General features: G+C 62.4%; 214 protein-coding genes and 4 pseudogenes (1 of these 218 cut by a window edge). 90 read left to right on the top strand and 128 right to left on the bottom strand.

Features of this window, described 5'->3' with window-relative positions; translation table 11 throughout:
• From CAF92_RS01080 to CAF92_RS01050, 7 genes are all read left to right on the top strand, one after another.
• A protein-coding gene (locus CAF92_RS01080) for an adhesin (protein WP_085598557.1) crosses the window boundary here: on the top strand, positions 1-243 show its 3' end. It extends 336 nt beyond the left edge of the window; 243 of the gene's 579 nt are visible here — the last part of the coding sequence; its start codon lies off the left edge, out of view; it ends in the stop codon at positions 241-243.
• 48 nt (positions 244-291) lie between these two features.
• Positions 292-1743, top strand: coding sequence for a heme utilization protein (locus CAF92_RS01075; RefSeq protein WP_085598555.1), 1452 nt, complete (start codon positions 292-294; stop codon positions 1741-1743).
• Between the two features lie 62 nt (positions 1744-1805).
• Positions 1806-2486, top strand: a complete 681-nt coding sequence (locus CAF92_RS01070; protein WP_085598553.1) for a C39 family peptidase — start codon at positions 1806-1808, stop codon at positions 2484-2486.
• Positions 2487-2530: 44 nt separating this feature from the next.
• Complete coding sequence (locus CAF92_RS01065; protein WP_085598552.1) at positions 2531-3283, top strand: hypothetical protein; 753 nt, start codon at positions 2531-2533, stop codon at positions 3281-3283.
• 46 nt (positions 3284-3329) lie between these two features.
• Positions 3330-4610: a hypothetical protein gene (locus CAF92_RS01060; protein ID WP_085598550.1), complete on the top strand. Its 1281-nt coding sequence runs from the start codon at positions 3330-3332 to the stop codon at positions 4608-4610.
• Positions 4611-4746: 136 nt separating this feature from the next.
• Entirely contained in the window at positions 4747-6948 is a 2202-nt protein-coding gene (locus CAF92_RS01055; RefSeq protein ID WP_085598548.1) for an LTA synthase family protein, read from the top strand.
• Between the two features lie 92 nt (positions 6949-7040).
• Positions 7041-7769, top strand: a complete 729-nt coding sequence (locus CAF92_RS01050) for a thioredoxin family protein (protein ID WP_085598546.1) — start codon at positions 7041-7043, stop codon at positions 7767-7769.
• Between the two features lie 120 nt (positions 7770-7889).
• Here CAF92_RS01050 and ureG read toward each other — a convergent pair whose 3' ends face one another.
• The 17 genes from ureG to CAF92_RS00965 all read right to left on the bottom strand — a co-directional run bounded on the left by ureG (position 7890) and on the right by CAF92_RS00965 (position 26559).
• The gene (gene ureG, locus CAF92_RS01045) at positions 7890-8513 is read right to left on the bottom strand and encodes an urease accessory protein UreG (protein WP_010953755.1); all 624 of its coding nucleotides are present in this window, start codon (positions 8511-8513) and stop codon (positions 7890-7892) included.
• Between the two features lie 11 nt (positions 8514-8524).
• On the bottom strand, positions 8525-9199 hold the full coding sequence (locus CAF92_RS01040; RefSeq protein WP_085598544.1) for an urease accessory protein UreF: 675 nt from the start codon (positions 9197-9199) through the stop codon (positions 8525-8527).
• Complete coding sequence (locus CAF92_RS01035) at positions 9199-9744, bottom strand: HupE/UreJ family protein (RefSeq protein WP_025339423.1); 546 nt, start codon at positions 9742-9744, stop codon at positions 9199-9201. The genes CAF92_RS01040 and CAF92_RS01035 overlap by 1 nt, the downstream gene beginning before the upstream one ends.
• Positions 9745-9761: 17 nt before the next feature.
• The gene (ureE, locus tag CAF92_RS01030) at positions 9762-10277 is read right to left on the bottom strand and encodes an urease accessory protein UreE (protein WP_085598542.1); all 516 of its coding nucleotides are present in this window, start codon (positions 10275-10277) and stop codon (positions 9762-9764) included.
• Positions 10278-10287: 10 nt separating this feature from the next.
• Positions 10288-11991 carry an urease subunit alpha gene (ureC, locus tag CAF92_RS01025; protein ID WP_085598540.1) on the bottom strand — a complete coding sequence of 568 codons (1704 nt, stop codon included), beginning with the start codon at positions 11989-11991 and terminating at the stop codon, positions 10288-10290.
• Positions 11988-12305, bottom strand: a complete 318-nt coding sequence (locus tag CAF92_RS01020; RefSeq protein ID WP_025339426.1) for an urease subunit beta — start codon at positions 12303-12305, stop codon at positions 11988-11990. The genes ureC and CAF92_RS01020 overlap by 4 nt, the downstream gene beginning before the upstream one ends.
• 19 nt (positions 12306-12324) lie before the next feature.
• Positions 12325-12627: an urease subunit gamma gene (locus CAF92_RS01015; protein WP_003256923.1), complete on the bottom strand. Its 303-nt coding sequence runs from the start codon at positions 12625-12627 to the stop codon at positions 12325-12327.
• 9 nt (positions 12628-12636) lie between these two features.
• Complete coding sequence (locus tag CAF92_RS01010) at positions 12637-13470, bottom strand: urease accessory protein UreD (RefSeq protein ID WP_085598538.1); 834 nt, start codon at positions 13468-13470, stop codon at positions 12637-12639.
• A gap of 381 nt (positions 13471-13851) precedes the next feature.
• The gene (gene xerC / locus CAF92_RS01005) at positions 13852-14766 is read right to left on the bottom strand and encodes a tyrosine recombinase XerC (RefSeq protein WP_015270152.1); all 915 of its coding nucleotides are present in this window, start codon (positions 14764-14766) and stop codon (positions 13852-13854) included.
• A 259-nt stretch (positions 14767-15025) separates the two neighbouring features.
• Positions 15026-17287, bottom strand: a complete 2262-nt coding sequence (locus CAF92_RS01000) for an ATP-dependent DNA helicase (RefSeq protein ID WP_085598536.1) — start codon at positions 17285-17287, stop codon at positions 15026-15028.
• Positions 17284-18933 carry a VRR-NUC domain-containing protein gene (locus tag CAF92_RS00995; protein ID WP_085599005.1) on the bottom strand — a complete coding sequence of 550 codons (1650 nt, stop codon included), beginning with the start codon at positions 18931-18933 and terminating at the stop codon, positions 17284-17286. Before CAF92_RS00995 ends, CAF92_RS01000 begins: the two co-directional genes overlap by 4 nt.
• A 228-nt stretch (positions 18934-19161) precedes the next feature.
• Positions 19162-20469 carry an MFS transporter gene (locus CAF92_RS00990; RefSeq protein WP_178081757.1) on the bottom strand — a complete coding sequence of 436 codons (1308 nt, stop codon included), beginning with the start codon at positions 20467-20469 and terminating at the stop codon, positions 19162-19164.
• A 98-nt stretch (positions 20470-20567) separates the two neighbouring features.
• On the bottom strand, positions 20568-21785 hold the full coding sequence (locus tag CAF92_RS00985; RefSeq protein WP_085598533.1) for a fumarylacetoacetate hydrolase family protein: 1218 nt from the start codon (positions 21783-21785) through the stop codon (positions 20568-20570).
• A 20-nt stretch (positions 21786-21805) separates the two neighbouring features.
• Complete coding sequence (locus CAF92_RS00980) at positions 21806-22864, bottom strand: Ldh family oxidoreductase (protein ID WP_085598531.1); 1059 nt, start codon at positions 22862-22864, stop codon at positions 21806-21808.
• A gap of 34 nt (positions 22865-22898) precedes the next feature.
• Positions 22899-24440 carry a UxaA family hydrolase gene (locus tag CAF92_RS00975; protein WP_085598529.1) on the bottom strand — a complete coding sequence of 514 codons (1542 nt, stop codon included), beginning with the start codon at positions 24438-24440 and terminating at the stop codon, positions 22899-22901.
• Positions 24441-24623: 183 nt separating this feature from the next.
• On the bottom strand, positions 24624-25577 hold the full coding sequence (locus CAF92_RS00970; protein WP_085598528.1) for a LysR family transcriptional regulator: 954 nt from the start codon (positions 25575-25577) through the stop codon (positions 24624-24626).
• A gap of 34 nt (positions 25578-25611) precedes the next feature.
• The gene (locus CAF92_RS00965) at positions 25612-26559 is read right to left on the bottom strand and encodes a LysR family transcriptional regulator (RefSeq protein WP_085598526.1); all 948 of its coding nucleotides are present in this window, start codon (positions 26557-26559) and stop codon (positions 25612-25614) included.
• A gap of 101 nt (positions 26560-26660) precedes the next feature.
• Here CAF92_RS00965 and CAF92_RS00960 point away from each other — a divergent pair, with 101 nt between their 5' ends.
• Positions 26661-27974, top strand: a complete 1314-nt coding sequence (locus tag CAF92_RS00960) for an L-fuconate dehydratase (RefSeq protein WP_085598524.1) — start codon at positions 26661-26663, stop codon at positions 27972-27974.
• A gap of 65 nt (positions 27975-28039) precedes the next feature.
• Positions 28040-29350 carry an MFS transporter gene (locus CAF92_RS00955; protein ID WP_085598522.1) on the top strand — a complete coding sequence of 437 codons (1311 nt, stop codon included), beginning with the start codon at positions 28040-28042 and terminating at the stop codon, positions 29348-29350.
• Positions 29351-29419: 69 nt separating this feature from the next.
• Here CAF92_RS00955 and CAF92_RS00950 read toward each other — a convergent pair whose 3' ends face one another.
• The 3 genes from CAF92_RS00950 to CAF92_RS00940 form a co-directional block, all read right to left on the bottom strand.
• On the bottom strand, positions 29420-30775 hold the full coding sequence (locus CAF92_RS00950) for a GntR family transcriptional regulator (protein WP_085598520.1): 1356 nt from the start codon (positions 30773-30775) through the stop codon (positions 29420-29422).
• On the bottom strand, positions 30775-32160 hold the full coding sequence (locus tag CAF92_RS00945; RefSeq protein WP_046613735.1) for a hypothetical protein: 1386 nt from the start codon (positions 32158-32160) through the stop codon (positions 30775-30777). The genes CAF92_RS00950 and CAF92_RS00945 overlap by 1 nt, the downstream gene beginning before the upstream one ends.
• A 513-nt stretch (positions 32161-32673) precedes the next feature.
• Positions 32674-33696, bottom strand: coding sequence for a zinc-dependent alcohol dehydrogenase family protein (locus CAF92_RS00940; RefSeq protein ID WP_046613736.1), 1023 nt, complete (start codon positions 33694-33696; stop codon positions 32674-32676).
• A 206-nt stretch (positions 33697-33902) separates the two neighbouring features.
• Between CAF92_RS00940 and CAF92_RS00935 the strand changes: the two genes are divergently transcribed.
• The gene (locus CAF92_RS00935; protein ID WP_085598518.1) at positions 33903-34817 is read left to right on the top strand and encodes a LysR family transcriptional regulator; all 915 of its coding nucleotides are present in this window, start codon (positions 33903-33905) and stop codon (positions 34815-34817) included.
• A 172-nt stretch (positions 34818-34989) separates the two neighbouring features.
• Positions 34990-35312, top strand: a pseudogene (locus tag CAF92_RS00930) (type II toxin-antitoxin system PrlF family antitoxin).
• Here CAF92_RS00930 and CAF92_RS00925 read toward each other — a convergent pair.
• Entirely contained in the window at positions 35280-36239 is a 960-nt protein-coding gene (locus CAF92_RS00925) for a LysR family transcriptional regulator (RefSeq protein ID WP_085598516.1), read from the bottom strand. The pseudogene CAF92_RS00930 and the gene CAF92_RS00925 overlap by 33 nt on opposite strands.
• Before the next feature lie 100 nt (positions 36240-36339).
• Here CAF92_RS00925 and CAF92_RS00920 point away from each other — a divergent pair, with 100 nt between their 5' ends.
• On the top strand, positions 36340-37092 hold the full coding sequence (locus tag CAF92_RS00920) for an SDR family NAD(P)-dependent oxidoreductase (protein WP_085598514.1): 753 nt from the start codon (positions 36340-36342) through the stop codon (positions 37090-37092).
• A gap of 196 nt (positions 37093-37288) precedes the next feature.
• Positions 37289-38590: an Nramp family divalent metal transporter gene (locus tag CAF92_RS00915; RefSeq protein ID WP_085598512.1), complete on the top strand. Its 1302-nt coding sequence runs from the start codon at positions 37289-37291 to the stop codon at positions 38588-38590.
• A gap of 426 nt (positions 38591-39016) precedes the next feature.
• Here CAF92_RS00915 and CAF92_RS26260 read toward each other — a convergent pair whose 3' ends face one another.
• The 3 genes from CAF92_RS26260 to CAF92_RS00900 are packed head-to-tail and all read right to left on the bottom strand — an operon-like array spanning position 39017 to position 41163.
• Positions 39017-39319 (bottom strand): universal stress protein, encoded by a 303-nt coding sequence (locus CAF92_RS26260; protein WP_143516045.1) that lies wholly within the window; start codon positions 39317-39319, stop codon positions 39017-39019.
• On the bottom strand, positions 39316-40524 hold the full coding sequence (locus tag CAF92_RS00905; protein ID WP_256573600.1) for an MFS transporter: 1209 nt from the start codon (positions 40522-40524) through the stop codon (positions 39316-39318). Before CAF92_RS00905 ends, CAF92_RS26260 begins: the two co-directional genes overlap by 4 nt.
• A gap of 12 nt (positions 40525-40536) precedes the next feature.
• The gene (locus tag CAF92_RS00900; RefSeq protein ID WP_085598506.1) at positions 40537-41163 is read right to left on the bottom strand and encodes an isochorismatase family cysteine hydrolase; all 627 of its coding nucleotides are present in this window, start codon (positions 41161-41163) and stop codon (positions 40537-40539) included.
• A gap of 210 nt (positions 41164-41373) precedes the next feature.
• Here CAF92_RS00900 and CAF92_RS00895 point away from each other — a divergent pair, with 210 nt between their 5' ends.
• Positions 41374-41871 (top strand): helix-turn-helix domain-containing protein, encoded by a 498-nt coding sequence (locus tag CAF92_RS00895; protein WP_085598505.1) that lies wholly within the window; start codon positions 41374-41376, stop codon positions 41869-41871.
• A gap of 206 nt (positions 41872-42077) precedes the next feature.
• Here the strand turns inward: CAF92_RS00895 and CAF92_RS00890 are convergent, their stop codons facing one another.
• A complete protein-coding gene (locus CAF92_RS00890) occupies positions 42078-44576 on the bottom strand; it encodes a CoA transferase (RefSeq protein ID WP_085598503.1) in 2499 nt (832 codons plus the stop codon).
• Between the two features lie 213 nt (positions 44577-44789).
• Positions 44790-45713: a transcriptional regulator GcvA gene (gcvA, locus tag CAF92_RS00885; protein ID WP_085598501.1), complete on the bottom strand. Its 924-nt coding sequence runs from the start codon at positions 45711-45713 to the stop codon at positions 44790-44792.
• A gap of 81 nt (positions 45714-45794) precedes the next feature.
• On the opposite strand from gcvA, the gene CAF92_RS00880 reads away from it, so the two are divergent.
• From CAF92_RS00880 to CAF92_RS00865, 4 genes are all read left to right on the top strand, one after another.
• On the top strand, positions 45795-46427 hold the full coding sequence (locus tag CAF92_RS00880) for a TetR/AcrR family transcriptional regulator (protein ID WP_218191741.1): 633 nt from the start codon (positions 45795-45797) through the stop codon (positions 46425-46427).
• A 47-nt stretch (positions 46428-46474) separates the two neighbouring features.
• Positions 46475-47458, top strand: a complete 984-nt coding sequence (locus CAF92_RS00875; protein WP_046613765.1) for an MDR family oxidoreductase — start codon at positions 46475-46477, stop codon at positions 47456-47458.
• Between the two features lie 462 nt (positions 47459-47920).
• Entirely contained in the window at positions 47921-49246 is a 1326-nt protein-coding gene (locus CAF92_RS00870; protein WP_085598498.1) for an SDR family oxidoreductase, read from the top strand.
• A 196-nt stretch (positions 49247-49442) separates the two neighbouring features.
• Positions 49443-49661, top strand: coding sequence for a general stress protein (locus CAF92_RS00865; protein ID WP_003256807.1), 219 nt, complete (start codon positions 49443-49445; stop codon positions 49659-49661).
• Between the two features lie 92 nt (positions 49662-49753).
• Here CAF92_RS00865 and CAF92_RS00860 read toward each other — a convergent pair whose 3' ends face one another.
• From CAF92_RS00860 to CAF92_RS27395, 3 genes are read right to left on the bottom strand one after another with little or no spacing between them, the layout of a single operon-like run.
• Complete coding sequence (locus tag CAF92_RS00860) at positions 49754-51106, bottom strand: sodium:proton antiporter (RefSeq protein WP_085598496.1); 1353 nt, start codon at positions 51104-51106, stop codon at positions 49754-49756.
• 43 nt (positions 51107-51149) lie between these two features.
• Positions 51150-51374 (bottom strand): DUF2188 domain-containing protein, encoded by a 225-nt coding sequence (locus CAF92_RS00855; protein ID WP_085598494.1) that lies wholly within the window; start codon positions 51372-51374, stop codon positions 51150-51152.
• Between the two features lie 10 nt (positions 51375-51384).
• Complete coding sequence (locus CAF92_RS27395) at positions 51385-51549, bottom strand: hypothetical protein (protein ID WP_178081754.1); 165 nt, start codon at positions 51547-51549, stop codon at positions 51385-51387.
• A 150-nt stretch (positions 51550-51699) separates the two neighbouring features.
• On the opposite strand from CAF92_RS27395, the pseudogene CAF92_RS00850 reads away from it, so the two are divergent.
• A pseudogene (locus tag CAF92_RS00850) lies at positions 51700-51978 on the top strand (SDR family NAD(P)-dependent oxidoreductase); the annotation flags it as partial.
• 147 nt (positions 51979-52125) lie between these two features.
• On the opposite strand, the gene hutH reads toward CAF92_RS00850, so the two are convergent.
• The 4 genes from hutH to CAF92_RS00830 all read right to left on the bottom strand — a co-directional run bounded on the left by hutH (position 52126) and on the right by CAF92_RS00830 (position 56387).
• The gene (gene hutH / locus CAF92_RS00845; RefSeq protein WP_085598492.1) at positions 52126-53649 is read right to left on the bottom strand and encodes a histidine ammonia-lyase; all 1524 of its coding nucleotides are present in this window, start codon (positions 53647-53649) and stop codon (positions 52126-52128) included.
• A 12-nt stretch (positions 53650-53661) separates the two neighbouring features.
• Complete coding sequence (locus CAF92_RS00840; protein ID WP_085598490.1) at positions 53662-54495, bottom strand: glycine betaine/L-proline ABC transporter ATP-binding protein; 834 nt, start codon at positions 54493-54495, stop codon at positions 53662-53664.
• A complete protein-coding gene (locus CAF92_RS00835) occupies positions 54492-55343 on the bottom strand; it encodes a proline/glycine betaine ABC transporter permease (protein WP_015270115.1) in 852 nt (283 codons plus the stop codon). The genes CAF92_RS00840 and CAF92_RS00835 overlap by 4 nt, the downstream gene beginning before the upstream one ends.
• Positions 55344-55418: 75 nt before the next feature.
• Positions 55419-56387: an ABC transporter substrate-binding protein gene (locus CAF92_RS00830; RefSeq protein WP_085598488.1), complete on the bottom strand. Its 969-nt coding sequence runs from the start codon at positions 56385-56387 to the stop codon at positions 55419-55421.
• Between the two features lie 199 nt (positions 56388-56586).
• On the opposite strand from CAF92_RS00830, the gene CAF92_RS00825 reads away from it, so the two are divergent.
• Positions 56587-57501, top strand: coding sequence for a LysR family transcriptional regulator (locus tag CAF92_RS00825; protein ID WP_046613770.1), 915 nt, complete (start codon positions 56587-56589; stop codon positions 57499-57501).
• A 21-nt stretch (positions 57502-57522) separates the two neighbouring features.
• Here CAF92_RS00825 and CAF92_RS00820 read toward each other — a convergent pair whose 3' ends face one another.
• The 3 genes from CAF92_RS00820 to CAF92_RS00805 all read right to left on the bottom strand — a co-directional run bounded on the left by CAF92_RS00820 (position 57523) and on the right by CAF92_RS00805 (position 61730).
• Positions 57523-60075, bottom strand: coding sequence for an EAL domain-containing protein (locus CAF92_RS00820; RefSeq protein ID WP_085598486.1), 2553 nt, complete (start codon positions 60073-60075; stop codon positions 57523-57525).
• 420 nt (positions 60076-60495) lie between these two features.
• The gene (locus CAF92_RS00810) at positions 60496-60876 is read right to left on the bottom strand and encodes a helix-turn-helix domain-containing protein (RefSeq protein WP_084296596.1); all 381 of its coding nucleotides are present in this window, start codon (positions 60874-60876) and stop codon (positions 60496-60498) included.
• Positions 60877-61043: 167 nt separating this feature from the next.
• A complete protein-coding gene (locus tag CAF92_RS00805; protein WP_084296595.1) occupies positions 61044-61730 on the bottom strand; it encodes a hydrolase in 687 nt (228 codons plus the stop codon).
• A gap of 208 nt (positions 61731-61938) precedes the next feature.
• Between CAF92_RS00805 and CAF92_RS00800 the strand changes: the two genes are divergently transcribed.
• Entirely contained in the window at positions 61939-62400 is a 462-nt protein-coding gene (locus CAF92_RS00800) for a RidA family protein (RefSeq protein WP_084296594.1), read from the top strand.
• A 19-nt stretch (positions 62401-62419) separates the two neighbouring features.
• On the opposite strand, the gene CAF92_RS00795 is transcribed toward CAF92_RS00800, so the two are convergent.
• Positions 62420-63406, bottom strand: a complete 987-nt coding sequence (locus CAF92_RS00795) for a LysR family transcriptional regulator (protein ID WP_230385682.1) — start codon at positions 63404-63406, stop codon at positions 62420-62422.
• 303 nt (positions 63407-63709) lie between these two features.
• Here CAF92_RS00795 and CAF92_RS00790 point away from each other — a divergent pair, with 303 nt between their 5' ends.
• Positions 63710-64183 (top strand): OsmC family protein, encoded by a 474-nt coding sequence (locus tag CAF92_RS00790; protein ID WP_085598482.1) that lies wholly within the window; start codon positions 63710-63712, stop codon positions 64181-64183.
• 468 nt (positions 64184-64651) lie between these two features.
• Here CAF92_RS00790 and CAF92_RS00785 read toward each other — a convergent pair whose 3' ends face one another.
• The 3 genes from CAF92_RS00785 to CAF92_RS00775 all read right to left on the bottom strand — a co-directional run bounded on the left by CAF92_RS00785 (position 64652) and on the right by CAF92_RS00775 (position 66391).
• A complete protein-coding gene (locus CAF92_RS00785) occupies positions 64652-65101 on the bottom strand; it encodes a carboxymuconolactone decarboxylase family protein (protein WP_012314951.1) in 450 nt (149 codons plus the stop codon).
• Between the two features lie 111 nt (positions 65102-65212).
• Positions 65213-65878 (bottom strand): FMN-dependent NADH-azoreductase, encoded by a 666-nt coding sequence (locus tag CAF92_RS00780; protein WP_085598480.1) that lies wholly within the window; start codon positions 65876-65878, stop codon positions 65213-65215.
• 30 nt (positions 65879-65908) lie between these two features.
• On the bottom strand, positions 65909-66391 hold the full coding sequence (locus CAF92_RS00775) for a GNAT family N-acetyltransferase (protein ID WP_084296589.1): 483 nt from the start codon (positions 66389-66391) through the stop codon (positions 65909-65911).
• A gap of 90 nt (positions 66392-66481) precedes the next feature.
• On the opposite strand from CAF92_RS00775, the gene CAF92_RS00770 reads away from it, so the two are divergent.
• The gene (locus CAF92_RS00770; protein WP_085598478.1) at positions 66482-67918 is read left to right on the top strand and encodes a PLP-dependent aminotransferase family protein; all 1437 of its coding nucleotides are present in this window, start codon (positions 66482-66484) and stop codon (positions 67916-67918) included.
• Here the strand turns inward: CAF92_RS00770 and CAF92_RS00765 are convergent.
• Complete coding sequence (locus CAF92_RS00765) at positions 67911-68390, bottom strand: carboxymuconolactone decarboxylase family protein (protein WP_012314955.1); 480 nt, start codon at positions 68388-68390, stop codon at positions 67911-67913. The two genes, CAF92_RS00770 and CAF92_RS00765, sit on opposite strands and share 8 nt — an antisense overlap.
• A gap of 405 nt (positions 68391-68795) precedes the next feature.
• The gene (locus CAF92_RS00760; protein WP_046613774.1) at positions 68796-70196 is read right to left on the bottom strand and encodes an amino acid permease; all 1401 of its coding nucleotides are present in this window, start codon (positions 70194-70196) and stop codon (positions 68796-68798) included.
• 345 nt (positions 70197-70541) lie between these two features.
• Here CAF92_RS00760 and CAF92_RS00755 point away from each other — a divergent pair, with 345 nt between their 5' ends.
• The 5 genes from CAF92_RS00755 (at position 70542) to CAF92_RS00735 (ending at position 74956) form a co-directional block, all read left to right on the top strand.
• Positions 70542-71963 carry a PLP-dependent aminotransferase family protein gene (locus tag CAF92_RS00755; RefSeq protein ID WP_085598476.1) on the top strand — a complete coding sequence of 474 codons (1422 nt, stop codon included), beginning with the start codon at positions 70542-70544 and terminating at the stop codon, positions 71961-71963.
• A gap of 7 nt (positions 71964-71970) precedes the next feature.
• On the top strand, positions 71971-73215 hold the full coding sequence (locus tag CAF92_RS00750; RefSeq protein WP_085598474.1) for an FAD-binding oxidoreductase: 1245 nt from the start codon (positions 71971-71973) through the stop codon (positions 73213-73215).
• 17 nt (positions 73216-73232) lie between these two features.
• Complete coding sequence (locus tag CAF92_RS00745) at positions 73233-73583, top strand: RidA family protein (RefSeq protein WP_085598472.1); 351 nt, start codon at positions 73233-73235, stop codon at positions 73581-73583.
• 222 nt (positions 73584-73805) lie between these two features.
• Positions 73806-74357, top strand: a complete 552-nt coding sequence (locus tag CAF92_RS00740) for a GNAT family N-acetyltransferase (RefSeq protein WP_085598470.1) — start codon at positions 73806-73808, stop codon at positions 74355-74357.
• 107 nt (positions 74358-74464) lie between these two features.
• On the top strand, positions 74465-74956 hold the full coding sequence (locus CAF92_RS00735) for a GNAT family N-acetyltransferase (RefSeq protein ID WP_085598468.1): 492 nt from the start codon (positions 74465-74467) through the stop codon (positions 74954-74956).
• A 68-nt stretch (positions 74957-75024) separates the two neighbouring features.
• Here the strand turns inward: CAF92_RS00735 and CAF92_RS27755 are convergent.
• Both CAF92_RS27755 and CAF92_RS00730 read right to left on the bottom strand, forming a co-directional pair.
• Positions 75025-75168, bottom strand: a pseudogene (locus CAF92_RS27755) (ABC transporter substrate-binding protein); the annotation flags it as partial.
• A pseudogene (locus tag CAF92_RS00730) lies at positions 75159-75576 on the bottom strand (aliphatic sulfonates ABC transporter substrate-binding protein); the annotation flags it as partial. The pseudogenes CAF92_RS27755 and CAF92_RS00730, both read right to left, overlap by 10 nt.
• Positions 75577-75774: 198 nt before the next feature.
• On the opposite strand from CAF92_RS00730, the gene CAF92_RS00725 reads away from it, so the two are divergent.
• On the top strand, positions 75775-76665 hold the full coding sequence (locus CAF92_RS00725; RefSeq protein ID WP_085598466.1) for a LysR family transcriptional regulator: 891 nt from the start codon (positions 75775-75777) through the stop codon (positions 76663-76665).
• Positions 76666-76808: 143 nt separating this feature from the next.
• Here the strand turns inward: CAF92_RS00725 and chrA are convergent, their stop codons facing one another.
• Positions 76809-78179, bottom strand: coding sequence for a chromate efflux transporter (gene chrA, locus CAF92_RS00720; protein ID WP_085598464.1), 1371 nt, complete (start codon positions 78177-78179; stop codon positions 76809-76811).
• On the bottom strand, positions 78172-79113 hold the full coding sequence (locus tag CAF92_RS00715; RefSeq protein WP_085598462.1) for a chromate resistance protein ChrB domain-containing protein: 942 nt from the start codon (positions 79111-79113) through the stop codon (positions 78172-78174). Before CAF92_RS00715 ends, chrA begins: the two co-directional genes overlap by 8 nt.
• Positions 79114-79537: 424 nt before the next feature.
• On the opposite strand from CAF92_RS00715, the gene CAF92_RS00710 reads away from it, so the two are divergent.
• From CAF92_RS00710 to CAF92_RS00695, 4 genes are read left to right on the top strand one after another with little or no spacing between them, the layout of a single operon-like run.
• Positions 79538-80947 (top strand): circularly permuted type 2 ATP-grasp protein, encoded by a 1410-nt coding sequence (locus CAF92_RS00710; RefSeq protein ID WP_046613782.1) that lies wholly within the window; start codon positions 79538-79540, stop codon positions 80945-80947.
• 3 nt (positions 80948-80950) lie between these two features.
• Positions 80951-81901 (top strand): alpha-E domain-containing protein, encoded by a 951-nt coding sequence (locus CAF92_RS00705; protein ID WP_015270105.1) that lies wholly within the window; start codon positions 80951-80953, stop codon positions 81899-81901.
• Positions 81898-82677: a transglutaminase family protein gene (locus CAF92_RS00700; protein ID WP_085598460.1), complete on the top strand. Its 780-nt coding sequence runs from the start codon at positions 81898-81900 to the stop codon at positions 82675-82677. The genes CAF92_RS00705 and CAF92_RS00700 overlap by 4 nt, the downstream gene beginning before the upstream one ends.
• A gap of 37 nt (positions 82678-82714) precedes the next feature.
• Complete coding sequence (locus tag CAF92_RS00695) at positions 82715-83434, top strand: proteasome-type protease (RefSeq protein ID WP_046613784.1); 720 nt, start codon at positions 82715-82717, stop codon at positions 83432-83434.
• 78 nt (positions 83435-83512) lie between these two features.
• Here CAF92_RS00695 and aroE read toward each other — a convergent pair whose 3' ends face one another.
• The 5 genes from aroE to CAF92_RS00670 are packed head-to-tail and all read right to left on the bottom strand — an operon-like array spanning position 83513 to position 87351.
• Positions 83513-84331, bottom strand: coding sequence for a shikimate dehydrogenase (gene aroE, locus CAF92_RS00690; RefSeq protein ID WP_085598458.1), 819 nt, complete (start codon positions 84329-84331; stop codon positions 83513-83515).
• On the bottom strand, positions 84328-85560 hold the full coding sequence (locus tag CAF92_RS00685) for a CaiB/BaiF CoA-transferase family protein (protein WP_046613786.1): 1233 nt from the start codon (positions 85558-85560) through the stop codon (positions 84328-84330). Before CAF92_RS00685 ends, aroE begins: the two co-directional genes overlap by 4 nt.
• On the bottom strand, positions 85557-86012 hold the full coding sequence (locus CAF92_RS00680; RefSeq protein WP_046613787.1) for a MaoC family dehydratase: 456 nt from the start codon (positions 86010-86012) through the stop codon (positions 85557-85559). Before CAF92_RS00680 ends, CAF92_RS00685 begins: the two co-directional genes overlap by 4 nt.
• Complete coding sequence (locus tag CAF92_RS00675; protein ID WP_085598456.1) at positions 86009-86407, bottom strand: VOC family protein; 399 nt, start codon at positions 86405-86407, stop codon at positions 86009-86011. Before CAF92_RS00675 ends, CAF92_RS00680 begins: the two co-directional genes overlap by 4 nt.
• On the bottom strand, positions 86404-87351 hold the full coding sequence (locus tag CAF92_RS00670) for a ketopantoate reductase family protein (RefSeq protein ID WP_085598454.1): 948 nt from the start codon (positions 87349-87351) through the stop codon (positions 86404-86406). The genes CAF92_RS00675 and CAF92_RS00670 overlap by 4 nt, the downstream gene beginning before the upstream one ends.
• A 93-nt stretch (positions 87352-87444) precedes the next feature.
• On the opposite strand from CAF92_RS00670, the gene CAF92_RS00665 reads away from it, so the two are divergent.
• A complete protein-coding gene (locus tag CAF92_RS00665; protein WP_046613790.1) occupies positions 87445-88356 on the top strand; it encodes a LysR family transcriptional regulator in 912 nt (303 codons plus the stop codon).
• 59 nt (positions 88357-88415) lie between these two features.
• Here CAF92_RS00665 and CAF92_RS00660 read toward each other — a convergent pair whose 3' ends face one another.
• Both CAF92_RS00660 and CAF92_RS00655 read right to left on the bottom strand, forming a co-directional pair.
• Positions 88416-89555, bottom strand: coding sequence for a glutathione-independent formaldehyde dehydrogenase (locus tag CAF92_RS00660; RefSeq protein ID WP_085598452.1), 1140 nt, complete (start codon positions 89553-89555; stop codon positions 88416-88418).
• Between the two features lie 142 nt (positions 89556-89697).
• Complete coding sequence (locus tag CAF92_RS00655) at positions 89698-89922, bottom strand: hypothetical protein (protein ID WP_046613792.1); 225 nt, start codon at positions 89920-89922, stop codon at positions 89698-89700.
• 236 nt (positions 89923-90158) lie between these two features.
• Here CAF92_RS00655 and cyoA point away from each other — a divergent pair, with 236 nt between their 5' ends.
• From cyoA to cyoD, 4 genes are read left to right on the top strand one after another with little or no spacing between them, the layout of a single operon-like run.
• Positions 90159-91082 (top strand): ubiquinol oxidase subunit II, encoded by a 924-nt coding sequence (gene cyoA / locus CAF92_RS00650; RefSeq protein ID WP_085598450.1) that lies wholly within the window; start codon positions 90159-90161, stop codon positions 91080-91082.
• 5 nt (positions 91083-91087) lie between these two features.
• Entirely contained in the window at positions 91088-93061 is a 1974-nt protein-coding gene (cyoB, locus tag CAF92_RS00645) for a cytochrome o ubiquinol oxidase subunit I (protein ID WP_085598448.1), read from the top strand.
• A gap of 3 nt (positions 93062-93064) precedes the next feature.
• Complete coding sequence (cyoC, locus tag CAF92_RS00640) at positions 93065-93679, top strand: cytochrome o ubiquinol oxidase subunit III (protein WP_085598446.1); 615 nt, start codon at positions 93065-93067, stop codon at positions 93677-93679.
• The gene (gene cyoD / locus CAF92_RS00635) at positions 93676-94014 is read left to right on the top strand and encodes a cytochrome o ubiquinol oxidase subunit IV (protein ID WP_085598444.1); all 339 of its coding nucleotides are present in this window, start codon (positions 93676-93678) and stop codon (positions 94012-94014) included. The genes cyoC and cyoD overlap by 4 nt, the downstream gene beginning before the upstream one ends.
• A 100-nt stretch (positions 94015-94114) precedes the next feature.
• Here cyoD and CAF92_RS00630 read toward each other — a convergent pair whose 3' ends face one another.
• The gene (locus CAF92_RS00630; protein ID WP_085598442.1) at positions 94115-95662 is read right to left on the bottom strand and encodes a sensor histidine kinase; all 1548 of its coding nucleotides are present in this window, start codon (positions 95660-95662) and stop codon (positions 94115-94117) included.
• Positions 95663-95845: 183 nt separating this feature from the next.
• On the opposite strand from CAF92_RS00630, the gene CAF92_RS00625 reads away from it, so the two are divergent.
• Together CAF92_RS00625 and CAF92_RS26250 are read left to right on the top strand one after the other, a co-directional pair.
• Entirely contained in the window at positions 95846-96223 is a 378-nt protein-coding gene (locus CAF92_RS00625) for a response regulator (protein ID WP_085598440.1), read from the top strand.
• Between the two features lie 178 nt (positions 96224-96401).
• Positions 96402-96755: a hypothetical protein gene (locus tag CAF92_RS26250; protein ID WP_143516044.1), complete on the top strand. Its 354-nt coding sequence runs from the start codon at positions 96402-96404 to the stop codon at positions 96753-96755.
• A gap of 303 nt (positions 96756-97058) precedes the next feature.
• Here CAF92_RS26250 and CAF92_RS00615 read toward each other — a convergent pair whose 3' ends face one another.
• The 5 genes from CAF92_RS00615 to CAF92_RS00595 all read right to left on the bottom strand — a co-directional run bounded on the left by CAF92_RS00615 (position 97059) and on the right by CAF92_RS00595 (position 102093).
• On the bottom strand, positions 97059-97577 hold the full coding sequence (locus CAF92_RS00615) for a GNAT family N-acetyltransferase (RefSeq protein ID WP_085598436.1): 519 nt from the start codon (positions 97575-97577) through the stop codon (positions 97059-97061).
• A gap of 165 nt (positions 97578-97742) precedes the next feature.
• Positions 97743-100181 (bottom strand): TonB-dependent receptor, encoded by a 2439-nt coding sequence (locus CAF92_RS00610; protein WP_085598435.1) that lies wholly within the window; start codon positions 100179-100181, stop codon positions 97743-97745.
• 78 nt (positions 100182-100259) lie between these two features.
• The gene (locus tag CAF92_RS00605; RefSeq protein ID WP_085598432.1) at positions 100260-101093 is read right to left on the bottom strand and encodes a FecR family protein; all 834 of its coding nucleotides are present in this window, start codon (positions 101091-101093) and stop codon (positions 100260-100262) included.
• Positions 101090-101614, bottom strand: a complete 525-nt coding sequence (locus CAF92_RS00600) for an RNA polymerase sigma factor (RefSeq protein ID WP_085598429.1) — start codon at positions 101612-101614, stop codon at positions 101090-101092. The genes CAF92_RS00605 and CAF92_RS00600 overlap by 4 nt, the downstream gene beginning before the upstream one ends.
• Before the next feature lie 92 nt (positions 101615-101706).
• Positions 101707-102093, bottom strand: coding sequence for a MerR family transcriptional regulator (locus tag CAF92_RS00595; RefSeq protein WP_085598427.1), 387 nt, complete (start codon positions 102091-102093; stop codon positions 101707-101709).
• A 73-nt stretch (positions 102094-102166) separates the two neighbouring features.
• Here CAF92_RS00595 and CAF92_RS00590 point away from each other — a divergent pair, with 73 nt between their 5' ends.
• The 3 genes from CAF92_RS00590 (at position 102167) to CAF92_RS00580 (ending at position 105862) form a co-directional block, all read left to right on the top strand.
• Positions 102167-103267, top strand: coding sequence for an SDR family oxidoreductase (locus CAF92_RS00590; protein ID WP_085598424.1), 1101 nt, complete (start codon positions 102167-102169; stop codon positions 103265-103267).
• A gap of 160 nt (positions 103268-103427) precedes the next feature.
• Positions 103428-104948, top strand: coding sequence for a sensor domain-containing diguanylate cyclase (locus tag CAF92_RS00585; protein WP_085598422.1), 1521 nt, complete (start codon positions 103428-103430; stop codon positions 104946-104948).
• Positions 104949-104962: 14 nt separating this feature from the next.
• Complete coding sequence (locus tag CAF92_RS00580; protein WP_085598420.1) at positions 104963-105862, top strand: DMT family transporter; 900 nt, start codon at positions 104963-104965, stop codon at positions 105860-105862.
• A gap of 48 nt (positions 105863-105910) precedes the next feature.
• Here the strand turns inward: CAF92_RS00580 and CAF92_RS00575 are convergent, their stop codons facing one another.
• The 4 genes from CAF92_RS00575 to CAF92_RS00560 form a co-directional block, all read right to left on the bottom strand.
• Entirely contained in the window at positions 105911-107164 is a 1254-nt protein-coding gene (locus tag CAF92_RS00575; RefSeq protein ID WP_085598418.1) for an OprD family porin, read from the bottom strand.
• Positions 107165-107222: 58 nt separating this feature from the next.
• Entirely contained in the window at positions 107223-108527 is a 1305-nt protein-coding gene (locus CAF92_RS00570; RefSeq protein ID WP_046613807.1) for a CitMHS family transporter, read from the bottom strand.
• Positions 108528-108651: 124 nt separating this feature from the next.
• On the bottom strand, positions 108652-109965 hold the full coding sequence (gene dctA, locus CAF92_RS00565) for a C4-dicarboxylate transporter DctA (protein WP_085598416.1): 1314 nt from the start codon (positions 109963-109965) through the stop codon (positions 108652-108654).
• A 72-nt stretch (positions 109966-110037) separates the two neighbouring features.
• Positions 110038-111117 carry a 4-oxalomesaconate tautomerase gene (locus tag CAF92_RS00560; RefSeq protein ID WP_080958408.1) on the bottom strand — a complete coding sequence of 360 codons (1080 nt, stop codon included), beginning with the start codon at positions 111115-111117 and terminating at the stop codon, positions 110038-110040.
• 147 nt (positions 111118-111264) lie between these two features.
• Between CAF92_RS00560 and CAF92_RS00555 the strand changes: the two genes are divergently transcribed.
• The gene (locus tag CAF92_RS00555; RefSeq protein WP_016714082.1) at positions 111265-112158 is read left to right on the top strand and encodes a LysR family transcriptional regulator; all 894 of its coding nucleotides are present in this window, start codon (positions 111265-111267) and stop codon (positions 112156-112158) included.
• Between the two features lie 60 nt (positions 112159-112218).
• Here CAF92_RS00555 and tcuB read toward each other — a convergent pair whose 3' ends face one another.
• From tcuB to CAF92_RS00540, 3 genes are all read right to left on the bottom strand, one after another.
• Entirely contained in the window at positions 112219-113400 is a 1182-nt protein-coding gene (tcuB, locus tag CAF92_RS00550) for a tricarballylate utilization 4Fe-4S protein TcuB (protein WP_085598414.1), read from the bottom strand.
• Positions 113381-114835 (bottom strand): FAD-dependent tricarballylate dehydrogenase TcuA, encoded by a 1455-nt coding sequence (gene tcuA / locus CAF92_RS00545; RefSeq protein ID WP_085598412.1) that lies wholly within the window; start codon positions 114833-114835, stop codon positions 113381-113383. The genes tcuB and tcuA overlap by 20 nt, the downstream gene beginning before the upstream one ends.
• Positions 114836-114983: 148 nt before the next feature.
• Positions 114984-115904, bottom strand: coding sequence for a LysR family transcriptional regulator (locus CAF92_RS00540; protein ID WP_046613812.1), 921 nt, complete (start codon positions 115902-115904; stop codon positions 114984-114986).
• A gap of 328 nt (positions 115905-116232) precedes the next feature.
• Here CAF92_RS00540 and CAF92_RS00535 point away from each other — a divergent pair, with 328 nt between their 5' ends.
• The 7 genes from CAF92_RS00535 (at position 116233) to CAF92_RS00505 (ending at position 122257) form a co-directional block, all read left to right on the top strand.
• The gene (locus tag CAF92_RS00535) at positions 116233-116589 is read left to right on the top strand and encodes a metalloregulator ArsR/SmtB family transcription factor (RefSeq protein ID WP_046613813.1); all 357 of its coding nucleotides are present in this window, start codon (positions 116233-116235) and stop codon (positions 116587-116589) included.
• A gap of 112 nt (positions 116590-116701) precedes the next feature.
• Positions 116702-117763: an ACR3 family arsenite efflux transporter gene (gene arsB / locus CAF92_RS00530; protein ID WP_085598411.1), complete on the top strand. Its 1062-nt coding sequence runs from the start codon at positions 116702-116704 to the stop codon at positions 117761-117763.
• Positions 117764-117766: 3 nt separating this feature from the next.
• Positions 117767-118483 carry an arsenical resistance protein ArsH gene (arsH, locus tag CAF92_RS00525; protein ID WP_046613815.1) on the top strand — a complete coding sequence of 239 codons (717 nt, stop codon included), beginning with the start codon at positions 117767-117769 and terminating at the stop codon, positions 118481-118483.
• A 23-nt stretch (positions 118484-118506) separates the two neighbouring features.
• Positions 118507-119511 (top strand): ArsJ-associated glyceraldehyde-3-phosphate dehydrogenase, encoded by a 1005-nt coding sequence (locus CAF92_RS00520; protein WP_085598409.1) that lies wholly within the window; start codon positions 118507-118509, stop codon positions 119509-119511.
• 9 nt (positions 119512-119520) lie between these two features.
• Entirely contained in the window at positions 119521-120765 is a 1245-nt protein-coding gene (gene arsJ, locus CAF92_RS00515) for an organoarsenical effux MFS transporter ArsJ (RefSeq protein WP_085598406.1), read from the top strand.
• A gap of 542 nt (positions 120766-121307) precedes the next feature.
• Positions 121308-121901: a GNAT family N-acetyltransferase gene (locus tag CAF92_RS00510; RefSeq protein ID WP_178081753.1), complete on the top strand. Its 594-nt coding sequence runs from the start codon at positions 121308-121310 to the stop codon at positions 121899-121901.
• The gene (locus CAF92_RS00505) at positions 121898-122257 is read left to right on the top strand and encodes a cupin domain-containing protein (protein WP_085598401.1); all 360 of its coding nucleotides are present in this window, start codon (positions 121898-121900) and stop codon (positions 122255-122257) included. Before CAF92_RS00510 ends, CAF92_RS00505 begins: the two co-directional genes overlap by 4 nt.
• Before the next feature lie 145 nt (positions 122258-122402).
• Here CAF92_RS00505 and CAF92_RS00500 read toward each other — a convergent pair whose 3' ends face one another.
• Positions 122403-122888, bottom strand: a complete 486-nt coding sequence (locus CAF92_RS00500; protein WP_085598399.1) for a glycine zipper domain-containing protein — start codon at positions 122886-122888, stop codon at positions 122403-122405.
• A gap of 336 nt (positions 122889-123224) precedes the next feature.
• The gene (locus CAF92_RS00490) at positions 123225-124058 is read right to left on the bottom strand and encodes a DUF2238 domain-containing protein (protein ID WP_256573599.1); all 834 of its coding nucleotides are present in this window, start codon (positions 124056-124058) and stop codon (positions 123225-123227) included.
• A gap of 84 nt (positions 124059-124142) precedes the next feature.
• On the opposite strand from CAF92_RS00490, the gene CAF92_RS00485 reads away from it, so the two are divergent.
• The gene (locus CAF92_RS00485; RefSeq protein ID WP_046613842.1) at positions 124143-125363 is read left to right on the top strand and encodes a zinc-dependent alcohol dehydrogenase; all 1221 of its coding nucleotides are present in this window, start codon (positions 124143-124145) and stop codon (positions 125361-125363) included.
• 192 nt (positions 125364-125555) lie between these two features.
• Here the strand turns inward: CAF92_RS00485 and CAF92_RS27390 are convergent, their stop codons facing one another.
• A complete protein-coding gene (locus CAF92_RS27390; protein ID WP_173015104.1) occupies positions 125556-125705 on the bottom strand; it encodes a hypothetical protein in 150 nt (49 codons plus the stop codon).
• A 9-nt stretch (positions 125706-125714) separates the two neighbouring features.
• Positions 125715-125948 carry a PLDc N-terminal domain-containing protein gene (locus CAF92_RS00480; protein ID WP_085598393.1) on the bottom strand — a complete coding sequence of 78 codons (234 nt, stop codon included), beginning with the start codon at positions 125946-125948 and terminating at the stop codon, positions 125715-125717.
• Positions 125949-126133: 185 nt separating this feature from the next.
• Here CAF92_RS00480 and CAF92_RS00475 point away from each other — a divergent pair, with 185 nt between their 5' ends.
• From CAF92_RS00475 to CAF92_RS00445, 8 genes are all read left to right on the top strand, one after another.
• Entirely contained in the window at positions 126134-126637 is a 504-nt protein-coding gene (locus tag CAF92_RS00475) for a CinA family protein (protein ID WP_046613843.1), read from the top strand.
• A 25-nt stretch (positions 126638-126662) separates the two neighbouring features.
• Positions 126663-127169 (top strand): hypothetical protein, encoded by a 507-nt coding sequence (locus CAF92_RS00470; RefSeq protein ID WP_085598391.1) that lies wholly within the window; start codon positions 126663-126665, stop codon positions 127167-127169.
• Positions 127170-127178: 9 nt separating this feature from the next.
• Positions 127179-127622: a DUF421 domain-containing protein gene (locus CAF92_RS00465; RefSeq protein ID WP_085598389.1), complete on the top strand. Its 444-nt coding sequence runs from the start codon at positions 127179-127181 to the stop codon at positions 127620-127622.
• Positions 127623-127769: 147 nt separating this feature from the next.
• Positions 127770-128234, top strand: coding sequence for a hemerythrin domain-containing protein (locus CAF92_RS00460; RefSeq protein WP_046613846.1), 465 nt, complete (start codon positions 127770-127772; stop codon positions 128232-128234).
• On the top strand, positions 128234-128479 hold the full coding sequence (locus CAF92_RS00455) for a hypothetical protein (RefSeq protein WP_046613847.1): 246 nt from the start codon (positions 128234-128236) through the stop codon (positions 128477-128479). The genes CAF92_RS00460 and CAF92_RS00455 overlap by 1 nt, the downstream gene beginning before the upstream one ends.
• Positions 128480-128524: 45 nt before the next feature.
• Positions 128525-128668 carry a hypothetical protein gene (locus CAF92_RS27315; RefSeq protein ID WP_158090591.1) on the top strand — a complete coding sequence of 48 codons (144 nt, stop codon included), beginning with the start codon at positions 128525-128527 and terminating at the stop codon, positions 128666-128668.
• An 86-nt stretch (positions 128669-128754) separates the two neighbouring features.
• Complete coding sequence (locus CAF92_RS00450; RefSeq protein ID WP_046613848.1) at positions 128755-129864, top strand: mechanosensitive ion channel family protein; 1110 nt, start codon at positions 128755-128757, stop codon at positions 129862-129864.
• A 107-nt stretch (positions 129865-129971) separates the two neighbouring features.
• On the top strand, positions 129972-130307 hold the full coding sequence (locus tag CAF92_RS00445; protein ID WP_178081752.1) for a hypothetical protein: 336 nt from the start codon (positions 129972-129974) through the stop codon (positions 130305-130307).
• Positions 130308-130325: 18 nt separating this feature from the next.
• Here the strand turns inward: CAF92_RS00445 and xth are convergent, their stop codons facing one another.
• From xth to CAF92_RS00415, 6 genes are all read right to left on the bottom strand, one after another.
• On the bottom strand, positions 130326-131120 hold the full coding sequence (gene xth, locus CAF92_RS00440) for an exodeoxyribonuclease III (RefSeq protein WP_085598385.1): 795 nt from the start codon (positions 131118-131120) through the stop codon (positions 130326-130328).
• The gene (locus CAF92_RS00435) at positions 131117-131359 is read right to left on the bottom strand and encodes a hypothetical protein (protein WP_003257678.1); all 243 of its coding nucleotides are present in this window, start codon (positions 131357-131359) and stop codon (positions 131117-131119) included. Before CAF92_RS00435 ends, xth begins: the two co-directional genes overlap by 4 nt.
• A gap of 420 nt (positions 131360-131779) precedes the next feature.
• The gene (locus CAF92_RS00430; RefSeq protein WP_085598383.1) at positions 131780-132394 is read right to left on the bottom strand and encodes a hypothetical protein; all 615 of its coding nucleotides are present in this window, start codon (positions 132392-132394) and stop codon (positions 131780-131782) included.
• Positions 132395-132885: 491 nt separating this feature from the next.
• The gene (locus CAF92_RS00425; protein WP_085598381.1) at positions 132886-134235 is read right to left on the bottom strand and encodes an MFS transporter; all 1350 of its coding nucleotides are present in this window, start codon (positions 134233-134235) and stop codon (positions 132886-132888) included.
• 53 nt (positions 134236-134288) lie between these two features.
• Entirely contained in the window at positions 134289-135359 is a 1071-nt protein-coding gene (locus tag CAF92_RS00420) for a C45 family peptidase (RefSeq protein ID WP_085599003.1), read from the bottom strand.
• Positions 135360-135475: 116 nt separating this feature from the next.
• Positions 135476-136405 carry a LysR family transcriptional regulator gene (locus CAF92_RS00415; RefSeq protein WP_085598379.1) on the bottom strand — a complete coding sequence of 310 codons (930 nt, stop codon included), beginning with the start codon at positions 136403-136405 and terminating at the stop codon, positions 135476-135478.
• A 244-nt stretch (positions 136406-136649) separates the two neighbouring features.
• Between CAF92_RS00415 and CAF92_RS00410 the strand changes: the two genes are divergently transcribed.
• Both CAF92_RS00410 and CAF92_RS00405 read left to right on the top strand, forming a co-directional pair.
• A complete protein-coding gene (locus tag CAF92_RS00410) occupies positions 136650-138371 on the top strand; it encodes an amidohydrolase (protein WP_085598377.1) in 1722 nt (573 codons plus the stop codon).
• Between the two features lie 214 nt (positions 138372-138585).
• Positions 138586-139374: a formate/nitrite transporter family protein gene (locus tag CAF92_RS00405; RefSeq protein WP_046613854.1), complete on the top strand. Its 789-nt coding sequence runs from the start codon at positions 138586-138588 to the stop codon at positions 139372-139374.
• A 172-nt stretch (positions 139375-139546) separates the two neighbouring features.
• On the opposite strand, the gene CAF92_RS00400 is transcribed toward CAF92_RS00405, so the two are convergent.
• The 8 genes from CAF92_RS00400 to CAF92_RS00365 form a co-directional block, all read right to left on the bottom strand.
• Complete coding sequence (locus tag CAF92_RS00400) at positions 139547-140224, bottom strand: GntR family transcriptional regulator (protein ID WP_046613855.1); 678 nt, start codon at positions 140222-140224, stop codon at positions 139547-139549.
• Positions 140225-140343: 119 nt separating this feature from the next.
• Positions 140344-141384, bottom strand: coding sequence for an ABC transporter permease (locus tag CAF92_RS00395; RefSeq protein WP_046613856.1), 1041 nt, complete (start codon positions 141382-141384; stop codon positions 140344-140346).
• Positions 141377-142888 (bottom strand): sugar ABC transporter ATP-binding protein, encoded by a 1512-nt coding sequence (locus CAF92_RS00390; protein WP_046613857.1) that lies wholly within the window; start codon positions 142886-142888, stop codon positions 141377-141379. Before CAF92_RS00390 ends, CAF92_RS00395 begins: the two co-directional genes overlap by 8 nt.
• 54 nt (positions 142889-142942) lie before the next feature.
• On the bottom strand, positions 142943-144184 hold the full coding sequence (locus CAF92_RS00385) for a sugar ABC transporter substrate-binding protein (RefSeq protein ID WP_046614087.1): 1242 nt from the start codon (positions 144182-144184) through the stop codon (positions 142943-142945).
• Between the two features lie 32 nt (positions 144185-144216).
• On the bottom strand, positions 144217-145725 hold the full coding sequence (locus CAF92_RS00380; RefSeq protein WP_256573598.1) for an aldehyde dehydrogenase: 1509 nt from the start codon (positions 145723-145725) through the stop codon (positions 144217-144219).
• Between the two features lie 69 nt (positions 145726-145794).
• On the bottom strand, positions 145795-147069 hold the full coding sequence (locus CAF92_RS00375; RefSeq protein WP_085598372.1) for a carbohydrate porin: 1275 nt from the start codon (positions 147067-147069) through the stop codon (positions 145795-145797).
• A gap of 121 nt (positions 147070-147190) precedes the next feature.
• The gene (locus tag CAF92_RS00370) at positions 147191-148363 is read right to left on the bottom strand and encodes an iron-containing alcohol dehydrogenase (RefSeq protein ID WP_085598370.1); all 1173 of its coding nucleotides are present in this window, start codon (positions 148361-148363) and stop codon (positions 147191-147193) included.
• Positions 148364-148367: 4 nt separating this feature from the next.
• Complete coding sequence (locus tag CAF92_RS00365; RefSeq protein WP_046613861.1) at positions 148368-149564, bottom strand: glycerol dehydrogenase; 1197 nt, start codon at positions 149562-149564, stop codon at positions 148368-148370.
• Positions 149565-149870: 306 nt separating this feature from the next.
• Here CAF92_RS00365 and CAF92_RS00360 point away from each other — a divergent pair, with 306 nt between their 5' ends.
• The 6 genes from CAF92_RS00360 to CAF92_RS00335 all read left to right on the top strand — a co-directional run bounded on the left by CAF92_RS00360 (position 149871) and on the right by CAF92_RS00335 (position 155995).
• Positions 149871-150674 (top strand): shikimate dehydrogenase, encoded by an 804-nt coding sequence (locus CAF92_RS00360; RefSeq protein ID WP_046613862.1) that lies wholly within the window; start codon positions 149871-149873, stop codon positions 150672-150674.
• 84 nt (positions 150675-150758) lie between these two features.
• Positions 150759-151451, top strand: coding sequence for an SDR family NAD(P)-dependent oxidoreductase (locus tag CAF92_RS00355; protein WP_046613863.1), 693 nt, complete (start codon positions 150759-150761; stop codon positions 151449-151451).
• A gap of 142 nt (positions 151452-151593) precedes the next feature.
• Positions 151594-152685 carry a glycerol dehydrogenase gene (locus CAF92_RS00350; RefSeq protein WP_046613864.1) on the top strand — a complete coding sequence of 364 codons (1092 nt, stop codon included), beginning with the start codon at positions 151594-151596 and terminating at the stop codon, positions 152683-152685.
• A gap of 48 nt (positions 152686-152733) precedes the next feature.
• Positions 152734-153621: a transketolase gene (locus CAF92_RS00345; protein WP_003257657.1), complete on the top strand. Its 888-nt coding sequence runs from the start codon at positions 152734-152736 to the stop codon at positions 153619-153621.
• A 3-nt stretch (positions 153622-153624) separates the two neighbouring features.
• Positions 153625-154605, top strand: a complete 981-nt coding sequence (locus tag CAF92_RS00340; protein WP_085598368.1) for a transketolase family protein — start codon at positions 153625-153627, stop codon at positions 154603-154605.
• 64 nt (positions 154606-154669) lie between these two features.
• Complete coding sequence (locus CAF92_RS00335) at positions 154670-155995, top strand: MFS transporter (RefSeq protein WP_080958410.1); 1326 nt, start codon at positions 154670-154672, stop codon at positions 155993-155995.
• A gap of 39 nt (positions 155996-156034) precedes the next feature.
• Here CAF92_RS00335 and CAF92_RS00330 read toward each other — a convergent pair whose 3' ends face one another.
• From CAF92_RS00330 to CAF92_RS00310, 6 genes are all read right to left on the bottom strand, one after another.
• Complete coding sequence (locus tag CAF92_RS00330; protein ID WP_046613866.1) at positions 156035-157417, bottom strand: efflux transporter outer membrane subunit; 1383 nt, start codon at positions 157415-157417, stop codon at positions 156035-156037.
• Positions 157414-160587: an efflux RND transporter permease subunit gene (locus tag CAF92_RS00325; RefSeq protein ID WP_085598366.1), complete on the bottom strand. Its 3174-nt coding sequence runs from the start codon at positions 160585-160587 to the stop codon at positions 157414-157416. Before CAF92_RS00325 ends, CAF92_RS00330 begins: the two co-directional genes overlap by 4 nt.
• Positions 160584-161753, bottom strand: a complete 1170-nt coding sequence (locus CAF92_RS00320) for an efflux RND transporter periplasmic adaptor subunit (RefSeq protein WP_046614089.1) — start codon at positions 161751-161753, stop codon at positions 160584-160586. Before CAF92_RS00320 ends, CAF92_RS00325 begins: the two co-directional genes overlap by 4 nt.
• A 17-nt stretch (positions 161754-161770) precedes the next feature.
• On the bottom strand, positions 161771-161908 hold the full coding sequence (locus CAF92_RS27385; protein ID WP_023662445.1) for a hypothetical protein: 138 nt from the start codon (positions 161906-161908) through the stop codon (positions 161771-161773).
• Between the two features lie 234 nt (positions 161909-162142).
• Positions 162143-162496 (bottom strand): PQQ-dependent sugar dehydrogenase, encoded by a 354-nt coding sequence (locus CAF92_RS00315; RefSeq protein WP_085598364.1) that lies wholly within the window; start codon positions 162494-162496, stop codon positions 162143-162145.
• A 139-nt stretch (positions 162497-162635) separates the two neighbouring features.
• The gene (locus CAF92_RS00310) at positions 162636-163562 is read right to left on the bottom strand and encodes a transporter (RefSeq protein WP_085598362.1); all 927 of its coding nucleotides are present in this window, start codon (positions 163560-163562) and stop codon (positions 162636-162638) included.
• 118 nt (positions 163563-163680) lie between these two features.
• Between CAF92_RS00310 and CAF92_RS00305 the strand changes: the two genes are divergently transcribed.
• A complete protein-coding gene (locus CAF92_RS00305) occupies positions 163681-164577 on the top strand; it encodes a LysR family transcriptional regulator (protein WP_085598360.1) in 897 nt (298 codons plus the stop codon).
• A 118-nt stretch (positions 164578-164695) separates the two neighbouring features.
• Here CAF92_RS00305 and CAF92_RS00300 read toward each other — a convergent pair whose 3' ends face one another.
• The 6 genes from CAF92_RS00300 to CAF92_RS00275 form a co-directional block, all read right to left on the bottom strand.
• A complete protein-coding gene (locus CAF92_RS00300; RefSeq protein WP_085598358.1) occupies positions 164696-166120 on the bottom strand; it encodes an OprD family outer membrane porin in 1425 nt (474 codons plus the stop codon).
• A 97-nt stretch (positions 166121-166217) separates the two neighbouring features.
• Positions 166218-166625, bottom strand: a complete 408-nt coding sequence (locus CAF92_RS00295) for an OsmC family protein (protein WP_046613871.1) — start codon at positions 166623-166625, stop codon at positions 166218-166220.
• 145 nt (positions 166626-166770) lie between these two features.
• Positions 166771-167670, bottom strand: coding sequence for a LysR substrate-binding domain-containing protein (locus tag CAF92_RS00290; RefSeq protein ID WP_025339543.1), 900 nt, complete (start codon positions 167668-167670; stop codon positions 166771-166773).
• Between the two features lie 22 nt (positions 167671-167692).
• A complete protein-coding gene (locus tag CAF92_RS00285; protein WP_085599001.1) occupies positions 167693-168631 on the bottom strand; it encodes an HlyD family secretion protein in 939 nt (312 codons plus the stop codon).
• Between the two features lie 11 nt (positions 168632-168642).
• Entirely contained in the window at positions 168643-168849 is a 207-nt protein-coding gene (locus tag CAF92_RS00280) for a DUF1656 domain-containing protein (protein ID WP_046613872.1), read from the bottom strand.
• On the bottom strand, positions 168839-170992 hold the full coding sequence (locus CAF92_RS00275) for an FUSC family protein (protein WP_085598355.1): 2154 nt from the start codon (positions 170990-170992) through the stop codon (positions 168839-168841). Before CAF92_RS00275 ends, CAF92_RS00280 begins: the two co-directional genes overlap by 11 nt.
• A 289-nt stretch (positions 170993-171281) precedes the next feature.
• Here CAF92_RS00275 and CAF92_RS00270 point away from each other — a divergent pair, with 289 nt between their 5' ends.
• Positions 171282-172934, top strand: coding sequence for a SulP family inorganic anion transporter (locus tag CAF92_RS00270; RefSeq protein WP_085598353.1), 1653 nt, complete (start codon positions 171282-171284; stop codon positions 172932-172934).
• A 53-nt stretch (positions 172935-172987) separates the two neighbouring features.
• On the opposite strand, the gene ycaC is transcribed toward CAF92_RS00270, so the two are convergent.
• The 11 genes from ycaC to pedF all read right to left on the bottom strand — a co-directional run bounded on the left by ycaC (position 172988) and on the right by pedF (position 184388).
• Positions 172988-173608, bottom strand: coding sequence for an isochorismate family cysteine hydrolase YcaC (ycaC, locus tag CAF92_RS00265; RefSeq protein ID WP_046613875.1), 621 nt, complete (start codon positions 173606-173608; stop codon positions 172988-172990).
• A gap of 166 nt (positions 173609-173774) precedes the next feature.
• Complete coding sequence (locus tag CAF92_RS00260) at positions 173775-175502, bottom strand: NahK/ErcS family hybrid sensor histidine kinase/response regulator (protein WP_085598351.1); 1728 nt, start codon at positions 175500-175502, stop codon at positions 173775-173777.
• Entirely contained in the window at positions 175486-176649 is a 1164-nt protein-coding gene (gene ercA, locus CAF92_RS00255; protein ID WP_085598349.1) for an alcohol dehydrogenase-like regulatory protein ErcA, read from the bottom strand. Before ercA ends, CAF92_RS00260 begins: the two co-directional genes overlap by 17 nt.
• An 89-nt stretch (positions 176650-176738) precedes the next feature.
• The gene (gene pqqD / locus CAF92_RS00250) at positions 176739-177011 is read right to left on the bottom strand and encodes a pyrroloquinoline quinone biosynthesis peptide chaperone PqqD (RefSeq protein WP_046613878.1); all 273 of its coding nucleotides are present in this window, start codon (positions 177009-177011) and stop codon (positions 176739-176741) included.
• Positions 177012-177063: 52 nt separating this feature from the next.
• The gene (gene pqqA / locus CAF92_RS00245; protein ID WP_003253598.1) at positions 177064-177135 is read right to left on the bottom strand and encodes a pyrroloquinoline quinone precursor peptide PqqA; all 72 of its coding nucleotides are present in this window, start codon (positions 177133-177135) and stop codon (positions 177064-177066) included.
• Between the two features lie 271 nt (positions 177136-177406).
• Positions 177407-178927 carry an aldehyde dehydrogenase family protein gene (locus CAF92_RS00240; RefSeq protein ID WP_085598347.1) on the bottom strand — a complete coding sequence of 507 codons (1521 nt, stop codon included), beginning with the start codon at positions 178925-178927 and terminating at the stop codon, positions 177407-177409.
• A 162-nt stretch (positions 178928-179089) separates the two neighbouring features.
• Complete coding sequence (gene pedH / locus CAF92_RS00235) at positions 179090-180874, bottom strand: PQQ-dependent alcohol dehydrogenase PedH (RefSeq protein WP_046613880.1); 1785 nt, start codon at positions 180872-180874, stop codon at positions 179090-179092.
• A gap of 278 nt (positions 180875-181152) precedes the next feature.
• Positions 181153-182091 (bottom strand): quinoprotein relay system zinc metallohydrolase 1, encoded by a 939-nt coding sequence (locus CAF92_RS00230; protein WP_085598345.1) that lies wholly within the window; start codon positions 182089-182091, stop codon positions 181153-181155.
• Positions 182092-182131: 40 nt separating this feature from the next.
• Positions 182132-182899, bottom strand: coding sequence for a quinoprotein dehydrogenase-associated SoxYZ-like carrier (locus tag CAF92_RS00225; protein ID WP_085598343.1), 768 nt, complete (start codon positions 182897-182899; stop codon positions 182132-182134).
• Between the two features lie 146 nt (positions 182900-183045).
• On the bottom strand, positions 183046-183921 hold the full coding sequence (locus CAF92_RS00215; RefSeq protein WP_085598339.1) for an ABC transporter substrate-binding protein: 876 nt from the start codon (positions 183919-183921) through the stop codon (positions 183046-183048).
• Between the two features lie 5 nt (positions 183922-183926).
• Positions 183927-184388, bottom strand: a complete 462-nt coding sequence (pedF, locus tag CAF92_RS00210) for a cytochrome c-550 PedF (RefSeq protein WP_046613884.1) — start codon at positions 184386-184388, stop codon at positions 183927-183929.
• A 254-nt stretch (positions 184389-184642) separates the two neighbouring features.
• Between pedF and exaA the strand changes: the two genes are divergently transcribed.
• Together exaA and CAF92_RS00200 are read left to right on the top strand one after the other, a co-directional pair.
• Positions 184643-186538, top strand: coding sequence for a quinoprotein ethanol dehydrogenase (exaA, locus tag CAF92_RS00205; protein WP_085598338.1), 1896 nt, complete (start codon positions 184643-184645; stop codon positions 186536-186538).
• 89 nt (positions 186539-186627) lie between these two features.
• On the top strand, positions 186628-187287 hold the full coding sequence (locus tag CAF92_RS00200; protein WP_046613886.1) for a pentapeptide repeat-containing protein: 660 nt from the start codon (positions 186628-186630) through the stop codon (positions 187285-187287).
• 182 nt (positions 187288-187469) lie between these two features.
• On the opposite strand, the gene CAF92_RS00195 is transcribed toward CAF92_RS00200, so the two are convergent.
• Both CAF92_RS00195 and CAF92_RS00190 read right to left on the bottom strand, forming a co-directional pair.
• Positions 187470-188108 carry a response regulator transcription factor gene (locus CAF92_RS00195; protein WP_046613887.1) on the bottom strand — a complete coding sequence of 213 codons (639 nt, stop codon included), beginning with the start codon at positions 188106-188108 and terminating at the stop codon, positions 187470-187472.
• The gene (locus CAF92_RS00190; RefSeq protein WP_085598336.1) at positions 188108-189382 is read right to left on the bottom strand and encodes a histidine kinase; all 1275 of its coding nucleotides are present in this window, start codon (positions 189380-189382) and stop codon (positions 188108-188110) included. Before CAF92_RS00190 ends, CAF92_RS00195 begins: the two co-directional genes overlap by 1 nt.
• Before the next feature lie 151 nt (positions 189383-189533).
• Here CAF92_RS00190 and CAF92_RS00185 point away from each other — a divergent pair, with 151 nt between their 5' ends.
• The 6 genes from CAF92_RS00185 (at position 189534) to CAF92_RS00160 (ending at position 194860) form a co-directional block, all read left to right on the top strand.
• Positions 189534-190727, top strand: coding sequence for an ABC transporter substrate-binding protein (locus CAF92_RS00185; RefSeq protein ID WP_085598333.1), 1194 nt, complete (start codon positions 189534-189536; stop codon positions 190725-190727).
• A gap of 30 nt (positions 190728-190757) precedes the next feature.
• Positions 190758-191747, top strand: a complete 990-nt coding sequence (locus CAF92_RS00180; RefSeq protein ID WP_085598331.1) for a YVTN family beta-propeller repeat protein — start codon at positions 190758-190760, stop codon at positions 191745-191747.
• Complete coding sequence (locus CAF92_RS00175; protein WP_085598329.1) at positions 191744-192484, top strand: ABC transporter ATP-binding protein; 741 nt, start codon at positions 191744-191746, stop codon at positions 192482-192484. Before CAF92_RS00180 ends, CAF92_RS00175 begins: the two co-directional genes overlap by 4 nt.
• The gene (locus CAF92_RS00170) at positions 192481-193272 is read left to right on the top strand and encodes an ABC transporter permease (protein WP_085598327.1); all 792 of its coding nucleotides are present in this window, start codon (positions 192481-192483) and stop codon (positions 193270-193272) included. The genes CAF92_RS00175 and CAF92_RS00170 overlap by 4 nt, the downstream gene beginning before the upstream one ends.
• A gap of 304 nt (positions 193273-193576) precedes the next feature.
• Entirely contained in the window at positions 193577-194137 is a 561-nt protein-coding gene (locus CAF92_RS00165; protein ID WP_085598325.1) for a PQQ-dependent catabolism-associated CXXCW motif protein, read from the top strand.
• A gap of 57 nt (positions 194138-194194) precedes the next feature.
• Positions 194195-194860, top strand: a complete 666-nt coding sequence (locus CAF92_RS00160; RefSeq protein ID WP_013972165.1) for a response regulator transcription factor — start codon at positions 194195-194197, stop codon at positions 194858-194860.
• Between the two features lie 106 nt (positions 194861-194966).
• Here the strand turns inward: CAF92_RS00160 and CAF92_RS00155 are convergent, their stop codons facing one another.
• The 4 genes from CAF92_RS00155 to CAF92_RS00140 all read right to left on the bottom strand — a co-directional run bounded on the left by CAF92_RS00155 (position 194967) and on the right by CAF92_RS00140 (position 200560).
• The gene (locus CAF92_RS00155; protein WP_046613894.1) at positions 194967-196865 is read right to left on the bottom strand and encodes a NahK/ErcS family hybrid sensor histidine kinase/response regulator; all 1899 of its coding nucleotides are present in this window, start codon (positions 196863-196865) and stop codon (positions 194967-194969) included.
• A complete protein-coding gene (nosP, locus tag CAF92_RS00150; protein WP_085598323.1) occupies positions 196834-197997 on the bottom strand; it encodes a nitric oxide-sensing protein NosP in 1164 nt (387 codons plus the stop codon). The genes CAF92_RS00155 and nosP overlap by 32 nt, the downstream gene beginning before the upstream one ends.
• A gap of 273 nt (positions 197998-198270) precedes the next feature.
• Entirely contained in the window at positions 198271-199455 is a 1185-nt protein-coding gene (locus CAF92_RS00145) for a porin (protein WP_046613896.1), read from the bottom strand.
• 217 nt (positions 199456-199672) lie between these two features.
• Positions 199673-200560 (bottom strand): MerR family transcriptional regulator, encoded by an 888-nt coding sequence (locus tag CAF92_RS00140; protein WP_085598321.1) that lies wholly within the window; start codon positions 200558-200560, stop codon positions 199673-199675.
• 153 nt (positions 200561-200713) lie between these two features.
• Here CAF92_RS00140 and CAF92_RS00135 point away from each other — a divergent pair, with 153 nt between their 5' ends.
• From CAF92_RS00135 to CAF92_RS00105, 7 genes are all read left to right on the top strand, one after another.
• A complete protein-coding gene (locus tag CAF92_RS00135) occupies positions 200714-201160 on the top strand; it encodes a PAS domain S-box protein (protein ID WP_046613898.1) in 447 nt (148 codons plus the stop codon).
• Positions 201161-201262: 102 nt separating this feature from the next.
• Positions 201263-201685, top strand: a complete 423-nt coding sequence (locus tag CAF92_RS00130) for a nuclear transport factor 2 family protein (protein WP_046613899.1) — start codon at positions 201263-201265, stop codon at positions 201683-201685.
• Positions 201682-202434 (top strand): SDR family oxidoreductase, encoded by a 753-nt coding sequence (locus tag CAF92_RS00125; protein WP_085598319.1) that lies wholly within the window; start codon positions 201682-201684, stop codon positions 202432-202434. Before CAF92_RS00130 ends, CAF92_RS00125 begins: the two co-directional genes overlap by 4 nt.
• 6 nt (positions 202435-202440) lie before the next feature.
• On the top strand, positions 202441-203688 hold the full coding sequence (locus tag CAF92_RS00120) for an NAD(P)/FAD-dependent oxidoreductase (protein WP_085598317.1): 1248 nt from the start codon (positions 202441-202443) through the stop codon (positions 203686-203688).
• A complete protein-coding gene (locus CAF92_RS00115; RefSeq protein ID WP_085598315.1) occupies positions 203685-204494 on the top strand; it encodes a DUF1365 domain-containing protein in 810 nt (269 codons plus the stop codon). Before CAF92_RS00120 ends, CAF92_RS00115 begins: the two co-directional genes overlap by 4 nt.
• On the top strand, positions 204469-205731 hold the full coding sequence (locus tag CAF92_RS00110; protein WP_085598313.1) for a cyclopropane-fatty-acyl-phospholipid synthase family protein: 1263 nt from the start codon (positions 204469-204471) through the stop codon (positions 205729-205731). The genes CAF92_RS00115 and CAF92_RS00110 overlap by 26 nt, the downstream gene beginning before the upstream one ends.
• Entirely contained in the window at positions 205731-206219 is a 489-nt protein-coding gene (locus tag CAF92_RS00105) for a DUF2878 domain-containing protein (RefSeq protein WP_085598311.1), read from the top strand. Before CAF92_RS00110 ends, CAF92_RS00105 begins: the two co-directional genes overlap by 1 nt.
• Here the strand turns inward: CAF92_RS00105 and CAF92_RS00100 are convergent.
• The 3 genes from CAF92_RS00100 to CAF92_RS00090 are packed head-to-tail and all read right to left on the bottom strand — an operon-like array spanning position 206157 to position 208428.
• A complete protein-coding gene (locus CAF92_RS00100) occupies positions 206157-206339 on the bottom strand; it encodes a DUF2256 domain-containing protein (RefSeq protein ID WP_085598309.1) in 183 nt (60 codons plus the stop codon). The two genes, CAF92_RS00105 and CAF92_RS00100, sit on opposite strands and share 63 nt — an antisense overlap.
• Positions 206336-207862, bottom strand: coding sequence for a cryptochrome/photolyase family protein (locus CAF92_RS00095; RefSeq protein ID WP_085598307.1), 1527 nt, complete (start codon positions 207860-207862; stop codon positions 206336-206338). Before CAF92_RS00095 ends, CAF92_RS00100 begins: the two co-directional genes overlap by 4 nt.
• Before the next feature lie 44 nt (positions 207863-207906).
• Complete coding sequence (locus CAF92_RS00090; protein WP_085598999.1) at positions 207907-208428, bottom strand: chalcone isomerase family protein; 522 nt, start codon at positions 208426-208428, stop codon at positions 207907-207909.
• 158 nt (positions 208429-208586) lie between these two features.
• On the opposite strand from CAF92_RS00090, the gene CAF92_RS00085 reads away from it, so the two are divergent.
• Positions 208587-209357: an SDR family NAD(P)-dependent oxidoreductase gene (locus CAF92_RS00085; RefSeq protein ID WP_085598305.1), complete on the top strand. Its 771-nt coding sequence runs from the start codon at positions 208587-208589 to the stop codon at positions 209355-209357.
• Positions 209358-209388: 31 nt separating this feature from the next.
• On the opposite strand, the gene CAF92_RS00080 is transcribed toward CAF92_RS00085, so the two are convergent.
• From CAF92_RS00080 to pstS, 11 genes are all read right to left on the bottom strand, one after another.
• Positions 209389-209943: a helix-turn-helix domain-containing protein gene (locus tag CAF92_RS00080; RefSeq protein ID WP_046613907.1), complete on the bottom strand. Its 555-nt coding sequence runs from the start codon at positions 209941-209943 to the stop codon at positions 209389-209391.
• A 247-nt stretch (positions 209944-210190) separates the two neighbouring features.
• A complete protein-coding gene (locus tag CAF92_RS00075; protein WP_085598303.1) occupies positions 210191-211549 on the bottom strand; it encodes an aspartate aminotransferase family protein in 1359 nt (452 codons plus the stop codon).
• A 69-nt stretch (positions 211550-211618) separates the two neighbouring features.
• Positions 211619-212392, bottom strand: a complete 774-nt coding sequence (locus CAF92_RS00070) for a gamma-glutamyl-gamma-aminobutyrate hydrolase family protein (RefSeq protein WP_085598301.1) — start codon at positions 212390-212392, stop codon at positions 211619-211621.
• 83 nt (positions 212393-212475) lie between these two features.
• On the bottom strand, positions 212476-213822 hold the full coding sequence (locus CAF92_RS00065; protein ID WP_046613910.1) for a glutamine synthetase family protein: 1347 nt from the start codon (positions 213820-213822) through the stop codon (positions 212476-212478).
• A gap of 27 nt (positions 213823-213849) precedes the next feature.
• Entirely contained in the window at positions 213850-214404 is a 555-nt protein-coding gene (locus tag CAF92_RS00060; protein ID WP_015270026.1) for a helix-turn-helix domain-containing protein, read from the bottom strand.
• Positions 214405-214563: 159 nt separating this feature from the next.
• Positions 214564-215163, bottom strand: a complete 600-nt coding sequence (locus CAF92_RS00055) for a hypothetical protein (RefSeq protein ID WP_046613911.1) — start codon at positions 215161-215163, stop codon at positions 214564-214566.
• A complete protein-coding gene (locus CAF92_RS00050; protein WP_085588069.1) occupies positions 215163-215861 on the bottom strand; it encodes a hypothetical protein in 699 nt (232 codons plus the stop codon). Before CAF92_RS00050 ends, CAF92_RS00055 begins: the two co-directional genes overlap by 1 nt.
• A gap of 93 nt (positions 215862-215954) precedes the next feature.
• Positions 215955-216716 (bottom strand): phosphate ABC transporter ATP-binding protein PstB, encoded by a 762-nt coding sequence (gene pstB, locus CAF92_RS00045; RefSeq protein WP_031324478.1) that lies wholly within the window; start codon positions 216714-216716, stop codon positions 215955-215957.
• A gap of 75 nt (positions 216717-216791) precedes the next feature.
• Positions 216792-217685, bottom strand: coding sequence for a phosphate ABC transporter permease PstA (pstA, locus tag CAF92_RS00040; protein ID WP_023661149.1), 894 nt, complete (start codon positions 217683-217685; stop codon positions 216792-216794).
• On the bottom strand, positions 217685-218650 hold the full coding sequence (gene pstC / locus CAF92_RS00035) for a phosphate ABC transporter permease subunit PstC (RefSeq protein WP_013972145.1): 966 nt from the start codon (positions 218648-218650) through the stop codon (positions 217685-217687). The genes pstA and pstC overlap by 1 nt, the downstream gene beginning before the upstream one ends.
• Before the next feature lie 72 nt (positions 218651-218722).
• A complete protein-coding gene (gene pstS / locus CAF92_RS00030) occupies positions 218723-219754 on the bottom strand; it encodes a phosphate ABC transporter substrate-binding protein PstS (protein WP_046613914.1) in 1032 nt (343 codons plus the stop codon).
• Between the two features lie 289 nt (positions 219755-220043).
• Here pstS and CAF92_RS00025 point away from each other — a divergent pair, with 289 nt between their 5' ends.
• Complete coding sequence (locus tag CAF92_RS00025) at positions 220044-220421, top strand: termination factor Rho (protein WP_085598299.1); 378 nt, start codon at positions 220044-220046, stop codon at positions 220419-220421.
• 211 nt (positions 220422-220632) lie between these two features.
• Here the strand turns inward: CAF92_RS00025 and CAF92_RS00020 are convergent, their stop codons facing one another.
• Positions 220633-220968, bottom strand: a complete 336-nt coding sequence (locus tag CAF92_RS00020; protein ID WP_085598297.1) for an MAPEG family protein — start codon at positions 220966-220968, stop codon at positions 220633-220635.
• Between the two features lie 139 nt (positions 220969-221107).
• Here CAF92_RS00020 and CAF92_RS00015 point away from each other — a divergent pair, with 139 nt between their 5' ends.
• The 3 genes from CAF92_RS00015 (at position 221108) to CAF92_RS00005 (ending at position 225641) form a co-directional block, all read left to right on the top strand.
• Complete coding sequence (locus CAF92_RS00015) at positions 221108-221983, top strand: universal stress protein (protein WP_046613916.1); 876 nt, start codon at positions 221108-221110, stop codon at positions 221981-221983.
• Between the two features lie 277 nt (positions 221984-222260).
• Positions 222261-223487 carry an MFS transporter gene (locus CAF92_RS00010; RefSeq protein WP_046613917.1) on the top strand — a complete coding sequence of 409 codons (1227 nt, stop codon included), beginning with the start codon at positions 222261-222263 and terminating at the stop codon, positions 223485-223487.
• Positions 223488-223799: 312 nt separating this feature from the next.
• The gene (locus tag CAF92_RS00005) at positions 223800-225641 is read left to right on the top strand and encodes a potassium transporter Kup (protein ID WP_046613918.1); all 1842 of its coding nucleotides are present in this window, start codon (positions 223800-223802) and stop codon (positions 225639-225641) included.
• Positions 225642-225880 lie beyond the last annotated feature (239 nt).

The following is a 225880-nucleotide window of genomic DNA, read 5'->3' as shown; positions in this document are numbered from 1 at the left end:
CAAGCCAACGCACTGAGCATCAGTATCGGTGCCCAGCCGCAAACCATCGACGACAGCGTCCTCATGCAACAGAACGTGGCGCTGCTCAACAACTCCGGTCCGATTGACACTTCAACTGGCCATCGCCAGGTCACCACCAGTGACCAGGCCTTCACCGGTAGCCGTGGAGTGATTCAGTTGAACCAGAGTGCCGGGGTGGGAAACCGCATGGCCAACACCCTGAGCATCCGGGTCGCGGATTGACCCTTCCAGTCAAGAACGACACTTAACCTAATCGTACGGAGAATCACCATGAAACCCTCGATGGCAATCAAGCCTCTGGTTTTCGCAATTGCTGCGGTCATGGCTGTTGCTGTACAAGCTGATCAGAACGACCGGCGTGGCGGGCACCACAATGGTCACCACAATAACGGGCATCACACCCCTCCTCCCACCAGGATCCCTGTGTATGCCACAGCCAACGCCATGGACAGCCAAAGCAGCACGGGTAATACCATCACCAACCAAGGCACCATCAACGAAGCCGAAATGAGCAGCTCGGCCACGGGCGCAAGCGGCAACGTGGGTGTCAACGTGGCAGCCGGTAACGGCAACCAGCAGGACAATGCTGCGGCCATTGCCAATGCATCGTCCGAGTCCAGCCTGGACAACAGCTTCGTGTTCGGCACCGCCGAAGCCACCGCTGATGTGCGCCAGTTCAGCAACAATAACCGTGTCGACAACTGGTCCACCCAGAACTCAGCGGTCATGACCGGCTCGGCCGATGGTGCGGAGGGTAACGTCGGCATCAACATCGCTGGCGGCGACCTGAACCAGCAGAAGAACACCATGGCCATCGCCAACACCGGCGCCCCGCTGGGCAATGCCACTGCCACCGCCACTGCCGACCAGAACGGCCCAGGCCTGACGGTGAACAACGGCGCCGACCGCACCTACCGGGTGGATACGCTGACCATCACCACTACCAAGAGCGGCTCCAGCTCGCGTGAGGGCACGTTCAATTCGACTGACGACCGCAGCTCGTCCTCGAGCTTCAGCGTGGCCGGCTCGCAAAGCGCCAGCTCCAGTGGGTCCAGTGGCTGGAACTCCAGCGGTTCGAGCAGCATGAACGCCAGTGGTTCGCGCAGTTCCACTGCCAGCGGCTCCAATAGCTGGAATGCCAGTGGTTCCATGGCCAGCAACGCCAGTTCGTCCAGCAGCTCCAGCCTGAACGCCACCCTGGCCGCTGCTGCCGATGCGACCCGTACCGTAACCACCGATGACGGCCGTCGCGAGCGTACCCGCACCGACAGCTTCGATGCCTCGCTCAATGCCTCGCTCAATGTGGATGTCGACCGTTCGCGGGAAAGCTCGCACGACGCGTCGTTCGAGAAGGCGTTCGACTCGTCGTACGACAAGGCCCGCCAATCGAGCTATGAGAAGTCTCGCGACTCCTCGTATGAGAAGGCTCACGAGTCGTCCTATGCCAATGCATCGGAATCGGCGTTTGAAAAGTCTGGCGAGAAATCGTCTCAATCGTCGAACGACGTGTCGAAGAGCTACAGCGAAAGCAGTGCCTACGACTTGAGCAATACCGTGTCCTTCCAAGTGCTGACCCCGACCGGCTGGGCCAACCCTGTTACCAACACTGCAACCCTTAGCGGTTCGGTGAACGGTGGCAGCGGCAACCTGGGCGTGAACGTGGCGGCCGGTGTGGGCAACCAGCAGAGCAACTCGCTGGCCATCTCCAACACCTCGTTCTGATCGCTGTGCTTGAGGCCCCCTTCGGGGGGCCTTTCTTCAACAGAACCGGAAGGCATCCGATCATGCGCATCATTGCCCTGGCGTTTTTGCTGTGCCTGGCCAGCGTGAGCGAAGCGGCACAAATGCCGCTGTCCGTCCTGCCGGGCGGCGCCGTGGTGTTCAAGCCCATCCAGAGCATACGCGAGCGCAAGTTCGCCGACCTGGTGCAACAGAAGACCGACTTCAGCTGCGGCGCAGCCGCGCTGGCCACCATCCTGCGCCAGGCCTACTGGCTGGACGTGGACGAACAACAGATCATCGAAGGCATGCTGGCCCACGCCGACCAGGACCTGGTGCGCACGCAAGGCTTCTCGATGCTCGACATGAAACGCTACGTGGAAAGCCTGGGGATGCGTGCCCGTGGCTACCGGGTGGCACCCGAGACCCTGCACAGCGTGCGGATTCCGGTCGTTGTGCTGATGGAGGTGCGCGGCTACAAGCACTTCGTGGTCATGCAGAAGGTCGACAAGGGCTGGGTGTACATCGGTGACCCGGTACTGGGCCACAAACGCTACAAGGTCGACGATTTTCTCAAGGGCTGGAACGGCATCATCTTCGCCGTCATCGGCCAGGGCTACGACAAGAACAATGTCCTGCTCGACCCGCCGCTACCCCTGACTGCCAAGGGCCGGGTGAGCAACTTCACTCCGGTACGTGATGCAGAACTGCTGGATTTCGGGTTCATCAAAAGCGACTTCTTCTAACTTCTTGCAACGACAAGGAGCACGAGGCTCCGGGGAGTACCCCAATGAAGAATGCATTCTGGCTTGCAATTGCATGCCTGACCGTCAGCCTTCCTACCCATGCCGAAACGTTCAAGCCCATCGAGTTGAAGGACCACGAGCTGGCGAGCCTGCGTGGCCGCTACGTGATGCCCGGGCGGATCGTGAGTTTCGGTATCGTCATGTCCAGCACCTGGCAGAATGCCAAAGGGGACGTAATCGGTGCGACGAGCACGATGCAGATTCAGCAGTCGACCATCAAACCGCAATTCTATGTGTCGTTGGTTGACGAAAGCGGCACTGGCACGGCATCTGCTGGAGCCACGGCACCGGGTACCGGTACCGTTACAGGCGGTGCCGGCCTCAACACCACAGAGGGTGTGACCCAGGTGGTACGCGCAGCTGGCGACAACAATACCGCCTACAACAATGTTGCGATCAATGTCTCCAAGGCCGACCAGGCGCCCACCGGGCAGCCACAGGGCCAGGCGCTGGCCAGCGGCCAGACGCTGACGGGGGCAAACGGCGCAGGTGCGCTGAGCGTGTCCGCCAGCGGCGCAGGGGTGCAGTTCAACATCAGTGCCAGCAACAACCAGGGCAGCAGCATGCAGCGCCTGGCGCAGGGTGGCCTGATGCAGAACTCGACGCTGCTGGGCAATGGCAACCGGGTCAATAACGTCACCACCCTCAATGTGGTGATGCGCGAAAGCGTGCCAACCGCCGCGTCGCTGAACGGTAGCCTCGATCAGCTCAAAGGTCTTCGCACATTTGGATACTGATCTACGCTCAGTCTCATCAAAAGTAGTCGGCAGGGACGGCAATTCCATGCACCGATCTTTATCGCTCAAAGCTTTTGTGTGTTTGACCACCTTGGCCCCGGCCACATTGCTCTACGCCGCAGCCGACCCTCAGGTCGAGGCTCTCAAGCAGGAACTGATGGAACTGAAACGCCGCTACGAAGCCCAGCAGCAAGCGCTGATGGTGCTGGAGCAGCGCGTGCGCCAGGTAGAGGAAACCCCGACAGCACCACCGCCCAAACGCCTGGTCAAGTCCCCGGCTGAAGGGGTCAAGGGCGCACAGACGGTGGCTTCGGGCGCACCGGGTACCACCGGCAGCTCCTATGGCCAGGCGCTCACCGCTGACGCTGAACCGGCTCAGAGCGTGTCCAACCTGTACGACGAGGCCAGCGGCTTTTTCGGCGGCGGCAAGTTCAGCTTCGAGACCGGTGTCACCTATACCCATTACGATACCCGGGCGCTGGTGCTCAACGGCTTCCTGGCACTGGACTCGATCTTCCTCGGCAGTATCAACCTTGACCGGGTGAAGGCAGATAACTGGACCCTGGACATGACTGCCCGCTACAACCTCGCCCAGCGCTGGCAGTTCGATATCAACGTCCCGGTGGTGTACCGCGAATCCACCTACTCTTCCGGCGGTGCAGGGGGCGCCGGGGCGAGCACCTCGGACGAAACCGTAACCCGCGACCCAGAGATCGGCGACGTCAACGTCGGCATCGCCTACAAGTTCCTCGACGAAGACGAGACCTGGCCTGACGCCGTCGCTACCTTGCGCATCAAGGCGCCGACCGGCAAAGACCCTTATGGCATCAAACTGCGCCAGGTCGAAGGCAACGACAACCTGTCGGTACCGGAAAGCCTGCCGACCGGCAACGGCGTCTGGTCGATCACGCCGGGCATCTCGCTGGTCAAGACGTTCGACCCGGCCGTGTTGTTCGGCAGCCTGTCCTACACCTACAACATGGAGGACTCGTTCAGTGACATCAGCCCACAGGTCAACAGCAAGGTGCCCGGCGATGTGAAGCTGGGCGACTCGTGGCAGATCGGCGGCGGTATCGCCTTTGCCCTGAACGAGAAGATGAGCATGTCGTTCTCGGTGTCCGACCAGTTCGCCCGCAAGAGCAAGATAAAACCGGATGGCGCCGACTGGCAGTCGATCTCCAACAGCGACTACAACGCAGCCAACTTCAACATCGGCATGACCTTCGCCGCCACCGACAACCTGACCATCGTGCCCAACCTGGCCATTGGTCTGACCGATGACGCACCGGACTTTTCCTTCAGCCTGAAATTCCCCTACTACTTCTGATACTTGCCATCGGCCGGGCCTGCGCGAACGGGCCCCGCGCCTGGTTACCAACCCTGCCCCGGCCCGCCTTCCCTGCCGTGGCCTGTTATCATCAAGCACAGTTGCATGACGATTTAATGGCAAAAGGGATGTTTTTGTGAAGAACCTGTCAGACCACCCACGTACCCGGCTTGTCGCCCTGGCGGCCCTGGTACTGGTGATCCCACTGGGTACGCGCGCCATGCTGGGTTGGTCCAACCCGCTCGGTTACCTGTCCGACCTCGCCCTCGGCAGCTTGCTGGTCTTGCTGCTGCACCGTCGGCCGTGGTGGCTGGCGCTCCCCGTATTGCTGGCCTGGTCGGCCCTTTGGGTGGCTTCGGCCGAACTGGTGAGCGCGGTGGGCCGTTTGCCTACCAGCGCCGACCTGACCTACCTGCTCGACCCGCAGTTCATGGAAAACTCGACCGGTGGCGGCCTGGCCCATGCCTGGCTGCCCTGGGCCATGGGCGCCGGCCTGTTGGCCTGGCTGGCCAGCGCCTGGCGCAGCCGTACCCACCCCAGCCAGCCGCTGCCACGCACGGCCTGGGCCATTCCGCTGCTGCTGTTCGGCGCCCATTGGGGCAGCCAGCAATTGGTACCTTCCGACGCCGACCAATGGCGGCAATACAACCTCACCCACCAGCTGCTGTCGGCCGGAGCCGGCAACCTGCAGCGCCAGGTCGAAGACTGGATGGGCCGGACACAAACTTTCACCCCTATGGCCAGCACTGGTCTGACCCAGTCCGACCTGCATGGCCAGCGCCTGCTCGCCGGGCCAGGCAACGCCCGCAACCTGCTGGTCATCACCGTGGAAGGCATCCCCGGGGCCTATTTGCGGCCCAACCGCCAGGCCTTGCACAGCCGCTTCGACGAAGAGCTGATGCCCAAGCTCAGCCAGTGGGCCGAGCGCGGCATGAACACCCCGGACTACGTACTGCACACCCACCAGACCATCCGTGGCCTGTACGCAATGCTGTGCGGTGATTACGACAAGTTGGCCAACGGCACGCCCAAAGGCATGGAACTGCTGACCCAGAACGAACGCAACCAGGCCTGCCTGCCGGCGCAGTTGCGCCAGGCCGGCTTCACTACCCACTACCTGCAAGGCGCCGGCCTGCGCTTCATGGCCAAGGACCGCATCATGCCGCACATCGGCTTTGACGCGGTGCATGGCCAGGAGTGGTTCCGCAACAAGAACTACCTGGACTTCCCCTGGGGCAAGGATGACCGCGCCTTCTTCGAAGGTGCGCTGGATTACGTCGGCCAGCTGCAAAGGCAGGACAAACCGTGGATGCTGACCCTGCTCACCGTGGGCACCCACCAACCGTACTCGGCACCGACCGAGTACCTGGAGCGCTACGACACGCCGAAACAGGCGGCAGTCGCCTACCTGGACGACGCACTCGGTACATTCCTCGACAACCTCGAACGCCAGGGCGTACTCAAGGACACCCTGGTGGTGGTGACTTCCGACGAGTCCCACGGCATCGACGGTGTGCGCCTGGCCTCGTCCTGGGGCTTCAACCTCACCCTGGCACCCGAGCAGGCGCAGTTGCCACGGATCAAGCGCGGTACCTATGGCCATATCGACCTGGCCACCTCCCTGCTCGACTACTTTGCCCTGCCCATCCCCATGGCGCTCGGCGGTCGCTCGCTGTACCGCGACTACGACAGCGGTCGCGAGATGATCTCCTACACCAATGGCATGCTGCGCTATCACGACGGCCAGGGTGTTTTCACCGAATGCGACTTCCAGCAGCGCTGCCGGCGCTACGCCAGCGAGGGCTTCATCGCCGACCAGGCACGTTACCTGGGCCCGGGCGATAGCCTGCTCGGCCAGCAGATCGGCGCCCTTGCCGGGGTGCTCGACCAGTCCCTGCTGCAAACACCGCTCAACCTGCGTTACCAGTTCGGTGGCCCATCGCCGATCCGGCTGCGCAAGCGCATCAAAGATGACTGGGCCGACAACCTGATCGGCGCCCAGTACCTGGAAATGCCCGAGGGTTCGCATACCCGCGTACGGGTAAAGGTACGTTCGCTGGACCCCAGGCGCGCAGCCTATATCCAGCTCAAGGCAAAGCAGCTGGAGCAGGACGTACCGCTGGGCTTGCCTGACGAAGTAAAAGTCACTACCGACGAGCCGCTGGAGATGGAGTTCAGCTTCGACAACCCGACCGCGCGCAAGGCGTTTTCCTTCCATTTGCTGGGCTATGGCGGTGGCCAGGTGGAAATCAGCGACTTCAGCGTGATCACCGCGCTGCCTGGGGAAGATGAAGCAGCGGATGAACTGAGCGAAGGGCATATCGCCCATTCGGGCTGAGCAATACCACTCATCGCCTGGCCGCCGCGGCCTGTCGATCCGACCCGCCCGTGCTCGACTAGTGTGTGAATCCCCAATGTGGAGACAGCACCATGAGCACGAGCGAAAGCAGGCACCCGGTGGTTTCCCGCAGCCAGTGGCTGGCGGCCAGGCGGCAGCTGTGGCTGCACGAAAAGGCCTTCACCCACCACCGCGACGCGCTGGCAGCAGCCCGTCGCGCCCTGCCTTGGGTAAAGGTGGAGCACGACTATCGCTTCCAGGGGCCGGACGGCGAACCGAGCCTGGCTGACCTGTTCGCGGGCCGTAGCCAATTGCTGGTTTACCACTTCATGTTCGCCGAGGGCTGGAGCGAAGGTTGCCCCGGCTGCTCGTTCCTGGCCGACCACTTTGACGGCGCCAACTTGCACCTGGCGCATCACGACGTGTCGTTGGTGGCGGTGTCGCGGGCACCCTATGCCGAGTTCCAGGCCTTCCGCCGGCGCATGGGCTGGCAGTTCCCCTGGTATTCGTCACATAGCAGCGGGTTCAACGAGGACTTTGGCGTCAGCGTCGGCAGCGAGGGCCAGCGGCAGTACAACTATGAGCCATATGAGGGCGATGAAAGCGAGCTTCCCGGGCTGAGTGCGTTCTACCGCGAGCCCGATGGCAGCGTGTACCACACCTACTCAACCTATGCCCGCGGGCTGGACATCCTGGTCAATACCTACAACTTTCTCGATATTGCGCCACTGGGGCGCAACGAGGGGGGGACCATGGATTGGGTGCGGCACCATGACCGTTATGAAGGGCAGCCGGATAAACCTCACTGCTGCCACAAATAACGTGAGGCAACACATATCCCTTGTGGGAGCGGGCATGCCCGCGAACACCGGCAAAGCCGGTGCCAGGCACCGCGTCGCCTGTTTCGCGGGCGCGCCCGCTCCCACTGGGGCCGCGATATGTCAGCCACGCACACCCAGCATCCCGCGCTCGACGATGAAGTCGATCACCGCCTGCAGCCCCTCGCCCTTCTTCAGGTTGCTGAAGGTCCAGGGCCGCTGCGGGCGCATGCGCTGGGTATCGCGCTCCATCACTTCCAGCGAAGCCCCCACGTAAGGCGCCAGGTCGGTCTTGTTGATCACCAGGAAATCCGACTTGGTAATCCCCGGCCCACCCTTGCGCGGGATCTTCTCGCCTTCAGCCACGTCGATCACGTAGATGGTCAGGTCGGCCAGCTCCGGGCTGAAAGTCGCACTCAGGTTATCACCGCCGCTTTCGACGAAGATCACCTCGAGGTTGCCAAACTTGCGCGCCAGGGCTTCGACCGCCGCCAAATTCATCGAGGCGTCTTCACGTATCGCCGTGTGCGGACAGCCGCCGGTCTCCACGCCGACGATGCGCTCCGGCTCAAGGGCCCCGGCTTCGGTGAGGATGCGCTGGTCCTCCTTGGTGTAGATATCGTTGGTGACCACTGCGATCTGGTAGTGGTCGCGCATGGCCTTGCACAAGGCTTCGAGCAGCGCCGTCTTGCCGGAGCCGACCGGGCCGCCGACACCGACGCGCAGGGGTTGTTGATAGCTTTGCATGCAGGCAGTCCTCAGGAACGGAACAAACGGGTGTATTGGGTTTCGTGACGCGATGAGGCAATGGCCAGCAACGGCAGGCCGCCACCAAGCTGGTCATCGCCCAGGGCCAGTGCCCGGTCGAGGGCCGCGGGCAGCTCTGCTCCCAGGTCGCGCAGCAAGGTCTGGGCAGCCTGCTGGCCGAACGGCACCAGCTTGACCCCAGCCATTACCGCGCCCTCCAGCCAGGCAAAGCCATGGCCCAGGGCCAACTGGCGCAGTGGGATAGCCCAGTGCGCAGCCAGCCAGGCCATACCGCCCAGCTGGGTGAGTTCGAGGCTGGCTCGCCAGGCCGGCGCCTGGCCCAGTTGCCAGCCGTCCAGCAGCCGTGCCAACGCCGCGCCGCGCTGCTGTTCTTCCAGGCGCAGCTCGGCCGTTTCGCGGTTGGCCAGCAGAAAGCGGCTCCAATGGCCGAAGGCCTTGGTGTCCTCGGCCTGGTAGGCGTGGTACAGGCGCGCCAGCACCGGCCAGTCGAGGCAGGCCAGGGTGTCGTCGATCTGTTCGCGCTGCCAGGCAGCGAAACCATCCACGTCCCGTACCCAGCCCGCCTCGACCGCCCACTCCAGGCCTTGCGAGTAGGTAAAACCACCCACCGGCAAGCCAGGGCTGGCCAGCTGCAGCAGGCGCAACAGCGCCAGGTCGCTGTCCATCAACCGGCCAGGACCAGCGCGGCGCCGGCCAGCAGGCCACCGCCAAAGGCCTTCTGCAGGCCGCTGTGCCTGCGCAACAGGCAACCGACCGCGAAACCGGCCGCCAGCAACAGGCCGCTGACCGTGACGAAGCCGGCGCTGAACTGCCAGAACGCGCTTGGCGTGGCTTCCACGCCATGGGCCCAGCCATGGAACAGGGCGAACACCGGCATGGCCATGGCCAGCAGCAGTTGGCGGCTGGGCAGCAGCACTGCACCGGCAGCCACCAACAGCGACACGGCAATCAGGGTTTCCATGCCCAGTACATCGCCGAACAGGTGGCCGCACACCGCGCCGCCGAACATCGCCGCCAAGGTTGCCAGGGGTAGCGTCAGGCTGCGCCGGGTCAAAGCGGCGAGTACACCGGTGCCCAGCAGCATCAGCAGGTGGTCAAGACCAGTCAGTGGGTGCAGCAGGCCGTCCTGCAGCGGGTTGGCGTCGTGCCCGGGGTGGGCAAAGGCAGGCAGAGCCAGCATCAGCAGAAACAGGGCGAAAGTCTTTTTCATCGGTTGCTCCAGGCAGTTCAGGAATGGGCAGGCAGGCGCACGAACGGGTGATCGTGGCCGTGGGCGTGGCTATGGCTATGGCTGTGGCTATGGCTGTGCGGTGCACTTTGGTAGGCGCCCGCTTCAGGCTCGAACGGCGCCTGTTCGGCCTCTACCGTCAGGCCCAGGCCACGCAACATGTCGTCCAGCACGTGGTCGTGCTGGAAACGCAACAGGCCGGGTTCGATCTGCAGCGGTACATGGCGGTTGCCCAGGTGATAGGCCGCGCGGGCCAGCAGGAGCGGGTCGGCGCAGCGCACCGTGGACACCGCCTCGGGCGCCGCCAGCACACGGATCAGCTGAGTACCCTCGGCATCGGCCAGCAGTTCGCCCCCGCGCAGCAGGTGGCCGCGCTCGAGCATCAGCCCGGCTTCGCGACCATCATCCAGGGTCACCCGCAGGCGGCTCTTGATGCGGCTGTCCACGTCCAGGGTAACGCTGCCGGTTTCGCCCAGCTTGCCGGGTTCGGTGATACGGCGGGTCAAGACAATCATCGGGGCTCCTTCAGAACAGGAAGTAACGCTGGGCCAGCGGCAGTTCGCGGGCCGGTTCGCAGACCAGCAGTTCGCCGTCGGCACGCACCTGGTAGGTCTGCGCATCGACCTCGATCAGCGGCTGCAAGGTGTTGTGGACCATGTCGGGCTTGCGCACCCTGCGGCAGCCGTGGGCCACGCCGATCAGGCTGCGCAGGTTCAACTCCTCGGCCAGGCCACGGTCCATCGCTGCCTGGGGCAGGAAGGTCATGCGCGTGGCATGCCGCGCCGCGCCCAGGGCGCCGAACATCGGGCGGTAGTGCACCGGTTGCGGCGTGGGGATGGAACCGTTGATGTCGCCCATCGGCGCGGTGACAATCATTCCGCCCTTGATCACCAGGGCCGGCTTGACCGCAAAGAACGCCGGCGCCCACAGCACCAGGTCGGCCAGCTTGCCGACCTCCACCGAGCCCACTTCGTGGCCGATGCCGTGGGTCAGTGCCGGGTTGATGGTGTACTTGGCGATGTAGCGCTTGACCCGGAAGTTGTCGCTGTAGCTGGTGTCCGGCGCCAGTGGCCCGCGGCGCAGCTTCATCTGGTGGGCCACCTGCCAGGTGCGCAGCACCACCTCGCCAACCCGGCCCATGGCCTGGGAGTCGGACGAGGTCATGGCAAAGGCGCCCATGTCGTGGAGGATGTCCTCGGCGGCGATGGTTTCGCGGCGGATGCGCGACTCGGCAAAGGCCACGTCTTCGGCGATGCTCGGGTCCAGGTGGTGGCAGACCATGAGCATGTCCAGGTGCTCGTCCACGGTGTTGATCGTGTACGGCAGGGTCGGGTTGGTCGAGGACGGCAACACGTTGGCCTGCCCCGCCGCGCGGATGATGTCCGGGGCGTGGCCGCCACCAGCACCTTCGGTGTGGAAGGTGTGGATGGTGCGGTCGCCGATGGCCGCCAGGGTGTCTTCGATGCAGCCGGATTCATTGAGGGTGTCGGTGTGGATCGCCACCTGGATGTCCATTTCCTCGGCCACGCCCAGGCAGCAGTCGATGGCTGCTGGCGTCGAACCCCAGTCTTCGTGCAATTTGAGCCCCACGGCGCCGGCCGCGATCTGCTCGCGCAGCGCTTCCGGCCGCGAGGCGTTGCCCTTGCCCAGCAAGCCGATGTTGATCGGCAGGCTGTCGGCGGCCTGGAGCATGCGCGCCAGGTACCAGGGGCCGGGTGTGCAGGTGGTGGCGTTGGTGCCGGTGGCCGGCCCGGTGCCGCCGCCGATGAAGGTGGTGACACCGCTGGTCAGCGCCTCGTCCACCTGCTGCGGGCAGATGAAGTGGATGTGCGAGTCGACGCCGCCGGCGGTGACGATCTTGCCCTCGGCCGCGATCACCTCGGTGCCGGGGCCCACGGGCACGTTCACGCCCGGTTGCACATCGGGGTTGCCAGCCTTGCCGATCACCGCGATACGCCCGTGCTTGACGCCGATATCGGCCTTGACGATGCCCCAGTGGTCGATGATCAGGGCATTGGTGAGTACCAGGTCCATGGCATCGGCGGCCAGCATCTGGCCCTGCCCCATGCCATCGCGGATGACCTTGCCGCCACCGAACTTTACCTCTTCGCCATAGATGGTGAAGTCGCGCTCCACCTCGACCCATAGCGCGGTGTCGGCCAGGCGTACGCGGTCACCTACCGTGGGGCCGAACATGTCGGCATAGGCCTGGCGGGAAATGCGGCTCATGCCCTGCCCTCCAGCGCGCCCATCACCTTGCCCTGGAAGCCATGGACCTCGCGCTTGCCGGCGTAGGCCACCAGCTGCACGGTACGCGCCTGGCCGGGCTCGAAACGCACGGCGGTACCGGCGGGTATGTCCAGGCGAAAGCCCAGGGTCGGCGCGCGCTCGAACACCAGCGCCTCGTTGACTTCGTAGAAGTGGTAGTGCGAGCCGACCTGCACCGGGCGGTCGCCATGGTTGGCCACGCTGACGCTGACCGTCGCACGGCCGCTGTTCAGCTCGATGTCGCCGGCGGCGACCTGGATTTCACCTGGGATCATGCGGGGCTCCTGGGCAGTTTCAGACGATGGGGTCATGCACGGTCACCAGCTTGGTCCCATCCGGGAAGGTCGCTTCGACCTGCACGTCGTGGAGCATTTCGGCAATGCCAGGCATTACCTGCTCGCGGCTCAATACTTCACGCCCCAGGCTCATCAGCTCGGCGACGGTGCGGCCATCACGGGCGCCTTCGAGCACGGCGGCACTGATCAGCGCTACCGCTTCCGGGTAGTTGAGCTTCAGTCCACGGGCCAGGCGCCGCTCCGCCAGCAACGCGGCGGTGAACAGCAGCAGTTTGTCTTTCTCTCTCGGGGTCAGCTCCATGGCGCTCTCTCAGGTGGCCCAGATACGCGGCGGGCAGGCCGGCAGGCCGAGGACGGCCGGGCGCAGCACATGCCACAGGCGTTGCAGGGTGCGTTGCAGGTGTTGGTTGTCATGGTCAAGCACGCGGATCACCAGTAAGGACCCAACCAGGGTCGCGCCGGCCGGGTTGACCATCTCGTCGAGCAGCGGGCGCACCAGATCCAGCACGGCCTGGTCGGCGGGTGCGGCGCAAAAGGTGGCCAGCAGCGGATGCCCGCCAAGCTTGTCCAGGCGCCCGCCTTCGACGCGCAGGCGCTCGTGCAGGCCCACTTCGTCGGGCAGTTCTATATGCAGGCGGCTGTCGAGGGCACCGTGGTCGAAACGCTCGTTCATCACCGGGCGCCCCAGGCACAGGGTTTCCCAGGCCAGCAGGCGTGCCCCCGGCTCGAGGGTGAAACGGCTGTCGAGGCTGGCGCGGGCGCCGGAAAAGAAGATGCTGTCCTGCGGCAGCCACTCCAGGGTGCTGCCGGCGGCCAGGTGAAAGCGCTGGGCCAGCCGCGCGGTCGGGCCGATGCTGCGGTAGAACTTGCTGGCGCCGGGCATGGTCAGCAGCGCGTGGCTGCCCGGCTCGAGCTGGATATTCAGCTCCAGGCGGTCGCCGGCCACAATCCCACCGGGCGGGTGCAGCACGTAGACATGGCACGGTGCACCTTCCGGATAGAACGGCCGCTGCACCAAAAGAGGTCCAAAATGCCGCCACGCACCAAGGCGGGTCACTTCGTCGCGCCTGACGAAGCGCAACTGCAGGTGAGCACTCCAGCCCGCATCGTCTTGTTGTTGTTCGATCTGCTCCGCGAGCGACATCCTGCGGCCCCTGAAATCCGTGGCCTGCTGGCCGTTTAGAGAGGCAGGCACGCATGACTACGGCATGCGTGGCCTGACCACTCGATCAAATTCGCAGGCTGGATATAGCAGGTTGCGGGCCAACTCCGCAGGTGAACGAAGATGAAACTTTTCCCACAGCCGCTCTGGCATCGGGCATACGGGGAGATGGCGCACAAAGTGGGGGCGCACTCAGGCCCTGTTTAGGTGCTGGGCTGAGAGAATGCTGGGGCCGCTACGCGGCCCATCGCCGGCAAGCCAGCTCCCACAGGGATCGCGCATGGCTTGAGGTCAGCGCGGTCGGGGTGGGAGCAACTGGCTTGCCGGCGATGAGCTGCACAGCAGCCCCAAGTGTGACGAAACTCAGTAATCGAAGCGGTCCACCGCACGCCGACGTTCATTGTCGTCACGCCGGTCATAGATGGCCGTGGTCTGGATATTGGCGTGATGCGCCAGCTTCTGCGCAATGGACAGGTCGTGCTCTTCGATCACCCGGGTGATGAACGCCCGGCGGAAGTCGTGCGGCATGATTTTCACACCCACCTGCGCACCACGCTGGCGGGCAATGTAGTAAATGGCATGCTTGGTGATACGCGCCCGGGTGATATGACTGCCACGGCGGATGCGGTTGAACAGGAACGGGTCGTCTTCGGCCCCTGCCGGCAAGTCCTGGCGGCGCAGGTCCAGCCACGCCTGCAACTTCTCGAACGCCCATGGCGGGGCGTACTTGATCAGTTGGCGGTTGCCCTTGCCCAGCACCTGCAGGCTGCGCGCCTCGAAGTCGACCTGGTCCAGGTCGATGTCCACCGATTCAGACTTGCGCATACCGGTGCCGTACAGCAAGGCGATGATCGCCGCGTCACGCACACCCTGCGGCCGTGGGTCGGCCGCGCACACATCCATCAGCTCGCGAATCAGGCTGCGGCGCAGGTTGCGCCCCGGCGGCAGGCGGCTGCCGGTGGCCGGCTTGACCTCGCGAATGCGCAGCAACTGCTCGTGATCGATCAGGCCCTGGCGCCATGCTTCGTTCATCACACCGCGGATGGCGTTGACGTACAGAGAGGAGCTGTTGGGTGCGTAACCGTCGGCACGCAGCGCCGCCACCAGAGCGATCACATGGCCGGGCTCGAGCCGATGCCAGGGCACATCGACGATATTGCAGTCGACAAAACCCAGCCGGTCGGCAGCGTCCTGAAGGATGTAGCGCATGGTTTGCTGGCTGGATGGGGCCAGGCGGGCCATGTACTGCAGCAGCGGGTTTTTCGAGAGATCGGACAAAACGTGAATCCTGTAGCGAAGCGTTGGCCAGCAGCGAACCGGGCCAACCATGAAGCAAGTCAATACGACATACCAGCAGGTCCAATAACAGCAGAAAACGCATGTCATTCGGACCCGGAGAGGTGCCATCACCTTGATATACAAAGGGTACGGAGCTGGCACGGATCGTGATCTTACCCCAATTGAGCCTACTGAACGAACGAAGGCTAGCCTTGATGCCTGGATTGGGGCCGCTTTGCGGCCCATCGCCGGGGCCGCGTTAACCTCCCGGCGCCGGCCACCACCCCGGGAACATCTGCTGCACCCGGGGCTCGGCGAAGCGCTCGTCGATCAAGACCAGAACGCCACGGTCCTGGTCGCCCCGGATGACCCGCCCTGCTGCCTGAATGACCTTGCGCACGCCCGGGTAGAGATAGGCGTAATCGAACCCCGCACCAAACTGCCGCCCCAGACGCTGCTTGAACTGCTCGTTGACCGGGTTGACCTGGGGTAGCCCAAGGGTGGCGACAAACGCGCCGATCAGCCGCGTGCCCGGCAAGTCCACCCCCTCCCCGAATGCACCACCCAGCACCGCAAAGCCCACCCCGCGGCCATCCGCCACAAAACGGTCGAGAAAGCCCTGGCGAGCTGCTTCGTCCATGGCCGGTTGCTGGGACCACATGGGAATCTGCGGATGCCGTTCGGCCAGCAGCCCGGCCACCTGTTGCAGGTACTCGAAACTGCTGAAGAACGCCAGGTAATTGCCCGGCATACGCTCATACTGCCGGGCAATCAGCTCGACGATCGGCGCCAGCGAAGCCTGGCGTTGCTGGTAACGGGTGGATACCTGGCTGGCGATGCGCACTTCCAGCTGTTCGGCGCGAAACGGCGCGGCCACTTCCAGCCAGGCGGTATCGGCCGGCATGCCCAGCAGGTCGCTGTAGAAATGCCGTGGGCTCAGGGTGGCGGAAAACAGCGTCACGCTGCGCGCGGCCTGCATGCGTGGGCCCAACAGGCGCGCCGGAGTGATATTGCGCAGGCACAGGGTGGCCAGCCGCCGCTTGCGTGGCCCCTGGCGCTGGCTGATGTCGAACAGGAAGTGCTCGTCGAACAGCTCGGCAACCCGGCTGAACTGCAACGCCTGGTAGAGGAACTGCAGCACCTGCGGGTCCATTTGCGCAGGCGCCTGGTTCATCTGTTCCTGGATCAGCCCGATGCATTGCTGCAGGGCACGCAGCAAAGCCTCTGGGAGCGACTCGCTGGCCTGGTACGGCGCACGCTGCTCCTTGTAGAGAGCGTTCCACTGCCGGTTCAAACGGTCCAGCGCACTGACCAGCCCGTGTGGTTTGCTCTGGCGCAGGGCCAGCAACTGGCCCTGGTCCAGGCTGGCGCTGTACATGCCGCGCCCGCGCTCGACCAGGTTGTGTGCCTCGTCCACCAGCACCGCGACCCGCCACTGGTTGGCCTGGGTCAGGCCGTACAACAAGGCGTGGGCATCGAAGTAGTAGTTGTAGTCCGCCACCAGCACGTCTACCCAACGCGCCATCTCCTGGCCCAGGTAATACGGGCACACCTGGTGCGCCAGGGCCACTTCGCGCAGCTGGGCGCGGTCGAGCATGGGCAACGCTGCCGCCGCCGCGCGTGCGGCCGGCAGGCGGTCGTAGAAGCCCGTAGCCAACGGGCAGGATTCACCATGGCAGGCCTTGTCGGGGTGCTCGCAGGCTTTGTCGCGGGCGATCAGCTCCAGCGTGCGCAAGGCCGGCTGCGGCGTGGCGTCGGTGATCTGGCGCATGGCATCCAGGGCCAGGGCCCGGCCCGGAGTCTTGGCGGTGAGAAAGAACAGCTTGTCGAGCTGCTGCGGCACCATGGCCTTGAGCAGGGGGAACAAGGTACCGAGGGTCTTGCCAATTCCGGTGCTGGCCTGGGCCATCAGGCAACGGCCGGTGCTCACCGCCTTGTACAGAGTTTCTGCCAGTTGTCGCTGGCCCTGGCGGAACACCGGATAGGGGAAGCCCAGTGCTTGCAGGCCCTGGTTACGCTCGGCCAGGCGCTGCTCCTGCGCTTGTGCCCAAGCCAGAAAGCGTTGGCACTGGGTTTCGAAGAACACCTGCAGTTCGGCAGCCGTGCAGTGTTCACTGATCAGCGTCTGGCCATCGCTGTCCACGTCCAGGTAAACCAGCGCCACCTCGATGGCCGGCAGTTGCCGTGCCTGGCACATCAACCAGCCGTAGACCTTGGCCTGCGCCCAGTGCAACTGGCGGTGGTTGGCCGGCTGGCGCGACAGGTCGCCACGGTGGGTCTTGATTTCTTCCAGGCGGTTGCAGGCGGGGTCGTAACCGTCGGCGCGGCCACGCACTTTCAGGGTTTCGAACTGGCCTTCGAGGGCAATTTCCGACTCGTAGCCCGCAGCACGTCGCGCCACCACTCGCCGATGCCCCTCGATCCCCTCCTGGGCGGTAGGTGATGGCGTGAAACGCAGGTCCAGGTCGCCGACCTTGGCGCTGAATTCGCACAAGGCGCGTACCGCCACGCTGTAGCTCAAGGCGTTTCGCTCCAGCGCACATGGCACACTGCGACAGGCAGGCCGTGGGCCCGGCAGAACTCCAGCCAGCGCAGCTGGTTGTCCTGCAGGCGGTCACCGGGCCCCTTGACCTCGACCATGCGGTAGCGACCCTGTTCGGGCCAGAACTGGATCAGGTCGGGCATGCCGGCGCGGTTGTTGCGGATGTCCTGCAGCAGGCGCAGGAAGCACTGTTTCAAATGGGCCGCCGGCAGGCAGGCCAGGGCTTGCTCAAGCAATGCTTCACTGAGCACAGACCAGAACACGAATGGCGACTGCAGGCCTTGCTTGGCGGTGTAGCAGTCGAGAATCGCCCGGTGATGGCTGCCATCGTCGAGCCGCCCCAGGCACCGTTCGAACAGAGCACTGCGGCGTTGCTGGAAGTCGCCGTCGTGCAGGTCCTGCGGGGCGGCCTGGAAGGGGTTGAAGAACGCGCCAGGCACCGGGGCGAAGATCGCCTCCCAGCACAGCAGGCCGAACAGGCTGTTGAACAGGGTGTTCTCCACGTAATGCACCGGCCCGTCGGCTTCGGCCAAGTGCTGGCGTACCGCCTCCTCCACACCCAGCGCTGCCCGTTCCCGAGGCAGTTCCAGCTCGATCAGCTCCAGGGGAGCGACACGCTGACGCCGCTGTGGCGGGCCACCGAGCTTGCGTGCCAGGCGTGGCAACATGCGTTCCAGCGCCTGCACTTCCAGGGCGTTGGCCGGTGCCGCAGCCAGTTGCAGCGCCAGCGCATGGGCCTGGGGCCACTGCTCGCTGCGCTCCAGCACCCGCACCTGGCGGATGCGCGCCTGGGCATGACTGCATTGCGTGTACACAGCCATGGCCTGCGCCCAGTCGCCCAGGCGCTCGCATTGCTGGCCCAGGGCGAATTGCAGGCGCGCATGGCGCCGGGCCAACCATGGGTTGTCGCTGTGCAGGCCCTGCATGGCTGCCAGGATCGACAGCGGGTCGTCGCCCTGCTCCAGACGCTCGGCGCACTGGTGCAAGGCCATGGCCAGGTCGACTTCGGCGCGTTGTTGCAGGGCACGCGAATCGGTGCTGAACGGCACCTGTTCGTAGCGCAACAAGCCGAGGTCGGCGAGGACGAAGTCCGACCAGTCCTGGTACAGGTTGCCGAAGAACAGCAGGCGCATGCGGTCGCACAAGGGTTGCAGGCACCACTGGAGGATGCGCACGCCGCTGTCCGGAAACCACTCGGCCAATGACCGGGCTTGCAGGCCCAAGGGTTGCAGCTGTGCAAGCAGATCATGCTTGGCGGCGCGGGGGCGGCTCAGCTGTGGGGCAAAACAACGGGCGAATTCGTCCTTGCGCAGCAGGGCGAACAGCTGCTCCAGTTCCAGTTGCGCGGGCTCCCGTACCCAGCCGAGGGCCAGCAACGGTTGCAGGGCCTGCCCGGTATCGCCGATTTCGGCATAGTCGAGGCGGTCGCTGCGAAACAGCTCGCCTTTGCGCATGACCATGCGCACCATCAGGGCCTGCGCCGGGGCGTCCAGTTGGCCGAAGGTGCGGATGAAAGCCAGCTCCTGATCGTCGAGCAGGTCTTCGTAGCGCTGTTCGACCCACAGCAGCACCTGGCGGAAATTGTGCAGGTAGTAGAACGGGTCGTCGACGGAATGGGCGATCACGGGCTGGGGGTCAGGCGGCTGAAATGGGTACTGGTTATACATACAGACCAGTATGCCTGGCAAGTGCCGTGGGTCGCTCAACAATCGGCTATCGGCTTGGGGGCTGCTTTGCAGCCCAATCGCGACGCAAGGCCGCTCCCACAGGTATTGCAGTGCTGTTGAAACCAGCGCGATACCTGTGGGAGCGGCCTTGCGTCGCGATTGGGGCGCAAAGCGCCCCCCCGGAATTCACACCTGTTCCGTCGCCCCGACCATCTCCGACGCCTTGACCTTGGCACTGCCAATCGGCGCCTGCAGCAGGAGGAAGTAGGCCAACGCCGAACACAGCGCCACCACCGCACTGATCATGAACGCGGTGGTGAACGAGCCCGAGTACTGGATGCTGAAGCCGGTGACGATCGGCGCCACCGAGCCGGCAATGTAGCCGCCAAAGTTCTGGATCGAGCCAAACGAGGCCACGCGCTGGCTGTCGACGATGGTGTTGACGATCATCCAGGCAGTGGCACTGGCCATGTTGATGCTGAACAGCGCCAGGCACAGCAAAATGATGCAACCGGTCAGGCCGGTGACGAACGACAGCGGCAGAGTGAACAGCGCCGCCAGCACCAGCCCGGTGATCACGCTGAACTTGCGGCTGGCCAGCACGCTCATGCCCCGTTTCACCAGCAAGTCACAGAAACGACCGGCAACGATCGTGCCCGCTGCGCCAAAGCCATAGGCCAGCGACACTACCCAGGCGGTCTTGTACAGGTCCAGGCCATGCTCGCGCTCGAAGTAGCCAGGCAGCCAGGTCAGGTGCAGCCAGAGCATGTAGATCACGCCCATGAAGCCCAGCACCGCACCCCAGGTACTACGGTGCTTGAACAGGTCCAGCCAGCCGGCGAAGTACGAGGCCTTCGGCGCTTGTGCAGTGGCTGCCGGCACCTGCTGCGCGCTCGGCAACGGCTTGCCCTCGGCAGAAAGCTCCGCCAGGTAGCGTGCCTTGCTTTTGTAGAAGGTCAGCCAGCACAGCGCCAGCACCACGCCGATCACACCGGTGATGATGAACATGCCGCGCCAGCCGAAGTTGACCATGAACAGCGTCAGCAAAGGTGGCGCCAGGCAAGGGCCGAGGCAAGTCGAGGACCAGACCACGCCGGTGGGAGTACCACGCTCGTTGGCATCGAACCACTCCGACAGGGCCTTGGCCGCGGATGGGAACATCGGCGCCTCGCCAATCCCCAGCAACACCCGCAAGCCCATGAAGCCGGCAAAACTGTTGACCATGCCGAACGCTGCCTGGGCCACCGACCAGCCCAGCAGCGAGGCACCGAGGGCGATCTTGCTGCCCAGGCGGTCGATGATCATGCCCATCGGCAGCTGGGCAAAGGCATAGGCAATGGAAAACGCCGACAACAGGATGCCCATCTGCGACGGGCTGATCATCATGTCTTTCTGGATCGAGGTGTTGGCGATCGACAGCGCACTACGGTCCAGGTAGTTGACTATGCCGATCAGCAGCAGGAACACGACGGTGATGCGTTGGTACTTCTTCATAGGGTTCATGTGATGACCTTTATTATTATTGTTGCCGCGCTGTCAGCGCCTTGGCGGTCCTTCGTTCAAGCTGCGCCCTCCCTGACGCAGCGCGCCGCTCAAGGCTGGCGCGCGGTGGTTGCTACGTCCAGCAGCCCGCGCCGGCCGAGGCTGTCGATCAGCGCACGCAGGCCAAAATGCCACTGCGGCGCCAGGTCGCTGGTAGTCACGCGGTTGCACAGGGTACCGAGTTGCGGGTTGCTGATGCTCACCACATCGCCCGGCTTGTGGGTGAAGCCGTTCCCCGGTTGGTCGCGGTCCTGCTTGGGGGCGAACAAGGTACCGAGGAACAGCACCAGGCCGTCGGGGTATTGATGGTTCTCGTTGAGGGTTTGCTGCACAAGGTCCTGCGGGTCGCGGCTTATCTGACGCATGGAGCTGCGGCCGGCGAGGATGAAACCGTCTTCGCCCACCACCTGCAAGTCCACTTCGGCGGCGCGCACGTCGTCCAGGCCGAAGCTTTCGTCGAACAAACGCAGCAGCGGGCCAAGCGCGGTGGAGGCATTGTTGTCCTTGGCTTTTGACAACAGCAAGGCGCTACGGCCTTCGAAGTCACGCAGGTTGACGTCGTTGCCGAGCGTCGCACCCTTGATGCGACCATCGCTCGACACCGCCAGCACCACCTCCGGCTCCGGATTGTTCCAGCTCGACTTCGGGTGGATGCCGATGTCGGCGCCGTGGCCGACCGCCGACAGTGGCTGGGCCTTGGTGAACACCTCGGCGTCCGGGCCAATACCCACTTCCAGGTATTGCGACCACAGGCCCTGCTCCACCAGCACCTTGCGCAGCGCTTCGGCCTGGGCCGAGCCTGGTACGATCTGCGACAGGTCGGCGCCGATGCGGCTGGCCAGGGTGTCGCGGATGGCATCGGCCTTGGCCGGGTCGCCCTTGGCCTGCTCTTCGACCACGCGCTCCAGCAGGCTGGTGGCGAAGGTTACCCCAGCGGCCTTCACCGCCTGCAGGTCGACAGGTGCCAGCAGCCATGGCTGGCGCGGGTCGCGCAGGGCCGGGTCGCTGTTGCCGAGCAAGGCTGGCAGCCCGATCAGCGGCTCGGCCAGCGGCAGGCTGCGCAGGTAGGCCACGGGGTCGGCCACTTCCAGCAGGGCCGAGACGGTGGCTACATGGGCGCTGATGTCGTGCACGGCCCCGGCCTTTACCAGTACCACCGCAGGGCCCTGGTCCGGCAGCCAGACCCGACCTACCCAACTGCCGCTGTCGAACGCGCCGGTATCGTGAGTCAGAGGCAGCAGTCGCTTGCCGTTCGCTCGTTCAGTCATCTGTGTACCCTTACTGTCATTCATTGGGAAAGTGCCGGCAGTTGCAGCTGCCCGGCCAGCCGGTCAAGGTCGGCCACCAGCTGTGACGAAAGGCTTGCGCCCTGCTCCAGGGCCAGGCGGCGCAAGGCAAGGCCAGCCTGCCCAGGCAGGCGCACCGGGCGCTTGGGGTCGAGTGGCCGGCTGGCCAGGACCAGCCGGCCGAGGAAGCTGGTTTCGTCGGTGAACGCTTGCAGGCCGCCGAAGAAACTCGGATCGATGACCACGGCGGTGGCCGATGCACCCCACTGGTCTGGTGCATCCTTGCGGCCATGGCCGGCCAGCCCCGAGGTCAGGGCTTCGACCAGCAGCGCCAGGGCGAAACCTTTGTGGCCAAAGGCCTGGCCCCCCAAGGGCAGGATGCTGCCTTGCGGGCTGGTGAAGAAGTCGCGCGGGTCGTCGCTCAGTTGCCCGTCATTGCTCACCAGCACCGGGTGGGGCAGGCGGCTGCCGGCGTCGCGACACTTGCCGACCAGGCCGAGGGTGACGGTGGACATGCTGACGTCCAGCAGAATCGGCTCGCCCTGGGTCGGGATGCCCGCGGCAATCGGGTTGGGGGTGTAGATCGGGTCAACGCCACCATGGGCGCAGACCAGCCCTACCGACGGGTCCGAGGAATACAGCATCGCCGCCAGGCCCTGATCGGTATAGGGCTTGAGGTAAGCTGCCAGGCAACCGATATGCGCAGCGCGGCGTACCACGGCGATGCCGATACCCTGCGAAGTGGCGCCCTTTGCCGCGCAGTCCAGGGCACGGCTGACGCAGTACGGCCCCAACAGGTAGTGGCCATCGAACAGGCTGGAGATGCCACTGTCCGACACCTGCTCCAGTACCTGGGCGCGGGCCTTGACCTGCCCGCCGAGCATGCCGTCGATGTAGCGGCTGACCAGGTTCAGGCCATGGGTGCGATGGCCCAGCAATTCGCCTTCGAGAAGTACCCGGGTCACTGCCTGGGCGACTTCGGCATCGGCGCCGGCCTTTTCGAACAACCGCTCGACGAAGGTGGTGAGTGCTTGCACATTGTGAAGTGTGGCTTGAGTCATTGCAGTTGCCTTGGAAAAGGGATGGGGCTGGCGATCAGGTCACGGCACCGATCTGCCAGGGCACGAATTCGTTCTGACCGTAGCCGTGCAGTTCACTCTTGCTGCGTTCACCGGAAGCGATGCGCAGCATCTGCTCGAAGATGAACGCGCCGCACTCCTCGATGCTGGTGGAGCCGTCGGCGATGCCGCCGCAATTGACGTCCATGTCTTCTTCCTGGTGTTCGAACACCCGGTTGTTGGTCGCCAGCTTGATCGACGGCGCCGGGGCACAGCCGTAGGCCGAGCCACGGCCGGTGGTGAAGGCGATCAGGTTGGCCCCGCCAGCCACCTGGCCGGTGGCCGAAACCGGGTCGTAGCCGGGGGTATCCATGAACACCAGGCCCTGGGCCCGCACCGCTTCGGCGTACTGGTACACATCGACCAGGTTGCTGGAACCGGCCTTGGCCACCGCACCGAGGGACTTCTCGAGGATGGTGGTCAGGCCCCCGGCCTTGTTGCCAGCCGAAGGGTTGTTGTTCAGCTCGGCGTTCATGCGCTGGCAGTAGTCTTCCCACCAGCGGATGCGGGCCACCAGCTTTTCGCCGACCTCGCGGCTGACCGCACGGCGGGTCAGCAGGTGCTCGGCACCGTAGATCTCCGGTGTCTCGGAGAGGATCGCGGTGCCACCGGCCGCCACCAGGCGGTCGACGGCATTGCCCAATGCCGGGTTGGCGGTAATGCCGGAATAGCCATCGGAACCGCCACATTGCAGGCCGACCACCAGATGCCGCGCACTGACCGGCTGGCGTTGCACCTGGTTGGCCTCGGCCAACAGAGCCTTGACCTGCTCTATACCGGCGGCGATGGCTTTGGAGGTGCCGCCGATACCCTGGATGGTGAAGGCGCGCAGCTGGGCGCTGGCCTGCAGGCCCTGGGTTTCCAGCAGGCTCTCGATCTGGTTGGTCTCGCAGCCCAGGCCGATGATGAGCACGGCAGCGAAATTGGGATGTACGGCGTACCCGGCCAGGGTACGACGCAACAGGCCCAGGGCTTCACCGCCGGGGTCCACCGCACAGCCGGCGCCGTGGGTCAGTGCCACCACGCCGTCGATGTTCGGGTAATCGGCCAGCACTTCAGGGTGGATGTCGCGGCGGAAATGGTCGGCCACGGCCCGGGCCACGGTCGCCGAGCAGTTCACCGAGGTGAGGACGCCAATGTAGTTGCGGGTGGCGACCCGGCCATCGGCACGCACAATGCCCTGGAACTGCGCCTCGCGGCCGGGCTGGCTGCGAGTATCGACACCGAACGCGTAGTCACGGGCGAAATCGCCCATCTGCACATTGTGCACATGCACGTGTTCGCCGGCGTCGATGGCCTGCGAGGCAAAACCGATGATCTGCCCGTAACGGCGCAGGGGCTGGCCCTGCTCCACACGCTCGGTAGCGAGTTTGTGGCCCGAGGGGATGGGCTGGCGAACGGTAATCGCTTCGGCGTCCAGGCGCAGGCCCTGCGGCAGGGCCTGGCGGGCGATTAGCACGTTGTCCAGCGGGTTGAGGCGAATGACGGCAAGGTCGCCGGACTTGGCAATCAGTTGCATGGGACCTCTCAGGGTGCGGCTGGCTTCTTGTTATGGCTGCGACCACTGTAAGAAGCCTTGGGCAACATTCCCAATGAGATGATCCGATCGTGCGATAACCCTGGGTTATCAAAAACCGGTATCAGGGCGTGTTTATCAATCACATTTGCGGGCCATTGGAGCCGCTGCGCAGCCCCAAGGGCTTCATTCCTGTGCCTGCTGACGGCGCCGAGCCCCCTCCAGCAAAATCTCGACAAACGCCTGGGCCGAAGCGCTCAGCGGCTCGTCCTTTCGGGTAACCACGCCGTACTCCAGCGCCGCCAGGTGCAACGGGCTGCGCAATTCTTTCAGTTGGCCGCTGGCCAACTGCGCTGCAACCATCGAGCGCGGCAACATGGCGATCATCGGCGCCGCCTGCAGCAATTGCAGGAACATGGGCATGGAGATGGTTTCGACGCTGTCGGCAGGCGTGGCGATGCCGGCAACACGAAATGCCTGTTCCAGGCGGTTGCGGATCGGCGTACCCACCGGGTACAGCACCCACGGCCAGTCGCCCAGCGCTGCCAGCGGCGTGCTTTCCAGCTGATTGAGCGGGTGCTCGCTGTTGACCACCAGGCTGAACGGTTCCGGCTCCAGGGGCTGGAAGTCGAACAGCTGGCCGAAGCGTTCTTCAGTGAAGCGGCCAATCATGATGTCGAGCTTGTTCTGCTCCAGCATGGTCAACAAGTGATCGCTGGAATGCTCCACCACTTCTATCGACAGCAACGGGCTGCGCGCCTTTATCGCGGCGATGGCCTGCGGCAGCACCAGTGCGGTGGCGGCAAAGATCCCGCCGACGCGGATGAAGCCGTGCCCACCGTTGCGCAGGCGGTTGACCTGGTCGACGAACTGTTGCGACTCGGCCAGCGCGCCTTGGGCATAGCGCACCACATATTGGCCCAGTTCGGTGGGTGGCATGCTCCGCGGCAGGCGCTCGAACAGGGCGAAGCCGAACTGCTCCTCAAGGTCACGCAACATCTTGCTCAGTGCCGGCTGGCTCAGGTTCATGCGCGTGGCGGTGGCGTGCATGTTGCGGGTGCGCGCCAAAGTGTCGATCAGCACCAGGTGCTTGTAGCGGATCCAGTTGCAAAAGCTGGAATGGGTCATGTCCGGCGGCATTGACGCAGGGCCTCAGGCAAGTGAAAAGGCAGGGCTATTGCGCCCGCAGGTAGTGCAGCAAGGTGTCCAGGGCAACCGAGTTGGGCCGCGAGCGCAGGGTCAACACGCCCAGGTTGGCCATTGCCAGCGGCAGTTCTACCGGCAGGATAGCGACCATTCCATAGCGGGCATAATGCTTGGCCACGTCATCGGGCACCACCGCAATCATCTCGGAGGCTTCGAGCATGGCGGTGGTAGCCAGGATCGAGGCAGTTTCGACGATATCCAGCGACTGCACCATGCCGCCGGCCTGCAACGCGCTTTCGACGCGGCGGCGCATCGGGCTGCCGATGGGGTGCAGGATCCAGGTCAAGGCCACCAGGTCGGTCAGTTGCAGCCCGGCGGCATTGGCCAGCGGGTGGCCTGCGCGGGCGATAACACGCATCTGCTCACCGCCTTCGAACAGTTCGATGTTCAGGTCCTGGCTGTCGCTCTGGTCCGGCAGGCGCCCCACCACCATGTCGAAGTCGCCACGCAGCAAGGCCGGCAGCAAGGTGTCGCTGGTGCCGACCTCCAGAGAAATGCGCACCTTGGGGTGATCGCGCTTGTAGGCCAGTACTGCCCTGGTCAGCACACCCGGCACCGGGCCCATTACGCTGCCCACCCGCACCAGGCCCTGGGCCCCGCGCGCCAGCTCGGCAATCTGCGCCTGGGCGTACTCGAACTCATGCAGCGCGTTCTGCGCATAGCGGATCATCACTTCGCCATACAGCGTCGCTTGCATGCCCCGTGGCAAACGCTCGAACAAGCGTACGCCAAGGCGCTCCTCAAGCTGTTGCAGCAACAGGCTCGCAGCCGGTTGCGTGGTGTGCATCGCCGCGGCAGCACGGCGCAGGTTGGCGAACTCGCCCAAGGCGTTGAGCAGCGTGATCTGCCGGCTGGAGATCTTCAATGCGCCGAGGCTGGCAGGCGCCTGGGCGCTGTCGGGTGGCAAGCGAGACATATCGAATCCGGTATCACTGATTAAGATTTGGCGATTATGCCTGTATCGCTCGACAACCTACAGTCAGGTCTCCCAGTGCTTGAACAGAACAAGAGCCGACCATGAGCATACGTATTACCCACCTGAGCGTTCGCGACATTCGTTTCCCCACTTCGCTGTCGCTGGACGGCTCCGACGCCATGAACAGCGCCCCCGATTATTCGGCGGCCTACGTGGTGCTGCACACCGACGCCGAGGCTCTGGAAGGCCACGGCCTCACCTTCACCATCGGCCGTGGCAACGAGATTTGCGCTGCTGCGGTGCAGTCGCTGGCGCCGCTGATCGTCGGCCTCACCCTGGAGGAAATCACGGCCGACATGGGCGGTTTCTGGCACCGCTTCACCGTCAGCGACAGCCAGTTGCGCTGGCTGGGCCCGGAAAAGGGCGTGATCCACCTGGCCACCGCCGCGATCATCAATGCCGTGTGGGACCTGTGGGCCAAGCACGAGGGCAAGCCGGTGTGGAAGCTGCTGGCCGACATGACGCCCGAGCAGCTGGTGCGCTGCCTGGACTTCAGCTACGTCACCGATGTGCTCACCCCCGAAGAAGCCATCGCCTTGCTGCGCCGCCAGGCGCCGGGCAAGGCTCGGCGCGAAGCGCAGATGCTGCGCGAAGGCTACCCTGGCTACACCACCGCGCCGGGCTGGCTGGGCTACAGCGAAGAAAAGATGCGCAAGCTGGCCCGCGAGGCGGTGGAAGATGGCTGGACCCACATCAAGCAGAAGATCGGTGCGGACCTGGAGGAAGACATTCGCCGCGCCAGCATCCTGCGCGACGAAATTGGCTGGGAGCGCACCCTGATGATGGATGCCAACCAGGTATGGGGCGTCGAGGAATCCGTCGCCAACATGCGCCGCCTGGCCGCGTTCGAGCCACTGTGGATCGAAGAGCCGACCAGCCCGGACGACATCCTCGGGCACGCCACCATCCGCCAGCGCATTGCGCCGATTGGCGTGGCCACCGGTGAACATTGCCACAACCGGGTAATGTTCAAGCAGATGTTCCAGGCCGGCGCGCTGGACTTCTGCCAACTGGACGCGGCCCGCCTGGGTGGCCTGAACGAAGTGCTGATCGTGCTGCTGATGGCGGCCAAGTACGACGTACCCGTGTGCCCGCACGGCGGCGGTGTCGGCCTGTGCGAATACGTGCAGAACATTGCCCTGTTCGACTACATCGCTGTGTCGGCCTCGCTGCACAACCGAGTGCTGGAGTACGTCGACCACCTGCACGAGCATTTCATCGACCCGGTGGTGATCCGCCGCGGGCGCTACATGCCACCGCAACGCCCGGGCTACAGCATCGAAATGCATGCCGAGACCCTCGCGCGCTACCAGTACCCCAACGGCGCGGTGTGGCTCGACATCAACCGCTCCTGACCCACCTACCTGGGTGTGCCGCCTCTGCGCGGCACGCCACCAGCTCTTTTCACGGGGAAAAAACAATGACAATCCTCACCGGTACTGCGGCGGCGCCCGCCCCTGCCGCCACCACCGAACAGCGCCTGAACGGCCTGCTGCTGCGCAAACTGATGCCTCTGCTCATCGTTGTCTACGTGATGAGCTTCCTTGACCGGACCAACATTGCCCTGGCCAAGGCCAGCATGGGTATAGACCTCGGCCTGTCGGCAGCGGCCTACGGCCTGGGCGCCGGGCTGTTCTTCCTCACCTACGCCCTGGCCGAAGTACCCAGCAACCTGATCATGCATCGGGTCGGCGCACGCTTCTGGATCACCCGCATCATGATCACTTGGGGCCTGCTCTCGGCGGGCATGGCCTTCGTCCAGGGCGAAACCTCGTTCTACGTCATGCGCCTGTTGCTCGGGGTTGCCGAAGCGGGCCTGTTCCCCGGCGTGATGCTGTACCTGACCTACTGGTTCGATCGTGAACAGCGTGCCCGCGCCACGGGTTACTTCCTGTTGGGCGTGTGCCTGGCCAACATCCTCAGCGGCCCGCTGGGGGGTGCCCTGCTGGAAATGGACGGTGTGCTGGGCTGGCACGGCTGGCAATGGCTGTTCGTGCTCGAAGGCCTGCCGGCAGTGGCCCTGGCTTATGTGGTATGGAAGAAACTGCCCGATGGCCCGACCTCGGCGCCCTGGCTGTCGGCCGTCGAAGCCGAGGACATCGAGCGCCGCCTGGCTGCGGAGCGCGCCACCGCACCGCAGCAGAGCAAGTTGGGGCAGATGTTCCGCGACCGGCAGATCTGGCTGGCGATCGTGGTGTACTTCGTGCACCAGATCACCATCTACACGGTGATTTTCTTCCTGCCGGGTATCATCGGCACCTACAGCGCACTGTCGCCCTTCCAGGTCGGCCTGCTGACCGCCGTACCGTGGATTGCTGCCGCCATCGGCGCCGCCACCCTCCCGCGCCTGGCCACCTCGCCGAGCCGTTGCCGCACGCTGCTGTTCTGCGGCCTGCTGACCATGGCGGCCGGGTTGCTGCTGGCGTCGCTGGCCAACTCGTTCATCGGCCTGATCGGGTTTTCGCTGACTGCCCTGATGCTGTTCGTGGTGCAGTCGATCATCTTCGTCTTCCCCTCCAGCCGCCTGAGTGGCAGTGCCCTGGCGGCAGGTCTGGCCTTTGTCACCACCTGCGGCCTGCTTGGCGGTTTCGTCGGCCCATCGGTGATGGGCCTGATCGAGCAGGCCACCGGCAGTACCCGCAATGGCTTGTGGATCATCGCCGCGTTGCTGGTGGTGGCAGCGCTGGTCAGTACCCGCTTGCGGCAAGGGCAGGAGCAAGCGAATCGCTGACTAGCGAGCGCTCCACGAATCACTGGTTCGGCGAGGTTCGGTAGGAGCAGCCCAAGCAACCCCGGCGGCTCAAGGTGTAACCCCGGCAGGCCGGCCACAGCGCAGTTCCAGCGCATGGGCCAGGCGCTCTACCGCCTGTTGCAGCTCCCCCAGGTGATCACCCAGCCACGCCATCGCCAGGCACTGCTGGTAGCGGCCCTGCAGGCTGAACTGCTCGCCCGGCAGTGCTTGCAGTGATGAACCGGCCAGCGCTGCGGCAATACCCTCCCACGACAGCGGCTGGCGAAAGCGCACCCACAGTGTCCGGCCACCGTCCGGCGTTTCCAGCATCACCCGCTGGCCGAAATGCTGTTGCAACTCACGCGCCAGATATTGCATGCGCTTTTGCAGGTCGGTGCGCAGCCGCACCAGTTGCGCCTCGATTTCGCCTTTGCCCAGCATGTGCGCAAGCGCTTGCAGGCGAAGCGGTGCAAGCCGAAATGCACGCTCGGCGAAAGCCCTGGCCAGCCCGGCATCGAGGCTCAGCAGGTAGGCATAGGGCGCCTCGTTCCCCACTGCGGCATCGAACGCCCCCATCACCAACAGCCAGCGGGAGTCGACCCAATCGCGCAGGCGTGTATTCGGCGGCCCGCTGTAACAGTGCTCGCTGTCCAGGTCGTTTTCCAGCAACCATACAGGGTGCTGGTCAAGCAACTGGCCAAGCTGCTGCTGATAGTGAGGTGAAACCAGCCGCCCCTGCGGCATGCCAAGGCACGACGGCATGACCAGCATGCACACCGGCTCGCTGGCCAGCAGCCGGGCCAAGGCGCGCAGGTCCGGGTTGCCACGGGTATCCAGTGGTACCTCCAACACTCGCATGTCGGCACGTGCCAACGCGCGCAGCACCTGCCAGCAACAGGGCGAGTGCACCACCACGGTGCCGCCTTTCAGGGCCAGCGCCGCCAGCATTGTCTCCAGCAACGCCTGCACATCCGGAGCCAGTTGAACGTCCTCGGCACGCCAGTACTGGTTTGAGGAGCGGGTATAGCGCTCGGCGAGGGCATTGCGCAGACGGGCGCTGCCGGGCGCTTCCCATGGGGCAACACTGTGCGTGCGCTGACGGGCCAGGCGCCGCTCGTGGGTGAACAGGGTGCGCTCGAGCATCGGCTGTGCTGGCAAGGGTGCCTGCCGGGGCATGGCTGCAGCCTCCCCCTTGGCAGCGCCCTGTACGTAATAGCCCGACCTGGGCAGGCACTGCACGCGGCCCTCTTCTTCCAACAGGCTGTAGGCGCTCTGCACGGTGGCCAATGACACCCGCAACCGCCGGGCCAGCACGCGCAACGACGGCAAACGGCACGGGCCGCTGCGTGGAGCCTGGTCGATCAGGGCTTCCAGATAACGATAGACCTTGCGATAGGCGAATTCGCCGGAGCCCGATTGCTCCATCAAGGTGGCCCCGCATGACCACGCCGCCGCCCCGCCAACCGCCGCGGCAGCAACCTCAGCTGTACATCGCGACGTGCCAGATGGCTCATCAGCCGCCAGCAGGCCAGCGGCAGGCCCCCGCCATAGATCAACCTGAGTTGCCCAAGCGGCAGGCCGCTGGTGTTCACCAGCCAGTTTTTCACCGCATCAGGGCAGGGTTTACCCTGCAAGGCTCGATGCAGGTATGGCAGCGCCACCAGCATGTCGGCATGCCAGCACTGCAGAAAACGCTCCAGATTCTTCCCCTGCCTGGCAAACGGGCTGAACAGCAGGCACACCTGTTGGATCTGATTGATGCCATATGCCTTGCCGAACTGCAGCTGATGCACATCGCGCCGCTTTTTGGCGCCCGGCTGGCCAGCCAGCCGCAATGCCGGGCGACTGGCTTGCGGCTCGAGACTGCGTGCATGCAGCTCCCGCAGCTGCACCGGGGCCAACGGCTCGACGAACGCGGCCAATTGCCAGGCGTCCTGCCCCCCTTCGACGCGACAACCGAGCATCAGGTCCAGCTGCTGCTCTTCGAGCAACGGCGGCATCAGGTCGTCAATGGCAATCAACCGCACCGGCGTGCTCTGCGGCACGCCCACCGAGGTCGGCTCCGCCAAAGCGCCGGGTGGCAGCCCGATGCTGCCGTGCAGTCGACTCAGCCCCTGTGCCAGCGTCGCCAGGCACTGGTGTAACACATGCGGACCATGTTCCCCTGCCAGGCGCAGGCTGCGCCGTGCCCAGGCCAGGTACCGGCGGCGCTGGCACGCAGGAATGGCGGTGACGAATACATCCGCAGGTGAATGTGCCTGCAGCGCAAAGCCGACGGCGGCCGCCAGTTCCAGATGCAGGCGACTACCCAGCAGCGCTTCGGGCCCGGCCTCGACCAGATGACCGAACATCAGCATGGCGTCCCTCGGCAACAGCCAGTTGTCAGGCGCGGCAGGGGCATGCCGGCTGAACGGCACTACTTCACGCCCCTTGATCATCTGCAGTTGTACCCGTGGGTCATCCTGCAGGAACAGCGCATTGAAGCTGCGCTCATGGCATTCGAGCGTGGCACTGTCAGCCACAGGCAGGCTCACCACCAGGACCCGCAGCTGGAAAGTTAACGGCGCCCGCAGGGCGATACTCAGTTGTGCGGCACGCAGCATGGCCAGCAGCCGGGTGCTGCAGCGATCGTTGCCTTGCAGCACCAGCAAGCGGTAGGTGCCGATGTATTCGGGCCCGCCCGCAGCAACCAGCAGCCGTTGTATCAGCAATTGCAAGGAAGCACGCTGCGCTTGTGACATATGACTGAGCAAGCGCTCGAGTACTTGTTGGTATATATAGTGCATTGCCTGGTCGTGAATAGCAGTCACGAGATCACCTCATCAACTTCATGCAGCCAGCGCACGTTGATCAGAGGATCTGAACATCAACATGCCCTGAACTTTTCCAGAAGAAATTTCCTACAACTAATTGGAATTAATGACGTAACCATCACTGTCGCCATGACATCGAGAAAAACGCATCGTCGCGACGCCCTGCCGCTGCCAAACACCGCCCTGGCTTGGGCATAGCCATGCTCATTCCACGCTCCTTGCGCAAACTATCATTGAGCCATTATCGAGGGATGCAAAGCGAATAGAAGATACAGATCAGGGTAAAAAAACCATTCAGCGGAAGTGAGAAAACACATTGACTGCCAGGCAAGAACAGTTCAAGCCCAAAAGCTTGGCGGAATATTTCCACGGGCCACCGAGCAATGGTTTTAAATATAAGACGTGTCGTATTTCGTTGTAGGAACTTTCTTTTTTTAACGTCATACCAGTTTGTATTGGGCACAAAAAACCCGGGACTCTGCCCGGGCTTCCTGATAATCCAGACCGTTGTCAGTGTTGCGCCATGTCCAGCACCACACGCCCGCCGCACGGGCATTGGTCCATGTAGCGATGCGCCTCGACCACCTGCTCGAACGGGTACACCTTGATGATCTGCGGTGTCAGCAATTGGTCGGCAGTGAACTGGTTGATATCGCGCAGAGCGCGCTGCAGCGCCACCTGATCCTGGCTGATGCCAAGCTCCGGCTTGCCGGTGAAGTTGCCGATGCAGTGCACATAGAACTGGATGTTCTTCTGGAACGCGGCGCAAGCCGGGAACGGCGTCTGGTTGCCACCTTGCAAGCCATACAGCACCAGGCTGCCACGCGGTGCCAGTACATCGCCCAACAGCGACATCTGCGGCCCGCCCATGCCATCGAGGACCATGTCCACGCCACGGCCATCGGTGTACTTGCCGACCTGCAGCAGCAGGTCCTGCTCTTCGGTGACAATCACCTTGTCGGCGCCCAGGCCCAGCAGGTACTCACGCTGCTCCGCCTCCTTGGTGGCGGCGAACACCTTCAGCCCCAGGGCCTTGCCCAGCTGCACGAAGGCAGGGCCCGCGCAGTGGCTGGCATCGGTAACCAGCGCGGTCTGCCCGGCTTTCGCCCGGGCCAGGTCGATGTAGGCGAAATAGGCGATCAGCAGCGGCGTGTAGTGCACGCTGGCCTCGATCGGGGTGAGCACATCCGGATAACGGGTAATGGCCGTACGCGGCAGCACAATGACGTCGCCGTACACCGGGTGGTCGTTGGCACTGGTGGCCGGGAAGCTGGCAACCCGGTCGCCCACCGCAATATCCTCGACCCCTTCGCCGACCGCGGTCACCACCCCGGCCATCTCGTGGCCGATCCCCGCTGGCAGGCGTGCCTGGGATGGTGCCAGGTTCTGGCGCCAGAGCACATCATACCAGCTGACGCCAACCGCCTCGACGCGGATCTGTACCTCGTCGGCAGCAGGTGACGGTTCGGCCTGCTCCTCGCAACGGAGCACATCGGCAGCGCCGAACTTGTGGAAACGGATCATGCGGGACATCGCATACCTCGCCTTTGTGAACCTCTAATTACCACGGACTTTATCCGGGCTTTGCCGGTTAGACCATCAGTGGTCATTAATAGTCGACATGCCTGTCATCGATTGGGCACCTGACATTCCCTGCGATTGGTCCCCCTAAACCCGTGCAGGGTACCAGCCTTTGGCCTTAAGATTCACCTTTGCCCCACTTTAGGCGAAGCGCACCGATGAATCGAAACGACCTGCGTCGCGTAGACCTCAACCTGCTGATCGTGTTCGAAACGCTGATGCACGAGCGCAGCGTGACCCGTGCCGCGGAAAAACTGTTCCTCGGCCAGCCCGCCATCAGTGCGGCCCTGTCGCGCCTGCGCAACCTGTTCGACGACCCGCTGTTCGTGCGCACCGGCCGCAGCATGGAGCCCTCGGCCCGGGCCCACGAAATCTTCGCCCTGCTGTCTCCTGCACTGGACTCGATTTCCACCGCCGTCAGCCGCGCCGCCGAATTCGACCCGGCCACAAGCAATGCGGTGTTCCGCATCGGCCTGTCGGACGACGCCGAATTCGCCCTGCTGCCGCAGCTGCTCAAGCGTATCCGCGCCGAAGCACCGGGTATCGTGCTAGTGGTGCGCCGGGTCAATTACCTGCTGATGCCGACACTGCTGGCCTCGGGCGAGATCTCGGTGGGGGTCAGCTACACCAGCGAACTGCCCGCCAACGCCAAGCGCAAGGTGCTGCGCCGCAGCATGCCGAAACTGCTGCGCGCCGACAGCGTGCCCGGCGCCATCACCCTGGACGACTTCTGCGCGCGGCCGCATGCGCTGGTGTCGTTTGCCGGGGACTTGTCGGGGTTCATCGACGAGGCGCTGGAAGAGATTGGCCGCAAGCGCCATGTGGTGCTGGCGGTGCCGCAGTTCAACGGGCTGGGGAGCTTGCTGGCGGGCACCGATATTGTCGCCACGGTGCCGGACTACACGGCGGATGCGCTGACCGCGGCGGGTGGGCTGCGGGCCGAGGATCTGCCGCTGGAGGTGCGTAGTTTCGAGTTGCACATGGCCTGGCGCGGGGCGCAGGACAATGACCCGGCGGAGCGGTGGTTGCGGTCGCGGATACAGATGTTCTTCGGCGACCCTGAGAGTCTTTAGGGGCTTCGCGCCGATCGTGTCCCAGGAAGTGGTGTAACTCATCTTGCGGCGCTATTGAGCGTCCTCCCCGTTTCTGCCTGATCAGCAGAAGAACAAGTTTGATCATGTAAGGATTATTCCTTACTACTCACTCAGCATATCCGTGAGAACGTTCATGCCTGCCATCCACTAAATCGCCACGTTGACCTCGAAGGGGCAGGTCACACTGCCCAAATCCGTTCCCCAGCTACTGGGGCTTGATACCGGTGGCAAAATCGCATTCGACGTGCGGGGGGTGAAATCGTGGTCAGCCGCATAGAAGCCATCCATGAAGACTCTGCTATGGGTGCGTTCCTGGGTTTGCTGGAGGCTGATATCCGAGGCGGCCGCAACCTCAACACTCTGCCGGAAGACTTGGCGCAAACCATGCTCGCCAACGCAAACCACGCCGTAAACCTCGACGAAGTTATCGACGAATCCACCTCACTCAAGCCCTGCTCGCTGAATATCACCTGATGACTCATACCCAGGCGCCCAACGCCAGGTCGGCGCGGAAAGGTGTTCAAAGAAGAAATCGGAAACAGCTCTGATCTTCACTGGCCGGGTTCGCGCAGACGGCGTCACGAAATACAAACCGCCCCGAGTCATACTCCACTCCGGCAAGATTCTTTCCAGGCGCCCATCCATCAGATACTCACTCGCGATGAACTCAGGCAGTTCAGAGATGGCCATCCCTTCTAGCAACAGTGGAAGCATCGCCTCCGAATTAGTGACACGCAAAGGCCCGGTAGGCACGACATCCTCTTCTATTCCAGATGCATGCGTGAATCTCCAGACCTGCGTCCGGGCACGGTAGGCGTAGCTGAGGCAAGGCATACTTGCCAGCTCTCGGGGATGCTTTGGCCTTCCGTGCTGATTGAGGTAGGCCGGTGAGGCGACAAGGAACTGAGTCACGGCACACAGTTTTCTCGCCACCAATGAGGAGTCGGGCAACGCAGCGATCCTCAAGGCCGCGTCAAAACCATCGGCGATCAGGTCGACCGAAGCGTCGGACAAATGGAGGTCTACCGAGAGTTCTGGATATTGCCGAAAGAGTTGCGGCATCAAGGGCGCGACCCATCTCAAGCCGAACGACATGGGGATCGCAAGGCGAACCAGGCCACGAGGTCGAACGGAGAGCTCCATCGCCTCGCCTTCCACCTCTTCGGCCTGTCGATAGATTTCCCCAGCCTTGCCAGCCATGCTCTGACCGAACTCGGTCAATGAAAGTTGCCGAGACGTGCGGTTGAACAGGCGCCCCCCCAGTCGCTCCTCCAGCCGTGCTACCGCCCTGGATACTGTAGGCACTGAAACGCCCATGACTCTGGCAGCAGCTGCGAACGAGCCCTCCTCAGCTACCTTGGCAAACATCGCCAACCCTTCAAAATCCGGAAGTTTGCTCATTTCATTTCTGCAACGATAAGTTTCCAACAATTCTATTTTGGTTTTTACGGCCCGTCGATACGCTTCTCCCAACGCAACATCACAAACACTGGAGTTGATCATGACTGGCAAGCTTGAAAACAAAATCGCAATCGTGACTGGCGGCACCTCGGGCATTGGCCTGGCGACCGCCAAGCTTTTCGCTCAACAAGGCGCACGAGTATTCATCACTGGGCGCCGCCAGGCGGAGCTGGACAACGCCGTCGCACAAATTGGCAGCGCGGTAGGGGTTAGAGTGGATTCTTCCAAGCCGGACGAACTCGATGCCCTTTACCAACAGGTGGCTGCAGAGCACGGACGTATTGACGTGTTGTTCGCAAACGCAGGGGGTGGCTCGATGTTGCCATTGGGAGACATTTCTGAAGCACACTACTACGACACTTTTGATCGTAACGTCAAAGGTACGCTGTTCACGGTTCAGAAAGCGTTGCCACTTCTGGCTCAAGGCGCTTCGGTAATTTTGACCGGCTCCACTGCTGCCAGCTCGGGCACACCTGCATTCAGCGTGTACGCGGCCTCCAAGGCTGCAGTGCGTGCCTTCGCCCGTAACTGGATCCTCGACCTGAAAGATCGCAACATCCGGGTAAACACCATCAGCCCGGGCGCGACTCGCACCCCGGGTCTGGTAGACCTCGCCGGCCCGGACGCAGCTCAGCAACAAGGCCTGCTGGACTACCTTGCATCGCAGATTCCCTTGGGGCGCGTCGGCGAGCCTGAGGAGATTGCCAAAGCCGCTCTGTTCCTGGCATCCAGCGACGCCAGCTTCGTCAACGGGGCCGAACTGTTCGTCGACGGTGGCCAAGCGCAGGTCTAACCGGTAAAGGCCGCGAGAAATGCGGCCTTCCCCAACTGCTTGATGAAGCCTGTCAGTGACGTCTCGACTGTTCTTTGGATAATGCACCTTACCTCGAAACATCAAGAAATATCTTTGCTGAAATTTTGGTTGTACGACATCCTATCTACTATGATCGACTACGCTCCGCTCTCACAAAAAAAACAATGGAGTCACCATGTCGAGCATACCTTCTGTCGAGGGAAAAACTGCCGTACGCTCTCAAAATCGCCTGTCAAAGCTGATCAGATTGCTTGGCCCCGGCGTCATCGCGGTTCTGTCGTGGTTGGGGGCAGGAGATCTGATAACTTCATCTGTCGCCGGGGCGAACTACGGTTACGCCATGATGTGGGTGCTGGCCGTTTCGCTCCTGCTCCGGTACCTGATCGTAAACATCATCGCCCGCTTCCAGCTGTGCAATAACCAAGGGATGACCATTCTGCAGGGCTATGCGCAGCTGCACCCGGTATTCGCCTGGTTCATGTTGGCCTATGCCCTGTTGATGGGGCACCTGATGAACGCCTACATGATCAAGGGTGCGGGGGAAGCGCTGGCGATGCTGCTGCGGATCGACCACCCACTGCTGTGCTCCATGGCCGTGGTGCTGGCCGTGTGGATGCTGGTGGGGCGCAACATCTACACCATGATCGAAGGGGTCATGAAATTACTGCTGGCGGTCATGACCCTGGCGTTCCTGGCGCTGGCGGTGATGTCCGGCCCCGACGTGGCGGGTATCGTCAAAGGCACCATCGGCTTCAGCATTCCAGCCGATGAAGGCGTTCACGGCGCATTGCTGGTAGCGGTATCGGTGATCGGTGCCGTGGCAGGTTCGGTAGCCAACTTCGTGCACCCTTATGTCATGCGTGAAAAAGGCTGGGTCGGCCCGCAACACAAACGCATCCAACGCAACGACCTGCTGTTCGCGGTATTCGTAGGTATCGTCATCAACCTGGCGATCTGGATCGTCGGCGCGGAAATCCTGCGGCCCAACGGCATCGAGGTAAAAACGCTTGGCGACCTGGGCAAGGCGCTGGAACTGTTCTTCGGCCCGATCGGCTGGTACATCTTCTTCGTCGGCGTGTTCGCTACCTTGTTTGCCAGCATTTCCGGCAAGACCACTGCGTTTCCCATGCTGATCACCGACGCTTTCCAGCATGTGAAACCCGGGCGGCGCGAACGCTATGGAAAGGAATTCCACAACGACCCAATGCACAAATGGTTCATGTTGTTCATCCTGGCGACCCCACTGGTCTGGTCGATCCCAGGCATGCCGGACTTCGTGACCCTCACCATCGGTGTCAGCGCGCTGAACATCATCGGCCTGCCCGTGATCTCACTGGGCCTGCTGATCATGTCCAACCAGAAATCGCTGCTGGGCAAGGCGTACCGCAACAACTGGTTCGAAAACATCGCGCTGGCATTCGCCACTGGCTTGGCGTTATGGGTAGCCTTCCAGCTGGCAGTGGACCTTATCGCCTGAAGGTAACGGACAGCCCTGGCTCGATGCTGGCCAGAGCTGTCTTGGCGCCTCTAGGCCCGCGCGCCAAAACCATCTTGATGCAAACCAGCAACGGCACCGCAACGACAAACAGCAACGCCACAGCAATGAACGCAGCGTTGAAGGCAATGACCATTCCCTGCCCGTCGTCAGGGCAATGTGGCTCTGCACCACCGAGCAGATCAGCAGGCCCGCCAATGACACGCTGCAGCTGCTGGAGCGTCTCAACCAGGACATAGTTGGAAACACCAGCTACGCATCAGGCGGCGCCACTCCAGGGCCCACCACCTCGACCGCGGGCGGCGTCGTAAAACTGACCTGTGCTTGGCTTTTATCAAGTCAAACTGGGGATGGCGGCGTAAGTTGCCAAAGTGATTCGCCACGGCCGAGCCGGCGATACCGCCTGAATCAATCTGCTGATGTGAGCCTGACTCTCAGAATGCTGCACGAGGCATGATTGACGAACCGTTCGGTAGTATCGCCGATCAGCTTGGCCCAGCGCCTGGGCTGCACCACGCCGACCACCACCACATCGATCTTCAGCGTGGGAACGAGGGACTGAATAACGCGCAGCGGCGCACCTTCGATAAAGTAGCGCTGAGCATAGGGAACGCCATGGGTATCGGCCAGTTCATCGAATCGTTCAGGCCAGGACCCACGCCGGAGCAAACCAGCAAAGGTGCGCTGTCGCGTCGTTTCTGAATCGCTCATAGACTAGCCTCGTCCATCGTCGAGCTCGACTCACGGGGTGCAAGAGCATTGATCGCCATGGCCGCAAAAGACAGCAGGATGCCAACAGCGGCAAGGCCGATCCAGCCTGCCCGGTGCACGCCGTAATTCCCCAATGCGGCGCCGATCGCTCCCCCCAGAAAATACGACCCCATGAATACGGTATTAAGCCGGCTCCGGGCCTCGGCTCTGAGGGTGAATACCCGTGCCTGGTTGGCAACCAGCCCGGCACGATTGCCCATATCGAGCAGCAGCATACCGAGGATCAGCCAGCCAAGATGTTGCCCGCTTGCTGCAATGCATGCGAACCCCAGGACGAGGGCCATTGCGCCGGCGAGCACCATGGTGCGCGCGCCCAGACGATCGGTTAGCGCCCCAATATGCGGCGACACGACGATGCCCAACAGCGCGACCAGGCCAAACAGACCGATTGTGGCGGAATCGAGTCCGTAGGGGGGTTGTGCCAACAGCGCGGCAAGCGAGGCCCACAGCGCACTGAATGCGGCGAACATCAGCAGGCCGCTCGCCGCGCAGTAACGCAGCACGCCTTCCTGCCTGATCAGGCTGCCCAGCGAACCCAGGAGCCAGGTGTAGCTTATCGTCTGAAGGCTTGTGCTGGCGGGCAGGCGCTTGGCAACGATGACCAGCAGCAGGACATCGCTGAGCGAGGCCAGCACGAAGACGGCTCTCCACCCCGTATGCGCGCCGGCGAAGCCACCGAGCATGCGCGCCAGCAAAAGGCCTGCGGAGAGGCCGCTGAGCAGGCTGCCGACGATACGACCCCGCTCAGCCGGAGTGGCCAACCCCGACAGGCAAGGGATGATGAGCTGCGCAGTGATCGCCGTCACACCGACTAGAAGGCTGCTCACGCACAGCATTGAGAAGGTCGGTGCCACGGCGCAAAGAAGCAGGGCCAAGGCATTTCCCGCGATGGCCAGCAGCGCGAGTTGGCGTGGCTGTCGACAATCGGCGAGCGGCACGATGAACACCAGGCCTAGCGCATAACCAAACTGCGTCAGCGTGGCAATGAGGCCGGCCTGTGTCGGTGCCAGGCCAAACGATGCGGCCATCTGGGGCAAAAGCGGCTGGTGGTAGTAGATGGTCGAGACCGCCAGCGCGCAGCACAGGGCCATGAGCGTGACAAGGCGGCCGGAAACTCCCATCGGCGCTGCGCAAGAGGCTGACATGACGCAGCCCCTTCACTGCTGTTGCAAAGTCTGCACGAGCTCGCGGGTGTCGACGATGCTGTGCGCAAACGTCGGCCCGTTCAGTTCGTGCGCCGCGTGCATCATTTCCTTGCTGAAGGCGGCTGTTGCATCGCGTACCAGCGTGACGTGATAACCCAGTTCCATGGCGAAGCGTGCGGTCGATTCGATGCAGGTGTTCGCCAGCAGGCCGACGACGATCACATGTGTGATGCCTCGCTGCTTGAGCTGGAAGTCGAGGTCGGTATTGGCGAACCCGCTTTGTCCCCAGTGTTCCTGGATGATGATGTCGCTCTCTTGCGGTACGAAGTCGGGATGCCATTCGCCGCCCCAGGACCCCTTGGCAAAAGTATGTCGTTGCTGAATCAGGCGTTGGGTCGGATTGGGGTGATCCCAGTTGGCGTAGTCGCCGGGCTGCCAGCGCCGATGAGGCACGTAGTACACCTGAATACTTTGCCCTCGCGCGGCGGCAACGGTCATGCGCAGGTTGTCGAGTAGTTCAACCTCGTCCGCGACGCTTCTGAGCATGGGATACAGCTTGCCGCCATCGGACAGAAAGTCGTTGTAGGGGTCGACCAGCAACAAAGCGGTCCGCTCCGGGGCATACACAGGATGGGTCATGACGGTGCTCCAGGTGAAAGGAGAGGCGTTCCGGGACTTATGCTGAACGGGCAACTGCCCCGTTGCGATAGCGTAAGCGGCACAGGCCCAATATTAACTATGATTTTCATAGCGTCAATAGTAATGAGGCTTTGAGCAGTAATCCATGCGACATAGCCATCCTCGCTGCGTTACTATGAAAACAATAGTTTCCTTGGAGAAAACAGCGTGATGGCGATGCAGGACGAGACAAGCGATACGGTGTGCCCGGTGGCACGCTCGATGGATTCGGTGGGCAACAAATGGACCATCCTGGTCCTGCGTGAGCTGTACATGGGTGCGACACGCTTCGAGGAAATGCAGATCCAGACCACCGCCACGCCCCAGATGCTGACTTCACGCCTGAAAGCGCTGGAGGCGAACGGACTGGTCAAACGCCGGCCCTACAGCGAAAAGCCGCTGCGCTACGAATACCATCTGACCGACAAGGGCTGGGACTTCTATCCCGTGATCTACGCGCTACGCGCATGGGGCGAGAAGTGGTGCAAGCACCCGGATGAGGGGGTGGCCGTGCATTACGTGCACCGCGCCTGCGGCCATGATGTTGGCGTGGCCAGCGTTTGTCCTCACTGCGGCGCCCCTGTAGAGCGCAAGGACTTGGAAGCGATGATCAGCAATCGTTTCCTCGCTGAGCGCGAGTCTCGCCGGGAAGCTTTCAAGCGGAAGTAGCTGAGACCAGGAAACCTTCCCGTACTGACATGTTTTGTATTGGAAGTGAACGCCATGAAGGGGTGGCGATTGGGTGGGGCCACCCCTGCCAAAACCAAACCAACTCTCGCACCTGGCTTATCAAAAGCCTTGAAAGCCTCATGGCCAACAACGCAAAGGACTGGATGCGGAAGTCAATGCCACAAAAGATGCGTGCCTGGCGGCAGTCAGCTCGGCAGATATTCCTCACTCCAGGATTCGCCAATTGCGCCGGCGTCCAGGAGTGACTGAATCTGGGCCTCGGTATAGCCGTAGCGGCCCAGCACCTTGCGGGTCGAAGTGCCAAACTTCTCAGCGGGAGGTAGCGCTCGAATACGCGCTACCCGCGGACGAATGGCGTAGGGGTCCAGCTGCGTGACACGGTGTCCGCTCGGATGGTCGCTGTAGACGCTGAAGGAGTAGCTGCCATTCTCGGTACCTGGCAGGCCATCAGCGGCACGGCTGTACTGGCTGCGCAGGTGATCGATGTTGTCCGGCACCGCGGCAGCGATGTTGGCCGCCTGCAGACGCTCCTGAAGGAAAGAGCTGCTCATGCGGGCAATGACCGCTTGCAGACAGGCAGCGCGATCACTGGCGGACGCCAAGCCGCTGAACTCTGTGATGTCGGCGAATTTGTGCAGTTCTGGCTCGGACGCATCCAGGTAGATCCAGCCATCCGCCGTCTTGTAGAAGCGAGAAAGATCGCTGTAGCCAACCACGTCGCGCCCGGACGGTTCATTGAATGGCGCTCGACCTGCGTAGTCATAGCAGAACGGGATCTGCACCAGATTCCCCAGTGAAGCCAGAGAGGTGCGCGCCCGGTAGACTTCGCCGGAGTGGTGTTTGCGATAAAGCGCCGTTGCGACGCCCAGCGCGGCAGCAAATCCACACATCACGTCGATGGTACCGACGTGGGCATGTTCTTCCGGGGTTTCCATGCCACCACCAAAACGCAGCATGATCCCGGTCGTGGCCTGGATGAGATCGTCATACCCCAGATAATCGGTGCGAGGGCCACGGCGGGGCCCACCGAAACAATCGAGCTGGCAGAAGATCATCCCAGGATTCACCGCCTGAAGGCTGGCCTCATCCAGGCCCAGCGGAGCCAGTTGGCGATCGGGCGCGTTCATGACGATGACATCGACCTCCCGCACAAGACGATTGAACACCTCTCGCCCTTCGGAAGAGTTCAAGTCAACCAGTACACTTTCCTTGCCCCGTGCCGAAGACATACCGAAGACCACGGTATTCCAGGGATCATAGTTGGGAACTACGGGGTCGAGCTTGATGACATCTGCCCCGAAGCGGCCCAGGAACGACGTCGAGTGGGGCCCCGCGATGACGTTGGTCAGGTCTAGAATCTTGACGCCTTCAAGCCAGCCGGCAGGTTTGTCGAGCTTGGCAGACGGCAAGGCAGGAGCCGCACGCTCGGAAAGTGTTCCCAACGCTTGCTCATAGCTCACCTCGCGACGCGAAAGAGGTTTCAACATCGGCTCTGAGCACCCCTCCAACCAGGCAATTGGGCCAGGCTGTTTCATGACGCCAAACTCGCGATCATTGACCTCAACGATCAGCCCGGCAGAATTCGAATGCTCGTCATGGAGCCACTCCTGGGTCGACCTGTGCGGAGCCCCAGGGAAACGCCCCTCACCGAAGATGACTTCCCACTCCGCCGCTGTCTTGGTCAGGAATACTTCTTTCATCCGCGCGGAAATGCGTGCGGCCCAATCAGCAGGCAACGGGTAGACACCCAACGATGCATTACCTTCCCACTGGTCAATGGGCAGGTAGGGGTCATCAACCTTGGGCAAACCGGCGGCAACCATTTCCTCGTAAATGCCCATAGCCTGCAGACAGCGCTTGGCATGCTCACGATGCGATGGGCAAACGGCGTAGAATTTACGACCATCCGCACATTCATAGGTACGGTAGAACGGGTCGAGGAACTCCTGCAGATCCTCATAGCTCAAGTTCATCGGCAGGTTCTCGGCGCGACGACGCTCACTCTCCTTCTCTCGCAGGGTCTTGTAGCGCAGCGGGTAACCATCGATCTTGATCGAGTTGTACGACAGACCTTCCATCACCGCTGATGCCAAGGGAACTTCGATCTGATCGCCAATGCCATTCTTTTCACGCGCCTGCAGAGCAAGCACTACAGAAGATGCAGCAAGCATGGTGCCGTACGCAGACGCCAGGGGAAGCGGCGAGAAACTAGGGTTGATACCCATCAGTACGCGGTTTTGACCCATGTCGGTGAACACACCGGAGGCCGAAGCGATCACCGCCTCGGTAGCACGCCATTGCGCACGCAGTTCGTCATCACTGGCAAACCCTGGAATCGACAACGTGATCAACTCAGGACGAGCACGCCGCAGCTCTGCGAAATCGAGGCCCAGCCTGGGCATGACACCAGGCCGGAAATTTTCGATCACGATATCGGCACGGGAGATGAGTTCGCGAGCCTGATGCAGCCCCTCTGGCGTTTTCAAATCCAGGCGCATGCACAGCTTGTTGCGATTGAGCGTGGCATTTGCCGGGCTATCCCAAAGAGGCCCTCCCTGCGGGTCGATGTGAACGACAGTCGCTCCCAGATCAGCGAGGATCATCGCTACTGCGGGGCCTGCGATGTATTGTCCGAAATCGATGACATTGACGCCTTGCAAAGGCAATTGGTTGGAGTGTTCCATGACGATAACCCTAGGTAGCCCCGTACCAACGAGATTCGTCGGCGCGGTTATTGTTGTTATTGAGACCTCGTACTAACCGGTCACCTGGACGACTGCACCATCCAAGGGCTTGCGATGTGATTGCTACTTTCAGAAATTCGAAGGCATCGCGAAAGCAATAAAAAATGGCCCTAAGAGGCCATTTTTTTTATTGCTCGGGTGCTTTGCTTATCGCTAAGGGTGCTCGTCCTCGTCCGTGCCGGGCGCAACCTTGAAAGCCTGCGCCTCTTCGCACAGCCACTGGGCAAACGCCGCCGCATCGGGATTGACCATGCTGTGTGCTGAATAAACCAGGTAGAACGCCTCCTTGGTCGGTACATGGCGCCCAAGGGGGGCGACGAGCCGGCCATCGTCCAGAAGATGCCTGACCAATGAAGACCGCGCCAACGCAACGCCCTGGCCCAGTTCAGCCATCGCCAATGCCGAAATAAGGGTGTCGAACTGCATCCCCTGAGAAGAGTCGACGCTCTCTGCGTTGCTCCTCTTGAGCCAATAGCCCCAGCCTTCTTCATAGCCCAGCACGTGCAGCAACGGGTGCTTTGCAAGGTCCTGTGGACGCTCCAACGGACGTTGCGCAGTGATCAATGCCGGTGAACACACCGGCACCAGCGTGTCCCACGTCAGGCGCTCGGCCTTCATGCCAGGCCAGCGCCCTTGTCCATACCTGATTTCGAGATCGGCATCGAATTCTGTTTCATCTACCCAGATGTTACTCGCGACTCGGATGCTCACATCCGGCTGCAACGCTTTGAATCGGGGTAACCGCGGGGCGATCCAATGAGTGAAGAACACCAGACTGCTGCGAATGCTGAGCGCGCTTCGATGCCCCTGCCCAAAGATCTCATCCGTCGATGCAGCGAGGCGCTCAACCGACTCTCTCACTACTGGAAAGTAGGATTTTCCCGCCTCCGTAAGCTCAAGCCCGCACGGGAGACGCTTGAAAAGCGCCTGGCCTAACTGCGATTCCAAAGCCTTGACCTGCTGGCTGATCGCTGCCTGAGTGAGATTGAGTTCTTCGGCGGCATGGGTGAAATTCAGAAGCCGAGCAGAAGCCTCAAAAGCTCGAAGCCAGTTCAGGGGAGGTAAACGCATTTTCATGACGCATCCAACGCTAAGGTTAATCGGGAATCATGTCGGTCGATGGTTGACATTAGAGACGAACAGTCTAAATTACAACGCATGAATAGCGCCAAACCTGTCCCTCGAAGAGGCCGACCACCCAAAGTTGCACGTGAGCATGGCGAGACGCTTGAGCTTTTGCTGCGTTGTGGCATGGAAATCCTCACAGAGCAGGGCTTTGCTGCCACCGGTATCGACACTGTGCTCAAACGCGTGCAGGTGCCCAAAGGCTCGTTCTATCACTACTTCGACAGCAAAGAGGCATTCGGCCAAGCGGTACTGCAGCGCTATGCCGACTACTTCGCTCGAAAGCTCGATCGTTGCTTCAGCGACCTGAGCGTGTCGCCACTGCTGAGGCTGTCCAACTTCGTTGAAGAGGCGAAGGTCGGGATGGCCAAGTATCAGTTCCGAAGAGGCTGCCTGGTGGGCAACCTTGGCCAGGAAGTATTGGTTCTCCCCGACAGCTTCCGTGAACAGTTGGAACTGACCCTGCAGGACTGGGAGCAGCGCTTGTCTGCCTGCCTGGAGGAAGCGGTCAAGCTGGGTGAAGTGTCTCGCGAGCATGACTGCAAAGCCCTCGCGGCCTACTTCTGGGTTGGCTGGGAGGGTGCCGTTCTTCGTGCACGGCTGACGCAGCAGGTCCGCCCTCTGGACATTTTTTTCCAAGGCTTTCTGACGGGAATCACCCGGTGATTCCTGTCGGACAATTTAAAGACAACCGGTCTAAATGAGGACAAGCAATGTTCAAGGCCATTCTGATCGAGAAGCTGGAAGAGAAGTACTCGGCCCGACTCACCGAGCTGATGGATGACCAACTGCCCACCGGGAACGTGACGGTTAAGGTGGCCTACAGCACCTTGAACTACAAGGATGCGCTGGCTATCACCGGCAAAGGGCCGGTTGTTCGTCAATTTCCGATGGTGCCGGGCATCGACCTCGCGGGAACCGTCGAAGCCAGTGACGATCCACGATACCAGCCAGGCGACCGCGTACTGCTCAATGGTTGGGGGGTGGGTGAAAGCCATTGGGGTGGGCTTGCACAAAAGGCGAGATTGAACGGCGATTGGCTGATCCCTCATCCTGAGCGCCTGAACGAACGCCAGACCATGGCCATCGGCACCGCTGGTTACACCGCCATGCTATGCCTGATGGCTTTGGAGCGCCATGGATTGAAACCCTCCGATGGGCCTGTGTTGGTCACAGGCGCCACAGGCGGCGTCGGTAGCCTAGCCATCAGCCTTCTGGCCGGAGCCGGCTATACCGTCACTGCCGCAACCGGAAAAGCTAGCGAAGCCGCCTACCTGAAAAGCCTCGGGGCAACGGCCATCATTGATCGGGCCGAGCTTTCAGCCCCGGGGCGTCCATTGGCAAAAGAAAAATGGGCGGCTGTTATCGACTCGGTCGGCAGCCATACGCTGGCCAATGCGTGCGCGAGCACAATGACCGAAGGCCTCGTGGCTGCGTGCGGGCTGGCTCAAGGCATGGATTTTCCGGCAACGGTTGCCCCTTTCATTCTTCGAGGGGTAAGCCTGCTCGGCATCAATAGCGTCACTCAACCATTCGAGCGACGAGTCGAAGCGTGGGAAAGGCTGTCCAAACAACTGAACATCGACGCACTATCGTTGATGACCAAAGAAATTTGCCTTCAGAGCGCAATTGCAGCCGCCTCTGAACTGATGGAAGGGAAGATCCGTGGCCGGTTGATTGTTGATGTGAACGGCTAGGATGGCCGCCTGATACGAGGCACATCTTTATGTAGAGAGCCGTCTCGTTGCCGCCGCGCCGTCCACAGGCATAACCACTCGTTCATAGCCCTTCGAGAAAGACATCTCTCCCCGCCTCTGGCATTCAGACGCCCACTGCTGCATTGAGGACGGCATGTTCGCCAGCCGCGCACCGTCAAGGCATCAGCCCCGGCCGCGGCGGTTCAGGACATCATCCCGTGACACACGGATGCAGCGAAGCAGCATTTGGTACCACCGGACTTGTTGGTCTGAACTTTGCCGTCCGCCCTGGCTTCCCCTGCATATCCAACACGCAAAGATGCGCCTGCTGCCGCAGGTGCGAACGAGCGCTTTGGTATCCGGAGCGTTGCTGGCCCACTAGGCGACAAGCGCAACGGGCCTGCTTCTGACGAGCACAGCAAAGGCTGACCTTTTCGAGATCCACCTACAGAGGTTCGCAATATGATCGATCAAGCGACAGGTATGAAATCAGGTGAACGCTATCGCGTGGAAAACATCGAGCGGGCACATCAGTTCCCAGGTTTCTTCCAGGACGGGAAGTATTACCTCGGCCCTGAACTCTTGACCGCCGTTGGGTGGATCGAAGGCACGCGTTTCATCTACGACAGCGTGGATGCCGAAGGAGAACCCGTGTTTCCGAACAGAGAGGCTGGCACGGTTGAAGGGCTGACGTTGACCCTGGTCGACGGCACCGTTCTTGAAATCTCTCGGATCGAAGCCAGCGAAACGATCGCGTCACTTGATGACCAGGATACGTCCGGCACGGAACAGAACTCGCCCCGCGAGGGCTACCCAACCAAGGGGCCGCTGCGCGGCAAAGTCGTGGTGATCACTGGCGCTTCCAGCGGTATCGGCCGTGCCGCCGCGCACGCATTTGCCTGCAAGGGTGCTCGCCTGGTGCTTGCCGCGCGCGACGAAGAGGCGTTATTCGACGTATTGGATGAATGCACCGACTGCGGGACGGATGCCATAGCGATCACGACCGATGTCACGCGCAACGACCAGGTGCAAGCGCTGGCCGCGCAGGCAGCAGAATTTGGTCGCGGACGGATCGATATCTGGATCAACAACGCAGGCGTCGGCGCAGTCGGCAATTTCGAGGAAACACCACTGGAGGCCCATGAGCAGGTCATCCAGACTGACCTGATGGGGTACTTGCGCGGCGCTTTTGTAGCCCTTCCCCTGTTCAAGGCCCAAGGCAGCGGTATCCTGATCAACACGCTGTCACTGGGCAGTTGGGTGGCCCAACCCTATGCAGCAGCGTACTCTGCGAGCAAGTTCGGCTTGCGTGGGCTGACTGAGGCGCTGCGAGGGGAATTGACGGCGTTTGCCGACATCCACGTGTGCGATATCTATCCGGCAGTCATGGACACACCGGGCTTCCGAGATGGCGGCAACTACACAGGCCATGCGCTGACGCCTCCAGGCCCTGTATATGATCCCGAACTTGTGGCGAAGGCCATGGTGGCCTGCGCAATCTCACCACGCGCTCACACCACGGTTGGTGCCACGGCCCGCCTGGCGCATCTGGCCAGTTACCTGGTACCAGGTCTGCCTCTGTTATCGGGGTGGCTGACGCGTCGGGGGATAAGCCGTAGCCCCAAAGCCGAAACATCATCAGGCAACCTCTTTGAGCCGCCGAGTGGCATGAGGTGCGTCGACGGAGGCTGGAGGAAGCCAAAGGACAAGACACCTCTATTGGTCGGCGCAGCGGCGCTTGGAATGATCGTAGGTTTTGCAATCACCCATTCACGACGCAGGAGCTGAACGATTGGGCCGACAAACTCGACGCAAGTCATCCCCCAAAGGTTGGCGAACAAAGCTCTGCGGCGCCACAGTCGCCCGCACGGTATCTTTCGCGCAACCCGTCGGGCCGAGCAGAAAGCAGTGGAGCAAACGCCCCCCTGCCTGACGTCCGAGTTGAACACAGACTTTCCTGTGTGACGACATGAGGTGAAAGATCATGGCTGACAACCAATCCAATCGTGGCCACCAAGGTGGTACCGCACAGAACAACCCAGGCAACTTTGCCAATGACCGTGAAAAGGCGTCAGAGGCAGGTCGCAAAGGCGGCCAGAGCTCTGGGGGCAATTTTGCCAACGACCGTGAGCGCGCCTCCGAGGCTGGACGCAAAGGCGGACAGAACAGTCACGGTGGCGGTCGTGGTAGCGAAAATCGCTAACTTGAAGTGAGTTCGGCCAGGGTGCTTTGCACCCTGGCCTTTTTTCTGGATTTGAACGCAGTGCCCAGCAAACGCCGTGCGTCGGCTTCAAGCTACAACGACGCAGTGAGCCGCCCCTTCCACGTTTCGTACCTGGCAAGCAGCGGTTGAACGCTCAAACCGTGCAGCAGAATGCTCAACGCCACCACCGATAGAACCAGGTTCATGCTCTGCGCGGCTGGCGTGCCAAGCAGCCCATGATTGAGGGCATAGAACAGATAGTAGAAGCTGCCGATGCCTCGAATGCCAAACCATCCCAATAGCCCACGCTGCCGGATATCCAGCATTCCTCGAGCCGGAAACAGCAGGATGCTCAAAGGGCGAATCAACAGGAAAAGCGCTCCGGCGACGAGCAAGGCACGCCAGTCCCAATGCTCGACGAGTACTACCCCGAGCATGGTCACCAGAAACACCTCCATTGCCCGTTCGATCAAGCTGCCGAATGCCAGCATGTCCCCCAACATGATGCCCGCTGCCACCTGCGAATCGTCGAGGCCTTGCACATCACCTTTGACGGCCAGCTCCGGCGCCACGTGCTGGTGCCCTACCACAGGCTGTACCAAGTGTTCTGCAGCCGGCTCTTCGGGGCTATTGGAGGTCTGAACCTCCGCCTGACGCAAACCGAGGCCAGCAGCGAACACCGCGAGAAACCCATAGGCCTGAACCGACTCGGCGCTCACGTAAGCCAGCGCAATCAGGGCAAGGGCCAGGTAGTCATTGGGCGATACGGTACTGTCGTCGTTGCGCAGGCGCAAAAAGAGCGTGAGCTTGCCCAGGCCGCGCCCCATCCAGTAACCAAGCAACAGGCCTGCGGTCACTGCCCACAGCATGTCCTTGAACAACCAGTCACTGAACCATGCCTGGCCGGTATCCTGCTGGAGGAACAGCCCGAGGATGACGAAGGGAAACGCCACGCCATCGTTGAGCCCTGCCTCGCCAGACAAGCTGAAACGCACCGGATCATCATCCTGGGCATCAACCACCTGCACCAGGGTGGCAAGCACGGGGTCGGTGGGTGCGAGTATCGCCCCGATCAGCACTGACATACCCCACCCCAGGTCCAGGCCGTAATGCAATACCAGCGTTACCCCGCCGATGCAGATCAACATTACGGGCCCAGCCAGGTAGAAGGCGCCCCACCACCTGCGGTCATGCAGGGGCAGGCGCAACTTCAAGCCACTGAAGAACAGCGAAAACAATACGGCGACTTCGGTGAGATGCTCCATCCAGCCGCTCGACCTGCTCATGTCCAGCTGCAGAAACCCCAACCCCGATGTGCCCAGGCCGATACCCAGGGCAAGGCACACCACGGACGAAGTCACAGGGATCCATCGCAGGTAGGAGGATGAGAGCGCGAGCAGCAGCAAGACCGCGCCCAGCATTGCGAACCAGACGGTGAAGGTCATCTGCGCACCAGCCTTGAAAGAGTTTTCGACTACTTTTGGGCTTTCAGCCTTTGCTATGGCGCGGGTCGGCAGAACGTGGGTAGGTGCGTTCCTCTTCGAGGGTGCCATCCGCCTTGTGGATTTTTACTGACGCCGTCTTGCCATCGAAGAAATCCGCAAGGGCACTGACCAACTCCTGCTTCGTCGCCGCTCGTCTGAGGGGCCGTTCAGCACCCAATTTCTTCAGTTCCCAGCCGTCCGATGTCGGGCTGAGGTGATAATTGTCCATCGTGTACTCCTCATGGCTGAATGGATTCGTCATCGTCCTCTATTTCTTGCTCCACCTCCGCAGCATCCGTGGTATCAGCGTCATTCAAGGGCGGCGAGGTGGGCTTTTCCGGGTCGTTGACAAAGGGTACGTCACTTGGCCCCTTCTCCTCGGAGCCTTCGGTTTCCGGCTGCATGTCAGTACCTCCGAACAAGTGGGTTGAATGCAGGGTGAAAGCCCTTCGGCAGTACCCAAGAACCTCCCGACATCGATGGTTCATTCGCTATTGAGCAGTACAAGGTGGGAATAATTCCATCGGAAAGGCAGGTGGTAACGCGCTCGTTGAATGTTTGTTCTGACTACCGATACCGAACCCGACCAAGGTTGTGGCGCATGGCAGTTGATTCATTCGGTTCTGACTGGAAGGCAAATTGCACTTATCACTGGAGCAGACAGCGGTATTGGCCGGGCGGTTGCCATTGCCTATGCCCGCGAAGGAGCAGACGTTGCCATCGCCTGCCTCGATGAACATGAAGATGCGCGGGAAACCGCGCGCTGGGTTGAGGCAGCGGGCCGTCAATGCCTGCTGTTGCCAGGGGACCTGGCGCAAAAGCAGCACTGCCAGGAGGGCAGTTACATCAGTGGCTCACGTTACGGGGTCACTGGCGGCAAACCGATCCTCTAGAGAAGTCGCTGGGAAAACATGCCGTACGGACACATCCCGTACGGCACCCGGCAGCCAAAACGCCTGCACAGCGCGCGCAAGCATCGGTCATAGCAGGTCGGGGAACGCAGCGCCAAGCACGCCTGGATCCTTCAGGATCGATGCGCTGCTGGCGATATCCGGGGCCAGCCAACGGTCCTGGGCATACGCCGGGACCCGTTCGCGCAACAACCGCCAGGCAACGCTGGTACCCGCGCCAAAGCGCTGCTCCTTGAGAAACTCGAAGGCCTGGGCCGCCAACAGGTATTCGATGGCAAGGATCTGCGTGCAGTTCTCCAGGGCGCGGTGCAGCTTCAACCCGGCATTGGTGCCCATGCTCAGATGGTCCTCCTGCAGGCCGGAGGTGACGTAATTGTCGACGACTGCCGGTTGTGCCAGCTGACGGTTTTCCGCACACAGTGAAGCGGCCACGTACTGGACGATCATCATGCCCGAATTCACCCCCGGCTGGCTGACCAGGAAGGCCGGCAAGCCGCTGACCAACGGGTTGATCAAGCGATCGAGACGACGCTCGGCAATCGCCCCGATCTCGGCCACCGCGATGGCCAGCAAGTCGGCCGCCATGGCCACCGACTGGCCGTGCGGATTCGCCTGGGAAACCACCCGATACGACTCGGGCGTACCCAGCAGCATCGGGTTGTCGGTGGTGGAGTTGAGTTCGGTTTCGATCTGCCGCGCAGCGTGCTCCAACTGATCGCGAGCGGCGCCATGAACCTGCGGAATGGAGCGAATGCTCAAGGCGTCCTGGGTGCGAATGCCTTGGCTGCTGGCAATGATTTCGCTGCCATCGAGCAGGCGACGCAGGTTGCTGCCCACGCGCTGCATGCCGGGGTGCGGTTTCATAGCGATGATTTCAGGGTCGAAGGCATCGAGCTGGCCGCGCAGGGCCTCGAAGCTCATGGCGCTGATAACGTCCGCCCATTGGCTCAACCGAGTGGCGTCGTCCAGAGACAAGCAGCTCAGGCCGGTCATGCAAGGGGTACCGTTGACCAGGCACAGGCCATCCTTGGCACCCAGTTTGACCGGCGCCAGGCCGACCTCGGCCAAAGCCTGCTGCGCCGGCATGATCTGGCCGCGATAGCTGACCTGGCCGACGCCCAGCAAGCTGATGCTGATATGTGCCATGTGGGTCAGGTACCCCACCGAACCCTGCTTCGGCACCTGCGGGGTGATGTGCTGGTTGAGCAAGGTCAGCAGTGCCTCGACCACCTTGCGCTGCAGGCCGGAACGGCCCTGGCAGAAATTGATGATCGCGGCGCACATGATCGCCCGGGTCTGTTCGTCCGACAGCGCCGCACCCACGCCACAGGCATGGCTGAGCAAGGTGTTGTGCGACAGCTGGCTGAGTTGTTCATCCTGCAACGAGACATTGCACAAGGCGCCAAGCCCGGTGTTCACGCCATAGGCGCGGTCACCGCTGGAAACGATGCGCTGGACAATCGCCTGGGCGTTCTCGATCCGCGCCCAGGCCGATGGGGCCAGCTCAAGCTTCGCGCCATGCCGGGCCACAGCCACCACGTCCTGCCAACGCACAGGCGCGTCGGCGATGATGATTCTTTCGGCAAACGACATACACGCGGTTCCTTAAAGCGAAGCTACGCGACGTTGCACGAAACGATCGACGTATTCGTCCGCAGGCTGGTAGAGGATTTCTTTCGGCGTGCCGACCTGGACCAGGCGCCCGTCCTTGAGAATGGCGATCCGGTTGCCGATACGCACTGCCTCGTCCAAGTCATGAGTAATGAAGACGATGGTCTTGTGCAGGGTCTTTTGCAGCTCCAGCAACTGGTCCTGCATTTCGGCGCGAATCAGCGGGTCGAGCGCACTGAAGGCCTCGTCCATCAGGATGATGTCGGTGTCGGCAGCCAGGGCGCGGGCCAGGCCGACGCGCTGACGCATACCGCCCGACAATTGGTGCGGGTACGACTTTTCGTAACCCTTCAGGCCCACGGTGTTGACCCAGTGCAGGGCACGCTCTGTGCACCTGGCCTTGCTCTCGCCACGGACTTTCAGGCCGTAGGCGACGTTGTCCAGCACGGTGCGGTGAGGCAACAGGCCGAAGCTCTGGAACACCATGCTGATCTTGTGCCGGCGGAATTCGCGCAGGGCTTGCATGTCGTACTGCAGAATGTCTTCGCCATCGACCAGGATCTCGCCGCTGGTCGGGTCGATCAGGCGGTTGAAGTGGCGCACCAGGGTCGACTTGCCCGAGCCCGACAGCCCCATGATCACGAAGATCTCGCCGCTGCCGATGGACAACGAGAGATCGTTGACCCCGACCACGCAGCCGGTTTCGGCCAGGACCTGATCCTTGGCTTTTTGCTGGCGGATCAGTTTCAGGGCATCTTCGGCGCGTGCACCGAATATCTTGAAGACATTCTTGACTTCGATCTTGTTCATTGTCTGTTTGACGCTCATTTGCCCACCCCATGCCGTGGTCGGCCATAGGCCTGGGTAATGCGGTCGATCACGACCGCCAGAATCACGATGGCCAGGCCCGCTTCGAGGCCGCGGCCCACATTCAGGGTCTGGATGCCGACCAGGACGTCTTCACCCAGGCCACGGGCACCGATCATCGAGGCAATGACCACCATCGACAGGGCCATCATGGTGGTCTGGTTGATACCGGCCATGATGCTCGGCAACGCCAGTGGCAGCTGCACGCCGAACAGCTGTTGCATGCGATTGGCACCGAAAGCGTTGATCGCTTCCATGACTTCGCCGTCCACCTGACGAATGCCCAGGTCGGTCAGGCGAATCAGCGGCGGCGCGGCATAGATGACGGTGGCGAAGATCGCCGGCACCTTGCCCAGGCCGAACAGCATCAGCACCGGTATCAGGTACACGAAGCTGGGCATGGTCTGCATGATGTCGAGCAGCGGCATCAACACCGCCCGCAAGCGATCGTTGCGTGCCGACAGCACCCCCAGCGGAATGCCGACCAGGACCGATATCAGCGTTGCGACCAGCATCAGCGCCAGGGTCTGCATAAGCTTGTCCCAGAGGCCGACCGCGCCGACCAGGAAGAGCAAGCCGACGATCACGGCAGTGGTCACGACTTTGCGGGTGGCGTGCCAGGCGATACCGGCGACGATGGCCAGCATCAGCCACCAGGGTACTGCGCGCAGCAGGCCTTCGAGGTTGACGATGGCCCACAGCAGGGTGTCGGAGATATGCCGGAACACGTCACCGTAGTTTGTTACAAGCGCATCGACCCAGCCATTGACCCAGTCGGCAATGGAAAACGTGAAGTTCTTGGGAAACATGGAATTCTCTCGAGCAAGTGCATGAAACGGACTGTCGCGTGCCTGGTCCGGCAGGAGCCGGACGAGCCCACACGCTCAGAGTGCCGCGTCCACCTTTTTGGCTGCGTCTTCGCTGACCCAGCTGTGCCAGACCTCGGGGTGCTCCTTGAGGAACAACCTGGCCAGTTCCGGCGACTCGATACGGTCCTTGCTCATGCGCGCCAGGTTCTGGTTCAGCAGGTCGATCGGCAGATTGACCTTTTCCAGCACCGCCACCAGTTCCGGCGCCTGCTCGTGGAAGGCCTTCGACAAGCCCACTTTGATGGCCAGGGTTTTATCGACGCCTGGCTTCTCATCCAGCTTCACCAGGTCGACCAGGCCCATCAGCGGCGTCGGTGACCAGTAGTAGAACAGGATCGGCTCGCCACGCTTGTAGCTCGACAACACCGCAGCATCCAGTGCCGGGCCGGTGCCCGGGCGGAAGTTGGTGTAGCTGTTTTCCAGGCCGTAGTGCTTGAGCATCTCGCTGTTGTCCAGCTCGCATGTCCAGCCGGCCGGGCAATTGTAGAATCGCCCCTTGTCCGGCTCTTCCGGGTCCTTGAAGACCTGGGCGTATTGGCCAAGATCGGCGATGGTCTTGAGGTTTGGTGCCTTGGCTTCGAGTTTGCGTTTGGGGTCGCCTTCGATCACGTAACGCGGCACGTACCAGCCTTCGACCGCGCCAACGACCGGCGCGCCAACGCCAACGACCTTGCCGGCAGCAGCGGCCTTGTTCCAGACCTCGCTGCGCCCTACCCACTCTTCGGCAAACACCTGAATGTCGTTGCTGCTCAGGGCGTTTTCCATGGAGATGGAGTTACCCGGCAGGCTGTCGGTTTCGCAGCCGTATCCATTTTTCAGCACGAACTGCATCACGTCCGTGAGCAGCATCCCGCTTTCCCAGTTCAATCCGGCGAATTTCACCGGTTTGCCAGACTCGCACCAGCCGGCTGCCTGGCTGGCACCAGTGGCCGCCAGCAGCCCGAAAGACAGTGTCGTGGTCAGCAGAGCCTTTGTAATTTTCATTGTGACGCTCCCAAACAAGAACATGGATTGCAGTAGTTGAGGGCATCCGGCCCCAAGAGGGTCGCCAAACTGGCTGATCAGCCTTGCAATCGGCATCGGCGTGGCACCTGTGATCGGTGGCCACTGCACAGAGGAAATATTTCACAACCTCAAAAAAGGATAAAATAATATGTCCTGATGTATCACAACGGAAAAACCTATGAAGTTCACTCTGCGACAACTGCGCTACGCGCTCGCAGCGGCCAAGCACGGGAACCTGACGACTGCCGCCATGGAGCTTCATGTTTCGCAGCCCTCCATTTCGGCGGCCATCACCGAATTGGAAGAGGTGCTGGGCCAATCGATTTTCGTGCGCCAACGTGGCCTCGGCATATCGCTGACCCCGTTCGGGCGTACCGTCATGGTCCAGGCCCGCCGCGTGCTGAGCGAGGCTCGGACCTTTGCCGAGATCAATGCCAATGCCGGAGAGTGTGTCGGAGAGTTGGTGGTCGGGTGTTTTGAAGACCTGGCGCCCTATTGCCTGCCACAGATCGTGCGCCGGATGCAGGAGTCCTGCCCGAGGGTAACGGTCGATATGCGCGAAGGCAGCTTCGATTATGTTGGCAAGCGGCTGAGTGAGGGCGCGATAGAGCTGGCGATCACCTACGATCTGGGCCTGCCGCCGAACACTCAATGCACCCAGCTGTGCCAGCTGACCGCTCAGGTACTGCTGGCTGCCGATCACCCGTTGGCCAAGGAGTCGCGTGTCAGCCTCAAAGCGCTGTCCGAATACACCCTGGTAGTCACCGATCAGGTCCACAGCTGGCAGCATGTGCTGGATCTGTTCAGCTTCTACGATCTTTCGCCCGCCGCTGTGCACCGTGTGCGCACCTTCGAGATGCAGCGTAGCCTGGTCGCCAACGGGTTTGGCGTGGCGCTGATCTACACACGGCCATTTGGTGATCGCAGCTATGATGGCCAAGCGCTGGTATGCCGGCCGACCGAGGAGAAATTGCCCACGCACAGCATCGTGCTGGCGCATGATCAACGCTATCCGCTGACGCCTTCGGCTGAGGCGTTCAAGGAGCTGGCGGTGGCATGGTTCGCGGAACGGCCTTCGTTTGCATCCGAATGAACCTGCCTCCCCTGCAAGGCGTCATTGCGCTAACGATACCTGGTCTTTCATCATCCCCATCAGCGCCTCGTTTTCCAGCGGTTTGCTGAGCAGAAAGCCTTGTACTTCATGGCATTGGTCATCGCTGAGCAAGGCCAGTTGCTCGGCGGTCTCGACACCTTCGGCAGTCACCGTCATGCCCATTGCATTGCCAAGGTTGATGATGGCCTGGACCACGCTACGGTCGCTGCCGCTCTTGCCCAGGTGCTGCACGAAGCGCTTATCGATCTTGATACTGTCGAACGGGTAGGTACGCAGGTAGCCCAGCGAGGAGTAACCGGTCCCGAAGTCGTCCATGTTCAGGCGCACGCCCAGCTCCTTCAGCGCAAGCATGGTGTGCAGTGCGCCTTCAACATCGTTGAGCATGACGTTCTCGGTAATTTCCAGCTCAAGGCGGTGGGCCGGCAACCCGGTGGCGCGCAATGCGTCGCCGACGTCGCGGACCACATCGCTGCGGCTGAACTGGGCCGGCGACATGTTGACCGAGACCATCACTGCCTGCGGCCAGCCCCGCGCCTTGATACAGGCTTCCTGCAGCACCCAGTTGCCAAGCAGCACGATCAGGTCGGACTCTTCGGCAAGCGGGATGAAATGGTCCGGGCGGAGCAGGCCCAGGCGCGGGTGTTGCCAGCGCACCAGGGCCTCGGCCGATGCGATCGAGACCCCATCGACCTTGAAGCGCGGCTGAAAATGCAGCACCAGCTCGCCACGCGGTATGCCCTCGCGCAGCTCGCCTTCCAGCACACGCTTCTCCATCAATGCGGCGTTCATCTGTGCCGAAAAGAAGCGCCAGGTGTTCTTGCCCGCCTGCTTGGCGCTGTAAAGGGCCACGTCGGCGTGCCGGATCAGATCGCTTGGCGTACCGGGGTACTCGGCCGACAGCACGACACCCAGGCTTACTCCCACTTGCACGACATGCCCTTCGATTTGTATGGGGCGCCTGATCGCCTCGATCACGCGCATGCAGAATCGGTCCAGGTCCTGGTGATCGCCTGGCCGGGTCAGCACGACGATGAATTCATCGCCTCCCAGGCGGGCGACCAGATCACTGTCACGGGTAACTTGGCCGAGGCGGCTCGCTACCTCGAGCAGCACCGCGTCGCCGGTCGGATGCCCAAGGCTGTCGTTGATTGGCTTGAAGTTGTCCAGGTCGAGCATCAGCAGCGCCACCTGGGGCAGCTCAGCGCCAGGCGTCGATTGCTCGAGGAAACGGAATAGCTTGTTGCGATTCGGCAGGCCGGTCAGGGCGTCATGCAAGGACAGGTGCTGAATCTGGGCATGGGCGGCCACTTCGTCGGTGATGTCGGTGCACGTGCCACGAAAGCCGGTACACACGCCCTCGGCCACGATCGCGCGCGAAGAAATCCTGCAGATACGCTGTTGACCCAGATGGTCCTGGTATTGGCAGCGCAGCGTGCCGGAAGAGCCTGTTGCGGCCAGGCTGTGCAGACTGGTTCGCAGGTTGCTGGTATCACACGACAGCAACTCGGTAATCGGGCGCTGTCGCCACGCTTCGACTGGGTGCCCGGTGAGCGCGGTGAACCGGTCCGAAAGGTAGGTCAGGCGAAGGAGCACATCCGTTTCCCAGATCCAGTCCGAGGCAGCTTCGGCCACCGCCTTGAAGCGCTCTTCACTCGACTGCAGGGCAGCCCTGGAAGTCATCAGCGCACGGTGGCTGCGATCGATCCTGGTGCTGGCGCGGATCGCATAGCGTGCAAACAGTGCCAGGCTCAGCGCGATAAGTAGCACTGCAATAGCCAAGGGCGCAATCACTGTCTGGATCAGTTCAGTGCCAGGCTGCGGTATATCCCATGTCAACGCGTGGCCGCTGCCTTCCAGTGGCAGAGCGCCGCGCCCTTGGCGCTGCTCGGCCGAATCGCCCACGGCCAGGCCGGACAGCCCCGCGGACTGGCCCAGCGGCAAGAGCACCTGTGGCGATAGGACCCGAATGAACACCAACACCGCAGTTGGTCCCGGCGGGCGGGCCGGCTGGGTCTGCGGGCGGATCAGTGCAGCGACGTACACTGCCGGCTGGCCACGAAACACCAGGTAACCTGAAGTCGCCTGTTCGTGCTGCGCTGCTTGACGAGCCTCCTGCAGGATCTTCCCGGCACTGACGGTATGCTGCTCCAGGCCCTGCGGGCTGAGCTTACCGTCCAGGATTGCGTACCGGGTACCGTCATCATCGAGCACATATACACCATCGTACCCATCGGAGGTATAGAGCGTGGCGCCGACGTTGTCCTCGTCGTATGCCCAATGTGTATCGACCTGCCCGCCCAAGTGATCGTAGGCGGCCTGCCAGTTGGCATGGGTCAGCAGGAATGTCTTGTCGTTCTTCTGCAGCTGGGCCATGGCGGACTCAGCATAGAAGCGGCTTTGCTCCACTTGTCGAGTGTCCAGCGCCCCGGCGAGGCGGTAGAGGGAGAACAGCCCCAGTAACAAGGCCAACAGCAGAATCAGGGAAAACGCCACGATCAGTTGCCCGACCACATCACTGCGGCTCGACATTTCATTGTCAGCAAAGACGTCCATTGGTTCACCATCGCGGCCTAGGGTCTCCCGGTTGACCGGGCGGCAGACCTGGAGGTCGATGGAGCTGACAATCGGTGGTTGGCGAAAGGCAACCTAGACGTAAGCCAGGTGCATATTCTGTGGGAGCGGGTTTACCCGCGAACACCGGCACAGCCGGTGCCATCCACGGCCGCGCCTGCTTCGCGGGTAAACCCGCTCCCACAGAGTACGTGCCGCGCTTATGACAACAGCTATCCTTGGCGTCCGCTTAGAGCCGTAGGCGATCGATCGCGAATGGCGGCTATCGACCCATAGCGGTCCTTCAGGAAATTGTCTCGGAGAGCCGTAGTACCTTAGTACCACATCTATGCCGGAAAGGAGAGCTAGCAAGCGAAATCTACGAAGGCAGTACACGCCGAATTTAGCGGCACACAGTTCCGGCTAAGCCACCTGTTGCCGCCATGCCTGAGGCGTTAGGCCTTCGGATTTCATAAACGCTCGGCAGAAATGTGGCTGATCGGAGAAGCCGCACTCTAGGGCGATCTCGGCGAGCATCATCGTCGATGTCTCTAGCAGTTCTTTACTCTTCCTCAGCCGCTGCTCACGCAACCACTGCTGAGGAGAGACCTGTGTGGATTCCTTGAACCTGCGCGAGAAATAGCTGCGCGACAGTCCGCATGCTTCCGCAAGTGCGGTGACCGAAATGCCGATATCCAGATGATCCAACATCAGCTGCTTGGCCGTTTTGACTTGCCATGGTTTAAGCCGCCCCGTCGACTTAATCGCGACGGAGGCTATAACGATGCCTTTAGCACTGTTCATGGAGATCAATTCGTCCTGAAAAAATCTGAAGATGAATTGATCCGGGCGGCACTATTCGGTGAAGCATCTTCTGAAGCTTCAAACACTCCGTCATGACTGATCGCCCGGATCGGTTCGTTCCGGCCCCGCTTGTTGAGCATAAAATCAACTTTGGGGCTGATCAGGTCTCAGATCGATGCGGCCTCGGGCGCCAAGGTAGGGCCGTGCTGAACACGCTCTGGCGCTTTGTGCACCATGGTGTAGGCGTAGTCGACGCCCATGCCGTAGGCACCCGAATGCTCTTTGACCAGTTCCATGACCGCATCGTAGGTGTCGCGGTTTTTCCAGTCGCGCTGCCACTCCAGCAGCACCTGTTGCCAGGTTACTGGCACTACGCCCGCCTGGATCATGCGCTGCATGGCGTAGTCGTGTGCTTCCTTGGTCGTGCCGCCGGAAGCGTCGGCAACCATGTAGATCTCGTAGCCCGCATCGTGCATGGCGGACAGTGCGAAGGTGGTGTTGCAGACCTCAGTCCACAGGCCCGAAACAATGATCTTGTTCCGACCGTTCTTTTTCAGCGCGTCGCGAACCTTCTGGTCGTCCCAGGAGTTCATGGAGGTGCGCTCCAGCAACGGCGCATCAGGGAATACCGCGAGCAGTTCGGGGTAGGTATGGCCGGAGAAACTCTCGGTTTCGACCGTGGTGAAGATGGTGGGGACATTGAAGATCTTGGCTGCTTTGGCCAGGCCCACGGTGTTGTTCTTCAACGTCTGCCGGTCAATGCTTTGTACGCCAAAAGCCATCTGCGGTTGCTGATCGATGAAGATCAGTTGGCTGTTGAGCGGGGTCAGGACTTCAGTGTGTGGATTGCTCATTGTTCTTCCCTTTTGTTGAACGGTGGCGAGAGTTTCCCCGGCGGGTTGTCGCCGAGTGCCAGCACAAGATAGCGAAACACTCAGCGAAACGGTGGCGCATTTTTGCGCTCTTGAGGGAGCAAAACTGCACCACAGGTAGCGTCCAATCCGGTGCTAGGATCTCGGCCAGTCGGATCACGTCGATCCATTTTTCGCCAAGGAGAATCCAATGGCCGCTTCACGACCTTTCAACGACGACACCGCCTACTGGGGCGTTCCATGGGAAGAGGGCTACGGCTATCCGCAGGCGCGGCGAGTCGGGAACGAGATTTTCATCTCGGGGCAGTTCAACCATGACGAAGAAGGCAACCTGGTAGCGCCGGCGCCACTGGATGCTGACGGTCGTCCGAGCGATTTTTCGTCAATGGGCGAACAGATGCGGGTTTCCTACGACAACATTGCCAAGTTGCTCGCCCTGTATGGCGCCACGATGCAGGATGTCGTTGAGGAAACGCTGTATGTGCTGGACATGGACGCTGCTTTTGCGGTCGTCGGCAAGGTGCGTAAGGCAGCTTACGGCAAGGAACGCCCGCAGGCGGCCAGCAATATCATCGGTGTATCGCGGCTCGCCCAGCGTCCCCAGCTGATTGAGATCGTGTGTCGAGCCGTCATCGGCGCCCACGCCAAATGAACGGTGCTCCCGGTTTCCGCTATGAAACCGGGATGGCCCGCTGACCTTCGACCAGCGGTTTGAGGTCGGCCACGGCAGCGGCGCAGAACGTCATGAATGCTTTCACCCGCCAGGATTTCCTGATGTCCTGGTGGGTAAGCAACCATAGCTCATCCTGAAGCTCCTGAACTACTTGGCCTGCCCGAACCAATCCTGGGGTAATGTCGCCCAGCATGCAGGGGAGGAAGCCAAAACCGAGACCTGCTGCAATAGCCGCGCTCGCAGCCGCCACGGAATCGGTGCGGTAGGAGATGAACTCAGAGGGCACCCGACATTCGACGTAGCTCGTTGCCTTCAATCCGCACAGGCCTCCCGAGTAGGATACCCACGACTGCCCCTCAGCGAAGGGGTCGGCAATCGCTGCCTGCTTGACGCTGCGATACGGCGCCCAGGCGATGTTGGCGAGCTTGCGACCCACTAGGGTATCTGCCGGTTTTTTGGTCGCACGTATCGCAATGTCCGACTCGTCCCTCGCCAAACTCAACGTCTGGTTTCCGACTAATACCTCAACGGTGATCCCCTCATTGAGGGCTTTGAAGTCCGCGATGATCGGCGTTAGAAAGTACAGCAGCAGCGAGTCGCTGGTGGTGATTCGCAGTTTCCCCAGCGGGCCTTGGCCGGCGCGAGAAACCCTGCGGGTGACACTGACGATGTCCAGTTCAACGCGCTCGGCCAGTGCACGCAGTTCGGCACCCTCGGCAGTCAGCAGATACCCCGCCTTACGATGATCGAACAGCGCGACCCCAAGCGTCTTCTCAACCTGCGCGACCCGGCGCGAGACGGTGGACACATTGATGCCAAGCTTCTTGGCCGTGGCCGCGCGGTTGCTACAGTCACTCAGCGTTTTGATGATACGCAAGTCGTCCCAGGAAAGCTGGCTTACAGCTTCTCCGGCATCCCATTTCGGTCCATTAGAATTCGATTGGGTCAGCGAGACACTTCCAGTTGAAGGCTTCACGAAAATCATTCCAGATGAGGAGGAGCAATGATACGAGAAGGGGATTAGTCTGCCCACCATTCTGGGAGTAAGTCACACTCATTCAATCCGAGACATATGCCAGCTTATTTTGAACGCAGTCAATCGCGAGCGTCCGCCTTCGACCCATAACAGACATTGATAGCTGTCCTCTTCCCGGTTCGTTGCTTGTGCACAACTTTCTCATGCACCGCTAAAAATGCAGGGCTAGTGGAAAACCATCCAGGGAGTGCACAATAACTGTGCCCAAGCGGCGCGGAGTTTTTCTGGCCATCTTTCGTCAAAGGAGTGAGCATGAAAGAACACAGTTACGCTGTCGCCGTAAATTGGATAGGCAACACGGGTGATGGTACTGCCAGCTACACGGCTTACCAAAGAGACTTCAATGTGGAAGCTCCAGGCAAAACACCTATCCTGGGCTCCGCCGACCCTGCCTTTCGCGGAAATCCCGAACGCTGGAACCCGGAAGACATGTTGCTGGCCTCTATCTCGGCCTGTCACAAGCTTTGGTATCTTCATCTGTGCGCAGTCAACAAGGTGAACGTACTGGAATACGTCGACCACCCGATGGGCCGGATGGTTGAAGCTGATGGCCAGCGCAAAGGCCATTTCAAGAGCGCAGAGTTAAGGCCTCAGGTCATGATCAGCAACGAATCGGATCTGGATCTGGCAAAACGTCTCCATGACGATGCTCACCATGAGTGTTTTATTGCCAATTCGGTCAACTTCCCCATCACATGCAGTGCTGCTGTCAAGCATCGAAACTAGATCCTTTGCGCGCACTGGCTGCGGCTCTGACCTGATCGTCCGGTACTCAATTCCCGGCCTCTGGGCGCGAATAGTATTAAGGCGAGTGTCCATTACGGGGTCGCGGTAGGGATGGCAGTTACCTGCCACCCCCGCACAGATCCGTACGCGCGGAACTACCGCATACGGCTCCTGCCTTGGGTGCGTGACGCGAAGCGATCCTCAGGATACGGGTGTGCATTCTTTGGGCTCGGTATTTAGTGATCTGTGTGCTTCTCGGGAATAGAGCGACTACGTTCGTAATCGATAGCGTTGACCCGTGGAGTGCATGTTGCCGCAGTGGGTCGAAAGCGGCCAGGCGCGAATGACCGCCTTCGACCCATAGCGGTCGTTCGGAAAGGGCAGCAATTGGCCTGAAGCAGACGGTACGCGATAGGAGCGAGGTGCCGTCTTCGAAGTATTACCTCTCCAGGCCGAGTCACTAGGTCATCAAGCCCTAGCCGCAGGTTTGAGTCGGAAGCTGACGCCCATACGGTTGAACGCATTCATTGCGGCAATCGCCGCTGTCAGGTCAACAAGATCCTTTTCTGCAAACATCGCCGATGCGGCTGCATAAGCTTCGTCGGATACCTGTGTCTCGCTTACCCTGGTGACTTCTTCCGCCCAAGCCAGTGCTGAGCGCTCCTGATCCGAGAACAAATATTGCGCTTCATGCCATACCGGCACTAACAGCACCTTGTCCACTGACATACCTGCTTTGATCAGATCGCGTGAGTGAAGATCAATGCAATGAGCGCAGCCGTTGATTTGAGACACTCTGAGAAACACGAGGTGGATCAACGAGGCTGGCAAATTTGTCGCGGTGGTCACGAAATGATGCAGGCCGCCGAGGGCCTTAGCTGCACCAGGCGAAGCTTCAAACCAATTGAGACGATTCATGATTTCTTTTCCTTTGTATGAGCGATGAAGAGCGTGGCCGCTTGTTGGCATACGGCCCAGTTGAGATGCAAACCTAAACGCTTGGAGTAGATGTCGGCCCTGAAGCGGACTTTAGACTTGATCCACTCGACGGCTATGCCTAACAAAGTACGCCTGCACATCACCGTACCCTGTTGCCCTTCCAGTATTCAGTGACTCCCCCCCCTTGGCGGTACCCTCAACGGTGAAGTAATGCACCTGAGTGAGACCGATGGTGGCAAGGACGGCGGACAGGTAGGGGCGCAGAAAGTCCGGTTGACGGGCCTGTGGGCCGCTGATATAGCCCCCGCTAGCGATTGCGACGTAAACCGGACGATCCGTCAGATTTCCGACTTTGCCTTCGGCGGTGCCCAAAAACGTTTTGCCCACGCGTACCACGTGGTCGATCCACATCTTGAGTGGGGCGGGCACGCTATAGTTGTGCATCGGCGTGGCAATCAGCAGTACGTCGCATGCCTGTAGTTGGTCGATCAACTCGTCGGAACGGCTCAACGTACCCTTCTGACCGCTTGCTATGACTACGCGCTGATTGGCCAACGCCTGGGCGTAAGGCGAATCAACTGGGGCCAAGGTGTTGAGGTCTAAATCGGTCAACTGGATACCCCTTCTACCGGCCTGACTGGCCAAGGCAAATAGGATCTGCTGGGACAGCTTCAGACTTTCCGAAGCCTCTGCATTGGGGCTGGTGACCAGGCGAAGAATGCGCAAAGGAGCAAGTGGCTGTTGGGACGATGTCATGAGGTTTGCCTCCTTGGATGTGCATGCGGGTTATGGAGTATCGAACTGTTTTTGAAAGCGCAGTGCACCCGTCAACAGGCCTTCACGGAAGTAGAAACGTTGCGCGCGGGCGTTGGACAAACCCGTGTCGAGCACCAGGCGTGCACAACCGCTGGCGCGGGCCAGTCGCTCCAAGGCTTGCAATAAGCGCGACCCCCACTGACCTCCCCGCTGAGCCTCGGCGGTTACAAGGTCATCGACATACAGGAATGCGCCGTAGACCAGGTTTTCCTGTAAGCGGTAACCAGCCAGTGCCACAAGAACGCCTGAGTCATAAGCGCCAATCAGGCGATAGCCTTCAACACGCATACGCTCGATCCGGCTGACGAAGTCGGCTTCGCTCGTCAGATGAGGGCGCAATTGCTGCATTACCGGGAATGCGCTGCACAGGTCATGGGTACTGTCCAGGGGACGCAGGGCCGTGTCGGCCAGGTCGAGCACGCTGGGTATGAAGTTGTGCAAAGGGAATGTCATGGGAGGCGCCCTCATGAGTAGGTGATGGCGCTATATTGGACTACCATTGACCCACTTGATTGAGCCAAGAAATGGGATATGAACTAGGCCATGATGACCTCCACCAAGCCGCCTTTTGCTCCCTTGGAAGAGCAGTCCGCCTTGCCCCTGTATCGTCAACTGTACGACCGCGTGCTGGCCGCCGTTGCCGCTGGCACGTTGTCCCCCGGTGACCGCTTGCCGTCGGCGCGCGCCATGGCTAAGGAGCTGGGGGTGGCCCGTGGCACCGTCGAACTGGCCTATTCGCTGCTGGCCAGCGAGGGGTACCTCCTGGCGCTCGGGCAGAAAGGCACCGTAATCAATCCTGAACTGCAGAAGTCCGTGTCGGCGGCCACCGCATTACCAGTCAGCAGCCAAGTGATCGAAGACGCACCTGATTCGCTCTGGCGTCCACCGCAGCTGTTGCCGTTCCAGATGGGGGTACCGGCGCTGGATGCATTTCCGCGCAAGATATGGGCGCGTCTCGGTGCTCGGTACCTACGCGGGATGCGTCTGGGAGATCTGGACTATCCGGCACCCCACGGCCTGGCAGCGTTGCGCAGCGCCATTGCCTCGTATGTGCAGGTGTCCCGAGGTATCGATTGCGGTGCCCATCAAGTGTTTATCACCAGCGGTTGGCGCAATAGCCTGTCGTTAGTCGCACATACCTTGTTGCAGCCAGGCGAGTGCGCCTGGGTGGAAGACCCGGGCTATCCTACTACGCGCCAGGTGCTTCGCCAGTTCGGCCTGGAGCTGGAAGCGGTGCCGGTTGATGCCGAAGGCATGAACGTAGAACACGCCATCGCGGGTTCTCGGGCTGCTCAGGTCGTCATGGTGACACCAGGGCATCAGAGCCCGCTGTCGATGGCACTGTCGCTGCCACGCCGACAACTGCTACTCGATTGGGCTGCCCGCACCGGTGGCTGGATTGTCGAGGACGATTACGACGGCGAGTACCGCTACGTCAGCCGTCCACTTCCAGCGCTGGCCAGCTTGGATCGCCATGGGCGCGTGCTGTATGCCGGCACCTTCAGCAAGGTGCTGTTTCCCGGTATTCGTCTGGCTTATCTGGTGGTGCCACAGGCGCAGGTGGCAGCGTTCGAGCGCGTCGGCCGGGCCTTGTTTGCTGCCGGGTCACCGTCAATTACCCAGGCTTTGGTGGCGGAGTTCGTTGCCGAGGGACACTTCGCTCGGCATATCCAACGCATGCGCCGCCTCTACAACGAGCGACGGGCATTGACCATCGAAGCACTGGAGCGGAGTTTACCGAAGGGTATGCAGGTGGAACGCTCGCCAGGCGGCATGCACCTGGTACTGCGTTTGCCGGAGGACGTAAGTGACACCGCCCTGGCCGAGCAGGTGCTGGCAAGGGGCATGTCGATACAAGCATTGTCGCGCTGGGCTGCCTCATCGCAGCGTCAGTCAGGTCTGCTCCTGAGTTTTACCAACTGCGCCACGACTGCTCCAGGCGAGCAGCTTGGCGCGTTGATCAGCAAGTTACTCAGTTGAGGTTGGCCTTGTTCAGGCCGAACAGTTCATCGGACGAGCCCGGGATCGCCTGGAAAGCCACATTGAGGCGATTCCAGCCATTGATGGCGACGATCAGGAACGACAAATCCGACAGCTCCTGCTCGGAAAACTGCTCACGCGCACTCGCATACAGGCTGTTGGAGATACCATGAGGCGGCAGTTGGGTCAGGGCTTCAGTCCACTCCAGCGCCGCCCGCTCTGCTGGCGAAAACAGCTGTGACTCACGCCAGACGGCCACGTGGTGAAGACGCAGCTCGCGCTCGCCATGGATCTTGGCCTCTTTCACATGCATATCCACGCAGAACGAACAGCCGTTGAGCTGCGAAGCGCGCAACATGATCAGGTGGGCGAGATCGGCCAGTAGCGGCTTCTTGCTCAGTTGCAGGGTGAGCTCCACCAGTTTGTTGGACGCTTGGGGAGACAGTTTGAAGTAATCAAGGCGGTTGTTCATGGGTAGTTGCTCGTAGTGGGTGGAGGTTGATGGAGCCCACTGTAGCAACGCTTGGAATAGCCCCACAGGGCCAAGATAGTAGCTTCGAACTAGGCCATATCTGTATCGAAGTGCGCCATGATCACCTATCGAGCGATAGGGTCGAAGGGGCGCAATAGGCAGTTTATTGGCCTCCGCGAATGGCCGCAATGGGTCGTTAGCTGCCGGTCGGGGATGACCGCTGTCGACCAATGCGGACACTGATCCAAAGCTCTGTAGTCAGTGCAGGCCCATCGCCGGCAAGCCAGCTCCCACAGGAATATCAACAATCTCCAGGCATGCGATGTATTTGTGGAAACCGCGCTTGCCAATGACGCTTCATGAGAAAACCCCGCCAGTTGGCGGGGTTTCGATCCGACGGTGCGATTATGCAACGCGCGTATCACGCGGCCCGGCGTGCAACCGGCGCTTGCGCACCAACAGATGCGCCGCCGAAACCACCGCCAGGCTGACCAGGCTGGCAAGCAATTGCGTGCGCAGCCCTTCCTGGAACGCCATGGCCACAAGCACCCCGACGATGGCGGCGATAACCGCGTAGGACAGACCAGGGAACAGCCACATGCGCAGCGTCAGGCGCTGTGGCGCTTCGCGCTCCAGTTGACGGCGCAGCCGCACTTGAGCGACCGCGATGGCCAGGTAGACAAACAACATGATGGCGCCCGAGGCGTTCACCAGGAAAAGGAAAACACCTTGCGGTGACGCGATCGCTGCGGCGATGGCAATGTAGCCAATCACACTGCTCAGCAATACCGCCAAGCGCGGTACCCGGTGCCCGGTCAGTTGCGACAATGCGGCCGGCGCATCGCCACGCTCGCTGAGGCCGAACAGAATGCGCGAAGACACATACAACCCGGAGTTCAGCGCCGACAGCACGGCAACCAGAACCACGGCCTCCATGATCAGCGTCGCACCCGGTACATGCATGACTTCCATGGCGGTGACGAAAGGTGAATGCCCTGCCTCGATACTGCCCCAGGGCACGATACAGACGATCAGCAGAATGGAGACGACGTAGAACGTGATCACCCGAAAGATCACCGAGCGGGTCATCGCAGCGACACTCTTGGAAGGGTCATCCGATTCGGCTGCAGCGATGGTAGCGATTTCTGCGCCGCCCACCGCGAAGATCACTGTTGGCACGCCGGCGAGCACGGCGCTGATGCCGTAAGGCATGAAGCCGCGGTCGTTGACCAGGTTGTCCAGCAAGGCGCCGGTGCTAGGCGCCCACCCGAACAGATAGGCACAACCCAGGCCAATGAACACGATGATGGCGAACACCTTGAGTGATGCGAACCAGTACTCGAACTCGCCATAGGACTTCACCGACAGACAATTGATGGCGGTCATGATTGCCAACAGGCTCAGGCCGATGGCCCAGGCGGGCAGCGGAATCCATTGCTTCAATATGTCGGCTCCAACCACCGCCTCCACCGCCACGACAATGACCCAGAAGTACCAGTACAACCAGCCACTGGTGAAACCGACCCAATTGCCCAGCCCCAGTCGCGCGTACTCGGTAAACGATCCAACGCCCGGTATCGCCACCGCCATTTCACCGAGCATGCGCATGACCAGCATCACCACGATGCCGGCGGCAAGATAACTGAGAAACGCTGCGGGGCCGATCGCGCCAATGGTTGCACTGCTGCCAACGAACAGGCCGGCACCAATGATGCCGCCCAGCGAAATCATGGTGATGTGCCGCTGGCGCAAGGCGCCACTCAGCCGGCGTTCACGCGGTTCATCCAGCTTCAGCGAATTGCTCATGGGTGCACCTCCTGATCCTGCGTGTTGCCGTACAAGCTAGCCTCGCCGAACGAGACATCGGGTGATGAAATGTGATGCGACGCCGGATATTCTGGGCGCCTGCCGTGGCCCCCTGGAGCCGGAAGCAATGCAAGCGGGCTGCGCGCCAGGCTGTGGAACGGCTGATCTGTCATGGCGAATTCCTACCGTAGGGGTTCGTATTATTGTAATGCATGACAAGCAGTACAATTCGAAGCTATCAACCCATATATGTCTTGTCAATATCGTTTGTCATGGGTAAGAATACAGGACAAGCCCAGCTGTTATCCTGCTACGCGCAGGATAAGCACAAGGAAAAATCAGGCCATGAGCCCATTCAAAGAGCTACTTGCTGCCCTAAAGACGGATACCCTGCTGCAGCGCGACAGCGCCGAAACACTCTACGCGCAACTGGCCTCCTCCCTTGCCGAAGCCATTCGCAGTGGCGCCCTGCGTCCGGGCGAACGTCTTCCACCCCATCGCGAGCTGGCCGGCGAACTGGGCATCAACATCACCACCGTGACCCGCGCCATGGCCGTGCTGCAGGAGCAAGGCCTGGTCGAGAGTCGCCCAGGCCGGGGCACCCAGGTCGCGGTGCCGCGCCAGGTACAGGTGCAGTTCCAGTCGGCGCCAAGCGATGCCCCCGGCATGATCGACCTCAGCGTCAACCGCCCCGCTACCGATGCCTACACCCAGGCTCTGGCCACCCTCCTGCCGCGTCTGGCCAGCGACCCGCGCTTTACCGGGATGAAGGAGTATCACCCCTCCGAAGGCATGCCCTGGGCGCGAGAAGCCGCGGCGACCTGGTTGCGTTCACTGGATGTACCCGCTCAAGCCAGCAATGTGGTGATCACCGAGGGGGCCCAGCACGGCATCGCCTGCATCCTGCGCGCCATGACAGTGGCAGGTGACACCGTGTTGGCCGACAGCATTACCTATCAAGGCATCAACGCCCTGTGCCGGTCATTGGGGCTGAACCTGGTTGGCGTAGAGGGGGATGAGCGGGGCATGAACCCTCAAGCCCTGGGCGAGGCTATCGCGACCTACGCGCCACGGGTGCTGTTCCTCGTGCCGTCGATCCACAACCCGACCGCCATCACCCTCGACGCGCAACGTCGCGCGGACCTTCTTGAAGTACTTGCACCACACGACGACCTCTGGCTGATCGAGGACGATGTCTATCGCCCGTTGCTCGAGCACAGGGACGAGACATTCATGTTGCGCCGCCCTGCGCGAACGTTCTATGTCACCGCCCTCTCCAAATGCATCGCACCGGGCCTGCGCATCGGCTTCGTCGTCGCGCCGCCCGAACAGCTGCAGAACATCGCCACCACCTTGCGCATCGACTGCTGGAGCATTTCGCCGCTTAACGCGCTGATCGCGACACGCTTGATCGAGGATCGCGTCAGCGAGGCACTGATTGCCCATCAGCGCGAGGAGTTGCGCGAACGCCAGGCCTTGCTCGCAGAGCACCTCAAGGGCCTGCACTACCAGGCCAGCGATGTTGGCACACATGCCTGGCTGCAGCTGCCTGAACCTTGGAGCGCGTCACGTTTCGCCCGCCTTTGCCGGGAGCATGGCGTCGGGCTACTGCCCGGCGGGGCGTTCAGCTTGCGCCATGACCAGTCGCCCAATGCGGTGCGCATCAACCTTTCCGCGGCCAAGTCTCGCGCGCAGCTCGTCCAGGCCCTGGATGTCGTTGCCCGTTTCGCGCAGCAAGGCCATTTGCATATGTTCGACAGGGTCTGAAGCCTAGATGAAGATGCCAGAGCGTTGTGAAGTCGCTGTAATTGGTGCCGGTGCGGTCGGCGTTGCCACTGCCTTGTGGCTGCGCCGCCAGGGTTACCATGTGGTGTTGCTGGAGCGCGATGCGGTCGCTGCAGGTGCCTCCTATGGCAATGCGGGCACATTTGCGCCCTATGGCTGCATGCCTATCGCACAACCTGGCCTGCTGCGCGACATACCACGCCTGCTCTTCTCGGCGGACTCGCCGTTTGTGGTGCGGTGGTCTCGCTTGCCGCGTTTGATGCCCTGGCTTGCCCGCTTCCTGAATCAGTGCCGGCCTCATCATTTCCAGCGCAACGCGACGGCCCTTGCACAATTGCTGCAACACACCTACGAGGGGTATGCACCACTGCTGGATGAGGCGCCTGTAGCCGCAAAGCACTTGCGCCATAAAGGCTGCATCTATGCCTACTCCAGCCTGGACAGCCTGCGTGGCGCCGAAGTCGGTTATGCGCTGCGTGACCGCTTCGGCATCCCTCAACAGCGCTTGAGTCGCGACGAACTCGAAGCACTTGAGCCCGCACTTGCCGGCAAGACGGTAGGCGGCATCCTCTTCCCCAAATCTTCCCATCTGGATGATCCAAAGCGCTTCTTCGAGGACTTGGCAGCGCCACTGCTGCTCGATGGCACCCTGTGTTTCAGCACCGTGCAGCGCCTTGTTCGACGCAGCAATGCACTGCAACTGGACTGCGCCGATGGCCACAGCCTGCTCGCCGAACGCGTGGTGCTGTGCGGCGGAGCCTGGTCTGCCGCCCTCGCGCAGCAACTGGGCGATCGCATCCCGCTGGATACCGAGCGTGGCTACCATATCGAGTTCGACCTGGAGGATACCTTGCTCGAACGCCCCTGCTGCCCGGTCGAAAGCGCCTTCTACATGACCCCCATGGCGGGTCGCCTGCGCGTGGCCGGCACCGTGGAGCTGGGTTCGATCAATGACCCAGCCAACCCCAGGCGCTACGAGTACCTGGAGCAACGGGTACGGCGCGTGCTTGGCCTTCGCCAGCCAGTGGCGAGGCGCTGGCTGGGCTTTCGCCCGTCGCTGCCGGACTCGCTACCGGTCATTGGCGTCTCGCCGAACGAACCGCGCCTGATTCACGCCTTTGGTCATCAGCACCTTGGCTTGACACTGGCGGGAGTAACAGGGCAACTGGTAAGCCAACTCATCGAAGGAACAGCGCCTGCATGGCTAGACGCGTTTTCCTCACGCCGTTTCTGACCCAAGGAGATTGACCCATGACCATTCAACGCAAACAGATCGACCCGCGCATGAGCCAGATCGTGATCCACCGCGACACCGTCTATCTTGCCGGCCAGGTCGGCGAGACCGGCCAGACGGTGGCGGAACAGACCCGAGAAGCCCTGGCGCGGGTCGATGCACTGCTCGATGAGGCCGGCACCACTCGCCAGCACCTGCTTCAGGCCATTATCTGGTTGGCCGACATGGCAGACTTTGACGAGATGAATACCGTATGGGATGCCTGGGTACCCAGCGGCCATGCACCGGCGCGAGCCTGCGGCGAGGCGAAGCTGGCAGATCCGCAGCTGCTGGTGGAAGTGATCATTACCGCTGCCGTTCCCCAGTAGTGTCACGTGGCGCCGGGCTTATGACGAGCCCGGATGGCCACCGAAAGGCTCAAGTTTCGGAAAAGCCCTGTTGCCAGTGCAGGCCTCATCGCCGGCAAGCCAGCTCTCACAGGAATATGACCAGCCTTCAGGCATGCGCTGTACCTGTGGGAGCCGCGCTTGCCGACGATGGGTCGATAACAGATTGAAAGCCCTCCGCAAGGATGCCCAGGAACGAATGCCATGGATCGCCTTCCGACACTGCTCACCGATCGCCTTGTCCTCACGCCACTCCAGTTGAAGGATGCCCCCTTCATTCAGAAGTTGTTTCCGCAATGGGAGGTAGTGCGCTATCTGGATCGTCGTGTTCCATGGCCATATCCAGAAGATGGTGCGCTGGTATATGTACGCGATGTCGCCCTGCCAGCCATGGCAGCGTGTCGTGAATGGCATTGGATGATCCGCAGGCGCGACGATGCCGAGTGCATCCTTGGCAGCATCAGTTTGTTTGAGCAGCCGGGTAACAACAGAGGCTTCTGGCTTGCACCGCAGTGGTGGGGAAAAGGCTATATGCGCGAAGCATGCCGGGTCATCAACGCGTATTGGTTCGAGACATTGTCGCGGCCGGTCATGCAGGTTCCCAAAGCGGTTGCCAACCACACTTCACGCAGGGTCTCGGAGCATGAGGGTATGCGTATGGTCGGCGTACGAGAAGGTGATTTTGTCTGCGGGCCGATGCGCGTCGAAATATGGGAGATGACACGAGCTGAATGGTTTGCCAAGGTCGATCGTTAGCCATTGGTTCTTTTGGCCCGGCGGGCATTGAACCAAGCCATTGCAAACAGGCCTGAAGGTGCCATAGGCTGCCTTCTCCTGAATCGGCCACCGACACTGGATAAACGATGAGCGAACTACAAGGATGCGGAGAGTTTTCAGGCTTGGCCTGCCGCCCGGTCGGGCCCGCTGACGCAGAAATGATCTGCTCGCATCGCCAGGAGATGTTTCTTGAGGCAGGTGGCGATCCTGAAAAACTGCAAGTCATGACTCAGCACTTTCGGCCATGGTTGGAGGAGCGGCTTGCTGACGGTCGGTACTACGGTTTCAAGCTCCTGGATGGCGACCAAGCGATCGCAGCCATTGGCCTGATGAGTATTGATTGGCCTCCCCATCCATCGCACCCGACCCTGGACAAGCGTGGGTACGTGCTGAATGTGTTCGTCCAGCCGGCCTACCGCCGCCGTGGCCTGGCTTCAGCCTTGATGCAGGCAGCCGACGCCGAGTTCGCCCGCCGAGGCATCACCTTCGCTGTCCTGCACGCCACCGAGACGGGTAAACCTGTCTACGAGCAAACCGGTTGGACTGGAACCTCGGAAATGGCCAAATCCATTAGTTGATAGTGACCGCTTTCGCCTGAAAGCGGACATTGAAAAGAAGATAGAACAAACCAGACAGACTACCCACGCTAGTCTGCAACCGGCTCATACAAGCTCACCGCCTTGGCATCCACCGCCTTGGGCAATAACCCTTCGCGGTAGAACGCATCGGCGATGCGCTGCTGCTCGGCCAGGTTCTCCGGCTTCACAGGCTGCACGTCGTAGCTACGCCGGCGTCCACCGGCCCGAGGAAGCGGAACTCAACATCCTTCTCGCTCAAGCCGACCTGATCCAGTGCCTTGAGGGCCAGATGATGGCCGATCGACCCGCGACCGGTGGCGATGCGCTTGCCTTTGAGCTCGGCCGCGCTGTGCAGCTGCGCATCAGGACGCACCAGCAGCGCCGATTATGCCGGCATCGATCGCCCCGGCATTGAGCGCCTCGGCCAGCGGCGCGGCAGCGGGGAACTCGACCCAGTGGATGTCGTAAGGCAGGTCGCGCAAGGCGCCTGCGGCTTCCAGCTGGGCGCGCATGTTGCCCTTCTGGTCGACGATGCGCAGGGTCAGGCGCTCAGCGGCGCCGGCCTGACTGGCCAGCAGCAGGGCCGCGGCCAGGGTCAGCAGCTTCGATCGGATGGACATGGCGTTGCTCGGTATTTGGGCAGGCAGCCTCATGCTACCCGTGCCAGGCGACTCCAGCGAGAACCATCAGATAAATTAAATTTATTTTAGTAACAACCTAATATGTGTTTTCATCTATAAAATTCGAACCGTTAGCATTACCCGTCAGGCAGATTATGCTAATGGCTCATTTTCCATCCGACCCTGTGAGCGCCAGTTATGAAAATCGATGATATGGACGCCTTCGTCGCGGTCATTCGTTGCCAGTCCACCAACCTCGCCGCCGAGGCCTTGCAACTGACGCAACCGGCGATTACCCGCCGGGTGCAGAACTTCGAGGAAGACCTCGGCGCCACCCTGCTCGACCGCAACACCAAGCCGCTCAAGCCCACCCCCATGGGCCTGCGGGTTTACGAGCAGTGCAAGGCGATCCTGCGCGAGATCGACTCGCTGCGCGAACTGGTGGCCAACGATGGCGCCCCTTCTGGCACCGTGCGCCTGGGTGTGCCGCAGACCTTGGGTGACGTGGTGCTGCTAGATGCGCTGGCGCAGATTCGCGAGGCCTACCCGCAATTGCGCACCCAGGTCAGCAGCGGTTGGGGCAGCAGCCTCATCGCGCGCATGGAAAACGCCGAACTGGACGCAGCCGCCGCGCTGTTCCCACCGGGCAAGATCTTCCCGGAAGGCATCGCCAGCCGTTCGATCGCACGCATGTCGCTGAAAGTGGTAGCTGCCAAGGGCAGCGTCACCAAGCGCAGCTACAAGCTCAAGGACTGCTACACCCGTGGCTGGGTGCTCAACCCCGATGGCTGTGGTTTCCGCGCCGGCCTGCAGCGGGCGCTGAGCGAACAGGGCCTGAGCCTGTCGATCAACCTGGAAACCTTCGGCACCGAGTTGCAACTGGGCCTGGTCGCCAATGGCCAGGGCCTGGGTCTGGTGCCCGAACCACTATTGCAGGCCAGCCACCACCGCGATGCGCTGGATGTGATCAACGTCAGTGATTTCAAGCCGCAGGTAGACCTGTGGCTGTTCCATCCACGTTACCTGGGCAACCTGCAGGAACCCGTCGAGCTTTTCGGCGCGGTGGCTGGGCACAGGCTCTTGGGTTGACCAGGCAGGGGCGCCTGGCGCCCCGCCAAGGGATACGGGGTGTACTCGCCCTATGGCTTTACCGGCGGGTATTACTTCGGGCGGGTGACCTACACCTTCTGAATCATGGAAAGCCGGCCGACGATGTCGGCCGGCAACCGGTATCAACCTCGCAACATATGGGCCGCCACGCCGGCCAGGGCGCAGCTGAACAGTACCTGGATCACGCCACGCTTGAAGCGGAACAGCGCCACGGCGGCCGCAATGGCGATCAACGCGGAAGGCCAGTCGAACGCCCCACTGAAACCCTTTGGCCAGAGCACGTGGTAGCCGAAGAACATGGCAAGGTTCAGGATCACCCCCACGACTGCGGCCGTGATACCCGTCAGTGGTGCGGTGAACTTCATCTCGTTGTGGGTCGATTCCACCAACGGGCCACCGGCGAGGATGAACAGGAACGACGGCAGGAAGGTGAACCAGGTGACGAGGCTCGCCGCGACTGCACCAGCCAGGAACGGGTGTTGCTCACCGAACATCGGATGCACGTAGCCACCGACGAAGCCGACGAAGGCCACCACCATGATCAATGGACCTGGCGTGGTTTCTCCCAAGGCAAGGCCATCGATCATCTGGGTGGGTGACAGCCAGCCGTAATGCCCGACGGCGCCCTGATACACATAGGGCAGGACGGCGTAGGCGCCACCGAAGGTCAAAAGTGCGGCCTTGGTGAAGAACCAGCCCATTTGCGTCAGGGTGCCGGCCCAGCCAAACGCCAGCGTCAGCAGCCCCATGGGCAAGGTCCACAGTACTGCGCCGATCAGCACCAGGCGCAGCAAATGCCCCACCCGAAAACGCGCATGCTCAGGCGCAGGGGTGTCATCATCGATCAGGGCCGGGCCGTAGCTGTTCCTGGCAGCCCCATGACCGCCACCGATCACGAATTTGCCTGGCGCTAAGCGACCGCCCACATAGCCTGCGATGCCGGCAACCAGCACGATCAACGGGAACGGTACATCGAGGGCAAAGATGGCCACGAACGACGCTGCGGCCATGGCCCACAGCCAGCCGTTCTTCAGCGCGCGCGAGCCGATCCGGTGCGCCGCGTGGACGACGATGGCCGTGACTGCAGGCTTGATGCCGTAGAAAATCCCCGCCACCACAGGGACCTCGCCAAAGGCAATGTAAACCCAGGACAAGCCAATCAGGATGAACAGCGAGGGCAATACGAACAACACGCCGGCAATCACGCCCCCCCAGGAGCGGTGCATGAGCCAGCCGATGTAGGTGGCCAGCTGCTGTGCCTCGGGGCCTGGCAACAACATGCAGTAGTTCAGCGCGTGCAGGAACCGCTTCTCGCTGATCCAGCGCCGACGCTCGACCAATTCCTGGTGCATGATCGAAATCTGCCCGGCGGGCCCACCAAAACTGATGAAGCCCAGCTTGAGCCAGAACAGGAATGCTTCGAACAGTCCGATCGGCCGCTGAACCGCTTGCGATGGTGGCTGTTCGCCCACTGCGGAGGTGCTATCAACCATTTGGGGTTTCCTCACTTGCGAAAGCCGTCAGCAGGCCATCGAAGATGCCCCCGACGACCGTTGTCAGTTGATCGTCATCGCCAATGCCTTGTCTCAAGCCCGCGAGGACACGTTCGATGCCTGGCGCTTCCGAGGGCTGGTTGCCTCCCACATCCAGGTAGTGAATGACTGCGGCCAAGCGTGCCAGGCCCGGCTGCTGTATGGCAAAGCTCTCGATGAGGGTCTCGAAGGACACCCGCTGGCCGACATGGCTGAACCTGGCCCCATCAAAATCGAAGCCCAGCGCATCGTCCGGGCAGTCTTCAGGCCTGTCCAGCCAGATGAATCGAGCGTCGGCATCGATGAAGCGACGAATCAACCAGGCACATGCCAACCGATCCACCCATGGGCGCTTGCGGGTGGCCCAAAGGCGACCCTGGTAATCGTTGCGTTCCAGTCGGGTGATCGCCTCGTCGTGGGCACTCGGCTCATCGCAAGACAGTGCGCGGCCAATCGCGGCCTCGAGCTCTTGCAGCGCCGCATCGGCTTGCGCCTTGGGCTCGCCCGGGAAAAAATCGGTTGACGCCAACTGGCTGAAGGCCTTTCTGAGCTTGCGCACCTGCCGTGCGGTCTGCAGCGCATTCTCTGGCGCCAACTCGGCCCTGCAGCCTGCAATTTCTTCCATCAGCCTGGCGTACTCGTCGCTCCTGTCGAACAGGCTGCTGAAGCGCTCTTCACGCTCAGGCAGCGACAGGAGAAATGCCGTGCCGTTTATAGCCAGCACGTCTCGCTCGACTGCTGCGAAAACCTCCCGGCCTGCACATTGTTCGGGCAGCAGGTAAACACCATCCCTCAGCACTGCGGCTCCTGAGGCCTTCAGGCTTCTCCAGGCACGCATGCGCTCGGTGGCATTGGCCGTCGGCAATCCGAGGATCAGTAGCGACCAGTCGACCATGTAGATTACTCAACATTAAATGTTTGTATCTCTACATTAAACAGAAACTGTGGAAAATCAACAGGCTCGTGCCGAGGCGAGGATTGGCTTGCTCCAATTCGGGCCAAAAACTGCAGCTGGGTGCAGGACACGCCTTTTTTTGAGGCATGCCTGCAGGCCGCTCCAGTGCCCTGCACGCGGCTCAATCATTGTATGCGGCGATAAACCCCTACCATTTCAAAGCCTTAGCGCCCCATGGTTGCCATCCCGGAACTACGCCGGGCTTTCGGCACCTTCATTGCAACGGCTTCTGCGTGCACAACGCAGCAATTGATCGGATTCGAGGCTCGCCACAGACACAGCACCCACCTACCCGCAAGGCCGCACCCTGAAACACGTAGATGAACCGCAATGAAGCTGCCGGCAACGGCGGCAAGGAGTGGGTATGTCCCGGGCATTTTTCAATGAAATGTACGAAACGAACGGCAGTTGCCGCCCGCATTACCAGGAGTTCGCCCGCTGGTTGGCAAACACCCCGCTGGAGCTGCTGGAGCAACGGCGACGTGAAGCAGACCTGCTGTTTCACCGCGCCGGTATCACTTTCACCCTGTACGGTGACAAACAGGACACCGAGCGCCTGATCCCCTTTGACATCATCCCGCGCAGCATTCGTGCCAGTGAATGGCGCATGGTCGAGCGCGGCTGCATCCAGCGGGTGCACGCCCTGAACCTGTTCCTGCAGGACATCTACCACGACCAGCGCATCCTCAAGGCCGGCATCATCCCGCCGGAGCAGGTGCTGGCCAATGAAGGCTACCAGATCGCCATGCAGGGCCTGGGGCTGCACCGTGGGCTCTATGCCCACATCGCTGGGGTCGATCTGGTCCGCGACGGGGACGGCAGCTACTTCGTGCTGGAAGACAACCTGCGCACCCCCAGCGGGGTCAGCTACATGCTCGAAGACCGCAAGATGATGATGCGGCTGTTCCCCGAGCTGTTTGCCGCACAGCGGATCGCCCCGATCGACCACTACCCCAACCTGCTGCTGGACACGCTCAAGAGCGCCAGCCCACTGGACAACCCCACCGCCGTGCTGCTCACCCCTGGTCGCTTCAACAGTGCCTATTTCGAGCATGCCTTCCTGGCTCGGGAAATGGGTATCGAACTGGTGGAGGGCGCGGACCTGTTCATCCGCGACGAGCATGTCTACATGCGCACCACCGCCGGTCCACAACAGGTGGATGTGATCTATCGGCGCCTGGACGACGACTACCTCGACCCGCTGTCGTTCAACCCTGACTCGATGCTGGGCGTGCCGGGGCTGATCTCGGTGTACCGCGCCGGCAACGTGGTGCTGGCCAACGCGGTAGGCACCGGGGTGGCGGACGACAAGTCGATCTACCCCTTTGTCGACGACATGATCCGCTTCTATCTGGGCGAAGAGCCAGTGCTGAACAACGTCCCGACCTGGCAGTGCCGCAAGCCTGCAGAGCTTTCCCATGTCCTGGCCCACCTGCCCGAGCTGGTGGTCAAGGAAACCCAGGGCTCCGGTGGCTACGGCATGTTGGTCGGGCCAGCGGCCACCAGTGCGCAGATCGAGGACTTCCGCGCCCGCATCAAGGCCCGTCCGCACGCCTACATCGCCCAACCCACCCTGTGCCTTTCCACATGCCCGACCTTCGTTGACAACGGCATCGCCCCGCGCCACATCGACCTGCGCCCGTTCGTGCTGTCCGGCAGTGAAACGCGGCTGGTGCCAGGCGGCCTGACCCGGGTGGCCCTTCAGGAAGGCTCGCTGGTGGTCAACTCGTCGCAGGGCGGCGGTACCAAGGACACCTGGGTGGTGGAGGACTGAACCATGCTTTCGAGAACTGCTTCCGACCTGTACTGGATGTCGCGCTACCTGGAGCGCGCAGAAAACCTTGCGCGCATGCTCGAGGTGAGTTATTCGCTATCGCTGATGCCCCAGGCCGGCCGCAGTGACGGCCATGCCGAGCTGGCCATGTCACTGCTGGCATCCGGAACGCTGGACGACTACCGCCGCCGGCACACCGAACTCGACACCGAGCGCATGCTGCACTTCTTCGCCCTCGACGCGACCAACCCCGGCAGCATCTATTGCTGCCTGCAGGCGGCCAGGACCAATGCCCACGCAGTGCGTGGCCGCATCACCGCCGACATGTGGGAGAACATCAACGCTACCTGGATCGAGATGCGCAACATTGCCAGCAATGGCCTCGGCCGTTATGGCATCAGCCAGTTCTGCGACTGGGTCAAGGAACGCTCGCATCTGTTCCGCGGTGCGACCTCAGGCACCATCATGCGTAACGACGCGTACAGTTTCATCCGCCTGGGGACCTTCCTGGAGCGAGCCGACAACACCCTGCGCCTGCTCGATGCACGCTATGAAATGTTCGGTGAGGCCTCCGAGGAGGTCAGCGATGACTCCGCCCGTGGCTATTACCAATGGAGCGCGTTGCTGCGCGCGCTGACCTCCTACGAAGCCTTCAACGAACTCTATCGCGCCGCGCCCAGTGCACGGCCGGTATCGGAGCTGCTGTTGTTGCGGGTCGACGTGCCCCGCTCGCTGCATGCCTGTATCGAGGAACTGGACCAGATCCTCGCCAGCCTGCCCGGCAGCACCGGGCGCGCCGCCCAACGCATGGCCGCCGAACTCAACGCTCGCCTGCGCTACACCGCGATCGACGAAATTCTCGAAGCGGGGTTGCACCCGTGGTTGAGCGACTTCATCGGGCGCATCAATCAACTGGGCCAGGCGGTCCATCACTCCTATCTGGAGGTCGTATGAAACTGTCCATTCGCCACGACACTACCTACAGCTATGCCAGCGATGTGTGCAACAGCATCCAGTTCCTGCGCCTTACACCACGCAGCAGCGAGCGCCAGCGCATCAATGAATGGCAACTGGACCTGCCCTGCAAGGTCAAGGCCCAGATCGACCCCTATGGCAACATCCTGCATGTACTGACCCTGGACAAACCCCATGGCCACCTGGCGCTGACCGCCAGCGGCCAGGTGGAGATCGACCCGGAGCGCGAGCAGGAGGCCGGCGAACATTCCCCCCTGCCATTCCTGCGCGGCAGCCACCTGACCCAGGCCGATGACGCACTCAAGGCCTTCGCCAGCCGACATTGTGGCGAACACCGCGACCGGGCGGCGCTGATCGGGCTGATGCAAGGCCTGGCCGAGCACATGCCGTACAGCCCCGGCGCCACATCGGTGGGCACCACTGCCATCGAAGCGTTCAACGGCGCGGCCGGGGTTTGCCAGGACCATACCCACGCGTTCCTTGCCTGCGCACGCAGCCTGGGTATTCCGGCACGCTATGTCTCCGGCTACCTGTGCACCGAAGACGAGCAGCACCTGGCCAGCCATGCCTGGGCCGAGGCCTGGGTCGATGACGCCTGGTACAGCTTCGACATCACCAACCGCCTTGTTCGGCCAGAGCGTCACCTGAAGCTGGCAGTGGGCCTGGACTACCTCGATGCCTGCCCGGTCAGGGGCGTGCGCCGCGGGGGTGGCGCCGAATCGATGCAGGCCAGCGTGCACGTGCACCGCCAGTGACAGGCGCAGCACCCGTTCATAAAAAAAGGGAAACAGCATGACCTATTGTGTCGCCATGCACTTGGCGGACGGGCTTGTCTTCATCAGCGACTCTCGCACCAATGCGGGCATCGACCAGATCGCCAGCTTTGCCAAGTTGTTCGTGTTCGGCGTGCCGGGGGAGCGCCTGATCGTGCTGCAGACCGCCGGCAACCTGGCGACCTCGCAATCGGTGGTGAACCTGCTCCAGCAACGCACACGGGGCCCCGGCCCCCACCTGCTGAACGTTGCCACGCTCTACGATGCAACGGTACTGGTCGCAGATACACTGCGTGAAGTGGTCAGCCGTGATCGCAGCAAGCTGTCGGCCGGAATCGACTTGAGCAGTTCGTTCATTGTCGGCGGCCAGATAGCCGGTGGCCCCATGGGCATATACAACGTCTATGCCCAGGGCAATTTCTTCCAGGCCACGCCGGACACCCCGTTCCTGCAACTGGGCGAGAGCAAGTATGGGCGGCCGATTCTCGATCGCAACCTTGGCTACCATATGCCACTCGACGAAGCGTTGCGCTGTGGTCTGATCTCGTTCGACTCGACCATTCGCAGCAACCTGTCGGTGGGCATGCCATTGGACCTGCTGGTGTATCAGAAGGACAGCCTGGAAATACCGAAACGCCAGCGCATCACCAGCGACGATGCCTATTACGAGCAGATACGCAGGCAGTGGAGCGACGGGCTGAGAAGGCTGTTGGCCGAACTGCCTGCGCCGCCCTACTGATTGGCAGGGTCCCTGTGGGCTGCGCTGTCGCGTAAAGAACTCAATTCGAAAGCGACCGCTGCCACAGGGGCCGTGATCCTACTTGAGGGGAATGGTCAGGCGATCGATCACTGCCCGAGTTTCTGGCCGCACCCCGCGCCACCAGGCGAAAGCCTCCGCCGCCTGCTCGACCAGCATGCCGACGCCATCGGCCAGGCGCGCCACACCCTGCGCCTGGGCCATGCGCAGGAACGGCGTCAGGCCTTTGCCATACGCCAGCTCGTAAGCCAGCCGCGTCTCGCCCAGCACGCCCTCGGGCAGTGGCGGCAGCTCGCCGGTTAGGCTCGCGGAGGTGGCGTTGACCACGATGTCGAAGGACTGTCCCTCCAGCTCCTCATAACGGCTGATGCGCAGCCTCGGATGATCCACTTCGTTGCGCAAGGTGAGCGCCTTGGACATGTCACGGTTGGCGAGTACCAGCTCGCTCGGCCCTGCCTGCAGGAACGGCAGCAACGCACCACGCACCGCGCCACCGGCGCCGAGCAACAGTACCCGTCGATTGCCCAGCGGTTCACCGAGGTTTTCCTCGATATCCCGCAACAAGCCAATGCCGTCGAAGTTCTCGGCAACGATATGGCCATCCTCGAACTTCAGTGCATTGGCCGCCCGCGCCAGCTGGGCGGCCTCGCTGCGCTGGTCAGCCAGCTCGAAGGCACGCAACTTGAACGGCGCGGTGATGTTCATGCCCAACCCGCCCTCATCGCGAAACTGCAGCACCTGGGCCTCGAAGCCCTCGAGTTCGCCCTCGATGGCGCCGTACTCCAGGCACTGGCCACTGGCCTGGGCGAACAGGCCATGAATCAACGGGGACTTGGTGTGGTTGATCGGTCGGCCGATCACTGCATAGCGGTCGCTCATCGGGCATCTCCGTGGGTGAACAGCACACCGTCTGCTTGCATGGCGGTGATTTCTTCAGGGCTGAAACCTAGGCCGGCGGCCACTTCGGCATTGTGCTGACCGAGGTCCGGGGCCACCTGGTGGATCGTGGTATCGCAGTCGGAAAAGCGGAACGGCAGGTTGGGCAGGCGCAAGGTACCGTAGCGCGGGTGCTGCTGCTCGATGACCATGTTGCGCGCCTGGATCTGCGGGTCGGCCACGACTTCGTCGATGCGCTGCACCTTGGCGCTGGGGATGTCGATGGCATCGAGCAACTGCAGGATATCGGCTACCCGGCGCGCACCGACCCAGTCACGCACCACGGCCAGGATCGCCTGCCGATGGGTGTTGCGACCATTGAGGCTGTGGTAGCGGTTGTCACTGCCGAACCCGGGCGGGCCACCGTTGGCCTCGAGCATCGCGGCAAAGCGCTTCCAGGCGTCGTCTACCTGGGCGGCGATCACGAGGTCGCCATCGGCCGCGCGAAACACGCCATACAGGGTGGAGGTGGGCATGTCATGGCCGGTCTGCTCGGGCAGGACGGTGCCGTCGGACAAGGTGTAGCACTGCACCGCGTATTCATGCATCGACACCAGCGTGTCGTACAGGGCCATGTCGATGTGCTGGCCACGACCACTGCTCACCCGGCCCAGTAGCGCCGCATTGATCGCCGCCACGGCATGAATGCCGGTGTACATGTCGCCCAGGGAAATGCGCAGCAACGGCGGCGCTTCGCCTGGCACGCCGACCATCTGCATGATCCCGCTCTTGGCCTCGGCAATCAGCCCGAAACCGGCGCGGTGGGCATCCGGCCCGGTATGGCCGTACGCGGAGATGGAGCAGTACACCAGTCGCGGGTTGCGCGTCGACAGCTCTGCATAGCCCAGGCCCAGTTTGTCCAGGGCGCCGGGGCGATAGTTTTCGACGAACACATCGGCCGAGTCGGTCAGGCGTTGCATGAACGCCTTGCCACGCGGGTCCTTCATGTTCACGCTGACGCCCTGCTTGCCCATGTTCAGCTGCAGGAAGTAACCACTCTGCTGTTCATCAAGGGTAAACGCGTGCTGGCGGCCGGCATCGCCGCTGCCCGGCCGTTCGACCTTGATCACCTCGGCGCCCAGTGCTGCCAGGCAGCGGCCCACATAGGGCCCGGCCAGGAAGTGGCTATAGTCGATGACGCGGATACCCGCCAATGGCAATGCCTGGCTCATGCCTGCACCCTCCTCGGCACCATCAGCCGGTGCTCGCCACGCTGCACGACTTCGCCGTGCTGGTTGATCAGCTCCGACGGCAAGACCACGATGCCCCAGCCCGGTCGGCTGTTGCTCGGGCGCATCGCCCCCACGCGCATGCGCACGTGCAGCACATCATCGACCTTGATCGGCAGCACGAAGTCCCACGTCCAGCCCAGCGACATGCCCGGTACAAAGCGGTATTCGCACTGGGTCTTCAGGCCGTCGGCGATCGACAGGCCGAACAGACCATGGGCAACCAGGCAGCCGAAGTGGCTAGCGTTGGCATACGCCTCGTCGACATGCACCGGGGTATGGTCGCCGGTGAGCTCGGCGTAGGCCAGGATGCGTTCGCGCGTCACGGTATAGGTGGGGCTGATGCATTCATCGCCCTCACGGGCATCGTCCCAGTATTTTTCAACCACGCTCATGCCACCACCTCTGCACGTGGGTCGATGGCCAGAGCCTGGGCGACGCATTTCGCCGGCACTGCCTGAATGAACTCGACCGCCAGGCCGTCAGGCAGGCGCAGCCAGTTGCGGCCCTGGGGCATTTCGCTGACGCCGAAGCGCTGTGCGGCGGCCAGGGCAGCTTCGAGGTCCTCGCACATGATGCCCAGGTGTGCCATGCGCCCTTCCGGCCCGGCAAAGTCCGGCTGGTGTATGAACTGCAGGCCACCGAGGGTCCAGTACTGCGCAGGCTGCTCGACGTCGCCCTGTATTTCACGCATGGTCATGCCGCACACCTCGCTGAAGAAGCGGATGTGCCACTGGATGTCCCGCACCCAGAACGCAACGTGTTCAAGGTAGGCTTTTGGCTGGCTCATGGATTACTTCCCTTCTGCTGATCGGCCATGGCGCGCTCGATACCCTTGATGCAGGCAACCAGGGTCGCGTTGACCGGCGTAGCCACGCCATGGCGCTGGCCCCAGCGCACGACGGAGCCGTTGATGAAATCGATCTCGGTGACCGAGCCTTTTTCCAGGCTCTGCAGCATCGAGGTACGGAAGCTTGCCGGCAGGCCTTCAGCTGCCAGGCGCCACGCAGCGTCCGGGCTGGTGAGGTTCAGGCGGATGCCGGCACGCTCGGCGACGGCGATGGCCTCGCTCACCGCTGCCTTGGCGGTGCTTTCCAGCAGCGGCTCGCTGTACAGCTGGCCATAACTGAGCATGGTGATGCCGCTGAGCGCGCCTGTCGCGACGTTGACCAGCAGCTTGTCCCACATGGTGCCGAGAATGTTGTCGCTGACCGTGGTGGCGAGCCCGGCGCCATTGAAGACCTCGGCAATGGCCTGCACACGGGAGGTCCGTTGGCCATCGAGCTCGCCGATGAAGGTGTGCTTGCCTGCTACACCGGCACGAATCGAACCCGGCGCCAGCAGCACGCCACCGACATAGGTCTTGCCGGCCAGTACCCGCTCACGCCCCACGGCCTCGGCCAGGATGTCTTCGTGGCCAAGACCGTTCTGCAGTGACAGCACCAGCGTCTGCGGCCCGATCAGCGCCTTGGCACCGGCAATCGCCTCGCTGGTGTGGAACGACTTGACCAGCACCACTACCAGGTCCGCCACGCCCACGGTTGCCGCATCGCAAGCCGCCCTAACCCGGACCTGCCGCTCGCCGCGCTCGTCCTGTACCCGCAGCCCGCGCAGGTTCATCGCCTCGACATGTGCCTGGCCACGATTCAACAGCCAGGTTTCGTGCCCCGCCTCGCTCAAGGCCGCACCAATGGCGCAACCCAGGGCGCCGGCGCCCAGAATGCAGATTTTCAAATCGCGGACCTCCTGTGGTTTGCGACCACCTTATGCAGCGAGGCTTATTTCGGCTATACAATGAGATCAATAGTCCTATTGAGTTTTGCAATAATGAGTACGCTCGATGCCTTGCCTGATCCCAAGCTGCTGCAGCTGTTCGATGTGCTTTACCAATGCCGTAGTGTGACCCGCAGCGCCGAACAGCTCGGCCAGAGCCAACCTACCGTGAGTATCTGGTTGGGGCGCTTGCGTGAAGAACTCAACGATCCGCTGTTCGTGCGTACCCCTGGGGGGATGGCCCCTACCCCGCGGGCAGACCAGTTGATCGGTCCATGCCGCGAGGTGCTGGAATCGCTGCGGCGCCTGACTACCTGGGAGCCGCAATTCGTTCCGGCCACAGCGCAACGGCGCTTTCGCCTGTGCGTCAGTGATGCCAGCCATATCACCCTGCTGCCCAGCATCCTCAACCACCTGCGTACGCATGCGCCGGGTATTCGCCTGGAGGCGGCGCGCATAGATGGCAATACCGAAAGCGCGCTGGAGTCGGGCGAGGCGGACCTGGCCATCGGCTTCGTGCCTTGGTTGGGTGCGGGGATGTATCAGCAAGTGTTGTTCGAACAGGACTGGGTCTGCTTGAGCGACACACGACACCCTCGACTGGGCAAAGGCATGACCGTGGCGCGCTACGAGGCCGAGGGGCATGTACAAATCAGTGCCGGGACCGGGCAGAAGTTGCTCGAGGCTGGGCTGGCACGGGCCGGCATCGAACGCAGGATAATGCTGGAGCTGCCGGCGTTTCTGGGGTTAGGCATGATTGTCGGGTCGACCGACCTGGTGGCTACGCTGCCACGGCACATCGGGCAGACACTTGCCGACATGCATGGTCTGCAGGTGCACGATTGCCCGTTTGCAGTGGAGGGTTTCACGGTAAAGCAGCATTGGCACGCGCGCTACCAGCAAGACAGCGGGAATCGCTGGATGAGGGAGGTGGTTCGGGGCTTGTTTCAAGCAGGTGCCAGTTAGCTCACCAGACGAACCCCTCCCTCGCCGAGTTTCCTTCCCTGGAAGCTTCGGGGTGCGAGTCAGGCAGCAGGCTTGAGCACCACCTTCGTCCAGCCATCATCGCGCGCATCAAAATGCTTGTAGGCGTCGGGGCCTTCAGCAAGCGTCAAACGATGGGAAATTATCTGGGAAGGCTTGGCGCGCCCATGATGAATGAGCTGCGCCAGGCGGCGATTATAGGCCTTCACATTCGCCTGGCCTGTGCGGATGAACTGGCCCTTGAACCAGAACGCTCCGAAATCGAAAGCCATCTTGCCCTGCTTCGCCAGGTCGTTCTTCGCACCCGGGTCTTCTGGCACGAACACACCCACGACACCTATGCCACCGGTAGCCTTGGTTGAGGCAACCAGGTTGTTCATGGTGAGGTAGTTCGCTTCATGGCCATGCTTGTCGCAGCACTGGTAACCCACACATTCGCATCCCCGATCGGTGCCTCTGCCGTGGGTCAGGTTCATGATCTCGTCCACGGCCTTTTGCTCGACCGCGTTGATGGGGGTTGCCCCAAGCTGCGCGGCCAGCCTCAAACGATCCGGCTGGTTGTCGATCACGAACACCTCGGAGGCACCTTTGATGATTGCCGAATAAGCCGCCATCAACCCGACAGGGCCCGCTCCATAGATCGCAATGCTCTCGCCCGGCTGCAGGCCGGCAAGCTCTGTTGCATGCCAGCCAGTGGGGAAAATATCCGAAAGCATGACGTAATCATCTTCACGTTCCTGGGCGTCCTCCGGCAACACCAGGCAGTTGAAATCAGCGTATGGCACACGCAACAGCTCGGCCTGGCCACCTTGGTAGGGTCCCATGTCGGCAAAGCCGTATGCGGCCCCGGCAGTCCCCGGGTTGGCGGTGAGGCAAAACCCTGTAAGGCCTTTTTCGCAGTTTTCGCAGAACCCGCAGCCGATGTTGAAAGGCAGGCTGACCCAGTCGCCGACCTTGACGCGGTCCACCCCTGCCCCGACCTCTATCACCTCACCGAGGTTCTCATGGCCGAACACACGCCCGGCCTCGAACGATGTGCGCCCCTCATACATGTGAAGGTCGGACCCGCAGATGTTGGTGGTGGTGATGCGCACCAGCACATCAGTTGGTTTCTGGATTCTTGCATCGGTGACATTCTTGACGGCCACGTCGCGCGGTGCGTTGTATACGATTGCTTTCATGCTGAACTCCCAGAAGTCAGGGGCGATGGAAAGCGCCCTACCCTGTTGGGGTAATCGATTTACCCCCGGTGTTCAGTGCTGTACGTGAATAGCAGATCAGTGGCGCTAATCATCGTCGCGCCTTTGATCTGTTGCCGTTGCCTCAGCGGCGGCGTTTCCTGTCGGCCTCCTCGAGGTGCTGATTGATCTGGCGCGTCTGTTCTTCCTGTTCATGAATGGAGGTGGGCGTAATGACTTTGTCCACCGTTTCGGTATCCGGGTCAGGGCGCTCGAGCAGCGGGTCTGGCGCCCGGTGCCCTTGCTGCGCCTCTTCAGAAGACAGCGGCCTTGGGACCTTGTCGCCGGTCTTGCCTTCATCAGGTTTCATGCGCTTCTCCTCGCATCAATGAATGTTTGCAGAAGAGTCCGACGGCGGCAAAGAGTTTGATCCGCTTGCTTTGGGGCAAACACCGCTCGCCCCTCGCCGAGGCTGTGGAAAGAAAATTCCTCGAGTTTGCATAACACCATTCGTCGTGATTACGGGATTTACATACAACCTTCCTGCCCGGGTCGTCCTTCTACATCAACACAACAAACATTCGGCAACAATTACAGGATCCGCGCATGGCAGAGGGAACTACTAAAGCCACACGACTATTCGGCCTGTTGATGCTGGGCGTCATCACGCTGCAGCTTTCGGGCTGCGACATGGTGCTGTTCAACCCCAAGGGCCAGGTCGGGCTGGAACAACGCAATCTGATCATCCTGGCCACGCTGTTGATGCTGGTGGTGGTCGTCCCGGTCATGATCATGGCGCTGGTGTTCTCGGTACATTACCGCGCCTCCAACGAAAAGGCGCGCTACACGCCAGAGTGGAGCCACTCGCGCGCAATCGAGGCAGTGGTCTGGGGCGTGCCGCTGCTCATCATCATCGTGCTCGGGGTGGTGACCTGGCGTTCTACCCACGCGCTCGACCCGTATCGTCCGCTGGATGCCGACAAGGCGCCGGTCAAGGTGCAGGTCATCGCCACCGACTGGAAGTGGCTGTTCGTCTACCCCGAACTGGGCATCGCATCGGTCAATGAACTGGCCATGCCGGTGGAAACACCCGTGGATTTCCGGGTGACCTCCGATGGCGCCATCACCTCGTTCTTCATTCCTGCGCTGGGCGGGCAGATATATGCGATGGCCGGCATGCAGACCCAGCTGCACCTGATCGCCAATGAGCCGGGCAGCTATACCGGTATCGCCGCCAACTACAACGGCCCCGGCTTCTCCGACATGCACTTCAAGGCCCTTGCACTCGACCAGGCCGGTTTCGATGCCTGGGTGGCCAAGGTCCGCGGCTCGCAACGCCAGCTCGATCAGAGGCGCTATAAGCAGCTGGCCGAACCCAGCGTCGGCCATCCGGTAGAGCATTACGCTGCGGTCGATGCCGGCTTGTTCCAGTCCTTGATCGACAAGTACCAGGGCATCAACCGGTCCCGCGAGGTCGAGCGGCGCTTGAATGCCCCCCAGGATGAATCGCCGCAAGGCAGCAAGGAGTGACACACATGTTCGGGAAATTGACCTGGGATGCCATCCCCTTTGACGAGCCCATCATCATGTACACCCTTGCCGTGGTCGGGCTGATGGGTATAGGCGGGGTCGCGGCCATCACCTGCAAGCGCAAGTGGACGTACCTGTGGAAGGAGTGGTTCACCTCGGTCGACCACAAGCGCATCGGCGTGATGTACATCGTCGTCGCCCTGGTAATGCTGCTGCGCGGTTTCGCCGACGCTTTGATGATGCGCACCCAACAGGCCATGGCCTCGGACGGTTCGCCCGGCTACCTGCCGCCGGAGCACTACGACCAGATCTTTACCGCCCACGGCGTGATCATGATCTTCTTCATGGCCATGCCGTTCGTGGTCGGTTTGATGAACATTGTGGTGCCGCTGCAGATCGGCACCCGCGACGTGGCCTACCCGTTCCTCAACGCAGTGAGCTTCTGGCTGTTCGTTTCCGGCGCGGTGCTGGTCAACATCTCACTGGGCATTGGTGAGTTCGCCCGCACGGGCTGGGTCGCCTATCCGCCGTTATCCGGCATCGCCTACAACCCCGGCGTGGGCGTGGACTACTACATCTGGTCGTTGCAGATATCGGGGATAGGCACCTTGCTGACGGGGCTCAATTTCTTCGTCACCATTCTCAAGATGCGCACCACCGGCATGACCTTGTTCCGCATGCCGGTGTTCATCTGGACCGTGCTGTGCACCTCGATCCTGATCCTGGCCGCCTTCCCCATCCTCACCGCGACGCTGTTCATGCTCACCCTGGACCGTTACCTGGGCATGCACTTCTTTACCAACGAACTGGGCGGCAACCCGATGATGTACATCAACCTCATCTGGGCCTGGGGCCACCCTGAGGTGTACATCCTGATCCTGCCGGCGTTCGGCATCTTCTCGGAGGTGGCTTCGACCTTTTCGCGCAAGCGGCTGTTCGGCTATTACTCGCTGGTATGGGCGACCATCGTCATCACCGTGCTGTCGTTCATCGTCTGGGTGCACCACTTCTTCACCATGGGTGCCGGGCCGAACGTGAACGCGTTCTTCGGCATCATGACCATGATCATTGCCGTGCCCACAGGGGTGAAGATCTTCACTTGGCTGTTCACCATGTACCGCGGGCGGGTGCGCTTCGAGACACCAATGCTGTGGACCGTCGGCTTCATCGTCACCTTCAGCATCGGCGGCATGACCGGTGTGCTGCTGGCAGTGCCTGGCGCCGACTTCCTGTTACACAACAGCCTGTTCCTGATCGCGCATTTTCATAATGTGATCATCGGCGGCGCAGTATTCGGCTACATGTGTGGCCTGACCTATTGGTTCCCCAAGGCGTTCGGCTTCAAGCTCCACGACCCGCTGGGGCGTGCGGCGTTCTGGTGTTGGCTGGCAGGTTTCTATTTCGCTTTCATGCCGTCCTACTTCCTCGGCTTCATGGGCATGACCCGGCGCCTGAACCATTTCAATGTGCCCGAGTGGCGGCCGTTTCTGCTGCTGGAGATGGTTGGCGTGCTTATCATCCTCTGCGGCGTGGCCTGCCAGCTGACGCAGCTGATCGTGAGCATCCGCAAGCGCCACGAAAACCGCGACCGCACCGGCGACCCTTGGGACGGCCGCACGCTGGAATGGGCCACCGCTTCACCGCCGCCGTTCTACAACTTCGCCGAACAACCGGTAGTGCACGGCATCGACGCCTATTGGGGCATGAAGGAACGCGGGGTCAAGACACTTGTCGAGGCGGACTTCCGCAAGATTCACATGCCGTGCAACACCAGCCTGGGCGTGGTGATCGGCGCGTTGAGCACGGTGCTGGGCTTCGCCCTGGTGTGGCACATCTGGTGGCTGGTGATCGCCAGCCTGCTGGCTACGGTGGCAGCATTGATCGTGCGCAGCTACGACCAGCATACCGAGTACTACGTGACGGCCGAGGAAGTCGAACGCGTGGAAACCGAACGGCGCCAACTGATGGCGGAGGCTTGAGCCATGTCGCATATCGTCCTGAACGAAACTGCCCATCAGCAAGAGCAAGGTTACGAGGATGCGGGCTCGCTGAGCCTGTTTGGCTTCTGGGTCTACCTGATGACCGACTGCATCCTGTTCGCCACGTTGTTCGCCACCTACGCCGTGCTGGGCCAGTCGGTGGCAGGCGGCCCGGGCGCGGCAGACATCTTCGAATTGCCCTACGTGCTCGGTGAAACCGGCTTGCTGCTGTTCAGCAGTATCACCTACGGCTACGCCATGCTCGCCAATCACCGCAACGACAAACGCCGCGTGTTGCAGTGGCTTGGTGTCACCTTCGTGCTCGGGTTGGGTTTCATCGCCATGGAGCTCAACGAATTTCATCACTTGATCGCCGAAGGCTACGGCCCGCAGCGCAGCGCGTTCCTCACCGGCTTCTTCACCCTGGTTGGCACCCACGGCCTGCATGTACTGATCGGCCTGGTGTGGATGGCCTTGCTGATGATTCAGGTGCAGCAGCGCGGCCTGTGCTGCGTCAATTCCACACGGCTGAGCTGCCTGAGCCTGTTCTGGCATTTCCTCGACATTGTGTGGGTGTGCGTGTTTACCGTCGTCTACTTGTTCGGGGTGATCCAATGAGCAGCGAAAGCCAGGTTCATAGCAGCGCCGGGGCCAGCCAGTCCAGCCACAAGTCCTACAACGTCGGCTTTGTGCTGGCTGCCCTGCTGACGCTGATCCCTTTCGGGCTGGCCATGTATCCAAGCTTACCGCGCACCGCCACGTTCCTGCTGGTGCTGGCTTGCGCGGTGATCCAGATTCTGGTGCACATGGTGTTCTTTCTGCACCTGACCACGGCGCGTGAGCAACGCTGGAGCCTGGTGACGCTGGTGTTCACGGTAGTGATCATCGTGCTGCTGGTGGGGTTGTCGCTATGGATCATGTACTACGTGCACTACAACATGCTCGGTTTGTGAAATCGGATCGACCTGTGGCGCCCTCATGAAAGAACGCGATCAACAGCCTCGTTCAGCCTGACCGGGCAAGACAATGGGGCCACTTTCAAACGCTCGGTGTCTACAGCTTGAAACGGACGTGTATACAGCTTTTACTATCTGTCCGATCCACCTCGACAGCCGCACTGCCGTAGCCGGAATAGCTTTTGACCAAGCGCATGCCGAGGCCCGTGCCCGTCGGCTTAGGGTAATTATCAGGGAATCCATCGCCCTCATCCCTGACGGTGAGCAGGGCATGGTCGCCGGCATGCTTGACGGTCACCTCGATGGCGCCCTTGCCGTATTTGAGGGCATTCGTGATCAGTTCAGAAATTACCAATCCCAAAGGTGCCATTCTTTCTGGGGGCAAGACGAAATCGTCAGCCTCCAGCACAATTTTCCGGTCGGCCAAGGCTCTGCCCAGATCCCCCAGCAGAGCATCGAGGTAATCACGAGCGCGCAGTTCCTGGTCTTCGGCAGCTTGATACAGCCGCTCGTGAACCGTGGCAATGGTCACCACTCGCCCGGCGGCGGTTTCAAGTTGCAACTTGACCGCTGCGTCAGGCGTGAGATTGGCCTGCAGCAACAGTAGCGTGTTTACCAGGTGAAGGCTGTTCTTGACGCGATGGTGGATTTCTTCCAGGTAGAGGTCGCTTCGGTTTTGCTTGCTATTCTGAGCCTCGATCAGCGACAGCAATTGAGCCTCATACTGATGACGTTCCGTGATATCTCGCGATACTGCGATGATCCGCTCGACCTTGCCGTCCACTCCGAGGATTGGCGCCACCGTCACGTCCCACCATTTTGGATCATCTGCAGAGATGGGGTGATATGCCTCGAATCGAGCGGTTTCGCCACCACTCACTTTTGCCATTGCCTCCCAAACGAGCGAACGAGACTCCTCGGGCCACAAATCATGCCACTGCTGACCTTTCACGTCCGCCAAATGGGTAGCCAGGAAGAGGAGCCCCGTTTCGTTCATGAACTCGATCTCGCCGCTTGACGTCAGGATCTCGACCCAATCGGGGCTCGCGTTCAGAAGGGTTTCCGAATACGGATCGGGAACAGAGACATCTGCTCCCGCAGATATTCGCTCAAGGGCCATGGAAATGACGTTGGAGATACCCTCCAGAAATACCAGATCGCTTTCTACAAAGTCTTCCCCGTCACTGCTGTCGGCTTCGAGGACGCCAAAGGGGCCAAGCACGCCCCGGATCGGGACGTTGATAGCCCGCTCGATTCCGTATTTCTTCAGCAACTCCGGTGTTCGGAAGCGGTTCTCCATGCCCAGATGGTTCGAGAGCACGGGCCTGTAGGTAGCCAATGCATAGCCTGCCGGGCTTGCTTCATCGGCACCCACGGCAGCCCGACCGATATCAGAAGCGTCCCAGCCCACGCCGTGTGACAAGACGAAACCTTCCCCCTCCTCTGCCGGCTGCAGCACCTTGGCGAAGCGAGTGCTCATCCCTTCAGCGACGACTTCACAGGCATGGGTCAACAACAAGTCCAGGTCTGTCGCTTTCAAGGCCATCACGCCAAATTCCACCACCAGTTCATGTTGGCGTTGCAGGCGCACATGGGACTTTTTCAAGGCCGCTCGGATGGTTTCGTCAACTGGTAGCTGCTGCATGGTCTTCCCTTTCGGATTGACGGTTTACGCGCCGGAAACCGTGCAGAGCGTGAAGGCGGTTCACTTGGCGCCCTCCTACGATAGCCGCTAATCCATCACGGCGCTTGAGCACCACTCATCGCTTGGGAGCAACGTCGTAAGGCCTGGACGCCCTAACGCATACGAGAAGCGAGCGAACGACGCATGCCCAAAACCATTCTGATCGTGGAAGACGACGAGCTACTCAGAGATCTCACTGCAGAGAGTCTCTCGTCACTTTACGCGGTAAGCATCACATCCACAGCAAATGCTGACGAGGCGCTTCTCCACCTTTCGCATGAAGAACCTCCAGCGTTGGTCATGACCGATATCCACATGCCTGGCCGCATGGACGGATTAGGCCTGGCGCACGTTATTTGGCGCAGGTGGCCGACCCTACCCGTGATTCTGACTTCAGGCGACACGATCATTGATACCCATTCACTTCCCGTGAGGGCCGCATTCCTGGCCAAACCGTGGGGTATCCCTGATCTGGCCTCCCTGATCAACAGGCTGGTGACCCTGCCCGCCATAGACGGTTGATGACAAGAAACGGGGGCAAGGATGACTACCAATCACCCCGCCGGCATGCTCCACAAGGTTTGCCATGGGGCGATGACCGCCGAAGGGTAGCGAGGACTTCCCCGCAGTCGGCAGGGTGCTGGTGGCTGATTCGGTCGCTGCCCGGGGCCTGGTTCGCGAGGACCTTGAAGGCCATTGTATGTTCATCGAAGGCGGCATAGGGCTGATTGGTGGCGCCAGCGGAGCGGCAATGCTGTTCGGCCTGGACGCCAAGCTTTTAGCGATGACTGCCGCTACGCTAACGCCGGTAGGCAACCTGCTGCTGCCAAACGACAGTGCCGTGCGCCTGCTGCGCTCGGCCAAGGACGTGATCATGGCTGCCGGACTCAACGCAGGGCTGCAGGCCGGTGCTGGCGCGACGATTTCCCTGGGCGGGCTGTTCCAGATTCAGTCAAGAATGGCAGCTAACCACTCTCGGTGCGCTGCCCGCTTTGGGCAGCTTGAGTGGGTGCATTGTTTCCGGCTTCTGGTTTGTGCACTCGGCTACCTATGAAGATCTGCGCAAGCTCAATGCCAATAAAGAGTGATGGATCGGAGCGGGGCTGAAAAAGGCGTCGCTTTGGGTCGATAGCGGGCATCTGTAACCGGGGCCGCTTCGCGGCCCATCGCCGGCAAGCGCGGCTCCCACAGGTACAGCGCATGCCTGAAGGCTGGTCATATTCCTGTGGGAGCTGGCTTGCCGGCGATGAGGCCTGCACTGGCAACAGAGCTTTGGGTCAGTGTTCGCTCTGGGTCGGAAACGGTCAGTCGCGTCCTGCTGCGTTCACCCCATGGCCTCCTTTGGCATGGAGCAGATTCAACCCGGAGCTGATTGGCTTGGCTCTGCCTCCTGCTGTTTGAAAATACGCAATCCGCGCGCTTGATAATTTTGCAGCGCGGCAGGATGGTCCAATGTGCACGTGTGTACCCACAACCGCTCTGTACCGTGCCATTCCCACGCAGATCGAATAGCGTGACTCAAGAGCGCTCCGCCGAACCCACCTCCCAGGAACTGAGGTGCCAACCCGAAGTAGCGGATTTCGCAGTTACAACCGTCAGGGCGATAAAGCTCGTAGTAACCGGCTATCGCACCACGGTGATAGGCAACCCAGGTGCGATGGCACTCCTGTTCAACCAGCGCCTGCCATTGGGAACTGCTCCAGCTATCAAGATCGACCCAACCCCAAGGCGCGCCTACCAGCTTGTAGAGAAACCGATTGAATTCTCCCTGGGGCACTTCACATTCGATGATCTGAAGGTCGTGGCGCTGCGGCTTTTCCTTGAGCTCGGAAACCGAAGTCATTTCCAGGTAATAAGTAATGCAAGAACGTTCCATCATTGATTCCCTGCGTCTTCCCACTAGCAATGAGACAAGCATGCCAGCTGCGGATCGACCGCGGCTACCCAATATAGATAGTCCGCTCCACCTTCCTCATGCCTGGCAGAGCGAAACATGTAAAGACCACCGGGCTCGATACCGGCCCGGTGATTGCTCACCACCTTACCAATTGTGCGTATAGCTGGCAGTCAACACAGTGCCGGGTGCCGGCAAGTGGCTGGTGTTGTTGTTATTGCGCAGCAATTGGCTGTAGAGCGGGTAATAGTCGCGATTGAACAGGTTCTGGATACCGACGCTTACCTTGTCGTCAGCGGAGATCTGGTACTGGCTGACCAGGTCCACTGTCGTATAGCTACTCACCTGATGCCGACCAAAGCTGTCCACGCCATCGAGCCTGTAGTCCTTGCCGTCGAAGAACGTGGCTTGCAAGCGGTTGCTCCAGTCCAGGGTCGGCTTGTATTGCACGTAGGCGGTCAGCTTCAGCGGCGGAACGCGATAGCCGGTCATGTCTTGCCAGCCTTTGCCGTCCGGTTTTTCTCGCCCGCGCATCCAGGTCGCACTCCCCCCTGCGCCCCACACCGCATCGTCCGATAGCCAATCGGCACTGGCTTCAGCACCGTAGATGCGCTCCTTGGTGCGGGTCAGAATCAGGCCATTGTTGAAACTTTGCACGTCCCCCAGTTTGGAGGTGGTGTAGAACAGCGCCAGAGTGCCGAGGGTGTTGCTGCCCAGCTCTCCTCGCCAGCCAAGCTCATAATTGTTGGTCTTGACCGGTTCCAGGTTCGATGCGTCGATATCGAAACCACGGCGCGCATTGCGCAACTGAATGCCCACGTCGGGCAATTGGAAGCCTTGGCTGAAAGAGGCGTAGATTTCCTGGCCGAGTACTGGTGAGTAGACGATACCCAGGTTCGACAGCACCGCATCGTAATGAATGTCACCTCCCTTCACCGCCACCGGGGACGCAGCCGTGGATTCGGACAACGGAACGAAGTCATCGAATTCGGCGGTGGAATATTCGTAGCGCAGGCCGCCGTCGATAGACCAATGCTCGTCGAAGCGATGCTGCAACTGGGCGAACGCACCGGCGCTTCTCGTTCTCAGCGGGGGCATGTAGGTGAGCTTGCCGGTCTTGTCGAATACCAGGCCACCACTGGCGTCATAAGTCGCAGGGTCGAAGACGTCGAGCGGCATGTCGCTGCGCTCCTGGTTATAGTCGCCACCCCACACCAGCTCGGTACTGCCGCTGTCGCCAAGTGGCGTGCGCAGGGTCAGGCGGCTGCCGAAGACTTCACTGTTCTGCATGATCTGGTCGACGTTGCCGCCGCGGGTGGCGACGGCCCGGGCGTCGAACGGGGTGAAGCGAGTGAAGTAGTCCCGGTAGTACATCTGGGCAGAAAGCCGGCTTCCGAGAATGTCGAGATTCTCGTATTCCAGGTTCACCAGGGTGTTGCGAATGCGGTTCTGCTCGTCGAGGTCCAGGCCCTTGATCGCATTGGCCGGCACAGAGCCTGCGGGAAGTTTCGCGACGCTTGGGTCTGTAGCGTAGTCGGTGTACTGGCGGGCGTCGTAGTGGCTGACTGCGAGCTGGATTCGCTGGTTCTCGTCGATGTGCAGCCCCAGCTTGCCGCCAATGTTGTAGATGTTCGAATCGAACAGGTCGCCTTGACTGGGCTCCGGAGCGATCCGGTCGCCGTGCGCATCGTACGAGGCACCGATGTGGCGGGTGCCGAAGTCGAACGAGTAGTCCACCGCGCCCTGGGAGCCTGCGAAATACTGCTGGAACTGCCCACCCAGGCCGTCGCTGCCCAGGCGGCTAAGTGGCGAGGTGGCGCCCAGGCTGGTTTCGGCACGGTTTTCGCCACCGGCAGGCCGTGTGGTGATGGAGATGATGCCCCCCGTGGCGCCGCTGCCATAGATGGCGCTGCTGCCGCGAATGACTTCGACCCGTTCGATCAGTGCCGGGTCGATGTTGGCAAGGTTGCGCGAAGAGTCGCGGTTGGTATTGAGCGGCACCCCGTCGACCATGACCAGCATGCTGCGCCCGCGCAGGGTCTGGCCATACTCGGTGACGGTGCGGCTGGAGTCGGACATGCCAGGAATCGCCTTGGCGAGTAACGTGGCCAGGCTCTCTGAACCCTGGCGCAGCTCCTGCAGTTGTTCATGCTCCAGAACGGTGGATTGCCGCGTTGCGGAAACCAGGCTGCTGCTGGTGCGCGAGGCGGTGATTTCCATCTGTGCCATTTCCACGGGCACGCTCTGGGTTGCGGGGCTGGCTGCAGGGGCACCCTGCGCGACGATGACGAACGTGCGCTCATTCTTGGCCTGTACTTGCAAGCCACTGTCCTTGAGCAGCGTTTGAAGGGCTTCCTCAGGTGTGAACCGCCCTTTCACCGCAGGCGCGTTCCGACCTGCACCGAGATCGCTGGCAAAGATGATCTGAACCGAAGACTGCTGTGCGAGCGCGTTTATGGCCTCGCCCAGCGGTGCGGCGGGGAGATCCACGTTCACCTTTTCCCGGCCCTGGGCCGACATTGCGATGAGCAGGCTACTGGCGAGCAATGACAGGCGTAGTTGGCGACTGCGGAGGGGAAAATGCACTTCTCGAGTTCCTTTTTCTGGTTGGGCTTTTTTCATTAGCCGCCATGGGGATCGAGAAACCCTACCTGCACCTGAGAATTATTTTCTTGTCGGTTTGCGTTGGATCCGGACGCTGCCATCCTCTTGTTGCAGTACGGCGACGGGCAGGATGCTCGGTAGCAGATCCAGTAGCAGATCGACATTGTGCGCCTCGAACACCCCTGTCACCTTGAGTGCGCCAAGGCTTGGGTCGCTCAGCTCGATGGGCGCCTTGCGATAGTGGCGCAGCAACGGCACCGCTTCATCCAGCGGCGTCTGCTCGAACACGATGCGATCATCTTTCCATGCCATCGCTCTGGAGGCATCGGCCTTCGCAACCGGCGTCAGTCGCCCGCCAATCGAGTCGACCTGTTGCCCTGGCCTGAGGGTAACTGGTGCTTGTGTTGCAGCTGCCGCAACGTCCACGCGCCCACGGGCCAAGGTCACACGCACCACGTCGTTATCCAGGCGGCGGACATTGAACAACGTACCGAGCACCTCGACTTTCGCCTGGCCAGCAGACACCACGAAGGGGCGGTACACGGCCGAGGACACATCGAATAGCGCCTGCCCTGCGCGCAGGTCGACTTCGCGGCTGAGCAGACGCCAACTGATATCGAGGTGCGTGCCACTGTCGAGCAGCAGATTGCTTCCATCGCTCAGCAGCACAGCGCGCCGCTCACCAATGGCGGTAGCGAAACGCTCGCTCTTGTAGGCAGGGTTCAGCCACGCCAGGGCTGCAAAGGCGACCGCAAGCGCCAGCGTGATACCTGCCGACTTTACCGCTTTCGAGGGCGCTGGCCTGGCTGGCGGCATGGGGAACAGCTGTTTGAGCTCTTCACGATGTCGCCCCAGAGCCTCGTCCAGTGGAGCCTGTTCGGGCTGCTTCGTCATGGATGCACCTCATCGCGCCCAAGCCTTTGCCTGCACGCCGCCAACCCCAGCCGCAGGTGCTTTTCCACTGTCTTGACGGAAATACCGAGGCGAGCGGCTACTTCTGCCTGGGGGATTTCGTGAATCTTGTGCATGACGAAAACAGCCTGGCAGCGAGGTGGGAGGCCTGTGATAGCGTTGACGAGCAGTTGAAACTCGCGCTCGCTGTCATACCTGGTCGTCGGGGTGGCTGCCGGGCAGGCCACCTCAGGCAGCTCGGAGATAGCCTCTACCCAGGCGTCTCGGCGGCGATCGCTACGATAGCGACTCACGGCGGTGTCGTGGGAGATTTTTCGTAGCAAGGCAAGTGGGGTTCGAACGTCGTCTTTCTCACCGCGCTCAAGCAACTGCACGCACACGTCATGCACCACATCGCGCGCCATGCTTCTGTCGCCGAAGCGTCGGCGAATGTGGTCCACCAGATCGTCGTAGTGACGTACCAATGTAGACAGCAGCGTCGGTTTGGCGGGATCGAACGACACGATGCATCCTGGATAAGAGGGAGGCCCCGAAACAAGACACAAGTGTAAATGAGAAATAATTGCGAATAAACAAGCCAAGGCGTCGGGCCATGCTAAATCGCAGGAGGGCAAGGAATCGTCAGGCCGTTGGCAATGGCACTGGCTTCGAGCTTTGCACGCTCCGCATCGAGAAAGACATAGGCGGCTTGCAGCGTGGTGATCTTAGCTTGAATTTCGGCCATCTTGCTGGCCACCAAGGCCGCGCCTTGAGCGCAATCGATCGTGTTACCCCGCTTGGCCGCAAGGATGTCGGCGATCTCGGCGAGTGAAAAACCGCCGCTCTGGGCACTCTGGATAAAAGCCAGATCAATAACGGTCTGTTCGCTGTAACTGCGGTAATTGTTGGCTTGCCGATGGGCCGCGATAAGCCCGAGTTGCTCGTAATAGCGCAAGGTATGGCGGCCGACTCCACTCAGGCGCTCCAACTCTCCAACATTCACGGTAGAAATTCCTTGACTGTAGAGTACGCTCTACACCTTAGCCTGCGCCGATCATCCAGACAAGGATTCAGATATGAGCGTGGAATGTTTCGTCACGGGCGGCAGTGGGTTTGTCGGCCAACACTTACTGGCCGGTCTTACTGCGACAGGGCACAAGACCTGGGTGCTCATGCGCAACCCTGAAAACATCAAGCGCCTCAAAGAGCAAGTACGGCAACTGGGAGGTGACCCTGCGTATATTCATGCAGTCGAAGGAGATATCAGCCGGGAAGAACTTGGACTCAGCGAAGCAGACAAGCAATGCGTGTCATCGTCCACTGTAATCTTCCACCTCGCGGCGCAGTTTACCTGGGGCCTGACAATGGAGCAGGCCCGTGCAGTCAACGTGCAAGGAGCGCTGAGAGTCGCCAGGCTCGCGGCGAGCCAGCGAATCCGCTTGCTGATGGTGGGCGGCTACATGCTGCAGAACCTTACCCATCTGGCAAGTATCGGGGTTGATAACGAACACCCAGAAAACACCAATTGGCCTGCAGTATACGGCCGTGTGGGGGGCTACGAAGGCAGCAAGCTGGAGTCTCATTTCGCAGTCATCCGCTACATGCAGGAGGTAGGTGCGGATTACACGATCGTTCATCCTGCTACGGTATGTGGCCATAGCGAAAGTGGGCATATTCTTGAAGGGCAACCTCTGGCCGACCTCATTCGAAATCTCGCACTGGGCCGGTTAAAGGCTGTCCCGGGTTCCGCCAGGCACTGGTTGCCATTGGTCAGCGTCGATTATCTGGTAAAGATGATGACCTGCGTGGCGTTCGACCCTTCGATGGCCAACCGGCAGGTCCTGGCGCTGTATGAACACACCCCGAATCTGCAGGGGATGCTCGAGCAGCTGGCACAAACGCTGGACATCAAGGCACCCCGCCGCCATGTACCCATAGGGTTGCTCAAGTGGCTGTTGGCGATTCCCGGGCTGGCCACCCGATTATCGATCAGCGCCGAGTCATTGAACTTCATTCAGACGCAGCGCTTCGACATGAGTGACAGCCTGAAACTGGAACAGAAGTATCAGTTGGCACATCCCGATATGGCGCGAACTTTAGAAAGGACCGTGCGCTACATCCAGGGTAACTTGCCCAATCGTCACGTTCACACTTCTGCAGACCTTGCCGGCAGATAACCAACGGGGCCTGAAAGAGCGCGTGATTCTGTCGGACATTCCAGCAATACAGGTGTTATATTATTGCGCGTGAACCAGATGGTTACTTCCTGACCGTCTGGTTAGTTAAAGCGTGTCGACGCTCAACTTGGTCCTTGGGGAAAAAGGCGTGTGAATTGACGTGAAGCGTGACATCCATCTCGTTGTGCTACTGCTATCGGTCATCGGTTGTTCTCTCGCCTCGTTAACGCTGTGGAAAGTCATGGCTTCTCGCGAGCGCGCCCTGGAAGACGTCAATGTCCATGGCCTTAACCTGACCCAGGCACTGTCCACCTATTCGGAAGGTATCGTCCGACAGAGCTCGATGCTGTTGCTCGGCCTGGTCGAGCGCCTGGAAACCGAGGGCGCCGGACCTGCGCAAATCGAACGCCTGGGTCAGCTGGTCAAGCGTCAGCAGCCGTTGATGCCGCCGATGAGCGGCATCACTATCTACGCAAGGGATGGACGCTGGCTGATGTCGTCCAACCGTCCGATCCCCGACGGTGCCAACAGCAGCGACCGAGCCTTTTTCATCCACCACCGTGACAACCCATCCCGCGACCCCTTCATCGGCCTGCCAATCCGTAGCCGCGTCAATCAGGAATGGGTGATCACCATCAGCCGGCGATTCAACGATGAGCATGGCGAGTTCGCCGGCGTTGTCGCCATGACACTTGGCGTCGAGAACTTCCTCCAGCTTTTCGGCAAACTGGATGTCGGCCATGACGGTGCCATCGGGCTGGCCTATACCGACGGTTCCATGCTGGTGCGCTACCCTTTCCGGGAACAGGACATGGGGCGCAACTTTTCGAAGTCGCCCATCTTTACCAAGTATCTCGTTGACCAGTCAGCCGGCACCGCATCGTTCACCTCCAGCCTGGACGGCGTGGAGCGCCTCTATGCGTTTCGCAAGAGCGACAAGCTACCCTTGGTGACAACAGTTGCACTGGGCAAGCAGGAAGCACTCTCGGCCTGGCGGCTCGAGGCGCTGCTGTCCTCACTGGTGGTCGTGGCGCTGCTCGCACTGATCGGAGCCATTGGCTGGCTGCTGATACGTGCCATGAGCCGGCGAAGCGCGGTCGAAAACGAGCTGCGACTGACCCAGCAGCGGTTGCTTGAGAGCAATCAACGGCTGGAAAGCCTGGCGATGCACGATGCGCTGACGGGGCTCGCCAACCGGCGCTGCTTTGACGAGGCGCTGACCCAGGAAATCCGCACGGCTCATCGAAACGGGACCACGCTGGCTTTGCTGATGATCGACATCGATCACTTCAAACGCTACAACGACACCTACGGGCATCCGGCTGGCGACGCCTGCTTGCAGCAGATGGCTACCCTGCTCTCTTCCTGCATCCGCCGCCCTCGCGACCTGCTGGCACGCTACGGGGGTGAGGAAATGGCGGTGATCCTGCCCGATACCGACAATGACGGAGCAGCTGTCGTTGCCAGGCTGATACTCGAGCGCCTGGCCTTGCAACCCGTCCCTCACAAAGGCAGCCCTTTCGGACATGTGACCGCCAGTATCGGCATCGCCTGCTCCGATGGGACGGCCCTCGACAGTCCGCCATCGCTGATTGAACGCGCCGACCAGGCGCTCTATATCGCCAAGCAAGCGGGCCGTAATTGCCTGCATGTCGACCAAACGAATGTACAAAGCCAATGACAAGGAATGTATTGATGCACTCTCATTTCGGCAAAGGCGTCCTCTTTGCACTCAGCGCCGCGGCACTGAATGCAACGATCGGCGTACTCAGCAAGGTGTTGATGAACAGTGGATTCAGCTCCAGCAGCATCGCCCTGATAAAAACCGTACTTGGCTGCCTGCTGCTGTCAGCCTTGCTCATGTTCCTCAAGCGGCCCCTGCATACGGCCAAGTGGCTTCCTGCAGCCGTTTGCGCCTTTCTCGGCATTTTCGTGCTGTTCCATTTTGAAACCTCGGCCTATAGCCATTACGCCGCGGCAGGCGTCGTGGTGATCCTGATGGCAAGCGCCTCCATTTCTTCGATATTGCTGGGGCGGATAGTCCTCAAGGACCCCATCACCGCCAATGCGACAGTAGGCGCCGGGTTGGCGATAGCCGGTATTGCCGTGATCTTTGGAGCCGACCTGGAACAAGGCTTCACCCTGCAAGGCGCAGTGCTCGCTTCGATCGGAGGCTGCGGTTATGGCGCATTTTCGGTTGCCATGAAGCGCATGGGCGTTTCCGGGGGGCTGCATTTCACCCGGCAACTGTTGTTTTTCGGCAGCCTCTACCTGCTGATGCCGGCTGCGACCGATGGGTTCATCGTGGGAGAGCTGTCGCTGGCGGCAGTCATGGCATTGCTGGCTCTGGCCGCGTTGCCGACCATCCTCGGTTTCTTCTGTACCACCAAGGCCATCGAATATCTGAAGCCGTCGCAAGTCCAGGCACTGGAACTGACTGAGCCGCTGTTCGCCGCGCTGCTGGCGTTCGTGGTCCTCAATGAGGTACCGCGAGACACGTTGTACCTGGGGGCCGGGCTGATCCTCTTCGGATTGTGTTTCTCCAATGAGTTGATCCGACTGGGCAAGAAAGCGCCACAGCCGTCCGAAGCGTGAAGCGCGTGCGAACAAGCGCCCCGAAGCGCGCATGCTCGCGCGGCCGCATTACCAGATCGCTATATCGTAGGTCAGGTAGATCCGGTTGCTGTCGCGCCCTCGGGAAAAGTCAGAGCGGTAGACGTAGTTGCGAAGCTTCACACCCAGACCTTTCACAGGCCCGGACTGCACCACGTAGGCAAGCTCCATGTCACGCTCCCACTCGCTGAGCCCGGCATCAGCGGAGCGACCGTTGTCACCACTCAGGTAGCGCGCCATGAAGGTCAGCCCGGGGACACCGGCCGCGGCAAAGTTGTAGGCATAGCTCGCCATCCAGGTTTTCTCTTCTTCCTCGATGAACTTGCCGATGCCCACGTTGCTGAACGAGTAGACCGTCGCACCGCTGATATACGGCAACCCAGCCTCGCCGTCGAGAATCTGGTAACCGGCGCCGAAAGTATGACCGGAATGAGCGTAGGACAGCTGCCCACTGAACATGTCGTTGTCGATCTGACCACCATGAGCGGCCCCGCTGTCGCGGCTCTTGAAATAGCGCAAGTCGGCGGTCAACACACCGCCGGCCAATGGCAGGTCGTGGACCAGGCCTAAATAGTCCTGACGATAGAAGTGTTCGAGCTGGCCGTGGAAATAGCTCAAGCGCAGCTGCTTGCTGACGGCATAGTCGGCCCCGGCAAAGTTGAAATCGCCAGACTCACCGCCACTGTAACCATCCAGGAACAGGCCGGTGCTGTCGGAGGAGTCCCGCTGCTTGAAGCGGTCCAGGTGGCCGGCGGTCAGGGTCAGGCCATCGACATCGGTACTGGTCAGTTGCGTGCCCTGGTAGGTCTGCGGCAACAATCGCGCATCGTTGTACACCAGCACCGGTGTCTTGGGTAGCAAGGTGCCATGCTTGACGATGGTCTGCCCCAGGCGCGCCTTGGCCGTCACCCCGGCACTGGCGAACTCGTTCGCGGCACGGCCATTGTCATGCACCGGCAGCAAACCGGTACCGCTGCGCCCGCGGCCCGAATCGAGCCTTACGCCTACAAGCCCCAGGGCATCGAGCCCCAGCCCGAGCGGGCCTTGGGTGAACCCTGACTGGTAGTCGAGCAGAAACCCCTGCGCCCATTCCACCCGCTCGCTCTTGGCATTTGCAGCAGCGCGGGCGCTCATGCCTTGTTCGTCGCGGAAGTTTTCGTTGAAGTAAACGTTACGCAACTGCAGCTTGAGCTTGCCGTCGTCGATGAATCCGGCAGCGCCGGCCACAGGCAGCCAGCCGCAAAGCAGGCCACAGGTGGCCCCACGGAAAACAGTTCGGGACATTTTCGATACTCTGTTGTTGTTCTTGGATGAGGTGGGCGCCAGCGGCGCCCGAAGCAGATCAGACGAAGAAGGACAAGGCACCCGTGACCAGGGCCAGTGCGGTGATGACCAGCGATGTCAGCACCGCCCATTTCACGGTGGCCTTCTGGAAGTCGCCGATGTCGCGATCGACCATGCCCACCAGCAGCAAGGTCGAGGCCACCAGCGGGCTCATCAGATGCACCGGCTGCCCCAGCACCGAGGCACGGGCGATTTCAACCGGGTCGATGCCGTAGGCGGCCGCAGCGTTGGCAAGGATCGGCACCACGCCAAAGTAGTAAGCGTCGTTGGACAGTACGAAGGTCAGCGGCATGCTGGTCAGCGCCACCACCAGCGGGAACCAGTGGCTCCACGCCTCGGGAATCCAGTCGACCAGGGTCTGCGCCAGCGCATCGACCATCTTGGTGCCCGAGAAGATCCCCGCGAAGATGCCTGCGGCGAATACCAGCAGTACCACGGTCATGGCGTTGCCAGAGTGGGCGAGGATGCGCTCTTTCTGCAGCTCCAGCTGCGGGTAGTTGATCATCAGCGCTGCGACGAAACCAATCATGAACAACAGAGCGGAGTGCATGACACCCATCACCAGCGCCGTCATGACGGCAATCACCAGCACCAGGTTCACATACGCCAGACGCGGGCGCTTGTGCGGATTGTCGCCGAGGATTTCCTTGATGTAGCAGTTGCCGCCACCCGACTCCAGGGCGATGTTGCCGATGCGTCGGCGCTCGGCTCGGCCCAGCAGGAAGGCGGTGAACACCACCCAGGCGGCACCGCCGATCACGGTCGGCAACATGGGGATGAAGTACTCGGTCGCATCCAGCCCGAGCGCGGCAATGGCCCGGGTTGCCGGCCCACCCCAAGGGCTCATGCCACTCATGATGCTCAGCGACAGCATGGACACCGTGGCCAGGATCATCGGGTTCATGCCAATGCGCTTGTACAGCGGCAGCATGGCGGCGCAGGTGATCATGTAGGTGGTGGTGCCGTCACCGTCGAGCGCCACCAGCAACGACAGCAGCGCGGTACCGATGGCGATCTTGACCGGGTCGCCATTGACGCGCTTGAGGATCTTGCGGATCAGCGGGTCGAACAGGCCGGCATCGATCATCAGGCCGAAGAACAGGATGGCGAACAGCAGCAGCGCTGCCGAGGGCGCCACCATTTTCAAGCCATCAAGCATCATCTTGCCCAGTTCGGGGGCGAAGCCACCGATCACAGCGAAGACAATGGGTACCACGGTGAGCGCAACGATTGGCGACAGGCGTTTGCTCATGATCAGGTAGGTGAAGGTCACCACCATGATCAGGCCCAGGAGTGCGAGCATGGTCTTTTCTCTTGTTTTTATTCTATTGCGGCCATCGGCAAGGCAGACGGCCCCCTACCCCACTCGGCATCGCCAGGATGCTGAGTGGGATTCTAATTCAACAGTGGGAGGTGGAAGTGGCTTTTCAGCCGTGATGCCGGGGCTCGGCAGACCAGTCGGCCTGCGCAGCATCCGCCTTGTCCGGTACAACCGGAACGCCGTTCAAGCGGCGCAGCAAGGTTTCCCGTTCGCAGGCATTCTCCGACAGCGAGATGACCACGGTGGCCACTGCGTTGCTGGCCAGGCTGGTCAGGGCACGCGCCTCGGACATGAAGCGATCGATGCCGATCAGCAAGGCAAGCCCTGCCAACGGGATGTCGTGAATGACGGTCAAGGTCGAAGCCAGTGCAACGAAGCCACTACCGGTCACGCCCGCTGCGCCTTTTGACGACAACAGCATGATCGCCAGCATCGTCACCGTCTGGCCGAGGCTCAGGTCGATGTTGCAGGCTTGAGCGATGAAGACCGCCGCCAACGACAGGTAGATGGCAGTACCGTCGAGGTTGAAGGAATAGCCGGTTGGCAGCACCAGCCCGACCACGCCTTTCTTGCAGCCCAGTTTCTCGAGTTTTTCCAGCATGCGTGGCAGCACCGGCTCGGTGGACGAGGTGCCGAGTACCACCAGAAACTCCTCGCGGAAATAGCGCAGCAGCTTCCACAGGCTGAAGCCATGGGCACGGCAGATGCCGCCGAGTACCACCAGCACGAAGAATGCACAGGCGATGTAGAGCGTACCGACCAGCTTGGCCAGCGCCCCCAGGGACGTCACACCGTACTGCCCGACGGTGAACGCCAGCGCACCGAAGGCGCCGACCGGGGCGAAGCGCATCAGGTAGCCAAAGATGCGAAACACCATGGTAGAGGCAGACTCCAGCACATCGAGTACCGGCTTGCCCTTCTCGCCCATGGACGACAGGGCAAAACCGCTGAGCACCGCGATGAACAGCACCGGCAGCACTTCACCCTTGTTGAACGCCCCGATGAAAGTGTCGGGAATGATGTGCATGAAGAAATCGACAACACTGAGTTTCGCCGCAGACGCGGCGTACTGGCCGAGCCCCTCGGTGCTAAGCGTGGCCGGGTCGATGTTCATGCCGACCCCGGGGCGGAACAGGTATACCGCTGCCAGGCCGATCATCAGGCTGATAACGGTCAATACCAGGAACAGCAGCAAGGTCTTGCTCATCAAACGCCCGAGGGAGCGCTTGTCGGTCATCCCGGCAATGCCTGTGACGATGGTGCAGAAGACCACCGGCGCGATCATCATCTTGATCAGCTTGATGAACGCATCACCCAGGGGCTTGAGCGCAACGGCCTGTTGCGCCCAGAAGTGACCGACCACCACGCCCAGCAGGACGGCGCAGAGGATCTGGAAGTACAGCGATTTGGCGAGTCTCATGAGGCATCACCCATTGTTGAAATTGTGCGGATGCGCTTGTTGCAAATGTAAAAGTGTGGGCTGTCGCCCGACCTACCCCGCCAACCTGCGGAATGTAGGGGCATAAACGAAGCCTGAGAACAGCCGCCGGGCAGTTCGCACCACCGAGGCCTGGATCGTCTTGCCATCGGCACCGCTGCGTGACAGCGCGACATCGATACCGCCGCTTGGGTGTTCCAGGCGCACCTCGGCGAGTTGCTCGGCACCCTCGCCCAGCAGTTCGCCGATTACCGTACCTGGGCTGACGCAGGCAGTCGCCAGCCCTATCGCTCCGGTGATGGCCAGGGCGCGATGGCAGTTGTGCGGCATGAAGTAGCGAACCTGCAACGTGCCGTCATAGCGGGGCTTGGACACCAGAACAGGCTTCGGGATGACCATGCCGCTGACATCACCCAGGCCCATGGCCTTGCCGGCCTTCAGGCGCAACGCCTCGAGGCGTTCGAGCAATCCGCCGTTGGCGTCGAGTTCGGCCGGGGTTTCCGAGCCGGTGACACCCAGCTGGCTGGCCTCTATCACCATCATCGGCATGGCCATGTCGATGCAGGTGACCGGTACGCCATCGATCACATCCTTGGCCTTGCCGGTCGGGAACAGCTTGCCGGTCTTGCTGCCGACCGCATCGAGGAAGGTCAGGTGCACCGGGGCGGCAGTGCCCGGTACACCATCGATCGCCGTGCGGCCTTCATAGCGCACGATGCCGCCGGGGGTTTCCACCAGCGAATTGACGAAAGTGCCGGTGTTGAGGTTGCGAATGCGTACCAGCGTCTTGCCGTCCTGCCCTTTGACAAGACCTTGCTCGATGGCGAAAGGGCCAACGGCGCACAGCATGTTGCCGCAGTTGGGCGCAGTATCGACCCGGCGCTGGGCGACCATGACCTGCACGAACAGGTAGTCGACGTCGGCGTCGGCATGCAGCGAGGGGCTGACAATCGCTACCTTGCTGGTCTGCGGGCTACCGCCACCGATGCCGTCGATTTCCAGTTCATGCCCGGAACCCATCAGGTTGAGCAGCAATTCGTCGCGTTCGACCACATTGGCAGGAAGGTCCCATGCATGGAAAAAGGGGCCCTTGGAGGTGCCACCGCGCATGAGTACGCAAGGAATTCGTTGCATGATTTCGCACTCTTGTTGATCAATGGACATCATTGATGCTGTGGACAAAAGATTGACAGGGATGGATAAATCAATCCAATGCAAATATCGTAGTCATTGTTCCGATTTGAGCATCAATACAGAGCCCAATGCCAAGAGCGATCCGAGATGGAATATGAGCTGCAAGACATACGATCTTTCGTGAAAATCGCCGAACTCGGCAGCTTCCACGAAGCCGCAGAAGCGCTGCACCTGTCCCAGCCCGCCTTGAGCCGACGAATCAAGAAGCTCGAGGAAGGCCTGGGCACTTCGTTGCTGGAACGCACTACTCGTCGCGTCAGCCTGACCAGCGTCGGGCGCGATTTCCTGCCCAAGGCCAGGCGCCTGCTGGATGACTTCGAAGACTCGATCCTGAGCATCCGCGAACTCGCAGAACGACAGACCGGTCAGGTGACCCTCGCCTGTATTCCGACCGCAGCGTTCTATTTCCTGCCGTCGGTGATCCGCGACTACAACGAGCAATACCCCAAGATCCGCATTCGCCTGCTGGACCTCAGCGCCAACGACGGGCTCGAAGCCGTGCTGCGCGGTGAAGCCGATTTCGGCATCAACATGATGAGCGGCCAGCACCCGGACATCGAGTTCGTCTCCCTGGTACAGGAGCATTTCGTCCTGGCCTGCCGCAGGGACCACAAGCTGGCGAACCGTGAAGCCGTCACCTGGACAGAACTGGCCGACTACCGCCTGATCGGCGTAGGCCGGCTCAGTGGCAACCGGATGTTGCTGGACCATGCCCTGTCCGGGCTCAACCTGCGGCCCAAGTGGTTCTATGAGGTTCAGCACCTGTCCACCTCGCTGGGCATGGTCGAGGCCGGGCTGGGCGTATCGGCCATGCCCAGCCTGGCCATGCCCAACGCCGACCACCCGACGCTGGTCAGCGTGCCGCTGATCGAACCCCAGGTAACCCGTACCCTGGGGTTGGTCTACCGCAGAGGGGCGTCGCTGTCGCCAGCAGCGGAGAAGTTCGTATCGATCCTGCTGGACAAGTGGCCCAATCGCTGAACGCAGCGGCGTGCTTCTGGCTCGACGCGGTGCAGGGGAAATACGAGCTGTGTTCATGGCTCACTCCCCTCCCAGGCCCAGCCGGTTGGGCCGGCGCTTCTCGATTGCAAACTTGAGCAATGCCGCGCTGCGGAACAGCCCATGGGCAAACTTGCCATAGGGCAGCGTGATGAACAGCGCCATCACGGTACCCAGGTGAATCGCCAGCATGATCGCCATCGCGGCGGTATCACGCAGGCCCAGCAAGGCAAGGCCGGTGGCGCTTACCAACAGCAGAAGCACAATGAAGGCCCGGTCCATGGGGCGCTGGGCCACATCACCCTGCTCCGGCGCCCTGCGCAGGTTCAGTGCCAGCAACCCGGCCGGCCCGACAATCAAGCCAATTCCGCCCAGGGTTCCGAGCAACACCGGTGCGCTCAGCAGCGGGTACGGCGCCTGCTGGCCCAGCAGATAGTGATACCCGGTGGCGACCACCGTGGCGGCAAAGCACAGCATGAAGCCGTAGAAGGTGAAGTGATGGAAGCGACGGCGCCAGAGCGTGTAGCGATCATCGGCGTTGTTGCAACCTTGGCCGTGCGCGCCGTCCAGGTATTTCAGGGTCAACGCCGCGCTTGATGCCTCAAGCACTGCCCCTTTTGCCGGTTGCGCCAGCGCCTCGGCAGGCGAGACCGAACGCCAGAAGCGACGTACCGCCACCGTCAGTGCCAAGCCTGCAGCGACAAAGACGCAACCGAACATCAGCGCCAGGGTGTTGTGCGGGAAGATCGCATAGAAATTGCCCGCCAGCCGACCAGGTAGCAGCGTGCCATTGATCCACAACGCCAGCAGCAGGAACAGCGACAAGGCCACTGCCAAGGCACTGGCAACATAGGCGCCGTTGTGCCGGTACAGCCGGCCGAACAGGGCCGGCCATGCGTATTCGGCGTAGGTTTGCCCGCGCACCTTGGCCATCGCCTGGGGTACGTTGACGGCGAATTCGTGAGGCTGCGCGTACTGGCAGGCATGCAAGCAGGCACCGCAGTTGTGGCACAGGTTGGCCAGGTAATGGATGTCGGCCTTGCCGAACTCCAGCCTGCGGGTCATCGCCGGGAAAACGGCGCAGAAGCCCTCGCAGTAGCGACAGGCGTTGCATATCCGCATTTGCCGGTCCACTTCCCGCTCTTCCAGGTTCAATACCGGGATCAGTTCGAGGGCCGACCCGGCGGCATCAGGCTGGCGTGGTTCAGGCAGTTGCGCAGTCATGGCGGTTCTCTTTTTCTGGATGTTCGTAACCTGCCGCCGCAGCGGCGCTGGTCCCGGCGATACGGCCGAAGGCGGTGCCGATGGACATGCCGACACCTGCGGTGTAGCCCTTGCCCAGTACATTGCCCGCCATCATCTCGCCGGCAACGAACAGGTTCGGGCTGGGACGTTTGTCGAAATGAACCGCGGCGGTTTCATCGGTGCGCAGCCCCAGGTAGGTGAAAGTCACGCCAGGGCGCAACGGGTAGCCGTAGTAAGGAGGTGTATCGATCGGGCGAGCCCAGTGGCTTTTCACAGGTTCCAGGCCAACGGTGTGGCAGTCGTCCAGGCGGGTGTGGTCGAAGGTACCCACCTGGCAGGCTCGGTTGTAGGCATGCACGGTTTCGAGGAAGGCCTGCACAGGCAAACCGAGCAGGCCGGCCAACGCCTCCAGGCTATCGGCGGTGGCGCCCGGGAAAACCGGCGGCATGAAGCGACCGAGCGCTTTCTGGTCGATGATCGAGAACCCCACCTGCCCTGGTTGATGCGCCACCAGGCGCCCCCAGATGGCATACCGCTTGGGCCAGAAGTCCTCGCCTTCATCGTAGAAGCGCTGGCCGTCGCGGTTGACCACCACGCCCAGCGACACACAATCGATGCGCGTGCAGATACCGCCATCGTATAGCGGAGCGCGGGCATCGATCGCTACCATGTGCGCCTGCGTCGGGTCGCCAATCGTGTCGGCACCCTGTTCGATCATGCGGCGCAACAGAACACCGTCATTGAAACGCGTGCCACGGATCAGGAAGTTGTCCGAAGGCCACTCCCCTCGCTCGTTCTGCCCCCACGCCTCGCGCAACCATTGGCGGTTGGACTCGAAACCACCGGCAGCAAGCACACAGGTACGCGCCTCGATGCGCTCGGCGGGCAGCTGACGCCCCCGAACCTCGCGCGCAGGCACATGGGCCGCGACGAAGCGTCCGTCCTGCAGTTCTATGTCGGCTACGGGGGTGTCGTAGCGTATCTGTACGCCAAGGTTTTCGGCGCTGCGGAAGTAGGCATTGACCAGCGCCTTGCCGCCGCCCATGAAGAAGGCATTGGTCCGTGCGGTGTGCAGCGCACCAGACAATGACGGCTGGAAATGCACGCCATGCCGGCGCATCCACCCGCGGCAGCTGGAGGATGCGCGAATCACCAGGCGCGCAAGCTTTTCGTTGGTCTGGCCACCGGTGACCTTCAGCAGGTCCTGCCAGAACTCCTCTTCCGGGTACGACTCGAGCAGTACGTCCTGGGGGCCATCATGCATGCACCGCAGGTTACGCGTGTGTTGTGAGTTGCCACCACGCCAGGCGCGGGGTGCGGCCTCGAGCAGCAGCACGCTGGCTCCGGCCTCTCGCGCCATCAGCGCGGCACAGAGGGCGGCATTGCCCCCTCCGATGACTAGCACATCGATCATTTCACCTCCAGATCACGAAGAGCCGAATGTTCGGCTGCTCCTCGTGACCGGGGACTTTAATGAGTGCCTTATGGGTGCGAAACGCGATCGTCGGGGGGAGGCATTCAGTTTTTCTAAAGGGGCTGGATGAGCGCACCCAGCGTCTGGGTCAAAGCAGCCGGGCCCCGGGCCATCGGCCCTGTTCCACCAGATCCCGAGCGACCTCCTGCAGTACGATCCGCGTTGCCAGCGCTGCTGGCGAAAGCTCGTCATCAGTCAGGCTGACAATTACATTGCGACGCTGCGCCTGTGCTTCATCGATGGCAAACACGCGCAAGCCTGCCTGATGCGCACGGGCCACCGTCGCGCCGGGCTGGATGGTCGCGGCATGACCCGCACACACGCAATCCATCAACAACGACAAACCATCGACCTCCATGACGATGCTGGCCTCCAGCCCTGCCCGCTCGAAGATCGAGCGCAACGTCGTGCGCAGGCCATGCTGCGTGCTGGGCATCACCAAGGGGAGCGTCGCGATCTGTTGCAATGTGAGCGACTCGCCCCACTCGGCCTTGACCAGCGGGGCGGGAACCAGCACGAACAGCCGCTCCGTGAGAAGCGCCCGCACCTCCAGCCGCGGCCCCGTCTCTGCCTGGAACAGCACCGCCAGGTCAAGGTGCCTGGCATTGAGCTGGTTCATCAGATAACCGGACAGCATTTCCACCAGGTGCAGACGGATGTCGGGATAGCGTTCGCGCATACGGTCAATCAACGCCAGGCCAAGAATCGATGCGGTGGTCGGTGCCAACCCCACGCTGGCGTAGCCGCTCATGCGGCCGCTTTGTGCCGCCAGCACAGCATGCTCCGCCTGGCGAAGCGCCAGCCGCGCATGATATTCGAAGGCCAGGCCCGCCGCCGTCGGCGACACGCCTGTGCTCGAACGTGTCAAAAGCCGGGTACACAGCTCGCTCTCCAGCTTGGACAGCTGTTGGCTCAATGCCGAGGCGCCGACCCCGAGTTCGACCGCAGCCCTGCCAAGGCTGCCGTACTCCAGAACACTCAGGAAATAGCGAAGCTGACGTAACTCCATACAGATCTCTTCAACGATGGGGGCAGGCCTGGCGCATGTTAAACGTATTTGCACAGCGTGGGCGGTCAAGCCTTGATCGACAGGACGCTACGGTGGAACTGGCCCGCCCTCATGGAACCGCACATGACTCATTGAATTGGCAGGGTAGGCGGACTGCTTGCGAATTCAGTTCGCCAAGCGTCAGCGCAGCCCACAAGCTGGGCGATCTCCTGCAAGGCCTTCTTTCGTCTGCAGGAATCAATCTGGCAGGCCTTGCAATACATGCGAAAATTCGTATATTTGAAAAACCATATATATCAAGCATGAAAAGCAAACACCGAGAACCACCATGACTGACTCGCTGACCCCGACCCAGGTATTCAAATGCCTCGCCGACGAGAACCGCATTCGGATGATGCTGCTGATCGCTCGTGAGGAAGAGCTGTGCGTGTGTGAACTGATCTGCGCCCTGGAAGAAAGCCAACCCAAGGTTTCCCGGCACCTCGCACAACTGCGCACCTGCGGCCTGCTTGAAGATCGCCGGCAGGGGCAATGGGTGTATTACCGCCTGCATCCAGAACTGCCCGCCTGGGTACGCGATGTCCTGGTAACCACGCTGGAAGCCAATCGCGAATGGTTGGGCACCAGCGCCAAACGACTGGACACCATGGGTGACCGCCCTCAGCGCGTCGCTGCCTGCTGCTGACTACTGTCGAAAAAAGGCATTTCTCGCATTGCCTTTCGAACGACTGGATGCCGCCCGGCTCAAGGCCGAGCTGGCGATCATCGAAACGCTCTCACATTCAGGGAGATACACCATGAGCAAAAGCCGGCTTTCCTTCCTCGACCGCTACCTGACGGTCTGGATCTTCCTGGCCATGGGCCTGGGGATCGCTCTCGGCAGCCTGTTCCAAGGGTTGCCAGCGTGGCTGAACAGCCTGTCGGTGGGCTCGACCAACATCCCCATCGCAATCGGCCTGATCGTGATGATGTACCCGCCATTGGCGAAAGTGAAATACGAGGAGTTGCCGCAGGTCTTCAAGGACAAGCGCATCCTCGCCCTGTCGCTGATCCAGAACTGGGTGATCGGCCCGGTGCTGATGTTCGGGCTGGCAGTAGTGTTCCTTTCCGACAAGCCCGAGTACATGACCGGCCTGATACTCATCGGTCTGGCGCGTTGCATCGCCATGGTGCTGGTATGGAACCAGATCGCTGGCGGCAATAACCAGTACGTGGCTGGCCTGGTCGCCTTCAACAGCATTTTCCAGATCCTGTTCTTCAGCGTGTACGCCTGGATCTTCCTGGGCCTGCTACCGCCACTGTTCGGCCTGGAAGGTAGCGTCATCGAGACTAGTTTCCTCGATATAGCCCAATCGGTGCTGATCTACCTGGGTATCCCGTTCCTTGCCGGTTTCCTGACCCGCAGGACCCTGATCGGCCGGAAAGGTGCCACCTGGTACCAGGAGCACTTCATTCCGAAAATCAGCCCGCTGACCCTCGTGGTGTTGCTGCTGACCATCGTTGCCATGTTCAGCCTGAAAGGCGACATGGTGCTGCAACTGCCGCTGGACGTGCTGCGCATCGCCACCCCGCTGACCATCTATTTCGTGGTGATGTTCTTCATCAGCTTCTGGATGGGCAAGCTGCTGGAGGCCGACTACCCCCGCACCACTGCGCTGGCCTTCACTGCGGCAAGCAACAATTTCGAACTGGCCATTGCCGTGGCCATCGCCACCTTCGGCCTCGCCTCGCCGGTCGCGTTTGCCACCGTCATCGGGCCCTTGGTGGAAGTGCCGGTACTGATCTCGCTGGTTGGCGTGGCCTGGTGGCTCAAGCGTCGCTGGTTCGATCAGCCATCTGGCGCCTTGTCTCAGGAGTAAATCATGACCGAACACCACATTCCCAACATCGACAACGATCTGGTCGACCTGCCGACAGCAGACAAGCTGGCAGTCGAGCAAAAGTCCACCCACAAGCCTCGCATCCTGCTGCTGTACGGCTCGACCCGCGAACGCTCCTTCAGCCGCCTGCTGACCGAAGAAGCCGCCCGCCTGCTGGAGCACTTCGGTGCCGAGACGCGAATCTTCAACCCGTCCGGCCTGCCATTGGCAGATGACGCGCCCGATGACCATCCGATGGTCAAGCAGCTGCGCGACCTGGTGCTGTGGTCGGAAGGCATGGTCTGGTGCTCTCCGGAACGTCATGGCGCCATGACTGGTGTGTTCAAGTCGCAGATCGACTGGATCCCCCTGAGCATGGGCGCCGTACGGCCGACCCAAGGCAAGACCCTTGCGGTCATGCAGGTATGCGGCGGTTCGCAGTCGTTCAACGTGGTCAACCAGCTGCGTGTGCTTGGCCGCTGGATGCGCATGTTCACCATCCCCAACCAGTCGTCCGTACCCAAGGCCTACCTGGAGTTCGACGAAACGGGCCGCATGAAACCGTCCCCGTACTACGACCGTGTCGTCGATGTCATGGAAGAGCTGGTGAAGTTCACCCTGCTGTTGCGCGACCGCGCCGACTACCTCGTCGACCGCTACTCCGAGCGCAAAGAGTCGGCCGAGGAACTGTCCAGGCGTGTCAATCAACGATCCATCTGAAGTCACAACTCGAGAACAAGACCATGGCAATCAAAGTAGGCATCAATGGGTTTGGCCGTATCGGTCGCCTGGCGCTGCGCGCGTCCTGGGGCTGGCCGGAATTCGAATTCATCCAGATCAATGACCCGGCCGGCGACGCCCAGACCCACGCCCACCTGCTCAACTTCGACTCGGTCCACGGGCGCTGGGATCGTGAAGCCGGGGCAGATGGCGACTCGGTGGTGATCGAGGGCAAGCGCATCAAGGTCACCGCGAACAAGAACATTGCGGACACCGACTGGTCGGGCTGCGACCTGGTCATCGAGGCCAGCGGCAAGATGAAGTCGGTAGCGGTGCTCCAGGCCTACCTGGATCAGGGCGTCAAACGTGTGGTGGTCTGCGCTCCAGTGAAGGAGAAAGGCGCCCTGAACGTGGTGATGGGGGTCAACCAGCACCTGTTTGACCCGGCGCAGCATCGTATTGTCACCGCCGCCTCCTGCACCACTAACTGCCTGGCCCCGGTGGTCAAGGTGATTCACGAGAGCCTTGGCATCCGCCACGGCTCGATCACCACCATCCACGACCTGACCAATACCCAGAGCATCCTTGATACGCCGCACAAGGACCTGCGTCGCGCCCGTGCCTCGGGCATGAGCCTGATCCCGACCACTACGGGCTCGGCTACCGCAATCGCCGAAATCTTCCCTGAATTGCGCGGCAAGCTGAATGGCCATGCCGTGCGTGTACCGCTGGCCAACGCCTCGCTGACCGACTGCGTTTTCGAGGTGGCGCGTGAGACCACGGCTGAAGAGGTCAATGCGTTGTTGAAGGTTGCTGCCGAAGGCCCGTTGAACGGAATCCTCGGCTACGAAGAACGACCACTGGTGTCCATCGACTACCGAACCGACCCACGGTCTTCGATCATCGATGCGCTGTCGACCCTGGTGGTCAATGGCACCCAGGTAAAAATCTATGCCTGGTACGACAACGAGTGGGGCTACGCCAACCGCGCAGCGGAACTGGCGCGAATGGTCGGCATGGCGGAGTAGACGGCAATCATGAAGGCGTTGTCAGCCCTGTCCATGGAAGTGCGTCAGTACCTGCTGGTTACCGGCAACTACTGGGCCTTCACCCTCACCGACGGCGCGTTGCGCATGTTGGTGGTACTGCACTTCCATTCACTGGGCTACACGCCGTTGCAAATCGCGGCGCTGTTCCTGTTCTACGAAGTGTTCGGCGTGATCACCAACCTGGCAGGCGGCTACCTCGGCGCCCGCCTGGGGCTGAATCGCACCATGAACATAGGCCTGGGCCTGCAGGTCCTGGCCCTGCTGATGCTCACGGTACCGGCAGCCTGGCTCACGGTGGCCTGGGTGATGATGGCCCAGGCGCTTTCCGGCATCGCCAAGGACCTGAACAAGATGAGCGCCAAGAGCTCCATCAAGCTTCTGGTGCCGGACAGCCAGCAAGGCACGCTGTACAAGTGGGTCGCCATCCTGACGGGCTCGAAAAACGCGCTCAAGGGCGTTGGTTTCTTCCTTGGCGGCGCCCTGCTCGCCCTGCTCGGCTTCACCCTGGCGGTGCTGGCCATGGCGGCGGTACTGGCATTGATCTGGATCGGCAGCCTGATCCTGCTGAAGAAGGACCTGGGCAAGGCCAAGGCCAAACCGAAATTCCGCGACATGCTGTCCAAGAGCCGGGCCATCAACATTCTCTCGGTCGCACGGCTGTTTCTTTTTGGTGCCCGTGACGTCTGGTTCGTCGTGGCTTTGCCGGTGTACCTGAGCACGGCTTTCGGCTGGGACTTCTGGCTGGTCGGCGGCTTCCTGGCTGCATGGGTAATCGGCTACGGCATCGTCCAGTCACTTGCGCCCCACATCACTGGCAAGAAACGCGGCCATGTGCCCGACGGTCGCGCGGCCTTCATCTGGGCGATCGCCCTTGCCGGGCTGCCGGCGCTCATCGCCCTGGGCCTGTCGGCAGGCTGGTCGGCGCAGGTGGTGCTAGTGGGCGGGCTGATGCTGTTCGGCGTGCTGTTCGCCGTGAATTCATCACTGCACAGCTACCTGATCGTCAGCTATGCCAAGGAAGACGGGGTATCGCTGGATGTGGGCTTCTATTACATGTCCAACGCGCTAGGGCGGCTGGTCGGTACGCTGCTTTCCGGTTGGGTGTTCCAGGCTTACGGGCTGGGAGCCTGCCTGTGGATCTCCACAGCGTTTGTTCTGCTGGCTGCCCTGATTTCTATCGCATTGCCAAGGCATGCTGCCGGGGTGCTCCAGGCTAGCGAAGATAAAAGGTAAAGGGGTGATCCACAGCTGCCCACAATCGATCCTTGTCTGTCGTAGTCGCGAATGGCGGCTAACGACCCATAGCGGAAATCTGTAACCGGGGCCGCTTCGCGGCCCATCGCCGGCAAGCGCGGCTCCCACAGGTACAGCGCATACCTGAAGGCTGGTGGTATTCCTGTGGGAGCCGGCTTGCCGGCGATGAGGCCGGTACTGACTACAGAGCTTTGGATCAGTGTCCGCCGTGGGCCGGTAGCTGCCTTTCGTGACATACGACCTCCATACGGGGCTCACCCCTGCTCTGTTTCCGGCCCTCCCCCCAATGGGCGTACACATCGCCCGTTTCTCGCCTAACCACCTCCGGTAACTGCACGATCAATTCCCCAGGCATGAGCCATCAGACGGCAACCTGTCTTTGTGCATGGGACAGCGTCGCACACCGTGCTGACGGTGTTCGCCCACAGCATGATGGGCACCGTTCAACCCGCCTACCCTGCCTCCCTGCCAAAGGCGTAATCCTTGAAAACTAACCACCCGATCCCATGGGAGCACTGTACATGCCTATCGACTTCAGGCCCGCTCAAGCCTCGGACGCGCACGATATTGCGCGCTTCTTTCAACTGACATCGGAGGGCATGGCCGATTACATATGGAGCAAGCTTGCCGCTCCTGGAGAAGCATTGCTGAGCGTCGGTGCGTCTCGCTATGCCAGGGAACAAGGCGACTTTTCCTACAAGAACTGCCTGATGGCCACTTTCGAAGGGCGTGTCATCGGCATGATGCATAGCTATGCCTTGCACGAGACCCCTGACAGGTCTGTCGAGGCAGACCCGGTCCTCGCGCCTTATTCCGAAATGGAAATACCCGACACCTTGTACATATCCAGCCTGGCCCTGGATGAAGCCTGGCGCAGCCAGGGGCTGGGCGTCCAGTTTCTTCGCCACGCCCAGCAGCGCGCCGAGGAGTCGGGCCTGAATGGGCTATGCCTGATCGATTATGCAGAAAACCACGGTGCACGCCGCTTCTACGAACGTCACGGTTTTCAAATTGTTAAAACCTGCCAGATCGTTCCGCACCCGATGCTGGGCGTAACCGGTGAAGCCTATTTGATGTATCGCCCTAACCAAAACGTGCTCGAGAAAAAGCCATGAACAAGAAACTGACCGTGTTCCGCGAACTGGATATCCAACCGATACGCGACCTTCCCTTTTTTGAAGAGGTGGTGGAAGGCACCCCTCATACGCTGACGTCCAAGTACTATCACGATGAACAGCAAGGTCGCATTTCCGGAGAATGGGAAGCCAGCACCGGAGCGTGGCGCATCGACTACAAGGTTTGGGAGTTCTGCCATGTCCTGAGTGGATGCTGCGTCATCGAGCTTGAGGGTTGCGCCCCCATCAAACTGGCCGCTGGCGACACGTTCATCATCGAACCGGGCGCCAAGGGCAAATGGACCGTGCTGGAAGACATGAAAAAGAACTTCGTGATCCTCTTGCCAACGAACTAGGCGCGGCAGACCACAACAGCCCTCTACCTCATGGCTGCGCTGTCGCGCATGGAACAGAGCCTTTGCGGGAGCGGCCTTGTGTCGCGAAAGGGCCGCAAAGCGGCCCCAAGCAGGTAAAGAAAACAGCGTAACCGCCTCGGCGAGATCAGTCGTCGTGGCGGTGTTTGTTGCGCCAGCCGTAGTGATGGCCACGGTCGTGGCGGTGACGACGCCAGCCCCGATCGTCGTCATCGTCGTCATAATCACGATAGCGATGCCCGCTTTCGTCATCGTATTCCCGGCCCATGTGGTTGCCCAAGGCACCACCCACACCGCCACCGGCTGCTGCGCCGATCATGCTGCCAGTGGTGCCGCCCATCTTGCGACCCACCACGTTACCGCCAGCTGCACCCAGTGCGCCGCCAATGGCCGCCTCGCCACGGCTGTGCTTGTCGGCACCCACCGCACCACCGGCCGCGCCACCCAGGCCGGCGCCGATTGCAGAGCCGGTGCTGCCGCCGATCGACTGGCCTACTACCGAGCCCAATACTCCACCCAATGCGCCACCTATACCTGCTTCGGTATTGCCGCCTGCCGACGCAACGCCGCTCAGCAGGCCAAGTGACAACAAGAGAATCGAGGAGTACTTCATATGTGAAAGCCTCAGAGGGGTACGGAGGCGATCCTGAGGCTCTGCACAGGGCCTTACCATGGAAATCCGACGAGTGACACGACTTGAAAAAATTCTCCAAGTTACTGTTTTCCCAACGGAAACTTTAGGGATTTTCGCTGGTCACTGGCTGATTGCGAAAGGCCTTTCCAGTGTCGCGCTGGATGCTACCTGCTGGCCCTGTAGGAGCGGCCTTGTGTCGCGAAAGGGCTGCGAAGCAGCCCCAGCAACTTATGCGTCTGCACCGAAACCCTGGGGCCGCTTCGCAGCCCTTTCGCGACACAAGGCCGCTCCTACACAGCAATAAGTCCTGCCCCGTCACCCGTGCCCGTCCTCCAGACACACTACCCTTCTGCCCCAAAGCTTGCGTGACCCAAACCACTGGATCAACAAGGTGAAAAGTGCGCCGAGCAAAGCCAAGGCCATGTCCTTTTGCGCATCCCAAGGGTCTTGCTGGGTCGCGAGAAAGGCTTGTGCCCGGTCATCGCCCAGGTATTGGCCGCCTATCCATTCCAGCAGTTCGTACAGCGCCGATGTCGCAAGCACGAAAGAAACAGCGCACAACGCCAACCAGCCGCCCCGCAAAAGGGCCTGGCGCTGGAGCAGTTCCCTGATCGGCAAGACGAACAGAAGGCCATAGCTCAGATGCACCAGACGATCGAACTGGTTGCGTTGCCAGCCCATCCAGGCATTCAGAGAGTGATCGATAAGCGCACGCAGCCAAGCGTCATAGGGAACCTTGGCATAGGTGAAATGCGCGCCTAGCTCATGAATCGCCAGCATCACCACGATTGCCAGGTAGGCATGCCACGAAAAGCGCCAATAGCGGCTGGTTGCAGCCAAGGTGAGCAGGAGTGCCAGCGGCAAAACGTTTTCCAGCCACCAATCTGCACGGTCATGCGGCGCAACCCCCGAGGCAAGCACCATCAACGTGGCCGATGCCAGCACACCCGCAACCTGCCTTGGAGTGGCCGACGGGGCAGAGCTTGTTTGCGACGCTGGATTATTGTTCATGGCTTTACGCTCGGCTTGAGCACGGTTGAGCCTGACAGGGCAGCTAAAGTTTCCTCCGGTAGCTGTTTTCAGCTGATGCCATGTCACCCCAACGACTTCGCTACGTTGGCTGGGGCCAGTAGCACTGAAACTTGCCACTGGATGATTCCAGCTGAACTTTACCTCCCCCCTTGGCTTCCCCTGCATAGACCATCCGGACCCGCCTCTGCAGGAGATGAACCAATGAGAGCACTGACATACCACGGAACCCAGGACGTCAGGGTCGACAATGTCCCCGACCCGCTCATCCAGGACGAAGACGACATCATCCTTCGGGTCACCGCTACCGCCATCTGCGGCTCCGACCTGCACCTCTATCATGGCAAGATTCCACAGACAGAGCCGGGCGATATCTTCGGCCACGAGTTCATGGGCATCGTCGAAGAGACCGGCCGCGGGGTGACCAACCTGCAGGTCGGTGACCGCGTGGTAATTCCCTTCGTGATCGCCTGCGGCAGCTGCTTCTTCTGCCAACTCGACCAGTTCGCCGCTTGCGAAACCACCAACACCGGCCGCGGTGCAATCATCAACAAGAAAAGCATCCCACCCGGCGCCGCACTGTTCGGCTATAGCCATCTTTATGGCGGCGTGCCCGGCGGCCAGGCGGATTTCGTGCGGGTGCCCAAGGCCAACGTCGGCCCGTTCAAGGTGCCTACCGCCCTGCCGGACGACAAGGTGCTGTTCCTCTCGGATATCCTGCCCACGGCCTGGCAGGCCGTTACCAATGCGCAGGTCGGCCCAGGCTCGACTGTGGCCATCTATGGCGCCGGGCCGGTCGGCCTGCTGAGCGCAGCCTGCGCGCGCATGCTGGGCGCCCAGACAATCTTCATGGTCGACGACAATGACTACCGCCTGGCGTTCGCTCGCGACGCCTACGGCGTGGTGCCGATCAACTTCGAGCAGGATGATGACCCGGCCGACAGCATCATCCGCCTGACCCCAGGCATGCGCGGTGTGGACGCAGTCATCGATGCGGTCGGTTTCGAGGCCAAGGGCAGTACCACCGAAACAGTATTGACCACACTGAAGATCGAGGGCAGCAGCGGCAAGGCGCTGCGCCAGAGCATCGCTGCGGTGCGCCGGGGCGGCGTGGTCAGCGTGCCTGGGGTCTATGCGGGTTTTATCCACGCCTTCATGTTTGGCGATGCCTTCGACAAGGGGCTGACGTTCAAGATGGGCCAGACCCATGTGCAGAAATTCCTTCCCGAACTGCTCGAACATATCGAGGCCGGGCGCCTGCAACCGGAACTTATCGTCACCCACCGCCTGGCCCTGGAAGAAGCGGCCCTGGGTTACAAGTTGTTCGACCAGAAGCAGGACGACTGCCGCAAGGTCATCCTCGTGCCGGGCGCTGCCGCCGGTACATTGGGGCCTGACCATACATTCGGTGGGATACAGCGATGATCGGCGCTGCACCCGGGGTTACCCGCTCCCCTGGAACTGCCCATAACTCATTGAGTTAGCAGGGACCCTGTGGGAGCGGCTTTAGCCGCGAACACCGCGCAGCCGGTGCCATGCGTTGGATTGTTCGCGGCTAAAGCCGCTCCCACAGGTTACGCGGACCGCTTGCGAATTCAGTTCTTAAAGCCGGCCCGCTCAACGCTTGCGTTGCGTTTCATCACGAGCTGCTTTCTGCGCAGTGGAATCATGGGACGTGCCGGTTGACCCATCAGGACGCTGCGCATCATTGTCCCGTTCCTCTTCACCTTGGGTTCCGCTGCGAGGTGCATCCGATTCTTTCTTCATCTCCCCCTCCTACCCCTTGCTGTGTTCAGGCGAAGACGGCCCGGTACCGCGTTTGATTCCACGCGGCCCAAGCACGCCCCAGATAGCCAGGCCGACAATGGGCAGCGCCAACAGCAACAGTGCCCACATCGCTTTCGTCACATCGCTCTTGTCACTGCGGAAAACACTGACGATGGCCCCCAGATCGAGCAACACAATGATCGCCGCCACAGCGATCCAGAAATACGTCACAGGCTCGGTCATGATCGCTTCTCCTCTGCTTGTTCCAGCAGCAGCGCGTGGTCCGCGCCACCACCTCCTACCAAGAGGAAGCCAGCAAGCGGAACAAAGTTCAGGAAGCTTTACCCGCCGTTGATGGGTGGTACACACGCAATGAACCAATCCCGCAGGAAACACGTCCACCACAAAACAACGCACGAGTGACCGCCATGGCGACCGACCCCGTACTCGAGGCCCTTGATTACCTCAAGGTACACAAACTGGTGCTGACCACGGCAGAGTCCTGCACTGCCGGTGCCATGGTTGCGCTGCTGGCAGCAGTGCCGGGAACCGGCGAGGTACTGGAAAGCGGCTACGTGGTGTACTCGCCAAGTGCCAAAAAGCGCCTGCTCGGCGTCAGCCCACAAACCATCGAACGCTACGGCCTGACCAGTGAGGCGGTAGCCTGGGAGATGGCGCTCGGCGCATTGAAAGACAGCGATGCCACCGTTGCCATTGCAAGCACGGGTGTCGCCGGGCCGGAGCCGCAGGATGCCATCGCCCCAGGCACCGTGTGCTTTGCCTGGGCGTTCGCCGGCGAGCCCTTGGCGGTGTTCACGCGTAGCCAGCGCTTTTTCGGCGAACGCGCGGAGGTAATCCGCCAGGGCGCGCTCTACGGGTTGTCACACCTGGCGCATTACCACCAACGCTGGCTGCGTGGTGAGCGCGCCTGAGGGGTTACCTGAGGGGGCTACGGGCATGGACGAAGAGGAGTTGGTTTCAAGGCGCCACCCCGTCGAGGAAGACATGCGGATGCAGCAGCGGGTCTGGCGTTTCGAACGGGTGGGATGGTATGCCCTGGTGCTGGTCGTGCTGCTGGCCCTGGCCGGGGTGTTCGGCAATGGTCCGCTCAGTGACGCGCAGGTCACGAGCGAGGACGGCCGGGTGCATGTGGAGTATCAGCGCCTCAGCCGCACAGGCACCACCGACAACCTGCGCATTACGGTTCGCGGTACTGCCGGGGAGCCTGTGATGCTGCTGCTCGGGGGGACCCTCCTTCGCGAAGCCAGTATCGAAACGCTGCAGCCAGAGCCGCAAGTGTCGCGTTCCCATGGCAGGTCGCTGCTGCTCCAGCTCGGCACCAGCAAAGAGGGCATCGCAACCCTCTACCTGACCCTGCGCAGCGAACACGTCGGTACTCTCGACGGTGTTGTCAGCGCGGGCCCGGACAGCACAGTGCACTTCTCGACCTTTCTCTACCCGTAGGAGCGCGCCATGGACTCCATTCTTCGTGCGACAGGCATGTACATCGCGCTGATGCTGCTGTTTCGCGTGGCTGGCAGGCGCTCGCTGGCAGACCTCACCACCTTCGACTTCGTCCTGCTGCTGATCATCGGCGAAGCAACCCAGCAGGCATTGCTCGGCGAGGACTTCTCGTTCACCAACGCCATGCTGGTGATCGCCACGCTGATCGTCCTGGATGTCGGCCTGTCGCTGGCCAAGCTCAATTCCAGGCGCCTGGCCCGGCTGGTCGACGGCCACGCGACACTGGTAGTGGAACGAGGTCGCTTTCTCCACCACCGAATGCGGCGGGCGCGGCTGACCGAGGACGACATTCTCGAATCGGCTCGGGACAGCCAGGGAATCGAAAGCGTCGAGCAGATCAAGTTCGCCATCGTCGAGCGCAACGGCAAGATCTCGATCATTGCGCAGGAATGACCCTGCCCGTCCGGTGCAACCTGCGCGGGACCTCGTGCGGCCGGCCTCCCACACACCGGTACGTTGATCATCCGCTTTGAACCTTGGCGCCCGCGCCCTACTCCATCGAAGGCAATCGTGATTTTTCCAACCCCGAAGAGGTGTTGCATGAACGCTATCGAATTGTTGATCCAGGACCATGAGCTGGTGAAGAAGCTGCTGGAGGAACTCTCCTCCACCACTGAGCGCGCGGTGAAGAAACGCGCCGAGTTGCTTGAACGCATCAAGCAGGAAGTGACAATCCACACCGCTCTGGAAGAAGAAATCCTGTATCCGGCCATCAAGCAGGCCGGCGGCAAGGAAGAAGCGAAGATGTATTACGAAGCCAAGGAAGAGCACCGCACCGTAGATTCGCTGGTGCTGCCGGACCTGCTGCAAACCGAGACCGGCACCGTCGAGTTTGCCGGGCGGGTCAAGGTGATGAAGGAGCTGCTGGAACACCATATCGAGGAAGAAGAAAGCGAGCTGTTCCCGACTGCCCGCAAGCTGCTGGGCAAGCAGCAGCTGGATGAGCTCGGCCAGGCCATGGAGGCGCAGAAGAAACTGCTCAAAGGCGAACAGCGTGCCGCGTGATGGAGGCCTGGATCGACTTTCTTGAATGGCCCGCCATGGCCCTGACAGTACTTGCCGCCTGGTGCATCGGCTCACGGCGCCCAGGCCGGCGCAAGCTGGGCTTCTGCTGCTTCATTGGCAGCAATGTGCTGTGGGCCGTGTGGGGGTGGCAGGCGCAGGCCTGGGCGCTGATCATCCTGCAGGGTTGCCTGTGCGCCATGAACCTGCGGGGCTGGAAGAAAAACACCGCAGTGGAATCCGGCTGAACGCCTGAACACATGCCTGATAGCCCGACAGCGAGGAACCAGACCATGATCGAACCCAACCACCCCGACCCTTACGTGGACGAAGTACCACACAACCCAGGCGAGCCCGTGCCTGAACAGGAGCAGGAGCAGGAAGCACCCGACTGGCCCGAAGGCCAGGTGCCGCCAGAGGAGCAGTCCGACGGCTGAGGCTCACCGATCCAGCGGCATTGCCTGCTTCACCGGCAATGCCGCTCCCCCAGTCACCCGGTCCCACGCAAGGAGGCAAATGTCTCATGAGTGATCGCATCATCGCCTTGTTCACCGATACCACACTGTTTGGAGTTTCCGTTCTCAACCTGTTGCTGGCGCTGACGGTAGCCGTGCTGACATTCCTCGTGGCGCGGGCGGCCATCAGTTTCATGCTGCATCGGGTCAGGCGCTGGTCCGAGCACGACGGCGCGCTCAGCCACGTACTGGCCAAGGTGCTTGCCGGAACCAGCAACTTTCTGCTGTTCCTTGCCTCGCTGCTGGTGGGCCTGAGCATGCTCGACCTGCCCGAGCGCTGGCTGACCCGGGTTGGTAGCCTGTGGTTCGTGGTCGCGGCATTGCAGATAGGGCTATGGGCCAACCGCGCCATCGGCCTTGGCCTGAGTCGCTACTTCGCCCGGCATCGCACCGACGGGTTGAACCAGGGCAGCGCGCTGGCCACGCTGTCGGCATGGGGCGCGCGCGTATTGTTGTGGTCAGTGGTGCTGCTGGCGATGCTCTCCAACCTGGGCGTGAACATCACCGCCTTCGTCGCCAGTCTGGGGGTAGGCGGTATCGCTGTTGCACTGGCCGTGCAGAACATCCTCGGCGACCTGTTCGCCTCGCTATCCATCGCCGTGGACAAGCCGTTCGAGGTGGGCGACTTCATCGTCATCGGCCCCCTGGCCGGCACGGTGGAACACGTGGGGCTGAAGACCACACGCATCCGCAGCCTGGGCGGCGAGCAGATCGTCATGGCCAACGCCAGCATGATCAGCAGCACCATCCAGAACTACAAGCGCCTGCAGGAACGACGAATCGTGTTCGAGTTCGGCCTGTCCTACGACACGCCAACCGAGGCCGTGAAGAAAGCACCCGCTATCGTCGAGGAAGCAATCAAGGCTCAGCAGCAGGTGCGCTTCGACCGTGCCCACCTGCGCGGCTTCGGCAAGGAAGCGCTGGAATTCGAGTGCGTGTACATCGTCAAGGACCCCGGCTACAACCTGTACATGGACATCCAGCAAGCGATCAATTTCCACCTGCTCGAGCGCTTCTCGAAGGTTGGTGCCAAGTTCGCCGTACCGGTACGCGCGATCAAGGTCACGGCCTTGCCAGAGGAATCGAAGCGCGGGCCTCAAAGCATTCACGTGGGATAACCCGCCGCGGTGCATTTCAGCGCCCCATGCATTCCGTCGAATAAACGGCACGGCCGCGGACGATGCTGGCCGAACAGAAGGTGACCCATCTGCAAAGGAGCATCGCCATGAAGATATTGAAGCCTCACTCGTTACTGCTCGCACTGTGCCTGGGGGCCAGCGCACCTGTGGTGTTTGCAGACACCGACCTGAACGATCAGCGTGCCCCTGGCACGCAACCGCATGACAGCGGGCATATGAACGGCCAAGGTGGAGCGACTGGTTCCGGCACGCCTGCGGATGCCATGGGCACGGGCTCTGGCGGCACCGATAGCAATGATACTGACAATACCGGTGGCGATGGCACTACCGACCGATCGGGTAGTGACAGCAATGGATCGGAACGCGGCAACGGGACCGGAGGCTCCGGTGGTTCGGGCTCCAGCGGTAGTTCCGGTAGTTGAAGTTTCGCTCGAACTGCCCTACGGCCGACGACGCGTGCTCAGCTCGATCCACACTGGTGCATGGTCGCTGGCCTTGGGTTCGTTACGCACCCAGGCATCGACGCCTGCTTGCTTCAGGTAAGGCGCGAGTTCGGGGTTGAGCAGCAGGTGGTCGATACGTAACCCGGCATTGCGGGCCCAGTGGTTGCGGAAGTAATCCCAAAAGGTATAGATGCGTTCGTCCGGATACAGATGGCGGATGGCGTCGACCCAACCTTGCTGGAGCAGTTTCTGGTAGCACGCGCGTGATTCGGGCTGCAGCAGCGCGTCCTTCATCCAGGAGCGCGTGTTGTAGATATCCATGTCGGTAGGCACCACATTGAAATCACCCGCCAGCAGCGCGGGATGGTCACTGTCATGCAGCCCTTTCACATGGGCGATCAGGCTTTCGAACCAGCGGAGCTTGTAATCGAATTTCGGCCCCGGTTGCGGGTTGCCGTTCGGCAGATACAGGCATGCAACCAGCACTCCCTGCACCGCTGCCTCGAGGTAGCGGCTCTGGTTGTCGTCCTCCATGCCAGGCAGGCCACGACGTACTTCCAGCGGTTCGCTGCCCCGCGCCAGAATGGCCACGCCGTTCCACGAAGGCTGCCCTTGGTAGAGGCAACCATAACCCGCCGCTTCGAGCGCCTGGCGAGGAAACTGCTGATCCGCCGCCTTGAGCTCCTGCAGGCAGGCGATGTCGGGCTTCTCCCGCTCCAGCCAGGCCAGCAGTGCCGGCAGCCGGCTACGAATGCCGTTGATGTTGAACGTGGCAATCTTCAGCGCTTTCATGCGTCGGGGTCGCTGACATGGGCCTGCACGGCATCTTCCAGGGCGCGCACATGGGCGTCATCAGCCAATGCCTTGAGTGCCAGCCAGTCGTCCCAATCGATCGCGCCATCGTCACGCAGGGCCTCGGCCGTGCGCAGCAGTTCATGGTGGTAGGCATCCGGCGACTCACGGCGGTAACTGATGTCGTCGTACTGGGCGTACCAGGCCTCGAGCTCGGGGATGCTGCGTTCAATGCTCATAAGGGAGCCCTCACAATGTCCTTTGCATTTAAGAGCCCTCCCCAGGCGCGACGTTCAAATTCAACGACACGGGCATGCCATGTATGGCCATTGTTGAACTCCTGAAATTTCTCGACTGCCTGTTCCGGCCCTTTCGCGGGCAAGCCCGCTCCCACAGGGCTTGTGCAAGTCTTGCGTACTGTGAAGATTTCGGGTGGGTGTACTACTGTCGCGCAGAGCAACAGATATCGCTCGTTTGGCGCGTCCTGGAGATCACCCAGCCCTTCCTCACTGCGCTGTCGAGCAGTGAACTCCGCCCGCAAGCCCGCCGCATTCGGTGTGTGAGCCGCCAGGCGAACCGCCCGGACGCTGCGCATGAAACGAGCTCGCCGCGAACCACGCTTCCCGGTTCGCGGCGCAATTGAAGCGTAATTCAGGCAATCAGGTAGGAATGCCTGCCAATCGCCAGACAGGCGCCGGGACCGGTTCGGCCTGGCTACGGTTGCGTGCCCACTGGGTCAGGGCAGCCATCATGACAAAGCCAAGCAGGATCAGTACCGGATAGGCCAGCAGCAACTCGGTCAGCGAGTATTTCCAGGCCAGTGGCCGGCCAACGCCCAGCATCGCCGCATACAGCCAGGACACACCCGACAGTGCGCCGGAGAAAAGCGCGAACATCCGCACGCCAAAATTAAGGTCCAGCAAGTTGCCCGCCTTGAGCAAGGCAGGCAATACATAACGATGCAACAACATGCCGTTGAAGGTCAGCAGCATGACAATAATGACCTTCGCTTGAAGTTTCGGATTGGCAAAATAGTTCATACCTTTATCAAGGTAGTCAATTCCAATCACTGCGGCGCCCGTGAGCCACAAGAATATCAGGGCATTGGCCACGGACTTCTGCAAGCTCGTCATATGCTTACTGTCATGCCCTGCATCTTTATGACCTTTCAACAAGTTCCTGACCATCTCGGCGTCACTGGCGAACACCAGGCCGATGGCAATGCAACAGGCCAGCAAATGAACGTAAATCACCGACAACCGCACCAGCTCCATGGATTCTTTCTGCCCGAACAGGCTAATAATTGTATTAATCTCCACGACGTTTTCTCCACGTAATGCGTTAGCGCTAGATGACTTTGCAATAGGCGTGCGAACGATTTAATCGCAGCGGCAAAGCCAAATTCGAATCGTTAAATGAAAAAACAGATTGTTATTCAATACACACAGTGGCTCACCCGAAGAGCCTCGGTTGGTCATGGCATTGCTCCACTATTCGAAAAAAAAAAGCCCCATGAGCATCCCTGCGATGCCGATGAGGTTGAACGTCCATAAGTTCTGGGGGAAAGGCGCGAGGTGCAATCACATTGAAGGCACCTGCTGGCAAATAGGAGTCAGCGTCGCCCAAATCGTTCATTTCTCGAGCAAAACGACCGACAGGCGGTACACTAGATCAAGTTAGTTAGTTTGCTAAGTTATTGCAACTTGACCGAATGGAAAGTTTTACCAACAACTGGATCCAAACTAGGTAGATGTCTTTGAATGCTCTATCCCGCTGTTTCGCAGTTATCGCGTTGCAGGACACCACGCGCTCCGGCCGGCGCCTCCTCATCGATCTGCGCCATGCTCAACCGCGATGTCTCGCGCAGCATGAGCGAACACACCGCAACCAGTGCCAGGGCTCCCGCGCCATACAGCGCCACGCCCAGTGGGTTCTGGTTGGTGAGGATCAGGATTGCCGTAGCGATGCTCGACGCGGTACCGCCGCCCAGCGCGGCGCCGATCTGGTAGCTGGCCGAGATACCCGAATAGCGCATGCTGCGCGGGAACTGCTCGCCGAGGAAGGCTGGGATAGGCCCTTGGGTCGCGCCCATCAGCAGGCCAGTCAGGCTGTAGGCGCACAAGGCGATGGCGAAGCTCTTCATGCCCACCAGAGAAAAGAACACGAACAGCCCCAGAGCCATGGCCACTGCGCCGAAACCCATTACCGTACGCCGCCCCAAACGGTCCGACAGGTAGCCGAACAACGGCGCCGACAGCACGATAGCGACCGAAAGTGCCAAATCGAACATCAACGCCTCGGTACTGCCAAAGCCCACCTGCGTGGCGTAAGTCAGGAAGAAGGTGCTGCCGATGTAGGCGATGGTGCAGTAACCGAAGGCGATCCCGGTGCACAGCATCAGCTGCCGCGGACGTTGGCGCAGGGCCGCGGCCAACGGCGCATGTACAGGTTTGGTCACGGGCGTGGTGGCCGCTGCCGGTGCCTTCAGGCGCGCGTACAGGCCGATCAGTACCAGGGTGCCGCCCAGCCAGAACGGGATGCGCCAGGCGAAATCGACCAGGTTGTCATCGAAGGCCGCGCTGACGATGGCGAACACCCCAGCCCCGAGGATGCCACCCACGCCGATGCCCATGCTTGTGAAACTACCCCACAGCCCGCGCCGTCCCGGTGGCGCAGACTCGATGCCGAACAGCGCCGCGCCGCCCCACTCCCCGCCTGCCGCAAAGCCCTGAACCAGGCGCAGCAGCACCAGCAGGATCGGCGCGGCCACGCCGACGCTGGCATGCCCGGGCAGGCAGCCGATGAGGAAGGTGCTCATGCCCATCAGCAGCAAGGTGGCGACCAGTACCTTCTGCCGGCCGATGCGGTCGCCGAAGTGGCCGAACACCAGGCCACCCAACGGTCGGGCAAGAAAGCCCGCGCCGAAAGCGCTGAAGGCCACCAGCGTGGCTGTCAGGTGGTCCATCTGCGGGAAGAACACCTGGGGAAACACCAGTGCGGCGGCAGTGCCGTAGATGATGAAGTCGTAGAATTCCAGCGCCGTCCCCAGTCCGGAGACGCAGAAGGTTCGCAAGGCGGAACGGGATGACGCAGGGCGGAAATGTTGCGCATGCATTGTTGTTGTTCTCGTTCAGCGGTGCCGCCTTGAGCTGGCAGCACCGGGTTGGCTCAGAAAGTGTCGAAGCCGGCCTTGGCCAGTTGCACGGGCGTGCCGGCCACGTACTGCAGGGCACAGCGTTCGGTGTCGATGCCGACGCTGAGCAAGGTTTCCCAGCGTTCGGTATCGGGCATGGCCATGTCCGGGTGGAAGCAGATCGGCGCCTTGTCGCCCTCGGCGCCGCACATGGCCTCGGCCCGGGCACGCAGGTCAGGGCTGGCCATCTGGCCGACCACCTGCTCGAGGTGGCCCAGGCGGCATTGGGTATCGGCATGGTCGGCGACCTGCTCGCCCAGGCTCAGCTGTGGGTCGAGGAAGTGATTGGTGTGCAGCAGCCAGCCGTCTTCCCGTGGCAGGACCAAGGCAGTGCTTGCGGGGCTCAATTCGATGCTGGCCGCACGCGGGCTGCGGTCCAGGCGGGAGAACACTGTCAACACGGTAGAGGCACTGACCCGCGCCGAACGGGCAAGCTCGATGGCCTCTTCGACACTGCTGGCCTCCTCCAGCAGGCGCCGGGCGATGGCGTGCACCGGCACACCACCACTGTCGTTGTCACTGGCGTGGTGGAGGATATTGAAGTGCAGGCCGAGGCCCGCGCTGTTCACACCAAGCTTGGCGAGCATGCCGAACTCGCAGAACAGCTTGACGTTCATGCCGCGCTCGGTGTGCAGCGCCAACATCAGGCCATGGGGGCACAGGCTGTCATGCCAATCCCAGGTCTGCAGGGTCTGCGGCGCACGCGCGCCACGGGGTGCATGCACGGTGGTCGAGCATTCGCTGTGGCGGGTTCGGGCCGCCAGTACCTCGGTGCGGGCGTTCAGGCTCGCCAGCTGCCACAGCGGCAGCTCGGCACCGCTGGCCATGCCGGCCACTTCAGCGGCCAGGCCCGGGCTCCAGGCTTCCAGGGCTGCCAAGCTGTTTTCGCCGATACGCTGCGCCTCACTCAAGGGCACGCCAACCCGCGGGAAAAAGCCCAGGTACAGTGCAGTTGTGGTACGGATCTGCTCGGCGAAACGCGCACCAATCTGATGGCCACGCTCGAGGGGGTTGCGGATGTCGCTGACATGGGTGTGGATCTTCAAGGCGGGGAACTCCTGGTACAGGCCGCGGTGGTAGGCAAGCACCGCTAGCCTAACGAGGCCTCCCCCAATCGATCATCGCCACAACCCGCACAACTTTTGTGCCCCGATGGAAAAACTCAGCCCCGTGCCAGCGTCTGCGCGCCCTGCCCGTGCAGGTGTTCATGCAGCAAGGCAATGAACGCCTGCACCTTGCGGGTATTGCGCCGGTGCGGCAAGTACAGCACGTGCACCCAGGGGCCGAACGCGCTCAGCGCCCGCCAGTAGTCGGGCATCACCTCCACCAGTTGCCCGCTGGCCAGGTAGGGGGCGGCACACCAGGTGGGTACGAATTGCAAGCCCTGCCCATCGAGCAGGCAGGCCAGCAGGAAGTCGAAGTTGTCGCTCACCAGCCTAGGGGTGGGCTGACGCACTCGCAGCGTCTGGCCGCCTTGTTCGATCCACCAGAAGCTGCGGTTGAGCAGCGGGTGGCGCAACAGCAGCCAGTCGTGCCGGGCATAGTTCTCCAGAGTGATCGCCTCGCCGTGACGGGCCAGGTAGGCAGGGCTGGCGCAAAGGATCACGCGGTTCTCGATCAGCGGCTGGGCGATCAGCTCCGGCTGGTCGGTGGGGCCGTCGCGCAGCGACAGGTCGTAGCCGCCATCGATCAGGTCTTCGTTGGCATCGTTGAGGTTGACCTCCAGGCGCACTTGCGGGTGCTCGCGCATGAAACGGCAACATACCTGGTTGAGAAACGCGGGGCCGAACGACGGCGGCGCGGTGATACGCAGGGTACCGCGCAGCGCGTGCTGCAACTGCTCCACCTCTTCGGTCACCCGCTGCAGGTGCATTAACGCCTGGCGCGCGCCTTCCAGGTACAAGGTGCCGGCCTCGGTCAGCGCCATGCGCCGGGTGGTACGTTCGAACAGGCGCACGCCCAGTTCGCTCTCCAGGTGCGCAACAGCCTTGGTGATGGCAGACGGCGTCTTGCCCAGTTGCTCGGCCGCACGGCTGAAGCTGCCGTGTTCGGCTGCAGCGACGAAGATGGTCAGGGCCATCATCTTGTCCATGGTTTCTTCCTGTTCGGCACAAACGGTGTGGGTGATGCGAGGGTGGCGAGTATCTGCCCCTCCTATCAAACCCGCAAATGCCGGCGACTTGAATAGGCACGGCAAGGTCCGTTGCTTGCATTCTGGCAAATACGGGCGCCGGATTCTTTCCCCATCACGAAAGAAGTTGTGCCTGCCCTCGCCTTTATCCGCACTTGCCCCCTGGCTAGTCTGCGGCGTCATCACGACAAGAACGAGGCACAGCATGAAGCAGCTCCTGAAGATGGCAATCAGCGCCGGCCTGGCCTGCACCTGCATGCCAGGTTTCGCGGCCGTGGACCTGATCCTGCACAACGCAAAGGTCTACACCGCCGAGCCCGGCCAACCCTTGCAGCAGGCCGTGGCCGTCGAAGGCGAGAAAATCGTCGCGGTAGGCTCCAACCAGGCCGTGCTACGCCTGAAGGCCGAAGGCACCCGGGTCATCGACCTGGGCGGCAAGGTACTGATGCCAGGCATGCTCGACGCCCACTCGCATGCCATCAAGGGTGGCCTGCAACTGGTGCTGGCCGACCTCGCTGGTGAGCAGGTTGCCCTGGACGAACTGGAACGGCGCCTGCGCCAGTGGCGCAGCGACGGCAAGGCCGTGCGCGGCGAGTTCCTTGTCGTAGGTGGTGTACCGGGCACCTACTGGAACGACATTCCGGCGCTGGAACAGCGCTTCAACCACGGCCAATGGGCCGCACAACCGATCCTTTTCGCCGCCAACGACATGCACACCGGCTGGGCCAACCAGGCCATGCTCAAGCGTGCCGCAATCGATGCCGATACCATCGCAGCCCTGCCTGCCGAGGCACGCAACACCATCGGCCAACACCCGGACGGGACACCGAACGGTTTCCTCGCCGATGCCAGCTACTACCCGGTGACCGACCTGCTGCCCGCGCTGCCCCATGCCACCCTGCTGAGCGCGGGGCGCATGGCCCTTGACCATTACAAGCAGCTGGGCATCACCGGCTGGATGGACCCGCTGGCCAACGAGCTACCGGGGGCCGATGTGAACAACCATTCGCTGGGCGTGTTGCCGGTATACAAGGACCTCTCCGCGCGCGGCGAGCTGACCGCCCACGTCGCCGCCCTGCTGATGGCCGATTCCAGGGCCCGCCCTGCCGACCTGGACGAACTGGACAAGGTACGCCGGCAATTTCTCGGCGTGCACAACCTCACCCTGCCGGGCATCAAGGTGTTTGCCGACGGCGTTGCCGAAGCGCCAGCGCAAACGGCGGCGATGCTCGAGCCCTACAGCAACTCCGGCAAGCACGGCGAACTGCTGCTGGACCCGAAGCACTTTGGCGAGCTGGTCAGTGCCGCCGACGCCCGTGGCTGGCTGGTGCACGTGCACGCCATCGGCGACCGCGCCGTGCGCGAGGCGCTCAACGGCATCGAGCAGGCACGGCGTGATCGCCACAGCGGCATCCCCCATTCCATCACCCACTTGCAGATGGTCAACCCCACGGAATACGCCCGTTTCAAGCAGCTCGACGTGATTGCAGCAATGCAGCTGTACTGGGCCAGCGCCGACCAATCGAACATGGAGCTGGTCAAGCCGTACGTGAACGCCATGGCCTTCATGCACACCTTCCCGGCCCGTTCGCTGCTCAAGCATGGCGCCACCCTTGCTGGCGCCAGCGACTGGCCGATCACCACACCGGACCCGTGGCAGGCGATCTACCAGGCCATCAGCCGCAAGGGGCCCAAAGGTGTGCTCAACGCTGCTGAAGCCATCGACCGCCAGGTAATGTTCCAGGCCTATACCCTCAACGCCGCCCGCGCCATGCGCCTGGAGCAGCAGATCGGTTCGCTCAAGGTTGGCAAGCAAGCCGACATGATCGTGGTTGACCGCGACGTGCTCGACGTCGATCCCGAAACGCTGCGCGATACCCAAGTGCTGCAGACCTGGTTTGCCGGGAAGCTGATCTACGCGCGCTGACCTGCGGGCCTCATCGACGCGGTCTATCAGGTCATCCATTCCATCGATTTGACCGCGTCAAATTGCCTCATGTAGCTTGCCGCCCTCTTCGCCGCTGGCCCGAAGGTGGGTGTCACACCTTTTGCGCCAGCGGCGCAGCCTACCCCGTACTGATCAAGCCCCACCACGGCGTGCATGCCAGTTGCATCGCCGTCACTGTGTTCGAGTTTCCGAAATGTCCGTCAACAGCCCCACCCGTATCACCGAGCTCGTCATCGAGAGCGGCGTCAAAAAAGCCCATCTATCCACCCATGCGACGCTGGTCCTGGGGTTTCTCGCAGGTGCATTCATTTCGCTGGGGTTTCTCCTGGCTATCCACGTCAGCACCATGATCCCGGTACAGTGGGCCTCGTTCGGCACACTGCTGGGCGCCGCGGTATTTCCCATCGGCCTGATTCTGGTGATCCTGGCCGGTGGCGAACTGCTCACCGGCAACATGATGAGCTTGCCCCTGGCGATGTTCGCCCGGCGCATCGGCCCAGGCGCCGTGGCGCGCAACTGGCTGCTGGTGACCGTCGCCAACCTGTTCGGTGCACTATTCGTTGCCGGGTGCTTCGGTCACCTGCTGGGCCTGACCGAGGGGGCCTACCTGAACAAGATGTTGGCGGCTGCGACCAGCAAGACCAACGCCGACTTCCTCCACGCTTTCGTGTCCGGAATCGGCTGCAACTGGCTGGTGTGCCTGGCAGTGTGGCTGTCGTATGCCAGCCGTGAAATGAGCGGCAAGATTCTCGGCATCTGGTTCCCGATCATGGCGTTCGTCGCCATCGGTTTCCAGCACGTGGTGGCCAACATGTTCCTGATTCCGGCAGCGATCTTTGCCGGGTACTTGAGCTGGGGGCAGTTGGTGGAGAACCTGGTGGCCGTGTTCCTTGGGAATGCGGTGGGTGGGGCGATCTTCGTGGGGTTGGCGTATTACGTGTCCTACGGTGTGCCTTCGCAGGAGGCGTGCGAGGTGCAGTGAAGCATTGCGGCCTGGCACGCTTGTGCAGGTGATGTGCCCTGCACAAGCGTGCCTGACCGTTCGTCACTATCCCCTGGGCCACGCTGGGCGACACGATGTTCGGCCGGATGCTGACGGCGGTCATGTTATCCCCGACTCAATGGGGACCGGACGGCGATCAAGGCATCCGTCATCAACCTTGGGCCAGCGACTTGCGCTCCAACCACTCCACCATCAACTCCCCCCATGCAATATCCGCTTGCAGGGCCGCCTTGGCCTTTGCCGAATCGCGCTTGCGCAAGGCTTCGAGTACTTCGAAGTGCTTGTGCTTGGCGCTGGCCAGTTCCGCTTTGGGCACTTCGGCATGGAAGGTACTGAGCAGCGGCCCCATCATCACCCACATGTTCTCCAGGGTCTTGAAGATCACCGGCATGCGTGCGGCGGCAATCAGACCGAAGTGGAACTCGCGGTTGAGCAGCGAAGCCTGCTTGTAGTCGGTGCTGACAGCCGCCTGGAAGGCCGTTTGCACCTCTTCCAGATGCCCCAGCTCGGCAGCGGAAATTCGCTCGGCCGCCATGCCCGCCGCCTCGCCCTCCAGCAAGTGGCGGATCAGCTGGATTTCCCGCAGTTGGCTGACGGTCAGCTCCGGCACATAGATGGAGGTGGCGGCCTTCATGTCCAGTGCATGATCACTGACAAGGCGGAAGATCGCCTCGCGCACCGGTGTGATCGACACCCCGAACTCCTCGGCCAAGGCACTGATGCGCAGGCGGTCACCCGGTTGATACTGGCCGTCCATCAATGCCGTACGGATGATGCTGTAGACCCGCTCGCTCAGGTTGCCTTTATCCAGTGGCTTGTGAACTGTCACGCTTGTTCTCTCTTGTCTGATGAATAGCACAGGGCCGACCGCCAGCGGGAAGCGCCGGGCGACATGGCGAAGACGCATGATACATCATCGCCCATGCCGCGCCATCTCGCCCGAACGGTTCAGATCCGTGCGTCGCGTCGGCCCACCCCCTGCAGCAGCACCGCCACCACGATGATCGCGCCCTTGATGATCTGTTGCGGGTACGCCGGGACGCTGAGCAGATTCATGATGTTGCCGATCAGCCCAAGCACCAGCACCCCGACCACGGTGTAGAACAAACTGCCCTTGCCGCCGGACAACAGCGCACCGCCGATCACGCAGGCGGCAATGGCATCCAGTTCCAGGGCCATGCCGGCACTGGGCGTGGCGACCCCGGAACGCGAGGCAATGACCACCCCGGCAAGTGCGCTGAGCCCGCCGCAAATCGCATAGGCCGCCAGCTTGTAGCGCTCCACCGCAATCCCCGCCAGGCGCACGGCAGTCTCGTTGCTGCCGCTGGCGATGATCAACCGGCCAAAAGCGTTGTAGCGCAGGATCAGGGCGAACACGCCGATCACCAGCACCGCCAGCCACACCGGCCAAGGCACCCCGAACACTCCATCGGCCTGGCGACCGAAGTCACGCAACAGGCCGGCAGCCGACTGGCTGTCGGCCAGCCGCTGTGGCTGGCCGTTGGAGAGGATGAACGCCAGGCCACGGGCAATGGTCATCATCGCCAGGGTGGAAATGAACGGGGCCATGCGAAAGTAGGCCACGAAGCCGCCGGTGACCATGCCCATCAACACCCCCGCCCCCACCGCGATGGCCACCGCCAGCAACAACCCGAGGCTGTCCTCCAGCGGCAGCAGATTCAGGCTCATCGCCACGACCACCCCGCCCACCGCTGCCACCGAGGCAACCGACAGGTCGATACCGGCGGTGAGGATGACGATCAGCATGCCGATGCTGACCAGTATCAGCGGCGTCAGTTGCCGCAGCAGGTTGCCCAGGTTCTGCCAGGTGAAAAAGTCCGCCGACAGGCTGCTGGCCACGGCCACCAGCACCAGCAGCATCACCAGTGCGTTGTGTTGCAGGAACAGCCGGCGCACAACGCGCCCCAGCGGCTGCCCAGACTCGCCCGACAGCGAGGTGGCAGCCAGTTTGCTCAAGTTGTTATCCATGGTGTTCGACTCCCATCGCCAGACAGATCATTGCGTGCTCTTCGATTGCATCACCGCCAAGCTCGCCGGCGATGGCACCATCGCGCATCACCAGCACCCGGTCGCACATGCCGATCAGCTCGGTCATTTCCGAGGACACCAGGATGATCGCCACCCCGGCCTCGGCCAGTTCGTTGATGACGCGGTAGATCTCGGTCTTGGCACCGACATCTACACCACGGGTCGGCTCGTCGAGGATCAGCACCCGGCAGCCAGCGTCGACCCACTTCATCAGCGCCACCTTCTGCTGATTACCCCCGGACAGATCGCCCACCGCCTGCTCGATCGAGTTGGTCTTCAGGCGCAACTGCTGACGTAGCGCCTCGACCCCGGCGCGCTCGCGGGCACCATCGATCCAGCCGAAACGACTTGTGTAGGGCGAGCCGGGCCGCATAGCGGCGTTGACGCGGATCGACATCTCCAGCAGCACGCCCTGCTGCTTGCGGTCTTCGGGCAGCAGCCCGATGCCATTGCCGATCGCCTCGCGCGGGCTGCGGTTGCGCAGTTGGCGGCCGTCCAGGTGAACCGTGCCGGCGCTGCAGCGCTCGGCGCCGAACAGCGCGCGCATGGTTTCGGTACGCCCCGAGCCGACCAGGCCGCTGAAGCCCAGTACCTCACCGGCGTGTGCCTGGAAACTGACATTGCGAACCAGTGGCCCGGCGCTCAGCCCCTCGACCCGCAGGCGGGCCTCGCCGATGCTTGCCTGGCGTGGCGGGAACAGGTCGCTCAGCTCACGGCCGATCATCATCTGCACCAGCCCGCGCTCGTCGATGGCTGACAGCGGCAGGGTGCCGACGGTACGGCCATCCTTGAGCACCGTGGCGCGGTCACAGATGCGGAAGATCTCGTCCATGCGATGCGAGACGTAGATGATGCACACGCCCTTGCGCCGCAATTCCGCCAGGATGCAAAACAACTGCTCGGTCTCGTGGGTGGTGAGCACCGCGGTCGGTTCGTCGAACACCAGCACCGAGGCGTTGCGCGACAGGGCCTTGGCGATTTCCACCGCCTGTTGATGGGCTACCGGCAACTCGCCCACTGCCCGGCGTTCGTCGATGTTGGCAAACCCGAGCTCATCGAGTATGCGCCGCGCCTTGTCACGCAGCATCGGCCACTGCACCCGCCACCTGTTCGCGCCCAGGTCGTCGATGCAGATGTTCTCCGCCACCGACAGGTGCGGCGCCAGGGCGAACTCCTGGTAGATCACCGATACGCCAAGGCGCAACGCATCGGCCGGTTTGCCGATACTCGCTGGCTGCTCGTGCAACAGCACCTCGCCAGCATCGCGCACGTAGGCGCCTGCGAGGATCTTCATCAGGGTCGATTTGCCCGCGCCATTCTCACCCATCAGCGCATGCACTTCACCCACGTTGGCACTGAAGCTCGCACCACTGAGCGCACTGATGCCGCCGAACGCCTTGTGGATGTCGCGCAGCTCGACGGCGGTCTTGTGTATTACATTCATCGGTCTTACCTCTGCAAGCGGCGCGTTGCCCAGGCAGGCGCCGCAACCGTCGGATCAGCGCATGGCTGCCTTGAGCTGGTCGATTGAGCGGAATGCCGGTAGCCGCTCGACCGTGGCCGGGCCCTGTTCGAGCTGGATGAACTGGTCGACGTTGGCGGGGGTTATCAGCTCCACCGGAAAGTACGACGCCAACGGCAGGTTGTTGGCCTGCAGCCGGCCGTCAAGGATCTGGTGGATCAGCTCGATGGCCGCCACGCCGGTCTGCGAACCACTGTTACTGGCACTGACCAGCAGCTTGCCCTGCTTGATCAGATCCAGCGCGACCTTGAAGCTGCCAGCTGCCGCAGCGACCCGTACCTGCCCGGCCTTGCCGGCGTTGTCCACGGCGTTGATGGCGCCGATGGCGACGAAGTCGTTCTCCGCCAGGATCAGGTTCAGGCGCTCACCATGGGCACTGAGGATGTCCTCGGTGGCGGCCAGGCCGCCCTCCTCGGTCCATTCGCCTCGGCCCCAGGCCAGCACGTTGAAGCCCCCTTCAGGCCAGCTGAAACTGCCCTTGGTCTTCACTTGCTGGAACAGCTCGAACCCCTTGAGCAGCGCATCCTCCTTCGACAGGCCGAGCTTGCGCTGCTCGGCACGGGCCTGGACGATCCCCGAGATCATGCCGTTGAGGCGGCTCTCGGAGGTCGAGTTGCCCATTACACCGATGACCATGGCAGCGTTGATCTCGCTGCCCGGGTCAGTCTGCTGGACCACATAGCGCCCGGCCTCGACACCACTGCCGTAGGGGTTTCCGGTGCTGGTGGTGATCACCGGTGCACGCGCGTCGGGTGCAGTGCCGACGGTGATTACCGGGATCCCGGCCGCCACCGCCCGCTCGACATCGGCAACGGAACCGAGGATGTCAGTGGGGTCGATGACAATCACATCCACCCCCAGGGTGATGAAGTTGTCGACCTGGGCGCTCTGGCGGGCCACATCGCCGTCGGCCACCTGCACCTGCATGTCATAGCCGTAACGTTCGGCCAGGCTGCGCGCGTCGTCGATCATCGAGACGAACCAGGGGTTGCCCAGGGTGATGTCGGTCCAGCCAATGCGTAACCGCTCCCCCTTCTGCTTCAAGGGCAAACCCTTGTCGATGCCGGTACGATCGGCCATTTGCGGGTCCACCAGGCCGGACAACGCCGTGTTGGGTATCAGCTGGTACAGCGGGTGGCGCGCCTCGGCGGCGGTCGGCCCGGCGAGCAGCGTGGCAAGGCCGAAGGTGGCCAGGGTACGGGCAACTGTGCTTTTCATATTGTTGTTCTCCAGGATTGCCAGGCAAAAGGTCACAACTCGATCCACGTGGACTTGAGCTCCGAGTACTTGTCCAGGGCATGCAACGAGCGGTCGCGACCGTTGCCGGACTGCTTGAAGCCACCGAACGGCATGCTGATGTCGCCCCCATCGAAGCAGTTGACCCACACGCTGCCGGCACGCAGGCCCCGGGCCATCTGGTGGGCCCGCGAGAGGTCGCGGGTCCACAGGCTGGCGGCCAGGCCATACGGGGTATCGTTGGCGATGCGCAGGGCATCGAGGTGGTCACGGGCGGTGATGACCGAAAGTACCGGGCCGAAGATCTCCTCTCGGGCGATGGTCATGTCGTTGCTGACGTTGTCGAAAATGGTCGGCGGGATGTAGAAGCCCTCGGCGCCCAGGCCGTGCTTGACCCGTTCACCACCGAGGATCAGCTGTGCGCCCTCCTGCACACCTTTGTCGATATAGCCCAACACCCGTTGCAGCTGGCTGGCATCGACGATGGCGCCAAGTTGGGTGGTTGGGTCCAGTGGATCTCCGACGGCGATGGTGCGTGCCACCTTCAGCACCTCGGCAACGAACTCGACGCGGATGCCAGCTTCGACAATCAGTCGCGAGGGCGCCACGCAGACTTCGCCCTGGTTGAAGAACATCGAGCGGGCCGCAGTGGTCGCGGCCTTCTCCAGGTCACGGCAGTCATCGAGAATGATGTTCGGGGTCTTCCCGCCGCACTCCAGCCACACCCGCTTCATGTTCGACTGCCCCGCGTACTGCAGGAACAGCTTGCCGACCTCGCCGGAGCCGGTGAACACCAGGGTATCAACGTCCATGTGCAGGCCCAGCGCCTTGCCCGCGGTGGGGCCAAAGCCCGGCAACACGTTGAACACACCGGCCGGGATACCGGCTTCGGCGGCCAACTGGGCAATACGCAGGGCAGTCAGCGGTGATTGCTCGGCGGGCTTGAGGACCACCGAGTTGCCCATGGCCAGGGCGGGTGCGACCTTCCACATGGCCATCAGCATCGGGAAGTTCCAGGGGGTGACCGCCGCCACCACGCCGATCGCTTCGCGGGTCACCAAGCCCAGGGCCGAGGGCCCCGACGGCGCGACTTCGTCATACAGCTTGTCGCAGCTTTCGGCGTACCACTGCAGGCAATCGAGCACCGCGTGCACATCGAACCCGGCGCTCTCGCTGATGGGCTTGCCCATGTCGAGGGTTTCCAGTAACGCCAACTCTTCCATGTGCTGCTCGAACAAGGCAGCGAAGCGCAGCATGACGCGTTTGCGCTCCTTGGGTGTGCGCTGCGACCACACACCGCTGTCGAAGGCACGCCGCGCGGCCTTCACGGCCATCTCCACATCCTCGGCCTGGCACGAGGCAACCTGGTTGAGCACGCGCCCGTCGCGCGGCGAAATGTTGGCGAAGGTCTCGCCACTCAAGGCATCGACAAAGCGGCCGTCGATGAAGGCCTGGCCGAGCAACTGGAGTTCGCTGGCACGCTGCTGCACGGTGGTGAGGTCAATGAAACTGGCAAGGCTCATGGGATTCTCCATTGGATACATGATGCATCATAAAAAACAGCGAGACGTCGGCCTGACGCCGGCACTGCACTAGAAGCTGATTTCGGTCTTCAGGCCCCAGACCACGACACTGCGGTCATGCTCGAAGCCGCCGGGATTGCGTACGTACTGCAGGTTGGGGCGCAGGGTCAGTGCCGGTGTCAGCTGCAACCCGTAATAGAGTTCGATCGGGTACTCGACATCGGCCCGCCGGGGCAGGCCGCTGGCCTGCTGCACACGCCGCGCCGAACGCGGGTTGACCTCCAGGCGGCCCAACGCCAGCCCGATCTCGTCCTGCGGGCGCTGGGCCAGGGGCCCACGGATGAATGCGCCCAGGTGCCAGAGCCGCTCGACACTGGAAACGTCCCGGTCGGACTGGATGAAGTTGGTGAAAAGCGTCAGGCCACGCGCAGCATTGTCTGGGTTGCGGTAGACCTGCTGTTCGGCCATGGCGTAGTAGCCGCTGGCCTGGTCGTGCTGCGCGGGTGCCGCGCCGGTCAAGCCGATGGGTTGCCCATCGATGTCCTGGTACAGGTCATCAAAGTCGCCAGTATTGCGCCACACGCCAACCCGGTAGCTGCCAGGCAGGCCACCAAGCACCGGCTTCCAGGCCAGTTCGCCAACCGCCAGGTAACCGGTGGTGCCCGAGGGGCTGCCGAAGTTCAACCCTTGGCTGTTCTCGGTAAAGTGCGGGTTGACCTGGTACACCGAGGTGTTCAGCCACCAGTCATCGGCCAACTGCGCCGCCAGGCTCACGCCCCATTGGCTGACCGGCCAGGTGAACCAGTTGGGGGTGATGTAGCCAGGCACCGTGCCACAGAAGGTCAGGTTCTGGAACGTGCAGGAAAACGGAAATACATCGCCACTCATGGGCAGCCGACCGATCTTGAACAGCAAACGCTCATCGAGCAGTGCCTGCTGGTAATAGAGCTGCACCAGCCGGGTAACACTGCCATAGCCGTAGATTTCCTGGGCGGCCAGCAGGGTGCCGGTGTCGGCTTCGCGGGTCAGGCTTTCACCGTTGCGGTTGGTGAAGGTGATACGAAACGCGGCCCCCGGCCAACCCAACAGGCGCTGCAGGTCGAAGCGGGCGTCGGCCATCAGCTGGTCGCTGTAGGTGCCCTTGTGCTGCGCCCCTCCCTGGGTGTTGTAGGCCAGTTCATTGACATAGGTGAACTGCAGGTCCACCCCCTGTTCATGCAGACGGGTGCGCTGCCCCTGCCAGTCACCGAACAGGAAATTGCCGGGTGAGTAGTTGTCGGCCTGGGCCTGCTGCAAGGCGCACACGCCCAGCAACCCGACCCCGATCAAGGTGGTTCTTGTCATTGCGATCTGTTCCCGAAACTGTTTTCTTGTGGTTTTTGTTCAGCTTTGCGAGCGTGCAACGAGGGCGCCTGGTGTCACTGCCCTGGCCGCGCACAAGGCGGCCAGGGCTGGGTGATGCCAACTACAGGCATTGGCGGACGATTTCGGCCACCTCCTGCTGGTCACGAATGGGTTTGGGGTGGCAGGCCAGGTCCTGGTTGAAGCTGGTCCACACCACTTGAGCGAACTCATCGACCTGCTCGGGCTTGAGGCCATAGCTGCCGAACGTGTCCCGGACGCCCAAGCGGGTGAAGTGGGCGCTGACGATGTCAGGCAGGCGCGCGGCGCGCTCGCTTAGCGGCAAGGTATGAGTGCCCGGGTCGAGGATCTCGGCCACCCGGGCAAACTTGTCCTCGGCCACCGGTAGGGTCCAGCGGATCACCTGCGGCGTACTGGCTGCCACCGTGCCGCCATGGGGCGCATCGGTCATGGCGCCCAATGGCTGGCCCAGCGCATGGGATACGGTGACCCCGGCGCCGGCAATGGCCATGCCACCGAGGGTCGACGCAAAGGCCATGCGCGCCCTCGCTTCCAGGTCGTCCCCATGCTCCACGCAGCGCAGGGCATTGGCGGCAAACAGGCGGATCGACTCCAGCGCGACCATTTCCACCCAGGGTGTGGCATGGATGCTGATGAATGCTTCCAGTGCGTGGCAGAAGGTATCCACGGCAGTCAGCGCCGTCAGCCGTGGCGGCTTGGAAACCAGGATTTGCGGGTCGATCAACGCCACATCCGGGTAGATGTGCGGGTTGACAATGGCACACTTGAGGCCCAACTCAGGATTGTTGATTACCGCGAATGGTGTCGCCTCGGTCCCGGTCCCAGAGGTGGTCGGCACCACCAGCAGCGGCAGACCACGGGACTGCGGCCTCGTCACCGGCTCACCGAGACGCTCGGTGTAGTCCCAACAGCGGCCGCCATGTACAGCGACGAACGCCACGGCCTTGGCCGAGTCGATGGCGCTGCCGCCGCCGATCGCCACCACAGCCTGGCAGCCGCTGTCACGCACCAGTGCCACTGCGCGGTCAATGGTGGTATGGCGCGGGTTGGGCACGATGTCGTAGAACTCGAGGACACTGATGCCACGCTCGGCGAAACTGCCGAGCACCTGGGCGACCAGCTCGCTGCCTTCAAGGAACGGGTCGACCATCAACAGCACCTTGTTGCCGAACGGCACGACCTTTTCACCCATGCGGCGGATTGCACCGGCCTCGAAGTCCAGTTTGACCGGCAGGCTTGCCTGAAATGCTTTCATCTACTTACCTCTGCTCGTGGCGAATGACTGATGGCAAACGCGGGCTGGCCGAACTTGCCAGAACCGATCCGCCTTTCTTGTAGAACTCCCCCAGGTCGCTGGCGGCAAGCAGCGCCGCACGCATCTCCCACTCAGTGACGTCGAAGGGCTCGACGCGGCTGGTCTGCTGCGGCGAGGCCGCCACCTGCACCACCCGTTGCAGCTCCTGCTCGCTGAGGTCCGCCAGGCCCAGGTCGGCGAAACACACCGGCAGGCCAACCGCCAGGCACAGTCGCAGCAGGCCATCCAGTTCGCTGGCCGGCGCACCCTCGAGCACCAGCATCACCAGGGTGCCGAAGGCCACGTATTCGCCGTGGTAGGCCGTGGCCCGTGCACCTAGCTCACTGAAGCCGCAATACACGGCATGAGCGGTGGCCACCCCGTTGCTCTCGAAACCGATGCCGCTCATCAGTGCGTTGGCCTCGATCACCCGGTTCAGCGCCTTGGTCACCTGCTGCTGCGCACAGGCCCGCACGGCTTGCACCGCATCGGCCTGCAACACCTGGTGGCACAGTTGGGCGATGGCCATCGAGGTGAGGGTCGGCTTGCCGCCGCCCGCGCTCGATTGCAGGCCACCGCCGGCCAGGCCAAGGAAGTTGTCGTGGTCGCCCTGCACGCAGGTGCGTGCCTCGTAGTAGGTCGCCAGAGCATCGCCGATGCCAGCCACCAACAGGCGCACCGGCGCCTGGGCGATGATCCAGGTGTCCACCACCACCACGTCCGGGCTGCGCTCGTGGAACAGCACATCGTCGAAGGCACCGTCCGGGTGGTAGAGCACCGACAAGGCGCTGGTGGGGGCATCGTTGGAGACCACCGTGGGCACGATGCACAGCGGCAGCCGGCCCTGCTGGGCAACCGCCTTGGCGGCGTCGAGCACCTTGCCACCACCCACCCCGACCACTCCGTCACAGCCCAGTCGCTCGCGCAACGCACACAGCCGCTGCACCTCGGCTCGGGTGACTTCGCCTTCGAATACGGCGTAATGCAGGGCATGTTCAGGTTTGTCGAAGCTGATGGCCAGGGTCTGCTGCAGGCTATCCAGACGGCCCTGGCTGGTGATGATCAGGAAGCGCTGGCCAAACCAGGCGATATGCCGGTAAAGGCGTTCAAGTTCCTTGTAACCCTGAATGTAGCGACCGGGCGCGGCGAATATCTGGGTCATTCGCACCTCCCGTCACGCAGGGCCGGCAATGCATGAAGCATTCCGTGCATGAGGTCATCCTCGCCTTTCGTAGAAGGCCTTGTTGTTTTTGATATCAGGACGTTCAGCGGCCGCAGCCGACTGGAGGCATGATATATCATGTTTGATTTTCAACTCGCAAGATCAAGTCTTTTGACTTTCATGCAAAAGACTTTTGCGGCACGGATGGGGATTGACTAATGATATATGATGCATTTATGAATCTAATAACGAACGCGGCGCTGGCCCGCGCTCTGCCTTTCCACGCCAGCTTTCAAGGAAACAGCCATGCCTGTCACCGGCACTACCCGAGTGGTGGTACATCTCACCTACCCAGCCAAGCACCTGCGAACACCGTCCTTGTTCAACCCGCTTCTTGAACGCCTGGGGCATGACGGGGTGCTGGTGCCCTGGGAGGTTTCGCCCGACAACCTGGCCTCGGCCTGGGCTGGCCTGCGTGGTATCGAAAACCTCGCCGGGGTAATCGTGACCGTGCCGCACAAGATCGAGGTGGCCCACCTGTGCGACGAGCTGCTGGGCACCGCCGAAGTGCTCAAGGTGTGCAACGTTGCGCGTCGTCTGCCCGATGGCCGCTTCGTCGGGCGCATGTTCGATGGCGAAGGCTTCGTACGTGGCCTGAAGAACCAGGGCCATGACCTGGCCGGCCAGCGTGTGCTGCTGCTTGGCGCCGGTGGTGCCGCCACCGGTATCGCCCAAGCCCTGCTCAGTGAGCCGATCACCCGGCTGGTGGTCGCCAACCGTTCGCTGGCCAAGGCTGAAGCACTCGCCGCGCAGTTGCGCAGGCTGTTCCCTGATCGGGATATCGCTGCGGGTGCGGCCGATGCACGCGGCTTCGATGTGGTGATCAACGCCACCGCACTGGGCCTGAAGGCGGACGATCCGCTGCCGCTGGCGGCCGATACCCTGCAGCCGGGCACGCTGGTGGGCGAGGTGGTGATGAATCCTGATGTCACCCCGTTGCTCGAAGCGGCCCAGGCCCGTGGCTGCCCCATCCACAAGGGCGTGCACATGCTCACCGGGCAGCTCGAGCTGCTGGCCGATTACCTGTTTGGCGCAGCACCCGGTCGCTGACGCGCCCTGTGCCTTTGCCGGCCTGTTCGCGGGGCGCCTGGGTCAGGCCCCACCCATGTACACATCCCGAAAGGAGCTACACCCATGAGCAAGATTGCAATCATCACCGGCGGCGGCTCGGGCATCGGCCTGGCAACCGCGCAGCGCCTGCTTGCCGATGGCTATCAGGTGCACACCCTGGGCCTGGGCGAACCTGAGGCACGGGTCGAAGGCATCCACTATCAGGTGCTGGACGTGACCAGCGATGCCGAGGTCAATGGCTTCTTCAGCCGCTTCGAGCGCGTCGATGCCCTGGTCAATGCCGCCGGCGTGATCGACCACAACCGGGAATGGGAAATCGACGGTTTCAACCGCGTGCTCGACGTCAACCTGACCGCCGTCCTGCGCATCAGCAATGCCGCCTTGCCGGGCCTGAAGGTGGCGCGCGGCGCGGTGATTAACTTCGCTTCGATGTGGGGCATCTTCGGCTCGGCCAAGACCCCCGCCTACGCCTCGAGCAAGGCCGCGATCAGCGAGCTGACCCGCTGCCAGGCGGTGGCCTGGGCCGCCGACGGTGTGCGCGCCAATGCCGTGGCCCCGGGCTGGATCCTCACCCAGCTGTCGCGCCGAGCCTATGAAGACCCGACCCGCTCGGCCACCATTCTGTCACGCATCCCGATGAACGCCTGGGGCCAACCTGAGGACGTGGCCAATGCCATCGCCTTCCTGGCGTCTGACAGCGCCCGCTATATCACCGGCACCACGCTGGCCATCGATGGCGGCTACTCCATCGCCTGATATCCCATTCGACAGACAGATGGCTACCACTGCCCTCCGAAGAAGCTTGACGGCCATCACGCATGATATATGATGCATCACAACTGACGCAGACCCCTGAGGTCTCGCATAACAACAACAAGCAGTCATAAAGAGGTGCCGTATGAATCTGGTATTCGGCTCACCCGGGCGCTATGTGCAAGGCCCCGGTGTTCTTGACGAGGCAGGCCAGTACCTGGCCCATTGCGGCCGCCGAGCCGTCGTGGTCATCGACAGCTTTGTGATCGGCCTGGTCAAGGAGCGCCTCGACGCCACCTGCGCCCGCGCCGACGTGCAACTGCACTACATCACCTTCGATGGCGAAATCACCGCCAAGGGCATCGCCGGCCTGCGCCAATCGGCCGCGCGCTTTGACTTCGACGTGGTCCTGGCGGTCGGTGGCGGCAAATCGATCGATGCCGGCAAGGCGCTGGCCCACACCTGCGGTGCGGCGCTGGTGAGCATGCCCACGGTCGCCTCCAACGATGCGCCTACTTCGAAAAACTTCGTGGTCTACGACGAGCATCACCAACTCAGCGAAGTTGGCCACCTGCTCAGCAGCCCACGCTATGTACTGGTCGACACCCGCCTGATAGCCCAGGCCCCGCGCCCCTACCTGCTGGCCGGCATCGCCGACGCACTGACCAAGAAGTTCGAAGCCGAGCAGTGCCTCAAAGCCGGTGGCGTGAACATGTTTGGCGCTCGCCCGTCGATTGCCGGGGTCACCCTGGCCCGCGAATGCTATTCCGTGCTGCGCGCCCATGCCGAAGAGGGCCTGGCGCTGGCCGGCAGCGGCCAGGTCAACGAAGCGTTCGAGCGCCTGATCGAAGCCGTGCTGCTGATGAGCGGCCTGGGCTTCGAGAGTGGTGGCCTGTCCATCGCCCACGCGATGACCCGTGGCCTGTCGAAGATCCCCGGTGCCCGCGACCAGGTGCATGGCTGGCAGGTTGCCTATGGCCTGTTGGTGCAACTGGTACTTGAAGACCGCGAAGCGGCGTTCATGGCCGAATTGCTGGCCTTCTACCGACGCATCGGCCTGCCCTGCAACCTGGCCGAACTGGGTGTGACGGGCGTCGACGACGCCACCTTGCTCAAGGTCGCCGAACCCACCCTGCAAGCACCCCACGCACGCAATTTCGTGCGTGGCAACGGCCAACCCCTACACAGCGGTGAACTGATCGAAGCCATGCGCGCGCTCGAATCCCTGACCCGCTGATTTCCCCCGGCAACACCCACCCTGCTATGCCTGCATTTGGAGGTAGAGATGGCTACACCCCGTAAAACCCTCGAGGCCTGGAAAGCCAGCGATTTCGTGCCCAGCGCCGAGACCGTCGCCCACCTGCGCGAACGGGCGAAATTCGTCCGCCTGGAAACCATCCGCCTGATCGAGATCGCCAAGACCGGCCACTACACCTCGGTGTTCTCCGCTGCCGAACTGTTCTCGGCGCTGTACTACGACGTGATGAACCTGCGCCCCGAGGAGCCGGGCTGGGCCGGGCGCGACCGCTTCCTGATGGGCAAGGGCCACGCGGCCGTTGGCCAGTTCCCGATACTTGCCGACCTCGGCATGTTCCCCAAGGCGTGGCTGGATGACTACACGCGACTGGGTAGCCCTCTGGGCGATCACCCTGATATGCGCAAGGTACCCGGCATCGACTTCTCTTCCGGCTCCATCGGCCACGCCCTTTCCGGCGGCCTGGGCATGTGCCTGGCCCAGCGTTTCACTGGCGAAAGCTACGACGTGTTCGTCATGCTCGGTGACGGCGAAATGCAGGAAGGCCAGGTCTGGGAAGCTGCCATGGGTGCCGCCCACCACAAGGCCAACCGGTTGATCGCGATCGTCGACCGCAACGGCTTCCAGCTCGACGGCAGCGTCGACGATGTGATCGGCGTCGAGCCACTGGACGAGAAATGGCGCGCCTTCGGCTGGGAGGTGCACGTCATCGACGGCCACGACATCCGCGCGGTTGCCACCACTCTGCGCAAGGTCAAGGCCGACGAAAACCGCGACAAGCCGGTGTGCATCATCGCCAAGACCGTCAAGGGCAAGGGCGTTTCCTATATGGAAACCGAACCGGGCTGGCACCTGGGCTACTTGGACCCTGAAGACGCCAAACGCGCGATCGCTGAAATCGAAGCCAAGGAGATCTGAAACATGAACGCCCCCCTGTCCCCCAACTCCTGGCAATACCGTGGCCTGAATGCCATGAACCCAGGGCTGTCCTACCTCTCCGATGTCCTGATCGAGCTGGCCCGCGAAGGCCACCCGGTGATGGCAGGCTCGGCAGACCTGCAGTATTCCAATGGCCTGAACAAGTTCGCCACGGCGTTCCCGGACCGCTACATCCAGTTCGGCATCTCCGAGCAGAACATGGTCACCGCTGCCGCCGGCCTGGCCACCTGTGGGGTGATGCCGTTCGTGGCGACCTTCGCCTCGTTCCTGGGCCTGCTGTGCTGCGAACAGATCCGCATGGACGTGGCCTACTCGGCCCAGCCGGTGCGCCTGATCGGCCACCATACCGGGATCTCGCTGGGCTTCTACGGCACCTCGCACCATGCCACCGAGGATATCGCCACCATGCGCTCGATCGCCGACCTGGCGGTGGTCTCGCCCTCCGACGGCCCGCAATTGGCGGCAGCGATCAAGGCCTCGGCCAGCTACGACAAGCCGGTGTACTTCCGCATCGGCCGCGGCCGCGACCCGATCATCTACGAGCACGGCACAACCTTCGAGTTCGGCAAGGCCACCGAGCACTTGCAGGGTGAAGAGCTGACCATCATCGCCTGTGGCATCACCGTGCACCCGGCGCTTGCCGCGGCCCGCAAGCTCAATGCCGAAGGCCGTTCGGTGGGGGTGATCGACATGGCCTCGATCAAGCCGATCGACCGCGAGACGATCCTCCAGGCCGCTGCGCGCAGCAAGCGGATGATGACCGTCGAGGAGCATAACGTGCTCGGTGGCCTGGGCGCCGCGGTGGCCGAGGTGCTGGCCGACGAAGGCGTCGGGGTCAAGCTCAAGCGTCATGGCATCTACGACGAATACAGCCTGATCGCGCCGCCGACCCACCTGTATCAGCACTACAAGCTCGATGCCGCCGGTATCGAGGAAGTGGCCCTGGCCCACATGGCGAGCTGACCCGCCCCGCAGTACGGGCAGCGCCAGCCCGGGTGCTGCCCGCCCCATTCGCTCGGAGACTACAATGAACAACATGACCGAGACCCTGCCAGGCAGCGTTGCCTACGCCGCGCCTGACGCCACACGCCTGCGTCGCAAGTCCTTGCTTGCTACCGGCGTCGGCAACCTGCTGGAGTGGTTCGACTGGACCCTTTACACCGTTGCCTCCGTCTACATTGCCAGTGCCTTGTTCGACAAGAGCAACCCCACCTCGGCGCTGCTCGCCACCCTGGCGGTATTCGCCGCAGGTTTCCTGTTGCGGCCATTGGGCGGCATCGTCTTCGGTATCCTCGCCGACCGCCTCGGCCGACGCACCGTGCTGCTCAGCACCATGCTGCTGATGGCCGGCGCCAGCCTGCTGATCGCGTTCATCCCTTCCTATGAATCTATCGGTAGCTGGGCTTCCGGGTTGCTGCTCTGTGCGCGCTTGATCCAGGGCTTCGCCCACGGTGGAGAGACCACCACGTCCTACGCCTACATCGCCGAGATCGCCCCGCCAAAACGCCGGGGGTTGTGGTCGAGCACGGTGTTCTTCGCGGTGGGCAGCGGCTCGCTGCTGGCAACCTTCTACATGGCCCTGCTGACCTCGATGCTGAGCACCGAGCAGATGCAGGACTGGGGCTGGCGCATCCCCTTCGCCACCGGCGGCCTGCTGGCGGTGGTTGCCCTGTGGCTGCGCCGCAACATGATGGAAAGCAACCACAGCCCTAGCACCGGCAGCGCAACGCAACGCAACGCAACGCAGCACACTACTTGCTGGAGCCGCGGGCAGGTACTGCAACACGGTGTGCGGTTGTTCCTGTATGAAGCAGGCGCCACCCTGACCTACTACACCTGGGTCACGTCGGCATCGATCTATGCCATGAGCGTGAAGGGCATGGACCCGCACTACGCCTTCATGATGAGCTGCGTCGCCCAGGTCATCTACCTCGCCTTCCTGCCGGTCTGCGGCTGGGTCTCGGACCAGGTGGGGCGCAAGGTCTGTGCACTGATTTCGCTGCTGGGTATCGCGGCAACCCTGTTCCCTCTGTGGGGCATGATCTCCAGCGAGCCTTGGACCCTGATGGTGGCGCAGACTGCCGGCCTGATGCTGGTGGCCTTCATCACCGGCTGCAAGCCCGCATCGATTTCCGAGCAAGTCCCTACCCGTTATCGCACGCGGATGTTCGGTGTGTGCATTTCGTTGGGTGTGGCGGTGTTCGGGGGTACCGCGTCGTACGTGACGACCTGGCTTTACTCGGAGCAGATTGGCTGGGTGTTCAATGTCTACCTGATCGTCGTGGCGCTGATTGCCAGTGGCGTGGTACTGATGTGGAAGAACAACCACGGCATTCCGATCGATCAGGTTTGAGTCGTAAACGCTGGGGCTGCCAGGCAGCCCCCATTACGCTTAACCGCCTAACGCACTGACCAAAGCCGCCTGGTTCTGCCACTGGGCAGTGCGTACCGTGGCCAGGGCATCCAGAGCACTGAGCTGGCTGCGCTGGGCCTCCAGCACATCGAGAAACGGCGCCTCGCCAGCCTGCCACGAACGGCGGATCTGCTCGAAGGCCGAGGTCGACTGCTCGCTGGCACGGGCCAGCAGTACCTGGCGTTCCGCATTGCGCTGGGCCGCCGCGAGTGCCGATTCCACCTCCGACACCGCTACCAGCACCGTGCGCCGGTAACTCAGCAACGCCTCCCGCGCCTCGGCATCCCGGACCTGCACCTGCGCCTTGCGCCGGCCACCATCGAACAATGGCGCGCTGGCATTGACGCCGGCCAGCCAGAAGGTCGAGTTGGCCAGCGTGGCCGCGCTCATGCCATTGATCAACGAACCCAACGCCGCCGACAGGCTCAGACGTGGCATCAGCTCTGCCTTGGCCACGCCAACCCGCGCATAGGCGGCAACCACCCGTGCCTCGGCAGCCTTCACGTCAGGACGCCGACGCAGCAGGTCCGCAGGCGTGCCAGCATCCTGCAAGGCCACTTCACGCACACTCGCCGGGCTGGCATGCATCTGTCCGTACAACTCGGCACTGGGCATGGCCAGCAGCACCGAAAGCCGGTGCACGGTGCGCTGCCACTCCAGGCGCAGCGCCGGCACCCGGGCCGCAGTGCGGTCGGCCTGGGCGCGGGCCCGCAGCAGGTCGGCTTCCGGGCTGCTGCCCGCCGCGTACAACTGCTCGCTCAACTGCAAGGTCTCGGCCTGGCTCTGGGCACTCTGGCGGACGATCTCCAGGCGCTGCTCCAGGCCCCGCGCCTGGGCATAGGCCTGGACCACTTCGCTCACCAGCGCAACCCGTACTGCACGGGCTTGCTCTTCACTGGCCGTCACCTCTGCGTCAGCCGCGCGGACGCCTTCACGGATGCGGCCAAACAGGTCTAGCTCCCAGCTTGCGCCCAGGCCCAGCGATACCGGCGCATCGATCAGTGCCTCGCTGTAGCCGGTCTGGTAGGCCGAGGTGCGCTGGCGTGCGGCACTGGCGTCGAGGTCCAGGGCCGGGCTGCCGACCGCAGCGCTGACTGTCCTCAGGGCCCGGGCCGCATCGATGCGCGCCAGGGCAACCTGCAGATCGAGGTTATCGTCCAGTGCCCGCTGCACCAGGCGGTCGAGCAGCGGATCCTGATAGCCGCGCCACCACTGCTCGGTCACAGCCAGCGGTGCTTCGGAGCGGGCATTGAGGTAATGCTGCACAGGTGCAGCGCTGGGCGGCGGCAAGCTTGGGGCGGCGCACGCAGCCAGCAGCGCCGCAGTGAAACCCAGTACGGGGAAACGAAGACGCATGTTCATCGCTGGAAGTCCTGTTCGACAGCCCCAGGCTGTGACAATACCTGCCGTTCGCCGCCGGCAAGGCGGCGAACCAGCACATAGAAAACCGGTGTGAACATCAGGCCGAACAGGGTTACCCCGATCATCCCGAAGAACACCGCAGCCCCCACCGCCAGGCGCATCTCTGAGCCGGCACCCTCGGACAGCACCAGCGGCAAGACGCCGAGGATGAACGCCAGCGAGGTCATCAGGATCGGCCGCAGGCGCAGGCGACAGGCCTCCACCACCGCCTCGACGATACCCTGCCCTTCCTTCTCCAGCAGCCGGGCCACTTCGACGATGAGAATGGCGTTCTTCGCCGCCAGGCCCACCAGTACGATGAAGCCGATCTGGGTGAGGATGTTGATGTCCTGGCCCATCAGGCGCACGCCGCCGGCCGCGGCCAGCAGGCACATCGGCACGATCAGCAGGATCGCCAGCGGCAGGCTCCAGCTGCCGTACTGCGCCGCCAGCACCAGGTAGACGAACACCACACAGAGTGGGAAGACCAGCAGGCCCATGTTACCGGCGGTGGTCTGCTGGTAGCTCAGGTCGGTCCACTGGTAGCTGATGCCCGCCGGCAGATTCGCCATGGCCAGGCGTTCCATGGTCTCGATGGCATAGGTCGAGCCCAGGCCAGGCAAGGTATCACCGTTGATCTCGGCGGTCGGGAACAGGTTGTAACGCGGGAAGCGCTCTACCCCCAGGGCCTCGTGCAGCTGCGTCACGCTGGCCAGCGGGACCATCTGCCCGGCCTGGTTGCGCACCTTGACCCGCGCCAGGTCTTCTGGCGTGACCCGGTAAGGCAGGTCGGCCTGGGCAGTGACACGGTACGTGCGGCCGACCAGGTTGAAGTCGTTGATGTAGGTCGAGCCGAAGTAGGTCTCGATGGCCTGGTTGATCTGGCTGCTTGGCACGCCCAGCATCTCGGCACGCTCACGGTCGAGCTCGACGAACACCTGCGGAGTGCTGGCCGAAAACGGCGAGTACACGCCCGTCATGCCCGGTGTGGCGTTGGCGGCGGCAATCAGCTGCGCCGTGGCCTTGGCCAGCGCGTCACTGCCTAGCCCGGCACGGTCCTGCAGACGCAGGGAGAAACCACCGGTACTGCCCAGCCCCTGCACCGGCGGGGGCGTGGCGACGATCACCGACGCACCGCTGACCGCTTTCAGGCGCTCGCGCAGGTCGGCCGCGATCACATCCGATGTCCGGCCCTTCAGCTTGCGCTTGGACCAAGGTTCGAACACCGGGGCCAGGCCCGCCGAGTTGGACGAGTTGGTTCCGGTGACCATCGAGAAGCCCGAGAAGGTCGGCACCCTGTCCACACCCGGCACCTGCAGGGCGATGGCTTCGATCTGCTGGGAAATTGCGTTGGTACGCTCCAGCGATGCACCATCGGGCAGTTGCACGATCACCACCAGGTAGCCACGGTCCTGGGCCGGGATGAAGCCCTTGGGCGTGGACACCATCAGGTAAGCGGTGGCGGCGATCAGTACGGCATATACGGCCAGCATCAGCGGCGTCCTGGCAACCAGGCCGCGGACGCTGCCGGCATAGCCGTCGGAAAGCCGGGCAAAGCCCCGGTTGAACGCTTCGGCAGCGCGCCGCGGCAGGCCCGTCAGGCCGGCACGCAGCGGCGCATGGCCACCGTGACGGCGCAGGATCATCGCCGCCAGCGCCGGCGACAGGGTCAGCGAGTTGAACAGCGAAATGGCCGTGGCCACCGCGATGGTCACGCCGAATTGGCGGAAGAACTCGCCGGAAATCCCCGGGATGAACGCCGTGGGAATGAATACCGCACAGAGCACCAGGGTAATCGCCACCAGCGCACCGCCAATCTCCTGCATGGTGACGATGGTCGCCTGTACCGGGCTCTTGCCCTCGCCCAGGTGGCGCTCGACGTTCTCCACCACGACGATGGCGTTGTCGACCACGATCCCTACCGCCAGCACCAGGCCGAACAAGGTCAGGTTGTTGATCGAGTAACCCAGCAGCGCCATCACCGCGAAGGTACCCACCAGTGACACCGGGATGGCCAGGATCGGAATGATCGACGGCCGCCAACCCTGGAGGAACAACAGTACCACCAGCACCACGAGGATTACCGCCTCGTAGATGGTCTTGCCCAGCTCACCGATACTGTCGGCGATGAACGCCGTGGGGTTGTAGCCGATGCTGTATTCGATGCCCTCCGGGAAGTCCTTGCTCAGTTGCTGCATGGTCTGCTCCACCACCTGCATGGTCGCCAGGGCGTTGGCGCCCGGACGCTGCAACACCTGCAGGCCGATGGCCGGGTTGCGCAGGTAATAGGTGTTGTTGACGTAGGCCAGCCCGGCGATCTCGGTACGCGCCACGTCCTTCAGGCGCACCAGGCGGCCCGCCTCGCCGGACTTGAGCACGATGTTGTCGAAGTCAGCCGGCTCCTTGAGCCGCCCTTCGAAGATCAAGTTCGGCTGAAATGCCTGGGAGGCCACCGGTGGTTGGGCGATGACACCGCCGGCCACCTGGGTATTCTGCGCACGCACCGCGGCGATGATGTCGCCCGGGGTCAGGTCGAAGGCGGCGACGCGCTCCGGGTCCAGCCAGATGCGCATCGAATACTCACGCGCGCCCAGCGGGTTTATGTCGCCAACGCCGTCGATGCGCTTGAGGGTATCGGCCACGGTGCGAATGGCGAAGTTCGACACGTACAGCTGGTCATAGGTGCCCTTGGGCGAGGAAATGAAAATGGTCGACAGCTGGGTCGGTGAGGACTTGCGCACCGACACACCGCTGCGCTGCACCGGTTCGGGCAGGCGTGGCGTGGCCAGGGCGACGCGGTTCTGCACCAGCACCTGGGCCTTGTCGACGTCGGTGCCGCCCTTGAAGGTCACGGTCAGGTTCAGGCTGCCATCGGAGGTGGCCTGGCTGTACATGTAGAGCATGTCCTCGACGCCGTTGACCTCCTGCTCCAGCGGGATCGCCAGGGTCTCGGCGACGGTCTGTGCCGAGGCCCCCGGGTAGGTGGCCTGGACCACCACCGTGGGTGGCGCGATGTCGGGGTACTCGGAAGTCGGCAGCACCAGGTAGGCCAGGCCGCCGACGATCATCAGCACCACCGAGAGGACGATCGCCAGCACTGGCTGGTCGATCGAGGTGCGTCCCAGGTTCATAGCGGCGCCTCCTGGGCCGGGTTGGCGGCGGCCACCCGGGTCAGGCTGCGCTGCTCACCGATCGCGGTATCGCCGGCGCGCACCCGTTGCAGGCCATCGACGATGACCCGGTCGTCGGCCTGCAGTCCGCTGACCACTTCGCGCAGGCCGTCATGCAGCTTGCCCAGCTGTACCGGGCGCAGTTCGACGCGGTTCTGTGCATCGAGCACATACAGCACCTTGCGCGTGGCATCGATGCCTACGGCCGTATCCGGCACCAGCAAGGCCTCGTAGGCCGGGCGCGCGGAAAACTGCACGCGGCCGAACTGGCCCGGGCTCAACGCCAGGTCCGGGTTGCTGACCCGCGCGCGCTGGCGCAGGGTGCCGGTGGATGGGTCCAGGCGGTTGTCGATGAAATCCATGCGCCCGCTCAGCGATGGCTGGAGCTCGCCTGGCAGGGCGATGCGCACCTGGCTGCCGGCAATGTTGCCGGCCGACTGGCGGCGGTACTTCAGGTAGCTTTGCTCGTCGATGTCGAAGTAGATGTCGATGGGGTCAAGCGAGACGATGGTGGTCAGCAGCGTGGCATCGTTGCTGCCGCCGTTGACCAGGTTGCCTTCGCTGATCAGCTTGCGGCTGATACGCCCGCTCATGGGCGCGGTGATACGGGTGAACTCGAGGTCCAGGCGAGCGCTGGCCAGCGCGCCTTCGGCGCTGAGCACTTCGGCGCGAGCCGCCTCGCGCGCTTGCAGGCGCTGGTCGTACAGGCTCTGCGCAATGGTCCTGGAATCGATCAGCACCTTGGCGCGGGCATACTCCTGTTCGGCCAGGGCCTGTTGCGAACGGGCCTGGGCCAGTTTGCCCTGGGCCTGGGTCACCGCCGCCTGGAAGCTGCGCGAGTCGATGACGAACAGCAGATCGCCCTTCTTCACGATTGCACCGTCCCGGAAGGCCACCTTCTCCAGGTAGCCGCTGACGCGTGAGCGTACCTCCACCGAATCGGTAGCCTCGAACCGGCCGGTAAAGCTGTCCCAGTCACTGATGGTCGACTTCAACGGTTGGCTCACCACCACACTCGGCGCCGCCGGCGCACTCTCTTGCGCCTGCGGGCCACAGCCGACCAACAATGCCGCCAGCGACAAGGCGAACAGCGCCCTTTTGCCCGTTACGGGCAGTTTCACGTTCATGAACTCCATAACCGGCGTCATTTCCTGAAGGCGTGGGCGTTGAGGGAATGGTTGCGCTCGACGAATGCCGACGACTCCTCGGCGTGAACAGCCAGGGTGGACGACAGGGTGACCAGGGTGGCGAACGCGAGCAGGGCGTGCTTGATGGCGGTCATGGTGAAAGCCTCAGTATTTGAAAGTGAGGCGAATTCTTGGGAATTGCGGGTGCAAGAGAAATAGCGCCGCGAACAAATGAATATTGTGCGCTGTTCACGAATATAAACTTTGAGGATGATGCAGGCCTGGACTTTTGCCCGGAAGGCAAAGGTGATTGTCACCTGAATTGAATATCACTTTGTAGCGGGCGCAGTCGGGCTAATAACCTGACCCGACTGCGCCTGGGTGCATTGCTACTTGCCCGTATATCGAAACGCCAGGATAGCCCCTGGGTTGTCGAACTTCGCCGCGGCACTTCCCTGATCGTTCGTGCCCAGGCTGCTTTCAATATCCGTGGCAACGTAGATCACTTCACCCGTGGGATCAATAGCAATGTCCCGGTAGCGATTCAACGACCTGAACAAAGGTACCGCCTCCCCCACCGGCTTGGCTTTCGCCGCATCCAGCTGAACCCGATACACCACCCCACGCTTGAGGCTGGTTATCAGCAGCGAGTTGTCCCAGGCTTTGTCACCTGCCGTCGAGCCCGAATAATATGTAACTCCGGACGGCGCAATGGTCGGCCAGCAGATATCCACATCGTTCATCTCCTATACAGGACTTACGGACAATACATGCATCGCTGACTTATCCAACGTAATCGGCCTATGCCGATTCTGCCAGCGCGGAAAACAACACTCAGTGTTCCATTTCAGCAACGATTCATTCGGGCGTACCAGTGCCGATCTAGAAGGGCAACAGGTAGCGCAACGTCAGCTGATTGCCCTCGGACCGGTTCCTTGCACCCTGCTCCACATAGAAGTTGGCGTAGAACGCCTGCTTGCCTCTGCTGTACATCACGCCAGGCCCCAGGGCCAGCACGCGCTCCTTGGACGCTGACTGCCGGTGGCCGTCGATCCGGTCGGCCGATACCTGCTCCAGGTGATAACCGGCAAGGCCCACCCGCCAGGCATCGAAGATTGCGTAGGACACCGAGAAGTTGCTGTGCACCGCCTCGCCGGGCTGGATATCGTCGGTCTGCAAATGCCTGGCCGGGTCTTCGTTGCGGCTCGACCAGGCGTAATGAAGTCGCCCACTGACCTCGAGCCGGTCGGTCAGCTCCCAGGTAAAGGCGTAATGCGGGCTGACCACCCACAGGTTGCTGCCGACGTTGATGCTGGCATCACGGTCGTAATCCCCGGTGGGCGCGGTGATTACCAGGTTCAAACGCTGCCAGTAGGGGCGCCCGAACAGTTGCACCGGCGCCCATTGCAGGAGCAACGGGCTGAAGATCAGGTCGCCCTGACGCGTGCGTGAACCGTCCGGGCCGTTGTCGATATCGACTTCCAGGTGCACCAGCGGCAACAGCACTTCCATACCGTAGTTGGCGCCCAGCAGCTTGTGCTCGGTGATGTAGGCCAGGTGCGGCAGCACCGTAGTGCTGTGCACTTTCTGACGCCCCGGCACCGCACTGCCGTGGCTGTCCGTGGCGTCCTGGGCGCGATAGTGCTGGATCGGCAGTTCGAACAGCATGCCTGGCCGTACGACCCCATCCAGGAAGCTGGTGTTGCCCAGCGGCAACGGCGGCAGGCTGACAGCATCGGCCACGACTTCTGCGCTGCCCAGTGCCGTCGCCAGCGACAACAGTGCAGCGGACTTTCTATAAGGCCTCATCCAGGTCTCCTGTGGGCATTCATGTTTCAACGCCAATCTGCAAACGTTAGTGCTCTCACGCTGCATGCACTAGAGCTGATAGATTGGTCACAGAGTTCCATCTGGTGAACGATCGAACATGGAAGACCTGAACGACCTGTTTTACTTCGCCCAAGTCGTCGAGCACGGCGGTTTCGCACCGGCCGGGCGGGCACTGAACATTCCGAAATCCACACTCAGCCGGCGCGTCCTGCAACTGGAGGAACGCCTGGGCGTACGCCTGCTCCAGCGTTCCACCCGACACTTTTCGGTGACCGAGACGGGCCAGGAGTTCTTCCAGCATTGCAGGGCCATGCTGGTGGAAGCGGAAGCGGCCCGATGGGTGGTCGAACGCACCCGCGCCGAGCCCCAGGGCACCGTCCGCATGAGCTGCCCGACAACCCTGCTGCATTACCGGGTCGGCGGGCTGGTCAGTCGATTCATGGCCGAAAACCCGAAAGTGAAGGTGCACCTGGAACCCACCAACCGCCGTGTGGATGTATTGGGCGAAGGCCTCGACCTGGCGCTACGGGTGCGCTTCCCACCGCTGGAGGACAGCGACCTGGTCATGCGCACACTGGCCAGGAGCCCGCAGCGGCTGGTCGCGAGCCCCTCGCTGGTGGAGCGGCTGGCGCTGCAGCTACCCGTCGAACCAGAGCATCTGGGTGAGCAGCCGAGCCTGGATTGGGGGCCGCCCAGGGACCACATCTGGCAACTCGAAGGGCCCGACGGCGCGCATGCCGAAATCCGCCACACGCCGCGCTACATCACCGATGACATGAGCGCACTGCGGCAGGCGGCGCTAGACGGTGTAGGCATCGTGCAATTGCCGTTCATGGTGGTTGACCAGGACCTGGAAAACGGCCGCTTGGTGGAGCTCAACCCGCAATGGGAACCGCGCTGCGGTATCGTCCATGCGGTGTTCCCTTCCCGCCGCGGCCTGTTGCCCTCAGTGCGCAGCCTGATCGACTTTCTGGCCGAACATATCTGGGAATGACCGGCGCTATGCCGGCGCCTGGCCGATGCCAGGCCCAATCGATGTCACATCAGACTTGCATGACCAAGCATCATCCCTGGAACGGACCTGTGCGTCGCGGCCAACGCACATCACGCAATCAGAACAGGCTGATCGGGTAATCGACGATCAAGCGGTACTCATCGGCACTGGAGTTGCCGCGGGTATTGCCGGGTGCGGTATAGCCATCACCCTCGCGGTGCGTTGCCCAGCGCAGGGTCAGCGACAGGTCCTTCGCCGGGCCGGCTGGCACCTGGTACTTGAGGGCAAGGTCGCGCTCCCAGTGCTTGGCGTGCTTGCCGTCCGGGTTGTAGATATAGCCATAACCGACGCTTGCTGGGTCGACCCGGGTGAGGTCGGCCTCGCCCTGGGTGTAGGCCGCGATGAACTGCAGCGCAGGCGCCCCCAGCGGCGCCAGGCTGGTTTCGTACTGCAGGCGCCAGGACTTTTCACCGGGGCCGTTGAAATCGGCAAATTGCTGGGAGTTGCTCAGGTAAAGGAAGACACGGTCGTTCTGCGTGATGTAGTCGAACGGCGTTCGGCCGTCGACCTTCTGCAAGCCCAGGGTCAGGGTCTGGCCATAGGCTGTCGCGGAGATGCCAGCGCTGTAGGTGTCGTTATCGATGTCACCCAGCTGGCTGCGCCCTTGGTCCCGGGTCTTGAAGTAGTGCAGGTAGGGTTTGAGCAGCAGCGCATCATTGACCTGAAACACCTCCGAAACCCCGAGGTAATACTGATTCCAGATGTCTTCCAGCTGGCCGCCATAAACTGTCAGCTGCAGCCCTTGCGGCCGGCCATACACCGCGCCAAGCCAGCCGATATGAGGGCTTTCGCGGTCCGCCGCCACACCCGCGCTGTTGCGCGCGCCATAGGCGGTGACCAAGTGGGAGTGGCCGCTCTGGTTGCGCAGCCGGGTAGATTCCACGAACCCGGCATCCAGCCACAGGTCGTCGATGCCATGGTTGTTCAGGGTGACGCCACGATACGTCTGCGGGAACAGGCGGCTTGTGCCGCTCGCCACCACCGGGTTCTCGACCAATTGGTCGCCGGCCTTCACCAACGTGTCGAGGTACCTCAGCTTGAGCGCCGCGCCGGCACTGGAAAACGTGTCACCCGGCTTGAGCGATGAGTCCAGCGGGAGCAAGCCAGCGCCACCACTTCCACCGCCGCCATCGAGCTTGATGCCGAGGAAGGCGTGCGCATCCACGCCCAACCCGACAGGCGTATCGGTGAAGCCCGAGCGGAACGAAAACAGAAAACCCTGGGCCCATTCGGTCGGGTCGCGGGGTACCAGGTCAGAGTGGTTATCGCGCTGGAAATAGTAGTTCCTCACCAGCGCATCCAGGCGCGCGCCTTCGACCAGACCGGGCGGGATGCCCAGTTCCACGGCCTGCCGGTCATTGACACCGGTGAAGATGTTGTCCTTCTGCCCCAGGGCGTTGTCGGCCTGGGCAGGCGCCGCAAGCACCAGGCCGAGCCCCAACGGGCAAAGCAGCAGGCGCCGATTCGCGTCGAGGGTCGCCATCGCCGTGCACCTCATGCCCGCCAAGGGATGGTTGGCGCATGTACTCATGTGCTGCTCCTCTAACCGGCAGCCGGCAGGCGCGACGCTGCGCCTGGCCTCATCCAACCAGCTTGCTGGCGATGACGATTTCGCCGCTCAAAACCTTGTGAATGGGACAGGCATTGGCAACTTCCAGCAAGCGCGTGCGTTGCTCTTCGCTCAGCGGCCCGCTCAAGCGAATGTCACGAGCGATTTGGATCCGAGGTTCGCGCCCCAGTAGTTCCTGCTCGATGCGGATATCCACATCGATGGCTTGCAGCGGCATTTCCTTGCGCTGTGCGTACATGGCAACCGTGATGGAAGTGCAGGCGCCGAGGGATGACAGCAACAGCCCATGGGGTGACGGCCCGACATCCCCACCGCCTGCCGCCGCATCAACATCGCTGGCCCACTGGTGCAGGCCATCTGTCACGTTCACCTGGTACGCCACGCCTGCAAACGAAGCGCGGATTGCTCGCTCTGACATTGAAACTCCTGATTGACGGTTGCCTGTGGTCACCCTGCTGCACAGGCTGCAAAGCTTGAATGATAGGTGCACGACGCAACGGACGGTAGGTGATGAAATGCGCCGCAGCGTTCTGCCTGGTGAACGCTGCGCCCGGTCAAAGGCGCTACGCCGACCGCTCGAATGCCACCGCAAGAAAGTCGATCAACTCCCGCACCGCTGGCGTCAGCCCCCGCCGCGAAGGAAACAGGGCGATTACCTCGCCCATCCTGGGTACCCAGCTCTCCAGCACGTTCAGCAAACGCCCGGCGGCCAAGTCATCCTTCACCATATCCGCTGGCAGCAACACCACGCCCACGCCCGCGAGCGCGCCCTGGTACAGCACCGCGATATCGTCGGAGACCAACCGTGGGCGGAAGCGAATGGACGCCACCCCGCCTTCGGGGCCGTCCAGGTCCCAGACGTACTCCTGAACATTCGCCCCCCAGCCAAGGCTGGGCAGTTCAAACAGATCGGCAGGCTGCAGAGGGCGGTCGTACTGCGCCAGCAAGCCGGGCGAAGCCACCAGGCACTGGCGGCTCTGTGCCAGTTTGCGCATCACCAGCTCGCTGCTTTCCAGCGGTTGATGGCGCACGCTCAGGACCAGGTCGAAGCCCTCGCCGATCACATCGACCCGCCGGTTGTAGCTCTTCACCAGCAACTCCACCGCCGGGCATTGCACCATGAACTGCCCAAGCATCGGCGCCAGGCGTGCATCCAGCAGCGAGGTGCTGCAGGCCAGCCGGACAATGCCGCTAGGCACGGCGCGGCTGCGCTGGATCGCGTCCTCGGCAGCAAATGCCCGGTCGACCATCGACATACAGTGATGGTAGTACTCCAGCCCCACTTCGGTGACCGCGAACTGCCGGGTGGAGCGCTGGATCAGGCGCACCCCCAGGCGGTCCTCCAGATTGGCGACTCGCCGGCTCAGCCGCGACTTGGGCAGGCCGAGCGCGCGCCCGGCCGATGCGAAACCGCCACACTCGACCACCTTGGTATACAGGTACAGCTCATTCAAATCGAACATCATGCTCATCGCCCACCCCCAGCTATTCGAGAATGGTCACGGTGGCAGTGGTCCCCGCACGCAAAGGTGGCGCATCGGCACTGCGCTCCAGGCGCAGCCGTACCGGGATCCGCTGGGCAAGCTTGACCCAGGTGTAGCTTGGGTTGACGTTGGCCAGCAGGCGGTTGCCCGGCTGGTTCTCGCGGTCGGTGATGGCATAGGCGATGCTCTCTACCGTGCCCTCCAGCACCTCGCCACTCATCAGGGCGATGCGCGCACGGCTGCCCACCTTGATTTTCGGCAACTTGGTTTCCTCGAAATAGCCACTGACGTGGAACGACGAACTGTCGACCAGCGCCAGCAGCGGCATGCCCGGCTGGGCATAGTCGCCCTGGCGGGTCAGCAGGTTGGTCACGTAACCGCTGACCGGGGCGCTGACCCGGGTGCGTTCGAGGTCGAGCCGGGCCTGCTGCAGCGTGGCCTCGGCGAGTTGCACGTTGGCCTGTGCCAGGCCGAGGTTGGACTGTTCGCGCAGCAGGTCGGCCTGGGCCACGGCCACGTCGGTGCCGGCCTTTTCCCATTCTTCGGCAGAGATTGCCGACATCGATTGCAGCTTGCGTCGGCGTTGCTCTTCGCTGCGCCGCTGCTTGAGCTGCGCCTCGTTGGCGACGATGGCGGCCTGCGATTGCCCCAGCGCCGCACGCGCGACTTCGACGGCTCGCACAGCATGCAGCACGGCCAGCTCGTAGCGCGACGGGTCGATCTGCAGCAGCAGGTCGCCTTGCCTGACGAACTGGTTGTCCTGCACCGGCAGCTCGATGATACGCCCTGCCACCTCGGCCGACAGGGTCACCACATCAGCCCGCACACGGGCATCACGGGTCCAGGGCGCACGGGTGTAGTAGTCCCAGGCAAACCAGCCCAGCACCACCGCAAGCGCCAGCACCGCCAGGGTCACGGCTTTGGCAAGAACAGGTTTCAACACAGGCATTTTCAGGCACTCACTCCCATCGACAACACCAGCGCCGCGCAGATCGCGGCATACAAGGCGCCCTGCAACAGCGCCGGGTGCCACACACGCGCCAGCACGCCACTGCGCCGCAACAGGGCGTCCAGCACCAGGAACAACGGCAACCCCAGCAACAACGCCTGGGCAATCGGCGGCAGGTAGACCCCGCCAAACTCGAAATCAACGGGCATAGGCGCCCTCCTCCTCAGGCAACGTCTGCGCTGCCAGCACCGGTCGATAGCGCTGCAGCAGCTGGCCGGCAACCGATAGCGCGACCCGCAGGATGAACAACTGCCGCAGCGTCTCGCGGCCCGCCTCGGCGTGTGCCTGGTGCAGCGCATCCAGGGTTTCGGCAAGCTCGGCCAGCTCGCGCAACAGCCCGTCCACATCCACCCGCCGGCGTGCTCCGATCAGATCCGCCATCTCCTGCAACCCTAGGCGCAAACGCGCCCTCGTGCCTTCAGGCAGCACCGTGAGGTTGACGCACTGGGCATGCGCCTGGCCCAGCGCAATGGCCAGCGCCGGGCACACCAGGCTGCAATCGAACAGCTCCCGGGAGCGCGCATCAGTGGCGGCGGGCAACAGGCCGATCATCGCCGACAGGCGGTCCAGCATGCGGCTCTCGAAATCGAACTGACGCGCCACGCTGGCAGGTGCCGTCACGTACTCATGCACATCCTCGCGGGCCTGGCGGAACAGCCGGGCCATGCGCTTTTGCGGGTTGAACGGGAACACCAGGGCGAACACCACCATCGCCAGCCCGCCAGCCGCCGCATAGCCACCGGCAAACTCGAACCACTGCATGGCACTGTTGTGGTAGGCGCCGACATTCTGCGGCCCGATCATCAACAGGCTGATCAACCCGATGCCCATGCCGATGCCCGCGGTCATGGGGCTGGCCAGGCCGACGGCCGCCAGGTACAGCAACGGCACCAGGCACACGGCAAGCATTTCGAAATCGGTGAACATCGGCAGCAGGGCAAACTGGTACACGGCGGACAACAGCAGCGCGACCAGCAGGCCACGGTTGTAGTTCTGGCTGGCCAGCAACGGCCGCGGCAGCGTCGCCATCAGCGAACACATGACACCGATCAGGATCACCCCGGAACGCGCGCCGTCCCAGGCCGTTTCGATCCACAACCAACCGGCGAGAAACAGCGCCAGGAACGCCCGCACGGCGTTCATGCCGGCCAGGCGGAAGTCCAGATGCAGCGCGCTGGCCTGCCCTTGGACATGGGGGCAACTGGCGCCCCTGCCCTGCTGGATCGCCTCGTTGAGCTCGATCAGTTCGTTCAGCTGCTGCAGCAGGCGCGCCTGCTCCCAGCGCAGGGCCCAGGCCAGCGAGCGCATGCGCGGGGGCAAGGGCTCGTCGAGAAACTCGACCCGATCAGCGGCGGCGTCGAAGCGCTGGTACAGGTGGCGGATCGCTTCGCGGCGCTGCGCCGACAACTTCACGCCATCACGGGCCAGTGCCTCCAGGTTGTCCAGCTCGTCCTGCCGCAACAGCTGGATTTCTTCTGGCAACGGCCCTTGCCAGTGCTGCTTGATCAACTCGCGCTGTTGGCGCAATACCAGCAGGCGCGACACCAGCAGCACCAGTTGGTTGGCCAGCAGCTGCACCAGCCCATCGGCATTGCGCAGGTGCGGAGCATCGAAATAGAGATGGCGGCGCAGGCCTTCCAGCGCACTGATCTCGCTGATCAATTGCGCCTGCCGCTGGTGCACCGCGGCTTCGTCCTCTTCGCTGCGCACCACCTCGGCGGCGTGCCGGGCGATCAGCTTGACCAGGCTATCGACCTTGCTGAAGTAGCCCTGCGCCACTGCCTGTGGGCGCGCGCTCAACAAACTGACCACGGCCACGCAGGCCACCGCCAGCAGGGTTTCGGTCAACCGGGTGATGGCCAGCAGGAGAATGCCGTCCGGTTCCGGCACGGCCAGCATCGCGACCACCACGGCGGTAAACCCGCTGAGGACGAAGGCATGCGAGTCGGTATAGCGCAGCAGCGTGCCGCCCGCCGTGCAGAACGCCAGCCACAGGGCCAGGCAGACGATGAAAGGCATTGGCGCCTGGGGGAACAAGGCCATGATCACCACCGCCATGGCGGCCCCCGCTGCGGTGCCCAGTACCTGGGCGAAACTGCGCTTGAGGGTCATGCCGGCCAACGGCAGGCTGATGATGATCACGGTCATCAGCGCCCACTTCGGTTGCTCCAGGTCGAAGATGAACGCCAGGTAGAGGCACAACAGGCCTGCAACGATGGTACGCAGCGCGAAGAACAGCACCCCACGGCCAGGGTTCAAGGCCATCTTGAAATAGGAAATCAGTGGAGCCATCCGGCACCTCGGGACACGGCCAGGAAGCCGCGCATGGGCGCATGGCATTCCGGGCCGGGTTGATTCATGAGCTGGAGGCGTCTCTGCGCATCCGCGAGCACACTCACATTACCGTTCAAGTGCGCGAGTCGAGCAACCGTAAGATATATAAGCAGATTAACTGACGACAGGTTGGATTCCGGGACACTGTGTCCCATCTCGCGAACAACGAACCAGACATGCCATTGGGGCTCCCCTTGCGCAGGGCATGCTAAATACTATGTGCATGCACCTTATCAAGGAGCCTGCAATGATTGCGGTACGCGAAGCCTGGCAAGCCGGCCTGTTCAAGCGTGAAAACTGGATGCGCAACCTTGTCTCCGGCCTCATCGTCGGGGTTGTCGCGCTGCCCCTCGCCATGGCCTTCGCCATCGCTTCCGGGGTCAAGCCAGAGCAAGGCATCTACACCGCAATCATAGGCGGGCTGCTGGTTTCCTTGCTGGGCGGCTGTCGATTGCAGATCGCCGGACCGACCGGGGCCTTCATCGTGATCCTCGCTGGAGTGACGGCGAAGTACGGAGTGGACGGCCTTCAACTGGCCACGATGATGGCTGGCGCCATACTGCTGGTGCTTGGCATTACCCGCCTGGGCGCAGTCATCAAGTTCATTCCCGACCCGGTGATCGTCGGTTTCACCGCCGGCATCGGCATCATCATCTGGGTGGGGCAATGGCGAGATTTCTTCGGCCTGCCCGAAATCGAAGGCGGGCACTTCCACGAAAAACTGTGGCATCTGTTGCAAGCCCTGCCAGACCTCCACATTGCCACGACGCTGCTTGCAACATGCAGCCTTGCTTTGCTGATCCTGACGCCAAGGTTGCCCGTGCTGAAACGCCTGCCCGGGCCGCTGGTCGCCATGGTGTTCGCGACGCTGGTCCAATCACTGTTCCATTTCGACGGCGTGGCTACCATCGGCACCGCCTTCGGCGCGATCCCACAAGGTTTGCCGTCACTCACCTGGCCCGAGGTCTCCCTGGCGCGGGTGATCGAACTGATCGGGCCGGCGTTTGCGATCGCCATGCTGGGGGCCATTGAATCGTTGCTCTCGGCTGTCGTCGCCGACGGCATGGCAGGCACCAGGCACGACTCGAACCAGGAACTGATCGGCCAAGGGGTCGCCAACCTGGTAGTGCCGCTGTTCGGGGGCTTTGCCGCCACAGGTGCGATTGCCCGGACAGCGACCAACATCCGCAATGGTGCTACCGGGCCACTGGCCGGCATCATCCATGCGCTGACACTGGTACTGATCATCCTGTTCCTGGCGCCACTGGCGTCGAACATTCCACTCTGCGCACTGGCGGCGATTCTGTTCGTCGTCGCCTACAACATGAGCGAGCTGAAGCATTTCAAGCGCATGCTGCAACGCGCACCGCGAGCCGACATCGCCATCCTGCTCGTCACCTTCACATTGACGGTGTTCAGTGACCTGGTGATCGCCGTGAACATCGGCGTCATCCTCGCCATGCTTCAGTTCATGCGCCGCATGGCATCGTCCGTCGAAGTCCAGCAGGTGGTCGAAGAGGAACTGGCCAATGAACTGCACAGCAACGGCCAGGCATCGCTCCCCCCCGGCGTGATGGTGTACACCATCGAGGGCCCGCTGTTCTTCGGCGCCGCTGAAACCTTCGAGCGCGCGCTGTCACAAACGCATACCGACCCTGAACTGCTGGTGATTTGCCTGAAGCGGGTGCCCTTCATGGATATCACCGGGCTGCAGACCCTGGAGGAAGTGATCCAGCAACTGCATGAACGCCAGATCGTGGTGAAACTGTGCGAAGCCAACGGCAAGGTGCTTGGCAAGCTGGAAAGGACCGGTATCCTGCGGCTGCTTGGCCCCGGGCACTATCACCAAACCCTCGGTACCGCCCTGCTCGAGGCGCAGGCACCGGCGGCACAATACTGACGTGTGGCACAAGCGATCGGGGAGCCATGCACGCGCATGGCTCCCCTGCCGGATTACTTCGACAGCTTGCTGAAGCTGGTCATCAGGTTGCGGTAGTCCGGGATGTGGTTGGAGAATAGCGTGCCCAGTCCTTCGATGTCGTTGCGCCAGTCGCGGTGCAGCTCGCAGGCCACGCCGAACCAGGTCATCAGCTGCGCGCCGGCGGCTTCCATCCGGCGCCAGGCCGAATCACGGGTCAGTTCGTTGAAGGTACCGGAGGCATCGGTGACCACGAACACATCGAAGCCTTCTTCCAGGGCCGACAGTGCCGGGAAGGCCACGCAAACCTCGGTCACCACACCGGCGATGATCAACTGCTTCTTGCCGGTGGCCTTGACCGCCTTGACGAAGTCTTCGTTGTCCCAGGCATTGATGTTGCCCGGGCGCGCGATGTACGGCGCGTCAGGGAACTGCTCCTTGAGTTCGGGCACCAGCGGGCCATTTGGGCCGTTCTCGAAGCTGGTGGTGAGGATGGTCGGCAACTTGAAGTACTTGGCCAGGTCCGACAGGGCCAGCACATTGTTCTTGAAACGGTCGGGTTCGATATCCCTTACCAAAGAGAGCAAACCCGTCTGGTGATCCACCAGCAGTACGGCGGCGTTATTCTTGTCCAGTCGCTTGTATTGAAAGGCCATGATGTTTTCCTTACTCGGGTTGGATGCGTTTGGTATGACTTCGCCCAAACAATGGCGCCCCGGTAAGATAACCAGCCAGGCAGAGCCGTGACAGGCTGACATCCGCAACACAGAGTCCCATTTCGGGAACAGCCACCTGGCACTGCAAGGCCGTGGGGTTGAGGCTTCAGCCCAGCAACTGGCTCAACACCGCTCGTAACTTCCCCGGTTTGACAGGCTTGTTCAGCAACGGCGCACCGAGCTTGTTCAAGGAGCGTCGGCACTGATCGCTGCGGTCGGCGGTGATGATCACCGCGGGTATGGCGGCGCCGAAATGCTCACGGAAGTGCCTGACCACCTCGCAGCCGACAACACCGTGGTCCAGGTGAAAGTCCGCCAGGATCAATTCCGGTGCCCGCCCCTGCAATGCCAGCAGGGCGCCAACCTCGTCGGTCGCGGTAACCACTTCGCAGCCCCACTGCCCGAGCAGAGCGCCCATGCTCTCGAGGATGCTCACTTCGTTGTCCAGTACCAGCAGGCGGCGGCCTGGCAACGGGTTGCCTGCGCCAGGCTGCGGCGCGGCCTGATGGATAGGCAGCGGCATGGCTTCGCCGATCGGCACATCGATGCTGAACATCGAGCCACGCCCCGGCCACGAACGCACCCCGACGCGGTAGCCTAGAATCTTGGCGATCCGCTCGACGATCGCCAGCCCCAGGCCCACACCCTTGCGGTCGGCGGCGCGGCCTACGTCCAGTTGGTTGAACTCGAGAAATATGGCCTGCAGCCGATCCGCCGCGATGCCCCGCCCGGTATCCCACACCTCCAGGCGCAAGTGATCGCCGCGGCGCCGGGCCCCCAGCAGGATCCCGCCTTCGTCGGTATAACGGCAGGCGTTGCTGAGAAAGTTGCGCAGGATACGCGTCATCAGCCGCAGGTCGGTACTGATGGCGTAGTCGCCAATGCGCGCGCGCAGCTTCAGGCCTGCCGCATCGGCCACCGTGCGAAACTCCGAGACCAGCGGCCCGAACAGTTCGTCGAGGCGGTACAGCGCCACGTCCGGCTTGACCGCCGCCTGGTCGAGCCGGGAAATGTCCAGCAGGTCGGTCAGCAGGTCTTCGGCACCCTCCAGGGCCTGGTGGGTACGCTCCACCAGCACCTTTTCCGCTTCTGGCAGTGGCCTTTCGCGCAAGGTCGAGATCAGCAGCCGTGCGGCATTCAGCGGTTGCAGCAGGTCATGGCTGGCGGCAGCGAGGTACTTGTCCTTGCTGCGGTTGGCGGTTTCCGCGGCGTCGCGGGCATCGCGCAGGGCGCGGGCGATCTGTTTGCGCTCGGCGATCTGTTGTTGCAGGTTGCGGTTGGCCTCCAGCAGTTCATCGGTGCGGGCGGCCACCCGTTGCTCGAGTTCGTCATTCAGTTGCTGCAGGCGCTGCTGGGCCAGCTTGCGTTCGGTGATGTCGGCGACAAACCCTTCCACCAGCCCTTCCTGCCCGGGCTTGAGCAACAGGTTCATCAGCACATCGAGGTGGCTGCCATCCTTGCGCCGCAAGCGGGTTTCATAGCCGTGCAGGCTGCGTTCACGGGCGAGGGTCGCGGTGATGGCGTGCAGCTCCTCGGCCCCGCCGACAAACAGGTTGGCGGCAAGGTCCGTCAGCGGAAACAGCAACGCTTGCGGGTTGTCGTAACCGAGCATGCGTGCCAACGCCGGGTTGGCGGCACGCATGCCGTCTTGCAGGCTGGCCTGGAAAATCCCGTGCACGGCGTTTTCGAACAGCCATTTGTAGCGGTTGCGTTCGGCCTCAAGTTCGTCCAGGCGTGCCGCCAGCTCCGGGTAATGGCTCTTGCGTGCCGAGTGGTCGCCCAGCCCCAGCAACCCGGCCAGCGCCCGTTGCTGCTCATCAGAGGGCCTCGCCATAGACCACCTCGACATCACGCTGGCTCGACGCACGCGGGTTGGTGAGGATGCACGGGTCATCCATCGCATGTTGCGACAGGAACGGGATATCGGCCGTGCGTACCCCGTGCAGGCCCAGGGTTTCGTGGAAGCCGATGGCATGCTTCAGGGCGATCAGGTGCTCCACCAGGCGCGCGCAGATCTGCTTGTGGTTGAGGCCACGGCAGTCGATACCCAGCACTTCGGCAATCACCTTGAAACGCTCCGGTGCCGAGCTGTAGTTGAACGCCACCACGTGCTCCACCAGCACCGCATTGCACAAACCATGCGGCAGGTCGAGAAACCCGCCCAGGCTGTGCGACATGGCGTGGACCGCCCCCAGGATCGCATTGGAAAACGCCAGCCCCGCCTGCATGCTGCCCAGCATGATCTTCTCGCGCAGGGCGATATCGGTGGGGTTGGCGATCATTTCCACCAGGTTGCCGTTGATCAGGCGCATGGCCTCCAGCGCATGGGGGTCGGTCAGCGGGCCGTGGCCGGTGGAAACGAAGGCTTCGATGGCATGCACCAGCGCATCGATACCGGTGCAGGCCGACAGGAACGGGTCCATGCTCAGGGTGGTTTGCGGGTCGATCAGCGACACGTCCGGCACCACCGCCTTGCTGACGATGGAGAACTTCATGCGCTCCTGCTGGTTGGAAATGATCACGAACTGCGACACGTCCGCCGAGGTGCCGGCCGTGGTCGGGATCAGGATCAGCGGCGGGCTGGGCACGCGGATCATGTCCACGCCTTCGAATTCGAGGATGCTGCGCCCGTGGGCGACCACGATGCCGATGGCCTTGCCGCAATCCATCGGGCTGCCGCCGCCTACTGCGACAATCACATCACAGTGGTTCTGCCGGTAGATCTCGGCACCGAGCATCACCTCTTCGACCCGCGGGTTGGGCGATACGGCGCTGTACAGACAGTAGTCGATACCCTGGGCCTGCAGGCTGGCCTCCACGTCCCCTACCCAACCGGCGGCGATCACACCGGGGTCGCTGACCACCAGCACCTTGCGCGCACCGAAGGTCTTGGCGTAATTGGCGACATTGTGCCGGCAGCCGGCACCAAAGATGATCTCGGGCGAAACGAACTTGCGAAGCGGGCTGAAACTCTGGCTCATCGGGAAGCCTGTTCTTATTGTTCTGGAAGGTAACCGCCAGCGTAAAGCATCCCGTAGCGAAAGCAACCAGACCAAAGCGTGACCACGGCTCATTCGATCCAGTACTTGGCACGGGCCACCTCCAGGAACGCCAGGATGTCCTCGTCGAGCCCCGGCACACCGGGGAAACGCTGTGCCAGGCGGTCGATGACAGCCGCCACGCTGCGCTGGCCGTCCAGCAACTCGAGCACCCAACCGGCACTGGCGTTGAGCTCGATGATGCCCTCGGGGTACAGCAGCACATGGCACGCCTGGCGCGACTCCCAGCGCAGGCGAAAGCCCTTGCGCAAGGCCAGGGCTTGTTCGCGATCGATCAGGTTCACAACGGGCTTGCGCAATGAAGACCCGGCCATCGCGATGATGGCCGGACAGGCATCAACGATTGGCGAAGTACATCGTCACTTCGAAGCCGATGCGCAGGTCGGTAAAGGCGGGTTTAGTCCACATGGGGCATTCCTCTTCTTGGTGCCGGGCGATTCCGGTAGAGGCATTAATGCACGAGGGGCGACGGGGCCGAATGCTACTTTGGGACAGGTTTGCGGGGTGCGTTGGTAGGAAGGCAGGGAAAAGCCGAGGATTGATGTGTTGCTGTGCTGGCCTTATCGCCGGCAAGCCAGCTCCCACAGGTACTGCACAAGGTTCAAGGCCCATGCAGTACCTGTGGGAGCTGGCTTGCCTGCGATGGGCTGCAAGGCAGCCCCCGAGGCCCTCCCAGGCTTTAGAAGAAGCCCAGCGGGTTGATGTCGTAGCTCACCAGCAGGTTCTTGGTCTGCTGGTAGTGATCGAGCATCATCTTGTGCGTCTCGCGGCCCACACCGGACTTCTTGTAGCCACCGAACGCGGCATGCGCCGGGTACAGATGGTAGCAGTTGGTCCACACGCGCCCGGCCTTGATCCCACGCCCCATGCGATAGGCACGGTTGATGTCACGGGTCCACAGCCCCGCGCCCAGGCCAAACTCGCTGTCGTTGGCGATCGCCAGGGCTTCGGCTTCGTCCTTGAAGGTGGTCACGCCCACCACCGGGCCGAAGATCTCCTCCTGGAACACACGCATCTTGTTGTTGCCCTTGAGCAAGGTCGGCTGGATGTAGTAACCGCTGGCCAGGTCGCCATCGAGCCGCTCGGCAGCGCCACCGGTGAGCAGCTGCGCGCCCTCCTCCCGGGCAACCTGCAGGTAGGAAAGGATCTTGTCGTATTGCTGCTCCGAGGCCTGGGCACCGACCATGGTCGCGGTGTCCAGCGGGTTGCCACGGGTAATCCTGGCGATCTTTTTTATCACCTCGGCCATGAACGGCTCGTAGATCGACTCCTGGATCAGCGCCCGCGACGGGCAAGTGCACACTTCGCCCTGGTTGAAGAACGCCAGCACCAGGCCTTCGGCTGCCTTTTCGATGAACGCGGGCTCGGCCTGCATGATGTCTTCGAAGAAGATGTTCGGCGACTTGCCGCCCAGTTCGACGGTGGACGGGATGATGTTCTCAGCCGCGCACTTCATGATGTGCGAGCCCACCGGGGTGGAACCGGTGAAGGCGATCTTGGCGATGCGCTTGCTGGTGGCCAGGGCCTCGCCGGCTTCGCGGCCAAAGCCCTGGACGATGTTCAGCACGCCAGCCGGAAGCAGGTCGGCGATCAGCTCGGCGAAAATGGTGATCGACAGTGGCGTCTGCTCTGCCGGCTTGAGCACCACGCAGTTGCCAGCGGCCAGGGCCGGGGCGAGTTTCCAGGCGGCCATCAGCAGCGGGAAGTTCCACGGGATGATCTGCCCGACCACGCCCAGCGGCTCGTGGATATGGTAGGCCACGGTGCCTTCGTTGATCTCGGCAGCGCCGCCTTCCTGGGCACGGATGCAGCCGGCGAAGTAACGGAAGTGGTCCGCCGCCAATGGCACGTCGGCGTTGAGGGTTTCGCGCACGGCCTTGCCGTTGTCCCAGCTTTCGGTAACGGCCAGTACTTCGAGGTTCTGTTCGATGCGGTCGGCAATCTTCAGCAGCACCAGGGCACGGTCCTGCACCGAAGTCTTGCCCCAGGCCTCGGCAGCAGCATGCGCGGCGTCCAGGGCCTGCTCGACGTCCTGGGCGCCGGAGCGCGGGAATTCGGCAATCGGCTGGCCGTTGACCGGCGAGCTGTTGGTGAAGTACTGGCCGCCCAGCGGCGGCACGAATTCACCGTTGATGAAGTTGCCGTAGCGTGGCTTGAAGGACACGATGGCGCCTGGGGTTCCGGGTTGTGCGTAGATCATGCTGAGCCTCTGCGGGTCGATGCCTGTCCGGCGACAGGCGATGGGCCGATGGTAAAAAGCCCCGCCTGCCGGGCGAATGCATCGTTGGCAGCGGGGCTCTCGTCATTTGGTAGTAGGGCCGCTTGCCGCAGGGTCTCCTGCAGCAAGCGGCAGGTTGTCGGCTTAGCGACTGGCGCTTGCCGTTTGCAGCTGCTTGGGCAGCTTGAAGGTCCAGAGCATGCCGCCCTGGTTGAAGTCCTTGACCCGCTTGGCCACTTCGCCGCCCCACAGCGGCACCGCGCCGCCCCAGCCGGAAACCACCGAAACGTATTGTTCGCCGTCCATTTCCCAGGTTACTGGCGAGCCGAGCACGCCGGAGCCGGTCTGGAACTCCCAGACCTTGTCGCCGGTCTTGGCGTTGAACGCCTGCAGGAAGCCCTCCGGCGTGCCAGTGAATACCAGGTTGCCCTTGGTGGTCAGCACCCCGCCCCACAGCGGCGCGAAGTTCTTGTGGCGCCATACTTCCTTGCCACTGACCGGGTCGATGGCGCGCAGCACGCCGATGTAGTCTTCGTTGAGCGGCTTGATGGTGAAGCCGGCACCAAGGAACGCCGCGCCCTTCTTGTAGGCGATGCCTTCGTTCCAGATGTCCATGCCCCACTCGTTGGACGGCACGTAGAACAGCCCGGTGTCCTGGTTGTAGGCCATCGGCATCCAGTTCTTGGCACCGAGGAATGCCGGCGCCACGAACACCGAGCTGCCCTTGGCCTCGCTACCCGGCGCCCCCGGCCGGCTGGCCTCGTTGTAGATCGGCCGGCCGTCCTTGTCCAGGCCGGTGGCCCAGGTGATCTTGTCGACGAAGGGGAAGCCACGGATGAACTTGCCGTTGGTGCGGTCCAGCACGTAGAAGAAGCCGTTGCGGTCAGCGGTGGCGGCGGCCTTGACCTCCTTGCCGCCGTCCTTGTAGTTGAACGAGATCAGCTCGTTGACGCCGTCGAAGTCCCAGCCGTCATGCGGCGTGCTCTGGAAGTGCCACTTGATGGTGCCATCGTCGGGGTTCAGGGCCAGGCGCGACGAGGAATACAGGTTGTCGCCCGGGCGCAGGTGCGAGTTCCACGGTGCCGGGTTGCCGGTGCCGAACAGGATCAGGTTGGTTTCCGGGTCGTAGTAGCCGCCCAGCCAAGGCGCCGCACCACCGGTCTTCCACAGGTCGCCGGGCCAGGTCTTGCCCGCCTCGCCGCCGGAAATGCCGTTTTCGATCGCCTTGCCGTCCTTGTACACGTAGCCCATGTGCCCTTCCACGGTCGGGCGCATCCACAGCAGCTCGCCGTTTTCCGGGTTGTAGGCCTGGATCTTGCCCACCACGCCAAACTCGCCGCCGGCAACGCCGGTGATCAGCTTGCCGTTTACGATCATCGGCGCGGCGCTGATGGAGTAGCCCTCCTTGTGGTCGGCCACCTTCTTGCTCCATACCACCTTGCCAGTGTCCTTGTTCAATGCCACCAGCTTGGCATCGAGGGTGCCGAAGAACACCAGGTTGCCGTACAGCGCAACGCCACGGTTGATCACGTCGCAGCACGGGCGAATGTCATCGGGCAGGCGCGCATCGTATTGCCACAGCTTCTTGCCGGTACGGGCGTCCACGGCGAACACCCGCGAGTAGGAGCCGGTCAGGTACATCACCCCGTCCTTGACCAGCGGCTGGGCCTGCTGGCCGCGCTGCTTCTCACCGCCGAAGGAAAACGCCCAGACCGGCCGCAGGTCCTTGACGTTGTCGGTATTGAGCAGGTTCAGCGGGCTGTAGCGCTGGCCCTGCACGCCCAGGCCATTGGTCACGATCTGCTGCGGGTTCTTCGGGTCCTGGAGAATTTCTTCATTGCTGACAGCGGCGTGGGCTGCACCGGCAAGCAGCATGGCGCTGAGCACCAGGCTCAAGGCGAACACGGGACGACGTGTGGATCGGGTCATGACGGCTACCTTTGGTTTTTTTGTTGTATCCGGGAAAACTTCCCGGTGTGTCGGGAATTCTTGGTCCCGACCTGCTTGCCAACAATTGCCCGCAGTGCTGAGTTTTCTAGTTCCTTGGTATCAGTGAACCTGCGCGGCCCCCCCTGTGGGAGCGGCCTTGTGTCGCGAAAGGGCTGCAAGGCAGCCCCGGCGATTTCAGCCATCGGCACAAATTCTGGGGCCGCTTCGCGCCCCTTTCGCGACACAAGGCCGCTCCCACAGGGAACCGCGTTACACCCTCAGATTGGGGGCTTGGCGTCCACGCGCCGCAGCTGCTGGCGTTCGTAGCGGGGGTACAGGTGGCTGACACTGCGAATCAGCTCGTATCGAGTCAGGCTGATACCAGCAAACCGCTCGGGTATCGGGCTGCGGATCATCTCGGCCATGTCATCGCCGCGCGCCGCGCCGTCACGCATCAACCCATCCAGCCAGCCCAGGTAATCGCGCATCTGCGCAAACGGCCGGGCATCGCTGGCCAGCGGCCCGTGACCAGGTACCAGCTGCTTCCAGGGCAGCGCTTGCAAGGTGTCCAGGTCCTTCAGCCACACCTCCAGCCCCGGGGTGTTGGGCGTGGTCAGCGCGCGCTCGTGAAACACCAGGTCGCCGGCGAACAGCACACCGGTGCTTTCATCCAGAATCGCCAGGTCGGCACCGGTATGCCCGCCCAGCGCCAGCAGCCGCAGGCGGTGCCCACCCACCTCGTGAATACCCGGCTCCAGCACCCGGGTCGGCAGCACCACCTCGGTACCGCGCATCCAGTCGCCGACCAGGCGGTACATGTTCTCGGCCATGGCCTCGCCCTGCTGGCGCAACAGCTCGCCGGTACCGGCCAGGGCGCCGATGGGCACGTCGGCAAAGGCCTGGTTGCCCAGCACATGATCGGGGTGATGATGGGTCAGCAGCACTTCGACCACCGGCTTGTCGGTGGTGGCGGCAATGGCCTGGCGCAAGGCATCGCCGTAGCGTTTCGACGGCCCGCTGTCGATCACCACCACCCCGCTGTCGGTGACGATGAACGCGGTGTTGACGATATTGCCGCCGTTGTCCTTGGCAAAATTGTCGGTGCTGCCCTCCAGCAGCCAGGTGCCCTCGGCGATCTGCCGGGGCTTCAGGCGATAGTCCAGGTCTGCCCAGGCCGGCAGGCCCAGGCACAGCAGCAACAGCAGAATGCAACGCATGACGTGCGCCTCTGGTCAGGGATGGAGTCGGGCAACGCGTTCAGGGCACTGCCGCCTCGAACTGGTTGCCGCTGTTGTCCTGCAACACCAACCGGGTCGGCCCGGGGCCCTGGATGTCGAAGCCCAGGTTGGGGTTTTCGCTAACCGCCGGGTACAGTTCCAGGCTGGCCAGGCGCTGGCCGTCCGCGCCTTGCAGCTCGGCATGGTTGAGGAAAAATTCGGGAATGCCGCTGACTAGGCCGTTGTCCATCGGGTGGGCCACCTGCAGGCGCAAGCGGCTGCTGTCGCCGCGCGGGTAGCGCCCGCCCAGGACTTCACCGAGGTGCTCCTCCCAACCGGGCTGGGTGCGTACCACGCTGGGCGCGGTACAACCGCCGCCAGCGGCGTCGATCAAGGCCGAGCCGACATGCCACAGGCCGTCACGCGTCAGCACCGCAGCACGCAGCGGTGTGGCCTGCTCGATGCGGATACGGATCGACAACCAGGGCAGTACGCGCTCGCCGGGCCGGAAGTCGACAATGCGCGGCAGCGGGTTGAGTTCGGCCCAGGCGAGAATCCGCACCACCTCGCCGCTGAACGCCCGGGCGTCGATCTCCAGCGGCACCTGGCGGGCGTCTTCGGCAAACGGCGGCGCCAGCAGCCTGACCCGGTCATCGAACACGAACGCGGCCTGGCCCAGCAACTGCTTGTGGTAGAAGTCCCACATCACCGACGGCACCGGGTCCTTTTGGTTACTCGGCTCGCTGGCCAGGGCCTGTGCGGCCCAGGGCATCCAGCAGGCCAGCAGGAAAGTTGCTCGCCAGTTCATCGCCCACTCCTTGATGAAACAGTTGTCCATTGAGCCAGCGCCGCCCCTGTGGGAGCGGGCGTGCCCGCGAACACGGGCGAAGCCCGTGCCATCCTCCGCGGAGCCTGCTTCGCGGGCATGCCCGCTCCCACAGGGATACGCATGCGCTACTGATACATTTCCGGGACTTGATAGCGCAGGCCGTAATGGGCATAAATCGCCTTCATCCGCCCATCACGAATCAACGCCTCAAGCGCCTCCTCCACCGCATACGCCAGCTGCCGGTTGCTTTCATGCACCGCCATGCCGATCTCCCAGGCCTGCTTGCCAAGGTTCGGGTAGGCGTTTTCCGCCAGTGCCAGTTGCGGGTCGGCGGCCTGGTGCAGTTGCCAGTCAACCTCGCCGCGCATCGCCATCACCGCGTCTACCTGGCCGGCCTGCATGGCACCGAAGGCCTGCTGCACATTGGGGTAATGATGGGTCCTGGCGCTGAGCATGCCGTTGAACACGGAAGTCAGGTAGAACGACGGCACGCTGTCCACCTCGACCCCGATCGGGTGCTGCCGGAACACCGCGACACTGGCCACCGAGGCCAGGCGGCGGCGATCGTAGGCGACCTGCCAGCGCTCCTCCTGATAGGGGCCGAACATCACCACCTGGGCGTTTTCCAGCTCGCCCACCTCGTTGCGCCGCTGCGCGTAGGCGTGGTCGTACGGCACCCGCATCATCAGGTCGGCCAGCTGCTGGTGGCGCAACGGGCTGCCGCGCCAGATGTAGTCGCGCAGATCGTCGTCGAGCTTTTCCCCGGGTGGCGCCCAGATCAGTTGCAAGCGCACTCCCAACGCCGTTGCCAGGGCCTGTGCCAGCTCAACGTCGACACCGCGCGGCTGGCCGTGGTCCTCGAAGCTGTAGGGCGCAAAGTCCTTGTACACCGCCACCTTCAGTTCGCCGGCGGCGATGATCGCGTCGTAGCTGCGCACCTGCGCCTGCGCCGCTGCGCAACATAGCAGCAGGCCGCTCAACAGCACCGCCAACAGGCGCATGGCCGTCACTCCTCGACGTGCACGCTGTCCAGGTAGGTGCGCACCGCCCACAGGGCCTCCTGGCTCAGGTAGTCGGCCATTTTCGGCATGTACACCCGGCCGTCGCGGACCGCACCATGGCGTACACGCTCGACGAACCATTCATCCCCGGCCTCGCCGGCATCGAGCATGCGCAAATCCGGGGCGATGCCCCCGGACTTGGCCTCCAGGCCATGGCAGGCGGCGCAGTTCTGGTTGTAGGCCGAGGCACCGATTTCCACGGCCTTGTCGTGCTCGGGAGAGCTGCGGTACGGGTTGACCGCCGCCCAGCCATCGCCGTCCAGGGTCACGCCAGCGTCCTTGATCGGGGTCAGGCCTTGGGTTTCCACGGCCTGCGGCACCACATTGCCATGTGCCCAGGCCGTGCCGGTCAGCACTGCACTGGCAAGCAGCCCGGCAGCCAGCAAGACGTTGCGTTTTGTTGTCATTTTTATGCCCTCACGATTGCACGCAAGGCCTCAACCACAGAGGCCGTGTCGCCATCTTAGAAACAGCCCGCAAGCGGCCGAATGCTGCTTTGGTGGCCGCGCCTTACTCCCTTGGTAGTAGGGCTTGTGGCGAAGGGCCAAATGAGGTGCCCTGCGGGAACTATTCCCGGCAAGGGCGGGACATTTTCCGTATCCGGCGACGCCCGTGCCGTCCCACCCTGTGCAGGCCAAAACCTCCACTGGGAACTGCAACCATGACAACAAGAACGCTACCCGCCCTTTCCCCTCTGGCCCTGAGCGTGCGGGCCTTGCTGCTGGCCGGTAGCCTGGCCCTGAGCAACGCGGCCATAGCCGCCACCGCCCCAGCCGCACCTGCCGGCAAGAACGTGACCTGGGAAGACATCGCCAACGACCACCTGACCACCCAGGACGTGCTGCAGTACGGCATGGGCACCAACGCCCAGCGCTGGAGCCCGCTGGCCCAGGTCAATGACCAGAACGTGTTCAAGCTGACCCCGGCCTGGTCCTATTCCTTCGGCGACGAGAAGCAGCGCGGCCAGGAATCCCAGGCCATCGTCAGTGACGGCGTGGTCTACGTCACCGGCTCCTATTCGCGGGTGTTCGCCCTCGATGCCAAGACCGGCAAGCGCCTGTGGACCTACAACCACCGCCTGCCGGACAACATTCGCCCCTGCTGCGATGTGGTCAACCGCGGCGCGGCGATCTATGGCGACAAGATCTACTTCGGCACCCTCGACGCGCGGGTCATCGCCCTCGACAAGCGCACCGGCAAAGTGGTGTGGAACAAGAAGTTCGGCGACCACGCCGCCGGCTACACCATGACCGGCGCCCCGGTGCTGATCAAGGACAAGACCAGCGGCAAGGTACTGCTGATCCACGGCAGCTCCGGCGATGAATTCGGCGTGGTCGGCCAACTGTTCGCCCGCGATCCGGACACCGGCGAAGAGGTGTGGATGCGGCCCTTCGTCGAGGGCCACATGGGCCGCCTGAACGGCAAGGACAGCACGCCGACCGGTGACGTCAAGGCACCGTCCTGGCCGGACGACCCCACCACCGAAACCGGCAAGGTCGAAGCCTGGAGCCACGGCGGTGGCGCGCCTTGGCAAAGCGCCAGCTTCGACCCCGAGACCAACACCATCATTGTCGGTGCTGGCAACCCCGGCCCCTGGAATACCTGGGCGCGCACCTCGAAGGATGGCAACCCGCAAGACTTCGACAGCCTGTATACCTCAGGGCAGGTCGGCGTCGACCCCAGTACCGGTGAGGTGAAGTGGTTCTACCAGCACACACCCAACGATGCCTGGGATTTCTCCGGCAACAACGAACTGGTGCTGTTCGATTACAAAGGCAAGGACGGCAAGCTGGTCAAGGCCACTGGCCACGCCGACCGCAACGGTTTCTTCTATGTGGTGGACCGCAACAACGGCAAACTGCAGAACGCCTTCCCCTTCGTGGACAACATCACCTGGGCCAGCCACATCGACCTCAAGACCGGGCGCCCGGTGGAAAACCCAGGGCAGCGCCCGGCCAAGCCGCTGCCGGGCGAAACCAAGGGCAAGCCGGTGGAGGTCTCGCCACCCTTCCTTGGCGGCAAGAACTGGAACCCCATGGCCTACAGCCAGGACACCGGCCTGTTCTACATCCCCGGCAACCAGTGGAAGGAGGAGTACTGGACCGAGGAAGTGAACTACAAGAAGGGCTCGGCCTACCTGGGCATGGGTTTCCGCATCAAGCGCATGTACGACGACCACGTCGGCACCCTGCGCGCCATGGACCCGACCACCGGCAAGCTGGTCTGGGAGCACAAGGAGCACCTGCCGCTGTGGGCTGGCGTGCTGGCGACCAAGGGCAACCTGGTGTTCACCGGCACCGGCGACGGCTTCTTCAAGGCCTTCGACGCCAAGACGGGCAAGGAGCTGTGGAAGTTCCAGACCGGCAGCGGCATCGTCTCGCCGCCCATCACCTGGGAACAGGACGGCGAGCAGTACATCGGCGTGACCGTGGGCTACGGCGGCGCGGTGCCGCTATGGGGTGGCGATATGGCCGAACTGACCAAGCCGGTGGCCCAGGGTGGTTCGTTCTGGGTGTTCAAGATCCCCAGCTGGGACAACAAGACTGCACAGCGTTGACTGCATGAGTTGACGCATCACTGGGGCTGCGATGGGCCGCAAAGCGGCCCCAGGGTGCATACCCGACTTCACATTGAGAGCCTTTCGCCATGAACTACCTGCCACTTGCCTTGCTGATCGTGCTGGCCCCTGCCATGGCCGAGAATGCCGACGACGTTGGCAACGATCCCCCCCTGACCATCAACGGCTGCGTGATTGCCGAAGCCAGCCAGTGCCCGGGAGCCGACCTGCGGGGCGCCAACCTGGCCAACCAGGACCTGCGCAAGATGAACCTGGCCGGCGCCGACCTGCGCGATGCCGACCTGCGCCATGCCCGGCTGGACCTGGCCAACCTGGAAAGGGCCAGCCTGCAAGGCGCCAACCTGACTCGCGCCAGCCTGCAGCAGAGCAACCTGCGCCTGGCCAACCTGAGCCATGGCCGGCTCGTGGCCGTTCAGGGTTGGGGCCTGTTTGCCCAGGGCGCGCAATTTGCCAAGGCCGACCTCAGCGCTGCGTACCTGCAGTTCGCCAGGTTGTCAGGGGCAAAGATGCAGCAGGCCAACCTGCGGGCGGCGGACCTGGAAATGGCCTGGCTGAGCAAGGCTGACCTGCAAGAGGCCGACCTTGGCGATGCCAACCTGCAGGAGGCCAAGTTTGGCCAGAGCAACCTGGCCCGCGCCGACTTGCGCGGGGCGCGCCAGCATTACGGGAATTTTCAGGAGGCCAACATGGAGGGGTGCAAGGGGTGCCCCGAGACCTGGGACAATTGAGCCCGATATTCCTGCGTTACGCAGGCCCCCCCTGTAGGAGCGGCCTTGTGTCGCGATGGGCTGCAAAGCAGCCCCGACGATTGCTGCGTTGACGCTGAAGCCCCTGGGGGCCGCCTTGCGGCCCATCGCGACACAAGGCCGTTCCTACAAGGCTCTGCGCAAAGTCCAGATAGCAGAATGCCTCACCCCGCCACCCGCACCACCCCCAGATCAATCCCCAGATGCACCAGCTCGGCATGGGAGCTGACCTGCAACTTGCTCTTGAGCAAGGTCAGGTGGTTGGACACGGTCTTGGCGCTGATGCACAGCTGCTCGGCAATCCCCCGCACCGGTGTGCCCTTGGCCAACATCACGAAAATCTCCAGCTCACGCTGGGTCATGCGCTGCAGGCGCGGGTCGCTGGCATTGTGCTGTGAGGTGCAGGCCAGCTGGGTGGCCAGGGGCTGTTCGATATAGGCATGCCCGGCCAACACCCGTTGCACCGCCTCGATCAGCACTTCGGGCGCCGAGTTCTTGGTCAGGTATCCCGAAGCCCCGGCATCCAGCGCCTGGCGTACCAACGGCAGTTCGTCATGCATGCTGAAGAACAGCACCCGCAGTTGCGGCAGGCGCTGACGCAGGCGCCGGGTGGTTTCCAGGCCGCTGATACCTGGCAGGCCGAAATCCATGATCACCAGGTTGGGCACTTGCTCCTGAACCCGGGCCAGCGCCTCTTCGCCACTGGCAGCCTCACGCACCTGTACTGTCGGCAGCACCGCACGCAACAGGCTGGCATAGCCCTGGCGGACCACGGCGTGGTCATCGACCAACACGATATTCATCACACCTCCATGGGAATGTTCAGGGCCAGCGCCCAGCCGGCACCCGGGCGGCTGAGAATGCGCAGTTCGCCGCCAAGGCTGCGGGCGCGCTCGGCCATCGAATGCAGGCCTACACCGGGGCGCTGAGGCTGGCTCGCACCGCAACCGTTGTCGCGAACCAACAGGCGCAAGCCCTTGGCGCTGCGTTGCAGGCGCACCCGTACCTGGCTGGCGCCAGCGTGCCGGGCGACGTTGGTCAATGCCTCCTGCAGCAAGCGATACAGATGCGTGCGACTCGGCCCGGGTAGTGCCGGCAAATGCTCGCTTACCCGCAGGCGGCAATCGATACCCTGGCTGGCCTGCCATTGGCTCACCAGCAGGCCGAAGGCTTCGGCCAGTGGCATGTGCTGCAGCGCCAGCGGGTACAGGTTGTGTACCAGGGCGCGGAAACCTTGCTGCAGGCGTTCGCAATCGAGCTCCAGGGTGCGGGTCGTCTGCGCCACCGCGGTTGGCTGGTCGGCCACCATGCGCAGCAGGCAGAGCTGGGCCCGAATACCCGCCAGGTATTGTCCGAGGTCGTCGTGCAGGGTCTGCGCCAGCTGGGTGCGCTCCTGCTCCTGCACCGCCAGCAGGGCCTGGGTAAGTTGGGTATTGTCGCAGCGGGCCTGCTCCAGAGACGCGGTCATGCGGTTGAAGTGCTCCGCAAGTTGGCGCGCCTCTGGCAGGCCGGCCTCGCGCAGGCGTGTGGTCAATTGCCCACCCGAGACCTGGCGCAAGGCTTGCAGCAGATCGTCCAGCAAGCCCATGCCCCGCCGCACCGCCCAACGGATGGTCAACAAGCTCAGCAGCAACGCCAGACCGCACAGGATCAACAACTGCTGCAGGGAATCACGCACCTCGTCTATCTCATCCCGTGCATCCACGGTGATCATTACCCGGCGGCCATCCCCCAGCTCCAGCAACCGGCTGCTGTCGTGGCGCTGGCCAAGCAGTTGGCGGCCCAGCCAGGCATCCAGGCCGGTTTCTTGCGGCAGCCGCGCAGGTTCATCCGCCGCCAGCCAGTGCACCCGCACATGGCGCAGGCTTTGCGTCAGCCGTGGTTGCAGGCTCTGCGGGTCGCGCTCGGCAGTGTCGCCGAGGTATGCCACCACGGCTTGCGCCGACTGCAACTCCCGCTCCACATCAGCCACCGCCTGGTGCAACAGCACCCCGGCACAGGCCAGCGTCAACATCGCGAAGCAACAAGTGACCCAGAGGTTGATCCGCCACAGGGCCGAAAGGTTGACAAGGCGCATGGGCAGTTCTCCTCGGGGTTGCTGCGGCCATCGTAAAACCCGCGCCCATGTGGTGAATTACTACCTTGGTACCGGGCGAGCGCTACTTTCTGCATATTTCCCGCTCCCGGCGGGCTTCCTATGCTGGCGCCATCTGCCGTGGAGTTGCCTTATGCGCCTGCCTGCCCACCTTGCCATGACCTGCCTGCTGGCCCTGGCCGCGACGCTTGCTGCAAGCCCGGCTCCCGCCGCGCAGGCCCAAGGCGGGGAACCGTTGCAGGTGCGCATCGGCTATCTCGGCTATCGCCCCGATCCCGGCCCGCTGCTGTCCAACATCATTCCCGAACCCACCGATGCCGGGCTGCAGGGCGCCGAACTGGCGATTGTCGACAGCAACAGCAGCGGGCGTTTTCTCAAACAGGAATTCCACCTGGCCAATGCCACCGTCGAAAGCCCCGAAGCCCTGCTGCAAGCTGCCAGGGCCCAGCATGACCAGGGCCTGCGGCTGTTCGTGGTAAATGCCCCCGCCGCCAGCTTGCGCGCGCTGTCTGCCGCCCTGCCCGACAGCCTGCTGTTCAACGCCGGCAGCCCGGACGATAGCCTGCGCAGCAACCAGTGCCTGGGCAATGTGCTGCACAGCCTGCCAAGCCGCGCCATGCTGGCCGATGCCCTGGCGCAATTCCTGGTGCTGCGCAAATGGCAGCGGGCGCTGTTGGTCGTGGGCCAGACCGACGACGACCGCGCCTATGCGGCGGCCCTGCGCCGCGCCATGAAGCGCTTCGGCATGCAGCTGGTCGCGGAGAAAGCCTGGACATTCGACAACGACCAGCGCCGCAGCGCCCAGGCCGACATGCCGCTGTTCACCCAAACCGCCGAGTACGACGTGGTGCTGGTGGCCGACGAGCGCGGCGACTTCGGCGAGTACCTGCCCTACCAGACCTGGTACCCGCGCCCGGTGGCCGGCACCCAGGGCCTGACCCCTACCGGCTGGCACAGGACCGTGGAAACCTTCGGCGCGGCGCAGTTGCAAAAGCGCTTCGAAGCCCAGGCCGGGCGCTGGATGAACGACCGCGACTTCGCCGCCTGGATGGCCGTGCGCAGCATCGCCAGCGCAGCAAGCAAACTGCGCCAGGCCGAGCCCCGCGCCCTGCAGCAACTGCTGCTCAGCGAGCAGTTGCCGCTGGACGGTTTCAAGGGCCGCAAGCTCAGCTACCGCCCGTGGAACGGCGAGCTGCGCCAGCCGATCCCGCTGGTGCAGCCGCGGGCCCTGGTCAGCACTTCGCCGCAGGAGGGCTTCCTGCACCCCTTCAACGAAATGGACAGCCTGGGCTACGACAAGCCCGAAGTGACCTGCGGCTACCCCTGACCCGATAACCACAACAAAAAGGATTTCGCCATGCGTCGCTCCCCGTTTCACCGGGCACTGCTTTACCCCAGCCTGCTGTCGGGCGCCCTGGCGCTTGCCGGCGGGCATGCGGTGGCCGCCACCGCCTGGGTGTCGAACGAGAAGGACAACAGCCTCAGCCTGATCGACATGCAGACCCTGCAAGTCACCGAGACCCTGCCGGTGGGCCAGCGTCCGCGCGGCCTGCTGCTGTCCCACGACAACAGGCTGCTGTACATCTGCGCCAGCGATTCGGACCGGGTGCAGGTGATGGACGTGGCCACCCGCAAGATCATCAAGGAACTGCCCTCCGGCAAGGACCCGGAGCAGTTCGCCCTGCACCCCAACGACCGCTGGTTGTACGTGTCCAACGAAGACGACGCACTGGTGACAGTGATCGACACCCAGACCGACAAGGTGCTCGGGCAGATCGACGTCGGCATCGAGCCCGAAGGCATGGCGGTGAGCCCGGATGGCAAGTGGGCGGTCAATACCAGTGAAACCACCAACATGCTGCACTGGATCGATACCAGCACCCAGACCCTGGCGGACAGTACCCCGGTGGACCAGCGGCCACGCTTCGTCGAGTTCAGCCAGGACGGCTCGCGGCTGTGGGCCTCGGCGGAAATCGGCGGCACGGTGACCATCCTCGACGTGGCCAGCCGCCAGGTGCTGAAAACCCTGAACTTCCAGATCAAGGGCGTGCACCCGGACAAAGTCCAGCCAGTGGGCATCAAGCTCAGCGCCGACGGCAAGTACGCGTTCGTCGCCCTGGGCCCGGCCAACCATGTGGCGGTAGTCGATGCCAAGACCTATGAAGTACTCGACTACCTGCTGGTGGGCCGGCGGGTCTGGCAACTGGCGTTCACCCCGGACCAGAGCCAGTTGCTGGCCACCAACGGCGTCAGCGGCGACGTTTCGGTAATCGATGCAAAAAGCCTCAAGGTGCTTAAGTCGGTGAAGGTCGGGCGCTACCCCTGGGGCGTGGTGGTGACGCCATGAATACCCTCGATGTCAGTGACGTGAGCTTTGCCTACGGCCAGCGCGAGGCGCTCAGGCAGGTCGGCTTCAGCCTGGCCCCCGGGCGCTTCGCCGCCTTGCTGGGCCCCAATGGTGCCGGCAAGTCGACCTTGATCGCCCTGCTCACCCGGCTGTACGACCTGCAGCAGGGCGACATCCGCGTGTGCGGCTGCTCGCTGCGAAACGCGGCGCGCCCGGCCTTGCGCCAGCTGGGTGTGGTGTTCCAGCAAAGCACCCTGGACCTTGACCTGAGCGTGGAGCAGAACCTGCGCTACCACGCCTCGCTGCATGGCCTGTCGCGGCGCCAGGGCAATATTCGGGTCGATGCCGAGCTGGCCCGCCAGGGCCTCGATGAACGGCGGCGTGAGCCGGTCCGGGCGCTGAACATCGGCCATCGGCGCCGGGTGGAAATTGCCCGCGCGCTGCTCCATGAACCGCGCTTGCTGTTGCTCGACGAGGCCAGTGTCGGCCTTGACCCGGCCAGCCGCCTGGCGCTCAACCAGCACCTGCGGCTGCTGTGCCGCGAGCAGCACCTCAGTGTGCTGTGGACCACCCATCTGCTGGACGAAGTGCAGCCCAGCGATGACCTGCTGATCCTGCATCAAGGGCGCCTGGTGGCCAGCGGCACGGCCGACGCCCTGAGCCTGGAGCACGGCGGTGACCTCGACCATGCCTTTGCCCGCCTGACCAGCGCCCCCACAGGAGCCAATGCCCGATGAACGCTTACTGGCAGTGCTTCAACGGCATTCTCCTGCGCGAATGCCTGCGTTTCGTCCTGCAGCGCACCCGTTTCCTCAGCGCCCTGGTGCGCCCGCTGCTGTGGCTGCTGGTGTTCGCCGCCGGCTTTCGCGCGGCCCTGGGCATTGCGATCATCGAGCCCTACGACACTTACATCCCCTACGAGGTGTACATCATTCCGGGCCTTGCCTGCATGATCCTGCTGTTCAACGGCATGCAGGGCTCGCTGTCGATGGTTTATGACCGGGAGATGGGCAGCATGCGCGTATTGCTGACCAGCCCGTTGCCGCGGCCCTTCCTGCTCGGCAGCAAGCTGCTGGCAACCTCGTTGATTTCCCTGCTGCAGGTGTACGCCTTCCTTGCCATCGCCTGGTTGTATGGCGTGCGGCCACCGGCTGCGGGCCTGTTGCTGGCGCTGCCCGCGTTGCTGCTGGTGGCGCTGATGCTCAGCGCCCTGGGGCTGTTGCTGTCGAATGCGATCCGCCAGCTGGAGAACTTTGCCGGGGTGATGAACTTCGTGATATTCCCGCTGTTCTTCCTGTCCTCGGCGCTGTACCCGTTGTGGAAAATGCGCGAGGCCAGCCAGTGGCTGTACTGGCTGTGTGCAGTGAACCCGTTCACCCATGCCGTGGAGCTGGTGCGCTTTGCCTTGTATGAGCGCTTCAACCCGCTGGCGCTGGCGGTATGCCTGGGGCTGACCGTGCTGTTCACCCTGCTGGCGATCCTTACCTTCAACCCCCAGCATGCGGCGCTGCGCAAGCCGCGCTGAGCGGCAGCGATCCATCGCTTAGCGCGAACCCTGTGGGAGCGGGCGCGCCCGCGAAACAGGCGACGCGGTGTATGGCACCGGCTTCGCCGGTGTTCGCGGGCACGCCCGCTCCCACAAGGGAAGGTGACACGCTCTCGAACATTGTTCCCTGTGCGACAGCGTAGCCCAAAGGGTTGGGCAATCTCCCACAGGTTTGCGCGCCCGGCTTTCTACTACTTTGGTACTGCCTTTGCTGTCTGATCGTCGCATTCACAATGCACCGCCACTGGCATGTAATGGGCCTATAACAAAAAGGACAACCCCCATGCCACGTGCCCTGCCCCGGCTGCCACGCCCATTGCTGGCGGCGCTTTCCCTGAGCCTGACGCTGGGCATCGCCCAGGCCGACACCACGCCGCTATTCTCCGCCGACGGCTATCGCACCACCCTCTACCGCAGCCCGACCCCACAACAGGTCGAGGGCGGCCAGGTCATCGACACTGCCACCCTGCAAGCCCTGCTGGGGCACACCCCAAGGCCGGTACTGATCGACGTCTATCGCCGCCAATGGCTGCAAGGCCGCTTCATCGAAGATGAACCCCACGCCAACATTCCCGGCAGCCGCTGGCTGGCCAACACCGGCGACGGCGAGCTGAGCCCGGCGTGGCACGATTACTTCGTGCGCAACCTGCAACAAGCCACCGCCGGGCGCCCGGAGCAACCGCTGGTCTTTTACTGCCGCTCCGATTGCTGGTTAAGCTGGAACGCGGTAAAACGCGCGAAAGCCCTGGGCTATAAGAACCTGTATTGGTACCGCGATGGCCTGGACGCCTGGCAGCAGGCCAACCTGCCGCTGCAGCCAGCGCAGCCAGAACCCTTCCCCTGAATTCATCGCCTGCAAACGCGTGCCCGCTCCATCCAATAAAAACGAGGTGAAAAGGCCATGTACAAAATTCTGATTGCCGACGATCACCCCCTGTTTCGCGAAGCCATCCACAACGTTATCAGCGATGGCTTCCAGGGCAGCGAAGTCATGGAAACCGCCGACCTGGACAGCGCCTTGGCGCTGACCCACGAGCACGACGACCTCGACCTGATCCTGCTCGACCTGAACATGCCCGGCATGCATGGCCTCAATGGCCTGATCACCCTGCGCAACGAGGCACCGACCACACCGGTGGTGATCGTCTCGGCCGAGCAGGAAAAGCAGATCGTGCTGCAGGCCATCACTTATGGTGCGGTGGGCTTCATCACCAAGTCCTCGCCACGCTCACAGATGATCGAAGCGATCGAGCAGATCCTCAACGGCAACGTCTACCTGCCGCCCGACATCATCCGAGCCCAGAAAAGCAGCACCAGCCGGCGCCTGAACGATGCCCCGAGCTTCCCGCCGGAGATGCTCCAGGCCTTGACCCGCAAGCAGTTGCTGGTACTCGAGCGCATGACCAAGGGCGAGTCGAACAAACAGATCGCCTACACCCTGGATATCGCCGAGACCACGGTCAAGGCCCACGTTTCGGCGATCCTGCGCAAACTCAACGTGCACAACCGGGTGCAGGCCATCCTCAGTGCCGGTGATATCGATTTCGGTGATTACCTGCGGCGTTGACCTGTTCCGGCCTCTTCGCGGGCTTGCCCGCTCCCACAGGATTCCCGCAGGTTTCAGTGTTGCGCAATACCTGTGGGAGCGGGCAAGCCCGCGAAGAGGCCGGCGGCTATGCCACGCTGCTGCCCAGCAAATGGCTCATCGCCGCCTTCAGCTTCATCGGCCGCACCGGCTTGTGCATCAGGGTGTGGCCCAGCTCGCGGATCTGTTGCTTGAGCTCGTTGCTGTAGTTGGCGGTGATCATCATCGCCGGTAGCGGCTGGGCGCGGCGGGCATTTATCCGCGCCACGGCGTCGACGCCATTGCAGTCGTTGTCCAGATGGTAGTCGGCGATCAGCAGGTCGGCCTCGGCATGGTAGTTGTCCACCTGGCGCGCCAGGTCCTCCTCTGACAACGCGGTGACCACCCGGCAGCCCCAACCCTCCAGCAGGGTGCGCATGCCGGCGCAAATAGCCGCGTCGTTATCCAGCACCCACACCCGCGCCCCGCGCAGGCGCTCGAGCATCGGCTCGCTGATCGCCAGGCTGGGCTGGGCCTTCGGCGCGGTGGCGCTCAGCGGCACTTCGACCGCGAATACCGAGCCTTTGCCAAGCCATGAACGCACCCGAATCCGGTGGCCGAGGATGCCGGCGATCTTTTCCACGATCGCCAGGCCCAGGCCCAAGCCGCGGTCCTGGTCCGGGCGCTGCACATCACCGCGCCTGAACTCCTGGAACATTTCTTCCAGGTGCTCCTCGGCAATACCGATTCCACTGTCCCACACTTCGATCCGCAAGCCGCCTCGCAGGCGCCGGCAGCCCAGCACCACACGGCCGCTGCGGGTGTAGCGGATGGCATTGCTGAGCAGGTTGCGCAGGATCCGCGCCAGCAGCTGGATATCACTGCGCACCACGGCGGAACAGCCCACGAAATGCAGCTCAAGCCCTTCGCTGCGTGCCACCTGGGCGTATTCGGCAGCGAGGTTGTCCATCAGTTCGCGCAGGGCGAACGGGGCGACATCGGCCTTGATCACCCCGGCATCGAGCTTGGAAATGTCCACCAGGGTACCTAGCAGGTTCTCCACATCCTCCAGCGAATTGCTGACATTACGCACCAGGTGAGCACTGTTGTGCGGCTCGCGGTGTTCGAGCAAGGCACTGGTGAACAGCCGCGCCGCGTTCAGTGGCTGCAGCAGGTCATGGCTGACGGCGGCCAGGAACTTGGTTTTCGACAGGTTGGCCTGTTCGGCCTCGCGCTTGGCCTCGCGCAGGCGCGATTCCACCCGGCTGCGCTCCTCGATTTCGCGCAGCAGCTGCTCGTTGAGGCTGGTCAGCTCGGCAGTGCGCTCGCGTACCCGTTGCTCAAGGTGCTGATACGCCTGGTGCAGCGCCTGCGCGGTATTGCGCCGCTCGGTGATGTCGCGGATCAACACGAAGATGCCCACCACTTCGCCATTGGCCAGGCGGTTCGGCACGTAGGAGCGCAGCATGTAGCGTTCCTGGCCGTTTATGTTGGTTTCGGCAAACTCGAAGGTTACGCTCTCCCCCGCCAGCGCCCGCGCCACGTAGGCCTCCAGGCGCTGGTAATGCTGTTCGCTGTGGGCATCGCGCAGGCTCTGGCCCAGCATCACGCCGCGAGGCCAGCAGTACCATTCTTCATAGACCTTGTTGGTGAATTCGTAGACCAGGTCGGCATTCAGGTAGGCGATCAGCGCCGGCACATGGTCTGTGATCAGGCGAATCTGGTGCTGGTGTGCCGTCTCGGCCCGCTGCCGGGCCTCGCTGAGCAGGTGGTTGACGGCCTTGAGCTCGGCCATGGCCTGGTTCAGCGCTTCTGTGCGTTCGCGCACCTGCTCGGCCAGCACCACCGAATGCTGGAATGCGGCATAAGGGTCGTTGCCACGCGTTACGCCAGACTCGATACGCTCGATCAGCGCGCCGTTGATACGCTGCAGCTTGTGGTTCTGGTGCTGCAGCCGGGCGACCTCGGCCTGCAGTTCAGCGACCGACAGGAGGCCGGTTGCGGGCAATGGCGACCCCGGTGAAGGTCTGGTTGATGTGCATGCCATTGAACTGTTCTCCGTAGGTGTTGAAGCCGATCACCCGCTGCTCGCGCAGGAACGCGCCAATCGGTTCCAGGCCGTGCCGGGCTTCCAGCTCCAGCCGCCGCAGGAAGCAATCGCAACCGATGGTCAGCAGCAGCTGGCCGAGGCGCTGCTGCAAGCCGTCGAACAACTGGTGCAGGTTCGGCAACAGCGGGCCTGGGGTCATCGCGGTGAGCACGATGCCGTTTTCCACGGCGCAGTAGAAACTCAGGCTCAGGTCCGGGTGCACTTGCTGGATTGCCCGCACGTAATACTGGTCATGGATACGCACGGCCAGCGGATGGGCGGCGAACACTTGATGATCGAGCTCGGCCACCGGCACGCCGATGTGCCGGGCGTATTCCTCGGCAGCAGGCTCGGCATTCAGTTCGTATACCCGGCGCTGGGCACTGTCGGCGCCGGTAACCACCAGCTTTTCCTGGCGCGGCAGGATGTGGTGGGTGGTGAACACTTCGAAGTCGAGCCAGGTATTGACCAGCACCACCACCGCCGCGCCGTGATGGAACGCGCCGCCGAAATACACGTGGGTGCGGGTCAGGTAGTTGTCGTCGCCAGCCGAACCGCCGAAATGCGGGATATCGCCCAGGGCCGCACTGAGGGCGGCGAGCACCATCTCCTCGCGGCTGGACAAGCCGTCGAGCAAGGTCAGGGCGAAGCTGTGGCCCTTGATCGGCGCCAGGGTATTGCTGCGGCAGGTGCCGACCAGGCGCTCGACCATCTGCTGGGCGTCGATCAGGCTGAAGTGCTCCATTTCATCGATCAGCTCGGTGGCGATGGAAAAGTGCCGATGATCGAACCCGACTGCCGTTATGCAATTGCGGCCGTAGCCCAGCGGGGTGATTTCGCCGGCGCTGGTGCAACCGACCAGGCGGATGCCGCCAAAACCCTGCTCCAGGGCTTCGCCCAAGGCTTGCAGGTCGTATTCGGCGGAGCAGAAGAACAGCACGAAACCCAGGTGTGGGTGCAGCAACTGCGCCGCCAGCTCCTCGGCTGCCTGCCGGGCGTCGGTTGCCTGGGACATGGCGCTGACCACACCGTCGTTGTGAGCCTGCTGCATCGTGGTCTCCGGCGCGGGGTGGCTGAGTGATGAGTGTACGAAGGCGATCATCGAGGACGAATGCTACTTGGGTAGCGGGTGGGCGGTTCCATGGTTGTAATAGCTTTTCCTGAAGATTGCCGGGGCCGCTGCGCGGCCCTTTCGCGACGCAAGGCCGCTCCCACATCGACCGCGCAAGCAATTCACGAACCCTGCGCGGACATTGTGGGAGCGGCCTTGCGTCGCGAAAGGGCTGCACAGCAGCCCCGGCAATCTTGAGTCGAGGCCGAGGGCCTACCAGGTCAACACCGCCCCCACCGCAAAGGTATCGGTGTCTTCGTTCTGGTCACTGGTTTCATGCCCATCGATGGAGAACTGGTTGTACTCGGCAACCAGCTTGAGGTTGTCGTTGACGTCATGGAACAGCGCCACGCCACGAGTCTCGTAATCCGCACCGCTGCCCACCGCGCCGTTGCCATCGTCCTTGGTCTTGCCATAGGACAGCGCCACCCGGTTCTTGCCGACCTTGTAGGAGCCCTGCAGCAAGTAGCCATCGCTGTCGACATTGCGCAAGGTCGGTTCGCCAGCATTGTTGGTGAAAAACGGGTTGATACCCTTGGCCTGGAACCCCGAGCCGGTCAGCGACAGCCCTCCCATCTTCGCCTGCACACCGTAGCCGACCCCTTTGGAGGTGACCGACTGCACCGCCGGGTCGGTGTTGTCGGAGGTCTGGTAGCTGCCGTTGACCCAACTGTAGATCTGCGCCCCACCCAGGTCGAACTGGTAGGTGATCTCGCTCTCGGTACGCGGGTTTTCCTGGTAGGCCTTGCCGGTCGGGCTGCTGTCGTTGGTGTCCACCGGGTCCATGATGCCCACCGCCACCCGCAGGCCGTCCATCACTGGCGTGCGGTAGGTGATCTGCGATGTGGGGAACGGGTACGGGTAGCCGCTACCGATGTTGCCGAACGATACTCCGCCGCCGTCCACCAGCCCCAGGGTGTCGCTGACCTGGCCATAACCGGCCAGCAGTTCGTCGAGCAGGATATTGGAACGAGCGAACAATCCGAAGTCCTTGCCGATCAGCACCTCGCCCCACTCGGGGTTGGCCACGGTACCGTAGAACTGGCGCACATCGATGGCGGTGTCGGTACCGTTGGTTTCGCTGTCGTTGATGGTCACCCAGAACGAGGCACGCGCGCCGAGCTTCAGGTCATCCACCTGCTTGCCCATGTTGAAGCCAAGGTAGTTGGGCAGAAAGCCCATCTTCACCCGAGACTGGCGGCGATCGAACTGCTCGCCCTGCCGGTCGACATCGCTGTTGACATAGAAGGCGTTGATATAGCCGTCGGTGGAAAACGTCGTCTGGTCCTTGTCGTACAGCATGATCTCGGCCTTGGCTAAGCTGCTCAGGCAAAGGGTCGACAGGCTGACGGTAACAGCCGCCAGCAAGCGTGGGGACAGTTTCTTATTGTTGTACATGGCGCGCTCCGAAACGGGGACGGGATGTCGGAGGCGATTATCAGAAGCAGGCAAACAGCCAGAAACGCTGCCTTGGAATGGGCTGCCAGGTGCTTTGGGCCAGTGCATGGGGCGTGATGATTCCGGCCCAGGACCGGGTTACACCCAGAGGCAAGACTTCTGGCGTAACCCACAGGAGCAGGCGAGGATCAATACGGCAGACTGGAGCGGGCCCCGGTCAAAGGTCCAGGGCACCACTGAGCAACGCGCCTAGCGTGCTTGAGGCATCAGCCCGTTGCTCGTCCAGCAGACACAACGGCAGGCCTTGCCAGGCGGGTGGCGAATCGGCCAGCCCCTCGCCAATCAAGGCCAGCGGACAAGCGATCTGCATTTGCAGCGAACGCAGGCGCCTGGCCAAGGCAGGGTCCACCGGCACCTGAACCTTGATCACCAGTGCCGCAGGCTGCATCGCCGCACATAGCATGGGGATTTCTTCCAGCGGCTGCCCGCACCCGAGTACTTCGATGCGTTGCTGCTCGCCGCTCAACAACAGCCCGGTACACAATACCTGCAGTTCGGCTTGCCCCTCGGTACCTGCCAGCAGCACGCGCGGCGCATCGGCCTGGTTCATCTGCAGACGCAGCAGCAGGCGGGCGCGCAGGAACATGTCCAGAAACAGCCATTGGCTACGCTGGCCCGGCGCAATGCCTGAAGCCAGGCCATGCCAGACCGGCATAAGCACTTCGCGCAGCACGCTGGCCTTGGGCAGGATGGTGAACAACTGCCCGTGGATGGCTTCCAGCGCTTGTGTATCGAATGCCTTGGTGGCGCGCTCCACGGCGACGCGCCAGTCGTCGAAGCCCGAGTGCTGCTGCACCGGCGCATCTGGCTGACTTGCGAGGATGTCGCCTACCTTGCTGATGGGCACGCCATTGCCGGTCCAGTGCAAGATGTCGCGTATGCGCTGGACATCCCGGGCCGTGTACAGGCGATGGCCACCCTCGGTGCGCTGCGGGCTTATCAACCCATGGCGCCGCTCCCAGGCCCGCAAGGTCACCGGATTGATGCCGGTCAGGCTGACCACATCGCGCATGGGTAACAAATCGGCTGGGGTGGCGTCAGTCATGATGAGGGTTTATCTGGGGGGTGGCACATTCTAAACCCATATGCACCTTCTGCGGCGAGCCTCGTTGGTTCATCATGCAACAAACGGCGCCGAGGCCTTCTGCACGCAGGCCAGGCTGCGCACTTCGCATACAAATGCCTGTAGGTGGGCCCCATGATCAACGCGAAACTCCTGCAACTGATGGTCGAGCATTCCAACGATGGCATCGTCGTCGCAGAGCAAGAAGGCGACGACAGCATCCTTATCTACGTCAACCCCGCCTTCGAGCGCCTGACCGGCTATCGCGCCGAGGAAATCCTGTATCAGGACTGCCGTTTTCTGCAGGGCGAAGATCATGACCAGGCGGGCCTCGACAGCATCCGCGAGGCAATCCGTGGAGGCCTCCCGTGCTGCCAGGTGCTGCGCAATTACCGCAAGGACGGGAGCCTGTTCTGGAACGAGTTGTCCATCACGCCCGTGCACAACGAAGCGGACCAGTTGACGTACTACATCGGCATCCAGCGCGACGTTACAGCGCAGGTTTTCGCCGAGGAAAAGCTGCGCGAGCTGGAGGCCGAGGTAGCTGAATTGCGCCGGCAACTGGGCCAGGCGGAGCGCTGACCAAAACCTATACAAGGTCGTTGACTTGTATAGATTTACGCTTAGACTTCAGCTATACCTGTACAGCAAGCCATTTCTGTACAGGATTTCCTGGAGCCCAGCATGTCAGCGTATCTGCAGCAATTCGCCGAGCATTTCACCCGCCTCGACGGGGGCAACCTCGGCACCCTTGAAAAGCTGTACAGCGACGATGTCACCTTTCGCGATCCGTTGCATCAGATCCAGGGGCTGCCGGCTCTGCGGGCCTATTTCGCGCAGTTGTACGCCAACGCTCACGATATCCGCTATGCCTTTTCCAGCATCGACGAAGTGACGCCCGGGCAAGGTTACCTGCGCTGGACCCTGCAGTTCCGCCATCCACGCCTGGCCGGTGGTGAGCAGATCACCTTGCAGGGATGCAGTTACCTGCAATGGCATGAACGGGTCCATTTCCACCAGGACTATTTCGACGCAGCAGCCCTGCTCTACGAACACGTTCCGGTCATGGGCAGTGCGATTCGATGGCTCAAAGGCAGGGTCGCATGAGCCGTTGCTGGCTGACTGGCGCAAGCAGCGGTATCGGTGCCGCACTTGCACGATGCCTGCTGGAGCAAGGCCACCAGGTTGCCTTGGGCGGACGCAATGCGGATCGTCTCGCGCCGTTGGCTGAACACTTTCCCGGGCAGGTGCTGCTGGCCATTGGCGACCTCGACGACCCTGTACAGGTATCCGGGATCGCATCCCGTATCGAGCAGGCCTGGGGAGCGCTGGACCGGGTGATCCTCAATGCCGGCACCTGCGAGTACCTGGAGCCGGGCCATTTCGACCCAGCCCTTGTCGAGCGCGTGGTGCGTACCAATTTCCTTGCCGTCAGCTACTGCCTGGCAGCGGCCCTGCCCTTGCTTCGCGCCGGTCAGCACCCTCACCTGGTAGTGATGGGCAGTTCGGTAACCTGGCTGGCCCTGCCCCGCGCCGGTGCCTATGGCGCGTCCAAGGTAGCCGTGCGCTATCTGGTGGAATCGCAGCGCATCGACCTGGCTCGCGAAGGCATCGCCGTCACCCTCGTCAGCCCTGGCTTTGTAGATACGCCATTGACCCGTCGCAACGATTTCCCCATGCCCCAGCTATGGTCGGCACAGCGCGCAGCCAGCCATATCGCCAGACGCCTTCCCGAGCGCCCGCTGGAAATCAACTTCCCCCTGCTTTTCACCCTGGTATTGCGACTGCTCGGCGCACTGCCCGCACGCCTGCGCCTGGCGCTAGGGCAACACCTTGCCCGTCATGAACAGGAATGATGATCCATGCGTATAGCAATCATCGGCAGCGGCATCGCAGGGCTATCCTGCGCTCATCTGCTGTCACGCAGGCATGAGGTTACGGTTTTCGAAGCCGAGCAATGGATCGGGGGCCACACGCATACCCTCGATGTGATCTGGCAGGGTGAACGCCATGCAATAGATACCGGCTTCATCGTATTCAATGACTGGACCTATCCGCACTTCATCCGCTTGCTCGATCACCTGAAAGTCGCCTCGCAGCCGACCGAAATGAGTTTCTCCGTGCATGATCCGGCCACCGGCCTGGAATACAACGGGCACGACCTGAACACCCTGTTTGCCCAACGCCGCAACCTGGTGTCCCCGGGGTTCTGGGGGATGCTAAGGGACATTCTGCGTTTCAACCGTCAGGCGCTCGCCGACCTGGATAACCAGCGTATCGATGCCAACGCTACCCTGGGCGCCTACCTCCAAATGCAGCGGTATGGGCAGCGCTTCATCGATCATTACATCGTACCGATGGGCTCGGCGATATGGTCGATGTCCCGCGCGGACATGCTCGGCTTCCCGCTTGCGTTCTTTGTGCGGTTCTGTCGCAACCACGGCTTGTTGTCGGTCAACCAACGCCCACAGTGGCGCGTGATCGAAGGGGGCTCGCGCAGCTATGTCGGTCCGCTGTGCCGACCGTTTGCCGGGCGCATCCGCCTCGGCTGCAAGGTTTACCGGGTCAGCCGCGACGAAGGTGGCGTCACCCTGATGAGCGCTGCCGGTACCGAACGTTACGACAATGTGGTGTTTGCCTGCCACAGCGACCAGGCCCTGGCGCTGCTGGAAGTGCCGAGCGTGCAGGAGCGGGAAGTGCTCGGCGCCATCGGCTATGCCAGCAACGATGTGGTGCTGCACACCGATACCCGTCTGCTACCCCGCCGCAAACGCGCCTGGGCCAGCTGGAACTACCGGCTCGGCGGGCCACAGCAGGCGCCTGCCGCGCTGACTTACAACATGAACATTCTGCAAGGCATCCAGGCACCGAGGACGTTCTGCGTGAGCCTCAACCAGACCGCGCTGGTGGATCCGGCGCAGATCATTGCCCGCTTCCAGTACGACCATCCGCAGTACAGCCTTGCGGCGTGCGCCGCGCAGGCGCGCCAGGAACAGCTGCAGGGCTATCGCCACAGTTACTTCTGCGGCGCCTACTGGGGCAACGGTTTTCACGAGGATGGCGTGGTCAGTGCCTTGAAGGTGGCCGCGCTTTTCGGAGAGCACCTGTGAACAGCAGCCTCTGCGTGGGTTGGGTCAGCCACCGGCGCCTGGCGCCGCGCCCCCACGCCTTCCGCTACAGGATCGGCATGTTCTACCTGGACCTGGACGAGCAAGCCTGGCTGACAGGGCTGTCACGTTGGCTGTGGCGCTGGCGTCTGGCGCCGCTCAGCTGGCACCCGGCAGATTACCTGCCAGCTCGGACCCGCCGCGGCGAGACGCTGGCCCAGGCTGCACGTTCGCTGGTGCACAACGCGACGGGAGAGATGCCTGAGGGGCCGGTGCACCTGCTCACGCAATTGCGTTGCTGGGGGCTGTCGTTCAACCCGGTCAGTTTCTATTTCTGCCATGACCGCGACGGACGACTGACGGCAATCCTGCTGGAGGTGCGAAACACGCCATGGCGCGAACGCTTCCATTACGTGCTGCCGGTCAGGGAAAACCTTGCCAAGCCCTTCACTGTCACCAAGGCCTTTCATGTGTCGCCTTTCATGCCACTGCACATGGACTATCGCTTGCACTTTGCCCTGGACCCAGAGCGTGTGCGCATCCACATGGAGAACTGGCAAGCCGATCGCAAGGTCTTCGAGGCCGACCTGGCCCTGCAGCGCCAGCCGCTGGATAAAGCCGCCGTGCACCGATACGTACTGGCCTTCCCCTGGATGAGCCTGCGCACCGTCGCGGCCATCTACTGGCAGGCACTGCGCCTGTTGTTCAAACGCACGCCCATCCATGACCACACGCCCAGCCAGAGTGACCTGGCGCTCGGCCAATCCTGCGAGGACCCTGATGATGTCGAACCCCACCCTGAGCGTTAGCAAGTTCGCCGGCCTCGGGCCGTTGTTCGGTGGCCTGGCACGAAACGCCGTGCTCGCCCGCCTGGGCAGTCTATGCCATGGCCATTTGCGCCTGCTCAGCCACGGGCAGCAATGGAGCTTCGGTGACGCCGACAGCCCGCTGCAGGCCGAGGTGGAAATCCTTGATGACATCACCTGGAGCCTGATAGCCGGCAATGGCTCGATCGGTGCTGGCGAAGCCTACATCCACGGCTATTGGCGAAGTCCCGACCTGGCGCTGGTGACTCGCCTGTTTGTCGCAAACCTTGAGGTACTTGACACCCTCGAGGGTGGCCTGGCCCGCTTCGGCCGCCCTGCCCTGCGGTTGCAGCACAAACTCAACCGCAACAGCCGGCGCGGTGCCCGCCGCAATATCCTGGCGCACTACGATCTGGGCAATGCCCTGTTCGAGCGGCTGCTGGACCCCACCATGATGTATTCGGCAGCCCAGTTCGAACACCCTGAACAAACGCTGGAACAAGCTCAGTTGCACAAGCTGGAGCGCATCTGCCAGAAGCTGGAACTGTGCCCTGACGACCACCTGCTGGAAATCGGCTGCGGGTGGGGCAGCCTGGCGATCCACGCCGCCACCCGATATGGCTGCAGGGTGACCACGACGACGATCTCCGAGGCGCAATACAGCCATACCCTGCAGCGCGTTCAGAGGCTGGGGCTGGAGCAGCGCGTGAAAGTGCTTCGCGAAGACTACCGCGACCTTCAAGGCACCTTCGACAAACTGGTCTCCATCGAAATGATCGAAGCCGTGGGCCATCGTTACCTGCCGGTGTATTTCCGCCAGTGTGCCTCGCTACTCAAGCCCGACGGGCTGATGCTGTTGCAGGCGATCACCATCCGCGATCAGCGCTATGCACAGGCGCGGCGGTCGGTCGATTTCATCCAGCGCTACATCTTCCCCGGTGGCGCACTGCCTTCGTTGAGCGTGTTGCTGGATACTGCCAGCCGGCACACCGCACTCAACCTCTTGCACATGGAAGACTTCGGTCAGGACTATGCCCGCACCCTGCGGCACTGGCGAGAAAACCTGCGCCAGGCACGCGCTGCGTTGACGGACCTGGGCTATGACGACATGTTTCAGCGCCTGTGGGAATTCTACCTGTGTTACTGCCAAGGCGGTTTCGAGGAGCGCGCCATCGGTGTCGCGCATCTGCTCTGGGCAGCGCCCCAGGCACGGCGCGCGCCCTTGCCTGGCAGTGCCTGATGAGCCGTCGCTGGCTGCTCGCCAATGCCTTGTGGCTACAGGCTGGCTGGTGGCTGTGCGTATTGGGGGCCGAAAAACCCTTCCTGTCATTGCTGGTGATTCCTGGCCTGGCCGCGCACTTGAGCCTGTGCCCGGACATCCACGCAGAGGTCAAGGCGCTGTTGCGCGTAACGCCGGTGGGATGTGTGCTGGACAGCGTGCTGGGCGCGCTGGGCGTGTTCGGTTTCGACACCTGGCCACTGCCGCTGTGGCTTGCGCTGCTGTGGCTGGTGCTGGCCAGCGGCATGCGCCACAGCCTGGCATGGGCCGACAGGCACTGGCGGCTCGGTGCGCTGGTGGGTGCAGTTGGCGGCCCTCTGGCCTATCTGAGCGGGGCGAGGTTGGCAAATGTCGACTTGCCCATGGGCACGCTGGAAACCGGCCTGTTACTGGTGCCGATATGGGCCGCTACCCTGCCCCTGCTCGCGCGCCTCGCGGTGCGGTGCTGACTTGCGGCATCGTTCGGAGCAGTAGCGCACCTGCTCCCAGCAACGCGCCCAGCGCTTGCGCCAGTTGAACGGCCGCCCACACACCACGCAGATCTTGCTGGGCAAAAGACCCTTTTTCATATCGGCTGCGCCGCATCGAGTTGTGCCAGCAGTGACTGGCCACGCTGCCACACGGCATCGCGGCGGTCAGCCGCCATGCCATCCAGGCTTCGATAGACCAGCGCCAGACGCGGGTTAGCCGAAAGTTCGGAGCGATGGCGAATCAGAAAATGCCAATACAAGGCATTGAACGGGCAGCCATCCTCCTCGGTCACGTGGTCAACCCTGTAACTGCACGCCTTGCAATGGTCGGACATGCGCTGGATATAACGACCACTGGCGCAGTAAGGCTTGGACCCCAGGTAGCCGCCGTCGGCGTACATCACCATACCAAGCGTGTTGGGCAGCTCGACCCAGTCGAAGGCATCCATGTAGACCGCCAGGTACCACTCACAAATCGCGGCTGGGGCGATACCGGCCAGCAAGGCGAAGTTGCCGGTGACCATGAGCCGCTGGATATGGTGAGCGTAGCCCAGGCGAAGGGTCTGGCCGATGGCCTGCTGCATGCAGCGCATGCGGGTTCGCCCGGTCCAGTAGAATTCCGGCAACGCTCGCTCGTTGCCCAGGTAGTTGAGCGCCGCATACTCCGGCATGCGCAGCCAGTAGATGCCGCGCACATATTCGCGCCAGCCGATCAACTGGCGAATGAAGCCCTCTGCTGCATTGAGCGGTACTCGCCCCTCGCGCCAGGCCTTGTCGACCTCGTCGCACAGGCGACGTACGTCCAGAAGCCCGATGTTCAGCGCCGCACTGATGCGCGCATGGAACAGGTACGGCTCGCCCTCGGCCATTGCGTCCTGGTAGTCACCGAACGCCGCCAGGCCGAACTCCAGAAAGTGTTGCCAGAGCTGCAGCGCCTCGGCATGGGTCACGGGGTAGTCGAAACCGTCGATGGCTCCGTAGTGGTCGCTGAAGCGTTGGCGTACCAGGGCTATTACCGCGGCCGTGATCTGGTCCTGCTCGAAATGCGCGGCGAAGGGGCCACGCAGCTGTCGGGGCAAGGCCTTGCGATTGTCGCCATCGAGATTCCAGGTTCCACCTGCCGGGCTACCATCAGGCTCCAGCAGCAGGCCGGTACGCTTGCGCATGCCACGGTAGAAGTGCTCCATGCGCAGTTGGCCGCGCTCCCGCGCCCAGCGCGCGAAGGCTTCGCGAGAACAGAAAAATCGCGTGTCGCGATGCCACACAAGCGGCAGTGCGGCATCGCGCAACGCCTGCTCCAGGCGCCACTCACCGCATTCGGTCAGGTGAATGTGCGTGGCTCCCAGGGCTTGCTGCCAGCGCCGCAACTCGCCAACGATGCTACCGCTGTTGCCGTCATCGTCGAGTTGCACATAATGCACTTGCCAACCGCGCTCACGCAGCGCCTGGGCGAAGTGCCGCATGGCGCTGAAGATCAGGACGATCTTCAATGGATGATGCGGCACATACCTGGCTTCCCCTTCCACTTCTGCCATCAGCACAGCATCGCGGGCAGGATCGAGGGCTTTCAGGCTTGCCAGGTCGAACGAAAGCTGGTCACCCAGTACCAGGCCCAGGCGCATCGTTCAGGTTACCCCAGGCTGGTAAAGGTTACCGCTATACAGATTCATGGCACACCCTCCAGCAGACGCTGACGCAGTTGTTGATCCCTGGCCCGTGGATCGAGCCAGATGGCGAAGAACGCCCGGGCAAAGTCCGCGTCGGCGATCACCCGGCTGAGTTTGCCATCGACGTAGAAACGGCAGCCCTGCCCCGGCATGTACAAGCCGGTGATGCGCATCCCAGGGCGTACATCCACGAACGCCTGCTGCATGGCCTGGGACCACGCCGCGCGTCGCTGCGGCGTCAGGCCAACAGGATCCAGGCGGTACATTTCCTCGAGGCTGGCCTTCACCAGCATGTCTCTGGACAGCCTTCGGTGATAGGCGAGTTCAAGGGCAAAAGGCCGGTTCCAGTCCTGAACCGGCCCTGCTGCCCATAGCTGTGCGGTGTAAAGACGCAGGCCAAACCAGGTGAACTCACCGGAGCCCAGCCGTTGCGCCGCCGGGAGCTCCGCTCGCCAGTCCGCCGCCTCGGACAGGCCTGTCAGTAGCAGGCAAAGCCAGGTCCAACGAGCAGTGCGCCCCATGGTGACCTCGAGCACTCCAAAATACCTGTACAATATTGGCAATTATGTACAGCTTTTACCCATATTGTACAATTTTACGTGCCGACCCCGTAGCGACATGTCGGCGCAAGTGGTGAACAGGCGGACATACGGTGGTGCCAGGAAAAGGAGGCAGTTCAGTGAGCCTTGTCAATGACCTTCACTCTCCCGCCAACGTACTGGTCTGCGGAGCCAGCCAGGGGATTGGCCTTGCACTGTGCACGCAGTTGCTGGTGCGCGCCGACATCGGGCGGGTGTTTGCCGTCTCGCGACATGCCACCAGCAGCCCCGCGCTGGAAGCCTTGTTCGCCGAGCACCCGCGACAGTTGGTTCGCATCGATTGCGACGCCTGTTCCGAAGCGGAACTACAAACACTGGCGGCGCGGGTGAGCGCCTGCTGCGACCAGCTGAACCTTGTACTGTGCACGCTTGGCGTGCTGCAAGAGGCACCCGCACGGGCCGAAAAAGCGCTGACACAGGTGGACATGGCTGGGCTGCTGGCCAGCTTCACGACCAACTGTTTCGCCCCTGTCCTGCTGCTCAGGCACTTGCTGCCCTTGTTGCGACAGCAACCGATGACCTATGTGGCACTGTCGGCGCGGGTCGGGTCGATCAGCGACAACCATCTTGGCGGGTGGTACAGCTATCGCGCCAGCAAGGCCGCGCTCAACCAGCTTCTGCACACTGCGAGCATCGAACTCAAGCGACTGAACCCTGCTTCCACGGTACTATTGCTGCATCCCGGGACCACCGACACCCGCCTTTCCCAGCCCTTTCAGGGCAATGTACCGCCGGGAAAACTGTTCTCACCGGCATTTGCAGCGACATGCATCCTGGCGCTGGTGAGCCGACACGGTCCCGACCAGAGCGGTACATTCTGGGCGTGGGACGGCACACCGATTGCCTGGTGACGCCAGAGCCAGCATGGCTTGGCTTCTCTTGTCAGCTGAACACCCAGAGCACGCGGGTGGGCTTGTCGGTGAGGTTGGCGTAACGAAAGCTTGCGTGGGGTTGCAGCTGAAAACTGTCACTGGCGTGCAGCGTTACAGGCTCGCCGCCATCCAGCCAGACGGTCAGTTCGCCTTCGAGCACGAAGCAGCCCTGTTCCGAGCTGTCGTCCAGGTACTCCTCGCCACTGCTGGCCCCCGGCTCCAGGTGGCTGTCGAGCATGGAGAACGCGCCCGTTATGGTCGGGGATGCCAGCACATCGGTGATGCCACCGGCCAGGTGAAGGGTACGGCGCTCGTGAGGGCGGGTGACCCAGTCGAGCTCGCGTGGCTTGTCCAGCTTGTAGAAATAGGCCGTGGAAACACCGAGCTCTTCGCTGATTGCCGTGAGGTCGGCCACGGTTGGGCGGGATACGCCCCGTTCGACCTGGGAAAGAAAGCCCACCGAACGGCCGATGCGCTGGGCCAGTTCGCCCAGTGTCAGGCCTTTGAACTTGCGCAGGTCGCGAATCAGTACGGCCAGGCTTTCGATCTCTTCGTGCACTTTCATGGTTGAATCGCGACTTTCGGATGGGAAAATTGATGCCCTGAAAAGTACATGATTCAACTCACAAAGCAAGATTCTTCATCGCGATATTGGGGCTGCTTTGCAGCCCTTCGCGGGCACGCCCGCTCCCACAGGGATCTCGCTTCTCCTGAACCCCGCGCCGCACCTGTGGGAGCGGGCGTGCCCGCGAAGGGTCGCAAAGCGACCCAAAACCATTCAACTGACTGGCACCAGCCACAGGGCTCTTCCCTTACCGAACAGCCTCGTACGTCAGGTCCAGGCACTTGCGGGCCTTTTCCACCAGTTCGTCGATCTCCTCGATGCTGATCACCAGCGGCGGCGCGATGATCATGGTGTCGCCCACGGCACGCATGATCAGGCCGTTGTCGAAGCAGTACTGGCGACAGATCATGCCGACACCTTTGCCTTCATGACGCGCGCGGGTGGCCTTGTCCTTCACCAGTTCGATCGCGCCGAGCATGCCCAGGCCACGTACCTCACCTACCAGCGGGTGGTCGGCCAGCTCGCGCAGGCGTTGTTGCAGGTAAGGAGCGGTCTTGTCGTGTACCTGCTCGATGACCTGTTCGTCACGCAGGATCCGCAGGTTCTCCAGGCCCACCGCAGCCGCCACCGGGTGGCCGGAATAGGTGAAACCGTGGTTGAAGTCACCGCCTTCGCTGATGACCTTGGCCACTTCATCTCGCACGATCACGCCGCCCATGGGGATATAGCCGGAGGTAAGGCCCTTGGCGATGGTCATCAGGTCGGGCTTGAGGTCGTAGTAGTCGCTACCGAACCACTCACCGGTACGGCCGAAACCGCAGATCACTTCGTCGGCGACGAAGAGGATGTCGTACCTGGCCAGGATCTCCTTCACCTTCGGCCAGTAGGTCTGCGGTGGAATGATCACCCCGCCAGCGCCCTGGATCGGTTCGGCGATGAAGGCGGCAACGTTGTCCACGCCAACTTCGAGGATCTTCTTCTCCAGCTGTTCGGCCGCCCACACGCCGAAGTCGGCCTCGGTCATGTCGCCGCCTTCGCCATACCAGTATGGCTGCGGAATGTGCACGATATCCGGGATCAGCCCGCCCTGCTGGTGCATGCCGCTCATGCCGCCCAGACCCGCGCCGGCCACGGTTGAACCGTGGTAGCCGTTGATGCGGCCGATGATGACCTTCTTGTTCTTCTGGCCCTTGAGCGCCCAGTAATGGCGGACCATGCGCAGCACGGTGTCGTTGCCTTCGGAACCGGAGCCGGTGAAGAAGACATGGTTCATGCCTTGCGGGGCCACATCGGCGATCGCCTTGGCCAGTTCCAGCGCGGGCGGGTGGGCAGTCTGGAAGAACAGGTTGTAGTACGGCAACTGCTTCATCTGCTGGCTGGCGACGTCGGCCAGCTCATCGCGGCCATAGCCCACCGCCACGCACCACAGGCCTGCCATGCCATCGAGAATCTTGTGGCCTTCGCTGTCCCAGAGGTACACGCCCTTGGCCGAGGTGATGATGCGCGGGCCTTTCTCGGCCAGTTGCCGAACATCGCTGAACGGGGCCAGGTGGTGGTCGCGGCTCATGGTTTGCCAGGCAAGGGTCTGCGAATTCTGCTCACTCATTGACTTCACTCCATCAGGTTGCGCAGCCGTGCTGCGCAGGTACTTTTTTGTAATTGGTAAAGATCGCTGTCAGGCGGACTTCAAGAGCATCTGGCGCAATACCGAGCGATGCCGGCAAGCCTTGCCAAAGGACTGGAAGATGGTCAGGTAGTGCGGGTTGTCCATGACCTGATACTCGGGGTGCCATTGCACGGCCAGGGCAAAACCTTTGCTGTTCTCGACCGAAATCGCTTCCACCAGGCCATCGGGTGCCAGCGCCTCCACCCTCAGCCCGGGGGCCAGTACATCGATGCCCTGGCCGTGGATGGAATTGACATCGATGACCGCCGGCAAGCCCATGCGGTCGAGCATGCCGCCGGGCTCTATATGCAGGGCGTGACGCGGGCCATATTGCTTTTCGATGGGCTCACCCTTGCTTTCGCGGTGGTCCATGAACCTGCCGGTCTCATGCACCTTCTGGTGCAGGGTACCGCCCAGCGCCACGTTCATTTCCTGGAAACCACGGCAGATGCCGAGCACCGGCACACCGGCGGCGATGGCCGCACGCATCAGCGGCAAGGTGGTGGCATCACGCAGCGGGTCGTGATGGGTGCCCGCTGCACTGGCCGGGCCGTTGTAGTGCAACGGTTCGATGTTGGACGGCGAACCGGTGAAGATCAGCCCATCCACCACGTCGAGAATATCGGCGCTGTCCATCAGGTCTGCGAGGCTGGGTATCACGATGGGCAGCCCACACGCTGCCTGGGCCGCCGCGCGCGCGTACTTCTCGCTGATGGTCTGGGTTGCATGCAGCTCGATCATGCTGGTGCATGCGGTAATGCCGATAACGGGCACACGTGGCATATTTTCCTCCGGCAAATCCATATTGCGCGTTGTATTGAAACGGTAGAAAGGCAGGGGGCAGCGGGGCTGCCCCAACCTCGCACCTACAGGAACCAGCGGTATTCGCGGGCATCGATGTGGCGCATGAAGTCCAGTTGCTCCTGGTATTTGTTTTCGCAGTAGACCATCACGAATTCACTGCCCAGGCCCTCGTTCACCACCGGGTGGTGACGCATGGCGGCCAGGGCACTGAAGGCATCCTTGGGGAACTCGATGCCGCTCTGGCGGTTGTCGTTCAGCGGGGCGATGGGCTCGACGCCACGTTCCAGGCCATGCTCCATCCCGGTCAGGATGGCCGCCAGCACCAGGTACGGGTTGGCGTCGGCACCGGCGAGGCGGTGTTCGATGCGCAGGTTGCGCGGGTCGGACTCAGGGATGCGAATACACGCATCGCGGTCTTCGAAACCCCAGCTGGCCTTGCTCGCCGCGTTGACCATGGCGCCGTAACGGCGGTAGGCATTGTGGTTGGGGGCGAAGATCGGCATGCAGTGCGGCAGTAGCTCCAGGCACCCTGCCACCGCATGGCGCAGCTTGCGCTGGTCATCGCCGGCCAGGATGTTGTTGCCGGCGTTGTCGTACAGGCTGACGTGCACATGCATGCCGCTGCCCGGCGCGTCGAGGTACGGCTTGCTCATGAAGCTGGCTCGGTAGCCGTGCTTCATCGCGATACCGCGGGTACTGCGGCAGAACAGCGCCGACCAGTCCGCCGCGCTCATGGCATCGTCGCTGTGCGAGAAGTTGATCTCGAACTGGCCCGGGCCCAGCTCCGCGGTGATCACGTTCGCCGGCACGCCCTGCTCGTTGGCGCCATCGACCATCTCGTGCAGTACCGGTGCGAAGCGCGACAGCCGCTCGATGTGCATGTTCGGCTGGTCGTCGTGGTCGTCGGTCGCCTTGTCGCGAGGGTACTGTGGCAGGCCGTTATCGAGCTTGCGGTCGAACAGGTAGAACTCCAGCTCGAAGGCCACCACCGGGCGAATGCCGCGCCTGGCCAGGCGCTGGATCACCCGGGCCAGCACTTCACGGGGCTCGAACTCGATGGGCTTGGCGGTACCGTCAGAGGTGATGAGCATCTGCGCGATCGGTTCCTTTTCCCAGCGCACCGGCTTGAGGGTACCCGGCACCAGGCGGCGGGCGGCATCCGGGTCGCCATCGGCGAAGCAGTAGTCACCGATTGGGTAGAGGCCACCTTGGGTACCGAGCAGCACGCAGTTCTGCGGCAACTTCAGTGGCGCGCCGGCTGCGACTTTTTCCAGCATGTCCATGGGGTAGCGCTTGCCGTAGAAGTGCCCGGGGATATCCAGCGCAATCAGGTCGACATAGCGTATTTCTGGGTGCTGCGCTCGGAACGAGCGCACTTCAGTCAGCAGATCCGGAAAGACGACACTCATCTTCTTGTCCTTGTGAGGTGAACGAATTCAGTTGAAGACCCAGAGCACGCGGGTGGCTTTTTCCGTCAGGTTGGCGTAACGGAACTGCGCGTGGGGGTGCAGCTGGAAGCAGTCATTGGCCTGCAGGGTCACGGCGTCACCGTGGTCCAGCCAGACCGTGAGTTCGCCTTCGAGCACGAAACAACCCTGCTCGGAACGGTCAGTCAGGTACAGCTCGCCACTGCTGGCGCCTGGTTCGAGATGGCTGTCGAGCATGGAGAACGCACCGCCGATGGTGGGCGAGGCCAGCACATCGGTGATACCCGACTCGAGGTACAGCGTGCGCCGCTCGTGGGGGCGCGTGACCCAACTGACGCTGCGGGGCTTGCTCAGGTTGTAGAAGTACGCGGTGGAAACGCCGAGCGCTTCGCTGATGGCGGTGAGGTCCGCCACGGTAGGGCGCGATACACCGCGCTCGACCTGAGACAGGAAGCCTACCGAGCGGTTGATGCGCTCGGCGAGTTCGCCCAGGGTCAGGTTCTTGAATTTGCGCAGGTCGTGAATAAGGATCGCGAGGGCTTCAACCTCTTCGTGCATCTTCATCGTTTGAGACTGCCGTGAAATTTTTAGAGTTATTTTTCATGAAAAATTACATGAAAAATTTCACGAGTCAAGCCGAAGCTGAAAATGTGAAGCCGCGAATGGAGATGTGGGGGGCAACTAGCAGCGAAGAGGCGTAACGAGAAAAGTACCTTGAAGCCCTCAGGAAGCCAGGGCCTGCGAACGCGGCCGTACCGGCATTTCATAGCGGTGCGGTTGCTGCCAGGCCAGCTGTGCCTGGACATCGACCGCCGCATCCATCACTTTCTGCGCCCAGTTCTCATCCTTGGGGCACACCACCACCACGCGAAAACCGTGGTCGACGCCTTCCAGCCGCACGCCTTCGGAATCATCGACATGCAGGTCGATATCGAAGGCCGACGGCAACTTCGAGGGCGCATTCTCAAGCCCGTTCACGGCAAGGATATGCTGGTGCCGGTCACTGTTGACCACGCCATCGACACGGATGCCGTAGAGCATCAGCCAACGGCGGATATAGGCCGGGGTGCGCCCCGACGAGGTGTAGATCCAGATGCTGCAGCCCTGGCGGCGCAGGTCGCGGATCAGCGCACGCGTGCCACTGCGCAGGGGTTCACCCAACCAGCGGTGGACGAACGCCGGCAGCTTGCTGTCCTCGGCGGCGGCGTGGTCGGCCTGGCAGGCGAGCGTGTCGTCGATATCGAACGAAATGCGTACCTGCGGGCGATTGAACGCGCGCTCGAAGGCTTGCCGCCCGCGCTGGAACAGAGAAGGGCTTTGCATCAGCGGCACCTCTCGCGCGCAGGCATGGATGTGCCGCCGAGGAAGAACTTGCCGGGCTCGGGCGCGTGCGCTTCAAGGAAAGCTGCATACTTTTTCTTGATCTTGGGTAGTTCGTACAAAGCCTTGACACCATGCTTGGCGGAGTTGCGTATGACCGAGGACGGGTTGAAGTAACCCTCGGCGTTGTCCAGCGACAGCACGAATGGCGGTAGCCCCGCGCGCATCAGCAAGTAGCTGACAATGAGCGACCCGGTGCGGTTGTTGCCTTCGATGAACAGCTGCGGCTTGCTCAGAATTCGAACGTAGACACCCGCCGCGCGCTTCCAGATCGAGTCGCTGCCATACGAGCAATACCAGTTGTAGAGGTCCTTGATGCCGCCCTCCACATTATTGAAAAAGTGCGCCTCGGTCGCCGCCAGGTGCGGGGCGAACTCCAGCCGGCGTGCCGGGTCGCTGCCGCACAGCACGGTGGCATTGATCTCCAGCATCAGGTTCAGTTGCTGAAGGTCGAAAAGGTCGACACCCCGGGCGACATAGTCGTCAATCAGGGCATAGCCTTCAACCACATTCAGCAGCACCTCGTCGGTGAATGGATCCCGCGGTTCGGTGAAATGCTGGCTGAGTTCGGCGAAGCGGGCCTGCACCTCACGCAGTGCGCGCTCTACCGCTGGCAGATCAAGACGACGCGTCGCTGGCATTGGAAATCCCTGGTAACACTTGACGGAAGGTAACGCGGCCGGGTGTTGCAGCCTCCCTGACTGCAACACCCGGCCACCTTGGCAGGTACGGCCTCAGCTGAACTTGCCGCTGATGTAGTCGGCGGTCAGCTGCTCACGCGGGTTCTGGAAAATCTGCGTGGTCGGGCCCATTTCGACCAGGTAACCGGTACGGGTGCCTTTGGAGATGTCGACCGAGAAGAACGCGGTGGTGTCGGCCACACGAATCGCCTGCTGCATGTTGTGGGTCACCAGGGCAATGGTGTAGTCCTTTTTCAACTCGACCATCAGCTCCTCCACCCGGCGGGTGGCAATCGGGTCGAGTGCCGAGCAGGGTTCGTCCAGCAACAACACTTCCGGCTCGGTGGCGATGGCGCGGGCGATGCACAGACGCTGTTGCTGGCCGCCGGACAGGGCCAGGCCGCTGACCTTGAGCTTGTCCTTCACCTCGTCCCACAGCGCGGCGCCCTGCAGCGCGTGCTTGACGCGGTCGCCGATGTCGCCCTTGTAGCGGTTCAGGCGCAGACCGAAGGCGACGTTGTCGAAGATGCTCATGGAGAACGGGTTGGGCTGCTGGAACACCATGCCGATGTAGCGGCGCACCACCACAGGGTCGACGCCCTTGCCGTAGACATCCTGGCCCAGGAAGTGCACATGGCCTTCGAAGCGGAAGCCCTTCACCAGGTCGTTCATGCGGTTGAGGCTACGCAGCACGGTGCTCTTGCCGCAGCCGGACGGCCCGATGAAACCGGTGATCTCGTTCTTGCGGATCGGCACATGGCTGTCGCGAACGGCCATGAAATTGCCGTAGAAGATCTTGTCCAGCTTGCAGTCCATGACGATGGGGGCTTCGCTGACCACGGGAGCGGCTTTTGGCGCAGTGGATACGTTCAAGGTCGGATGCTCCCTTTCTCAATACTTGGGCTTGCCGAATACTCGGCTCAGAATGTTGATTACCAGCACGATCATTACCAGTACCAGCGAGGCCGCCCAGGCGAGCTCGAGCTGGTTGTCGAATGGCATGCCGGAGAAGTTGTAGATCAGTACGGCCAGTGAAGCCGTCGGGTTCATGACCGCCAGGTCGCCGTCATGCAGGATCCAGTAGTTGCTGAACAGCGCGGTGAACAGCAGCGGCGCGGTCTCGCCGGCGGCACGGGCCACGGCCAGCATGACACCGGTGAGGATGGCCGGCAGGCCGGTGGGCAGAACGATTTTCCAGATTACCTGGGCACGGGTGCAGCCCATGCCGTAGGCGGCATCCTTCATGATCTTGGGCACCATCTTCATCGACTCTTCAGCGGTCAGCACGACGATGGGCAGCATCAGCACCGCCAGGGCCACACCACCTGCCGGCGCGGAGTAGGTGCCGGTGGTCATCACCACCAGGGCGTAGGCGAACACGCCGGCCAGGATCGACGGCAGGCCGGTTAGCATCTTGGCGGCGAAGCGCGCGGCGTTGGCCAGCTTGCTGTCCGGGCCGAGTTCGGCCAGGAACACCGCGGCAAGGATACCGACCGGCACGGCGATGGCGGCAGCGATGCCGACCATGACGAAAGTACCGGCCATGGCGTTGCCAAAGCCCCCGCCCATCTCGAAGCCGGTGGGTGGCAGCTCGGTGAACACCTCCAGGTTGAGGCGTGCGCCGCCGCGAGTGATCAGCATGTACAGCACGGAAATCAGCGGCACGCTGGCCACCAGTGCCGCGAACCATGCCAGCGTGGTCAACAACAGGCTGCGCAGGGAACGGCCTTCAAGCTTGCGCTGCAGGCTGGGCAACGCGTTTGCAGGGGTGGTGAGGTTGGTCATCATTTGTTACCCCGCTGGGCGTAGAGCATGATCATCGAGCCGAGCACGTTCACCAGCAGGGTGATGAACATCAGTACCAGTGCGGCGTACATCAGCACCTCGACCTCGTTCGGGCCGGCCTCCGGGAAGTTCAGGGCCAGCAAGGCCGCCAGCGTGTTGGCCGGGGCGAACAAGGACAGGGAAATGTTGTTGGCATTGCCCACCAGCATGGCCAGCGCCATGGTTTCACCCAGCGCACGGCCCAGGCCGAGCACCAGCGAACCGAAGATGCCGGTGGCTGCCGATGGCACCATTACCTTGAGGATGGCCTCCCAATGGGTGGCGCCCAGGCCGTAGGCGGCCTGTTTGGTCTTCATCGGCACGCTGGTCAGGGCGTCCTGCGAAACGGCGGCGATGGTCGGCAGGATCATGATCGCCAGCACCAGCGCGGCAGGCAGCAGCCCGGGGCCGCTCAGGGAAGTGCCGAAAAAGGGAATCCAGCCCAGCTCGCTGTTCAGCCAGGTGGTCAGCGGGCGAATGGCCGGGATGACCACATAGATCCCCCACAGGCCGTAGACGACGCTGGGGATGGCTGCGAGCAGTTCGACGATGGTGCGGAACACCGCCGCCAGCCTGGCCGGGAGGAAGTCCTGGGTCAGGAAGATGGCCATGCTGACGCCGAAGAAACCGGCGATCAACAGGGCGATCAGGGCGCTGTAGAGCGTGCCCCAGATCGCTGGCAAAATTCCGTACTTGCCTTGGTTGACGTCCCAGACACTACCGAACAGCACGTCAAAGCCGTGCTTCTCGATGCCAGGCAGTGCCTTGCGGCCCACTTCGTAGACCAGCGCGAAGACCAGCGCCAGCACCAGCACCACACCGATGCGTGCAAGCGCACGGAAGGTGCGATCAACCAGGAAGTCTTTCGCAGACGGTGGCTGGCACGCGGAGTCGGGATTGGCCGGGATGGCGAAAGGAGTGTTCATTGGCAAGTTCCGGGACAGAGGGCAAACACACCCGGTATGGCCACCAGACCACACCGGGAGCGCCTGGGCGTGTTACTGGATGTTTGCGGACGCTTTGCGTACCTGATCGACAACCGACGGTGGCAGCGGGATGTAGCCCATCGAGTCGGCGATCTTCTGGCCTTCGGTCAGGCTGTATTCGACCATTTCGCGCATGGCCTTGGCCTTGGCCGGGTTACCGTTGTCCTTGCGGAAGATCATCCAGGTGTAGGAGGTGATCGGGTAGGACTTGGCACCGTCCGGGTCAGGCAGCCAGGCCACCAGGTTTTCCGGCATCTTCACCGCCGCCAGAGCCTCGGCACCGCTCTCGGCGTTCGGCACGACGTATTGGCCGGCCTTGTTCTGCAGCTGGGCGAAGTCGACCTTGGCCAGCTTGGCGAAGCCGTATTCGATGTAGCCGATGGCACCTGGGGTCTGGCGGACGGTGGCGGTTACACCGTCGTTTTTCGGCGACTTGATGAACTTGTCGCTGGCCGGCCAGTTGACGGTATTGCCTTCACCCAGCGCTTGCTTGAAGTCAGCGTTGATGGCCGACAGGTGCTTGGTGAATACCGCAGTGGTACCGCTGGAGTCGGCACGCACGACCACGGTGATCGGGGTAGCTGGCAGTTTCAGCTCAGGGTTGGCCGCGACGATCTGCGGGTCGTTCCACTGGGTGATCTTGCCGAGGAAGATGTTGGAGTACACATCACGTGGCAGCTTCAACCCTTTAGGGTTGCCTGGCAGGTTGTAAGCCAGGACGATTTCACCGGCGGTCATCGGCAGCAACTGCACGCCCTCGCCGACCTTGGCGATTTCTTCGGCTTTCATGGCCGAGTCGCTGGCGGCGAAGTCGACGGTCTTGTTCAGAAAGTCCTGGACACCCGCCCCGCTCCCCTTGGACTGGTAGTCAACGGTGACACCGTCGGTTTCCTTGCTGAAGGCCTTGAACCAGGTCAGGTAGATCGGTGCCGGGAAGCTGGCGCCGGAACCGGTCAGGCGGACGTTCTCTGCGGCGAAGGATGCCGAGGTGGCGCAAACAGAAACGGCAACGGCGAGTGCAGCAGACTTCATCAGGCGTATCATCGAAAAGTGCTCCGTGTGATGGCCGGCACACTTTGCAGCAGCAATGTTACAGCTTTGTGACCAATGAATGGCAGGCCGCACGGTAGAGCCGTCTGGCGGCGCCATCACGGCAACATCAGTGACCATAGCCCTGGCCGGGTTCCTGTCTCAACCCTAAGGCCTCGATGTGTCGGTTGAATGACTGTTTCCGGTGGGCAACCGGTGTCCGGGCACCGCTGGTCGGATACCGGGCACTCGGGCGTCGCTGCGGCATTCAACCGCTCATGCAAACCAGACGGGAGCGAATGCCATGCCACGCGGCGACAAGGACAAATACACCGACAAGCAGAAGCGCAAGGCCGAACATATCGAGGAAAGCTACGAGCACAAAGGCGTACCGAAAGACCAGGCTGAAGCGCGCGCCTGGGCCACCGTAAACAAACAGTCCGGGGGTGGTGAGAAGAAAGGCGGCTCGGGCAAGGCCACCTCTTCCAGCGAGAAGAAGACTGCCCGCTCGGACTCGGCCAAACGGGCGGCGAAGTCACGTCAAGGTCATTCCCGTACATCGGACAGTTCCCTGGAAACCCAGAGCAAGCAAAGCCTGATGAAGGAAGCGCGCAGCAAAGACATCAAGGGGCGCTCCACCATGACCAAGGCACAATTGGTGGAAGCGCTCAAGCACGCATGACGCAAGCCTTTGGGCACCCGCGCAATAGCGCCGCCTGGGCCAGGCGCGATCTTGTGGGAGCGGGCGTGCCCGCGAGAATGCAACGCGGTGCATGGCACCGGCTACGCCGGTGTTCGCGGGTGAACCCGCTCCCACAGGGACCGAGCACGCCTGAAAAAATCGACTCATGCAGACATGTAGATGCCACTACGAGCCCGGCAGCGGTACTGCCTCAGAGGGCAAAAAAACTCACTACCCTTGCTGTGACAACCACGCAAAAACCCAGCAAGCAGATCACCCCGATGCCATAAAGCACGGTACGCAACGGCTGCACCCTCGCCAGGTAGGCCCACGTGTGCAAGACCCTGGCCGCAGTGAACACGATGCTCAACCAGACGTTGGGCCCCGCCGCTGTCTCGAGGGCAATGGCGAGCCCGCAGAGCGCGAAGAATACCGGGATATTTTCCATGTCGTTAGCCCACACCCTGGCGGCCTGGGGACCATTTGGCCAATGCAGAGGAGAATGCTGGTGGCGAGTGGTGAGCTCGAGATCGGTGCCCCACTCCATTGATGCAAATCAAGCCGCCGGCTCCGGTTCGCGCGACGATGGCTGTCAGCAAGGAACGAATCGACAACCGCCATGCGCATCGTGCTCAAGGTCATCGCCATCGATCACCGCGCGCGGCTTTGGACAAGGAGCCCCCCACATGAGCCCGCTGGACCACATACTGGTAGCCACCGACCTGTCTACCTCCGCCCGCAACGCGGCAGAGCGCGCTGCGCACCTGAGCAAGGAGCAGCAGGCAGCGCTGGACCTGCTGTACGTTGCCAATCCGGCCCCCTTCGAGCGCCTGAAGCAGTTGGTGGCACCGGGTGACGATCTGCTGAAGCGCGTACTGGATACCGCTGGCGAAAAAATTCGCGCGCTGGCTGCAATGCTGTTCCAGCGCCATGACATCGCCGCTGGCGTGCAGGTCGCGCATGGTTCGGTGACCACAGAGATCACCCGTGTAGTGCAGGACAAGCGCAGCGACCTGCTGGTGTGTGGGGCGAAGGGCCAGAGCGTGGCGCGGCGCCTGCTGCTGGGCTCCACTGTACAGAAGATGCTGAACTGCATGCCCTGCCCTTTGCTGGTGGTCAAGCAGGCGCCTCGCGATACCTACCGGACCTTGCTGGTTGCAGTTGATTTTTCGCCTTCGTCACTGCGCTCCATCGAACTGGCAAGGGCCGTTGCTCCACAGGCCGAGATCATTCTGTTGCATGTGTACGAGGCACCGTTCGAAGGCAGCATGCGCTTCGCCCACATCGACCATGACACGCTTACGCACTACCGCAATGTCATCCGCAAGGATGCGCTGAAGCAGCTCGCGGCCTTGAGCGAAACCGCCGGAGTGGCAGATGCTCGGCAAATCGTGGTGCATGGCGACCCAGGCTGGCGGATTGCCGAGCAGGAACAACAGCTGGAATGCGACCTGATCGTGGTCGGCAAGCAAGGGGAAAGCGCGCTTGAAGAGCTGCTGATAGGCAGCGTCACCAAGCATGTGCTGAACGAATCCCAGTGCGATGTGCTGGTGTCGCCATAGGATGCAGGTGATGTGGAGGACGCTTGCGTGTCCTTCGCGGACAACACATGACTCATTGGTTCAGTGAGGTTTTGCAGGAGTAGCCTTGTACTGCTCCTGCAAGAAGCTTCGAGCGGCGATGGGCGCTCTGCACAAGGCGTTTCATCGATTACGCTGATGATTACTATCGAGCGACCCGCATGTTGGCCAGGCGAAAGCGCCCCCTATAATCGCCAGCAAATTTCCCCCGCTCCTTGCGCCTGCTTCAGGCGACATCCCTCTCTTGGAATCCAATACCATGCCAAGTGCCAACCAGGCCCCTAGCGGCCTCCCCGAACATGATCAACAAAGCGTCAGCCAGCAGTGGCTGGCAATCCTTTCGGTCGCCGTCGGCGCCTTCGCCCTGGTGACCAGCGAGTTCCTGCCGGTTGGCGTACTCAACGATGTCGCCAGCGACCTGGGCATCAGTGCAGGCCACGCCGGCCTGATGGTCACCCTGCCCGGCATCATGGCCGCCCTCGCCGCCCCACTGCTGTCAGTGGGGATTGGCGCTCTGGACCGTCGCTATCTGCTGATCGGGCTGACACTGATCATGATCATCGCCAACGCGGTAGTGGCGTACGCCAGTGACTTCAACCTGCTGCTGTTCGGCCGCGTGCTGCTGGGCGTGAGTATCGGCGGTTTCTGGGCGACAGCCATTGCCCTCAGCGGTCGCCTGGCGCCCAGGGGCGTGGGCGTAGCCCAGGCCACCTCCATCATCATGGTCGGCGTAACCCTGGCCACCGTGCTGGGCGTGCCGGTAGGCACCTGGTTGAGCGGCCTGCTGGGCTGGCGCATGACCTTCCTGGTAACCGCGCTGCTGGGCGTACCGGTGCTGCTGGCGCAGATCCTGTTGCTACCGCGGCTCAACCCGGACAAGGCCATTCGCATCAGCGACCTGCCAGCCCTGTTCATCAACCCACAGGCGCGGGTTGGCCTGATCGCCGTGTTGCTGATCGGTCTGGCGCACTTTGCCGCGTACACCTATGTCGCCCCTTTCTTCAAACAAAGCTCCGGCTTCGATGGGCCGACCATTGGCTCGTTGCTGCTGCTTTATGGCGTGGCCGGGGTATTCGGCAATATCTTCGCCGGTTTCGCCGCCAACCGCAGCGTACGTCACACCCTGCTGCTGGTAGCGTTGATGATTGGCAGCAGCACCGCCCTGTTCCCTCACTTCGCTACCGGCATGACCGGTGCGGCGATGCTGATCGGGTTGTGGGGCTTCGCCTTCGGCGCATTCCCGGCCTGCGCCAGTATCTGGATGTTCGTCGTCGCGCCCAAGGATGTCGAACGTGGCATGCCGCTGTTCGTTGCAATGTTCCAGGTGATCATTGCGCTGGGCTCGTTCTTCGGCGGGCGGATCGTCGACCAGCTGGGCAGCTCGGTGCTGTTGAGCCTGGCCACGGCCCTGGTAGGCTGCGGTTTCGCTACGGTGCTGGTGTTGGGCCGTAATGTCAGCAACAGCCTGGCGGCGCAACCTGGCTGAGTAACCCATCGCCGGCAAGCCAGCTCCCACAGGGCCCACGTAACTCTTGAAGTCTGCGCTGTACCTGTGGGAGCTGGCTTGCCGACGATGGGCGGCAAAGCGGTTCCCGAATTGCTTGACTGACAGGTATTGGGGCGCTGGCTGATTTTTTACGCTCTTTTTACGGCTGAGCCAACACGCAGAAGGAATACTGGGCGCGCGATGCTCAGGGATGGCATGCATTTTCTACCCGCCAGTCCAGAGAAGCCCTTCGTGAGCCAGTCCACCGTCATCGCAAATCAGTCTCTTCCCGGCAAGTCCAACCCCATCGGCATGCTCGTCGCCGCTGTCGGCGTAGTGTATGGCGACATCGGCACCAGCCCGCTGTACACCCTCAAGGAAGTGTTCGCCGGGCACTACGGTGTGCAGGCCAACACTGCCGGTGTACTCGGCGTACTGTCACTGGTGTTCTGGTCGTTGCTCTGGGTGGTATCGCTCAAGTACGTACTGTTCATCCTGCGCGCCGACAACCAGGGCGAAGGTGGCATCATGGCCCTGACTGCCCTGGCGCATCGCGCAGCGGCTCCCTACCAGCGACTGGGCAGGATACTGGTGCTGCTCGGCCTGTTCGGCGCTGCGCTGTTCTACGGTGACAGCATGATCACGCCGGCGATTTCCGTGCTATCGGCCGTGGAGGGGCTGCAATTGGCCTTCGACGGTATCGAACATTGGGTCGTTCCTCTGTCGGTGGTGGTGCTGGTGGCGCTGTTCCTGATCCAGAAGCACGGCACCGCGCGCATCGGCATTCTATTCGGGCCGATCATGGTGCTGTGGTTCGTCGTGCTGGGTGCGCTTGGCCTGCACGGCATCGTCCAGCGGCCGGAGGTGCTGCAGGCACTCAACCCGCTCTGGGCGGTAAAGTTCTTCGTGCTGCACCCAGGCATGGGGGTGGCGATTCTGGGCGCGGTGGTGCTGGCGTTGACCGGCGCCGAAGCACTCTATGCAGACATGGGTCACTTCGGCCGCAAACCCATCGCCCGGGCCTGGTTCCTGCTGGTGCTGCCCGGCTTGGTGCTGAACTACTTCGGCCAGGGCGCGCTGATCCTCGGCGACCCGCAGGCAGTGCGCAACCCGTTTTACCTGCTGGCGCCCGAATGGGCCCTGCTGCCCATGGTCGGGCTGGCCACGCTGGCCACCATCATCGCCTCCCAGGCCGTGATCTCCGGTGCGTTCTCGTTGACGCGCCAAGCCATCCAGCTGGGTTACGTACCGCGCATGTTCATCCAGCACACCTCCAGCGAGGAACAAGGGCAGATCTACATCGGCATGGTGAACTGGGCGCTGATGGTTGGCGTGGTGCTGCTGGTGGTCGGCTTCGAGTCGTCCGGGGCGCTTGCGGCAGCCTACGGCGTAGCCGTGACCGGGACGATGCTGATCACCACGCTGCTGGCCTCGGCAGTGGTGCTGTTGCTGTGGAAGGCACCACGCTGGCTGGCGGTGCCGATGCTGCTGGCGTTCCTGCTGGTCGACAGCCTGTATTTCGCCGCCAATGCGCCGAAGATTCTACAGGGCGGCGCATTTCCGGTGATCGCGGGCCTGGCGCTGTTCACCCTGATGACTACCTGGAAGCGCGGGCGGCGGATGATCGTCGAACGGCTGGACGAAAGCTCGCTACCGCTGGAGCTGTTCATTACCAGCCTCAAAGCCCAGCCGCCTCACCGCGTGGGCGGCACTGCCGTGTTCCTGTCCGCCAGGCCCGAGGCGGTGCCTCACGCCTTGCTGCATAACCTGCTGCATAACCAGGTACTGCATGAACAAGTGGTGCTGTTGACTGTCGTATTCGAGGACGAGCCACGGGTCAGCGCTGGCAAGCGCTTTGAGGTCGAGGCTTTTGGGGACGGTTTCTTCCGCGTGAACCTGCATTTCGGTTTCATGGAGGAGCCCGATGTGCCGTTGGCGTTAAGCCGCTGCCAACGTGCCGACCTTGAGTTCGGCCCCATGCGCACCACTTATTTCCTCAGCCGCGAAACGGTCATTGCAGGCAGGCAGATGGGCATGGCTCGCTGGCGGGAGCACCTGTTTGCCTTCTTGCTGAAGAATGCCAACAGCAACCTGAAGTACTTCAAGCTGCCACTGAACCGGGTGATCGAGCTTGGCACGCAGGTCGAGATATGAGCAGTCAGGAGCCACGATCCTTCTGTCAGGGCGACAGAACTTGCAAGGCCGCCGCATGTCTTACCAGCCCCTGAGCTCTACCCGCGCCGTTGGAGGCGAAACAACATGAGAAAAACCCTGGTGGCCGTCTTTGCGTGTGCTCTGGCATTCGGCGCAACGGCATTGTTACCTGCCGATATCTCGCCGATGGGGTCTGCGTATGCCAAGGGCGGTGGTGGCGGTGGCGGCCACGGTGGTGG

It is taken from the genome of Pseudomonas sp. B10(2017) (assembly GCF_002113295.1).
In the GTDB taxonomy this organism is placed as follows: Bacteria; Pseudomonadota; Gammaproteobacteria; order Pseudomonadales; family Pseudomonadaceae; genus Aquipseudomonas; species Aquipseudomonas pudica.
This window is presented reverse-complemented; position numbering and strand designations above follow the sequence as displayed.

What these genes read in the sequence shown, in the direction of transcription:
- CAF92_RS00765 (WP_012314955.1), bottom strand. Translation starts at nt 68,390, where the DNA reads ATGAACAACCGCCTTGATTACTTCAAACTGTCTCCCCAAGCGTCCAAC.
- pedH (WP_046613880.1), bottom strand. Translation starts at nt 180,874, where the DNA reads ATGACCCGATCCACACGTCGTCCCGTGTTCGCCTTGAGCCTGGTGCTC.
- CAF92_RS00175 (WP_085598329.1), top strand. Translation starts at nt 191,744, where the DNA reads ATGAATACCCTCGATGTCAGTGACGTGAGCTTTGCCTACGGCCAGCGC.
- CAF92_RS00305 (WP_085598360.1), top strand. Translation starts at nt 163,681, where the DNA reads ATGGAAGACCTGAACGACCTGTTTTACTTCGCCCAAGTCGTCGAGCAC.
- ureE (WP_085598542.1), bottom strand. Translation starts at nt 10,277, where the DNA reads ATGATTGTCTTGACCCGCCGTATCACCGAACCCGGCAAGCTGGGCGAA.
- CAF92_RS00470 (WP_085598391.1), top strand. Translation starts at nt 126,663, where the DNA reads ATGGACGAAGAGGAGTTGGTTTCAAGGCGCCACCCCGTCGAGGAAGAC.
- CAF92_RS00135 (WP_046613898.1), top strand. Translation starts at nt 200,714, where the DNA reads ATGATCAACGCGAAACTCCTGCAACTGATGGTCGAGCATTCCAACGAT.
- CAF92_RS00960 (WP_085598524.1), top strand. Translation starts at nt 26,661, where the DNA reads ATGAGCATACGTATTACCCACCTGAGCGTTCGCGACATTCGTTTCCCC.
- CAF92_RS00710 (WP_046613782.1), top strand. Translation starts at nt 79,538, where the DNA reads ATGTCCCGGGCATTTTTCAATGAAATGTACGAAACGAACGGCAGTTGC.
- CAF92_RS01020 (WP_025339426.1), bottom strand. Translation starts at nt 12,305, where the DNA reads ATGATCCCAGGTGAAATCCAGGTCGCCGCCGGCGACATCGAGCTGAAC.
- CAF92_RS00605 (WP_085598432.1), bottom strand. Translation starts at nt 101,093, where the DNA reads ATGACGAAGCAGCCCGAACAGGCTCCACTGGACGAGGCTCTGGGGCGA.
- CAF92_RS00450 (WP_046613848.1), top strand. Translation starts at nt 128,755, where the DNA reads ATGAGTGATCGCATCATCGCCTTGTTCACCGATACCACACTGTTTGGA.
- CAF92_RS00005 (WP_046613918.1), top strand. Translation starts at nt 223,800, where the DNA reads ATGCTCGTCGCCGCTGTCGGCGTAGTGTATGGCGACATCGGCACCAGC.
- CAF92_RS00090 (WP_085598999.1), bottom strand. Translation starts at nt 208,428, where the DNA reads ATGGGGCGCACTGCTCGTTGGACCTGGCTTTGCCTGCTACTGACAGGC.
- CAF92_RS00500 (WP_085598399.1), bottom strand. Translation starts at nt 122,888, where the DNA reads ATGAAGTACTCCTCGATTCTCTTGTTGTCACTTGGCCTGCTGAGCGGC.
- CAF92_RS00840 (WP_085598490.1), bottom strand. Translation starts at nt 54,495, where the DNA reads ATGAGCGTCAAACAGACAATGAACAAGATCGAAGTCAAGAATGTCTTC.
- CAF92_RS00535 (WP_046613813.1), top strand. Translation starts at nt 116,233, where the DNA reads ATGACTGACTCGCTGACCCCGACCCAGGTATTCAAATGCCTCGCCGAC.
- CAF92_RS00225 (WP_085598343.1), bottom strand. Translation starts at nt 182,899, where the DNA reads ATGAACTGGCGAGCAACTTTCCTGCTGGCCTGCTGGATGCCCTGGGCC.
- CAF92_RS27315 (WP_158090591.1), top strand. Translation starts at nt 128,525, where the DNA reads ATGATCGAACCCAACCACCCCGACCCTTACGTGGACGAAGTACCACAC.
- CAF92_RS00360 (WP_046613862.1), top strand. Translation starts at nt 149,871, where the DNA reads ATGCCTGTCACCGGCACTACCCGAGTGGTGGTACATCTCACCTACCCA.
- CAF92_RS00895 (WP_085598505.1), top strand. Translation starts at nt 41,374, where the DNA reads ATGGCGATGCAGGACGAGACAAGCGATACGGTGTGCCCGGTGGCACGC.
- CAF92_RS26260 (WP_143516045.1), bottom strand. Translation starts at nt 39,319, where the DNA reads ATGAGCGATTCAGAAACGACGCGACAGCGCACCTTTGCTGGTTTGCTC.
- CAF92_RS00965 (WP_085598526.1), bottom strand. Translation starts at nt 26,559, where the DNA reads ATGTCTCGCTTGCCACCCGACAGCGCCCAGGCGCCTGCCAGCCTCGGC.
- CAF92_RS00755 (WP_085598476.1), top strand. Translation starts at nt 70,542, where the DNA reads ATGAGCCCATTCAAAGAGCTACTTGCTGCCCTAAAGACGGATACCCTG.
- pedF (WP_046613884.1), bottom strand. Translation starts at nt 184,388, where the DNA reads ATGACAACAAAACGCAACGTCTTGCTGGCTGCCGGGCTGCTTGCCAGT.
- pstS (WP_046613914.1), bottom strand. Translation starts at nt 219,754, where the DNA reads ATGATACGCCTGATGAAGTCTGCTGCACTCGCCGTTGCCGTTTCTGTT.
- CAF92_RS00455 (WP_046613847.1), top strand. Translation starts at nt 128,234, where the DNA reads ATGGAGGCCTGGATCGACTTTCTTGAATGGCCCGCCATGGCCCTGACA.
- CAF92_RS00970 (WP_085598528.1), bottom strand. Translation starts at nt 25,577, where the DNA reads ATGCCGCCGGACATGACCCATTCCAGCTTTTGCAACTGGATCCGCTAC.
- CAF92_RS00215 (WP_085598339.1), bottom strand. Translation starts at nt 183,921, where the DNA reads ATGCGCCTGTTGGCGGTGCTGTTGAGCGGCCTGCTGCTATGTTGCGCA.
- CAF92_RS00750 (WP_085598474.1), top strand. Translation starts at nt 71,971, where the DNA reads ATGAAGATGCCAGAGCGTTGTGAAGTCGCTGTAATTGGTGCCGGTGCG.
- CAF92_RS00405 (WP_046613854.1), top strand. Translation starts at nt 138,586, where the DNA reads ATGTCCGTCAACAGCCCCACCCGTATCACCGAGCTCGTCATCGAGAGC.
- chrA (WP_085598464.1), bottom strand. Translation starts at nt 78,179, where the DNA reads ATGGTTGATAGCACCTCCGCAGTGGGCGAACAGCCACCATCGCAAGCG.
- CAF92_RS00170 (WP_085598327.1), top strand. Translation starts at nt 192,481, where the DNA reads ATGAACGCTTACTGGCAGTGCTTCAACGGCATTCTCCTGCGCGAATGC.
- CAF92_RS01075 (WP_085598555.1), top strand. Translation starts at nt 292, where the DNA reads ATGAAACCCTCGATGGCAATCAAGCCTCTGGTTTTCGCAATTGCTGCG.
- CAF92_RS00335 (WP_080958410.1), top strand. Translation starts at nt 154,670, where the DNA reads ATGAACAACATGACCGAGACCCTGCCAGGCAGCGTTGCCTACGCCGCG.
- CAF92_RS00735 (WP_085598468.1), top strand. Translation starts at nt 74,465, where the DNA reads ATGAGCGAACTACAAGGATGCGGAGAGTTTTCAGGCTTGGCCTGCCGC.
- CAF92_RS00180 (WP_085598331.1), top strand. Translation starts at nt 190,758, where the DNA reads ATGCGTCGCTCCCCGTTTCACCGGGCACTGCTTTACCCCAGCCTGCTG.
- arsH (WP_046613815.1), top strand. Translation starts at nt 117,767, where the DNA reads ATGACCGAACACCACATTCCCAACATCGACAACGATCTGGTCGACCTG.
- CAF92_RS00820 (WP_085598486.1), bottom strand. Translation starts at nt 60,075, where the DNA reads ATGGACGTCTTTGCTGACAATGAAATGTCGAGCCGCAGTGATGTGGTC.
- CAF92_RS00785 (WP_012314951.1), bottom strand. Translation starts at nt 65,101, where the DNA reads ATGAATCGTCTCAATTGGTTTGAAGCTTCGCCTGGTGCAGCTAAGGCC.
- CAF92_RS00870 (WP_085598498.1), top strand. Translation starts at nt 47,921, where the DNA reads ATGATCGATCAAGCGACAGGTATGAAATCAGGTGAACGCTATCGCGTG.
- CAF92_RS00835 (WP_015270115.1), bottom strand. Translation starts at nt 55,343, where the DNA reads ATGTTTCCCAAGAACTTCACGTTTTCCATTGCCGACTGGGTCAATGGC.
- CAF92_RS00980 (WP_085598531.1), bottom strand. Translation starts at nt 22,864, where the DNA reads ATGACTCAAGCCACACTTCACAATGTGCAAGCACTCACCACCTTCGTC.
- CAF92_RS00665 (WP_046613790.1), top strand. Translation starts at nt 87,445, where the DNA reads ATGAGTACGCTCGATGCCTTGCCTGATCCCAAGCTGCTGCAGCTGTTC.
- CAF92_RS00130 (WP_046613899.1), top strand. Translation starts at nt 201,263, where the DNA reads ATGTCAGCGTATCTGCAGCAATTCGCCGAGCATTTCACCCGCCTCGAC.
- CAF92_RS00480 (WP_085598393.1), bottom strand. Translation starts at nt 125,948, where the DNA reads ATGACCGAGCCTGTGACGTATTTCTGGATCGCTGTGGCGGCGATCATT.
- CAF92_RS00890 (WP_085598503.1), bottom strand. Translation starts at nt 44,576, where the DNA reads ATGGAACACTCCAACCAATTGCCTTTGCAAGGCGTCAATGTCATCGAT.
- CAF92_RS00625 (WP_085598440.1), top strand. Translation starts at nt 95,846, where the DNA reads ATGCCCAAAACCATTCTGATCGTGGAAGACGACGAGCTACTCAGAGAT.
- CAF92_RS00695 (WP_046613784.1), top strand. Translation starts at nt 82,715, where the DNA reads ATGACCTATTGTGTCGCCATGCACTTGGCGGACGGGCTTGTCTTCATC.
- ycaC (WP_046613875.1), bottom strand. Translation starts at nt 173,608, where the DNA reads ATGGCCTTTCAATACAAGCGACTGGACAAGAATAACGCCGCCGTACTG.
- CAF92_RS01070 (WP_085598553.1), top strand. Translation starts at nt 1,806, where the DNA reads ATGCGCATCATTGCCCTGGCGTTTTTGCTGTGCCTGGCCAGCGTGAGC.
- xth (WP_085598385.1), bottom strand. Translation starts at nt 131,120, where the DNA reads ATGAAAGCGCTGAAGATTGCCACGTTCAACATCAACGGCATTCGTAGC.
- pstC (WP_013972145.1), bottom strand. Translation starts at nt 218,650, where the DNA reads ATGAACACTCCTTTCGCCATCCCGGCCAATCCCGACTCCGCGTGCCAG.
- CAF92_RS00810 (WP_084296596.1), bottom strand. Translation starts at nt 60,876, where the DNA reads ATGAACAGTGCTAAAGGCATCGTTATAGCCTCCGTCGCGATTAAGTCG.
- CAF92_RS00915 (WP_085598512.1), top strand. Translation starts at nt 37,289, where the DNA reads ATGTCGAGCATACCTTCTGTCGAGGGAAAAACTGCCGTACGCTCTCAA.
- cyoC (WP_085598446.1), top strand. Translation starts at nt 93,065, where the DNA reads ATGTCGCATATCGTCCTGAACGAAACTGCCCATCAGCAAGAGCAAGGT.
- CAF92_RS00655 (WP_046613792.1), bottom strand. Translation starts at nt 89,922, where the DNA reads ATGAAACCTGATGAAGGCAAGACCGGCGACAAGGTCCCAAGGCCGCTG.
- CAF92_RS00055 (WP_046613911.1), bottom strand. Translation starts at nt 215,163, where the DNA reads ATGCAAAGCCCTTCTCTGTTCCAGCGCGGGCGGCAAGCCTTCGAGCGC.
- CAF92_RS00950 (WP_085598520.1), bottom strand. Translation starts at nt 30,775, where the DNA reads ATGGAGCAATCGGGCTCCGGCGAATTCGCCTATCGCAAGGTCTATCGT.
- CAF92_RS00080 (WP_046613907.1), bottom strand. Translation starts at nt 209,943, where the DNA reads ATGAAAGTGCACGAAGAGATCGAAAGCCTGGCCGTACTGATTCGCGAC.
- CAF92_RS00880 (WP_218191741.1), top strand. Translation starts at nt 45,795, where the DNA reads ATGAATAGCGCCAAACCTGTCCCTCGAAGAGGCCGACCACCCAAAGTT.
- CAF92_RS00860 (WP_085598496.1), bottom strand. Translation starts at nt 51,106, where the DNA reads ATGACCTTCACCGTCTGGTTCGCAATGCTGGGCGCGGTCTTGCTGCTG.
- CAF92_RS00185 (WP_085598333.1), top strand. Translation starts at nt 189,534, where the DNA reads ATGCGCCTGCCTGCCCACCTTGCCATGACCTGCCTGCTGGCCCTGGCC.
- CAF92_RS00290 (WP_025339543.1), bottom strand. Translation starts at nt 167,670, where the DNA reads ATGTTCGATTTGAATGAGCTGTACCTGTATACCAAGGTGGTCGAGTGT.
- CAF92_RS00435 (WP_003257678.1), bottom strand. Translation starts at nt 131,359, where the DNA reads ATGAGCATTGAACGCAGCATCCCCGAGCTCGAGGCCTGGTACGCCCAG.
- CAF92_RS00370 (WP_085598370.1), bottom strand. Translation starts at nt 148,363, where the DNA reads ATGAAAGCATTTCAGGCAAGCCTGCCGGTCAAACTGGACTTCGAGGCC.
- arsJ (WP_085598406.1), top strand. Translation starts at nt 119,521, where the DNA reads ATGAAGGCGTTGTCAGCCCTGTCCATGGAAGTGCGTCAGTACCTGCTG.
- CAF92_RS01040 (WP_085598544.1), bottom strand. Translation starts at nt 9,199, where the DNA reads ATGGACAGCGACCTGGCGCTGTTGCGCCTGCTGCAGCTGGCCAGCCCT.
- nosP (WP_085598323.1), bottom strand. Translation starts at nt 197,997, where the DNA reads ATGCAGCAGGCTCACAACGACGGTGTGGTCAGCGCCATGTCCCAGGCA.
- ureG (WP_010953755.1), bottom strand. Translation starts at nt 8,513, where the DNA reads ATGCAAAGCTATCAACAACCCCTGCGCGTCGGTGTCGGCGGCCCGGTC.
- CAF92_RS00430 (WP_085598383.1), bottom strand. Translation starts at nt 132,394, where the DNA reads ATGGAGCTGGTGCGGTTGTCGGTGATTTACGTTCATTTGCTGGCCTGT.
- CAF92_RS00095 (WP_085598307.1), bottom strand. Translation starts at nt 207,862, where the DNA reads ATGCGCCTGGGCCTGGTACTGGGTGACCAGCTTTCGTTCGACCTGGCA.
- CAF92_RS00110 (WP_085598313.1), top strand. Translation starts at nt 204,469, where the DNA reads ATGTCGAACCCCACCCTGAGCGTTAGCAAGTTCGCCGGCCTCGGGCCG.
- CAF92_RS00855 (WP_085598494.1), bottom strand. Translation starts at nt 51,374, where the DNA reads ATGGACAATTATCACCTCAGCCCGACATCGGACGGCTGGGAACTGAAG.
- CAF92_RS00340 (WP_085598368.1), top strand. Translation starts at nt 153,625, where the DNA reads ATGAACGCCCCCCTGTCCCCCAACTCCTGGCAATACCGTGGCCTGAAT.
- CAF92_RS00015 (WP_046613916.1), top strand. Translation starts at nt 221,108, where the DNA reads ATGAGCCCGCTGGACCACATACTGGTAGCCACCGACCTGTCTACCTCC.
- ureC (WP_085598540.1), bottom strand. Translation starts at nt 11,991, where the DNA reads ATGAGCCGCATTTCCCGCCAGGCCTATGCCGACATGTTCGGCCCCACG.
- CAF92_RS00795 (WP_230385682.1), bottom strand. Translation starts at nt 63,406, where the DNA reads ATGATTTTCGTGAAGCCTTCAACTGGAAGTGTCTCGCTGACCCAATCG.
- CAF92_RS00510 (WP_178081753.1), top strand. Translation starts at nt 121,308, where the DNA reads ATGCCTATCGACTTCAGGCCCGCTCAAGCCTCGGACGCGCACGATATT.
- CAF92_RS00905 (WP_256573600.1), bottom strand. Translation starts at nt 40,524, where the DNA reads ATGTCAGCCTCTTGCGCAGCGCCGATGGGAGTTTCCGGCCGCCTTGTC.
- CAF92_RS00725 (WP_085598466.1), top strand. Translation starts at nt 75,775, where the DNA reads ATGAAAATCGATGATATGGACGCCTTCGTCGCGGTCATTCGTTGCCAG.
- CAF92_RS00075 (WP_085598303.1), bottom strand. Translation starts at nt 211,549, where the DNA reads ATGAGTGAGCAGAATTCGCAGACCCTTGCCTGGCAAACCATGAGCCGC.
- CAF92_RS00380 (WP_256573598.1), bottom strand. Translation starts at nt 145,725, where the DNA reads ATGAGCCTTGCCAGTTTCATTGACCTCACCACCGTGCAGCAGCGTGCC.
- CAF92_RS00580 (WP_085598420.1), top strand. Translation starts at nt 104,963, where the DNA reads ATGCACTCTCATTTCGGCAAAGGCGTCCTCTTTGCACTCAGCGCCGCG.
- CAF92_RS00270 (WP_085598353.1), top strand. Translation starts at nt 171,282, where the DNA reads ATGATTGCGGTACGCGAAGCCTGGCAAGCCGGCCTGTTCAAGCGTGAA.
- CAF92_RS00350 (WP_046613864.1), top strand. Translation starts at nt 151,594, where the DNA reads ATGAATCTGGTATTCGGCTCACCCGGGCGCTATGTGCAAGGCCCCGGT.
- CAF92_RS00675 (WP_085598456.1), bottom strand. Translation starts at nt 86,407, where the DNA reads ATGAGCCAGCCAAAAGCCTACCTTGAACACGTTGCGTTCTGGGTGCGG.
- CAF92_RS00700 (WP_085598460.1), top strand. Translation starts at nt 81,898, where the DNA reads ATGAAACTGTCCATTCGCCACGACACTACCTACAGCTATGCCAGCGAT.
- CAF92_RS00200 (WP_046613886.1), top strand. Translation starts at nt 186,628, where the DNA reads ATGAACTACCTGCCACTTGCCTTGCTGATCGTGCTGGCCCCTGCCATG.
- CAF92_RS00415 (WP_085598379.1), bottom strand. Translation starts at nt 136,405, where the DNA reads ATGGACAAGATGATGGCCCTGACCATCTTCGTCGCTGCAGCCGAACAC.
- CAF92_RS00590 (WP_085598424.1), top strand. Translation starts at nt 102,167, where the DNA reads ATGAGCGTGGAATGTTTCGTCACGGGCGGCAGTGGGTTTGTCGGCCAA.
- CAF92_RS00780 (WP_085598480.1), bottom strand. Translation starts at nt 65,878, where the DNA reads ATGACATCGTCCCAACAGCCACTTGCTCCTTTGCGCATTCTTCGCCTG.
- CAF92_RS27385 (WP_023662445.1), bottom strand. Translation starts at nt 161,908, where the DNA reads ATGACCGCCATCAAGCACGCCCTGCTCGCGTTCGCCACCCTGGTCACC.
- CAF92_RS00685 (WP_046613786.1), bottom strand. Translation starts at nt 85,560, where the DNA reads ATGAGCCAGGCATTGCCATTGGCGGGTATCCGCGTCATCGACTATAGC.
- CAF92_RS00190 (WP_085598336.1), bottom strand. Translation starts at nt 189,382, where the DNA reads ATGCGCCTTGTCAACCTTTCGGCCCTGTGGCGGATCAACCTCTGGGTC.
- CAF92_RS00460 (WP_046613846.1), top strand. Translation starts at nt 127,770, where the DNA reads ATGAACGCTATCGAATTGTTGATCCAGGACCATGAGCTGGTGAAGAAG.
- cyoB (WP_085598448.1), top strand. Translation starts at nt 91,088, where the DNA reads ATGTTCGGGAAATTGACCTGGGATGCCATCCCCTTTGACGAGCCCATC.
- CAF92_RS00520 (WP_085598409.1), top strand. Translation starts at nt 118,507, where the DNA reads ATGGCAATCAAAGTAGGCATCAATGGGTTTGGCCGTATCGGTCGCCTG.
- CAF92_RS00165 (WP_085598325.1), top strand. Translation starts at nt 193,577, where the DNA reads ATGCCACGTGCCCTGCCCCGGCTGCCACGCCCATTGCTGGCGGCGCTT.
- CAF92_RS00330 (WP_046613866.1), bottom strand. Translation starts at nt 157,417, where the DNA reads ATGAACATGCGTCTTCGTTTCCCCGTACTGGGTTTCACTGCGGCGCTG.
- CAF92_RS00865 (WP_003256807.1), top strand. Translation starts at nt 49,443, where the DNA reads ATGGCTGACAACCAATCCAATCGTGGCCACCAAGGTGGTACCGCACAG.
- aroE (WP_085598458.1), bottom strand. Translation starts at nt 84,331, where the DNA reads ATGAGCGACCGCTATGCAGTGATCGGCCGACCGATCAACCACACCAAG.
- CAF92_RS00740 (WP_085598470.1), top strand. Translation starts at nt 73,806, where the DNA reads ATGGATCGCCTTCCGACACTGCTCACCGATCGCCTTGTCCTCACGCCA.
- CAF92_RS00385 (WP_046614087.1), bottom strand. Translation starts at nt 144,184, where the DNA reads ATGAAAAGCACAGTTGCCCGTACCCTGGCCACCTTCGGCCTTGCCACG.
- CAF92_RS01065 (WP_085598552.1), top strand. Translation starts at nt 2,531, where the DNA reads ATGAAGAATGCATTCTGGCTTGCAATTGCATGCCTGACCGTCAGCCTT.
- CAF92_RS00715 (WP_085598462.1), bottom strand. Translation starts at nt 79,113, where the DNA reads ATGGTCGACTGGTCGCTACTGATCCTCGGATTGCCGACGGCCAATGCC.
- CAF92_RS00925 (WP_085598516.1), bottom strand. Translation starts at nt 36,239, where the DNA reads ATGAGCAAACTTCCGGATTTTGAAGGGTTGGCGATGTTTGCCAAGGTA.
- CAF92_RS00875 (WP_046613765.1), top strand. Translation starts at nt 46,475, where the DNA reads ATGTTCAAGGCCATTCTGATCGAGAAGCTGGAAGAGAAGTACTCGGCC.
- CAF92_RS00475 (WP_046613843.1), top strand. Translation starts at nt 126,134, where the DNA reads ATGGCGACCGACCCCGTACTCGAGGCCCTTGATTACCTCAAGGTACAC.
- CAF92_RS00310 (WP_085598362.1), bottom strand. Translation starts at nt 163,562, where the DNA reads ATGAGGCCTTATAGAAAGTCCGCTGCACTGTTGTCGCTGGCGACGGCA.
- CAF92_RS00060 (WP_015270026.1), bottom strand. Translation starts at nt 214,404, where the DNA reads ATGAAGATGCACGAAGAGGTTGAAGCCCTCGCGATCCTTATTCACGAC.
- CAF92_RS00365 (WP_046613861.1), bottom strand. Translation starts at nt 149,564, where the DNA reads ATGACCCAGATATTCGCCGCGCCCGGTCGCTACATTCAGGGTTACAAG.
- CAF92_RS00705 (WP_015270105.1), top strand. Translation starts at nt 80,951, where the DNA reads ATGCTTTCGAGAACTGCTTCCGACCTGTACTGGATGTCGCGCTACCTG.
- CAF92_RS00320 (WP_046614089.1), bottom strand. Translation starts at nt 161,753, where the DNA reads ATGAACGTGAAACTGCCCGTAACGGGCAAAAGGGCGCTGTTCGCCTTG.
- CAF92_RS00100 (WP_085598309.1), bottom strand. Translation starts at nt 206,339, where the DNA reads ATGAAAAAGGGTCTTTTGCCCAGCAAGATCTGCGTGGTGTGTGGGCGG.
- CAF92_RS00830 (WP_085598488.1), bottom strand. Translation starts at nt 56,387, where the DNA reads ATGAAAATTACAAAGGCTCTGCTGACCACGACACTGTCTTTCGGGCTG.
- CAF92_RS00240 (WP_085598347.1), bottom strand. Translation starts at nt 178,927, where the DNA reads ATGATCTACGCACAACCCGGAACCCCAGGCGCCATCGTGTCCTTCAAG.
- CAF92_RS00010 (WP_046613917.1), top strand. Translation starts at nt 222,261, where the DNA reads ATGCCAAGTGCCAACCAGGCCCCTAGCGGCCTCCCCGAACATGATCAA.
- pstA (WP_023661149.1), bottom strand. Translation starts at nt 217,685, where the DNA reads ATGACCAACCTCACCACCCCTGCAAACGCGTTGCCCAGCCTGCAGCGC.
- exaA (WP_085598338.1), top strand. Translation starts at nt 184,643, where the DNA reads ATGACAACAAGAACGCTACCCGCCCTTTCCCCTCTGGCCCTGAGCGTG.
- CAF92_RS01035 (WP_025339423.1), bottom strand. Translation starts at nt 9,744, where the DNA reads ATGAAAAAGACTTTCGCCCTGTTTCTGCTGATGCTGGCTCTGCCTGCC.
- CAF92_RS27390 (WP_173015104.1), bottom strand. Translation starts at nt 125,705, where the DNA reads ATGAAGAAAGAATCGGATGCACCTCGCAGCGGAACCCAAGGTGAAGAG.
- CAF92_RS00375 (WP_085598372.1), bottom strand. Translation starts at nt 147,069, where the DNA reads ATGACAAGAACCACCTTGATCGGGGTCGGGTTGCTGGGCGTGTGCGCC.
- CAF92_RS00315 (WP_085598364.1), bottom strand. Translation starts at nt 162,496, where the DNA reads ATGAACGATGTGGATATCTGCTGGCCGACCATTGCGCCGTCCGGAGTT.
- CAF92_RS00540 (WP_046613812.1), bottom strand. Translation starts at nt 115,904, where the DNA reads ATGGAGTTACGTCAGCTTCGCTATTTCCTGAGTGTTCTGGAGTACGGC.
- hutH (WP_085598492.1), bottom strand. Translation starts at nt 53,649, where the DNA reads ATGTCGTTTGCCGAAAGAATCATCATCGCCGACGCGCCTGTGCGTTGG.
- CAF92_RS00390 (WP_046613857.1), bottom strand. Translation starts at nt 142,888, where the DNA reads ATGAATGTAATACACAAGACCGCCGTCGAGCTGCGCGACATCCACAAG.
- CAF92_RS00745 (WP_085598472.1), top strand. Translation starts at nt 73,233, where the DNA reads ATGACCATTCAACGCAAACAGATCGACCCGCGCATGAGCCAGATCGTG.
- CAF92_RS00275 (WP_085598355.1), bottom strand. Translation starts at nt 170,992, where the DNA reads ATGGCTCCACTGATTTCCTATTTCAAGATGGCCTTGAACCCTGGCCGT.
- CAF92_RS00660 (WP_085598452.1), bottom strand. Translation starts at nt 89,555, where the DNA reads ATGAAAGCAATCGTATACAACGCACCGCGCGACGTGGCCGTCAAGAAT.
- CAF92_RS00120 (WP_085598317.1), top strand. Translation starts at nt 202,441, where the DNA reads ATGCGTATAGCAATCATCGGCAGCGGCATCGCAGGGCTATCCTGCGCT.
- CAF92_RS00775 (WP_084296589.1), bottom strand. Translation starts at nt 66,391, where the DNA reads ATGACATTCCCTTTGCACAACTTCATACCCAGCGTGCTCGACCTGGCC.
- cyoA (WP_085598450.1), top strand. Translation starts at nt 90,159, where the DNA reads ATGGCAGAGGGAACTACTAAAGCCACACGACTATTCGGCCTGTTGATG.
- CAF92_RS00465 (WP_085598389.1), top strand. Translation starts at nt 127,179, where the DNA reads ATGGACTCCATTCTTCGTGCGACAGGCATGTACATCGCGCTGATGCTG.
- CAF92_RS00145 (WP_046613896.1), bottom strand. Translation starts at nt 199,455, where the DNA reads ATGTACAACAATAAGAAACTGTCCCCACGCTTGCTGGCGGCTGTTACC.
- CAF92_RS00125 (WP_085598319.1), top strand. Translation starts at nt 201,682, where the DNA reads ATGAGCCGTTGCTGGCTGACTGGCGCAAGCAGCGGTATCGGTGCCGCA.
- CAF92_RS00760 (WP_046613774.1), bottom strand. Translation starts at nt 70,196, where the DNA reads ATGAGCAATTCGCTGAAGCTGGATGAACCGCGTGAACGCCGGCTGAGT.
- tcuB (WP_085598414.1), bottom strand. Translation starts at nt 113,400, where the DNA reads ATGACTGCGCAACTGCCTGAACCACGCCAGCCTGATGCCGCCGGGTCG.
- CAF92_RS00630 (WP_085598442.1), bottom strand. Translation starts at nt 95,662, where the DNA reads ATGCAGCAGCTACCAGTTGACGAAACCATCCGAGCGGCCTTGAAAAAG.
- CAF92_RS00345 (WP_003257657.1), top strand. Translation starts at nt 152,734, where the DNA reads ATGGCTACACCCCGTAAAACCCTCGAGGCCTGGAAAGCCAGCGATTTC.
- arsB (WP_085598411.1), top strand. Translation starts at nt 116,702, where the DNA reads ATGAGCAAAAGCCGGCTTTCCTTCCTCGACCGCTACCTGACGGTCTGG.
- CAF92_RS00805 (WP_084296595.1), bottom strand. Translation starts at nt 61,730, where the DNA reads ATGAGCAATCCACACACTGAAGTCCTGACCCCGCTCAACAGCCAACTG.
- CAF92_RS00280 (WP_046613872.1), bottom strand. Translation starts at nt 168,849, where the DNA reads ATGCCCGTTGATTTCGAGTTTGGCGGGGTCTACCTGCCGCCGATTGCC.
- CAF92_RS00260 (WP_085598351.1), bottom strand. Translation starts at nt 175,502, where the DNA reads ATGGCGAGGCCCTCTGATGAGCAGCAACGGGCGCTGGCCGGGTTGCTG.
- CAF92_RS00560 (WP_080958408.1), bottom strand. Translation starts at nt 111,117, where the DNA reads ATGCAACGAATTCCTTGCGTACTCATGCGCGGTGGCACCTCCAAGGGC.
- gcvA (WP_085598501.1), bottom strand. Translation starts at nt 45,713, where the DNA reads ATGAAAATGCGTTTACCTCCCCTGAACTGGCTTCGAGCTTTTGAGGCT.
- tcuA (WP_085598412.1), bottom strand. Translation starts at nt 114,835, where the DNA reads ATGATCGATGTGCTAGTCATCGGAGGGGGCAATGCCGCCCTCTGTGCC.
- CAF92_RS00195 (WP_046613887.1), bottom strand. Translation starts at nt 188,108, where the DNA reads ATGAATATCGTGTTGGTCGATGACCACGCCGTGGTCCGCCAGGGCTAT.
- CAF92_RS00935 (WP_085598518.1), top strand. Translation starts at nt 33,903, where the DNA reads ATGAATCGAAACGACCTGCGTCGCGTAGACCTCAACCTGCTGATCGTG.
- CAF92_RS00985 (WP_085598533.1), bottom strand. Translation starts at nt 21,785, where the DNA reads ATGACTGAACGAGCGAACGGCAAGCGACTGCTGCCTCTGACTCACGAT.
- CAF92_RS01015 (WP_003256923.1), bottom strand. Translation starts at nt 12,627, where the DNA reads ATGGAGCTGACCCCGAGAGAGAAAGACAAACTGCTGCTGTTCACCGCC.
- CAF92_RS00800 (WP_084296594.1), top strand. Translation starts at nt 61,939, where the DNA reads ATGGCCGCTTCACGACCTTTCAACGACGACACCGCCTACTGGGGCGTT.
- CAF92_RS00300 (WP_085598358.1), bottom strand. Translation starts at nt 166,120, where the DNA reads ATGGCGACCCTCGACGCGAATCGGCGCCTGCTGCTTTGCCCGTTGGGG.
- CAF92_RS26250 (WP_143516044.1), top strand. Translation starts at nt 96,402, where the DNA reads ATGTTCATCGAAGGCGGCATAGGGCTGATTGGTGGCGCCAGCGGAGCG.
- CAF92_RS00900 (WP_085598506.1), bottom strand. Translation starts at nt 41,163, where the DNA reads ATGACCCATCCTGTGTATGCCCCGGAGCGGACCGCTTTGTTGCTGGTC.
- CAF92_RS27395 (WP_178081754.1), bottom strand. Translation starts at nt 51,549, where the DNA reads ATGCAGCCGGAAACCGAAGGCTCCGAGGAGAAGGGGCCAAGTGACGTA.
- CAF92_RS00920 (WP_085598514.1), top strand. Translation starts at nt 36,340, where the DNA reads ATGACTGGCAAGCTTGAAAACAAAATCGCAATCGTGACTGGCGGCACC.
- CAF92_RS00355 (WP_046613863.1), top strand. Translation starts at nt 150,759, where the DNA reads ATGAGCAAGATTGCAATCATCACCGGCGGCGGCTCGGGCATCGGCCTG.
- CAF92_RS00990 (WP_178081757.1), bottom strand. Translation starts at nt 20,469, where the DNA reads ATGAAGAAGTACCAACGCATCACCGTCGTGTTCCTGCTGCTGATCGGC.
- CAF92_RS00025 (WP_085598299.1), top strand. Translation starts at nt 220,044, where the DNA reads ATGCCACGCGGCGACAAGGACAAATACACCGACAAGCAGAAGCGCAAG.
- dctA (WP_085598416.1), bottom strand. Translation starts at nt 109,965, where the DNA reads ATGAGACTCGCCAAATCGCTGTACTTCCAGATCCTCTGCGCCGTCCTG.
- CAF92_RS00295 (WP_046613871.1), bottom strand. Translation starts at nt 166,625, where the DNA reads ATGTCAGAGCGAGCAATCCGCGCTTCGTTTGCAGGCGTGGCGTACCAG.
- CAF92_RS00230 (WP_085598345.1), bottom strand. Translation starts at nt 182,091, where the DNA reads ATGCGTTGCATTCTGCTGTTGCTGCTGTGCCTGGGCCTGCCGGCCTGG.
- CAF92_RS00070 (WP_085598301.1), bottom strand. Translation starts at nt 212,392, where the DNA reads ATGCCACGTGTGCCCGTTATCGGCATTACCGCATGCACCAGCATGATC.
- CAF92_RS01050 (WP_085598546.1), top strand. Translation starts at nt 7,041, where the DNA reads ATGAGCACGAGCGAAAGCAGGCACCCGGTGGTTTCCCGCAGCCAGTGG.
- CAF92_RS00140 (WP_085598321.1), bottom strand. Translation starts at nt 200,560, where the DNA reads ATGACTGACGCCACCCCAGCCGATTTGTTACCCATGCGCGATGTGGTC.
- ercA (WP_085598349.1), bottom strand. Translation starts at nt 176,649, where the DNA reads ATGAGCCAGAGTTTCAGCCCGCTTCGCAAGTTCGTTTCGCCCGAGATC.
- cyoD (WP_085598444.1), top strand. Translation starts at nt 93,676, where the DNA reads ATGAGCAGCGAAAGCCAGGTTCATAGCAGCGCCGGGGCCAGCCAGTCC.
- CAF92_RS00575 (WP_085598418.1), bottom strand. Translation starts at nt 107,164, where the DNA reads ATGTCCCGAACTGTTTTCCGTGGGGCCACCTGTGGCCTGCTTTGCGGC.
- CAF92_RS00020 (WP_085598297.1), bottom strand. Translation starts at nt 220,968, where the DNA reads ATGGAGTGGGGCACCGATCTCGAGCTCACCACTCGCCACCAGCATTCT.
- CAF92_RS00425 (WP_085598381.1), bottom strand. Translation starts at nt 134,235, where the DNA reads ATGCATGCGCAACATTTCCGCCCTGCGTCATCCCGTTCCGCCTTGCGA.
- CAF92_RS00160 (WP_013972165.1), top strand. Translation starts at nt 194,195, where the DNA reads ATGTACAAAATTCTGATTGCCGACGATCACCCCCTGTTTCGCGAAGCC.
- CAF92_RS00680 (WP_046613787.1), bottom strand. Translation starts at nt 86,012, where the DNA reads ATGAGCGTGGTTGAAAAATACTGGGACGATGCCCGTGAGGGCGATGAA.
- CAF92_RS00825 (WP_046613770.1), top strand. Translation starts at nt 56,587, where the DNA reads ATGAAGTTCACTCTGCGACAACTGCGCTACGCGCTCGCAGCGGCCAAG.
- CAF92_RS00395 (WP_046613856.1), bottom strand. Translation starts at nt 141,384, where the DNA reads ATGGATAACAACTTGAGCAAACTGGCTGCCACCTCGCTGTCGGGCGAG.
- CAF92_RS00975 (WP_085598529.1), bottom strand. Translation starts at nt 24,440, where the DNA reads ATGCAACTGATTGCCAAGTCCGGCGACCTTGCCGTCATTCGCCTCAAC.
- CAF92_RS00325 (WP_085598366.1), bottom strand. Translation starts at nt 160,587, where the DNA reads ATGAACCTGGGACGCACCTCGATCGACCAGCCAGTGCTGGCGATCGTC.
- CAF92_RS00445 (WP_178081752.1), top strand. Translation starts at nt 129,972, where the DNA reads ATGAAGATATTGAAGCCTCACTCGTTACTGCTCGCACTGTGCCTGGGG.
- CAF92_RS00555 (WP_016714082.1), top strand. Translation starts at nt 111,265, where the DNA reads ATGGAATATGAGCTGCAAGACATACGATCTTTCGTGAAAATCGCCGAA.
- CAF92_RS00770 (WP_085598478.1), top strand. Translation starts at nt 66,482, where the DNA reads ATGATGACCTCCACCAAGCCGCCTTTTGCTCCCTTGGAAGAGCAGTCC.
- CAF92_RS01010 (WP_085598538.1), bottom strand. Translation starts at nt 13,470, where the DNA reads ATGTCGCTCGCGGAGCAGATCGAACAACAACAAGACGATGCGGGCTGG.
- CAF92_RS00615 (WP_085598436.1), bottom strand. Translation starts at nt 97,577, where the DNA reads ATGGAACGTTCTTGCATTACTTATTACCTGGAAATGACTTCGGTTTCC.
- CAF92_RS00065 (WP_046613910.1), bottom strand. Translation starts at nt 213,822, where the DNA reads ATGAGTGTCGTCTTTCCGGATCTGCTGACTGAAGTGCGCTCGTTCCGA.
- CAF92_RS00570 (WP_046613807.1), bottom strand. Translation starts at nt 108,527, where the DNA reads ATGCTCGCACTCCTGGGCCTGATCATGGTGGTGACCTTCACCTACCTG.
- CAF92_RS00050 (WP_085588069.1), bottom strand. Translation starts at nt 215,861, where the DNA reads ATGCCAGCGACGCGTCGTCTTGATCTGCCAGCGGTAGAGCGCGCACTG.
- CAF92_RS00505 (WP_085598401.1), top strand. Translation starts at nt 121,898, where the DNA reads ATGAACAAGAAACTGACCGTGTTCCGCGAACTGGATATCCAACCGATA.
- CAF92_RS01060 (WP_085598550.1), top strand. Translation starts at nt 3,330, where the DNA reads ATGCACCGATCTTTATCGCTCAAAGCTTTTGTGTGTTTGACCACCTTG.
- CAF92_RS00105 (WP_085598311.1), top strand. Translation starts at nt 205,731, where the DNA reads ATGAGCCGTCGCTGGCTGCTCGCCAATGCCTTGTGGCTACAGGCTGGC.
- pstB (WP_031324478.1), bottom strand. Translation starts at nt 216,716, where the DNA reads ATGGACTGCAAGCTGGACAAGATCTTCTACGGCAATTTCATGGCCGTT.
- CAF92_RS00410 (WP_085598377.1), top strand. Translation starts at nt 136,650, where the DNA reads ATGAAGCAGCTCCTGAAGATGGCAATCAGCGCCGGCCTGGCCTGCACC.
- CAF92_RS00940 (WP_046613736.1), bottom strand. Translation starts at nt 33,696, where the DNA reads ATGTCCCGCATGATCCGTTTCCACAAGTTCGGCGCTGCCGATGTGCTC.
- CAF92_RS00485 (WP_046613842.1), top strand. Translation starts at nt 124,143, where the DNA reads ATGAGAGCACTGACATACCACGGAACCCAGGACGTCAGGGTCGACAAT.
- CAF92_RS00790 (WP_085598482.1), top strand. Translation starts at nt 63,710, where the DNA reads ATGAAAGAACACAGTTACGCTGTCGCCGTAAATTGGATAGGCAACACG.
- CAF92_RS00955 (WP_085598522.1), top strand. Translation starts at nt 28,040, where the DNA reads ATGACAATCCTCACCGGTACTGCGGCGGCGCCCGCCCCTGCCGCCACC.